We start from the raw sequence: 228,854 nt of genomic DNA, 5'->3' as shown, positions 1-228,854 counted from the left end.
AACCCTCCCGCGAGGAGCCAGAAGGTGCCGGTGCGGGATGCCTGGCCGAGGACTTGGAGTGCGCGGGAGGCGGTGCGGCCGCTGGTCGCGGGGATTGGGTCCTCGGTGCCGGTAGCGCCGTAGGCCGTGGTGCCAACGTCGCTGGGCTTGTCCCGGAGTGCGATGAGGACAAGAGGGACGACGGCGAGTGCGGTGAAGGAGATGGCGAGTGACGCGGTCCGCCATCCACTGTGGGTGGCCAGCTGGGCCACTACGGGGAGGAAGACCAGCTGTCCCGCCGCCCCTGCCGCGGTAAGGACACCGCTGACGAGTCCCTGGTGCTTGACGAACCACCGCGAGGTGACAGTGGCGACGAAGGTGAGCGCCATAGAGCCGGTGCCAACGCCGACAAGGACGCCCCACAGCAGGAGGAGTTGCCAGCTCGCGGTCATGAAGACGGTGAGTCCGCTTCCCGCGGCGACGAGCACAAGCGCTCCGGAGACGACCTTGCGCATGCCCAGCCGTTCCATGAGGGCGGCCGCGAAAGGCGAGATCAGTCCATAGAGGAGCAGGTTGATGCTGACCGCGGTGGAGATGGTCGCGGTGGACCAGCCGAACTCGTTGTGCAGGGGATCGATGAGCACGCTGGGCGCGGCGCGGAAGCCCGCGGCGCCGACCAGGGCGACGAAGGCGACGCCCGCGACGAACCAGGCCCAGTGCGGCCGCCGGACCCGGATCTGTGTCTGTGTCACGGCGTCAAGGGTGCGGCCAAGCCGCCGCCTTGGCCTAGTGGCCTGATTGCCAATATGTGCAAGAATCTGGCCATGACGCACCGGGTGGCCGTCCTGGCGATCGACGAGGCGGTCGGCTACGACCTGACCATCCCGCCGCAGGTCATGCGGGCCGCGGTGGACTCGGCCGGGGAACCGCTCTACGAGGTGGTGGTGTGCGGGGTCGACGCGAAGCCGGTGCGGATGACGACCGGGTTCACCGCGCTGCTCGACCACGGACCGGAGGCGCTGGAGACCGCGGACACGGTGATCGTGCCGGGTACCCGGTCACCGGGGCCGCGGTTGCTGGGGACGCTGCCGGGCGACATCGCCGCCGCCCTCGCGCGGGTGCGGCCGGACGCGCGGGTGATGTCGATCTGCACTGGTGCGTTCGTGCTGGGTGCGGCCGGTCTGCTGGACGGGCGGCCCGCGACCACGCACTGGAAGTTCGCCGACGAGTTCCGCGAGCTCTACCCGGCGGTCCGGCTGGACCCGGACGTGCTGTTCGTCGATGACGGGGACGTGCTGACCTCCGCCGGGCTGGGGGCCGGGGTGGACTTGTGCCTGCACGTCATCCGCACGGACTTCGGTTCGGAGGCCGCGAACCGGGCCGCTCGGTACTGCGTGGTGCCGCCGTGGCGGGAGGGTGGGCAGTCCCAGTTCATCGATCGCCCGCTGCCCGAAGGTGGCTCCGACGGAGTCGCGCCTACTCGCGCGTGGGCTCTACGCAGGCTGCACGAACCGTTGGAGTTGGCGACGCTGGCCGACCACGCCTCTATGAGCGTGCGGACCTTCTCGCGTCACTTCCGCGCGGAGACAGGGCTATCGCCGGGGGCCTGGCTCATCCAGCAGCGGATCAGGTTGGCTCGCCGCCTTCTGGAGACAACGGATCTACCGGTGGATCAGGTTGCCGAGCAATCGGGCCTCGGTAGCGCTACCTCGCTGCGTCAGCACCTGCGATCGGCGATCGGGGTGTCGCCCTTGGCCTACCGGAAGATGTTCCGGCCTAAATCAGTGCCAGCATCTAGATCAGTACCGGCATGAGGTCGCGGTCGAGGCTCCACTCGATCAGTTCCATGCGCTCGGAGAGCCGGTAGAGGAAGCCCTCGAAGTCGCGGCTCTGGTCCGGGCAGACCAGGTCGGCGGTCGCGCCGACGGCCTGCTCGATGAGCCGGGACGGGACGCGCCGGAGGCCGAGCGAGGGGGTCTGGTCGACCCACGCGAGCAACTGGTCGCGCATCGCCGGGTTCGCGCAGTGGACCGCGACCAAGCGGCGCCTGCGCAGGGCGAGGGTGAGGTCGGTGCCCGCGAACAGCGGGGCGTGGCCCGCGCGGCGGACGACGGCCGCGATCTCCTCGAAGCCCTCCTCCGCGATGGAGCCCAGCCCCGCCACCGAGGCCATCTCGGCCGAGGTGAGCTGACCGGCCGCCACCACCGCGGAGACCGGGTTGACCGAGGTCGCGAGCCTGCCGCAGGGGGCGGCCAGGTAGCTGACCATGCGCCCGGCGAGCGGGCCGACCAGGTCGGTCACCTCCAGGAAGACCGAGGAGGCGTAGGGGACCAGATCCGCCCACACGACGGCTTGCACTCGACCGAGACCTACGTCACTCAATGAACACCTGCCGCTGCGCTTCGTCGTCAATATGGACAACCTTGACTCCCCGAATGGGGGAACTCAAGCACTCTCCGAAACCAACACCCGAAAGGTTGAAAGTTGTAACAGGGAGTGTCACACCCCGCTGTGGACAACTTCCGCGGCCCTCAGCGGCGGCCGCCTACGATCTGGGCCATGGTCAAGCGCGGGTGGGTCGTGGCGGTGTTGGCACTCCTCGGGGTGCTGGCGACGGGGTGTACATCGGATGAGCCGACCGGGGGCGGCGGGAACCTGCCGGACGGGGCGGCGCTGCTGCGCGACGCGTCGGCGGCGACGAAGCAGATCAAGAGCGCGCACTTCACGCTGAAGGTCAACGGGACGGTGTCGGCCATCCCGGTGCAGAACGCCGAGGGTGACCTCACCCGGGAGGGCGGGCCTTCCGGTGCCGCCAAGGGCACGGTGAAGCTGACCCTGCTCGGGCAGCTCATCGAAGGCGAGTTCGTCCTGGTCGACGACTCCCTCTACATCAAGGGCCCCACCGGGGGCTTCCAGAAGTACCCGGCGTCGCTGAGCTCCAACATCTACGACCCCTCCGCGATCCTCGACCCGGACAAGGGCATCGCCAACGTGCTCGGCAAGGTCCAGAACCCGCGCACCGACAGCAAGGAGTCGCTGGACGGGACCTCCACCTACAAGGTGTCCGGTAAGGCCACCAAGGACGTCGTCAGCGCGGTCGTGCCCGGCGTGAACAGCGACGTGGACATCACGGTGTGGGTGCGCGAGGACAACAAGCAGCCCGTCAAGGCCTCGGTGAAGCTGCCCAGCGGGGAGGGCCAGACCGCGACGGTCGACTTGACCCTGTCCGACGTGGACAAGCCGGTGACGATCACCGCGCCATGAGCAGGGGACGCACTGTCGCGATCAGCGCGGGGGCGCTGGCCGTGCTGCTGGGGGCGCTGGACACCTACGTGGTGGTCAGCGTCCTGCGGCAGATCATGACCGACCTGGAGATCGCGGTGAACCGCCTCGAGCAGGTCACCCCGATCATCACCGGGTACCTGCTCGGCTACATCGCGGCGATGCCGCTGCTCGGTCAGGCCTCGGACCGGTTCGGGCGCAAACTCCTGCTCCAGCTCTGCCTCGTCGGGTTCCTGGTGGGGTCGGTGGTGACCGCGCTCGCCGAGGACCTGCCGATGCTGGTGGCGGGGCGGGTCGTGCAAGGCGTGGCGAGCGGCGCGCTGCTGCCGGTGACGATGGCGCTCGCCGCGGACCTGTGGGACGAACGCCGCCGTTCCACCGTTCTCGGGACCGTTGGCGCTGCCCAGGAGTTGGGTAGCGTCATCGGCCCGCTCTATGGGGTCGCCCTGGCGGCCCTACCGCTGTGGGGCGACGCGTTCGGGATCAGCGGCTGGCGCGGGGTGTTCTGGGTCAACGTGCCCTTGGCGGTGCTGGCGATGGTGGCCATTCAGTTCACCGTCCCCGCGCATCGCAAGGCAGAGGTACCGGTACGCGTAGACGTCGTGGGTGGACTGCTGCTGGCGTTGACTCTTGGGCTTGCCGTGGTCGGGTTGTACAACCCGGACCCGCGCAACGCGGTATTGCCGCCGTGGGGTCTACCGGTGCTCTTGGGGGCTGTAGCGGCGTTGGTCGCGTTCCTGCTGTGGGAACGCCGGACGCCTACGAAGCTGATCGACCCGGCCGGGGTGAACATGCGCGCCTTCCTGGGCGCGCTAGCCGTGTCTGGGGTGGCGGGTGCCGCCCTGATGATCACCTTGGTTGATGTGGACCTGTTCGCGCAGGCGTTGATGGGCAAGGACGACGAGGGTGGCGTCCTGCTGTTGCTGCGCTTCCTGGTGGCGCTACCGATCGGGGCCGTGGTCGGCGGCTTGTTGGCGGGGCGCTTCGGGGAATGGGCCGTGACTGCGGCAGGCATGGTCATCGCGGGCGCCGGTTACCTGTTGATGTCCGGCTGGCCCGCGAACCCCGCGGCCGCGGAGTCGCTTTTCGGACTGTCGCGGGTGGACGTGGACCTGGTGGTCGCGGGGCTAGGGCTGGGTCTGGTGATCGCGCCGCTGTCGTCGGTGGTGCTGCGCGTGGTTCCCGCTGAGCGCCACGGGGTGGCGTCCGCGGGGGTCGTGGTCGCCCGGATGACGGGGATGCTGGTGGGTGTGGCGGCGCTGTCGGCTTGGGGGCTGCACCGGTTCCACTCCCTGACGGCGGGCTTGGCTTTGCCGCTGCCGTGGGGCAAGTCGCCGGAGGTGGCTGCGCGCGAGCAGCGCGAGTACCTGGACGCGTTGCAGGCGGCCCTGGTCACCCAGTTCACGGACGTCTTCCTGATCACCTCGGTGTTGTGCGGGGTGGGGGTTGTGGTGGCGGTAATGCTGTGGAGCCGGGGGCGGCGTGGTGTGACCATGGGGTGATCGCTAGCACTCGGGAGTGCTGCCCGATCGGCGGGGTCCAGGGTCGAGGCGTTGTCGGTGGCGCAGCTGCGGCCGTCGTTGATCGCCGATTGGCAGGCGGCTTACCCCGAGGACACCGAGGAGCGGCTCATCCAGCTCGCCGAGCGGACGACCCTCTACGAGCGGGGCGAGTTGTACGTGCGGGACGGAATCGCGCAGTTCGAGAACGTGGTCGTGCGGCCCCAATGGCGCGGGCGGGGTTTGGGGCGGCGGCTCGTCGTGGAGGCGCTGCACCGGTCCGCGCAAGCCGGGGCAGATATCTGGTTCTTAATCGCCGAGGCGACCGACTGGCCCTTGGGTTGGTACGAGCGGTTGGGCTACCGCGCCGGGTCAGTGGTGCACGTCTATCAGCGGACGCCTAGCAAGTGAGGTCTTGGGCAGGCGGCTTAAGAGTGACCAGGTAGTCGATGCCCGCGTCGTCCACGCACGAGGAGCCGTCCAAGAAGGCGGTGTGTTGGGTGGCTTTGTAGGTGATCAGGCGGGCGTTGAGGTCCTTGGCGAGGTTGACGCCCGCTGTGTAGGGGGTTGCCGGGTCGCCGGTGGTGGAGATGACGAGCAGGGTGGGGATGCCGTCGACCTTGGGCTGGTGGGGCTGGCTGGTGTTGGGGACCGGCCAGAACGCGCAGGTGTCCAGGGCGGGTAGCGGCGGGTCGGTGTCGGCCATGAAGGTGCCCTTGGTGGCCTCGGTGATCTGCCGGGACGTCGACTCGAGCGTCACGCGGTCGGTGATGCGGGGCTCGTCGACGCAGCGGATGGCGTTGAGGGCGGCCATGAGGTTGGAGTACCCGCCCTTGGAGTCGCGACCGATGTAGGCGTCGGCCAGGAGCAGGAAGGTGTCGCCCTTGCCAGCCGACAGCTCGTCGAGCGCCTTGGTGAGGATCACCCAGTACTCGTCGTTGTAGAGGGCGGCGGCGATGCCGGTCGAGGCGTCGCTGAGGGAGAGTTTGCGGTTGCCGACGGCGAGGGGCTTGTCCTCGAGGGGCTTGAGCAGCGCCTCCAACTGGCTCTTGGAGGTGACCTTGCAGCGGGAGCACTGGGCGAAGTAGGCGTCGAGGGCCTGCTCGAAGCCCTTGACCTGCCCGATCGTCTGCTGGGCCGGGTCCTCGTTCGGGTCGACGGCACCGTCGAGGATCATCGCGCGGACGTTGCCGGGGAAGGTCTCGGCGTAGGCGGTGCCGATCCGGGTGCCGTACGAGTAGCCCAGGTAGCTCAGCTTCTCGTCGCCGAGGGCGGAGCGCAGGACGTCCATGTCCCGGATGACCTCGCGGGTGCCGACGTTGGCGAGCACCTCGGCGCCGCCGCTGAGCTTGGCGCAGCCGTCCGCGTACGCCTTGTTCTCCGCCTCCACCTCGGCGACGGTGTCCGGCTCCGGCTGGACGCGCTTGGCGTCCATCTCAGCGTCGGTGAGGCACTCGATCCTCGGCTCGCTCACCCCGACCCCGCGCGGGTCGAAGCCGATGATGTCGAACTTCTCCACTAGAGCGGACTTCTTGGCCTTACCGGCGATGAACACGGCGGCAGACATACCGGACGCCCCCGGGCCACCCGGGTTGAGCAGCAGCGAGCCGACCTTCTCCCCCGTGGCGCGCTGGCGCAAGACACCAACGGTGATCGTGCGGCCGTCTGGCTTGGCGTAGTCCAGCGGGACGCTAAGCAGCGCGCACTCGACCCCTCGGGTGCCGAAGGCACTCTTGCTCTCGTCGTCGTGGCTCAACGAGCGGCAGTCGCGCCAGGTGAGGGCCTGGCCGTAGTAGCGCTCCAGACCAGCGGGCACCGGGCCCTTGGGACCCAACTGCTCGGTCTGCCCCGCCGTCGGGGTACCGGTGATGGTGCTGGTGCAGGCGCTCAAGAGGAGTGCGGCCGCGGCCAACACGCCCACGCGGGATGTACGCACACACCCATCCTGTCAGGCTGAGCAGCGCACGCCCTCTGGCGGCAGCCGCAGCTCGGTGAGATAAGCGGCACCCGCGTCGTCGACACAGCGCACACCCTGGAGGAACGCGGTGTGCTGGGTGGCCTCGTAGGTCAACAACCGGCCACCCAATGCACCCGCTAGAGCGACACCGGCTTCGTAAGGCGTGGCTGGGTCACCAGTTGTTGATATGACCAACACCGGCGGGAGGCCCTTCACCGAAGGTAGGTGTGCCGTGCCGGTCGGAGGCACCGGCCAGAACGCGCAAGCGTCGAGTGCGTCGGATGCCGGACCTCCGTCGTCGAGGAACGGAGCGGCTGCCTTATAGCGGCGTTGGGCGTCGAGGACGGCTGCGCGATCGGTTACGCGAGTGTCGTCGACGCAGCGGACAGCGACGAACGCGTCCTGGGTTGTCGTGTAGCGACCGTGCCTGTCGCGCTCCATGTAGGCGTCGGCAAGAGACATCAGGGTCTGGGCGCGGTTCTGCTTGAGCTCGTTGAGGCCGGTGTTGAGCAACTCCCAGAGCTTCTCTGAATAGAGGGCCTGGGTGACGCCGGTAGTGGCATCGGAGAACGACAGCCGCCGCCCGTCGCTGGTCTCGATCGGGCGGGTGACTAACGGCCGCACTAAGCGCTGGAAGGCCGACTGAGCACGGGTGGCGTCGCCGCCGAGGGCACAGTCCTGGCGTTGCACGCACCAGGCGATGAAGTCGGTGAACGCGGACTGGAACCCGGTGGCCTGGGCGACCAATTCGGCGACCGCGTCCTGGGTCGGGTCGACGGCGCCGTCGAGGACCATCGCGCGGACGTTGCCGGGGAAGGTCTCGGCGTAGACGCTGCCGATCCGGGTGCCGTAGGAGTAGCCCAGGTAGGTCAACTTCTCGTCGCCGAGGGCCGACCTCAGGACGTCGATGTCGCGCACGACGTCGCGGGTGCCGATGTTGGCCAGCATGGCGGCGCCGTGGCCGGTGCGCTCGGCGCACTTGGCCACGTAGTCGCGCTGCTCGGCCTCGACCTTGGCGACCCCGGACGGCGAGGCGTCCAACTCGTCGTCGTCGGCCCGCTCCGCGTCGCGCTCGGCATCGGTCAGGCAGTGGACGGCCGGTTCACTCGAACCGGTACCACGTGGGTCGAATCCGATGAAGTCGAACCGCTTGTTCACATCGGCGACACCGGACAAACGCACCGCAGTGGACAAACCGGCCACACCCGGACCGCCCGGGTTGATGATCAGGGACCCGATCCGCGCCCCGTTCTCAGTTGCCGGTTTTCGGACGATCCCCAGGGTGATCGTGTCGGCGCCGGGCTTCGCGTAGTCGAGCGGCACCGTCAACCGCGCGCAGCGGACCCCCTCGGCGCGCAGCGGCTCCCGGTCACCGTCGGTCTTGGCGTAAGGGGCACAGTCTTCCCAGGTCATCGCCTGGCCGTAGTACCGTTCGAGCCCGGCGGGAACGGCTCCGCGGGGGCCGCGCTGTTCGGTCACCGGCGCAGGCGGGTCGGCCGTGCACGCCACGAGCGCGCTCGCGGTCAGGGCGAGCGCGGCAACCAGAGCACTCGCGACCGACCTCCGCACCGGAGTGATCCTGCCACCCGGATGCGGAACTCACCTGCCGTGCTGCACCGTTAGGTGGCAGGGCGAGAATTGCGTCACGTGGTGGACGAGGGAAGAGGTGGCCGGGACCGTGGCTGCGTTTCTGACACGGGTCAAGAGCGGGTTCCAGCGACTGCTGGAGCGCCCGTCGACCGTCGACCTCAAGCGGTACACCGAGGTCCTGACCTCGATCAAGTGGCGCGAGGAGCGGGTCGCCAAGCTCGACGACGCCGAGCTGACCGCGGCGGCCGTCGCGCTGCGCGACAAGGTCGGCGGCAAGTCGATGGACAGCCAGGCCATGGTCGAGCTGTGCGCGCTGGGCCGCGAGGCCGCGCGGCGCGCCCTGGACCAGCGGCCTTACGACATGCAGCTGGTCGGCGCGATGGAGCTGCTGCACGGGCGGGTCGTGGAGATGGGCACCGGTGAGGGCAAGACCCTCGCGGGCGCGCTCGCCGCGGCCGGGTACGCGCTGCAGGGCCGGGCGGTGCACGTCATGTCGGTCAACGACTACCTCGCCCGCCGCGACGCGGAGTGGATGCGGCCGGTGTACGAGCTGCTCGGCGTGTCGGTCGGCTGGGTCGACCAGGAGTCCAGCTCGGAGCAGCGGCGCGCGGCCTACCGCAGCGACGTCACCTACGGCGCGGTCAGCGAGATCGGCTTCGACGTGCTGCGCGACCGGCTGTGCGTGGACCCCGACGAGCTGGTGCAGCGGACCCCGGACGTGGCGCTGATCGACGAGGCCGACTCGGTGCTGGTCGACGAGGCGCGGGTGCCGCTGGTGATGGCCGGGTCGACCGACGACAGCCAGGGCGACCCCGAGGTGGCCCAGATCGTGCGGACCCTGCGCGCCGGGCAGCACTACGAGCGCGACGAGGACAACCGCAACGCCTGGCTGACCAGCCGCGGCGCGAAGGTCGTGGAGAAGGCGCTCGGCGACATCGACCTGTACTCCGGCGACCACTCCGACCGGCTCGCCGCGGTGAACGCCGCCCTGCACGCGCACGCCCTGCTGCAGCGCGACGTCGACTACATCGTGCGCGACGGCAAGGTCCACCTGATCAACACCTCGCGCGGCCGGATCGCGCTGCTGCAGCGCTGGCCGGACGGGCTGCAGGCGGCGGTGGAGGCCAAGGAGCGGCTCAAGCCGACCGAGAGCGGCGAGGTGCTCGACTCGATCTCGGTGCAGGGCCTGGTCGGCCGCTACCAGCGGGTGTGCGGGATGACCGGCACCGCGCAGGCCGTCGCCGAGCAGCTGCGCGAGTTCTACGAGCTGAAGGTGTCGGTGATCCCGCCGAACAAGCCGTGCGTGCGCGAGGACGAGCCGGACCGGGTGTACGACACGGTCGAGGCCAAGGAGTCCGCGCTGGTCAAGGAGATCGTGGCGCAGCACGAGACCGGGCGGCCGATCCTGGTCGGCACCATGGACGTCGCCGAGTCGGAGCGGATCGCCGAGAAGCTGACCGAGGCTGGCGTGTCGAGCGTGGTGCTCAACGCGAAGAACGACGCCGAGGAGGCCGCGATCGTGGCCGAGGCGGGGGCGTTGAACGCGGTGACGGTGTCGACGCAGATGGCGGGCCGCGGTACCGACATCCGCCTCGGTGGCGCTGAGGGCGACGACACCGACCACGACAAGGTCGCCGACCTGGGCGGGCTCTACGTGATGGGCTGCGGGCACTACCCGAGCAGCAGGTTGGACAACCAGCTGCGCGGCCGGTCCGGGCGGCAGGGCGACCCGGGTGGCTCGGTGGTGTTCGCGAGCCTGACCGACGACTTGGTGACGCAATACGCGCCGGACGCGACCGCAGGCACCGACGCCGAGGATGACGGCCGCCATGACGACCCGACTTCGCGCCGGTTCATAGAGCACGCACAACGCGTCGCAGAGGGCGTCAACCTTGACGTCCACCGCAACACCTGGCGGTACACGCGCCTCATCGAACACCAGCGCGGCATCGTCTTGGCCTACCGCGACGACGTTCTGAACACGCCACTGGCGGCTACCCAGCTCAAGGAGCGGCTGCCGGAGCGTTGGGAGGAGCTGGCTGCGGACCTCGACGAGGACGTGCTCGAGGTGGCGGCTCGGCATGTGCTGCTGTTCCACTTGGACAGTCGGTGGTCGCAGCACTTGGCGTACCTGTCGGATGTGCGGGAGACGATCCACCTTCGGGCGCTCGCGCGGGAGACGCCGATCGATGAGTTCCACCGGGCGGCTATTAGTGAGTTCCGGGGACTGCTTAAGGACATCGGCGATCTGGCGGAGGAGACGTTCTCGACGGCTTCGGTGACCGCGGACGGGGTGGACTTGGAGCAGGCGGGTCTGCGGCGGCCGACTTCGACGTGGACGTACATGGTGCACGACAACCCGTTCGACTCGGACGCGGAGCAGGCGTTGCAGCGGGTGCGGGCTTCGTTGAAGCGGGTGAAGGCGGCCAAGGCGAAGGCTTGACGTGGGCCGACTGGCCGCTAGGTGGCGAGGGGGCGGTTGTAGGTGATGAAACCCCTATAGACGGCCACTTTGTCGTAGAAGGCGCGGGCTGTGGTGTTGCTGTCGTGGGTGTGCCAGTAGAAACTCGTGGCGCCGTGGGACTCGGCCTCTTGGGCTAGCCACTCGATCATGGCTCGCGCGACGCCTTGTTTGCGGGATTCGGGGACTACGTAGAGGTCTTGGAGATAGAGGGTTCCGACAGACCAGACGCTGGGTTGGTGGCGGTAGTGCGCTATGCCGACCATTTCTCCGTCGACGCGGGCGGCTATGCCTCGGACTTCTTGTGCTTCAACAAGTCGGTGCCAGGCTTGGGTGTAGCCGTCGTCGGGGATGTTGGTGCCGAAGGTGGCGTTGTAGGCGCGGGCCAGCACGGTCCAGGCTGCGTGGTCTGGGGCGGTCAGCGGGGTGATCTCAGGCATGGACCCATGGTGCCTGGTTTGGGCCGGCCTGGGTTGAAGATCGAACTCGACTGAGCAGCCCCCGAATCCCAGCGTACCGGCGGAGACTGACAATCGGCTGCTACTGGCTGGCGGGCTGTGGATAGCTTCGCGGCGGTTGTGGACCGGTTATCCACAACGCCTGGGTTGTCCACAGATTCTCGGGGCGGCCGATTTCTTGGGCCAGAACGACTAGACTGGCATCGGGGCCGCCCCCCGGAGAGGGTGGGGGCTGCGCCCCGGACCCGCGCGCGGGGGACAGCGAAGCGGGGGCGAGGGGGACGGGCGCCTACGCCGCCGCGAACGGCTCCAAGTCAGCTGCCGTGGTGTGGGGGCAGTGGGGGGGTTATGGAGTGAGGGCGGCGGTGAGGGCGGCTCTTGCGGTGACGAGGGAGGGGCCGTACCAGGTTAGGTAGCGGCCTACTACTAGTACGGATTGCTTGTGGGGGAACCAGTTGGGGCCGTCGTCGGCCGTGAACTCGTAGGGTTCGTCGGGCAGGATGGCTAGGTCAGCTGATGTGGCGTTCAGGTCGTCTATGGACGGCCGGGGGTAGCGGTCGGGGTGGGTGGCGTAGGCGTTTGCTATGCCTAGGCGTAGCAGCACGTCTCCGGCGAAGGTGTCTCTGCCGACGACTACCCAAGGTTTGCGCCAAACTGGCACGATTGCTGTTGTCCAGACTGGGACTGTGGTCGACCAGGTTTCTTCTGCTTCGGCCAGCCAAGCAGGGGTGACGCCTAGGCCAGCTAGCAAGCGGCGGGTGGAGGCGAGGCCTGCGGGGACGGTGGTGGGGGCGTCGGTCACCCAGACCGGGACGCCTGCCGCGCGGAGTTCTTCCGCGTCGGCTAAGCGGTTCTCCTCGGTGTTGGTGATCACCAGGTCCGGGCGCAGGTCGCGGACGCGCGCCAGGTCCGGGTACTTCGAGCCGCCGACCCTGGTGACGTCCAAAGTGGACGGGTGGGTGCAGTAGTCCGTGGCGCCGACCAGCAGGCCGGGGGCGGACACCTCGACGGCCTCGGTCAGGGAGGGCACCAGGCTGACCACCCGGCGGAACGACCCGACCCGGCCGACGACTCCCCCGTGGTCGTCGACCGCGTCAGACATCGGTGATCCGCAGGCCCGCGTGCGACTTGTACCGGCGGTTGATCGCGATCAGGTTGGCGGTGAGCGCCTCGACCTGGTGGGCGTTGCGCAGCCGACCGCCGTAGACGCCGCGCGCGCCGGGGATGGCGTCGGCGAGGGCGCGCACCGTGTCGGTCGCCTCGCGGTCGTCGCCGAGGACCAGCACGTCGATGTCGACCTCGGCCACCGACAGGTCGGCCAGCAGCACCGCGGACACGTGGTGGAACGCGGCGGTGACCCGGGACTCGGGCAGCACCCGCTCGGCCTGCTGCGCGGCGCTGCCCTCCTCGACCGCGAGCGCGAACGGGCCCTGCTTGTCGAACCCGAGCGGGTTCACGCAGTCGATGACGATCTTGCCGACGAGCTGGTCGCGCAGGCTCTCCAGCAGCTCGCGGTGGCCCTCCCAGGGCACGGCGACCAGCACGATGTCGGCGTCGGCCGCGCAGCCCGCGTTGTCCAGGCCGCTCACGTGCGCGACCCCCGCCTGCTCGCGCAGCTCCGCCGCGGCCGACTCGGCCCGCTCGGCGGCGCGCGACCCGAGCACGACCGCGATCCCGGCCTTCGCCCAGCGCAGCGCCAGCCCGCGCCCCTGCGGCCCGGTCCCGCCCAGCACTCCGACCTTCAGCTGCCCCAACTCCGCCACGTGCGTTCCCTTCACCCAGAGCCGTCACCGGCAACGGTAGTGACTCACGCCCGCTCGAAGGTGACCCGGCGGCGGATCGGGTCGGTCGCGGTCAGCCGGACCCGCACCCGCTCACCCTCGCGCTGCCCCTCCCCCGCCGCCTTGGCCAGCACCGGCGGTTCGGGGACGAAGATCTCCGCCACCGTCGCCTCCGCGCGCAGCACCACCGCGTCGAACTCGGCGCCGACCCGGTCGCCGAGGACCCATGCCTCGACCTGGTCCAGGCAGGCCCGGTCGACCTTCGCGGCGTACGAGTCGGAGGTCTCCATCAGGCCGGGCAGCAGCGGCAGGGCCGCGCGCACCCACTGCGGGACCGGCTCACCGGCGGAGACGGCCAGGCAGATCTCCGTGCCGAAGCGGTCGACCAGGCGCCGCAGCGGGGCCGTGACGTGGGCGTAGGCGGCCGCGATGCCCGCGTGCGTGACGACCTCGGGCAGCTCGCCGTCGAACACGGTGTACCCGGCGCCGCGCAGCAGCCGGGTGGCGTCCATGAACAGCGCCAGCGCCGCGGGGTCGGTCGGGTCCAGGGTCGCGAGGAGTTCGGCGGCGCTGGCGTCGGCGGGCCACTCGATGCCCAGGACGGCCGCGGAACGCCGCAGCCACTCGATGGCGTTGTCGTCGGCCGGGGGCAGGGTCCGCAGCACCCCGATCCCGGCGCGCAGCATCAGTTGGGCCGCGCACATGCCGGTGAGCAGGGACAGCTCCGCGTTCCAGGCGTCGACCGGGGTGCGCGGGCGCAGCACCAGCCCCCAGGTGTCGCCGTCGCGTTCGATGTCCTGCTCGGGCAGTTGCAGCTCGACCGCGCCGCGCTTGATCGCCAACGCTCGGCGCAGCGCGCCCACCTCGGGCAGCAGTGCCAGCGACGGGTGCGCGCGACCGGCGTCGATGTCGGCGTGCACGGTCTCGTAGTCGAACTGGGCGACCGAGCGGACCCAGGCGCGCCGCACGTCCGCGCCGACCGGGTTGCCGTCGGGGTCCAGGTCGATCGTCCACAGCGCGGCGGGGCGGCGCTGGTCGGGCAGCAGGCTCGCGGCGCCCTCGGACAGCGCCGTCGGGTGCAGCGGGACGTTGCCGTCGGGCAGGTACACGGTCTGGCCGCGGGTGCGGGCGACCTCGTCGATCGCGCCGCCGGGGTCGACGAACGCGCCGAGGTCGGCGATCGCGTAGTGCAGCCGGTACCCGTCGCCGCGGCGCTCCAGGTGCATCGCCTGGTCGAGGTCCTTGGCACCGGGCGGGTCGACGGTGACGAACGGCAGGTCGGTCCGGTCGACCCGGCTGCCGCGCGGCCCGGCGGCGACAGCGGCCGCGGCCTCGGTCAGCGCGGCGGCCGGGAACCGCTCGGGGAGGTCGAAGTCGGCGCGGACTCGCGCGAAGTCCCCGCCCGTCTGGTTCAGCGCGGAGTCCACGCTGGCACCCTAACCGGTGAACGCCGCCGGTGGGGTCCGGTGAGACGCGGTCAGCGGGTGCCCTCCCGCCAGGCGTTGGTGATGGGCAGCCGCCGGTCCCGGCCGAACGCCCGGAAGCTGATCTTGGTGCCCGGCGGGTACTGGCGGCGCTTGTACTCGGCGCGGTCGACCAGCCGCAGCACCCGGTCCACCACCTCCGCGGTGAACCCGGCGTCGAGCAGGTCCTGGTAGCCGCGGTCGCCCTCGACGTAGTCGTCGAGCACGGCGTCGAGCAGCGCGTAGTCGGGCAGCGAGTCGCTGTCGAGCTGGCCGGGCCGCAGCTCGGCGGAGGGCTCCTTGCTGATCGAGTTCTCCGGGATCGGCGGCACCTCGCCGAGCTTGTCTGCCTCGGCGTTGCGCCAGCGCGCCAGCTCCCACACCAGCGTCTTGGGCACGTCCTTGATCGGGGCGAACCCGCCGACCGCGTCGCCGTAGATGGTCGAGTAGCCGACCGCGAGCTCGGTCTTGTTGCCGGTGGCCAGCACGAGGTGGCCGTGCTGGTTGGACAGGCCCATCAGCGTGACGCCCCGGCAGCGGGCCTGGACGTTCTCCTCGGCGAGCCCGGTGAGCGCGAGCTGGTCGACGAACACGTCCACCATCCGCGCGATCGGCTGGACGCTGTAGTGCACCCCGGTGCGGTCGGCGAGGTCCTTGGCGTCGGAGCGCGAGTGCTCGGAGGAGTAGCCCGAGGGCATCGAGACCCCGTGCACGGCGTCGGCGCCGAGCGCGTCGACCGACAGCGCGGCGACCACGGCCGAGTCGATGCCGCCGGAGAGGCCGAGCACGACCGAGCGGAACCCGTTCTTGCGGACGTAGTCGCGCAGGCCGGTGACCAGCGCGGCCCACACCTCCGCCTCCTCCGACAGCGCCTCGGCCGGGGCCGGGTTGTGCTGGGGTTCGTAGGCGGGCACCGGCGCCGCGGAGACGGTGACCCTGCGGACGGCGAACTCGTCGTCGGCCCGGGCGTCGGTCTTGGCCGCGCCGCCGGGCAGGTCGAGGTCCACGACCATCAGGTGCTCGACGAACTGCGGGGCGCGGGCGAGCAGCGTGCCGTCCGCGGCGACCACCATCGAATCGCCGTCGAAGACGAGGTCGTCCTGGCCGCCGACCTGGTTGACGTACACCAGCGGCGCACCGGCCTCGGCGGCGCGGCGGGCGACCAGCGGCAGCCGGGCGTCGTCCTTCTTGCGCTCGTACGGCGAGGCGTTCGGGGAGACGACCAGGTCCACCCCGGCGCGGCCGAGCGCGGCGATGGGGCCGCCCTCCTGCCAGATGTCCTCGCAGATGACCATGCCGACCTCGAGGCCGCGCACGCGGACGATGTCGAGGCTCTGGCCGGGCTTGAAGTAGCGGCGCTCGTCGAACACGCCGTAGTTGGGCAGGTGGTGCTTGAACTGGTGGGCGACGACCCGGCCGTCGTGCAGGACGGCCGCGGCGTTGCGCGGGCCCTCGGCGTCGTGGTCGAGGTAGCCGACGTAGGCGGGCAGGTCGGCGCAGCCCGCGTCGGCCAGCTCGGCGGCGAGGCGGGTCAGCGCGTCCTTGGCCGCGGCCCCGAAGGACCGGCGCAGCGCCAGGTCCTCCACGGGGTAACCGGTGAGCACCATCTCGGGGAACACGACCAGGTGAGCCCCGGCCTCCGCGGCCCGGCGCGCCCAGGACACGACCCCGGCCGCGTTGCCGCCTAGATCTCCGACAGTGGGGTTGACCTGGGCCAGTGCGATCCGGAGCTGTGGCATGTCCTCATCCTCCACCATGTTTTCGCCTCAGAGGCGAAAATACGGGCCGTGGGTGAGGAACACCATAGGTCCTGACGGCCGGACCAGGGCTTCATGACCGAATCAGCGGAACTCGTCGGTCGCCGAGCGGAGGGCTTCGAGGACGCCGGGGTCACCGGTGGAGTGGCCCGCCTGAGGCAGGATCATCAGCTTCGCGGTGGACCAAGCCTGGGTTAGGTGCCATGCGGCGGCAGGCGGGCACACCATGTCGTAGCGACCCTGGATGACCCTGCCGGGGATACCGGCGAGCAGGTAGGCGTCTCGCAGGAGTTGGTCCTCGTCGAGCCAGCCGTCGTGGGCGAAGTAGTGCAGGGCCAGGCGGGTGAAGGGAACCGCGAACACCGGATCCGCGTACTGGGCGACTAGAGCCGGGCTGGGCACTAGAGACACCGTCGCCCCTTCCCAGTTGCTCCACGCCGCGGCAGCGTCAGCACGGACCGCGGGGTCTGGGCTGGCGATCAGCTCTTGGTAGACGCCGAGCGGATCACGACCGGCGGGCACTAGGCGCAAGAAGTCCGCCCATGCCTCGGGGAAGACCGAGCCCGCGCCACCGCGGTAGAGCCAGTCCAGTTCCGCCCGGCGCAGCAGGAAGACGCCGCGCAGGATGATCTCCGTGACCCGGTCGGGGTGGCGCTGGGCGTAGGCGAGGGCGAGCGTGGCGCCCCACGATCCGCCGAACACCTGCCAGCGGTCGACCCGCAGGTGCTCGCGCAGGCGCTCCAGGTCGGCGACCAGGTGCCAGGTGGTGTTGGTGGCCAGGCTCGCGGCCGGGTCACCGACGTGCGGCAGGCTCAGGCCCGCGCCCCGCTGGTCGACCAGCACGATCCGGTACGCGGACGGGTCGAAGTGCCTGCGCTGCACCGGGTTCGTCCCCGCGCCCGGCCCACCGTGCAGGACGACGACGGGCTTGCCGCCCGGGTTCCCGCTGACCTCCCAATAGACCCGCTGGCCATCGCCGACGTCGAGCAGGCCCCGCTCGTGCGGCTCGATCGGCGGGTACAAGGGCACCATGTGACCCATGCTGCCCTAGAGCCCGGCGCGGTGCGGCGGGCGCCGCACCGCGGGGGGACCCCGCACGGCGGACCGTGCGGGGCGGCCGACCTCAGTGGAAAGCGTGTTCCGGTGCGGGGAAGTCCTTGCCGCGCACGTCATCGGCGAACGCCTTCGCCGCGTCGAGCAGCGTGTCGGCGATGTTGGCGTAGCGCTTCACGAACCGGGGCGCCTTGGCCCGGCGCAGCCCGGCCATGTCCTGCCAGACCAGCACCTGGCCGTCGCAGTCGGGTCCGGCGCCGATACCGACGGTCGGGACCCGCAGCTCGTGGGTGACCCGCTTGGCGACCTCGGCGGGCACCATCTCCATGACCACCGCGAACGCGCCTGCCGCCTCCAGCGCCAGCGCGTCGGCCACGATCCCGTCGCCGGTCTCGCCGCGACCCTGCACCCGGTAACCGCCGAGGTTGTGCTCACTCTGCGGGGTGAACCCGATGTGGCCCATGACCGGGATGCCCGCGTTGGTGATCGCCTGGACGTGCGGGGCGAACGCGCGCCCACCCTCCAGCTTCACCGCGTGCGCGCGGCCCTCCTTCATGAACCGCACCGCCGTGCTGACGGCCTGCTCGACCGACACCTGGTAGGACCCGAACGGCAGGTCGGCCACGACTAGGGCGCGGCTCGCGGCGCCGGTGACCGCGCGGACCAGCGGCAGCAGCTCGTCGACGGTGACCGGCAGGGACGTCTCGTAGCCGAAGACGTTGTTGGCCGCGGAGTCGCCCACGAGCAGGACCGGGATGCCCGCCTCGTCGAACAGCTCGGCGGTGTACATGTCGTAGGTGGTGAGCATCGGCCACGGCTCGCCGCGGTCCTTGAGCTCCTGGAGGTGGTGGACGCGCACGCGCTTGACCGGCTTACGGGCGGTTCCCGTGCCGTAAGGGGCGGCGACTTCCGGATTGGGCTCGGTTGGCATCGCTGTCGACCGTCCTTCCCTCGAGGCCCGCGTCGTCGCGGGTCCCCGGGTAGTGGCGGGGTGCTTACCCGACCCAGCGTCGCACCGGTCGCGGCGGCAGGCGAGACCGTGGGACAGACCTCACAGGGAGGTGACACCATTCTCCTGTGCCCACAAGATCACTGGCCGACGACGTCACCGCCAGACCAGGCGCGAACGCCGCCACCCGCGCCGCCGCGGCGGTCGCGGTCCTGGTCTACCTGCTGCTGGCCGGGCTGCTGCTCACCGCGGCGTGGCTGCTCGCGATCGCCCGGGGCTTCGCGCTGATCAACTACGTGCTGGCCGCCGCCCTGCTCGGGTTCGTCTGGCTCGCCCGCCCCCGCCTCGGCGGGCTGCACCCGGACACGACCACCCTCGACCGCGCCGCGGCCCCGGCACTGTTCGCCGTGGTGGACGCGGTCACCGAGCGGCTCGGCGCGCGCCGCGTCTGGCGGATCGCGATCTCGCCGGAGTACAACGCCTCCTACCGCGTGGTCGGGTTCCGCAGGCGCGTGGTCCTCACCATCGGCTACCCGCTGTGGAACCTGCTCGACCCCGCGGAGCGCGTCGCGCTGGTGGCCCACGAACTGGCGCACGGGGTCAACGGCGACACCAGCCGCGGCACCCTCATCGCCCCCTCGCTGAACGCCCTGGTCGAGGCCATCCACGCGTTGCGCGGCGACCTGACCGACGACGAGCAGGGCCTGGCCGCGTTCGGCGCGACCCTGGGCCGGGCGGTCGGTTTCGTGGTGTCGCTACCGCTGCTCGGCCTGCTGCGGCTGCAGGAACGCCTCCTGCTGAGCTCCTCGCGCCGCGCCGAGTACCACGCCGACCACCTCGCGGTGACCGTGGCGGGCGCGGCGGCGGTGGTCTCCCTGCTGCACAAGGCGCACCTCGAGGACCGGGCGCTGCGGGCACTGCGGACCGCGCTGGTCCGCCGCGACCCGGACCCGTGGGCGACGGCGCGGGCGTGGTTGGCGGACCTGGGCCCGATCACCGTGCCGGAAGGCGACAGCACGGACTCGACGCACCCGCCGACCGAGCGGCGGATCGCCGCGGTGCTCGCCCGGTCGTACCCGGCGCCGACCTTTGTGTCCACTGTGGAGGAAGCGCGGCGCGCGGACCACGAGATGGCCCCTGCCCTGCGCGATGTTGTGTCGCTCTTGCGGGAGCAGCACTAGGGCACCCTGACGGGGTGCGCGCGATCGACCGAGGCCGACCTGGTCACCGGGCCCGAACCGCCTGGGCCCTCGCGGTGGTCTCGTACCTGGTAACCGCCGCGGTCATGGTCTTCTGCGGCTGGGTCGCCGTCGTGGCGAGCACCCAGGAGGTGTTGGTCCAGGGGGCGCCAACTCGGCATCCCGCTCGACGACGCCGACCCGGAGTTCGTGGTCTTTCGCGATCCTGTGGCGACCGGTCTTGTGCCCGATGCTCGCGCTGATGTTCGCTCAGGAACGCTTGCTGCTGCGGGTGGTGGGTTCTGTGGGCGGTCGTTCACAGGACTGGTCGTTCACAGGACTGGTCGTTCACAGGGTGGTTGTCCACAGTGGGGCGAGTTGTCCACAGGGTGCTGCTGAGGCGCCGATTTTGTCGGGGTGCGTCGGTAAGCTGTGTATTTGGGGGCTTTCGATCAGGTTGATCTTGACGCGTGCCCGGGTTGGGGATGCGGGGCAAGGGATTCGGGCCTCCGCCTTCGGCTCCGGTAAACGGCTCGCCTTCGGCATTGCATCTGATCCGCGATTTTCGAGCTTTGCTCGATGCGGTGGACCTGTTTTGCGCGGGGCCCCTACGACACCCGACGCAGAACCGCAAAGCAGGGGCCCAAAAGCAGGCCCTGCCGCGCGAACAACGCTACGGGTGCCGTCCCCCCACACAAAACAGGTCCACCCCATCGAGCACCTGGCACCAGCGACTCCGACTGTCCAGGCGCTGAGCAGGTGGGCTGGGGCGGACCTGACGGCAGCTGGGTTGGCACCGCAGGGTCCCACTGTCCAGGTGCTGGGAAGGTGGGTTGGGGCGGACCTGACGGGGGGCGAGTTGGCACCGCAAGGTCCGAGTGTCCAGGTGCTGGGTTGGCAGGGCCGACGAGGGCGGGCTGGGATGGCACCGCCGGGTCCGAGTGTCCAGGGCCGGATGGGTGGCTGCCAGGTAGTTGTCCACAACGCGTTCTGTTGTGCACAGGCCTAGATCGCTGGTCCCGTTCGGTCGGTGCGCGCTCGTAGGCTGTATATCGGGGGCACTTGAATCAGATGATCTTGGCGGGTGCCGAGGTTGAGTTGCGGGGCAAGGGATTTCGCCTTCGGCAACGCGACCGGGTGCGACCGGACTGGGCGGCGCGTGGTCGGGCCGGTGGGGCCCCGGCGCGGGGTGCCGGGGCCACCGGGGGTCAGTCGTCGCTGTTCCAGTCTTTGTCGGCTTTGTCGGCGGCTGCGGTGCGTTCGCGGGCTATGTCCAGGGCGCGTTCGGCGGTGGCGCGGTCCGGGTAGGGGCCGAGCAGGTCGACCGAGCGGGACCGGTTGCCGTGTTCCACCTGGTTGGTCTTGGTGTTGTAGTACCAGCCGGGATCGGGGTTCGGGTCGTCTGCCATGACGATCAGCTAACCCCAGTTGGGGGACGGCTGCACCGGGAAACCGCGCGGTGGGGTGTCCTGGTTGGCGTTGTGGTGCTGGCTGGGGATCGGGTCCAGGCAGGAGACCAGGACCTCTTGGTGCTCCGGGTGCTCGATGCGCCGGCCGTTGCGCTCGCGGTAGACCAGTTCGCCCTCGGTGTCGATCTCGACCATGCAGCCGACCTCGGCGAGCTGGTCCTCGTCCAGGTCGACCAGGCGCTCGCGGCGGGAGGGCACGACGCGGTACTCGGGCCAGTCGAGGTGGGCGTAGACCTGGTGGAACTCGTGCAGCAGGTGCGCCATGTGCTGCTGCCAGGGCAGCGGCATGGCCTCGGCGAGCGAGCGCGGCAGCACGACGTAGCCCTCGCTCACCCCCGGCCGGGCGGCCGAGTTGAGGAAGTCGCGCACCGGCGCGCCGGAGGCGGGTGGTCCTGGGTGCCGGGGGATCGGCCCGGGTGGGTACATGTTCAACGGTTCTCCTCAGACCCCCGGCCGCACGGCCTGGTTCATCAACTCGCCCTCGGTCCAGGAGACCGGTCGGATGTGCACCGGGACACCGTCCTGCTGGGCCTCCACGATCTTGCCATCGCCCAGGTACATCGCCACGTGGTGGATGGTCCTCGGGTTGGACTCGTCGTAGGCCCAGAACAGCAGGTCACCCGGTTGTGCCTGCTCGAGGGGCAGCAGCGCGCCCGCCCAGTACTGCTCGCGCGAGGTGCGCGGCAGGCTGATGCCGCCCAGGCGGTAGGACTGGACCATCAGGCTGGAGCAGTCGTAGGAGTTCTGCTGGTTGGTCGTGGCGCCCCACTGGTAGGGCTTTCCCTGCTGCCCCAACGCGAACTGGATGGCCGAGCCCGCCGCGACGGTCGGTGCGGGGAGCAGGTTGCCGAACCCGGTGCCGCAGCCGGTGAAGTTCTCGACGTGGCCGAGTTCGCCGATGAGGTGGGCGGCCATGGCCTCCCAGCGGTGGTACCGGTCGGGGAACCCGGAGCGCTCCACGTCCTGGGCGGAGTCGCCGGGGCGCTGGGTGTCCCAGTTGGGGACGTTGAGCAGCACGTCGTAGAACTTGTTGATGGCGTAGGTCGGGTTGGTGACCTCTTGCGGTGAGCCCCAGCCCATGGACGGCCGCATCTGGAAGATGCCCAGGGAGTCGCGGTCGCCGTAGTCGAGGCTGCGCAGTCCGGACTCGGTCATGCCCGCCTGGATCGCGATCTGCCACGCGCGCGAGCCGAGGTCGCGCTGCTTGCCGATGGCGATGATCATGGCGACGGTGCCGCGCTGCTCGTCGGTGAGGTTGCCCGCGTCCCCCGCGCCCGAGCCAGCCGGGCCGGTGCTGGCCGGGCCGAGCGCGGCGTTGCAGTTGCCCAGCCCGGCCGCCTTGGCCTCCTCGGCCTGGTCCTGCTGCACCACCTGGTTGATCGCGCCGGTGCTGATCACGGTGGTGAACACCGCGACCACCACGGACCCGACGATCAAGGCCGTTTTCATGCCGACCCCTGCTTGTACTCGGCGACCTTCCAGCCCTGCCCGGTGTCGATGACCGTGACGTGCAGGGGTTTGTCGTCGGTCGGCACGACGGCGTCGACCGACTTGGCGAAGGACACCTCGGCGCGGACCTCGCCGGTCACCCTGGTGGCCTTGATGTTGGCCGGGTCGACGCTGCCCATGACGCCGAAGTACTCCTCGGTGGTGAACGGGCGTAGCCGCTCCAGCCAGTCCTGGGTCGTGATGCCCGCGGGGTGGTCGACCCAGCGCTCGGCCCACTTGGTGACGGTGTCGAGCGCCTCCCGCGGCGCGCTGGGCCGGGTGGTGGGGCTGGGGGCGGAGGTGAGCCGGGTGGGCAGCGGGCTGGTCGTGGTCTGGGTGCCGAGGCCGCCGTCGGGGACCTGGCCGGGGCGGGTGGTCGTGGTGGCCGACACCGACGACTGGCCGCCCGCGGTGACCTGGTTACCCCCCTTGGTGCCCACCACCTTGGGGACGATGATCCCGGCCGCGGTGAGCACGAGCGCGGCGATGAACACCGCGACCCCTAAGTGCCGGGGCGAGCGCAGCGGCCAGCCCCACAGCTTGCGGTAGACCGCGGCCCGGCCGCGGTTGGTGCGGATCGGCACGGGTCACCTCACCACCGCGTCGGTCTCGCGGGGGCCGTCGTTGAGCGGCATCCGGCGCGGCGGCGAGTTGTCGGCGACCTCGAGCCCGCGCGAGGGCCGGTAGACCACGTGCACCGGCCTGCCCGCGACCATCTCGACGTCGGCGACCCGGGGGGCCTGGGTCGGCCGCGGCTCAACCGGGGCCTCGAACTCGCCGCGCCTGCTGGGCACCATGGACGGGATCACCACGGCGTCCTCGCCGCGGTCCCACCCGCGGTCGGCGACCGGTGAGGTGTCGACCATCCGGCTGGCGCGGCCGCTGCCGATGGCCAACCTGGTCGCGCCGACGGCCCCGGGCAGGTTGTTGAGCACGAGTTCGCCCTGGACCTCGCCGCGCCCGGACTCCAGGCTCGGCCGCGGCGCGCCGATGGCGGCCTGGGTCCGGCGGAGGTCCATCCGCTCGGCGTGCACGGTGACCGGGTTGCTCGCCTCGGGCCGGGGCCTGCGGCCGCTGGTGCGGGCCAGCGCGCCCGCCTCGGCGCTCTCCTCGGCCTCGCCCTCGCGCACGTGCTCCCAGAAGTCGTCCTGCGGGGTCGGCCCCTGGTGCTTGTTGCGCCGGAACCGGGAGAAGATCCCGGCCCCCGCGCCGGGCATCGATGCGCCCGCCGCTCCGACCGAGAGCTCCAGCATCTGCCACATCCGCCTGCCCGGGCGGCCGACCAGGAAGAACACCAGGGTCACGATGGCCGCGAGCAGCATCTGGGTCAGCAGCGAGAGCTTGGCCTCCGGGGAGAAGATCAGCTCGAGGAACTTGAAGTGGATGCCCGCCAGGATCGCCAGCACCAGCACGTTGAGCACGACGGCGCCGACCGCGCGGCCGACCTTGCGCAGGATGTCGTGGTGCACCAGGGCGACCAGGCCGATCACCGGGGCGGCCAGCGCCAGGATGCGCAGCAGCAGCTGGGCCAGCAGCACGGCGAGCTTGGCGAACAGCTGGAACAGCGAGTACACGATCGACTGGAACAGGGCCAGCACGCCCGCGCCGGTGCGGGAGCCGTCGGTGCCCTTGAAGTAGCCGGTCGCCGGGCCGAGTTGGGTGGCGATCGTCTTGTACTCGTTCTTCTTGGCCTGCTCGGCGGCGTTGTCGGCGTCGCGGCCGGTCACCAGGTCGTCGCGGGTCCACGCCTGCGCGTCGAGCAGCTTGCGGCCGTAGTCGCGCGCCTGCGGGGATTGCGGGTCGCCGAACTCGCCGCGCAGCCAGTTCTCGTAGACGACCTTGTTGTGCAGGTCGGTCGGCAGGATATGTCGGACGACCCGATCCTCTTCGGGGTCGACGAAACCCCCTTGGATGCCGGTGGTGGTGCGCACGATGACGTCGTCGATGCGGTCGTAGTTGGCCACTAGGACCGCCGATGACGCCGCCAACCACATGCCCGCGAACGCGAAGAGGGCACGTTTGCTGACCGTGGCGAGGTCGCCCTTCCAGATCTGACGGAACAGCAGGATCGCCAGCAGCAGCATGAAGACGCTGAACAGCTGGGTGTAGATGTTGTTGAAGACCGAGTCTGCTGCCTTGCCGATCTGCTCGTTGAGGCCGCCGAGGACACCGCCGGTCATCAACGTGTAGTGCAGCGAGTTGGTGGCGCCAACGATGTTCTTCGCCATGTTAAACAGCTCGTTGCCAGCCCAGTTGTCGATCGTGGCACCCGGGTCGGAGACACCGGTCGGCACGATCCCGCCGCAGGACTCGTCGTAAACGTGCCAGACCATGCCCGCGTAGCCGTAGACCAGGTAGGCGCTGTCGGCCTCACCGTTGCCCTGGGGCGGGTCGAGCGCGCCGACCATGCCCGCGCCCGGGCGTTCCGGGTTCGGCACGCAGGTGTCGTTGGCCTGCGCGAACGCCGGGCTGCCGATCACCGCCTGGAAGCTCAGCACGCCGATGACGGCGAGCATGGACCAGCCGCGGCGGGTCAGCGCCGCGCCGCGTTGTCTCCTCCGCCGCCGCGCCGCGAGCAGCAGCGTGGCGGCGGCCACCACCAGGAGCGTGATCATGTGACGTCCACCAACCTCGCCGGGCTCGGGTTACCAGACACGAGTGCCACTAGCTTGATCAACTTAGCCAACCGGTCACGGTCGCGGACAGGGTCCGCGCCGAGGTTCATGCCGCGTCCTCACGGCCGCGCTTCTTCCCGCCGTCCGGGTCGTCCCCGCCGCCGGGCACCGGCTCACCGACGAAGTCCTCCTCGGTGAGACCGAGCTCGAACTCCGCGGCCCGCTCGAACTCCTCGTCGGTGGCGACGGTGCCGTCGAGCGGCTCGAACTCGTACTCGCTGGGCAGCGCGGGCGCCGGGATCTCGGGCGCGGCCGCGGTGCGGGTGGACTCGCGCTGCGCGTCCGGGGTGGTGTCCATGACGGTGCGCAGGTGGTCGAGGTGCTCGCCGGAGAGGTCGATGCGGATGCGCTCCACCCCACCGGCACCGTCGCCGAAGATGAACTGGCGCGGCGCGGTGTCGCGCTCGACCATGCCGCGGTGCGCGCCGGGGCGGCGGCCGAGGCTGGCCACCACCTGCTCGTAGCCCGCGCCGACCGGGACCTTGAGCAGCCGCAGCGCGTCCGCCTGGGCCTGGTCGTCGTCGAGCCTGCCGATGAACACCGAGTCGAGCAGGGTCACGAAGCCCTGGATCTTGAGGAAGTCGGCCGGGATCTGCGAGGACAGCAGCACCCGCACGTTCCACTTGCGGGAGTCGCGGGCGAAGCGGTTCATCAGCACCCGGCCGGTGGGCACCTCGGAGAGGAAGAACGCCTCGTCGATCCAGACGCCCTTGCGCATGTCCTTGGGGCGGTCGTAGATCGAGCGCTGGGTGAGCCAGGCGGCCAGGTTGAGCATCTCGACGCCGAGGGACTCCGCGTCGGTCCAGTGCTCGCGGCCGACGCCGTCCTTGGGCAGGGTCAGCCCGGCCATGGTCAGCACGGTCATCCGGTCGTCGCGCTGCTCGTCGTAGGGGTCGGCGCCGCGCTCGGGGATGAGCAGCGACATCCGCTCCCGCATCTCGTCGAGGAAGTCGGCGACGACCACGGCGTGCTCGTGGTGCTCGCTGGCGTCGCGGCGCAGCGCGTCGAACACCAGGCTCGGGTCGGCGTCGGCGCGCCCGCCCACGGTCCGCACCGCGCGCAGCAGCACGATCCGGCTCTGCGGCAGCCGGGCCACCTCGTAGGGCAGCAGGCCGGTGAGCACGTCGAGCACCAGGCGGCGGCGGGTCGCGGCGGCGAGCGCCTTCTCCCGGCGCCAGGCGCGCTCGGGGTCCTCCTCGTCGAGGAAGTGGTCGATCTTGGGCTCGGCCACCACCCGGTACGGGTTGAGGATGCCCGCCTGGGCGTTGAGCAGGTTGATCGGCCGCGCGTAGGGGCGCAGCTCGGGCAGGTCGCACAGCCGGGCGAGCGGGCCGGACGGGTCGAGGATTGTCCAGTGCGCCCCGGCCCGCAGCGTCTTGTAGACGATGCCGCCACCGAGGAAGGACTTGCCGCCACCGAGCCCGGCGACCATCGCGGTCAGCCCGGACCCGTCGCGGATCTCTTGTGCCATCCACGGGTCCCACGCGACCGGTCGGCGGGTGGCCGTGCAGGTCTCACCGAGCAGGATCCCGCGGCGGTCACCGACTTCAGCGGTCGCGGTCGGAACCGCGGAAGCGGCCCAGACAACGGAACCGCGGCGCAGGTAGGCACTAGAGGCCAGCGGTTCGCCCGGGATGAACTCGCGGGCCATCGCGTACTGGGCCTCGGGGTGCTCGATGGCGACCTTCGGCTTGTAGAGGTCGAGCAGCTGCTGGGCCAACCGCAGCGCGTCGCGCTCGGTCGGGCCGGACACCGCGAGCCGCCACCACGAGCGGACCCGGGTGGCCAGCGCGGTGAAGCCCGAGGTCATCTCGTCGTCGATCTCCAGCACCCGGCTCGCCTGCCTGGCCAACGACTGCGGCGGCTCCAGCTCGTGCTCGTCGGTGTAGTGCTTGACCTGCGAGCGGACCTTGTTCATCTGCCGCTGCAGCTCGCCGGAGACCTCTTCCGGCTTGCGCACGTAGATCCGCGCCGACCACTCCACCGAGGCGGGCAGCCGGTCGCTGCGCTGCACCCACGGGTCGTCGATCTCGGGGATCTGCAGGCCGTGCATCATGCCGACGGTCAGCACGGTGACGTGCCGGGTGACGCCCGCGTTGGAGCCGGTGCGGCCGCGCACGGTCACCGTCGGGGCGTACGGGTCCTGGTGGAAGTCGGCGGCGTCGGTGAAGCTCGCCAGGTCCTCGGGCTCCCAGGCCGCCCCGGGCACCGCGGGCATGTTGCGCGGCGCGGGCAGCCCCAGCGAGCAGGACCGGTGCATCAGCCAGGACATCTCCTCGGCGGTGGCCGGGCGGCCCTCCAGACCGGCGGACCCGATGACCTGGTCGAGGTGCTCGACCTCGCTCTCGATGGCCAGCAGCTCGGCGTCGACGGCGTCCGGGAAGACCTTGCGCAGCAACGGGGCCGCGCGCTCGACGGCCCGGTCGACCACGTTGCGGGTCTGCACCTGGACGCCGAGGTAGACCTCCTTCTCGGCCATGGAGCGGCCGAGGAGCTGCTGCTGCTCGCCGATGAGGTAGTCGTCGAAGCTCAGCGCGCCCGGCACGTCCGGCAGCCGGTTGACCGCGTTGTGCACGTGCGCCTCGGCCCACATCCGGATCGGGTAGGGCCGGGTGGTGACCCGCAGGTGCAGCCAGCGGCCCGCGAGCTCGGCGTACTGGCCCGCGATCGCGGCGACCAGGTCCTGGCGCTGCGAGTCGGACCGGAACGACCAGCGCTGCGGGGCGAGGCGGTACCAGGCGTAGACGTCGGTGCCGGTGCGCAGCAGGTGCCCGTCGATGGTGCGCGCGGCGATCTCCGGGGTGTAGCCGGGGATGGCGGCCTCACCGGGCAGGCGCTTGCCCTTGCGCGGCGCCTGGGCCTGTTGGTAGCGCGCGCTGTGCCTGGTGCGACCGGGCTGCGGGGCGCGGTCGTGCGGATGTCCCGCCGGATAGGGCGCGAGGGCGTCCCGCTCGCGCTTACGGCGTCCGAACACCGCTGGCCTCCCTGTTCCTCGTGCTCCTGGCATAACCGGACGTTCGGGGTGCCTGCGGGTTCGCCGAGCGCGCCGCCCTGGCGCGGCGCCGGGCCTCCTCGGCCCGCCTGGCGGTCTTGGCGCGCTGCTTGTCGGACCCGCGCTGGCGGCGCCTGGGCAGCTCGGCGCGCACCTTGACCCCGCCCGCGCTGACCGCGCCGCCGGTGCCGGTGGTGGTCTCGCGGGGGGAGTTGAGCTCGCGGACCCACATCGTGAGCACGGCGGCGAGGGGGCGCTCGTGGCTGATCCGCGAGCAGATGAGCATGGTCAGCGCGATGGTGGCCACCAAGCCCCAGGCGAAGGACCAGAACAGGCCGACACCGAGGTTGCGCAGCACGGTGAGCGCCAGCAGGAAGACGACGGTGCCGACCCCCCACGCGACGTAGCGCGCGCGGAACGGGAAAGTGGCTTTGGGCGGGCCGAGCCAGACGGCGTCGACCCGGTAGACCTCGTCGTCGGTGCGTATCCGCACGTCAGTTCCTCGCGCCTGGTCAGCCGGTGAACAGGCTGGCCAGCCAACGGCCGATGCCCTCACCGGCGTTGGTCACGGCTAGACCGACGATGCCGAGCGCGACGATCACACCGCCGAGCCTGCGCATCACACCGGCGTTGTCGCCCTTACCGCCACCCAACCAGAGCAGCAGGAGCGCGACGGCGAGCAGCAGCAGCGGGACGATGTTGTTGAGGATCCAGCCCTGCAGGCCGTTGGTGTCCAGGTCGGTCTTCGGTGGTTGCTGCTGGGCGAGGTCGATGAGGGCGGCAATGGTCGGGGTAGTCATCTCGATCTCCCAAGTGCGCGGATGCGGGCCGGGGGCGTCGTGCTCCCGCGCGACAGGTCTGTGCGGTGCCAGTCGAGTACAGCACGATCGGCACGTCGTTGTCATTACTAACGGTAGCTAGGAGGCTGCGTTCCGTTGACCCTGGTGGCCTTCCTCTGTCCTGTCCGGCTGCCATCTGACCACACCATCATCATCCGGGGCGGGCCGGTCAGGACCCACGACCACCCGATTTTCCTAGTCCGGCGGCTGTTTCACCCGCACGCGCGATCATCGACCACGCAGAGTGACGCATCTCACAGGAAAATTCCCGGCGCGCCGCGTGCGCGATTACTCCAATCGGTGTAGGGGCCATTTGGGGTACAGGGCGGGCGAGCCGACGTTTAAGCCGGATCCTGTACCCGAGACCCGCGTCCCGAGTGGCGACCATCCATCTAGGCCTGCCGTTGCCGACAGGCTCGTGCGGCCTACCCGCAGACTCGGGCGGGCAGCCCTCGAGCGTCTGCGCAGAGGTCTCGCGACCCCCTCTTGGCCTTGCTCCGGGTGGGGTTTACCTAGCCACCCCGGTCACCCGGGGTGCTGGTGGTCTCTTACACCACCGTTTCACCCTTACCCAGCTGTGAGGCTGGGCGGTTTGTTTTCTGTGGCACTGTCCCGCGAGTCACCCCGGGTTGCCGTTAGCAACCACCCTGCCCTGCGGAGTCCGGACTTTCCTCGTCGGTGCGTGCGCACCGCCGCGGCCGCCCGGTCGACTCGCCCGCGGCGCCAAGGATACGGGGGTCCACCAACCGGTCCGCACGTCCCATGGCGTGGACGCCGTTGAGCCACCTCTACCTGGACTGATCTACTGCGTGGCATGTCCGGTGACCGAGTTCTCACCCGGCGCAGGCACGTGGACTTCCTGCTGCTCGCGGGCGGCGCCTGTCGCGGCTGACGCCAGCGGCCAGCAGCGAACGCCACTTCCACCAGGGGGACCCCGTGGGCTCGATCTTGATCATCTCCGGCAGCCCGTCACCGGCCGCGCGCGCGGGCGTGCTCGTGCGCCACGTCGTGGACGAACTGCGCGGCCTCGGCGAGAGCACGCGCGTGCTCAGCGTGCGCGACCTGCCGACGGTGGCGCTGCTCGCCGAGGACACCGCGGACCCGGCGATCATCGACGCCGTCGACGCGGTGGCCGCGGCCGACGGGCTGATCGTCGCCAGCCCGGTGTACCGAGCCGCCTACAGCGGACTGGTGAAGTCGCTGCTGGACCTGCTGCCCTCGGGCACGCTGGCGGGCAAGGCTGTGCTGCCGCTGGCGACCGGCGGCACCCAGGGGCACCTGGTGGCGATCGACGGGGTGCTGCGGCCGCTGCTGTTCGCCATGGGGGCGACCAAGGTGTTGGCGGGCCACTTCGTGCTCGACCAGATGATCGCCGACGAGCACGAGGGCTCGCACGTGCGACCGCTGGCCGCCGCGGCGCTCGGCGAGGTGCTGACCGGGTTCACCGAGACCGTGCGGCGCAGGCGCCCGCCCGCGCCGCACCTGACGTCGGTACCGCTCACCGGCTGAGTCCAAGACCTGGTCCGCCACACCGCGAACCGCTTGCCGCGAACCACTCCACGCACCCACCCCCAGAACCGCCGCGGGCGCCGCCAAGCCGGGAACGATGCCGGGCGGGCAAGAGGGGGTGGGCGGCGGGAGGGGTGTTATAGATGCGAGATGTCGTTGATCAGCCGGACTGAAGCGTTGCCGTCGGGGTAGAACTCCACGATGGACAGCGAGGCCAGGTCCAGGTGCAACCGGAACAGCAGTGACGGGCCGACCGCCAATCCCAGGCGCAGCAGCGACTTGATCGGCGTGACGTGGCTGACCACCAGCACCGTGGTGCCCGCGTGGCGCTCGACGATCTCGTCGCGCACGGCGCTGACCCTGCGGTGCACCACGTCGAAGCTCTCGCCGCCGGGGGCGGGCACCGAGGTGTCGGACAGCCAGCGCCGGTGCAGGTCCGGGTCGCGCTCGGCGGCCTCGGTGAAGGTCAAGCCCTCCCAGCGGCCGAAGTCGGTCTCCAGCAACCCGTCGTGGGTCGCCACGGTGCCCCCGGTCGCGGCGGCGACGGCGGCGGCGGTCTGGGCGGTGCGGGTGAGCGGGGAGGCGATGATCGGGGTGTCGGCGTCGACGCCGTCGAGCTTGGCGATCCGGCGCGCGGCGGCCTCGACCTGGGTGGCGCCGAGGTCGGTGAGCACGACGTCGCCGCGGCCGGAGTAGCGGCGGTCGATCGACATCGCGGTTTGCCCGTGCCGCAACAACAGGATCTTGGTCGGCGCGCCGGTGGCACCGGTCCAGGCGGTCGGGGAGGTGCGGGTGGGCTCGGCCGCCGGGGACTGGGCTGCGGGGGACTTGGCTGCGGGGGACTTGACTTCGTCCATGGCCAGGTTGGCCAGCCGGTCGGCGTGCTGGTTGCGCTCGCGCGGGATCCAGGTGTAGGTCACGTGCCCGAACCCGGCGGCGAGCTCGCGGGCCCGCTGCGCCAGCGGTTTCATCGACGGGTGCTTGACCTGCCAGCGCCCGGACATCTGCTCGACGACGAGCTTGGAGTCCATCGCCACCTCGACCACGTCCGCGCCCACCTCGGCGGCGGCCTCGAGACCGGCGATCAGGCCGCGGTACTCGGCGACGTTGTTGGTCGCCACCCCGATCGCCTCGGCCCGCTCGGCGAGGACCGCGCCGGAGTCGGCGGCGCGCACGACGGCCCCGTAGCCCGCGGGCCCCGGGTTGCCCCGCGACCCGCCGTCGGCCTCGACCAGGACCCTCACAGGCCGGACTCCGGGGTGCGGACCATGACCGCCCCGCACTCCTCGCACTCGAGCACCTCGTCGGCCGCGGCCTCGCGGATGCGCGAGATCTCCCGGCTGTCGAGCTCGAGCCTGCACGCGCCGCAGCGGCGGGCCCGCAGCAGCGCGGCGCCGATGCGGCCCTGGCCGACCCGGCGCTCGTAGAAGGCGAGCAGGTCGCTCGGCAGGCCGGGCAGGATCTTGGCCCGCTCGGCGGTGCGCCTGGCGTCGATGGTGTCGAGGTCGGCCAGGTTCTCGTCGCGGCGGCCGGTGGCCTCGCCGAGCACGTGCTCGGCCTTGGCCAGCTCGACCTCGGCGTGCTTGAGGTCGAGCTCGACGGCCTCGCGGCGCTCCATCAGCTCGAGCAGGTCGTCCTCGAGGACGCTCTGGCGCCGCTCCAGGGAGTGCAGTTCGTGCTCGAGGTCGGCGAGCTGCTTGGCGCCGACGGTGCCGCCCTGCAGGAGTTTGCGGTCGCGGTCCTCGCGGGCCCGCACGGCGTCGATCTCCTTCTCCTGCCTGGCCGCCTCCCGGTCCAGGTCGTCGAGCTGGGTGCGCACGGCGACCCCGGCGTCGCGCCTGGACCGCACGGCGGCCTCGGCGGCGGTGATCTCGGCCAGCTCAGGCATCGTGGTGCGCCGGTGGCGCACCCGGCCGAGTTCGGCGTCGACCTCGGCGAGGTCGAGCAAGCGGCGCTGGGCGGCTGGATCGGCTTTCACCCGGTGAACCTCCCGGTTCGGGTTGGCGCCCCGGCGGACTGGGCGGTCCAGGGATCGGTGCGGAGAGTGGAGACGTCGACGGTGACCGTACCGCCGAGCGCGGCGCGCAGGATCCCCGCCGCCTGGCCGCACCAAGGCCACTCACTGGCCCAGTGGGCCACGTCGACCAGGGCGGGCGCACCGGGCACGGCCAAGTGCTCCCCGGCGGGGTGGTGGCGTAGGTCAGCGGTGACGTAAGCGTCGACCCCGGCAGCGGTCGCGGTGGCGAGGTAAGAGTCGCCCGCGCCCCCGGAGACGGCGACCCGCTTGATCCTCCGGTTAGGGTCACCGGCCGCTCTTACGCCGCCTTCGGTAAAGGGCAACGCTTGCGCCACACGGTCTACGAAGAGTGCGAATGGCTCGGCCTCCGGCAACTCGCCGATCCTGCCGATTCCGGTGCGGCCGTCGGCGTTCGGATTGAGCGGCGCGGTGACTTCAAGCCCGATCGCCTCGGCTAGAGCATCCGAGACGCCGGGGTCCGCGGCGTCCGCGTTGGTGTGCGCGCAGTAGAGCGCGATGCCGTTGCGGATGAGCTGGTGCACAAGGGAGCCCTTGGGGGTGTCGGCGGGGACACCGTGGACGCCTTTGAGCAAGAGCGGGTGGTGCGCGACGATCAGCTGCGCCCCGGCCGCGACGGCTTCCTCCACTGTGGACGACGTGGGGTCCACGCAGACGAGCACCTTGGTGAGCGCGTCCGCCCGGTCCCCGCAGACGAGTCCGACCGCGTCCCAGCTCTCGGCGAGCGCGGGCGGGTAGGCGGCCTCCAAGACGCGGATCGCGTCGGCGACAGTGCTCATGGTCGTACCTCCAGTTCACGCAACGCCGCGACCAACGGCAGGCACTCCCGCGGCGACCGCACCGCGACGCGCAGGTGGTCTTTGCCCAGGCCGGGGAAGGTGTCGCCCCTGCGAACCGCGATCCCGCGCTCACGCAGTGCCAGCCGGACCCGTTCGCCGTCGGGGATCTCCAGGAGGAGGAACGGCGCCCGGGGGTCGCCGATCACGAACTCGGCCAGTTCCGCGCGCAGCGCTTCCCGGTGCGCTTGGGCGTCCAGCGCGGCCACCTCGGACTCGGCGAGCGCGGGCGCTTCGCAGCAGGCCACCACGGCTTCCAGCACGAGCGTCCCCACTGGCCACTGTGGACGGTTGTGGGCGAGGCGGGTGAGCAGGTCGGGCGGGCCGACGGCGTAACCGGCGCGCAGGCCGGGCAGCGCCCACATCTTGGTGAGACTCCGGAAGACCAGGATGCCGTCCGCACCCGCGAGCGTCTCGGGCTCACCGGGGATGGCGTCCATGAAAGCCTCGTCGACCAGCACCGTGCGCCCTCGCGCGAGCTCCCGGATCCGCTCCCCTGGGTGCAACACCGAGGTCGGGTTGGTCGGGTTCCCGATGACCACGAGATCGGCGTCGGCGGGCACGCGCTCCGGGTGCAGGACGAACCCGTCGGCCTGGTCCAGCAGCACCCGGTGGACCGGTATCCCGCCGGCTCGCAGCGCGACCTCCGGCTCGGTGAACGACGGGTGCACCACGGCGGCTTTTCGCGACCGGAGGTTGGGCAGCAGCGAGAAGCCCTCGGCCGAGCCGTTGAGGATCAGCACCTCGTCCGGCTCGCACCCGTGCCGCCCGGCAACCGCCTCGCGAGCCCGCAGGTCGTCGGCCGCGGACGGGTAGGCCCCCACCCGGTCCAGCGCGCTGGCCAGGCGGTCGCGCAACCACGCGGGCGGCCGTCCGCCACGCACGTTGACCGCGAAATCGACCAACCCGGGAGCGGCGTCCACGTCCCCGTGGTGCCGGAGCAAGTCGTCGCTGGTCATCCCCACAATCCTAGGCAGCTCACGCGGCTGCGACGCACGTGGGTCCAGGGGTCAGTCGCAGTCGGCCACGGGCGTTAGGCCGTTGGCGCGGAGCCAATGGCAGGCGCGGCGGCGCGCTAGGTCGTCGGCGGAGGTTCGGAGGGTTATGTGGTGCTCTACCGCCAAGAGGAGGCGATCCGGGATGGGGTCGGCGGGGTTGAGCGTCCACCATGGCTCGGCGGGCTTGTCCATGTCAGGCCCCTTCCTCTTACCCTGGCCGCGTGCACATCTGCTTCGTCTGTACCGGGAACATCTGCCGGTCCCCGATGGCCGCTCTCGTGTTCGCCGAGCACCTGCGCCGGGCCGGGCTGGCCGACCGGGTGCGGGTGACCAGCGCGGGCACCGACGGCTGGCACGTCGGGGAGGGTGCCGACCCCAGGACCGCGCGGGTGCTCGCCCGGCACGGGTACCCGACGTCGCACGTGGCGGCGCAGGTCGGTGCCGACCACCTCGACGCGGACCTGCTCGTCGCGATGGACGCCGGGCACGCGAGCGCGTTGCGGGCCCGGGTGCCCGACCCCGAACGCGTGACATTGTTCCGCGTTTTCGACCCGGTCGCCGAGACGGATCTTGACATTCCGGACCCCTACTACGGCGGGCCGGACGGGTTCGACCAGGTGTTGGCCATGGTCGAGGCCGCGTGCCCCGGGCTGGTGCGGTGGGTCCAGGAGAACTGAACCCGGCTGAGGCCGTGGCGGAGCTCACCGGGTTGACCCCGGTGGGCGTGCACGCGGTCGCCGGGCACGTGTTCGAGGTCGACACCGAGGACGGCGACCTCGTGGTGGCCAAGTACGACCCGCGACCGGACGCGGTGCTCGCCGAGGTGGCCGGGCTCGCCTGGTTGACCGAGCCGGGTGCCGTCGCGCTGCCGACCGTGCGCGCGCACGACGACCGCTGGCTGGTCATGGAGGCGGTCGAGCCCGCGGCACCGAGCGCGGCGGCGGCCGAGGAACTGGGCAGGGGCCTCGCTGACCTGCACGCTTGGGGCGCGGACGGGTTCGGCGCGGCTCCGGGGCCGAGCAACGCCTGGATCGGTCTCGCCCCGATGCGGTGCGAGCCCGGTGCCGACTGGGCGCCCTGGTACCTCGCCGATCGCGTCCAGCCCTACCTGCGCAACGCCGCGGATCGCCACCTCATCGACCGCGGCGATGTCTCGACGATCGAGAAAGCCTGCGCCCGGGTCGACGTCCCGAGGGAACCGCCCGCTCGGCTGCACGGTGACCTCTGGAGCGGCAACGTCGTCTGGTCGAACCAGGCGTGGCTCATCGACCCGGCGGCCCACGGGGGGCACCGGGAAACCGACCTGGCGATGCTCGCCCTCTTCGGCTGCCCGCACCTGGACACGATCATCGCCGCCTACGACGAGCACCGGCCGCTGGCGGAAGGTTGGCGAGCCCGGGTCCCCTTGCACCAACTGTTCCCGCTACTCGTGCACACCGTCCTGTTCGGCTCCGGCTACGCGCGACAGGCGGTCACGGCGGCCCAGGCAGCACTACGGGCATGAGCCTGGCCTACCGTGGTGGGGTGCGGTTGAGACTGCTGCTGCGTCCGGGCTGGCTGATGCTGGCCCTGGTCGTCGTGGCGTTCGCCGTGACCTGCTTCACGCTGTTGGCGCCGTGGCAGTTCCAACGGCACGACGAGCGGCAGGCGACCAACGACGCCGTGCAGGCCTCGTTCGACGCACCTCCGGCTCCTCTTGGGTCAGTCCCGTCGGACCAATGGCGGCGCGTCACTCTCGCTGGCACCTACCTGCCCGATGGCGAAGCCCTTGCCCGTCTGCGGACAGTGCAAGGTAATGCCGCCTTCGAGGTCTTGACCCCGTTCCGCCTCGCTGACGGCAGCGTCGTCTTGGTCGACCGGGGTTACGTGCGCCCAGGCGAAGGCGTCCGTGTCCCGAACTACGCGCAGCCCCCTTCCGGGCAGGTCAACCTGCTCGCCCGCGTCCGGGCAGGTGAATCCACCGAGCGGGCGGCGTTCGAGGAAGACGGCCATCGGCAGGTCTATGCGATTGACCCCGCAGTCGTGGGCCGCGCTGCCAACATCGAAATCAAGCCCGGCTACCTGCAACTGGAAGAGGGCTCGCCCGGAGTTCTCGGCGCGCTGCCGCTCCCCCAGCTAGAGGCGGGCCCGTTCCTCTCTTACGCGTTGCAGTGGATCGCGTTCGGAGCGATGGCCCTGCTCGGACTCTTCTACTTCACTTGGCGCGAGATCAAGCCCGGCGGCTCGCTCGCCGAGGACAAGCCTAAGCGCCAGTCGGTCGCCGAGATCCTCGCCGAGGATGAGGCCCGCGAGCGCGCCGCTTCAGCGTGATCAATGCCGCCAGCCCGGCGGTAAGGAGCCCGACGACCCTCGACAGGGTCACCGCTCGTGCGACGTCGGTCGCGTCAGGAGCCCGCCCCTCCCCCAGCACCGGCCGGTCTTCGACGCCGTAGGAGTACTCGGTGCGCCCGCCCAGTTGAACGCCGAGCGCGCCAGCGAAGGCGGCTTCCACCTGACCGGCGTTCGGACTCGGGTGAGCCCCGGCGTCGCGCTTCCATGCCTCTACTGCCCGCTGACGATCCCCCTTGACGGCAGGCGCACCGACGACAGTTAGCGCTGCCGCGACCCGGGCAGGCACCAGGTTGACTAGGTCGTCCAAGCGAGCCGACGCCCAGCCGAACCGCAGGTACCGGGATGACTTGTGACCCACCATCGCGTCCATCGTGTTCACCGCCCGGTACCCGAGCAGCCCGGGCACACCGGCGACGGCTCCCCACAGCAACGGCGCCACTACGGCGTCGGAGGTGTTCTCGGCCACGGACTCCACCGTTGCCCTAGCCAGCCCGGCCTCGTCTAGCGTCGCCGGGTCGCGCCCACACAGGTTGGGCAACCGCTCGCGGGCAGCGTCAACGTCGCCGTCGCTCAGCCGTGCCCCGATAGCCCACCCTTCGGCCGCCAATGACCGCCCGCCCAGCACCACCCACGTGGCGGCCGCCGTCCCGGCGATCCGCACGATCGGGTTAGCCGACCGGTCCACCAGCACACCGAGGCCCACGGCTCCACCAGCCAGAACAGCCGTGTAGATGGCGCCCGCGGCCCGGCTGTCCCGGTAGACCACCCGCTCCACGCGCTGGGCGAGCCGCCCGAACCCGGCGACCGGGTGCCACCGCCGGGGATCACCGAACGCGGCGTCCGCCGCGACCCCCAGGAGCAGGCCAAACGCGCGTGACGCGGACACTGGCAACCCTCCCGGTCGGTTTTCCCCCTGGCGGAGGAACCGTATCGCGCGCGGGCGGCCGGGGTGCGCGGCTGTCGGCCGGTCGGGCTATCGTGGCCCGCCGTGGATGACGCGCAGGGGGACGCAGGCCAAGGGGCTGCCGGACGGCTCCAGCTATACGCCTACCTGCAGCCCCGCGAACACCACCACACCTACCTGGCGATCATGCGGCTGTTCACCTCGACGCTGCTGGCCGACCTGTCCGCGGGCGAGGTGTCCAGCGCGCTGGCCGCCGCCGAGCGCGACGGCCGCATCGACATCGGCGAGTCGCACATCGACGTGGTGATCCCCCGGCTGCGGCAGCTGGTCGAGTGGGGCAACCTCGTGCACGGCCGCCGGGAGACGATCGCGGCGAGCATCGCGGAGTTCCAGCAGGGCTCCATGCGCTACCAGGTGTCCAAGCTCGCCGTCCGCGTCCAGCGCGACGTCGACGAGCTGTTGCGGGTGCCCGAGGGTGCCCGCGAGGTGTCCCGGGAGCTGCTGCCCGCCATCGAGCGCGGCCTGGGTGAGCTGGGCGAGGCGCTGGCGGTCGCGGTGGCCCGCGGTCAACGCGACCCGGGATCGCTCCCGGCGCGGCGCGCTCGCGAACAGCTCGCTGAACGGGTCACGACCCTCTTCTTGCAACACGCGGAACTCGCTGCGACGGTCCGCGACTTCTATGCCTACCTCGGCCAGATCCTCACCCGGCACCACTTGGCACCAGAGGAGATCGCGGGCTTCCGCAACCTGCTGGTCGAGTACATCCAGGTCGTCGTCGAGGACGTCCTGCGGCACACCCCGGCGATCGCGACGGCGCTCTCGGCCCTGGCCCGGTCCCGCGCCGAGGTGCTGCGCCTGCTGCGACCCGCTGAGCAGCTCGGCACCGCGGTGGAGCGCACCCGCGGGCGCGGCGAGGCCGACTGGCAGGAGCTGACCGACTGGTTCGTCGACCGACCGGGCAACCCGTCGCAGGTCACCGCGCTGCGCGAGGCGACGACCAGGGCGATCGGGGCGCTGCTGGCGACCGTGCGGCGCGCGACGACCGGTGGCGGGCTGCTGCCGAGCAGGCGCGCGGAGCTGGTGCGGCTGGCGGGCTGGCTGGACACCTCGACGCCCAAGCGGGCGCACGCGGTGTACGCGGCGGCGTTCGGGCTGCACTCGGCGCGCAACCTGCTGCCCGCCCCCGAGCACGACGGCGACGACGAGCACACCCCGTGGCGCGACGGTCCGGCGATCGATGTCTCGGTGAGCGTGCGCGGCCGGGGCGACCGGGGTGCGCGCGGGCGGACCTCGCGGATCATGGACGACCCGATCACCGAGCAGGGCCTGCTGGCCCAGGCTCGGGAGGCCGACGAGCAGCGGGAAGCGGCAGCGGCGGAGTTGGCCGCGGCCGCTGCCAACCTGGATGAGGCCACGTTGTCCGGCGAGGCGTTGAGCGCGTTGTGCGAGCTGCTGACGTTGGCGATGGCGCAGCGCGAGGGGGCCTCCGACCCGGGTTCGGCCACCGATCAGGTTCGGGGGTTGGCGTTGACGCTGACTCCGCAAGAAGGGCAGGTCACGCGGATTCGCAGCACGTCGGGCACCTTGACCTTGCGGGACACCGTTGTCGGGATCTCTCGCGTAGAGACGAGGGGTCGCAATGGCCGTTAAGAGCCGTCCTGACGTTCTCGGCGACCTGTCCGACATTGACGCGGCCAACGTCGCTCGTTGCGCGAAAGTCTTGCTGCGGCATCCTTTGCTGCGCCCGGGTGGACCCGATGGCGACCTGCTGCCCTTGGTCTACCGGTATCGGATCTCGCTTCAAGAGATGTTCGCGAGTCTGCTGGGCTACCGGCTCGTGGTGGAACGCCGGTTCGCCCGTCTTTATAAGAGCGGCCCCGGCGAGGACTCCACCCGCGGGGAGCCCGCCCTATCGCCGCGCGGCTACGCATACGTCTGCCTGACGATGGCAGCGCTAACCGGTGTCGGCCGCCAGGTACTGCTGTCGCGGTTGGTGGCCGATGTCCGGGCCGCAGCTTCGGAGGCCGGGCTGGATGTGGTCGACGACGTAGGTGACCGGCGGGCGTTGACTGCGGCACTGCGGCACCTGATCGCGCTGGGCGTGATCACCGAGACCGATGGCACCGTGGCCGGGTTGATCTCCGAAACGCCGCCGGAGGCGCTGATCACCATCCACACGGACCTGCTGGGGCAGCTGCTCGCGGGCCCGCTCGCGGAGGCCGAGAGCGCCGACGAGCTGGTGGAACTGGCCTCGGCGCCGGGGCGGCTCGGGGTCGAGCACGCGGTGCGGCGCAGGCTGGTGGAGGACCCGGTGACGCTGCACGCGGACCTGCCGCCGGAGCAGGCCGAGTGGCTGCTGCGCAACCAGCGGCGGGAGTCCGTGGTGCTGGAGCGCTGCTTCGGGCTGGTGACCGAGATCCGCGCGGAGGGGGTGGCGGTGACGGACCCGGAGGAGTACCTGACCGACGTCGTGTTCCCCTCTACTGGCACAGTTGCTCGGATCACGCTGTTGGCGCTACCGGAACTTGTTGACCAGAGCGACGTTTCTGATGATGAGCCCGAGTACCGGCCAGACGGGCGGATTCCGGTAAGCCAAGAGCGGCTGCTCAAGGTGTGCCGGAACCTGGTGGAGGACTACCCGGCCGCGTGGTCTCGACAGGCAACCGACGATGTGGCCGCGTTGGCGGACGACGTCACGGACCTGTTGGTACGCCTAACACTCGCGGTGCCAGATGGTGACGGTTGGCTCATTAGCCCTGCCGCGCACCGATGGCTACCGCAGCCGGATGACTCGCCGGGACGCCCGGTAGCGGTATCGGAGATCCCACCGGAGCCGGGGTGGTCGCTGTTCGACGATGAGGGGGCGCGGTGACCGAGCCGATCGATACCGACCTGGAGCAGGTCGTGGCCGAGCCGGTGGTCGGGCGGTGGCGGCTGCACCGGGGCGGGATCGTCAACATCTGGCAGTACCGGGAGCAGACCTTCGACTTCTCCGGCGGGCGGGCGATCTTCCAGGGCACCAACGGCTCCGGCAAGTCCCGCACCCTGGAGCTGTTGCTCCCGCTGTGCCTGGACGGCGACTTGCGCTACCTGGGGTCCAAGGGCGCGGGCACGGTGTCGATCCGTCGACTGATGCTGGATGACTACGACGGTGGCCCTAACCGCATCGGCTACGCCTGGATCGAGCTCCACCGCACTACGGCGACCGGCGCGGACGAGTACCTCACGTGCGGTATCGGCGTTAAGGCGTCGGCGACGTCGCAGCAGATCAGCGACTCTTGGCGGTTCGTGACGCCGTCGCGGGTGGGTACCCACTTCCAGTTGGCCTCTGCTGACCGCGTGCCGTTGGGTCCGGCAGCGCTAAGAGAGGTTCTCGGGGCGGACAGGGTCTACGACGAGGCAGCGTTCCGCGCCAAGGTCGCCGAGACCGTCTATGGCGTTCCAGGTGGGCGTTACGGCGACCTCTTGCACCTCCAGCGAACCCTGCGCAACCCCGACATCGGGTTGAAGGTGCAAGACGGTCAGCTGGAGCAAATCCTCACGGATGCCCTGCCACCGCTGGATGCCGGCGTCGTGGAGCAGCTGGCGACGTCTTTCGAGGACCTGGAGTCGATCCGGGAAAACATCGGCAGGCTAAGCGCCGCCGATACGGCTATGAGCGCGTTCTTGGCCACCTACTCCGGTTACGCCCTCAGCGCCCTGCACGCTTCTGGCGCTAAGTCTCAAGCGGCCGCTAAGGCGTTGGACAGCGCGCACGCCGAGATCCGCAAGCTTGAGCAGCGACTGGACGCCGACACCGGGCGGCACGCCGAGGCGGAGGAACGGGTCGGCGTGCTGGAGGAGCGCGACGCCGAGCTGGAGAACACCATCGACTCGCTCAAGTCGCTGCCCGCCTACCAGGGCCTGCGCGACCTGCAAGACCGGGAGAAGCTGGTCGAGCGGACCAGGGAGGCGGCCGGGGCGGCCCTCGACAACGCGGGTGTGCAGCGCAACCACGCCGACCGCGCGGTGGAGACGGTGCTGACCGTGCTGCGCAGGCTCGGTGGCGACGTCGAGGACGCCGTCGAGCTCGCACTGTCCACTTCGGAGGCCGTGGCGGCCGCCGGGCTGGACGCGGGGCTGTGCCCCGCCGTGCCAGCGGCACCGGAACCCGTGCCGGGCACGGTGACCGACCGGGTGCGGGCGAAGCCGGACCCCGAGGCCGAACCGCTGACGATCCAGCGCAGGACCCCACCGCCGGTCGCGCCGGACGAGCTGTCGACGGCGCTGGCCGAGGCGGCCGGGCGGGCCGGGGACCTGGCGAGCGTGGTGGCGCACCGGGCCGCGCTGGCGATGTCGCTGCACGACCGCGCGATGTCGCTGGACGCGGACCGCCAGGAGCTGGACAAGCTGCAGGCCGGGGCGCGGGACGCGCAGATCGAGGCGACCGAGTCGGCCGGGCGGCGCAACGAGGCCCGGCAGCGGTTCCTCGGCGCGGCCGAGGTGTGGTGCGAGAAGGCGGCCACGTGGACCGCGGCTGGCCCGTTCGCCGGTGACCACGCGGCGCGGCCGCCGCGCCCGCCCGCCGCGGAAGCGGTGCTGACCGGCCCCGAGGCGACCCGCCAGGCCAGGGACGCCGCGCGGCAGTGGGCCGCGCCGCACCTGACCGGGCTGCGGCAGCGGGTCACCGCGGCGCGGCAGACCGTGGACGAGCTGGTGGGACGGGTCAAGTCGGCGGAGGCGCGGCTGATCGAGCTGCGCAAGGGCGTTGACGCGGCCCCGCCCGGGTTGGTCGACCAGGGCGCGGGGGCGCCGTTCTACCGGCTGGTGGACTTCACCGCGCTGACGCCGGTCGAGCGCGCGGGTCTGGAGGCGGCGCTGCAGGGCAGCGGGCTGCTGACCGCGTGGGTCCGCCCGGACGGGGGCATCGGTGCGGCGGCGCGGACCGGGGTGATCGCGGCGGCGCTGGCGGTGTCCGAGGTGGTGACCTCGCCGTTGGCTTCGGTGCTCGCGCCCGCGGTAGAGCCGGACGGGCCGGTGCCCGCTGAGGTCGTGGCGGGGTTGCTGGCCTCGGTGTCCTTCGGCGAGGAGTTCGCCGGGCTCGCGGTGTGGCCGGACGGGCGTTGGCGCGCGGGTGTGTTGCGCGGAGCGGGGACCAAGCCGGACGCGGAGTTCGTCGGCGCGGGTGCCCGGGAAGCGGCGCGGCAGCGGGCGATCGCGGAGCTGGCCGAGGCGCTGGAGGTCCTGCACACCGAGTTGTCGGCGGCGGAGTCCGAGCTGCGGGACCGGTCGCGGACGGTGGAGGTGTGGGACCGCCACCTCGACGCGTTCCCCGACGACCGGGAGCTGATCGGCGCCCGGGTGACCGCGGAGCAGGCCGCGCGCCAAGCCGAGGAGACCGCGACGAAGGCCGAGCGGCGGCGCTCGGAGCACGTGGCCGCCGAGGGCCGGGTCCGCGCGATGGAGACCGGGCTGGCGCAGGACGCGGGCACGGCGGGGCTGACCGCGGACACCGAGGCGCTGCGACACGCGCACCGGGCGGCGACGCAGGCGCGCGGGTCGGCGGAGAGCCTGCGCGACGCGTTGGCGAAGCGGTGCGTCGGCACGGTGCGGGACTTGGTCGAGGCGCTGCACGACCACAACGCGGCGGTGGACGACCGGGAGAGCGCCGAGCGGGTCGCCGACGAGAAGTGCGTGGCGTTCCACCGCGAGGCGGCCGCGTTGGCCGAGCTGACGGCGGCGGTCGGTGGCGCGGCGGAAGAGGTCTCGCGGCAGCTGGGCGAGCTGGAGAAGGCCCGCCGGGCGGTGCGCGCCGAGCTGCCGGAGTCGCGGCGGGCGGCGGGTGAGCTGTCGAACCAGGTGGTGAAGACGCAGACCCTGCTCGACACCAGGGGCGCGGAGATCGACGGCAAGCGGGCGGCGGCCACGGCTGCCGCGCAAGCGTTTGCCGAGGCGTTGGCCGCGCCCGGGGTGTGGCCTGCGGCGATCGACGAGGACCACCCCGGCGACGACGCCCAGGCCTGGGAGTTGCTGGCCACCGCGGTCGCCGAGGCCAAGCGGCTGCCCAGCGAGGAGAACGTGCTCGGCAAGCTGCAGAACCTGCAGGCGTCGCTGGCCGGGACGCACAACGTCCTGCCGGAGCGGCACGCCGGGATCCTGACCGTGGTCGTCTCGGCGGAGGAGGGCCCGGCCCCGGTCGCGGTCGCCGCCCGACGGGTGGCCACCCGCTTGGCCGAGCGGCGCGGGTTCCTGACCGAGCAGTACCAGGGGATCTTCGCGCTGCACCTGGTGCGGGAACTGGCCGAGCGGCTGTCGGCGCAGATCGCGGTCGCCGAGGACCTGACCCGGCGGATGAACGACGTCCTGGACACGGCCCGGTCGAGCCAGGGCGTGCACGTCCGGCTGGACTGGCAGCCCGCCGCCTGGCTGGACGAGTCCACCCTGGAGGCGCTGCGGCTGCTGCGGGTGCCGTTCGCGCAGCGGACCGAGGAGCAGGACACCCGGCTGCAGCAGGTCTTCACCGAGCGCATCGAGTCCGAACGCGACAGTGCGACCGGCGGGTACACCGAGATCCTGGCCCGGGCGCTGGACTACCGGTCCTGGTTCGCGTTCACCGTCCGGGTCCGCGACACCGGCCCGGACGGCAAGCCCCGCTCCCGGCGCCTGCGCCAGCTGTCCTCCGGCGAGACCCGGCTGATCTCGTACGTGACGCTGTTCGCCGCGGCCGCCGCGTTCTACGGCGCGATCTCCGCGGGCCTGGCGGCCACCATGTCGCCGCTGCGCCTGGTCCTGCTCGACGAGGCCTTCGAGCGGCTGGACGACCCCACCATCGCCCGGATGCTCGAACTGCTCGTCGACCTGGACATGGACTGGATCATCACCTGGCCAAGCGGCTGGGGCGTGTCCAACCGGATCCCGCGGATGCACATCTACGACGTGCTCCGCCCCAAATCCGGCCACGGCGTCGCCTGCACCCACACCACCTGGGACGGCTCCTCCCTGGACCGCGACGACCCGTGACCACCCACCCCCGATCCCGTTCGACCCGACAGCGCAGCACCCGGGCAGCGCGGCAGGCACGCGGCAGGATGGTCACCTTCGGCAGCGCGGCCACCCGGGTGCGCACGTGATGCTCGCCGGACGCGCGGCAGGGCGGCTGGCCGAGCACCAGCTCGGTCACGCCTTCGCCGACCACGTCGTCGTACCGGACGCGGTGGGGGTCGGTCCGCGCGGCGCCTCCGGTGTGCGAGCAGACGATGCCGACCCCGAACTCGGCCGGCTTCGGGTCCGCGCCTGCCCAGGTGTCGTTGATCAGGTCGGCCCCGACCTCGCACACCGCCCGACCCACCTCGTACCGCCAGGTGTCGACGCTGATGACCAGGTCCGGGTGCCGCTCGCGCACCCGTGGCCGTGCCAGACCCACCACAGGTCGCTGGTCCTCCGCCCGACGACCGGACAGACTCCCCCGGGGCACCGGTGCGACGCGCGAGCGCGCGGAACTCACCGGACCCGAGGCGGAGCAACCTTCCGCCGCGCGGTCGGTCCACTGGCCACCGGCCCAGCAGCCCGCCCAACCCGAGCACCCAGGAGCGCAGCGCCGTGACCACCCACCCCGACCCGGGTCGCCCCGAGTTCGCCGTGTTGTGGCGGCAGGCACGCACGGCGGTGGCACGCGGCCAGGTCAAGCTGGGCTACAAGGCCCCCGACCCGGCGGCGGCGTCGGCCGTCAGCGCGGTGATCGGGCGCGAACTGACCGCGGGCATCGGAACGACCATCGTCGTCGCCGACCTCGACAGCCGGGTGCGCGCCGTATTCAGTTGTGGGCTGGGCGAATTGCTCTCCTCCCTGTTCGGTGAGTCAGCGGGCAGCGTGGTCGCCCCCGCGGAAGCGGACGACATCCTCGGTGCGGCGGTCGCGGCGGCCGGGGTCAGTGGTGGTTGGGTCGCGGCGTGGGTGGATCAGGCCCGCCGGTACGCCAAGATCTCGCCTGCCGAGTTGGCCGAGGTCGCGCCGAGAGCGGCAGCGGCGATCGCGCGGTTGCACCTGGGCGAGGGGGCACCAGCCGAGTGGATCGTGTTGTCGGACCTGGGTTTGGTTCGAGGAACACGACTGGCCGGGCTCGTGCTGCGGGCGGCGGCGGTGGCGCATGGGGCGGCCCTGCCGAAGTCCACAGTGGACGAGCGGCGGCTGTGGGAGCGCAGCGGCGTTCTGCTGGACGCGGTGTCGACAACGGTGCTGACATGGGGGTTCCCCGGATGTGAGGCGCGGACGGATGCGGGCTTGCCCACCCATCTGACCATCCGCGACACCATCCCGGCAGGGGTAAGTGCTTTCGTGTGCACAAGTCCGGTGGTTGTGGACAACTGCATCGCCGCCGGAGTCCGCTACCCGGTGATCTGCCTGTCCGGACACCTGAACCCGGTCGCCCGCACAATCCTGCCGAAGCTCCACACCGCCCACATCCACAGCGACTTCGACGCCCACGGACTGCTCATCACCCACCAGGCCCTGACCCTCACCAACGGCACCCCCTGGCGCATGTCCGCCGACGACTACCGAGCCGCCCTCACCCCAGGACACGACCTCCTCGCCCTAGGCCCCGACCCGCTCACCGCCCCCTGGGACCCCACCCTCCCCGAGGCGATGCGCGCAGGCTGGGCCATCCCCGAACACATCCTCGCGCCCACCCTCGTCGCGGACCTGCTCACGTTCCAGGGAGAACGTCCAGCACCTCGGTGACGATCGCGCGCATGGCGGCTTCGGCGCGGGCTGGGTCGCCCGCGGCGATGGCTTCGGCTACTTCGACGTGGAGGCGGACGGCTTCGGGTTTGGGGGTTTGGGGCATGAGGTGGTGGTGGGTGCGGCCGGTGAGTACGGCGTCGACCACGTCGCCGAGTTGGGCGAACATGTCGTTGCCGGAGGCGATCAGCAGTACCCGGTGGAAGGCGATGTCGTGCACGAGGAACGCGTCGAGGTCGTGGGTGCTGGAACGGAGCTGAACGGCTAGGGCGGTTAAGGCGCCTGCTTGTTCGGGGGTCGCGCGGGCGGCGGCCAGGGCGGCGGCGACCGGTTCGGTGGCGGAGCGCAGTTCGGTCAGCGACCGCAGTTGGCCCGCTCGGTCGGGGCCGTCGAGGCGCCAGCGGATGACGCGGGGGTCGTAGAGGTTCCAGTCGGTGCGGGGCAGGACTGTGATGCCGACCCGGCGGCGGCTGCTGACCAGCCGCATCGCCTCCAGGACGCGCAGCGCCTCGCGGACGACGGTGCGCGAGACCCGGAACGCGCGCTCCAGCTCCTCGGTGCGCAAGACCGCGCCAGCGGGGTACTTACCGGTCACGATGGCCGGGCCGAGGTCGTCGAGCAGTCGCCCGGGGAGTCCTGAGGTCACACCCGCAGTGTCTCACTCATATGACCAATGGGTGTCACCCTCTTGAATAAGTACTACTTTTGAGTTTCACTGGGTCGGTGCACACAGTCGTGGTCGTGATGGGCGTGGCGGGGTCGGGCAAGACCACCGTCGCCGGGCTGCTGGCCGAGCGGCTGGGGGTCCCGCTGGCCGAGGCCGACGAGTTCCACCCGGCGGCCAACATCGCCAAGATGCGCTCGGGGGTCCCGCTCACCGACGAGGACCGCTGGCCTTGGCTGGCCGCGATCGCCGACTGGATCGCCGAGCGCGGGCACGACATCGGCGGGATCGTCACCTGTTCGGCCCTCAAGCGCTCCTACCGCGACCTGCTCGCCGCCGACGCCCGGGTGTTCTTCGTGCACCTGACCGGCTCGCGGGACCTGCTGGCACACCGCATGCGTGGCCGCAGCGGGCACTTCATGCCGGTGTCGCTGCTGGACTCGCAACTGGCCGACCTGCAACCGCTCACCGACGGCGAACCCGGCATCGAGCTCGACATCGCCGCACCCCCCGACCACCTCGCCGAGGCCGCGGCCCGCGCCACCGCCGAGTTCGAAGGAGACCAGCCATGATCACCGCGGCGGCCTGGACCGGCCACGACACCCGACTCATCGGCGCCGCGGTGCTGGGCATCGCGCTCATCGTCGTGCTGATCACCAAGGTCAAGTTCCACCCGTTCCTGGCCCTGGTGCTCGGGGCAGGCACGCTCGGGCTGGTCGCCGGGATGCCGGTCGGCGGGCTGGTGGAGAGCTTCACCAAGGGCGTCGGGTCCACTGTGGCCGGTGTCGGCGTGCTGATCGCCCTCGGCGCCATGCTCGGCAAGCTGCTCGCCGACTCCGGTGGCGCCGACCAGATCGTGGACACCATCCTCAACCGCACCCCCGGTCGCGGCCTGCCCTGGGCGATGGCGCTGGTCGCCGCGCTGATCGGGCTGCCGATGTTCTTCGAGATCGGCCTGGTCATGCTGATCCCGGTGGTGCTGCTGACCGCGCGGCGCAGCGGTCGACCGCTGATGCTGCTGGCGATCCCCGCGCTGGCGGGCCTGTCGGTGCTGCACGGGCTCGTGCCGCCGCACCCCGGTCCGCTCGTGGCGGTCGACGCGCTCAAGGCCGACCTCGGCCTGACGCTGGGCCTCGGGGTGCTGGTCGCGATCCCGACCGTGGTCATCGCGGGTCCGCTGTTCGCCCGGCTCGCGGCGCGGTGGGTGCCGGTGACCGCGCCCGAGGTGGCGGTCGAGGAGGAGCGGCCGACCGAGCGGCCGAGCTTCGCGGCGACACTGGGCACGGTGCTGCTGCCGGTCGTGCTGATGCTTGGCAAGGCGCTCGCGGACATCCTGCTGGGCAAGGAGAACACGGTCCGGCACGTGCTGGACTTCCTGGGCACCCCGCTGGTGGCACTGCTGCTCGCGGTGCTCGTCGGGATGGTGACCCTCGGCCGCGGGTTCGGCCGCGACCGCCTGGCGGAGTCGGTGGGGTCGGCCCTGCCCCCGATCGCCGGGATCCTGCTGATCGTCGGCGCGGGCGGCGGGTTCAAGCAGACGCTGGTGGACGCGGGCGTGGGTGACGTGATCACCGGCCTCGCCAAGGACGCCAACTTCTCGCCGCTGCTGCTCGGCTGGCTCATCGCCGTGGCCATCCGCCTGGCGACCGGCTCCGCCACGGTGGCCACGATCTCCGCGGCGGGCATCATCGCGCCCCTGGCGGTGGGCATGGAACCCGCCCAGTCCGCCCTGCTCGCCCTGGCGATCGGCGCCGGTTCCCTGTTCTTCTCCCACGTCAACGACGCCGGGTTCTGGCTGGTGAAGGAGTACTTCGGGCTCAGCGTGGGCGAGACGGTGAAGACCTGGTCGATCATGGAGACTGTGATCTCGGTGGTCGGCATCGCCATCATCCTGCCGCTGAGCTGGCTGCTCTAGCGCCCGCCGCGCACCATCTGGCGGACCAGGAAGGTCTCGCCGGGCAGGCCGGGCACGAGAGCGACTCTCGCCGCCGGAGGGCAAGGGGTTGGCCGCCATCGGCCGAGGCCTGCGGCGACCAGCGGGATCGACCGCATGGGAACCGACTGCGGGAGCAGACAACAGCGAGAGGCGAACACCCTGGTTGATCGCGGGGCGAGCGCAGGCTCCGTGCCACCGCCCTGCGGCGAGTGGGGGTCACGCGCGACTCGGCTGAACAGGGCGGGCTATGCGCCGGTGGCGGCCCAGCCCTCGATCATCTGGCGGGCGATGGAGGTCTCGCCGGGCAGGATGAGGGTGGGGGTTTGGCCGCCAGTGGCCAGGGCGGCGGTGATCTCGGCGCGGTGGATCCAGCGGGCGTGTTCGATCTCGCCGTCGGCGGGGACGAGCGGGGCGGTGGGGTCGGCCGTGGCGGTGAAGCCGATCATGATGGAGCGGGGGAAGGGCCAGGGCTGGCTGCCCAGGTAGCCGATGTCGGTCACCTGGATGCCCACCTCCTCGGCGATCTCGCGGGCCACGCACGCCTCGAGCGACTCGCCGGTCTCCACGAAGCCAGCCAGGATCGAGTAGCGGTGTTCGGGCCAGATCGGTTGCCTGGCGAGGAGGACCTGGTCGGCGCCGTCGTGGACCAGGCAGATGACGGCGGGGTCGGTGCGGGGGTACTCCTCGCGGCCGCAGCCGGTGCACTTGGTCGACCAGCCCGCGGCGGTGGGGGCGACGGGGTGGCCGCACTTGGCGCAGAAGCGGGACCGGGCGTGCCAGTTGATCAGGCCGACGGCGGTGGTGAACAGGCCCGCGGCGGTGTCGTCGAGCAGGGCGCCGATGCCGCGCAGGTCGTGCCACTCCTCGCCGGTGTCGGAGATCGCGCCACCCCAGAGGCTCCAGGCGCCGGGCGGGGCGTTGGTGGGGCGCAGTTCCACGTCGGCGGGCAGGGCCCAGTAGGCGGTGTCGGCCTCTTCGCCCAAGAGCAGGGCGGCGTCGGGGCGCTCGGCGGCGACCTCGGCGGACGGGCGGGGGAGCAGGGCGGTACCGGCGTCGCGCACCGGCGTGCGGCCGTGCCGGTCGACCAGGATGACCTGGCCCGACTTCCACAGCCGATCGAGCCGGTCCGGGTCCTTGCGGGCCGACTCGTCGCGGACCGCGGTGGCGCGCGACAGCGCGGGCAGGGCGGCGAGCTGGAACGGTGCGCGGGCGGTCATGCGGTGGTCCCCTGGCTGCTGGTCGGACGGGCGGGGTCGGTGCCCGGCGCCAACCCTACGCAGCCGGGCACCGCGCGCGGGCGGGTTCCCAGCACCCCGCGCCGTCCACAGAGGACGGCGCGGGGTGTCCTGGTCATGGGAACCGGACGCCGCCGATGCAGGTGAGCGGGGCCAGCTTCGCCACATCGCCGACGATGACGCCGGTGAAGCGGGTCGGGGCGAAGAACTCCGCCGCGGCCTCGGCGACCTGCTCGGCGGTGACGGCCTTGAGCCGCTCCGGGTGGTTGACCAGCCAGTCGACGCCCAGGCCGAGCACGGCGAGGGCGGCCACCTGGGAGGCGAGCCCGCCCTGCGAGGAGGTGCTGGTGAGCAGGGAGCCGATGGCGTACTGGCGGACGATGTCCACCTCGGACTCCTCCGGCGCGACCAGGGCGATCCTGGCCAGCTCGTAGCGGATCTCCAGCAGCGCGGCGGCGGTGACGTCGCTGGCGGTGTCGGTGTCGATGAGCAGGGTCGCGCCGTCCGGGGTGAACTCCGGGTAGGAGCGGGCGTGGTAGGTGTAGCCCTTGTCCTCGCGGATGTTCTCCACCAGGCGGGAGGAGAAGAAGCCGCCGAGGGCGAGGTTGGCCAGCTGCAGGGCCGGGTAGCGCGGGTCGGTGCGGGTGATCGACTGCGCGCTGAGCCGGATCTGCGACTGGACCGCGCCCGGCCGGTCGATGACCAGCAGGTCGCCGGGGGTGAGCGGCGGCAGCGGGGGCAGCACGGCGGCCGAGGCGTCGCCGCGCCAGTCGGCCAGGGCGGCGGAGACACCGGCGACGGCCTTGACCGGCTCGACGTCGCCGACGACCACGAGCACCGCGCCGCGCGGCAGGACCGCGGCCTGGTGCAGGGCGCGCACGTCGGCGGACTCGACCTTGGCGACGTCGGCGGCCTCGGGGATCTCCCGGGTGAACGGGTGGTCGCCGTAGCGGTGCCGCTGCAGCGCCTGGCGGGCGATGACGTTGGGCTTGGACCTGGCCACGGTGATCCGCTCGATCAGCCGGGCCTTCTCCCCCGCCACCTCGTCGTCGGTGTAGGTGGCCGCGGTGAGCGCGTCGGCGAGCACGGTCAGCAGCGTGTCGAACCCGCTGGCCAGCGCGTTGCCGCCGAGGGAGAGCAGTTCCGGGTCGACCGCGGCGTTGAGCTCACCGCCGACGAGCGCGAGCTCGGTGTCCATGGCGACCCGGTCGCGCGACTTGGTGCCGGTGAGGATGGCGGCGGCCAGCACCTCGGCGGTGGGCGCGTGCGCGGGATCGGTGCCCGCGAAGGGCACCCGCAGCCGCAGCTCGACCATCGGCACGGTCGGCTGGTGCACGGCGATGACCCGCAGCCCGTTGTCCAGCACGGTGTCCACAACGGACAGGTTGGTGGCCGCCCGCTGCTCGCCGAGCGGGGGGAGCGGTCGGGGCCCGAGCTCGGTGCGCCCGATCTGCTCTGCGGTGCGGCTCACTGCTGTCCTCCTGCGGGAACGTGGGGGTGGGGTGACCGCGGGGACCCGCCCGCGGCACCGTGGGGAACGGGGTGGGCCGCGCGCGTCACTCGGCACCGCCGGAGGGGGTCACGGTGAGGATGGCGCGGGAGTCCGGGCGCAGGGCCTTGGCGGCCGCGGAAACCGCGTCCGGGGTGATGGCGCTGATCCGCTCGGGCAGCTCGTAGACCAGGCTCGGGTTGCCGTAGAGCAGTTCGAACGCGCCGAGGGCCAGGGTGCGGCTGACGATGCGGTCGTGCTCCTTGTGCAGGCTGGCCGCCCAGCGCGCGGTGATCTTGGCCAGTTCGGCCTGGTCCGGCGGGGTGCTGGCCAGCCGCTCCAACTCCTCGTCGATGGCGGCCAGGACCGGGTCCAGGGCCACCTCGGGGGAGTACATGGCGGTGATGGTGAAGGTGTCGGGGTCGCGGGCCTCGAACGGGCCGAACATGCCGCAGCCCGCGCTGACCTCGGTGACCAGCTGGTCGCCGTAGACCAGGCGCTGCTGCAGCCGGGACCCGTCGCCGTCGGTGAGCACGCCCGCGAGCACCAGGTACGCCAGGTAGGCGTCGAGCTCGTCGATCGGGTCCGGGATCCGGTACCCGATGGCGACGGCGGGCAGCGGGGCCAACGGGTCCGGGTGGTCGGCGCGGACCTCGGTGGTGGGCGGCGGCTCGGCGAACGACGGGCGCTGCGGCCGGGGCCGGGCCGGGACGTCGCCGAAGTGCCGCTCGATGAGCTCCTTGGCCGCCTCGACGGTGAAGTCACCGGCGACGGTGAGCACGGCGTTGGCCGGGGCGTAGTAGGTGTCGAAGAACGCGGCGCAGTCGGCGACCGTGGCCTGCTCCAGGTCCTCGAAGCCGCCGTAGCCGTTGTGCGCGTTGGGGAAGGTGTCGAACAGCACCGGCGGGAGCAGGATCCACGGGAAACCGCCGTAGGGGCGGTTGAGCACGTTGAGCCGGATCTCCTCCTTCACCACGTCGATCTGGTTGCGCAGGTTCTCCTCGGTGAGCTTGGGGGCGCGCATCCGGTCCGCCTCCAGGAACAGCGCGCGCTCCAGCGCGGCCGAGGGCAGCACCTCGAAGTAGTCGGTGTAGTCCGGGTGGGTGGACCCGTTGAAGGTGCCGCCGGAGGATTGCACGTGCCGGAAGTGCGCCAGCTTCTCCAGGCTCTCGCTGCCCTGGAACATCAGGTGCTCAAAGAGGTGGGCGAACCCGGTCCGGCCTTCGGGCTCGGAGCGGAAGCCCACGTCGTAGTGCACGCTGACGCCGACGACCGGCGCGGTGTCGTCGGGGGCGAGGACAACCCGCAGGCCGTTGGCGAGGGTGTAGCGGTGCGGCTGGGAAACGGTCACCTGGCGAGCCTACGGGAGGCGCGCCACAGGCGGACACCGTGCGTGTCCGCCTGTGGATGAACCGGTGGGGTTGTGGATAACCCGACTAGGCGGAGCGCTTGCGCCGCTGGGCGAGCAGCAGGAACGCGCCGCCGCCGAGCGCGGCGAGGCCGAGCAGGACCAGACCGCCGACCGCGGCGCCGGTGACCGGCAGGCCGCCCGAGCCGCCGTCGGTGTTCGGCGTGCCACCGCCCTGCGGGGCCGGGCTGGTGGTGACGACGCTGGTCGGGGCCGTGCTGCCGACCGTGGTGGTGGGCGGCGCGGTCGTCGTCGTGTCCGGGGTGGACGGTGTGGTCGTCGTCGTGGTGTCGCGCTCGCAGTCGACGGTGAACTTCTCGGTGGTGTCCAGGCCCGAGCCGGTCAGGTGCGCGGTGTAGCTGCCGTCGGCGAAGACCCCGACGTGGCGGGTCCACTGGTAGACGCCGTCGCCGTCGAAGCGGACGGTCTCCTCGAAGCCGGGCTTGCCGTCGACGGTGAACTTCCGCTCGGCCGGGTAGGGGCCGACGGCGTAGTACCGGATGGTCACGACCGACTGCTCGTCGACGCAGCGGGTGGACACCTGCAGGCCGTCGCGGTCGACCTTGACGTCCTCGCAGAAGTCGACGGAGACGCCGGTGACGACCTCGGTGCCGTCAGAGCCCTTCACGACGACCTTGTAGTCGCCCGCGGGGATGGGGCCGAGGTTGGCGCTACCGTGCGCGACAGCGGGAACGGTGACCGTCTTGGTCGCCTCGTGCGCGGTCACGGTGTAGTCCACCGAGATGCGGTTGGGGTTGTCGAGCTCGACCCACAAGGTGGGCTGAGTGGTGACGTTCTCCTTGCCGTCGCACTGCGCGTAGGTACCCACGCCCGGCGCGTTGCCGGAACGGCAGTTGACGCTGAAGGTCTTGATGATGGGCGGGTTGAAACCGGGCCCGTGCAGCTTGATCTGGTACTTGTCGCGGTCTTCGTAGGCGTTGTCGACGACCGTGAACGCGACACCCGGGGCAACCTCACCGGAGTGCGTGTAAGGCAGGTCGATGTCGATCGCGTACTCGCGCACCTCGTCGGTGGACGGGTTGGTGATCTTGGCGGTGACGATCCCCCAGCCGCCGCGGCACTGCACGGAGACCTCGAGCGGGTCGTCCGACGGGGTGTCCTCGGTGCACGGCTTGACCACGACCGGCAGGCCGTCGGAGGGCTCGCCCGCGCCGTCGATCTCGACGGTGTACTCGCCGGGCGGCACCGGCTTGAAGGTCACCTTCGGGTCGTCGGTGGCCTTGGTGGTCTTCGCGGGGAGGTCGGAACCCACCAGGCGGACCGTGAAGGGGCCGCTGTCGTGGATGTTGACCTCGACCGAGCGAACGCCCTTCTTGCAGATGCTGGCGACCGTGGCCGGGGTCGGGCTGACGACCTCGTCCATCGGGTAGTCCGGGAAGGACAGGTCCGGGTCGTCCTGGGCCAGAGCGGGCACCGCGGTCACGACCAGGGTCAACCCGGTCAGCACCGCCACGGCTGCGCGCTTCACGAACGTGAGCAACGGACCTCCCAGAACACGCGATGAAGTGCGCGAAACGTACACCGCGTGATGGTTGATCCGCTAATTACCCCCGAAGGTGTGTATGTCCAGGTCAGACACGTGACCGCTTGGCCACGGTCAGTGTTTTTCCGGCGGGGTCAGCACCCGGCTGAGTGAGTCGACGAACGCCGCCACCTGGTCGGCGAACTTCCCCTGGTCGGCGGCGACTTCCGCGTCCTGGGTGGCGTACCAGCGGACCGCGGCCGGGTCGATCGGGCCGAACCCGGACAACCAGCGCTCGGACTCGCCGAGGGCGACGGCGTAGGGCAGGGCTCGGGAGAATACGACCTCGCGCTCGGTCGGCGCCCTGTCCGTCGGCACCGTGTCTGACTGGACACCCGCCAGATAGAGGGCGACACCGCGCACCTGCTGCGCGAGCACCGAGCCACGCTTAGTACGCACTGGCACGAACCGCCCGCCAAGGAACAGACCCAGCCCACCCAACGCAGAAGCGATGCCGAGCAAGGCAGGGCCGCCGGTCAGTGCGAGCACCACAGTCCCGATGACGCCAAGAGCAAGAATGACAGCACCAGCGATAGCTAGGTGACCCACACGATCCGGGCGTCGCACGAACCAGCCGCGGTCGACGGCATCCGCGTGCAGGGCAGATCGCGCCCCGGCGAGATCCAGCGGGGCGCCGCGCAGTGCGGACAGAGTGACCGACTCGGTGCCCTCCGGAAGCAAGGTGGCGTAGACGGTGTGTTCGTAGGCGTTGAGGGCGTCATCGGCCGGGTTGCGCCGGACGATCTGCCAATCGCCGCTGGACTCGGTCACCCAGAGGTAGTTGCGGACCGCCAAGTCGACGATCGTGGCTGCGAAGGCACCTTCGTCCGCCCGCTCCGCGAGCACCGTTCCAGCCTGTCCCGGGAGGACTCCATCCGGCGAAGCGAAGGCAGCCTTGCCGCCGTCGTTGGCAACAAGTGCAACTGGCTCTACGTCGGCGACGAGCGACTTGGCGTCACGCGCTCGAGCACGCCAGAGGAAAACGAACCCACCTAGAAGCAAGAGTGCGACCAAGCCCAGCCCAGCACCGCTGACAGGCGTGACCGCGAAGGCCGTTGACGTTGCCTTGTCGAAGCGCGCGTTCGCGGGGACGAGCCCGGCGGGCAACTTGGCGGACAGATCCACCCGCGCTCCGACGTCCAGGTCGGACTGCACGACGCGGAGGATGCCGCCGCCATCCGTGAGCGCGGAGTCGCAGACCTCGTTGGTGCCAGGTTGTCCTGCCAGGCAGACGAAATCACGGCCGGGTCGCGGCGTGAGCAGCGAGACGCGCAAGAGGGCCAACTTGGTGTCCCACCCGCTGGCTGGCTGCCACCGGAACTCCTGCCGGTCGTCACCGTCGGCGATGGTGCCGTCCACGGTGTAGTGCACCGTCGAAGCGCCTTCACCGACGCGGATGGTGATGGCATCGGCGGTCACGTCCACCGTGCCGTGGCCCTCGATCCGCGCGTCGCGGACGGTGAACACGCGGTCACCGATGCGGAGTGGCGCGACGCGGGTCATCTGTTGCTTCGCCTGCACGATGATCTGCTCGCGGACGGTGAGCCTGCCGTCGCGCTCGACCTTGAGTTGGACGTTGACGCTGCGCGGGAGGATCGGCTGAACAGCGCCGGGAGGCCGGGTAGGGCCACCGGAGGGTGGGATCGGGTCGATGACGGGTGGCTTAACCGTCCCGGTCGGGCCCGGTTTGGGGATGGGGAAATCGATGCTCGGGGCTGTCGGCGGTATGGACGGCAGAGACGGGAACGTCGGCTGGACCGCCGCGCTCGCGCCCAACGCCAAACCCACGGTCAACGCGGCCGTCGTGGCTGTGACGGCGGCGACCCCCCATTTCCTCAACACGGCAGCGAACGATAGCCGAGCGCCCTTATGCTCACCGCCGGTCTGGCCGAATTGGCCAACTCCAGCCGACACGGGGGAACGATGAGCCATCCGCCCATGGGTCCGTGGCGTCCACATGGCCCATACCCGCCGCCGATGCCGGTAGCACCGCCGCCGATGGCATTACCGAACCACCCGCAGGCCTACCCGCAACCCGGCTACCCGCCGCACGGCCACTACCAGCAGCCCTCCCAGCAGCCCTACCCCCAGCAGTATCCACAGCAATATCCACAGAGGACCGCCTGGTACGGGCCGCCGCCCGGATACGTTCCGGTGCAGCCGAAGTCGAACACCGGCCTCGTTGTCGCGATCAGTCTGGTGACCCTCTTACTCGCGGGCGCGGCCTTCGTCGGATATGTCCAACTGGCGGGCAAGCGCAGTCGACCCAACGATGTCGGTTACTCCGCCCCCACCACCACGTCGGCCTCGCGCACTACGACGACAACCACCGCTACTACGACATCCAGACCGACTCGTAGTACGACCACGACCACAACAACGCGCGGCACGACGCGGTCCTCGCAACCGACGACGACTACGCAGGCAGGTCCGCAACCGGTTCACGCACTGGGCGACAACCCGCTGTTCAGCGCCACCAACGGCGTCAGCGTGGTCACCTGCAACCTCCCCGCTTGGCGCAGCGACCCCCAGTCGGCGCAGGCGTTCTTCACGGCAGCCCTGCCGTGCTTCGACAAGGCGTGGGCGCCGGTGATGCAACGCGCGAACCTCCCGTACTTCACCCCCGCGCTGAAGTTCCCGCCCGGTGAGACCTGGTCCAGTGCCTGCGGTACGGCCAAGTCCACGTGGGCAGCCTTCTATTGCGGACAGGACAACACGATCTACATGCCCTACGAGGGCCTCCAGATCGAGCAGTACGGCAACAAGGCCGGGGTCTACCTCGCGCTGTTCTCGCACGAGTTCGGCCACCACATCCAGGCGATCTCCGGCATCAACGACGCCTACTGGGATGCCCGCTACGAGGCAGGCGACCAGACCCCGACCGGGTTGGAGCTATCAAGGCGCTCGGAGTTGCAGGCGCAATGCTTCGGCGGCATGTGGTTCGCGGGCGGGCAGCACGGCGGCGGCTCTATCACCGACACCTTCATCCGGGACATGCTCGCGGACGGCTACACGCGGGGAGACTGGCAGCAAGGTGTCCAGCCGGACCACGGCAGCCCCCAGCACTACGGCGCCTGGCAGGAGCACGGTTTTAAGAACAACCGGACCATGCCGTGCAACACCTGGCTGGCCGCCGCTGCCGACGTGTCTTAGTCGCGCCGCTTGAGCTGGGTGAACCAGGCCCCGGCGATCCCGGCAAAGACGAGGAGGACCACGGCGAACGGGCGCGCGTCGAGCGTTGCCCCCGTCGTGGCCCGCGCGAGGTGGACAACGCCATCCCCGACGGTTACCTCTACCTTCTCCCCCGACTGATGACCGCAAGCGTCGAGGCGAGCCTCTTGCGTGCCGTGGTCGGTGGGGTAAGAGACTCGTTCCAGGCCACTACCGTCGCAAGGCACGCCAGCGAGAACTGTCGCCTGAACCGTCGTAACCGTCGTAGGACCACTGGACCAGTGCCCTAACGCGCCCGCCAATGCCAGCCCCAGCGCCACGACGACGCTGAATGCCGCGACCGCCGCCAACTTCAAGGCGGGAGCCGGGATGGCGAAGGGGACTCGCATCCCCGGATCGTCGCAGACCGCGCAAGGAGCCGTCAGTCCTCGGCCGGGGTTACCTTCCGGATGTAGAGCAACCGGTCGCCGTACTCGATGGCGTCAGCCTCCGAGGAGTCCACCCGGTAGAGCTTCCCGGCCCGCACCAGCCCGAGCACGATGTCGGGCAGGTGCCTCGGCGAACCACCGATCTCGCTCGGCTCGACCTCGCGCTCGGCGATGGCCAAGCCCTCGTCCGGGGTGATGAGGTCCTCGACCATGTCCACGACCGTAGGCGTGTGGGTGGCCATGCCGAGCAGCCGACCGGCGGTCTCGCTGGACACCACGACCTGGTTCGCACCGGACTGCCGCAGCAGGTGGACGTTCTCGGTCTCGCGCACCGCCGCCACGATCTGGGCGCTGGGCGACATCTCACGGGCGGTGAGGGTGATCAGCACGGCGGAGTCGTCCCGGCTGGCGGCGACGACCACCGACTTCGCCCTGGGCACGCCCGCCACCCGCAACACGTCGGCGCGGGTGCCCGAGCCGTGCACGGTCACCAACCCCAACGCCGACGCCGCGTCGAGCATCGCCTGGTCGGTGTCCACGACGACGATGCGGCTGGGTTCCACCCCGTCGGAGAGGACCGCGCTCACCGCCGACCGCCCCTTGGTGCCGTAGCCGACGACGACCACGTGGTCCCGCACCTTCGACCTCCACCGTTGGATCTTGAATGCCTGCCGTGAGCGCTCGGTCAGCACCGCGAGGGTGGTGCCGACCAGGACGATGAGGAAGAGGACGCGCAGCGGGGTGATGACCAGGATGTTGGTCAGCCGCGCCGAGTCGCTGTAGGGGGTGATGTCGCCGTACCCGGTGGTCGAGAGCGACACCGTGGCGTAGTACACCGCGTCGAGGAAGGAGATCCCGTCGTCGTTGACGTCGCGGTAGCCGTCCCGGTCGAGGTAGACCAGCAGCACGGCCGCGAACAGCGCGACCAGCGCCCACACGATCCGGCGGAGGATCGAGGTGACCGGGCTGACGCTGCCCTCCGGCATGCGGATGATCCCGACCAGGTCGTGCTCGGCCCGCGCCGCGAGGTCGTCAGACCGTCGAGGGCGGATCACCGCCACTGCCCCACCGTGCGACTCACGGCGGGAAGGCTACCCACCCGCCCCCGGATCCGCTCGCTCCCACCCTCAGACGATCTCCGCCGTGCTGCCGGTCTCGCGCACCTTGACCAGCAGCCCGTCGGCCTTCTCCCTGCTCAGCGCGGTGGCGATGGTGATCGGGACGCCGGTCTCGACCAGGTCCTTGGCGTCTTTGAGGCTGAGCCCGAGCTGCTCGCGCAACACCCTGATCAGCTGGATGCGGAACTCGCCGACCTCGGTGACGACCAGGTCGAAGGCGATCCGGCGCACGCTGACCACCTCGGACAGGTAGATGTACCCGTCCAGGGCCGTGGTGTCGCGCCTCACCAGCTCGGCCAGCTTGATCACCGAGACGTCGCTGATCTTGTTGACCGTCTTGTCCGGCCCGCTGGCGATCAGCGCCTGCCGGGAGTCGACGACCTCCTTGTAGAACGCGGGCAACCGGTACTGGACGATCAGCAGGTAGGCCAGCACCTTGGGGTCGTAGGCGGGCCCCTCGAAGATCTGCTTGGCCAGCTCGTTGTTGAGGATGAACGAGTTGACGAACCGCTTGAGCCCGCGCGGGTTGGGGTCGAGCCCGGCGACGATGTGCTCGGTCAGGCCCGCCAGCTCGTCGGGCAGCATCGAGCGGACGAACCGGGTCGCGGCGGCCTTGGTGATCGGCGGCAGCGCGAACGGGACCTGGACGATCTTGTCCAGGTAGTGCTCGCTGATGCCCTCGTCGCCGTAGCGGGTCCGGATGGTGCTCTCCAGCGCGTCCCGGTCGACGCCGAGGATGAACACGCAGTCCGGGAGGTTGAGGAACAGCTTCAGCGCCTCAAGGGTCTTGAGGATGTACTCGGGCAGGCACCGGTCGAGGTCGTCTATGAAGAACGTCAGCCGGATCTTGCCGCCCTTGGTGGCTTTAGCGAGCAGCTTGATGAGGTGGTCTCTTAGGAGGATCTGTTGCTCTCTTGCCGCGAATCGCTCCTTGAGGAACCTCTCCCGGAGCTCGTCCAACTGCAGGGTGGAGTCAACGAGCGGTTGGACCCACTGGGTGAGATCGGTGAAGGCACCCGCCACCGCGGTGAGCAACTCCTGGGCGTCCTCGTCCTCACCGAGGCCGAGCTGGGTGACCATGGTGTGCAGCAGGCCGATGGCGGGGTTGTCGTCGAACTGGTGCTGCCACGAGTCGAACCAAACCGTGTAGTAGTCGGGCTCCTTGCGCAGCTCGTCTTGCACCAACCGCATCAAGGAAGTCTTGCCGGTCCCCCATGACCCGTAGACACCAACCACGAGCGGGGTGCCACACACGCGAACAGCCGCTGCGAGCGCCCGGGCCATCTTGTCCCGGTCGAGCGTGTCTTTAGAGGCAGGCTCATCGTTGCGGATCCCAGTGGACACGTGGGGCTCCCCCGTCGGTCGAGTCACGCCACTGTAGATCGGTTGCGGAGTCGGTCCGTTACTCGGCGTGCGGGACGCCGCGCAGCAGGGCGCGGAGGCCGTCGGCGTCGAGGAGGTCGGCCGGGCGCAGGGTCCTGTTGGGGCGGACGTAGTGGAAGGCGGCGCGCACCTGGTCGAGCGGGACACCGGAGAGGCCGGACCAGGCGAGCCGGTACGCGGCCAGCTGGACGGTGAGAGCGGGCAGCTGGTCGGCGTCGGGGACGCGGCCGGTCTTCCAGTCCACGACCGTCCAGCCGCCGTCGGGGTCCAGGTAGACGGCGTCCATGCGGCCGCGGATGGCGACCCCGTCCAGCTCGGTGGCGAACGGGACCTCGACCTCGTGCGGGGTCCGGTTGGCCCAGTCACCGGCCAGGAATGCCTCGCGCAGGGCGTCGAGGTCGGTGTCCGGGGCAGCGTCGTCGTCTGCGGCGCCGGGGAGTTCGTCGAGGTCGAGCAGGGCCCGGGAGCCGAAGCGGCGCTCCAACCAGGCGTGGAAGGCGGTACCGCGGCGGGCGACCGGGTTGGGCGGGAAGGGCAGCGGGCGGCGCAACCGGCGGGCCAGCGCGGTCGGGTCGGTGGCGAGCTCGACGAGCTGGCTCACCGAGAGCTGGTCGGGCAACCGCACCTGCTCCTGGCGCCCACCCGCAGCGCGCTCGGCCAGCAGCACGTCGGTGTCGCGCACCCAGCCGTCCGGGTCGTCCTCCTCGGCTTCCGGCTCCTCCCCCGCCCGCAGCGCCGCCAGCTCGGCGCGCACCAGTTCGGCCCCCTCCGCCACGTCGGGGCGCCGGTCGCGCAACGGATCGGCTGGCCAGCGCGCGGACCGGACCACCGCGGCCAGCGGGTTGTCCGCGCCGTCCTCGGGCTCCTCGGCCCAGGTGTCCACGAAGGACTCGTAGTCCGCCAACCCGGTCAGCAGCTCCGAGGGCCCGCGCGGGGTCGACCCGGTGCGGGCCCACCAGTGGCCCGACACCAGCAGCGTCCGCTCGGCCCTGGTCAGCGCGACGTAGAACAGCCGCCGCTCCTCGAGCAGCCCGCGCTCGGCGAACTCCTCGTTGTGGATCTTCAGCAGCTGCTCGACCTCCTTGCGGTTCGCCGCGCCCGCCAGGTTCAGCTCGGGCAGGTCGACGGCGTCGCCGCGCAGGTCGGCGGGCAGTTCGGTGACCGTGCGCAGCCAACTGCCGCCGCGCCTGCCGCTGGGGAACACGTCGCGCACCACGTGCGGGACCGCGACGACCTCCCACTCCAGGCCCTTCGCGGAGTGCACGGTGACGATCTGCACCCGGTCCTCGGCGACCTCGACCTCACCGGGTTCCAGCCCGTCCTCGGCCGCCTCGGCGGTGGCGAGGTAATCCAGCAGCGCGGCCAGGCTCGCCGCCGGGGCGGCTTGCGCGTAGTCGGCGACGACATCGGCGAACGCGTCCAGGTGCGCCCGGCCCGCGCCACCGCGCCGGGCGGTGGCCTCGATGTCGAGCAGCATGGTGCGCTCCACGTCGGCGACCAGTTCCGGCAGCGGCTGGTCGAGCCTGCGGCGCAGCATGGTCAACTCGCGCCCGAGGTGGCGGATGCGTTGATAACCAGCCGCCGAGTAGGCGTCCGCGTCGCCGGGGTCGTCGATCGCGTCGACCAAGCCTGCCTGCTCGACGCCCTCACCGGGGACCAAAGCGCCCGGCTCGATGGCGAAGGCGCCCGCGAGGGTGCGGGCCCGGTTCCACAGCGCGGCCAGGTCCGCGGCACCCACGCGCCAGCGGGACCCGGTGAGCAGCCGGGCCGCCGCGGTCCCGGCGAGCGGGTCGATCAGCACGCGCAGGGTGCTGACCAGGTCGCGGACCTCGGGCTCGTCGAGCAGCCCGCCGAGGCCGACGACCTCGACCGGCAGCCCCCGCTCGCGCAGGGCGGTCGCGATGTCGGCCATGTCCGCGCGGCGGCGCACCAGGACCGCGGCCGTCGGCGGTGTCCCGTGCTCCTCGACCGCGGCGTGCCAGCGCGCGGCGACCTGGTCGGCCACCCAGGTGACCTCGGTGTCCACATCGGACAGCAGGGCGAGCCGGATGTCACCGGGCGGGGCCTCGTCACGGGCGCGCAGCTCGTCGACCTCAAGGCCACTACGGCGAAGTGGCGCGGAGACCGCGTTGGCGAGTTCTAGCACCTCGGGTGGATTGCGGAAACTGGTGAGCAGGCCGTAGCGGGTCGCGGGTTCCTTGCGGCCACGGTGCTTCTGCGGGAAGTCGGTGGTGAACCGAGGTAGGTTCGCCGCGCTCGCGCCACGCCAACCGTAGATCGCTTGGGCAGGGTCACCGACCGCGGTTACCGGCATCGGCTCGGCGTTCGGGTACTCCAAGGAGCTGCCGAACAGCGACCGCAACAAGACCCGCTGCGAGTGGCCGGTGTCCTGGTACTCATCTAGCAGTACCGCGCCGAATCGAGCTCGCTCGCCTTGCACCACCTCGGGATGACCCGCCGCGAGCTTGGCCGCCAAGGACATCTGGTCGCCGAAGTCGAGCGCTCCCTCACGACGCTTGCGGTCCGCGTAGGCCTGAACCAGTGGTAGCAGTGCGATCCGGAACCGTTGCGTGACAAGAACCTTCTGCAGGTCTTGAGAGGGCTCAGCGCGCTGGCCCTTAGCGCGAGGGGCGGACTCGATCGCAGCGCACACAGCCTCGGCATGCCTACGCAAGGTATCTGCGTCCACTAGGTGCTCGGCGAGCTCACCTGCGAGCGACAGCAGGTATTGGGTGACGGTCGCAGGCACATAGTCGGTGTCGAGGTCGTGGCCCCAGGTGGACACAACGCGGTGCGCGGTCTGCCACGACGCGGTCTCCGTGAGCAACCGGGCACCGGGCTCCACCGGTAGACGTAGGCCATGTTCGGCGACGAGCCTGCCCGCGTAAGCGTGGTACGTGAGGATCGTGGGTTCACCGGCGAACACCGCGGCCTTACGTTCACCGGTGGGGTCGAGCTTGTCGAGCAGACGCGACCCGGCAAGGCGGCGCAACCGGGCACGGACACGGTCTGCGAGCTGACGAGCTGCCTTACGCGTGAAGGTCAACCCGAGGACCCGCTCCGGCGTGACGAGCCCGTTCGCGACCAGCCACACCACGCGCCCGGCCATCGTCTCGGTCTTGCCCGCCCCCGCCCCGGCGACGACCAGCGCGGGCTCCGGCGGTGCCGCGATGACCTCGGCCTGCTCCCGGGTCGGCGGCGCGAGCCCCAGCTCGGCAGCCAACTCCCGGGGGCTGACCAGCGCCAACCCAGGCAGCGGCAAGCTCACCGGCGACTCGACCTCATGGGCGACAATCTACCTCGCGGCACCGACGAAACCCGTCACTCACCGCAGTCGATCACGCTACTCGGTGACCTGGCGGCCACTCGGGTGCAGCGGGCAGGCGGTGCGGACCGGGCACCGGGGGCAATCCGGGTTCTCGTAGGCCGTGTACTCCGGTCCCACGGTGGACGCCGCCGCCTCCCGCACGATCTTCAGCCAGTGCTCGGCCGACTCGCCCTGCACCGGCGTCTGGACCCGCTCGGTGGCACCGGACTTCTTGTTCGGCTTGGAGACGTAGAGCAGCCGCGCGCCGCCGGGCTCGGTGCCGACGTCGGTGAACGCGCCGTAGGCCACCGCGAGCTGGTAGACGGCCAGCTGCGGGTGTTGCTGGGCGTCGTTGGCGCTGACCGGGGACTTGCCGGTCTTGATGTCCACGATCACCGGGCGCCCGTCGGCGTCGACCTCCAGCCGGTCGACCCGCCCGCTGACGGTGATCTTGTCCGGCAGCTCGACGGTGACCTCGCGCTCGACCGCGACCTGGGTCAGCTCCGAGCGGGTCGACCCCATCCAGCTCAGGAACGTGTCGACCATGGCGCGCACCCGCTGCTGCTCGCGCCGGGAGAACCACGGGGCACCCGCGTCCACCGAGTGCCAGGCCTTCTCCAGCTCGGCCATCAGCTCCGCGCGCGGCACCCCGGAGGCGGCGGCCTGGGCGAGGGCGTGCACGAGCGTCCCGGTGACCGCGGCGAGCTCGGCCGGGTCCTGGCCGCCGTGCCGCTCGACCATCCAGCGCAGCGGGCACTTCGCCAGGATCTCCACTGTGGACGGTGACACGCGCACCGGCTGGTCCGCGTCGCGCAACGGGACCGCGGTGGTCAGCTCCGGCAGCCCGTACCAGCTGTCCGGGTTGGCACCCGGCACACCCGCCTCGGCCAACCTGGCCAGCTGCCGGGCCGCCTGACTGCGCCGATCCGGGTCCGCCGCGCCGTCGCACACCACCTGCCGCAGCTCGCCGACCAGGTCGGCCAGCACGAGCGCGCGTTCCTGCTCGGCCATCGGCACCGGCATGTCGGTGTCAGCGGTATCGGCGCCCGCCAGCTCGGCGAGGAACCGCGACGGCTGCTCCTCCTCGCCGCGCACCGCGCTGACCAGCAGCTTCGACCGGGCACGGGACGCGGCGACCAGCAGCAAGCGGCGTTCCTCGGCCAGCAACGGGGCCGTGGCCGAGGCGTCCTCGCCGACCCCGGCCAGCACGTCGACCAGCCGCTCGACACCCAACAGGGACCCGCGCAGCCGCAGGTCCGGCCAGGCCCCCTCCTGGACCCCCGGGACCGCGACGACCGTCCACTCGCGACCGGCGGCGGCGTGCGCGGTCAGCACCGCGACCGCGTCCCCCTTCGGCGCGCTCGGGGCCAGGGTGTCGCCCGCGATGCGCTGGGACACGATGTGGTCGACGAACCCGGTGATGCCGGACCCGGGCAGCCGCTCGGCGTAGCGCTGGGCGGTGTGGAACAGGGCGACGATCGCGTCCAGGTCGCGGTCGGCCTGCGCCCCGACCGGGCCGCCGCGCGAGGCGACGCCGACCCACCTGGCCTCCAGGCCGCTGGCCTGCCACACGTCCCACAGGATCTGCTCGAGCCCGATGCCTTCTTCGATCCCCTTGCGCGCCAGGGCGATCAGTCCGGCGACCCGGCGCACCGGACCGGCCTCGGTGTCGGCGAGCGCGCTGAGCCGGTCGTCGTCGTTGATGACCTCGACGAGCAGCTCGTCGCTGGACTTGTCGCCGCCGGAGGTGAGTTCCAGGCGGCGCAGACCGCGGCGCAACCGCCGCAACGCCAACGGGTCCGCGCCACCGAGCTGCGAGGCGAGCAGCACCTCCGCGTACTCGGGGTCGAGCACGGACGGGACGGCCGCGCACCGCAACAGCGCGAGCAGCGGCCGGACCGCGGGCTGCTGGGACAACGGGAGTTCATCGCCCGGCGCGGCGACCGGGACCCCGGCGGCGGCAAGGGCTCGGTGCAGCACGGGGACCGACCGGGTCGCGGACCGGACCAGCACGGCCATGTCCGCCCACGGCACACCGTCGATCAAGTGCGCGCGGCGCAACTGGTTGGCGACCCAGCTCGCCTCGGCGGCGGCCGACGGGTGCAGCCGCACGGTCACGGTCCCGCCGTTGTCGCTTCCCTTGTCAACGCGGCGAACCGCGCCCGGTAGCCGTGCCGCGAGGTGTGACACCGCCTTGCGCACAGCGGGTGCCATCCGGTGGCCGGACCCCAGGACCACCGTCCCCCCACCGGGATCGGCATCGCGCAATAAAGCCGGATCCGCGCCGCGAAAGGAGAAGATCGCCTGGTCTGGATCGCCCGCGACGACGAACTCCTTGGCAGCGCCACCAAGCGTCCGCAGGAGCGCGTATTGCAGCGGGTCGAGGTGCTGCGCGTCGTCGACGAGCAGGTAACGGACCCGCTCTCGTTCAGCGGTCAGCAAGGCGTTGTCGGTGTCGAAGGCGAGCTGCGCGCTGGCAACGAGTTCAGCGGCGTCGAGCGCGGGGGCGGTGGTGTGCGCGATACCGCTGTCCGCCGAACCGATAAGCAGCGTGACCTGTTCGTATTGCCGTCCAAACCGGCCTGCTGCGACCCACTCGTCGCGGCCCTCTCGCTCGCCGAGCTCGATCAGGTCCTCAGGGCCAAGACCGCGCTCGGACGCCCGCAGGATCAGGTCCCGCAGCTCCTCGGCGAACCCGGGCACGGCGAGCGCGGGCTGGAGCCGTTCGGGCCAGTGCTTGGCACCCATCTCGATGTCGCCCGCCAGCAGTTCGCGGATCACCGCGTCCTGCTCGGGGCCCGACAGCAGCCGCGGCCCGGGGCCTTCGTGCAGCATCGCCTGGATGCGCAGCACGGCGAAGGCGTAGGAGTGCACGGTGCGCACCAGCGGCTCACGGACCGTGCGCGGCGCGCCCTGGTCGGTGAGCAGCGCGGTGATGCGTCCGCGCAGGTCAGCGGCGGCGCGGCGGCTTGCGGTGAGGACGAGCAGCTGCTCCGGGTCCACCCCGCCGCGCAGGATCCGGTCGGCGGCCAGTTCCGCGAGCAGGGTCGTCTTGCCGGAGCCGGGACCGCCGAGGACGCGCACGAAACCGTCGGCACCGGCGAGCACGCGGCGGGCGTCCTCGCCCCAGCGCAGTGCCCGCTGGCGCGGTTCGGGTACGCGGACGAGCCGAGGAGCGAGTGACGACCTCCCGGCGACCATCCGCCGATTGGACCACGGCGACCACCGAGACCCCGACGCGGCACGCCCATGGGCGGCGGGTGGGATGATTCGCGGCATGTCCGACGCCCTCGCTGTGCACGTCTTCGGACCACCGGACGCGCCACCGCTGCTCGCACTGCACGGGGTGACCGGGCACGGCGGTCGTTACCGCGCGCTAGCGGCGAACCAGCTGGCCGGCTACCGCGTGATCGCCCCGGACCTGCGCGGCCACGGCCACTCGCCGTCGCTGCCGCCGTGGACGCTGGAGCAGCACGCGGCGGACGTCCTCGCTGTGCTGGAGCGGTTCGGCCTCGAGGCGCCGCCGATGATCGCGCACTCCTTCGGCGGGGTGGTCGCGCTGCACCTGCCCCGGCACCGGGTCGGTCGGCTGGTGCTGCTCGACCCGGCGGTGAGCGTGCGGCCGGAATGGGCCCTGGAGTGCGCCGAGAGCGCCGCGGCGACCGCGGGTGACCCCGTGGCCGCGCAGCGCGGTGACTGGCCCGCGGCGTCGGACGAGGCGGTGGCCGAAGAGGTCGCCGCGCACTGGGTGCGGGTCGGCGACGGCTGGCGGCCCCGGTACTGCCCGGCCGCGGTGGCCACGGCGTGGAGCGAGATGTGCCGCCCGGTGCCGGAGCCGACCGGGGAGACCCTGGTCGTGCGGGCCACGCGGGCGGACTACGTGGGCCCGGGGTTCGCCGCGAACGTGGTTGACCTCGACTGCGGGCACGTGGTCTATGTGGACGCCCCGGAGCGCGTCGGCGCTCTGGTGACCGACTTCTTGGGGTGAGTGACGTGGACGAGGAACTGCACGAGCGGGTGCGCGCGGCGATCAAGTCGATCCCGGCGGGCAGCGTCGCCACCTACGGCGACATCGCGACCCTGACCGGGGCGCCCTCGCCCCGGCTGATCGGCAAGATCCTGGCCGAGGACGGCCACGACCTGCCGTGGCACCGGGTGCTGCGGGCGAACGGGACCCCGGCCCCGCACCTGGCGCACGAGCAGCTCGAGCGGTTGCGCGCGGAGGGGGTGCTCGCGGACGAGGAGCGGGTCGACCTGCGCCGCCACCGGTGGGCCGACGTGGTCGAGGAGCCGGAGGCCGGGCTGTTCTAGCGGGGTTCGAGCGGGCGCTTGCCCAGCGCGGGGTCGAGGCCGAGCATGTCGAGCAACCGCAGGCAGTCCGCGGCGTCGGACGAGTGGTCGGCCACCGTCCGCGCAGCCTTGCTGCACTGCTCGGCGTTGTGCATGGACTCGACCTCCCTTGCCGCGGCGATCCTGGTCGGGGACGTCGGTGTCCCGTTCGCGAGCGTCATGACGACTACCTTCCTGAAGACGGCCGCCACCACGAAGGGCGTCGAGGTGCCCACAGGGGATTCGCGCGGCGTGCCGGCCGGAGTCTTGTCACTCTTTCAGCCCAATGCCGCCGCCGCAAGAGGCCCAACGGACCTGTTGTGTTACGCCTGCGTGAATGTCACGGATTGCGATTGGGTGAGCACAATCACTGCTTGATCCGTCGCTTGGTGAAGGCGATCAGGCTGCCCACGAGCAACAACGCCCCCACGACTACCGCGATGAGACCAATGTCCATGGTGTGAAGACGCGGCCGCGGCCCGGCGGGTTGCCCTGATTGGGTGGGAGTTTTTCCACCCACCCAATCAGCGCGCATTGTGAGAACGCTAAGTGAGCCTCGCCTCGCACTCAGCGAGCGCGTCCCCGGCTTCAGGCGATCCGGTCATCACCGCCGCCAACCGCAGGTATGGCACCGCCTCGGCGTGTTTGCTCTGCCTGGCGAGCGCCCGCCCGAGCAGAGTCAGCGCGAACGCGTCCGACGGGTCGAGTTCGACAAGAGCACGCGCCGTGGTCTCCGCCTTACCCAGCGCTGCGGATTGGAAGTGTGCCAATGCCAACTCCGTTAGCACTGCCCGCGAACTGGGGTCCTCTTCGGCTGCCTGCGTGAGGTAGCGGGCGGCCGTGGTGGGGTCGCCTGCCTCTCGGTAGCGGCGACCGAGTTCGTAAAGCGTGGCGAGGTCAGTCATCTAATCCTCCTCCGCGATGTCGGCGGAACTGCGGTGCGCGACCGGGATCTGCCCAAGCCTGCCAGCTTGGTAGTCCTCGAACGCCTGCAGGATCTCTTGGCGGGTGTTCATCACGAACGGACCGTATCGGGCCACCGGCTCGTTGATCGGCAGACCACCGAGCACCAGGATTTCCCACGCGGACTGCCTTTCAGCGGCTCGCAAGGTAAGAGCCTCACCGGATTCACCGAATACGGCGAGCTCGCCTTCCTCCAGCGGCCTACCTTCCCTGCCCACGGTTCCCTTACCGGAGAGCACGTACACAAGAGCGTTGAAGTGCTCCGGCCACGGCATGGTCAACCGGGCGCCAGGTGCCACTGTCGCGTGCAGGTAGTTGATCGGGGTGTAGGTCGAGCCTGGCCCCTTGTACCCGGCAAGCTCACCTGCGATGACGCGAACAAGAGCGCCACCATCGTCGCTAGCAAGAAGCTTCGCATCACCGGCGGCGATGTCTTGATAACGCGGCTGCGCCATCTTCATCGACTTAGGCAGGTTTACCCATAGCTGCACGCCGTGGAACAACCCGCCCTTTGCCACCAGCTCCGGCGGGGGCATCTCGTTGTGCAGAATCCCACTGGCCGCGGTCATCCATTGGGTCGACCCGTCGGTGATAAGACCACCGCCACCGATCGAGTCGGTGTGCGCCATGGCACCGTCGATCATGTAGGTGACGGTCTCGAAGCCGCGGTGCGGGTGCCAGGGCGCGCCCTTGGCCTCACCGGGCCCGTACTCGACGGCACCCATGTGGTCGAGCAGCAGGAACGGGTCGGCCATCGCCAGGTCGACGCCCGGGAAGGGCCTGCGGACCTGGAAGCCCTCCCCTTCCAGGAAGGACTGGGCGCGCACCGTCTTGCGCACCCCGCGCCAAGTCGTCGCCGGGGGCAGGACGGGCAGGCGGGGCAGGGTCAGCGTGTCCGCGGTGATAGCAGGCATGATCGCCTCCATCTCCTAGGGCCACCCGATCGGCGACCACGCCCCCGTCAACCTAGTTGCGTGCGCAATTATTCCTCAGGGCTGCCCCCCACTCCTCAGGTCTGTCCCCACATCGAGTAGATGATGTTGTCCTCGTCGGCGCACACGACCTGCGGCAGCGCGGGCTCGTCGACCTGGTTGCAGCGCATCGGCCCGATCTCGAAGGGCGGCAGTCCGGTCTTGGGCTCGGGGCGAGCGGCGTAGTAGTCGAACAGGATCGCGGCCGCTTGCTCACAGTTGAGCCTGCCTGCGGGCGTCTCCACTACCGCGGCGTACATGTTCTTGCCGAGGGCACCCTTGAAGGGGCGGTCGCAGTGGGTGGTGGGGGCGCTTTCGTCGATCTTGGGCGTGGTGCTGCTCGGCTTGGTCTTGGTGACCTTTGTGGTCGTGGTCGGTTTGGTGGGCTGCCTCGTGGTGGTCGTAGTGGTCGTGGTGGGTTCGGGCTTGGTGGTTGTGGTGGTTGCGGTTGACGCCCCCGCCGCGGAACCCGTGACGGGCGTGGAACAGCCCGTGACCACAGCAAGGAGCACGACTAAACCGGCGATTGACCTCATGCCCGCAGCTTCGATCGACCACCGCGGTCCGTTACGCGCCCGTGAGTCCTTTCTCATCCGAACAACCCCACACCCAGTCATCCGTCCACTGCGGACCTCCACGATCGGTTGAATGCAGCCACCGCACCAGGCGACACCGACCAGGAGCCCCTACCGTTTCCGCGTGCTCGCCCGACCCACCGCCGTCCTCCTGACCGCCCTCACCGCCGCCGGCTGCGCCACCTCGACAGCAACCCCCCGCGCCGAACTAGCCCCCGTCCGCATAGATTCCCCTGCCCCCACCACAGCCGCCCCATCCCCCACCCGAACCCGCCAACCCGGCATCATGGTCGGCTCCCCGAAGACAGTCCCCTCCCCCCTGGACTGCCCCTCTTACGTCACCTTGATCACCAAGGCGACCGGGGTGAAAGCAGAACCCCTCCCCGACGCCACAGGCCTATGCCGCTACCGGCTGCCTTACGCCCGCGGAACCACCAACATCTCCATCTTCTTCCGCGCCGAACCCCCAGGCACGCCCAGCTACATCCCCACCAGCGACCACTTCGGCAACACCGCCTACCAGGTCACCGGCCCCGACCCCTCCGCCTGCGGCCTGGCGGTCGCCCTGGACCCCTACCTAGCCCCCCACGAACACGGCTCCCACCTCACCGTCCTAGGCAGCTTCGAGTCGTCTCCATGTCTAGCCGCCAAGAAAATCACCGAAGCCATCTTCGAACGCCTACCCGACGCCCCGGCCTAACCAGACCCCGCCGCGCTTGGTCGCTTGGGCCGACCAAGCGCCTTCAGGGCTCTTCCCTCAGAACCATCTGCGCCTCCCGGCCATTCACCACAACTCCTGCGAGCCCCCGAAGCCACAGGTGCCACCCAGTCCTGCTCCGACCACTGGACACTCGGAAGCGTCGGTGCCATCCCAGCTTCGCCAGGTCCGCCCCAGCCCACCTGGCCAGCCCCTGGACACTCGGACCCGGCGGTGCCAGCTCGCCCCCCGTCAGGTCCGCCCCAGCCCACATTCCCAGCGCCTGGCCACTCGGAAGATCCGGTGCCATCCCAGCCCGCTCTCGTCGGCCCTGCCAACCCAGCACCTGGACAGTCGGACTCGCTGGTGCCAGGCCGGCTCGATGGGGCGGACTTGTTTTGCGTGGGGGGACGGCAGCCGTAGCGTCGTTCAGCGGCAGGGCCAGTCTTTTCGGCCCCTGCTTTGCGGTTCTGCCACGGGTGTCGTAGGGGCCCCGCGCAAAACAAGTTCGCCCCATCGAGCTTTCCGCATTGTCGCGGATCAGATGCAATGCCGAAGGCGAGCCGTTCACCGGAGCCGAAGGCGGAGGCCCGAATCCCTTGCCCCGCACTCCCAGCCACGGCCTACGTCAAGATCAACCTGATCGAAAGCCCCCAAATACACAGCCTACCGCGCACCACCAACACAACGGGAGCGGCAACCAACGCCCTGTGGACAACTAAAGCCGTTGTGGACAACCACCCACCACAACCAACCCCCCGCAAGATCAACTGACTCAAGACCCCCCGATATACAGCCTACCGAGAGACGCCGACAAAACGGGAGCAGCAAACGGAGCCTGTGGACAACAGAAGACGTTGTGGATAACCAAGAAGTCCCACGCGCGAGCGAGCAGAAGCAACCATCCCCGCTTAAGATCAACTAATCAAGAAGCCCCCAATACACAGCCTACCAACGCAGCCCGACCAAACAGCAGCAGCGAATAGCGACCTGTGGACAAGCAGGCACCTTGTGGACAACCCATCAAACCCCCGCATGCGCCAAACTAGGCACCCGCGCCCCCACTCCAGCCCTCCGCAGATAGAAGAACCACGTCATCCCCCCAAACACCACGTACGCCCCCACGAACACCCACAACGCCGACGTTGACCAGTCGGCGTGAGCTGCGGCAGCAGCTGCCTTTCCCTCCAACGTCCGTGCTGAGGCGACAGCTGCTCCTACCTCCCCGCTAGCCACCCGGAACACCTGCTGGATCAAGAACCCACCGAAAGCCCCGATCGCCCCAGCGATGCCGATTACCGCAGCGCCCATTCGCTTGTACCGCAAGGCGGTGGCAGCATCGTCGGACTCGCGGCGGCCGAGTGCGCCGAAGATTACTGGGATCATCCGGTAGGTCGAGCCGTTGCCGGCACCTGATAGCGCGAAGATCACCATGTAGGCGCCGAAGAACAGGGTGAAGTCGCGCTGGGTTACGCCGAGGATTGCCAGCAGGGTGAACAGGGCCATCAGTACGAACACCCACAACGTCACCCGTGCTCCGCCCAGGCGATCCGACAGCCAGCCGCCCAGGGGGCGGGTGAAGGAACCGATCAGCGCGCCCAAGAAACCCAGTCCCGCCAGGTACGTCCCGATGAACGGGTGTGAGGCCAAGAACTCGGGGAAGGTCAGCTTGATCACCAGTGGCAGCGCGAACGAGAAACCGATGAACGAGCCGAACGTCCCGATGTAGAGCACGGACATGATCCAGGTCTGGCCTCGGCTGAGGCAGGCCGCGTACGCGCTGGCGTCTGAGCGGGCCATGGTGAGGCTGTCCATGAACAGCCACGCGCAGACCACCGCCGCGATGATGAACGGGATCCACATCAGGCCCGCGTAGGCGAGGTGGACCGGGTGCACGGGGTTCTTCGCCACGGCGTACGGGACGCCGACGATGATTATCAAAGGGGTTAGGAGTTGGACTACTGCGACGCCGAGGTTGCCGCCTGCTGCGTTGAGGCCCAGGGCTAGGCCCTTGCGCTTTTCCGGGTAGAAGAACGAGATGTTCGCCATTGACGAGGAGAAGTTGCCGCCGCCCACGCCTGCCAAGGAGGCAGCGATGAGGAGCAGGGCGAACTGGGTGTCGTGGGATTGGGCGCGGACGAAGTCGAAGTGGACCAGGGCGGCGAGGGTCACGGTGGGGATCAGCAAGAGGGCGGCGCTGATCGCGGTCCACAAGCGACCGCCGAAGCGGGGGACGGCGAAGGTGTAGGGGATGCGCAGGGCGGAGCCGACGAGGTTGGGGGCGGCGGTGAGCCAGAAGAGTTCGCTTGGTGTGAACGGGATTTCGCCGCCGAAGCCCGCGTTGGTGAGGTTGAGCACGACGACCGACCACAGGACCCAGATGGAGAAACCCAGGTGCTCGGCGAAGATCGAGAAGATCAGGTTCCGCCGGGCGACACGTTTGCCGGTGGTGGCCCAGAAGCGCTCGTCCTCGGGGTCCCAGTGGTCGATCCAGCGGTTCATGGCCTCTCCGGGGTCGTGGCGAGCCACTCGGCGATGGCCCGCGTGCTGTCGGTGCAGGTGCCGCACCCGGTGGTGGCGCGGGTGGCCGCCACCAGGGCGGGCACGTCGGTAGCTCCCGCGCGCCAGGCTTCGACGAGGCGGGACTTGGTGACGGTGTTGCAGCGGCAGACGAGCGCGTCGTCGGGCAACTGGGCTGGTGAGCGGGGTTGCGCACCGCCGGGGTTGGCCCGGCCGAGGAGGAGGGCGAGCCGGTCGGCGGGGGCCGGGGCGCCGGTGTCGAAGAACTCGGTGATGGTGGCGGCCGCGTCGGGGAAACCGAGGACGATGGCACCCGCCACCCGGTCGTCGCGCAGGACGAGCTTGGCGTAGCGGCCGCGGGCCGGGTCGTGCAGCGTGATGACCTCGGCATCCTCGGCGTGGGTCTCGCCGAGTGCGGCCAGGTCGACGCCGCGCGCTTTGAGACGGGTGACGGCGGGCGTCGAGCGGTAGCGGGCGGCCGGGTCGGCGCCGGTCAGCAGGTCGGCCAGCACGGTGGCCTGGTCCCACGCGGGTTGGACCAGACCGGCCGCCGTGCCGGGGTGGGTGGCGCAGTCGCCGATCGCGTGGATCCGGGGATCGCTGGTGCGCAACAGGTCGTCGACCACGATCCCGCCGCGCACCGACAGCCCGATCGACTCGGCGATACCCACCTCCGCGCGCGCCCCGGCGGCGACGACCACCAACTCGGCCGGGACGTGGCTGCCGTCGTCGAGCTTGAGGCCGTCCCCGCTGACGTGTTGGGCCGCGGAGCGCCCCAAGCGGACGTCGATGCCCAGGTCGGTGAGGGTCTTGGCGAGCACCGCGCCCGCCGCCGGGTCGAGCTGGCGTTCCATCAGGTGCCCGACGGGGTGAACCACGGTGACCAGGCAACCGCGGCCCAGCAGTCCCCGCGCGGCCTCCAGCCCGAGGAGACCCCCGCCGAGGACCGCGATCGGCGCACCCGGCCGGGCGTGGTCGATGATCGCCGCGCAGTCGTCCAAGTCCCGGAACGTCGCCACATCCGGTGCCAGCGCGCCGGATTCGGTGCGCAAGCCGTCCACCGGCGGGACCCAGGCGCGGCTCCCGGTCGCGAGGACGAGCGCGTCGTACTCCACAGTGGACTCATCGGACAGCGTCACCGTCCGCCCGACCCGGTCGACGGACCGCGCACCGACCCCGACCCGGAGATCGACGCCGGTCTCCACCGCCCAATCCGGTCCGTGCAGGCCCACCAGCGATGGGGGCATCGTCCCGGCCAGCACAGCGGAAAGCAGGACCCGGTTGTACGCGGGGTGCGGCTCGGCCCCGACCACGGTCAGCGCGACCCGTTCCCCGGCCGGGTCCCGGCGGCGGACTTCGTCGGCGAACCGGGCTCCCGCCATGCCGTAGCCGACGACGACCACCCGGCGCGCGGTCACCGCGCCTCCAGCCGGACCGCGCACACCTTGAACTCGGGCATCCTGCTGTGCGGGTCGAGCGCCGGGTTGGTCAGCAGGTTGGCCCGTTGCGCGCCGGGGAAGTGGAACGGCAGGAAGACGGTGTCCAGTCGCATCGTCACGTCGCACCGCACCAGCGCCTCGGTCGCCCCGCGCCGGGACACGACCAGCGCGCGACCGCCGTCGAGCAGCCCGGCCCGAGTCGCGGTGTCCGGGTGGACCTGCACGAACACCTCCGGCACGGCATCGTTTAGCTCCGCGATGAGCCGGGTCTGCGCGCCGGACTGGTAGTGCTGCAGGACGCGGCCGGTGGTGGCCACCAGCGGGTACTGGTCGTCAACCGGTTCGGCCGGGCCGGTGTGCTCGACGGGGGTGAACCGGGCGCGGCCGTCGGGGTGGGCGAAGCGGTCGAGGAACACCCGGGGCGTGCCGGGGTGCTCGGTCGACGGGACGGGCCAGTGCAACTGGTCGCCATCGCGCAAGCGCTGGTAGGTGATGCCGGAGTAGTCGGCGGGACCGCCCTGCGAGGCTCGGCGCAGCTCGTCGAACACCGCCTCGGGGTCGGCGGGGAACCGGTGTTCCGGCTGCCCGAGGCGGATAGCCAAGCCGCGCAACAGGTCCAGGTCGCTGCGCACCCCGTCCGGGACGGGAACCGCGGGCGATCGCAGGAGAACGCGGCCTTCGAGGTTGGTCATCGTGCCGCCCTCCTCGGCCCACTGGGTCACCGGGAACACGACGTCGGCCGCAGCGGCGGTCTCCGAGAGCACGAAGTCCGCGACCACCAGCAAGTCCAAAGTAGATAGTCGGTTTGCGATGTGGCTGGATCGGGGGGCTGACACCACGACGTTGCTGCCGAAAACGAGCAGCGCGCGCGGCCCACCCTCGGTGCCGAGCGAATCGAGCAGCTCGTACGCCGACCGCCCGGGGCCGGGCAGGGATTCGGCGGGCACACCCCAGACCGAGGCGACGTGCGCGCGGGCGGCGGGGTCGGCGATCTTGCGGTACCCGGGGAGCTGGTCGGCCTTCTGCCCGTGCTCGCGCCCACCCTGGCCATTGCCTTGGCCGGTAAGGCATCCGTAGCCGGAGCCGGGCCGCCCGGGTAAACCGAGGGCGAGCGCCAGGTTGATCCACGCGCCGACGGTGTCGGTGCCGTTGGCGTGTTGCTCCGCACCGCGACCGGTGAGGATGTGCGCGTTGCCCGCCCCGGCCAGCAGCGCCGCGGCCTCGCGCTGGTCCCGCGCGGCGACCCCGGTCACCCGCTCCACCCGCTCGGGCCACCACGCCGCGGCGATCCGCCACACCGACTCGAAGCCGGTCGTGCGCTCGGCGGCGTAGTCGGCGCGGAAGTGCCCGTCGGCGACCACGGCGTGCAGGATTCCCAACGCCAGCGCCAAATCCGTGCCTGGACGCGGCCGCAGGTGCAGGTCCGCGCGCTCGGCCGTGGCCGTGCGCCGGGGATCCACCACGATCACCTTGCCGGTCAGGTGTTGCATGAACGGCGGCATCGTCTCAGCGGGATTCGCGCCCGCGAGCACCACGACGTCGGAGGCGGCCAGATCCTCGATGGGGAAAGGCATCCCGCGATCGAGGCCGAACGCGCGCATCCCCGCCGCTGCCGCCGAGGACATGCAGAACCGGCCGTTGTAGTCGATCTGCGCCGTCCCCAGCGCGACCCGGGCGAACTTGCCCAGCAGATAAGCCTTCTCGTTGGTCAGCCCGCCACCGCCGAACACCGCCACCGCGTCGGCACCGTGCTCGACCCGTGTCCGCGCCAACCTCGCCGCGACGAAGTCCAGCGCGGTGTCCCAGGAAGTCGGCTGGAGTTCGCCGTCCACTCGGAGCAACGGTGTCGTCAGCCGGGCCGGTGTGCGCAACAGTGCGCCCGCGGTCCAGCCCTTCTGGCACAACCCACCCCGGTTGGTCGGGAAGTCCCGGGCCTCGACAGTGGAGCCGCCGTGTTCAGGCCCACCCACCCGCATCCCGCTGTGTTCAGGCCCGCCCACCCGCATCCCACTGAGCTGAAGCCCGCCCACCCGCATCCCACTGTGCTCAGGCCCACCCACCCGCATCCCACTGTGCTCAGGCCCACCCACCCGCATCCCGCTGTGCTGAAGCCCACCCACCCGCATCCCGCACTGCAAAGCGCAATACGGACAGTGCGTATCAACCAGGCCAGGCGCGGCCAGTCGCGTCACAAGTTCCCCCCGCGTCGGCACCTACCCCAAGGAGAACGTATGTCGCGGCGCGCCGTCCAGGCCCAGCCGGCAGGAACTTGCCAGAACAGCCCCTACTAGGGGTCAGATCAACTGCCCGATGACCTGCGCCGCCCGCTCAAGGCCGCGCATCGACCTGGGCGTGGACTTCGGGTGCAACGCGTGCACGGCCAGGCGGAACAGCAGCGCGCGCAACAGCGCCTGCGGCCACTCCGGCAGGTGGCCCCACCGCTTGGCGATGGCCTCATCGGCGCCGCCCCACGCCATCGCGTCCACCACGACCACGGCCGCGGCCCACTCCGGCGGGCGGAAGAACGCGGTGAAGTCGATGATCCCCGGGTCGGCGTCGCCGTCGAACAACAGGTTCCCGAAGAGGTCGCCGTGCACGACCTGCGCGGTGAGGCTGACCTCCTTGCACGACTCGGCGTAGAGCTCGAACAACCGCCCACCCAGGTGCGGGTCGAGCTTGACCTTCTTCTCCTCGCCCCACGCCAGCCGGTCGGCCGTGGCGAACACGTCCGCGCGCAACTGCAGGAACCGCGGCCTGCGCAGCTCGGCGGTGACCTGGTGCAGCCGCAGCGAGGCGGAGATCACCTCGTCGTAGCGCGGCTCGGCGCGGCCGGGGATGAACCGGAACGCCACCCAGCCGCCGACCACGTAGCGGCCGTCGGAGGAGCGCACCGGGCGCGCCACCCGCAGCTCGGGAACCTCGAGCTCACCGAGGGTCTGCGCGACCCAGGACGCCTCGGCGGGGTTGACCGCCTGCCGCAGCGCGATCTCCCCGCAGCGCCACACGGGCCCGTGCTCGACCAGCACCGGCTCGGCGGTGCGGGCACCGAAGGCGGCGCGGACGTGCGGCGGGGGCGGTGTTCTCACGGGCGGGGACGCTACCTGCCCGGCACCTGCTCGCGCGGGCGCGACACGTGCCCCCAGATGGTTGATCTCGCGGTGGGAAAACGGGAACGGCCCCGGTTCGCGGTGGAACCGGGGCCGTTGCCACGACGGTCGAACGATCAGTAGGTCGGCAGGCTCGTGTCCACGTCGCGCGCCCAGCCGAGCACACCGCTGCCCACGTGCACCGCGTCCTTGAACCCGGCCTTGTGCAGCACCGCGAGCGCCTCGGCGGAGCGGACACCGGACTTGCAGTGCAGCACGATCTGCCGGTCGTGCGGCAGACCGGCGAGCGCGGCACCGGAGATGATCTCGTCCTTGGGCACCAGGGTGGAGCCCTCGATCCGGACGATCTCGTACTCGTGCGGCTCGCGGACGTCGATCAGCGCGAAGGTGTCGCCCCGGTCGAACTTGGCCTTGAGCTCCTGCGGGGTGATGGTCGAGCCCGCGGCGGCCTGCTGGGCGTCGTCGCTGACCACGCCGCAGAACGCCTCGTAGTCGATCAGGGCCTCGATCGGCTTGGTCGCCGGGTCCTTGCGGATCTTGATGGTCCGGTAGGACATCTCCAGCGCGTCGTAGACCATCAGCCGACCCAGCAGCGGCTCGCCGATGCCGGTGAGCAGCTTGATCGCCTCGGTCACCATCACCGAGCCGATGGAGGCGCACAGCACGCCGAGCACGCCGCCCTCGGCGCAGGAGGGGACCATCCCGGGCGGCGGCGGCTCGGGGTAGAGGTCGCGGTAGTTGAGGCCCTGCCCGTTGGGCGCGTCCTCCCAGAACACGCTGACCTGGCCCTCGAACCGGAAGATCGAGCCCCACACGTACGGCTTGCCCAGCAGCACCGCGGCGTCGTTGACCAGGTACCTGGTCGCGAAGTTGTCGGTGCCGTCGAGGATCAGGTCGTACGGGGCGAAGATCTCCAGCGCGTTGGTGGAGTTCAGGTGCTCCTGGTGCAGGTTCACGGTGATCAGCGGGTTGATCTCGGCGATCGACTCCTTGGCCGAGACGGCCTTGGGCTTGCCGATGTCGGACTGGCCGTGGATCACCTGGCGCTGCAGGTTGGACTCGTCGACGACGTCGAAGTCGACGATGCCGAGGGTGCCGACACCGGCCGCCGCGAGGTAGAGCAGCGCGGGGCTGCCCAGCCCGCCCGCGCCGACAACGAGGACCTTCGCGTTCTTGAGCCGCTTCTGCCCGTCCATGCCCACGTCAGGGATGATCAGGTGACGGCTGTAGCGGGCCACCTCGTCCCTGGTGAGCTCCTGCGCGGGCTCGACGAGCGGCGGCAAACTGCCTGGCATCTGCTCCTCCTACAAGCACGGATGTGTGCCGGATTCTCCCCTGGTGCAACGCCGGAATCCCACCCGCGTCTTCCCGGTTCCCACGATCCGGGAGAACGGGGTCAGCCCGCTGGACGCGCCTGTGGGTTGGGCCACGCGTTGGGCTTGCAGACCAGCCCGTCGGCCTTCACCGGGTCCGGGTTGCCGACCTGCTTGTTGAGCTGGGCGACGTAGTCGTTGGCGACGCCGAAGCTCTGCTGCATCATCACCGGCGCCAGCGCCCCGGCCTGCGGGCAGCCGACGTGGTTGTTGCGGAAGGCGTGGCCGACCTCGTGGTTGAGCGCGTACTGCCGGTAGGTGAGCATGTCGCCGCCGAAGGCGACCGCGCCGCGCGACCAGCGGGCCAGGTTGATCATGACCCGCTTCTCGCTCGAGCGGTAGCAGGAGGACTCGTACTTGATCGAGTACCCGCACATGTCGGCCCGGTGGGCGGTGTCCGGGGTGGTCAGGCTGATCCGGAAGCTGGGGTTCGGGAACTCGGCAGGCACCCGCTGCACGGAGATCTCGCCGAGGCCGGTCCAGCCGCGCGGGTCGGCCATCGTGGAGTCGACCAGGCTGGCGAAGGCCTCGTCACCGCCGTAAGACGCGGGGTCGACGCCGTTCTCGACCTCGACGGTGTAGGTGAAGAACTTGGGCCCGGTGCCCACCTTCTGGCCGCTGCCGGGCACGACGTGGAAGGACCCGGCGCCCGCCTGGGTGAAGGCGCCGCCGTTGGGCAGCTCGGCCGACGGGACGTTCACGTCGATCGGACCGCCCGGGCGCTCGGTGACGTCCGGCGGGGCGTTGCCGCCGTCGGTGACCGGGTTCACCGGGGAACCCGCCTCGGACGTGGGCGCGCTGGCGACGGTGTCGGCCTTGTCCCCCGCGGTGCGCACGACGACCAGGGCGGTCACGGCGACGAGGACCGGCACCGCGTAGATGCGCCAGCCGTAGGTCGCCACGAACCCGCGCTTGCGAGCCGGGCGGGGTCGCTGCGGGGCCCAGGCGGCCGCCAGCGGTTCGGCCGTGGTGCGCCTGCCGCCGCGGCTCTGGCGATCACCGGGTTCGGACGCGGAGCGTGACGACCTGGTGGCCGTGTCCGGCTCGCCTTGCGTCATTCGGCTCACGCGCCCCAGGGTGCCACATCACCCAACGCTCGGTTGACCAGTGGCGTCAGCGCGACGGGGTGTGTCACCAATCCCCCGCCTCGGCGGTCTCCCACAGCCCGAGCACCGCCCGGGCGACCGTCGACGGGCGCTCCATCTGCGCCACGTGACCGGTGCTGCGCAGCACCAGCAGCCGGGCGCGCGGGATCAGCCGGGTGGTGCGGGGTGCCTTGCGCACGCTCATCAGCCGGTCGCGGTCACCCCAGATGACCAGGGTGGGCGTCTTGATGTGCGGCAGCGCCCGCCACAGCGAGCGGGGGCCGGTGGCGAACCAGGCGCGGATGAGGCCGATGGTGCTGGCCGCGAGCGCGGGGCCGGACCAGGCCATGCCCGCGCGCTCGGCGTACTCCTCGGTGGCCTCGGCGAGCCGGGCCGCGGTGACCGTCCACGGTTCGGCGTAGCAGAGGTCGAGCATCTGCTGGGCCCGCTCACCGGGGGTGAGGTTGGCCAGCGAGCGGCGCACCCGGGGGCCGACGACGGGCAGGAAGGCGAGCGGGATGCGCCGGTCGGACATCCGGCTGGCCTTGGGCCGCAGGTCGGGCACGGCCGGGGAGATCAGGGTGAGCGTGCGCACCAGGTCGGGGTGCCGGGCGGCGAGCAGGATGCTGATCGCCCCGCCCATCGAGTTGCCCAGCAGGTGGACCGGGCCGAGGTCGAGGCCGCGCAGCCAGGTGGCCAGCGCGTCGGCGTGCGCGGTGAGGGCGTAGGTGTAGCCCCGGGGCGGCTCGCTGCGGCCGAAGCCGGGAAGGTCGACGGCGATGCCGGGGGCGAACCCGGCCAGCGAGGCGGCCAGGTCGGTCCAGTTGGTCGCCGACCCGCCGAGGCCGTGCACGTAGACGGCCGTGATGTCGCCGACACCGGGGGTGCGGCGCACGTGCAGCCGGATCCCGGCCGACTCGACCACCTCGCCCGGCCAGGCCGCGGTGGCCGGGTCGAGCACCGGCAATTCGGCCTCCGACATGGGCACCTGCGCGGTCGCGGCGCCGCGGCTGGTTGAGACACTCACCGAACAAGTGTGCACGCCATCCCCGGGGCTCGCCGCATTGCGACGTGGGTCACACTGGATACTTGTCGTGGAGCACGAACGTCAGCGAAATTGCCCCGAACGGGGATACCGGCGAGTACGGTCGACCCAGCCGCGGGGTTGGCGATCCTGACCCCGGCATAGCGGTGAACGAGGGTGGAGACGCATGTCCGAGACGGTTCAGTCGAACGGAGTCGGCCGAGGGGCGAGACTGCCGCGCACCGCCAGGCGCGCGCAACTGCTCGCCGCGGCCCAGGACGTGTTCGCGGCGAACGGCTACCACGCCGCGGGCATGGACGAGATCGCCGAGCGCGCGGGCGTGAGCAAGCCGGTGCTCTACCAGCACTTCCCCGGCAAGCTCGAGCTGTACATGGCGCTGCTGGACAAGCACGTCGACGAGCTGGTCCGGCGGGTCAGCGAGGCGATGGACGCCACCACGGACAACAAGGCCAGGGTGCGCAACGCGGTCGGCGCCTACTTCGACTTCGTCGACGGCGAGAGCCAGGCGTTCCGGTTGGTGTTCGAGTCCGACCTGCGCGGCGAGCCGCTGGTGCAGGACGCCATCGAGCGGGCGACCAGCGCCAGCGTGGACGCCATCGCGGCGACGATCACCGCGGACGCGAGCCTGGACTCCAGCCGGGCCCGGCTGCTGGCCGTGGGCCTGGTCGGCGCCAGCCAGGTCGCCGCGCGCGCGTGGCTGGCCGACAACCGCGCGCTGCCCAAGGAGGAGGCCATCAACCTCATCTCCAACCTGGCGTGGCGCGGCATCGGCGGCGGCTTCCCGTTCCACCCGCACGACTGAGGTCTGCCGGTGAGGTTGCCTGTGCGCCGGTTTCCCAAGGGGTGAGCCCTCCCCCTGCCGCACCGGCCGCCGACCGGGCACCGTGGACACCATGATCTTCTCGGCGGCGAGCATGACGGTGCTGGGCGGGCGCCCGACCAACGAGGACGCGGCGCACGCGGCCGAACACCTGCTGGCGGTGGCCGACGGCGTCGGCGGCGCGCCGGCTGGCGAGGTGGCGTCCGCGCTGGCCATCGCGACCGTGGTCGACCGGCGGGGCGACTCCCCCGAGAGCATGGTCGAGCTGGCGAACACGGCACTGCTGGCGCACTCGGTGGACGACCCCACCACCACCGGCATGGGCACCACCCTCGACCTGGCCGTCCTGGTCCGCTCCCAGGGCCGTTGGCTCGTGCGCGGCGCCCACATCGGCGACAGCGTGACGGTCGTGCAGTCCGACACCGGGACCCGCGTGCTGACCAACAGCCACACCCTGGCCAACGAGCTGATCGCGGCAGGCCACCTCACCGAGGCCGAGGGCGCCCGCCACCCGAACCGCTCGGCCCTGGTCCGCGCGGTCGGCCTGGAGCCCACCATCCGCCCGGACCTCTGGGAACTCCCCGCCGCCAGGGGCGACCGCTACCTCCTGTGCACCGACGGCCTCACCAACACCCTCGGCGACACCCTGTGGCCCCTCCTCGCCTCGCTGCGCACGGAATCCCCCACCACCTGCGTCGAAGCCCTCGTGCGCGCGGCAAGCGAAGCAGGCCCAAGAGACAATGTGACGGCGGTTGTGGGTGATGTGCGCGGAGGTGCCGGTTGGCTGAGCTGATAGTCGACTACCACGCCCTCCCCGAGCCCCTGGTCGTCCCACCCTCCGACCAACTGCCCCTAGACCGCGACTTCCTCAGCGGCGGCACTGACGAACGCATCTCCCGGGCACCGAACTCCCCGTTCCTACGCCACATGGACGGGCGCTGGTGGCTGGTCAACAGCCGGGACAAACTGGCGGTCTGGGTAGCCGCAGAAAGCCGACGGTTCGTCGTCGGCGAGCGGTGCGCATTTCCGCTACCGGACGGGGAGTCGGAGGTTCGCGTGTGGGATGCGCGGGTGCGGCTCGTGGTGCGCGATTCCCTGGAATGGTCCGTGCCGGATGTGGGCGGGCCGGAGACCATGACAGGGCTCAATGGAGCAGCGGTGCGAGTGGCGTTGTTGCTGTCGCGGAAGCCCCGCCATCGGGCGGTGCTTGCTGCTTATTATCGCGAGTACTTTACGCCGGGGATTGAGTCACCTAAGCCATTGGACCGGACGCGGACTCGGTTGTGCATGGGGTTGACATCGTTCACGGCGCTGGAGCGGGCGTTGAATGATGTGGTGGTGGAGGTGTGGGGAGAGGCGCAGGGGCATCGGCATGAGGTGGCGGACTATTTGATCCGGGAACGATTGCTGGTGGCGGCGGATCAGGGGTTGGTACCGCATCGGTTGTGTGGGCATCGGTGAGTGGATCTCTTGCGAGGTCGGGGTTGATGCCTGCGGGAGGTTGTCCACAACGGCTTCGCTTGTCCACAGGCTCCGTTTGCTGCTCCCGCTTTGTCGGCGTCTCTCGGTAGGCTGTATATCGGGGGCTCTTGGATTAGTTGATCTTGCGGGGGTTGGTTGTGGTGGGTGGTTGTCCACAACGTGCTCGCTTGTCCACGGGGCGTTGGTCGCTGCTCCCGTTGTGTCGGTGCCGCGCGGTAGGCTGTGTATTTGGGGGCTTTCGATCAGGTTGATCTTGACGTAGGCCGTTGCTGGGAGTGCGGGGCAAGGGATTCGGGCCTCCGCCTCCGGCTCCGGGAAACGCCTCGTCGCCTGGCGGCAACATCGGCGGAGATCCGCGACAATGCGACAAGCTCGATGGGGCGAACTTGTTTTGCGCGGGGCCCCTACAACACCCGACGCAGAACCGCAAAGCAGGGGCCCAAAAGCAGGCCCTGCCGCGCGGAAACGCTACGGGTGTCGTCCCCCCACGCAAAACAAGTCCGCCCCATCGAGCAGGCCTGGCACCAGCGACTCCGACTGTCCACGCGCTGGGAAGGCGGGCTGAGGCGGACCTGACGGCACTCGAGTTGGCACCGACGGGTCCGAGGGGCGCGGGCTGAGCAGGTGGGTTGGGGCGGACCTGACGGGGGGCGGGATGGCACCGCAGGGTCCGAGTGTCCACGGCTGAGCAGGTGGGCTGGGGCGGACCTGACGGCAGTCGAGTTGGCACCGCCGGGTCCGGAGAGCGCGGGGTGATCAGGTGGGCCGAGGCGGACCTGACGGGAGTTGAGGTGGCACCAGCAGCTCCGAGTGTCCAGTGGCTGGAGAAGCAAGCGCAGTGTGCGAAGGGCGGCAGCTACCCGAGCCAGGTTTTCCAGGTGGGCAAGAGAGTGGCCAGCAGGCCGTCTGGGTTTTCTATGGCGGGTGAGTGGGCGGCGGATTCGATTGTGGCGAAGTCGGCCTCTAGGCGGTCGGCCATGTCTCGTTGGACGGTGGGGGGCCAGGCGTCGTCTTGGGCGCCGCAGGTGACCAGGCTGGGGGTGTTGGTGGTTCGGAGGGTGCGGGCCAGGTCGGCCACCAGGTCGGGCTCTTGGCGCAGGCCCGTGCCCATGCCGAGCAGGGCTTCGGCGCGGTTGCGCAGGAACCGCAGGCGGAGGAACTCGCGGACCTGGGGGGTTTGCGCCAGCCAGCGGGGATTGGCGGCGTTCATGGCCTCCAGGCCGCGGTGCACAGCGGCCACGCCCTGGTCGCGGAGGAGGGCTTCGGCCAGGTCGAGGATGTGCCTGCGGGGGCCGGTGGGGAGTTCGGCCGGGCCGGTGCTCAGCAGGGTCAGGCCGACGACCCGCGCACCCGCGAGGACGGCTCGGCGGGCCACCAGGCCGCCGTAGGAGTGGCCCAGGAGCAGCACCGGGCGGTCCAGGGTGGCGATGAGCGAGGCGACGAACGCGCCGAGGACCTCGGGCAGGTAGGCGGACTCGTCAGCGGGGCCGGGGGTGTCCATCTGGCCGGGGAGGTCGATGGCGACGGGGCTCAGGCCCGCGCCCGCGATCTCGTCCAGCAGCGGGGCGAAGTCCTCCTTCGACCCCGTGTACCCGGGCACCAGCAGCGCGTACGGTCCGCCGGTGTCCAGGCGCAGGGCCGCGGTGGAGTTGGCCAGTTCGACCGGCTCGGCCGAGTGGCTGCTCAGCTGCGAGTGCATGCGACCAGTCTGCCACCGCGCCAGCCTGCGGCCACCGGATCAGTGCAGGGCGACCAGGGTCGGACCGCGCTGTTCCAGGACCATCGGGCCGACCGTGCCGAGGGTGACCGGGCCGGTGTAGCCCTCGCGGTTGACCGGGATGGTGCCGATCCGCGAACCGTCCGCCTGGCTGAGGACCGCGAGGCCGTCGGGGACCGGGAGCAGGGCCCGACCGGCGAACACGACGCCCGGGCCGAGGGTGTCCTGGATGGTCCACAGCGGACGCATTTCGGTGGCGGACAGCACGATGGTGCGGGAGCCGGTGTACCAGTAGTAGGCGCCGGTCGCGGTGGTCACCAACGCGCTGCGGCCGGGGGCGTCACCGCGCAGGTCTTCGGGGCCGAGTTCGATGTCGAAGTTGCCGGTGCGCTGGCCCTGCTCGTTGTAGATCACGAGTCGCCCCGGGTCGGGGAGGGCGATGGCGGTGAGGCCGTTGTTCATGGCCACCACCTGGGCGCCCCTGCCGTCGAGAACCTGGCTGGTGACCTCTTCGGGCTTCTCCCACTCGGCGGGGGCCGCGCGCAGCACGGTCAGCCGGTCGGAGCTCTCGTCCGGGCAGCTCTCGATGACGGCGACCTTGCCAGCCGCGGCGAAGACCGAGTGGTACTCGCAGCCGGTCCTGGGCTGCCTGCCGGGGTTGACCTTGGCGGGCACCGTTCCGTACTCCTGGGTCTTCACCAGGTCGGAGCGGACCGACACCAGCAGCTTGGAGCCGGTGGCGGTCAGGTAGTCCTGCCCGTCGAACAGGAAGCGGGCGCCGGGCTCGGCGTCCCAGTTGCGCTGGCCGCCGTTGCTCTCGCCGTTGTTCTGGTTGTCCCGCACGCCCGTGGTCGGGTCCAGCGCGGTGACCTCGCTGCAGCCGCCGCCGGAGTACGGGTCCTTCGACGGCAGCAGGTTCCCGGTGGTCCGGTACACCGAGATGATCTTGTTCCAGGCCGGGGTGAGCCCGCACAGGTCCAGGTCGCGGCTGTAGGTCCACCGGACCTCGCCGGTCTCCGGGTCCCGCCCGGTGACCACGCCGCCCTCGCCGGTGACGACCGTCGAGGCCGCGGGCGGGGAGCTCTGGTCGGGCAGCGGCGTGGCGACGACGGGCTGCCAGGTGGCCGGGCTGCTGACCCGCCAGGCCTCGCCGAGCGAGGGCGGGAACACCTCGGGCGGCTGGAGCGACCGGTACGTGCCGGTCCCAGGGGTCGACTCGGTGGCGGCGATGTCGCTGGTCCGCCACACCACCACCCCGGCGCCGACCAGGGCGAGAACGATCAGCACCAGCAGCGCCCAATCGCGCTTGGTGTTGAACCCGTTGCGCGGACCGCGCAGCCGCGCGGCCGGGGCGGGCCCGGCCAGCACGTCCTCGTCGGCCACGGCCACCTGGCCGTTGGCCGACCCGTAGCGCGGGGCCGGGCTCTGCTGCTCCCGGTCCCCGCTGTCGTCCCTGGTCTCGCCGAGCGTCACGGGCGCTAGTCTGCCCCGCCCGGTGTGTCGCCCGTGTTGGCCCCCGCCTCACCGGCGGAGTCGGCGCCACCGCGGCGGCGCCTGCGGCGGACCCGGGCGGGCTTGTCGGTCTTGCCCTCCGGCTCCGGCTTCTGCTCGGCGTTGACCTCGACCGGGGTCGCGTCCTCACCGACGTCGGAGCCACCGCGCCTGCGCCGACGCCGACGCGGCCTGCTGTCGCCCTCGCCCGCCTCGTCGCTGGCAGGTCGGGCGGCTGCCTCGGCCTTGGCCCGGCTCGCGCCGGACGCGCGGACCCGGCGGGTGCGGCCCGCACCTGCACCGGCTGTGGCGCCGCGGCGCTTGCCGCCGAAGTCCTCTTCCGGCTCAGCGTCCAGGCCCGCGCGGGTGCGCATGGCCATCGGCAGCCTGCCGGTCGAGCCCTCCGGGATGCCCAGGTCGCTGAACAGGTGCGCGGAGGTGGAGTAGGTCTCCACCGGCGCGGGCTTGTCCAGGCCGAGCGCGTCGCTGATCTCCTTCCAGCGGGTCTCCTCGTCCCAGTCGACCAGGGTGACCGCGACGCCGGTCTTGCCTGCGCGGCCGGTGCGGCCGATGCGGTGCACGTAGGTCTTCTCGTCCTCGGGGCACTGGTAGTTGATCACGTGCGTGACGTCGGTCACGTCGATGCCGCGCGCGGCGACGTCGGTGCAGACCAGCACGTCGACCTTGCCGGAGCGGAACGCCCGCAGCGCCTGCTCGCGCGCGCCCTGGCCGAGGTCGCCGTGCACCGCGCCCGCGGCGAACCCGCGCTCGGTGAGCTCGTCGGCCACCTTCTGCGCGGTCCGCTTGGTCCTGGTGAAGATCATCGTGAGGCCGCGGCCAGCCGCCTGCAGCGAGCGGGCCACCACCTCCACCTTGTCCAGCGAGTGCGCCCGGTAGACGAACTGCTCGGTGCGCTCGTGCACCGCGCTGGCGTCGTTCTCCTCGGCCCGGATGTGCGTCGGGCGGGTGAGGAAGGTGCGGGCCAGGGTGATGATCGGGCCGGGCATGGTCGCCGAGAACAGCATGGTCTGGCGCTGGTCGGGGACCATCCGCAGGATCCGCTCGATGTCGGGCAGGAAGCCCAGGTCGAGCATCTCGTCGGCCTCGTCGAGGACCAGGCCGCGGACCTTGCCCAGCACCAAGTGCTTCTGCTCGGCGAGGTCGAGCAGGCGGCCGGGGGTGCCGACCACGATGTCCACGCCCTTGCGCAGCGCGGCGACCTGCGGCTCGTACGGGCGGCCGCCGTAGATCGAGAGCACCCGCACGCCGAGGTACTTGCCCGCGTCCCGGATGTCGGCGGTGACCTGCAGGCACAGCTCGCGGGTCGGCACGACCACCAGCGCCTGCGGGGTGCCGTCGCCGGGGGAGACGATCCGCTGCAGCAGCGGGACGCCGAAGCCCAGCGTCTTGCCGGTGCCGGTGCGCGCCTGCCCGATCAGGTCCTCACCGGCCAGGGCCAGCGGCAGGGTCAGTTCCTGGATGGCGAAGGTGCGCTCGATGCCCGCCTCGGACAGCGCGCGCACGATCTCGGCCCGCACGTCGAGCTCGGCGAAGGTCGGGGCGGTCGGTTTGACCGGGGCACCCGCGGTGAGCGGGTGCGATGTGTCGTTGTCGGGCAGACCGGCCTCGCTGTGCTCCAGCGTGACCGGGTCCAGCTCGTCGGTCCCGGCGGCGGTGTCGCCGCCCTGGGTGTCGTCCTGCGTCAGGGTGATCAGCCTCTCTCGTACCAGCGCGCACTGCCCTGGAGGGCCCTTCTCGACCGCGTCGGTCCCGCCCCGGTCCTGCGCGTCGTGGCGCGGCCCGGGTGGGGCGCGGGAGGGCCTGCGAGGTAGGCGCGCACCCTTCTCACTCGGTCCCGCGGGCAGGGTGCCCGCGACGTTCCCCGAGGTCTTCGTAGCCGCCCGGCGCCACCCGCCCGTGGGCGGTGGCGAGCCAGGCGTCCTGGCGAGTCTACCCGCGACGGCCGCCGGATACGCTGCCAACCATGGAGAACGCGGAGTCGGGAGTGTCCGGGAGCGGCCTGTCGGCGGGGGTGGTCGACCTGCTCGGCGTGCTCGCCTACGGGGAGCTGTCGGCGTTCGACCGGCTGTCCGAGGACGCCAGGTCGGCCCCGACGGTGTCCGGGCGGGCCGCGCTCTCGGAGATGGCGGCCGCCGAGATGGGGCACTACGCCAAGATCGAGAAGTACCTGGCCGCGCACGGCGTGGCGATCGAGGACGCGATCGCCCCGTTCATCGCCCACATCGACACCTGGCACGCCTCGACCGCGCCCCGCTCGTGGCTGGAGTCGCTGGTCAAGGCCTACGTCGGGGACGGGCTGGCGGCCGACCTGTACCGCGAGATCGCCGCCTGGCTCGACGCCGAGAGCGGGGCGCTGGTGCTGGCGGTGCTGGCCGACACCGGGCACTCGGCCTTCGCCGAGCGGGAGGTCACCGCGGCCATCGAGCGGGACAGGACGGTGCGCGACCGGCTGGCGCTGTGGGGGCGGCGGCTGCTCGGCGAGGCGCTCACCCAGGCCCAGTACGTGGTCGCCGAGCGCGACGGGCTCTCCGAGCTGATCGTCGCCGGAACGGGTGACCTCGCCGGGATCGCGGCGCTGTTCCGCAGGCTGCAGCAGCAGCACGGCAAGCGCATGAGCGCCCTGGGCCTTGGCTGAGGGCCGGATTTCGCGACCGGTGAACGCGCCCCTGCGCGCCCGGGGCCCCGCGCTCCACTAGCCTTGGTGACGAAGGTCTTTTCGATTCGATGCCCGGAGGTTCGGCGTGGAGGTCAAGATCGGTGTCGCGGACACCGCGCGGGAGCTCGTGCTCAGCAGCTCGCAGACCCCCGACGAGGTCGAGGCCCTGGTCGCCGACGCACTGCGCACCGGCAGCGGACACCTGGCCCTGGTCGACGACAAGGGTCGCCGGTTCGTGATCCCGGCCGCGCGAGTGGCCTACGTGGAGATCGGCAGCGCCGACTCCCGCAAGGTCGGCTTCGCCCCCTGATCAGGGGCACCGTCGAGGCCGCTGTCCACTCCGGACAGCGGCCTTTTCGTTGCCCCCGAACGGGTGACCGGACAGCGTGGACGACCACACCAGCGATCTTCGGCGTCGCCAAGCGCGATAGGCGCGACGTGCCCAGAGCCGTCGCCACAGGTGAGCGGCAGGGCAAAAGCGCCGTCGTCCGATAGCCGCCCCATCGACTCCGGTGGCGCGCTACACCTCGAGCGCGGCGTCCAGTTCGGTCACCACGGTGAACGGTGGGGTGGAGGTGCCCATGATCCGGTAGCGGTCCCACGGGTCCGGATCGGACAGTTCGCCCGTCGCGGTGACCTGGGGGGTGTGCAGGGTCGCCGTGGTCTTGCGGCCTGCCAGTGCTTCCGACAGCAGCTGGTCCGCCGACACTCGGCCGTACCAGCGGTAGTAGCCGTCGATGGGCTGGAAGTGGCCGCGCAGGTCGACCGTGACGGCGAACTTCTGGGGGCCGATGTGCAGTCGCGCCGGGCCGCGGTAGCCGTCTTCGTCGAGGGGGTCGGGCATGGTGGCTCCTCAGCCAGCGGCGGCGTCGCCGGTGGACAGTGTGATAATCTTGTTGATTTCCAGGGGTTTGTGCGGGTCGATGGTCACGCCGTAGCCGCGCATGGTGCCGTCGATGGCGGCCCAGATGGTCATCGTCAGGTACTCCACGACCGCGTCGCGGCTCATCGTGCGCCGCTCCAGCCACCACTCGCCGACGTTCTGCACCATGCCGACGATGCCGTGGCCCCAGATCTCGGCCCCGCCGGAGTCGATCTGGTACGCCCGCATGTAGTCGCCGAGCAGCGCGGCCAGCGCGTTGGCGATGACCTCCTTGTCCTCGGCGACGATGTCGTTGTCGATCTTGCGGTCGGCGAAGGTGCTGCGCACCAGCAGCCGGTAGAGGTTCGGGTACTCCTCGATGATGGAGAAGAACGCGTCCAGGCTGCGGCGGATCCGCGGCAGCGGCGCCTCCTCGCGGCTCATCGCCGGGATGAGCCGCTCGAAGAGGATCTCGGTGCCCCGGTGGCCGAGCGCGACGAACAGGTCGGCCTTGTCGGTGAAGTGCCGGTAGAGCACCGGCTTGGTCACCCCCGTCGCCGCGGCGACGTGCTCCATGCCCAGGTCGGGGCCGTGTTCGGCGAGCGCGCGCAGCGCTGCCTCGACGAACTCCTCGCGCCGGGCGGCGCGGTGGGACTTCCAGCGGTCGCGCCGCGCGTCCCCGGTGTCGCCGGTGCTGTGGCGCTTGACACGGTCAGGCATGCGACTCATGCTACCAGAAGTAACTGTTACCCGAAGTTACGCGTGCTGGAACCGCCGCGTAAGAGGAGTGACTCGACGATGAGCCGCGCGACGCAGGTTGCCAAGTTAGCCGATCGGGAGAAGACCGCGGGTCGTTTGCTGAAGTCCTCCGCGGACAAGTTCTACGACCCCGACATCGATATCGACTGGGACGCCGAGATCCCGGCCGACCTGTCCTTCCACCCCGAACACCGGATCTCGTTGTACGGCACCGAACTCTGGGACCGGATGACCCCGCAGCAGCGGTTGGAGCTGGGCAAGCACGAGATCGCGAGCATCGCCAGCACCGGGATCTTCTTCGAGGTCCTGTTGATGCAGATGCTGCTCAAGCAGGTCTACAAGCACGACCCGACCACCGACCACGTGCACTACCTGCTCGCCGAGATCGCCGACGAGTGCCGCCACTCCACGATGTTCGGCAAGGCGTGCAAGCGCTTCGGCGTCCCCGCCTACGGTCCGCGCAAGTGGGTCAAGCAGCTGGCGAAGGTCCTGCCCGTACTCGGCAGGGGCCCCTCGGCGTACGCGGCGATCCTGGTCGCCGAGGAGGTGCTGGACCGGATGCAGCGGGAGAACATGGTGGACCCCGGCCTGCAGCCGCTGATCCGCATGGTGAACCGGATCCACGTGCTGGAGGAGGCGCGGCACGTCACCTTCGCCCGCCAGGAGGTCGTGCAGGGCATGGCCAAGGCGGGCCGGTTCGCCCGGAGCTACCACCGGCTGCTGACCGCGGTCGTGTCGTACTTCGTCGCGCTGAGCCTGGTCAACCCGGAGGTCTACCGCGCGGTCGGGCTGGACCCGAAGCAGGCGTGGAAGGCCGCCAAGAACAACCCGCACTTCCAGGAGACGATGCGCTACTGGGGTGAGCGGATCATGAAGTTCCTGGCCGAGACCGACCTCGTCGGCGGGCCGGGCACGGTCCTGTGGCGCCGCTCGATGCTGCTCGCGAAATGAGCACCGTGCGCACCTCCGACGGCGTCGAGCTGAACGTCGTGACCAGCGGCGACGGCCCGACCACGGTCGTGCTCGTGCACGGCTGGACGATGGACCACACCTCGTGGGACCTCGTCGCGGACGGGCTGGCCGGGGTCCGCGTCGTGCGCTTCGACCTGCGCGGCCACGGCTCGTCCGGGTCCGCCCCGGCGGGCAGCGCCACCATCGACCGGATCGCCGACGACCTGGCCGAGGTCATCGCCGCGGTGGCGCCGACGGGACCGCTGGTGCTCGGCGGGCACTCGCTGGGCGGGATGACGCTGATGGCCCTCGCCGAGCGGCACCCGGGGTTGATCGCGGAGCGGGTCGCCGGGGTCGCGTTCGTGGCGACCACCTCAGGTGGACTGTCCAGGTTGACCTTCGGCCTGCCGCGCTGGGTCGCCGCGCCGGTGCTGTACGCGGAGAAGCTGGTCAACCGGCGGATCGCCCGGATCCGCAGGCCCGCGCTGATGGGCAAGCGGACCGGCTACGCCCGTCCCGGCGTGCGGTGGCTGGTGTTCGGCAAGCGGCCGGTGCCAACGCACATCGCGGCCACCGCCGCCCAAGTCGGACGGTGCAACCCGGCGAACATGGTCGAGTTCCGCAGCGCGCTCAACGAGCACGAGCGGCTGCACGCGTTGCCGGTGTACCGCGGCGTACCCGCTGTGGTGCTGGCGGGCGGGCGCGACCGGCTCTGCACGGTGGCCGACGCGCGGATCATCGCGGGCGCGCTGCCGGACGCGGCGCTGTTGATCTACCCGGGCGCCGGGCACATGCTCAACTACGAGCGCGCGGCCGAGGTGCGGGCGCGGCTGGCCGGACTGGTGGCGAGCGCGCCCCGGTTGGCCGCCGCGGGGTAGGACCTCAGGCCCACCAGAAGAACCAGATGGCCACGCCGGTCGCGATCGCCACGACGACCACGGCCAGCGCCGCTTCCGGCCCCCGCCGCCGGTCGGCGAACCGCTGCGCCACGACGCCCACCGCGGCGGTGGCGAAATGCCCCAGCACCACACCGATCCCCGGGCCGGGCACGCCCCGGACCCACGCGATCACCTGCAGTACCAGCACGATCAGCGCCAACCCGGACAACCCGACGGCCAGCGCCCCGGAGACCTCCCGCCAGAACCCCGACCGCACCGGCTCGGCGGGCGTGCGCGGGAGCTCGACGGTCGCGTCGTCCGGTCGGGTCACGGGGTCAGGTTGGGTCACGGGGACAGCATCGCCCATGGGTCGATCGCGGGTCCAGCTGCCTGGCCCTCGGCGCAGTTGCGGCGGAAGTCGCACCAGGAGCACTGGCGGCCGGGGTTGGGCGGGAAGAGGACCTCCGGGTCGCCGCCCGCCTTGTGCGTGTCGATGGCGAGCTGGAACTCGTCGGCGGCCTCCTCGGCCCGGGACAGGTGCCTGGCCAGCGAGTCCTCGGTGTGCTCCCAGACCGCGACGCCACCGGTGGGCAGGTGGTGCAGCTCCACCCGGGTGCACGGGCGGCGCAGGGTGCGGCGGGCGGCGAGCACGTAGAGCGCCAGCGCCTGGGAACCGCGGGCGTCGTCGGTGGTGAGGGCGTGGCGGCCGGTCTTGTAGTCGACGATCACCAGTTCGCCGCCGCGCTGGTCGATCCGGTCGACCCGGCCCTCGGCGACGATCGTGCCGACCGGGGCGGAGACCCAGCGCTCCAGACCGACCGGGTCGTCGGACACGTCGGTTTCCTTGACGTAGTCGTGCACCCAGCCCGCCGCGCGCTCGCGGAACTCCCCCGCCTGCGCGGAATCGGCGAACCCGTCGTCCTTCCAGTGCGTGCCGACGAGGGCGGCCGCGCTGTCGGGGGTGCGCCGCTCGACGGGCAGGTCGAACAGCGCCTTGAGCGCGTTGTGCACGACCGCGCCGAGCGTGCTGTGCGCCCACGGGCCACCGCGCGGCGGGGTGGGGCGGTCCACGTAGGTCATCCGGAACCGGCGCCTGCAGTCGTTCCACACACCGAGCCGCGACGGCGTCACCTTGATCAGCTTGCGCGGCATGCTGTCGAACCCGAGTTGACCTTGCACGAGGTACACGGTACGCACCGGCACCGACAACCCGGGTACGGGCACAATCGAGCGCGTGGAAATCTGGCACAACCCGCGCTGCTCGAAGTCGCGCACCGCGAAGGCCGCGCTCGACGCCGCCGACCCCGGGCACACCGTCCGCCGCTACCTCGACGAGCCGCCGACCGCCGCGCAGCTCGACGAGGTGCTGACCAAGCTCGGCAAGCAGCCCTGGGAGATCACCCGGCTCAAGGAGCCGCTGGCGAAGGAGCTCGGGCTGGCCGCCAAGCCGAAGGACCGCGCCGCGTGGATCGCGGTGCTCGCGGCGAACCCGGTGCTGATCGAGCGGCCGATCATCATCACCGACGACGGCCGGGCGTTCGTCGCCCGCTCCCCCAACGAGCTCGACGCGGCGCTCAGCTAGCGCCGGTGATGAACCCGCGCACCGAGTTGGCGATCAGCTGCACCGCGATCGCGGCGAGCAGGAGACCGGCGATCTTGGCCAGCAGGGTGATGCCGCTGTCCTTCACCAGCCGGATCACCGCGCCGGAGAACCGCAGACACAGGTACAGGATCAGGTGCACGGCCAGGATCGCGAACCCCAGCGCGATGTAGGACTCGAGGTGCCCGCCCGCCCCGCGGACGAACACGATCGTGGCCGCGATCGCGCCTGGGCCCGCCAGCAGCGGGGTCCCCAGGGGCACGAGGGCGACGTTGACGTCTTCGACCGCCTCCGGTTCGTTGGCGTTCTTACCGGTCAGCAGGTCCAGCGCGATCAGCAACAGCAGCAGGCCACCCGCGCCTTGCAAGGCAGGGATACCGATACCCAGGTAGCGCAAGATGGCCTCGCCGCTGATCGCGAAGAGGCTGATCACCATCAGCGAGACCAGGACCGCCTGGCGGGCGGCGCGGTTGCGGGTCTGCTTGGTCTTGCGGCCGGTGAGGCTGAGGAACACCGGGACCGTGCCCGGCGGGTCCATGATCACCACGAGGGTGATCGTCGCCTCGGCGAACAAGGCGGCGTCGAACACCGCCATCAGGCACCCACCAGCAGTTCCGCGCCGCTCGCCCGGGCCACGATCTCGTCGAGCATCGCGGCCGAGGTGGTCTCCGCGCCGAGCCCGATCGTCTTGTTGGTGCCGTGGTAATCACTCGAACCGGTGATGATCAGGTCGTGCTTGGCGGCGATCGAGCGCAGCTGGGCGCGGGCGGGCGCGTCGTGGTCGGGGTGGTCGACCTCGACCCCGTCCAGCCCGGCGCCGACCAGGTCGACCACCACCGCCTCGGTGATCGTCGGACCGCGCTGGTGGGCGAACCCGTGGGCCAGCACCGTCACCCCGCCCGCGGCGCGGACCATCGCGATGGCGTCCGCGACGGGCGTCTTCGAGCTGGGCACGTAGTAGCCGTTGCGGCCGTGCAGCAGCTCCGCGAACGCCTCGGTGACCGAACCGACCACCCCGGCGCGCACGAGTGCCTGCGCGAGGTGGGGCCGCCCGGCGGGGGCATCCGGCGGTAGGTCCGCCATCAGGCCGTCGGGGTCGACGGGGTAGCCGTCGGCTGCCATCCGCACGGCCATCGTGTGCAACCTGCTACGCCGCTCAGCGCGGGTGCGGGCGTACTCGCGTACCACCGGCTCAGCGTGCGGGTCGAACAGGTAGGCCAGCAAGTGGATCGTGCAGTACCCGCCGCGGCCGTCCTCGGACACGCAGGTCAGCTCGGCGCCCCGGACCAGCCGCAGGCCGGGCGGCAAAGCCTCGGCGGCGGGCTGCCAGCCCGCGGTGGTGTCGTGGTCGGTGATCGCCAGCGCGTCCAGGCCCGCCCGGGCGGCCGCGATCACCAGCTCGGCGGGGGTGTCGGTGCCGTCGGAGGCGTTTGAGTGGCAGTGGAGGTCGATCCGCACCGGACCAGTGTTCCCGATGACCCAGGTCACCGGCGGTCCGGGCGGGTCAGCCGACCGGCTTGCGCGCCTTGCGGGTACCCCTGGCGATGCGCTGGGCCTTGATCATCGAGAACCGCTCGGCCTGGGCCTTCTTGTCGCCGAAGACCAACTCGGAGATGGCGTCGTACACCTGCTCCGGCCGGGGCAGGAACTCGATGTTGTTCAGCGCCTGGATCTGACCGGCCGACTCCACGACCATCGTGCCGTAGCCGAAGATCCGGCCGGTCGCGGTCCGCTTGTAGGTGAGGTCGGTGACCTTGCTGATCGGCATCATGAGCACCCGGGTGGTGAACACCCCGGTGGTCATCATGAACCGCTTGTCGGTGACCACGATCCGCTCCACCCACCACTCGATCACCTGGTAGGTGAAGCGGAGGACCACCACCAGCGCGACGTACCAGAGGATGTTCTGGATCAGCCACGCCTGCGGCGGCAGCAGGTAGGAGATCATCACGCAGACCGCGAGCAGGGCGACGGCCTCGAAGACCTGCCACGCCAAGCTCGCCCAGTGCCTGCGAACGCGGATCACCCGCCGTTCGGAGTCGAGCAGGTACTCGTCAGGGTCCCTGGGCGCGAACATGCTCCGACGCTACTTCGTCTCAGCCCTGGAAGACAGTGCGGACGAAGGTGATCACCGCTTCGGCCCCGTCCTTGAGGCTGGTGAGGATGGAGTTCACGATCCCCGCAGACTGGACCGGCTGCGTCACCAGGAAGAAGACGAGCAAAGCGGCCCCAGTGATGATCAAGATCTTCTTGATGTCCACTGTGATCTACCCCGTTCCGTACGCACCCTGCATGGCGCCTGTTGAAAACCGTTGTACCGCACCGGGCGGCGGTTAGGGAGAGTAGTCAAGCTCTTGGGGCAACGCGGAGCGTGATCACCCGTAGATCGCTACTCTGCGTCGTCATGAACGGGCATCACATTCGGCGGATCAGGTGCGTGGGTGGGCTCGTGCGCGACGAGCGCGGGCGGCTGCTGCTGATCCGCCGGGGCCGCGACCCCGGCGCCGGACTGTGGTCCATCCCTGGTGGGAAGGTCGAGCAAGGCGAGTCCGACCACGAGGCACTGACGCGGGAGATGCGCGAGGAGACCGGGCTCGTGGTGGCCGTCGGTGACCACGTGGGCTCGGTCGAGCGCCCGGCGCCCGGTGGGCTGTTCGAGATCCACGACTACCGCTGCTCGATCACCGCGGGTGATCTTTCGCCCGGGGACGACGCCGATGCGGCCACCTGGGTGGATCTTGCGATGTTCACCACATTGGATGACCGTAATGCCCTGGTGGCAGGCCTTTGCGCGACGTTGAGCGACTGGGGTGAGCTGCCCCGATGACGGGAATCAGACAAGCCACACCATGCGCTCACCGTGCATGGCGGCGCGGGCCAAAGCGGCAGAAGTCGGCACCCCGCCGTCCCACCTGGTGAGCCCCACAACGCTGAACGCCTGCTGCCCCTGAGCCGCGACGAGGTCCTCGCGGTCGGGCAGCACGTGCCGCAGTCCGACGGTGTAAACCTCGTCGCTGACCCACCACAGCGGTCGCGTTTCCGCCAGCGCTGCGACGGCGGCGACGAAGCTCGCGCGGTCGTCTTCGGTCAGGTACGGCAAGACGTGGCTGGTGATGACAACCAGCGGCACGGAGGACGGGATCAGCGCGGCGGCCTTGCCGAGATCGGCGATCGCGTCGCCTTCGACGAACTGGGGCGGGCTCTTGCGCTGCAGAGCGGCGGCGGTGCTGAACAGCCGCTGACGCTCAGGCTGATCGGCCCAGATACAAGCCTCTAGCCACGCAGCGGCGTCCTCGTCGGCTAGGTCTACCGGAGCCCGGTCTAGACCGACCCTGTCAGCCACGGCGAGCTTCTTCGGGATCGACGGCAGCGCCGCCTCTGGTCCCAACTCCAGCGCACAATGCAGCCCAAGCGGCGTCTTGGTAGGCCCAACAACGATCTGACCGGACTGCTCCGTTTGGTACCGGTAGCCGTAACGGTCGAGGTTGAGGAGAAGCCCTGCGGAGCAACCAACCTCGAGCAAGCCCACGGGGGCGCCAGCCTGCTTAGCGGCCAAGGACACCGCCGGGTACAGCAGAGCAGCGCGGCGCACCTCGTTGGTCTGCGTGGTGTGCGCGGCGACAAGAGCGCGGATCTTCTCCGCCCGCTCGACGACGAACTGCCGGAACAGCGGCCAGGTCGCGGCGTCCACGCCGTAGCTGCCACCCATGGACGGGTAGTAGTTGACCAGCTCGTGGAACGGCTCGGCCTGGACCGCCCGGTGGATCGCGGCGAACAGCAGGGTCGCGGTCTCGAACCCGGGCTGGGCGGCGGTCAGCGGGGCGGCGACGTCGTCGTCCTCGGCGGCCCGCTCGGCCAGGTGCTGGTAGAGCGGTGACACCCCGGCGGCCTCGACCTCGGCAAAGCGCCGCAACCGGTGCTTGACCTCCTCCAGCGACACGGTCACGGCTGTCCCTTCCGTCCGCCCGGGCTGTCCCCAACCCGGCAGTTAGGCCTTCGGTTCCGGTCGTCCCGGCTGCTCGCCCCCGCGCGCCTCACCGTAAGAGCGCTTGGGCACCATCACCTTCCGGCGGAAGATGCAGACGACCGTTCCGTCCTGCTTGTAGCCCCGTGTCTCGACATGCACAACCCCCCTGTCGTCTTTCGACTTGGAGGGCGTTTTGTCGAGTACCTCGGTCTCACCGTAGATGGTGTCACCGTGGAAGGTCGGCTTCACGTGCCGCAACGACTCGACCTCGAGGTTGGCGATGGCCTTTCCGGACACGTCCGGCACGGACATGCCCAGCAGCAGCGAGTAGACGTAGTTGCCCACCACGACGTTCTTGCCGAAGTCGGTGGTGTTCCCCGCGTAGTTCGCGTCCAGGTGCAGCGGGTGGTGGTTCATGGTGAGCAGGCAGAACAGGTGGTCGTCGTACTCGGTCACCGTCTTGCCCGGCCAGTGCTTGTACACCGCGCCGACCTCGAACTCCTCGTAGTACCGCCCGAACTGCACGTCGACCTCCCGCATGTGACCGGCCAGTAGGGGACCTGTGTACGGCGGCGGGCGCCGGGGTGCAACCGGTGTGTGAGGCAGGGCACCGCGTGTGAAACGCGTTCGGTTTTCCCGCCTGGTGGCCGGGTGCGCGGCGGCCGGGAGTACGCTGTCCTCCCGGCAGGCCCGCGCGTCACGCGCCAGACCGCCGCCGACCAGAGGAGGTGAGACGCATGGGCGACCCGAACGGTCATGAAACCGCGATCGGATCCAGTAGTCCCCGCGTCCCCTCCGGAGTTGCGCGCCACCACTGAGTGGTGTGCACCGCGTTACCGGCCGGGGCGCTCCGCCACCGGTCAGCCGATCGGCCAACCGGTTCGCCGCGTCCGCGCGTCGCTGGAGGTCTGATGCCCACCATCCCGTCGTTCGGCGGCCTGAGAGGTCGCGCGAACCGAGTCGCCCCGCCCGCCCCACCGATCCCGGTCCTGCTCTCGGCGTACGTCGTGGACTGCGGCGTGTACGTCGACGGGGTGCGGCTGCCCGGTCGGTGGACGCACATCGACGCCGTCGCCGAGGTCCGCCGCCGCGGCGAGGGCTTCGTCTGGATCGGCCTGCACGAACCCGACGAGCGCCAGATCCAGGGCGTCGCGCAGACTTTCGGGCTGCACGAGCTCGCGGTCGAGGACGCGGTCACCGCGCACCAGCGGCCCAAGCTGGAGCGCTACGACGACAACCTGTTCATGGTGCTCAAAACGGTCCGCTACGTCGAGCACGAGTCGCCGACCACGGCCAACGAGATCGTCGAGACCGGCGAGATCATGGCCTTCCTCGGCGCCGACTACGTGGTGACCGTGCGCCACGGCAAGCACTCCGGCCTGCACGAGCTGCGCTCGGGGTTGGAGAAGTCCCCGGAGCGGCTGCGCGGCGGGCCCGCCGCGGTGCTGCACGCGATCGCCGACCACGTGGTGGACACCTACCTCGCGGTCACCGACGCGTTCGAGAACGACATCGACCTGATCGAGAAGGCGGTCTTCGCGCCGCGCAGCCCGGTCAGCGCCGAGCAGATGTACCTGATGAAGCGGGAGATCCTGGAGCTGCGCCGCGCGGTCATGCCGCTGGCCAACCCGCTGCGCCGCCTCGCCGAGGGCTGCTCCCCGCTGGTCCCCGACACGATCCGCTCGTACTTCCGCGACGTCGACGACCACCTCACCACCGTGTCCGAGCGCGTCACCAGCTTCGACGAGCTGCTCACCACGCTCGTCGACGCGACCCTGGCCAAGATCACGCTGCAGCAGAACACCGACATGCGCAAGATCACCGCGTGGGCGGCGATCATCGCGGTGCCCACCATGGTGGTCGGCGTCTACGGCATGAACTTCGACCACATGCCCGAGACCCATTGGCGCTTCGGCTACCCGATGGTGATGGTCGTGATCTTCCTGGCCTGCATCGTGCTGTACCGCATCTTCCGCAAGAACCGCTGGCTCTAGCCCCCAGTCCGCCCCCTTTGACGGGAGGTTTCCCCATGGCCCGGCTGCTGACCAATGTGAAGTTCTGGCTCCTCGCGGTGATCGTCACCTGGATCACGGTGGTGACCGTGATCATCGCGGAAACCCCGACCTCGTAACGACCGCACCACGGTCCTCTGTGGACCAACCGCGCTACTGGCCCCGGGTGGTGTAGGCGAGCGAGCGCAGACCAGCCAGGAGGTCGTCCTGGCTCAGCGGGTTGACGCTGAGCCAGGAACCGTCCTCACCGGACACCGCGGCCAACCGGTACCGGCCGCGAGCGGTGTCCAGCCAGCGGATCTCCGCGCCGACCCGGCGCCACTGGTCCTCGGTGTCGTCGCGCACGGCGACGCCCGACTGGCCGTTGCCCAGCACCGGTTGCAGGTGCGCGACCATGCGCCGGGCGACCCGGTCGTCGATGCCGTGCGCGCGCAGCAGGTCGTCGATCTCGCCCTGCGACATCGGGTTCGGGCTGCCCGGCTGGTCCGGCTCCGGCAACCGCGACAGCATCACCGCGAACGCCTCTTCCAAGGGGCGCAACGGAAGGCTGAACGGCGCGGTGAGCGGGGCGTCGGCGCGCGGGATCATGCGGCTGACGCGACCGAGCGCCTCGTCGAGGGTGGCGGCCCACATCCGGATCAGGCCGTGGGGGTCGGCCTGGTCCTGGGTGAGCACGAGCGCCTCGTCCCGCACGACGAGCACGGCGATGCCGAGGGTGCCCGCAGGCCCGTTGACGACCACGTCGAGCACGCCGGTGCACGAGCGCAGCAGGTGGACGAACTCCTCGGCGACGTCGAGCGGGCCGTCCTCGTCGGCGAGGCCGCGCGCGGCGAGTTCCTCGGCGGCCGCCCGGTAGAGCGCGCCGCGTTCGTCCTCGGAGGTCGCGGTGGCCGGGACCTCGATCGGGAACGGGGGCTGGACCTCGGCGAACGCGCACAGCAGGTCCACCTCGACCGGGTGCAGCGCGACGCCGGGGACCGGCGGGGTGGTCACGGGGTGGTGAAGCGTTGCGCGGAGTTGTCGTCGCTGTCCTGGTAGGCGGCGGAGGAGCGCTCGGCGCTGGCGACGAACTCCTCCATGCGCTGCAGCGCCTCCTCCAGCTGACCCTTCAGCCCGGTCTCACCGGCCAGCCGCTCGGTGAACTTCTCCGCCAGCTCCTGGCCGACCGGGCTGGTGCCCAGCATCGGCAGGTACGCCGGGGTCGCCAGGTCGGCCACCTCGGCGAAGATCGAGTTCAGGTCCGCGCGGACCTCCTCGACCGCCGCGGCGAACTCGCGCACCTGCTCCGGGTCGACCTGCCACCCGCCGTTCTCGCTCATATCCGCTCCCTCAGTCCGCTCAGGCGCCGATGACCGGTGGTGCCGCGGTCAGGTCCGCCGTGGTGAACGGGTCCTCCTCGATCGGCACCCGCCGCTGGTGGGTGCCGTCCTCTTCCTTGTCCTTGGCGCTGCCGGGCATGCCGTACCCGCTGCCGGAGCGCCCGTGCGGGTCGTTGCCGAACGCGCCCGCCCGGCCGAACCGGCTGGCGCCACGGCTGCCGTCGCGACCGCGACCGCCACCGGGGCCACCCGCGCCGACACCGGCCGTGCCACGACCCGAACCGGAGCCACCGCGACCGCCGTCCGCGCCGCGGCCACCTGCACCGAAACCGGAGCCGAGGCCGGCGCGGCCCGAGCCGGAGCCGCCGTTGCGGCCGCTGGCGCCGAGACCGCCGGGCAGGAAGCCACCGTTGCCGAGGCCGATGGAGTTGGGGCCGCCGCCGACGTTGTTGCTGATGCCGCCGGGCAGGGAACCACCGTTGCCCATGCCGGTGAGGCCGCGCCAGTGGCTCTCCCAGCCCTTGTCGATGCCGGGGGCGAACGACGGCGTGGTGCCGATGTTGGGGCCACCGCCGAAGCTGGGGGGCGGGGCGGACGGGTCGGACGGGCCGCGGCCAGGACCACCGGGGACCGTCACGCCCGGGCCGGGGAGGCCGGGGCGCGGCGCCGGGGGCAGTGGGCGGTTCACGCCGGGGTCAACACCGTCGGCAGGCCTACCGAAGCGTGGGGTGGTGCCGTCGATGCCGAGCACCGCGGTCTCGAAGCGCTGCATCGTCTGGACTGCCTTGCGCTTCATCTTCTTCTTGTTGCTACCGAAGCCGAACGCGCTGGCGATGCCACCGATCGCGGCACCGAAGGCAGCGCCAACAGGGCCGCCGATCGCAAAACCCGCGGCGGCGCCACCACCGGCGGTCGCCAGGAACGGGCTGCTCGGGGAACCGCCGGGCATCGTGCTCTGCGCGGAGCGCAACGCGCCGCTGGCGTCCTGGATCGGGTCGGCCATCTGCGCGGCTGTGCCGCCGAGCTGCGACATCCACGCGGCGTTGCTCACCACGGTGCGCGAGGCGTCCTGCGAAGCGCCGCCGGACCAGAACTGCAGCAGCTTGGACATCGACCGGGAGAGGTCGCGCGAGGCTTCGGCGACCTTCTGGCCGTAGCGCGACCACTCGGTGGCCAGCATGTCCAGCTGCGCGGCGTTGGCGTGGTCGCCGACCATCCGCTGCAGCGACTTGAGCGAGTAGCCGTCCCAGTGCACGCCGCCGGTGACGTAGCTGTCCTCGGACTCGCGGCGCCGTCTGCGCTCCTGCTCGGCCGTCCGGCGCGCCTGCGCGGCGCGCTCAGCCTGCTCCGCCATCCGGCGCACCACGTCGTCGAGATCGGCGATCATGCCTGTGCCCCTCCCTCAACCGGCCAGTCCCGCGGTGCAACCGTAGCCGATTGGACCGACGTTCCGGGAATGTCCGCCATGGTCAGTACCCCCGTGGTCAGTGCCCGTCGTCAGTGCCCGTCGTCAGTGCCCGCGGTCAGTACCACAACCGGGCGGCCAAGGCCCGGACCCCGGTCCGCAGGTCCTCGCGGGTCAGCGGGTTGACGCTGACCCACCCCTCGGTGTCGGTGCCCAGCCGGAACCGGCCGCGGCCGGTGTCGAGCCAGCGCAGCTCGTCGCCGAGCCTGCCCCACTCGTCGGCGTAGCCGCGGCGCACCGCAGCGCCGACCTGACCGTTGCCCAGCACCGGGTGCAGGTGCGTGGTCATCCGCCGCGCGGTGGTCTCGTCGATGCCGCTGTCGCGCAGCAGCCGGTCCACGTCGTCCGCGTGCAATTTCCGCGGTTGCCCTGACTCGCCGATGGCGGCCTGGATGGACTTATAGGCACGATCCAACGCTCGCTGCGACAAGCTGAACGGCGCAGCCATCCCGGCACCGTGCTCAGGCACCAGGTCGGCCAGCCGCTCTATCGCGTCATAAAGCGACAGCACCTCCAAGTACACCCGCGCGCCGGGCAGGCCGATGTCCTGTCGGAGCAACAACGCGTCGTCGCGCTGAGCGAGGATGAGCGCGCCACGGCTCTGCCCGAGCCGCGCGATCATCAGGTCGAGGGTGCCCGCGCCGTTGCGCAGCAGGTGCACGAACTCAGCCGCCACACCACGCGGCCCGCGCCCGTCGGCCAGCCCGCGCCGCGACAGCTGCGCACGCGCGGTGGCGAAGGCGGCCGCGCGGTCCATCCCGCCACCGACCCGCAGCGGGAACGGCACCGCCACCTCGGCGAACGTGCACAGCAGGTCGACCTCGACCGGGTGCAGCGACGCCTCGCCGCCGTCGCGGTGGTCGGTGCCGAGCTCAAGGCCGGTGGACAGCTCCGTCACGTGGTCCCGCCAGTTGACTGGTCACGTCGGTTCATGTCCCCCCGGGCGGTCTCGTCGGCCTCGACATAGGAGTCGCGGACCCGCTCGGCGCTGAGGATGAACCCGTCCATCTTCCTGATGGCCTGGTCGAGCAGGGTGCGCAGCCCGTTCGGCCCGTTGAGCCGGTCGTCGAACTTCTTCGCCAGCTGCGTGCCGACGGGGCTGGTGCCCAGCTTGGGCTCCTTGCCCTCCATCCCCTTGACCTTCTCCTGCACCCCGTACAACCCGGTGCGGGCGGCCCGAACGGCCCGCTCGAACCCGGCGAGCTCCTCGGGGTCGATCTTCCAGTAGCCCTGCGTCGTGCCGTTGGTCGGTTGGACCGGGCCGGTCGCGGGGAGGGTCGTGGCGTCGGGCTTAGCGTTGCCGGAGGGGTGGGTGGCGTCCGCGGGACGGGTCATCCCGGGTTCCGCGTTCCCGGGGGTGCCCGTGTTGTTGCTGCCTGGACTGGGCGGCCGGGAGTCGGGGAACGGGGAGTTACCGCCGCCTTGCTGCGGTGGCGGTTTGCTGCCGTAGTCGGGGGTCGGCGCGGAACCGGAGGCGGGCGGAACCCCCGGCTTGTGGTGGTAGTCGCCGCCCTTGCCGGGCTTGGGGCTCCAGTGCGGGGCGGGCGGGACCGGGATGGGCTGGGGCGCCGGGGTGGGGTTGCCGGTGACCGGGCCACCCGGGACGGGCACCGGGACAGGAGCGGGTAACGGGTACGGCTGGGCGATCGCGCCGGGGATGTGGCCCGCGTCGGGGTCGACGGTGGGGAACCCAGATCCGGCACCCGCGAGGTTCGTGGCGTTGGACGGGTGGGTCGCGTACTGCGGAGCCGCCGGACCGGGCTGGTACTGCGGGACCGCGTCCGGCGCCACGGCGGGTGCGACCGGGACCGAGAACGGCGCGGCTTGGGCGAGCGGGCCGGGCCCCGGGACGGGGTCCGGCGTCGGCGGCAACGGGCTCGGCTCCGGGGTGGCCGCCGCCGGGGTGGCGTCGGTCTGCGGAGCCGGGGTGGCTACCGGGGGTGAGAGGGCGCCGATGACCGGCACCGAGACGGTGTTGCCGTCGGGAACCTGGTGGCTGCCGTCGGGGAACTGGTCGAACTCGCGCATCGTCGTGGTCTCCCTGGCCTCAGAGCCCGATCACCGGCGGCGAGGCCTTCTGGTCCAACAGGAACGGGTCTTCCCCGTCGTACGGGTAGCGCCTGCGGTGCTCGCCGCCTGCCTCTTGGCCGCCGCCCGCGCCCGCGCCACCCATCGGCATCCCGCCCATGCCCGCGCCCCCGGCCGCCGCGCCTGCCGCGACCGGCGCACCCGCACCGGCCAGAGCGGGACGCGGGTTGGTGCCGGTGACGGCTTCCGTCGCGCCGACCGCGCCCCCGGACTGCAACGGCGGTCGGGTCGTCTCCGCGCTCGGTGCGGCGCCGCCCGCGTAGCCGCCGCCACCCGAGTACCCGGTGCCGCTGTCGAAGCCCTGCGCCGCGGTGCTCGGGTCGGCCTTGGTCAGGTCGTCCCACCGCTTCGCCGGGTCGGTCGGGTACGGGGTCGGCGGGGTGGTGCCCGGCGGTGGGGTCGGTGGCGGGGTCGGCCCACCGGGGGCCAACTCCTCGCCATCACGGCGTTCTCTGAACTGGGGGATCTTCTCGTCGATGCTGATGACGGCGCCCTCGAAGCGGCGCATGGCCTCGACGGCGCGGGTCTTGAGCTGGTTGTGGTCCTTGCTGGAGCCGAACGCGCTCTCGGTACCGGCCGCGGTGCCGTTGATCGCGGCCACCAGTGGGCCGCCCGCGTGGTAGCCGCGCACGGCGCTGTCGGGCGCGAGTGCGGGCGGCACCGCCGGGTCCGCGGGCAGTTCGGGCATGGCGGCCTGCACGGCCGACAGCGCGTTGGCCGCCTCGTCGATCGACGGGCCGATCTCGTGCGCGGTGTGGCCGAGGTCGCTGACCCAGCGCGCGTTGAGGTCGACGTCCTCGCGGGCCTGCTCGGCCGCGCTGCCCGCCCAGAACTCCATCAACTGCGTCAGTGCGACCGAGAGCAGCTCGGCAGCGGCGACGACCTGGTCACCCGCGGTGCGCCAGTCGGTGGCGAGCTGCTGCAGCTGGGGTGCGCTCGCCTGGTCCTCCACCATCTTGATCAGTTGTTCCAGTGTGTAGTCCTCCCACTGGACCCCGCCCGTGACGTACTGGTCGTAACCCCGCTGTCCACTCACCATCACTCGCTCCCCTCGGTGGCTGACCGGACCACCGCTCCCCTCGGCCCCGTGGACGATCGCTTCCGACGATCACGCTATCCGGTTGGACGCGCGCCGGACACCGACAGTTCCCTTCTCACCACTCCTCGTTCCCGACACCGGTATCGATACCGGACGGGCACCAGGAGGTTGCCCCGTACGCGCGACTTCGTACCAGCCAAGCACGACAGCCCGACCACAGGTCACAGCCCCGGGCGTGACGCGGGCGCGAACGGTGGGTTACCAGGCGTTCACGTCGTGGACCCGCGCGTCACCCGTTCCCCCGGCGGCGGGCCGGAACCGGACCGCGGAGGCACACCCAGACGCGGTGCGCGCGCCGGGCGATTTCACCCGGCTGGCGCAGTGTGCGAGCGGCCGCCCGGCGGAGAAGACTGGGGGCATCCGCCGATCCCGGGAGCGATCATGCCGCGTGACACCGGATTCCCCGCGGCCGACGCGGAGTACGACTTCCTGCGGGCGCGCCGCGGCCAGGTGCTGGCCCGCCTCGGCGCGTGGCTGCGCCGCGAGCCCGACGACGTGAACATCATGCTGCCCTTCGACGAGGTGGTCGCCGTCCTCGGCCGGACCGGCGAACGGCGCCTGGGGCACCGGGTGGTCGACCTGGGGTCGATCGTGGGCAGCGTCGACCGCGGCCGCGAGTTCGACCGCCGGTTCCGCCCCACCTCGGCCCAGTCGCGGCAGCGCTGGGAACGCCTGGCCCAGGCCGCCCGCCGCGGCCAGTCGACCCCACCGGTCGACCTCTACCGCCTGGGCGAGCTCCACTTCGTCGTCGACGGCCACCGCCGGGTGTCGGTGGCGCACGCGCTCGGCCTGGGCACCATCGACGCGGTCGTCACCGAGATCACCACCCGGGTCCCCGCCGAGGGCATCCGCCTGCGCGGCGACCTGATCACCAAGGACTACCACCGGATCTTCCTCGACCGGGTCCCGCTCACCCCGGACCGCCGGGCGACGATCTCGCTGACCGACCCGTGGGACTACGCGGAACTGAGCGAGGCGGTCGAGGCGTGGGGCTACCGCCTGATGCAGGACGAACAGCGCTTCCTGGACCGCGCGACCGTGGCGAACCGCTGGCACGCCGAGGAGTTCACCCCCGTCGTGGAGATGGTCCGCCAAGCGGGCATAGCCACCAACCGCACCAACGCCGACGCCTACCTCTGGGCCGTGGGAGAGCGCTACCGCCTGATCCGCTCCCACCACTGGGACGACGCCGTCCTCACCACCCTCCGCACCCGCGGCTGACCGTCATTCGGTGGTGGCCGAGGGTTGGGCGCGTTGCACGACCTGGTCGGCGAAGTTGTCCAGTAGGCGGGTGCCCACTTGTTGGGAGTAGCCGAGGACCAAGGCGAACGCGATCAGGGACGCCTGGGTGGTGACGACGTCGTGGAGGAGGCCTGCGCGGAGGACCAGGACGCCCACCACGGCGAGGATCGAGCCCAGGAGGACTTTCACGATCGCTTGGTACGGGGTCAGGGTGTAGGGGACGACGCTGGGTTTGGTTCGCAGGAGCAGGACCACGACGGCGATCGAGGCGCCGAGCATCCCCATGAGTTGGAGCCACCACACGTCGCCGCTGGTCGGGTTCGGGCCGCCGGTGGGGCAGATGGTGTTGGCGCCGTTGACGAGGCAGAGCGGGAGCATCCGTTCGTGGTGGGCGGTCAGCCAGCCGACGGCGATGTTGATCGCGAGCAGCAGCAAGCCGAACAGGATGATGCGGTTGCGCAAGCTCCGCACCGCCGTGGCCGCGTCGTGGGATGACTGGTGCGCGCCGCGCAGGGCGGTGAGGACGACTTCCCGTTGCGCGGCAGCGGACAGACCGTCGAAGACGGCGGGCTCCAGCGCCTTCAGGCGCGGGTCCTTGCCGGGCAGCTTGCGCGACACCGTCGCGCGGATCGCGGGCATCCGACCGACCAGGTCCGGGCTGGAGGCGACCAGCACCTCATCGGCCAGGTGCACCGCGCGCCAAGCCCGTTCCAGGTTCACGCCGGAGTACCAGCGCGGCAGCGAACTCTTCAGCAGCACCGCCCGCGCGGCGATCCGCATGGCCGTGTGCACCGCGGTCGGGACACCGCCGTCCCGCTGGTCGATCTCGGCCTGCAACCGCTGCAACCGCTCGACCACCGACATCCGCCACGCCGACGCCGGGTGCCGGTCCTCGACCGGCACCGACCAATCCCGCTCATCCCCCTCCCGCACCGGATCGACACCGGACTCCTCGACCGCCGACGACCGCACTTCTGACACCACGCGCATCGCCCCCTGCCCAGGAAGGGATCACCGTCACTAGGCACGTCGACGCACAACGGCGGAACATAACCGCCGAACCCGAGCTGGAGCGATCACTGCCCGAAAGGGCAACTACGTCGGCCACACCTGGATCGCCCGGACGACGAACGGTGTCGCGGGTACATAGGTACCCAGCCCCGGATAGGTCACGAAGTCCGTCTCCGTCGCGCACTCCGCCGACTCGTAGACCGTCACATCCCGCCGCAGCAGGTTCGCCAGGGAGCGCGACTCCCGGCCCAGCACCACGCACTCCCCCTCGGCCGCCGACCCGACGCCGAACCTCCCCGACTCACCGCGGAACGCGAGACCGGCCCACAGGCACAGCTCACCCCGCTCGCACGCCACCGCCGCGCTCGCGGGCACCGCCAACCCGAGCACCGCGACCAACACCAGCACAACCGCCCTGAACAGCACCGAAACACCCCGATCCCCGCTGGGCGGCTCCCGGTGAGCCGCCCGACGGGGACCAAGGTGACAGAAAGCCCGGACCCGTGCGCGAAGTTGTGCACAGCCCCGATCGGGCTACTTGACGTGGGTCAGCGTTCGGCCGTCGCCCGGGTCGAACAGGTGCAGCTTGTCCGGGTCGAACCACACGTCGAGCTCGGCGCCCTCGTGGGCGGCGGAGGCGGCCGACAGGCGGGTCACGATCTGCGGTCCGCTGTCGGTCATCTCCGTCGAGCCGGTCTCGGCGGCCAGCGTGTCGAGCTCGGCCGAGGTCGCCGTCTCGCCCTCCACCAGGAAGTAGGCGAACTTGTCCGACCCCATCGACTCCAGCACCTCGACGGTCGCGGTGAACGTCACGCCCCGGGCGCGCTCGGTGTCGTCGAGCAGTTCAGCGTCCTCGAAGTGCTCCGGGCGCAACCCGACGATCACCTCCCGCGGCGCCTTGGCGGCCTCGGCCAGCCGCCGGATCCGGTCGGTCAGCGGGACCGCGCCCAGCGGGGTGTTCAACTGGCCGTCGGCCAGCGTCGCGGGCAGGAAGTTCATCGAGGGCGACCCGATGAACCCGGCGACGAACAGGTTCACCGGCTGGTCGTAGAGCGCCTGCGGTGACCCGATCTGCTGCACCAATCCGCCACGCATCACCACGACGCGGTCGCCGAGGGTCATCGCCTCGGTCTGGTCGTGGGTGACGTAGACCGTGGTGGTGCCCAGCCGCCGCTGCAGCTTGGCGACCGAGGTGCGCATCTGCACGCGCAGCTTGGCGTCCAGGTTGGACAGTGGCTCGTCCATCAGGAACGCCTTGGGGTCGCGCACGATCGCGCGCCCCATGGCCACCCGCTGGCGCTGCCCACCGGAGAGGTTGCCCGGCTTGCGGTCCAGGTGCTGCCCCAGGTCGAGGATGCGCGCGGCGTCCTCGACCTTGCGGTTGATGGTCTCCTTGTCCACGTGGGCCAGCCGGAGCGGGAAGGCCATGTTCTCCCGCACACTCATGTGCGGGTACAGCGCGTAGGACTGGAACACCATGGCGATGTCGCGGTCCTTGGGCGCCCGCTCGTTGACCCGCTGCCCGTCGATGCGCAGCTCGCCGTCGGTGATGTCCTCCAGCCCGGCGATCATGTTCAGCGTGGTGGACTTCCCGCAGCCGGACGGGCCGACCAGGATGATGAACTCGCCGTCGGCGATCGTGATGTCCACATCGGACACGGCGAGCGCGCCGTCGGGGTACCGCTTGGTGACCTTGTCCAGAACGATCTCAGCCATGACCTAGCCCTTCACCGCGCCCGAGGTCAGCCCCGCGACGATGCGGCGCTGGAAGAACAAGACGAACAGGATGATCGGCACCGTGATGACCACCGCCGCGGCGGACACGGTGCCGGTCGGGTCCTCGAACTGCGAGGACCCCTGGAAGAACGACAACGCGGCGGGCACGGTCCGCGACGAGGTCGTCGAGGTCAGCGAGATCGCGAACAGGAAGTCGTTCCAGCAGAAGATGAACACCAGGATGGCGGTGGTGAACACCCCCGGCGCGGCGAGCGGCGCGATGACCCGGCGGAACGCCTGCGCCGGGGTCGCCCCGTCCATCTTCGCCGCCTTCTCCAGCTCCCACGGGATCTCCCGGAAGAACGCCGAGAGCGTGTAGATCGCCAGCGGCAGCGCGAAGGTGATGTAGGGCAGGATCAGGCCGGGCCAGGTGTCGAACAGCCCGAGCGAGCGCTCCATCTCGAACAGCGGCGTGACCAGGGAGACCTGCGGGAACATCGCGATCAGCAGGGAAACGCCGACCAGCACCCGCTTGCCGGGGAAGTCCAGCCGGGCGATGGCGTAGGCGGCCATGGTGCCCAGCACGACCGCGATCAGGGTCGCGATCACCGCGATGCCCACTGAGTTCAGCAGTGCGCGCAGGAACTGGTTGGTGGTGAAGATGTCGGCGTAGTTCTGCCAGGTCCACTCACGCGGGATGAAGTTCTTGTCGGCCAGGGTCTCCTTGGTCTTGAACGACAGCGAGACGATCCACAGCACCGGAACCAGTGCGTAGACCAGCACGACGACGTCGATCAGCGCCCAGCGGGCCTTGGCGCCGCTCTGGCTGGTGGCCATCAGCGCTTCCCCCCGTCGTTGCCGGGCGCCGCGGCGCCGAAGACCTTCACGAACAAGAACGCGATGGCGGCCACGGCGATGAAGATGAGCACCGACATGGTCGACCCGATGCCCAGGTTCAGGCCGCGGATCAGGTTGTTGTAGGTCTGCATGGACACCGAGCCGGTCTGTTGAGCGCCGCTGGTGAGCACGAAGATGTTGTCGAAGATGCGGAACGCATCCAGGGTGCGGAACAGCAGCGCCACCAGGATCGCGGGCTTCATCACCGGCAACATCACCTTGGTGAACCGCTGCCACGGCCCGGCGCCGTCCATCGACGCGGCCTTGAGCAGGTCCTCCGGCACCAGCGCAAGCCCGGCCATCAGCAGCAAAGCCATGAACGGCACGGTTTTCCAGACCTCGGCCAGGACGATGATCCCCAGCGCCGACGCCCGCTGGGTCAGCGGCGCGGCGTCGGGGGCGAACAGCTGGGCGAGGTAGCCGGTGTTGTCGTCCCAGGCGTAGCGCCAGGAGAACGCGGCCACCACGGTCACGATGCCGTACGGGATCAGCGCGACCGTCCTGATCAGACCGCGCGCGACCAGGGTGCGGTGCATGACCAGGGCCAGCGCCATGCCCAGCACCAACTCGATGACCACCGAGATGACGGTGATCAGGGTGGTGACCCCGAACGCGCTCCACCAGTAGGAGTTGGTCAGCACGGTGACGTAGTTCTCGAGCCCGACGAACTCGCGCTCGGCGGGGAAGCGCAGGTCGTAGCGCTGCAGCGACAGCCAGACCGAGTAGATGATCGGGTAGGCGGTCACCGCGACCATGACGAGCGCGGCGGGCGCGCACAGCCACAACCCGAGCCTGCGCTCGGCCTTCTTGCCCTCGGTGATGGCCTTCACGGCAGCACTCCCTTCGAGTCGAGGGCGTCCTGCAACTCCGTGCGCAACCGCTCGGCCGTGGCCTTCGGGTCGATGGCGGCGGGCGGGGAGAGGATGGTGGAGATCAGCGTGGAGACGTTCTGGTACGCCGGGGTGATCGGGCGGACCGCCGGGTTCTTCAGCTCGTCGAGGATGGTCTCGCGCATCGGGTACGGCTCGGCCATCTCCGGGTCGTCGTAGACCGACTCGATGGTCGGCGGCACACCGGAGTTGATCGCCGAGAACTTCTGGCTTTCCGCGCTGCGCAAGCACTTCGCCGCCTCAAACGCTTCCGGCTTGTGCTGCGAGTACGAACTGATCGCGAGGTTGAACCCGCCGAGGGTGGCGGTGCCGGTTTTGCTCGCGTCGATCGCCGGGTAGGGCGCCCACTTGAACACCTTGGCCAGCTCCGGGTTCGACTTGGCCATCGAGGCGTAGACGAACGGCCAGTTCAACTGGAACGCCGCGCTCTTGCCGGACTCGAACTCCTGGCGGATGTTGTCCTCTTTGGCGTTGGACAGCGACGGGCTGGACGCGGGCGAGTTCGCCAAGTCCCGCAACGCTTCCAGCGCCTTGACCGCGCCGTCGTCGACGACGGCGCGGGTGCTGTCGTCGGAGAGGATCTTGCCGCCCGCGCCCGCGGTGAGGGTGGCGAACTGCACGACCAGGCCCTCGTACTGGGCGCCGGTCATCAGGATGCCGCCCGGCTTGCCGTCCGCCTTGAGCCGCTTCGCCTGCTCCAGCATCTCGCCCCACGACTTGGGCGGGGTCGGCACGAGATCGCTGCGGTACCACAGGAGTTGCACGTTGGTGTTCTTCGGCGCGGCGTAGAGCTTGTCCTCCCACCGCGCGGTGGCCAGCGGTCCGGCGAGGGTGCCCGCCTCGACGTCGGTCTTGTCCTGGCCGGTCCACTCGGTGATCCAGCCCGCCTCGGCGAACTCGGCGACCCAGGTGACGTCCAGGCCGAGCACATCCATGTCGGTGTCGCCCGCGGCCAACCGGCGCACCATCTGCTCGCGCTGGTCGTCCGCCCCGCGCGGCAACACGTTGAGGGCGATGGTGTAGCGCCCCGCGGCCGCGTCGTTGCACTCGGCGACGACCTTGTCGAAGTTCTCCTCCGTGGAGTAGTAGACGTTGACGGTGATCCCGCCGCCGTCCGAACCACATGCCGCCACCAACGGGCTAGCGATGACCATGGCGCACAGCGCCACTCGCAGGCGTCGTCCTCGGCGGCCGGGTATCCGATGAGCACGCCCCATCGTCCGACCTCCTTCCGACGGGGCACACCGAGGAGGTCGAACCGCTGAGCTGGCACCTCGACGCGCGCCGTCACGCGGGTAGCTCGGTACCCGCGACCGGGTCACCTGAAACTAAGTCCGGTGATCACGGCCCGCAATTCGACGCGCGAACGGCCTAACCCACGCCGCCGTTCGGTCGCATCGACAGCTTCGCCAGCAGGTCGCGGCCGCGTTCGGCGTTGCGCGGCTGGGCGAGCACGTCGTAGCGCCCGGCGACCAACTGGGTGGCCGAGGCGATCTCCCGACCGCGGCCGCGGGTGCTGGCGTACCCGGCTGCGGCGAACACGACGCCGAAGACCACGCCGATGCCGAGACCGACCAGGATCGGGCCGAAGGAGGCCTCCTGCTGGTTGAACAGGCCGAGCAGCAGCCCGACGAACAGGCCGAACCAGGCGCCGGAGAGCGCGCCGGTGCCCAGCACCTTGGGCCAGCTCAGCTTCCCGATGACGCGCTCGACGAGCATCAGGTCCACCCCGACGATGGTCACCTCCTCGACGGGGAACTCACTCGTGGCCAGGTGCTCCACCGCGCGGTGGGCTTCTTGGTAGGTGTCGTAGGACCCGATCGGCCAGCCACTCGGCGGAGTCGGGACCTTGGGCAGACCCTGGTTCGTTCGTCCAGGGCCGGAGAACGCACCGGTCATTGCACCATCCTGCCAACCAGTCCCCTGCCGTGCTAATCCGACTCGTCCGCTTCGGGCGGAACCCGGGCTCGCTCAGCGCGCTCGATACTCCCGCAGCAGGCCGCGCGAGATGATCGTCTTCTGGATCTCGCTGGTGCCCTCGCCGATCAGCAGGAACGGCGCCTCGCGCATCAGCCGCTCGATCTCGTACTCCTTGGAGTAGCCGTAGCCGCCGTGGATGCGGAACGACTCCTGGGTCACCTCGGCGCAGTACTCGCTGGCCAGCAGCTTCGCCATGCCCGCCTCGACGTCGTTGCGCTGCCCGGAGTCCTTGAGCCGCGCGGCGTTGACCATCATCAGGTGCGCGGCCTCGACCTTGGTGGCCATCTCGGCGAGCTTGAAGGCGATCGCCTGGTGCTCGGCGATGGCCTTGCCGAAGGTGCGCCGCTGCTGGGCGTAGTCGACGGCGAGCTCGAACGCCCGGATCGCGATGCCGCAGGCCCGCGCCGCCACGTTGACCCGACCGACCTCGACGCCGTCCATCATGTGCGCGAACCCCTTGCCCGGCACCTCGCCGAGGACCTTGTCCGCGCCGATCCGGTAGCCGTCGAACACCGCCTCGGTGGTGTCGACGCCCTTGTAGCCCATCTTCTCGATCTTGCCGGGGATGGTCAGGCCGGGCGCGACCTCGCCGAAGCCCTCCGGCTTGTCGACCAGGAACGCGGTCAGGTTCTGGTGCGGCTTCTCGGCCCCCTCGTCGGTGCGGACCAGCAGGGCGATGAGGTTGGAGCTACCGCCGTTGGTGAGCCACATCTTGGCGCCATCGACGGTGTAGGTGTCCCCGTCGCGCTTGGCCCTGGTCTTGATCGCAGCGACGTCGGACCCGAGGTCGGGCTCGGACATGGAGAAGGAGCCGCGGATCTCGCCGGTGGCCATCTTGGGCAGGTAGTGCCGCTTCTGCGCGTCGGTGCCGTGCTGCTTGACCATGTGCGCGACGATGAAGTGGGTGTTGATCACGCCGGACACGCTCATCCAGCCGCGGGCGATCTGCTCCACGACCAGCGCGTAGGTCAGCAGCGACTCGCCGAGGCCGCCGTACTCCTCTGGGATGGTCAGGCCGAACAGGCCCATCTCGCGCATCCCGGCGACGATGTCGGCCGGGTAGGCGTCGGCGTGCTCCAGGGCCTGCGCGTGCGGGATGATCTCCTTGTCCACGAAGGCCTTGACCGTGGCCAGGATCTCCCGCTGGATGTCGGTCAGTCCGGCGGTCTGCGCGAGGCGGGCCATGCGAGCTCCCTTGTCCCGGGGTTGTTACCGGCCAGTATGTCGCGGTTAACGCCCGTTCGCGCCACCGAAGTGCGCCACACCACGTGCGACGGCCCGGACATCTGGCGATGCCCGGGCCGTTGGTGGTCTTCTGGGGTCGTTCAGCCTGCGCGCAGCTCCAAGGCCGTTCCGCAGTCCTTGCAGTCCTCGGCGAGGACGTAGACGTCGGCTCCGCAGTCGGTGCAGGAGCGGAAGCTGCGGTCGAACAGGTCATCCCGCTGCCTGCCGCGCCCGCCGAAGAAGCTCAGCACGCCACGCGACTCTGAAGGAAGGCTGTGTCTACCCATGCCGTCTAGGGCACCCCAGCCCCATGGTCACGAGCAAGTCTCAGCCGTGATCTGTGCGTTATGTCACGGCAACCTTCAGCGTTTCGTAACGCCTGCGACCTGCGACATGTTCGGAGCGTGAACATCACGCCCCGGTCACCTCACTGCCTTTACCGTCGAACCGAGCCGCCAACTCGAGGACGAACACCCGGAAGAAGTCGTCCCCGGTGACGCCATCCACCCGCACGAGGTACCCGCCCTCCGGCTGCCGAAACACCAGCCGCCGCTGCACCCGGCGCAACACCCTCGGCTTGAACTCACGCGCCACCGCCCAAGCCAACTCCCGCGCAGCGGCCAACTCACCCGCCTCATGCACCTCGACGATGTCCCCGGGCTCCCCAACCCGCTCGACCACAACCCACCACTCACCGCTCCCGGCAGGCACCTCGCTCATGCCCGCACTCTGGCAGGCGGGCACCGCACCCCGAGCCCAGTTCACTGAACATTCGCCCTCAGGCATCGAGCCCAAGCAACCAGTCGTGCACGTGCGGACACTGAGCGCGCAGACCATCCACGCCGAGCTCAGCGACGGCCAGCGGCCCCTCGACCGTCTTCATGTAGTCGCGGCAGTAGGCCAGCAGACGTTTCGACGGTGCCGTGGAGAGACCGTCATTGACCAGTTCGGGCCCACCCGCGCGACGGGTGTCCTCGGTCAGCCGGTCAGCCAGAGTTTGATCATTGCGCAGCCTGCCCAGGCTGTCGGCGGCCGCGAACACCCAGGCCTCGAACTCGTGCAAGACGAGATTCGGCCGGAAGCGACCGTCACCGACCTCCCGCGCCAGCGCCGCCTCAACGTGTGCGACCCGCTCGTACGGGTCCCGCGACGGCAAGTCGGCCACGCCGGGGCAGTCCTCTGGCAGACCGTAGTAGTCGATGAGGGTCGTCAAGACTTCGAGGCTCGAGTCCCCAACAGGAGTCGGATCTCCCGCTTCAACTTGGCCCATGTCGCCACTCCGCCCCGGTTCGACGGGCCGCTGACGACCCGGCGGGTGGCGATGATCGAGAAGGTGACCGCCCACCCAGCCTGCTCGAGGTGTGGCTTCAGAACCTCCGTTACCGCCGCTTCCTCGGTGTACCCCTCCACAAGCAGATGCAGGCGGCGGAGACGGTCAGACATACGGGCTGCTCCCGGCGGAACCTGGCCTGCCGCCGAGCACGTTCTTCTCCCAGAGTTCCCCCAAGGAGTATTCCTCCAACCAAGCGGCCAAGTGCTCGGCGTCTGGCCGAGAGAACGTCGAGCCGCCACCGGCGCGCTCAACAACGATGATGTCCCGCAGTTCGAACTGGTTCATCAGAGTGACCGACTGGGTGGCGAGCAGTACTTGAGCACGGGCGCCTGCTTGTCTCAGGAGCGCCGCGAGTTGCACGATCGCGAACGGGTGCAGCCCCAGTTCCGGCTCATCGAGGACGACCACATTCGGCAAGTCAGGCTGCAGCAGCAATGTCGCCAGGCAGACGAAGCGGAGGGTGCCATCGGACATCTGGTTGGCGGAGAACACCACATCGGAGCCCTCTTGCCGCCACCTCAGCCGCACTCGATCGTCACCCTCCGACTGGAGGACGAAGTCCCGGAAGAAGGGCGCCACCTGTCGAACAACAGCCACGATACGCCGATAGGCGGAATCGTCATCGGAGTCACGCATGGCCAGTAGCACGGCCGCCAGGTTCTCGGCATCCGCCCGCAGAGTTATGTTGTCAGCAGCGGGTGAGAACTGCTTGACCGGGGAGTTTCGACTCGTGTCGTGGAAGTGAAAGACCCGACAGCCGCGAAGCAGCGTTGCTACCTTGTTCACCCATTCGACATGAGAACCGCGTTCGGACAGCGATGCAAACCTGCTCTCTCGCCCTCCTCGTTCAAACGCGATCGACTCGTCGGGCAGACCAGCGATCTCCGAGCCGAATACCAGCTCGTCATTCGCCGCAGGCAACAAGGCCGCCTCATAGCTGTACCCATCGCCCCGAATCGCCAGCCTTATCTGCCGCGCGGGCGCGAGTCGATTCAGCAATGCCGACGCGCCGCCGTTCAGTCCGACGTGCAGGCCCAGATCGCCCTCGACAATCTTTCCCAGGAGTTCGAAGACCTGGAGAGATTGCTCTTGCCCGCGCCGTTGGCGCCGATGAACACGTTGACCGCGCCCAGGCGGACGGTCGCCTGCGAGATCGAGGTGAAGCCTTCAACCTCGATCTCACGCACAGCGTCGGCGGACACAGGGCGAACTCTAGCCGGCGTTGATCGCCGCCGCGACGGAGAGGATGCGTTCGGCGTTGGCGACGTGGAGGTTTTCGATCATCTTGCCGTCGACGGTGGCTACGCCCTTGCCTTCGGATTGGGCTTGGTGGAAGGCGGCGATGACCTTCTCCGCGTGGGCGATCTCGGCCTCGGACGGGGCGAAGATCTCGTTGCACGGGGCCAGTTGGCTCGGGTGGATCAGCGTCTTGCCGTCGAAGCCGAGTTGGCGGCCTTGGGTGCATTCGGCGGCGAAGCCGTCCAGGTCCTTCACGTCGTTGTAGACACCGTCGAGGATGGCTTTGCCTGCGGCCCGTGCGCCGAGGAGGGCGAGGGACAGCGACGTCAGCAGTGGGGCGCGGCCGGGGACGTGTTCGGCGTGCAGTTCCTTCGCCAAGTCGTTGGTGCCCAACACAAGCACGGCCAACCGGGGCGACGCGGACGCGATCTCGTAGGCGTGCAACATGGCCACGGGGGACTCGACCATCGCCCAGATCGGGACGTCCCCGGGGACCGCGTCGAGGATTCGGTGGACGTCCGCGACCGAGTTGACCTTGGGCACGACGATCGCGTCCGGCGCGGCGGCGGCAGCGGCGCGGACGTCGTCGGCGAACCACTCGGTGTCCAGGCCGTTGACCCGGATCGTCACCTCGCGGTTGCCGTAAGAGCCCGCAGCGGCGCACACGAGATCCCGGGCGGCGGCCTTGGCGTCCGGGGAGACCGAGTCCTCCAGGTCCAGGATCAGCGCGTCCGCGTCGAGCCCGCGGGCCTTCTCCAGGGCGCGCTCGTTGGCGCCGGGCATGTACAGGACCGAGCGGCGGGGGTTAGCCACGGGTGATCTCCTCGGCGGCGTAGGCGCGGGCGAGTTCGGGGTCGCGGGCGGCCAGCGCGTCGGCCAGCTCGACCACCACCCGGCACTGCTTGACGGTGGCGTCGTCCTGCATCTTGCCGTCGAGCATGACCGCGCCGGTGCCGTCCCCCATGGCGGCGATGACCCGGCGGGCCCAGGCGACCTCGGCCGGGTCCGGGGAGAAGACCCGGCGGGCGATGTCGAGCTGGCGGGGGTGCAGGCTCCACGCGCCGACGCAGCCGAGCAGGAAGGCGTTGCGGAACTGGTCCTCGCAGGCGACGACGTCGGCGATGTCACCGAAGGGGCCGTAGTACGGCAGGATCCCGGCCGCGGCGCACGCGTCGACCATCCGCGCGACGGTGTAGTGCCACAGGTCCTGCTGGTAGGTGGTGCGCCCGGCCGTCAGGTCGTCGCCGACCGGGTCGGTGCGCACGAGGTAGCCGGGGTGGCCGCCGCCGACGCGGGTGGTCTTCATCCGCCTGCTCGCGGCGAGGTCGGCCGGACCGAGCGAGATGCCCTGCATGCGCGGGCTGGCGGTCGCGATGTCCTCGACGTTGGCGACGCCAGCGGCGGTCTCCAGCAGCGCGTGCACCAGGATCGGCCTGGTCAGCCCGGCGCGGGCCTCCAACTGGGCCAGCAGCCGGTCGACGTAGTGGATGTCGGCCGCGCTCTCCACCTTGGGCACCATGATCACGTCGAGCTTGTCGCCGATCTCGGTGACCAGGGTGATCAGGTCGTCGAGCACCCACGGCGAGTCGAGGCTGTTGACCCTGGTCCACAGCTGCGTGCCGGCGAAGTCGGTCGCCCGGGCGACGCGCACCAGGCCCTCGCGGGCGGCGACCTTGCGGTCGGCGCGGATGGCGTCCTCGAGGTTGCCGAGCAGGACATCGGCCCGGGCCACCAGGTCCGGGACCTTGGCGGCCATCTTCTCGTTGCCCGGGTCGAAGAAGTGGATCATGCGCGACGGCCGGAACGGGATCTCCCGCACCGGTTCGGGCGCACCGACGGCCAGCGGGCGGAAGAAGTCCTTCGGGGAGCGCATGCGACCTCCGATCGAGGTTAACCGACCAGTAACAACCAGTGTTCTAGTCGACCACGCCGCTGCCCGCGCCGCCATTGTGGCCACCGACACGTGCCGACGGCCGGGACCACCCCCCGGGCCCCGGCCGTCGCCCCCCAGGCGCACAGCACACCGCGAACCGGCGGGTAACCGGAAACGTTTCGAAGGCGTTCGAAAGCACCACTAACCTGGTCCGGTGATCACCGCTCGGTTGACCGCCCCGGTGCTCAGCCGGGTCCGGCTGGCGATCTCCCCCGCGGCGGAGGCGTTGGCCTGGTTGGTCAGGACGATCGACGGGAGCCGCCACCCGATCTTCGGCGCGCCCGGCCCGGCCGCCCGGTTCGCCCTGCGCGACCGCGACGTGCGGATGATCGCCAGCACACTGCCCAGGGGGAAGGGCTACATGCCCGACCTGCTGACGCCACCGCCCCCGCGCACCCAGGTCGAGCGGACGCTGGCCGAGCAGCTCGACATGGTCGCCGCCACCGAGGCGGACGTCGCCGCCTTCCAGGTCGCCTCGAGCAGGCGGCCGAGCGCGGACGCCAGGCGCGCCGCGGAGTCCGGCACCTTCTCGGTCCGCGCGGCCCAGGGGCTCGCCCGGTTCTGGGACGCGGCGATGGCCGAGAGCTGGTCCGGGCTGCGCGAGCGGCTCGACATCGACATGACCGCGAAGTCGAAGCTGATGGCCAACGGCGGCATAGGTGAGGTGCTCGGCTCCCTGCACACCCGGATCCGCTGGACCGGGGAAGCCATCGAGATCGCCAAGAGCACCTACCACTGGGAGACAGAGCCGACGGACTTAGTCATCAGTCCGGTAGCCCTAACCTGGCCCACTTATTACGTGCAGCTAGAGGAACCGGACAGCTCTGTCCTCTACTACCCGCCCCAAGGCCTCGGCATCCCCACCGACGGCGATAGAGGTGCCATGTCGCGCCTCATCGGAACTACGCGGGCGACCCTCTTACAGGACCTCCACGTGCCGCGCAGCACCACAGACTTGTCCAAGCGCCACCAACTCGCGGTCGGGACGGTGTCGTATCACCTGTCCGTCCTGCACAACTCCGGCCTGGTCACCAAGTCCCGCGCTAAGCGGACCGTCCTCTATCAGCGCACCGACCGCCTCCAGTGATCACAGCCCACCTCGACGCGGCGGTGCTAAGCAAGACTCGCCTCGCGACGTCCCCTGCGGCCGAAGCCATGGCCTGGCTGTTCCTCACGGTCAACGAGCACCAGCACCCCGTCTTCGGCAGGCCCGGTGCCGCGGCTCGGTTCGCGATGCGCGACCCGGATGTGCGATTAGTCGCGAGCACGCTGCCAAGTAACGCCGACTACAAACCAGACCTCTTGACCCCGATCCCGCCTCTTGTTCCACCCGAACAGGTTTGGCCTACTCAACTAGAGGCGATAGCCGCGACTACGGCGGAAGACGCTGCGAGCCAAGTAGCGCTGCTGACCGCACCGTCGAAGGAGGTCCTCGCGGCAGCCGAGGCGGGCACGCTCGCCTCACGGTTCGCGAACGGCATGAGCAAGTTCTGGAGCATCGCCATGGCCGACAGTTGGCCCGGCTTGAAGGGACGCCTCGACGCCGACATCACCGCCAGGGCCCGCGTCATGGCGACGGAAGGCATCGGCGCGCTCTTGGCCTCCCTGCACGGCGACATCACCTGGGACGGCAGCGCGCTGCGGATCGCTACCCCGTGGCACCAGGAAGGGCGGCCAAGCGACCTGACCGTGACACCGGTGGCCCTGACGTGGCCGAGGTTCTACATCCAGCTGGGGGACGCAGTGAACTCCGTCCTGTACTACCCGCCCCAAGGGCTCAGCGCGCCCAACACCGACCCCGCCGCGATGGCCAAACTCCTGGGGCAGACCCGCGCGACCCTGCTGCGCGACCTCGAAGCCCCCCGCACCACCTCAGACCTGGCCAAACGACACGGCCTGGCACTCGCAACGGTCTCCTACCACCTATCCGTGCTGCACAGCTCCGGCCTGATCAGCAAAGCCCGCGCCAAGCGCGAGGTGCGGTACCAACGCACCGACAGGTTCCAGTGATCACAGCCCACCTCGACGCGGCGGTGCTAAGCAGGGTCCGCCTCGCGACGTCACCCGCCGCCGAAGCGATGGCCTGGCTCTTGAACACCGTGAACGAGCGCCAGCACCCCCTGTTTGGCAAACCCGGTGCCGCGGCCCGCTTCGCGATGCGCGACCCAGACGTGCGATTGGTCGCAAGCACTCTGCCTAGCGGCCCTTACTACAAACCGGACCTCATCACACCGATCCCGCCTATAGCTCCGCCTGACCGCGTCTGGCCCACTCAGCTAGAGCTGATGGCAGCGACGTCAGCGGAAGTCGCGGCGGAACAGGTGGCGAAGATGCCCGCCCCATCGAGCAAGGTCATCGCGGCAGCCGAAGCGGGGACGCTCGCCTCACGACTCGCGAACGGGATGGCCAAGTTCTGGAGCATCGCCATGGCCGACAGTTGGCCCGGCCTGAAGGAACGCCTCGATGTCGACATATCCGCCAAAGCGCGCATCATGGCGACGGAAGGCATCAGCGCTCTCTTCACGTCCCTGCACAGCAACATCACCTGGGACGGCAGCGCGCTGCGGATCGTCAACTCGTGGAACCGGGAAGGCACACCGGGCGACCTGACTGTGACGCCGGTGGCGCTGACGTGGCCGGAGTTCTACACACAACTGGAAGAGGCGGAGAACTCCGTCTTGTACTACCCGCCCCAAGGTCTGGTCGCGCCGAAGGCTGACCCGGCCGCGATGGCCAAGCTCTTAGGCCCAACGCGCGCGGCCTTGCTGCGTGACCTCGGAGCGCCTCGCACCACAACAGACCTGGCCAAGCGGCACGGCCTAGCACCCGCGACGGTCTCTTACCACCTCTCTGTGCTGCACAGTTCTGGTCTGATCAGCAAGGCGCGGACTAAGCGCGAGGTGCGCTACCAACGCACCGACCAGGTCATCGGCTGAGGGCCCACGCCGAGCGGTGAGCTCGGCCGAGTCGGGCTAGCCTGACCGCGTGGCGGGCATGGGCAAGATCTTCGCGGCGCAGTTGCTCGGTCTGCCGGTGTTCGGACCGGACGGCGAGTCGATCGGCCGGATCCGCGACCTGGTGGCCGGGCTGCGCACCGACGGGTCGCCGCCGCGGGTGCTCGGCGTGGTGATCGAGCTGGCCAGCAGGCGGCGGATCTTCGTGCCGATGCTGCGGGTGGCGATGATCGACGCGAACGCGGTGACGCTGGCCACCGGCTCGGTCAACCTGCGGCACTTCACCCAGCGGCCCAACGAGGTCCTGGTGGTCGGCCAGCTGCTCGACGCCAGGGTGACCGTGGTGGCCAGCGGCGCGCGGGCCCAGGTCGTGGACACGGCGATGGAGCAGACCCGCACCCGCGACTGGGTGCTGTCGCGGGTGGCCATCCGCGAGCGCACCGGTCGGCTGGGCAGGCGCGGGCCGGTGACGGTGCTGGCCTGGTCGGACATCCGCGCGCCCGGGATCACCGAGCTCTCCAGCGCGCCGCAGGCGGCCGACCAGCTGCTCGCCGTGTTCGACACCATGCGGGCCGCCGACGTGGCCAGCGCACTGCAGGACCTGCCGCTCAAGCGCCGCTACGAGGTGGCCGACGCGCTCGACGACGAGCGGCTCGCCGACGTCATCGAGGAGCTGCCCGAGGAGGACCAGAAGGAGCTGCTGGCCCACCTCGACGAGGAGCGCGCCGCCGACGTGCTGGAGGCGATGGACCCCGACGACGCGGCCGACCTGCTCGCCGAGCTGTCCGAACTGGACAAGAACCGGCTGCTGGAGCTGATGGAGCCGGAGGAGTCCGCGCCGGTCAAGCGGCTGCTGGAGTACTCGTTCGACACCGCGGGCGGCCTGATGACCCCGGAACCGATCGTGCTCACCCCGGACGCGCCGATCTCCGAGGCGCTGGCGCGGGTGCGCAACCCGGACCTGCCCCCGGCGCTGGCCAGCATGGTCTTCGTGTGCAGGCCGCCGACCGCGACCCCGACCGGGCGCTACCTGGGCTGCGTGCACATCCAGCGGCTGCTGCGCGAACCCCCGTTCGACCTGGTCGCCGGGGCGGTGGACAAGGAGCTGGCCCGGCTGCGGCCGACCGACTCGCTGGTCGAGGTGACCCGCTACTTCGCCACCTACAACCTGGTCTGCGCGCCGGTCGTGGACGACGAGGAGCACCTGCTCGGCGCCATCACCGTCGACGACGTGCTCGACCACCTGCTGCCGGAGGGCTGGCGCGAACGCGAACCGGCCGGGCTTAACGGGGACGACCGTGGCTGAGCCGATCAGCAGGCGCCGCCTGGACCAGCCCCGCAGGCCGCGCGGCTGGCGGCTGGCCATCGACCCGGACGCCTTCGGCCGCTTCTCCGAGCGGCTGGCCCGGTTCCTGGGCACCGGCAAGTTCCTGTTCTGGCAGACGCTGCTCGTGCTCGCCTGGATCACGCTGAACCTGGTCGCGGTCGGCCTGCGCTGGGACCCGTACCCGTTCATCCTGCTGAACCTGGCGTTCTCCACCCAGGCCGCCTACGCCGCGCCGCTGATCCTGCTCGCGCAGAACCGCCAGGACGACCGGGACCGGGTGTCGCTGGAGGAGGACCGGGCGCGCGCGGCGCAGACCAAGGCCGACACCGAGTTCCTCGCCCGCGAGCTCGCCGCGCTGCGGTTGGCCGTCGGCGAGGTGGCCACCCGCGACTACCTGCGCGGCGAACTCGACAAACTGCGCGGCGACCTCAAGGGCAAGCGCAACAAATCGCGCCCGGACGCCAAAGCGCTGCGCGACGACCCGCGCTGGGACGAGGTCAGCAACTAGGCGCGCCAGGGTGCTGTCGGCGGGACAACACCCGGGCGCTATTCGATCAACTTCCCGCAGAGGTCGCCGAGGTCACTCAACTGGGCGTCATCCAACCGTGCGACAAAGTGCCGGACAACGCCAGCGAGGTGCGTTCTGGACGCGGTGCGCAAAACGTCGAGCCCCTGCGCGGTGAGCGCGGCGACCACCCCCCTGCCGTCGCCAGCGACCCGTTCCCTGGCGACCATTCCGGCCCGTTCCAGCCGGTCGACCAGGCGGGTCACCCCGGAGCGGGACAGCAAGACCGCGTCGGCGAGTTCTGCCATTCGCAATTTGCGTTCCGGGGCTTCCGCCAGTTGGACGAGGACGTCGTAGCCCCCGAGGGAAAGGCGTTGCTCGGCGACCAACTCGGCCTCGAGCACCCGGGTGATGTGCGCGTGCGCCCGCAAAAAGGTGCGCCACGCGTGCAGTTCTTCTCGGGTGGGCCGGGCGGTGCTCTCCGGCACGGTCAAGATTCCTCCTAGCGGCACAAACAGGGTGATAATGGTACGGAACAGCGCGGCGCCCGCACGCGGTGGCCGGGTATTCCCGGCGTACCCGCACTGTGGTCCTGCCCATCCGCGCGCACCCCGCCGCGCTACCCGCCCGTAGCATGGGGCGGTGACCACCACCGAACAGGTTCCCGAGGTCGAGGCCGTCCGCAAGGCCCTGGCTGGCGTGCAGGACCCGGAGATCCACAAGCCGATCACCGACCTCGGCATGGTCAAGGACATCGCGGTGCACCCGGACGGCCGGGTCGAGGTCGCCATCTACCTGACCGTGGCGGGCTGCCCGCTGCGGGACAAGATCACCAAGGACGTCACGGCCGCGGTGTCGGCGCTGCCCGGGGTGCGCTCGGTGGCGGTCGAGCTGGACGTGATGAACGACCAGCAGCGCACCGCCCTGCGCAAGAGCCTGCGCGGCGACGCCGAGGAACCGCGCATCCCGTTCGCCGAGCCCGGCTCGCTGACCAGGGTCTACTGCGTCGCCTCCGGCAAGGGCGGGGTCGGCAAGTCGAGCGTGACGGTCAACCTCGCGGTCGCCATGGCCGCCCGCGGCGTGAAGGTCGGCATCGTCGACGCCGACATCTACGGCCACTCCATCCCGCGCATGGTTGGCGCGACGGAGAAGCCGACCAAGGTCGAGAAGATGATCCTGCCGCCGCAGGCCAACGGCGTGAAGGTCATCTCGATCGGCATGTTCACCCCGGGCAACACCCCGGTCGTGTGGCGCGGGCCGATGCTGCACCGCGCGCTGCAGCAGTTCCTCGCCGACGTGTTCTGGGGCGACCTGGACGTGCTGCTGCTCGACCTGCCGCCGGGCACCGGTGACATCGCCATCTCGGTCGCCCAGCTGATCCCGAACGCGGAGATCCTGGTGGTGACCACGCCGCAGCAGGCCGCGGCCGAGGTCGCCGAGCGCGCCGGGGCGATCGCCCTGCAGACCCGCCAGCGGGTCGCCGGGGTCATCGAGAACATGTCCTGGTTCGAACTCCCCGACGGCACCCGCGCCGACCTCTTCGGCACCGGCGGCGGCCAGAGCGTCGCGGAGTCGCTGTCGCGGGCGGTCGGGTCGACCGTGCCGCTGCTCGGCCAGGTCCCCCTGGACCCCCGCCTGCGCGAGGGCGGCGACGCGGGCACCCCGCTGGTCCTGTCGCAGCCGGAGACGGCCGCGGCGAAGGTGCTGATCGAGATCGCGACCAAGCTGTCGGTGCGCGCCCGTGGGCTCGCCGGGCGGATGCTGTCGGTGTCACCCGCGGGCCGGTAAGCGCTGGTCCGGTACGAAAAAGACTCGGCGCCCCCCTGGGGCGCCGAGTCTTCCTGTCAGGTGGCGTCCGGGTCGATCGGCGGACGCTCGCCGGGGTTGAGCTTGGGCGGCTCGGGTTTGGGCGCCGCGGGGGGCGCGGGCGGGATGGCCGGTTGGGCGGCGAACCCGTTGGGCTTGGTGCCGTTGGTGTCGTCACCGAACAGCTGCTTGGCGACCATCTGCTTCGGGTCGAAGTTGCGCAACTGCTGCAGGTCCTGCAGCGGTTTGCGCAGCTCGTCGAAGTCAGTGCCCAACTCGCCCTTGAGCTGGTCGCGGGCCCCCGTCGCGAACTCGCGCACCTTGCGCATGCTGCGCCCGACCCAGGCCGCCGCTCCCGGCAGCCGCTCCGGACCCAAGATGAACAAACCGGCGATGCCGAGTACGAGGATCTCGGCCCAGCCGATGCTTTCGAACACCCTCGCTACCTCCGAACTACGCCTCTGGCCACCAGGGTAGCCGGTCAATCCGACTGCAGGGTTACCTGAATGGTCAGCTCTCGGCCCTGCCGGGCCAACACCACGGGAACGGTCTGGCCAGGCTGGTACTGGCGCACCGCCACGGTCAACTCCGCCGCGTTGCGGACCTGCCGGTCACCCACCTTGCGGATCACGTCGCCCTCGGCCAGCCCGGCCTTGGCCGCGGCCCCGCCGTCGGTGACGTTGACCACCTGGGCGCCCTCGGCGGTCTCGGCGGACACCGACTTGACGTTCGCGCCCATGTCGGCGTGCTTGACCGACCCGTCGCGGATGATCGCCTCGGCGATGCGCTTGGCGTCGTTGGACGGGATGGCGAACCCGAGGCCGACGCTGCCGGTGTTGCCCGCGCTGCTGCGAATCGCGGAGTTGATGCCGACCAGCGCGCCGGTCGAGTCCACCAGCGGGCCACCGGAGTTGCCCTGGTTCACCGCGGCGTCGGTCTGGATCGCGTCGTAGGTGATCGGCGCCTCGCCGTTGTCGCCGCCCGCCACGACCGGCCGGTGCAGCGCGCTGACGATGCCCTCGGTGACGGTGTCGGTGAGGCCCAGCGGCGAGCCGATGGCCAGCACGCTGTCGCCGACCTGCAGCTCGTTGGAGTCGCCGAAGCGCAGCACGGTCGGGTTGGTGACCTTCACCTTGATCACGGCGAGGTCGGTCTTCGGGTCGGTGCCGACGAGCTGGGCCTCGGCCCTGGTCCCGTCGGTGAACACGGTGGTGATCTTCGCCGAGGCGTCCGCGCGCCCCTCCAGGGTCACCACGTGCCAGTTCGTGACGATGTAGCCGGAGCCGTCGATGACCACCCCGGAGCCGGTCCCGCCGCCCTGGGCGATCTTGACCTCGATCGACACCACCGCGGGCCGCACCCGCTTGGCGATGTCGGAGACGGACCCGGCGGGCCGCTCCTTGCCGACCTCGGTCCGCGCGAGGGTCACATCGCTGGTCAGCGCGTCCCCACCGCGCGCGACGAGCCACCCGACGAACCCACCCGCGGCGCCGATCAGCAGCGCGACCAGCCCGAGCACCCCCAGCGCCAACGGCTTGACCCGCCGCCCGAACAGCACGTCGCTGAGGCTGAGCAGCGGCCCGGCCTTGGTGTCCTCATCGGCATCCGCGTCGTCGTCCTTGGCCAGCGCGGGCGGCCCGATCACCGCCCCGGCAGCCGGATCGCGCCACGGGTCGGACTCCCCCGCCCACAACGCCGCATCGGCCCCGTCGAGCGGCTCCCGACTACCCGGCGGGCGCTGCAGCAGGGACGTGTCCCCCGCGGGCCGCCCAAACGCACTGACCAACGCCTCCGGCGTCGGCGGGGCGGACCGCACCTCACCCACGGCCACCCGCGCCGCGCCGATCGGCGAGAAGGCCCCGTCAACCCCACTGGGCCGCCCGAACACCACCGCCGCGGCGGGATCCACCGCCGGACGCTCCAACGGCCTTGGCGCGAGCCGCTGCTCACCGCCCGGCTCAGGGTTCTGGTTCATCACCCGCCACCCTGCCAAACCCCCGGTGAAGTGCGCGTGCGGACCCCCTCAGCCAACAACCCGACCGCGCTCACCCCCTCGCCCATTGCTTTCCCACCCTCGTGCCCCTTCTGCTTCCCACCACACCCCACTGCCGCGCCCCTTGCGTTCCGCCGCACCCCCCGCGCCCCGCCGCCGAGCCCCCGGCGGCCAGCAGCCCCTCGAGTTCCACAAGCCAGCCGCACCCACACCGCCTCGACCGCCACCCACCGCCTTCCGCCTGTCCCCACCCCTCCGCCCCGGGTCGGCACGCTCACCGCCAGCCCCCGCCGCCACTCCCCAACCCCCGTTGCCCTTTGCCGACTCCACTCGGCCCACAGCCTCGCCCCAGCCCACGCCCGGCTCGACTCGCCCCCAATTCGGGGACCGCCCCCGCCTGCCCCAGCCCCCACCACACCACGGGGGGCGTCCCCAGTGCCAGTCTACCCAGTCTGACCAGCGCAAAGGGGGTCGGCCGAAATCTGTGGACAACCGACTGGGTTGTGGATAACTCCGACCTGGACATCCACCGGCAGCCACCACCAAGTTCACCCGGCGGTGCCGCAGGAACCAAGGTCAACACGGAGACCCCGGACAGCACGAAGGCCACCGCCCCTGCGGCAGTGGCCTTCACATGTGGAGGTTCGCCTCCGACCCAGCCCAGCCCAGCCCAGCCCAGCACTGTTCCGGGGACCGCCCCCGCTCGCCCCAGCCCCCACCACACCACGGGGGGCGTCCCCAGTGCCAGTCTACCCGGTCCCACCAGCGCAAAGGGGGTCGGCCGAAATCTGTGGATAACCGATTGGGTTGTGGACAACTGCGACATGGGCATCCAAGGGCGGCTAGGGCCAGATTCACCCAGCAGTGCCACGAGACCAAGGCCAACGCAAGCCCCGAAACAGCGAGAAGGCCAGCCCTCAACACATGGCCCGGCGCGCCTAACCACCGGCCAAGGAGATCAGCGGAATCGGCAAACAACATCGCCGTGTGGGCAACTCCGCCCCGGGCATCCGCAGACGACCCAGACCAAGCTCACCCCGGCAGCGCCCCGGCATCAGGGCCAACACGAGACCCACGAAACGGCAAAAAGGGCCACCGCCTCGACGGCGACAGCCCTCACCTGCGGAGACTCAACCTCATTTCGGGGACCGCCCCCGCTCGCCCCAGCCCCCACCACACCACGGGGGGCGTCCCCAGTGCCAGTCTACCCAGTCTCACCAGCACAAAGGGGGGCAGCCGAAATCTGTGGACAACCGATCGGGTTGTGGATAACTCCGACCTGGGCATCCATCAACAGCACAGCTCAGATTCACCCAGCGGAGTCACCGAACCAAGGCCCCAGCAAGCCCCGAGACAGCATGAAGGCCACCGCCTCGATGGCAGTGGCCTTCACGTGTGGAGAAGAGTCTTAGCGGGCGGCGACCATGCTGTAGCTGGGGAACAGCGACGGCATCGCGCCTTGGCCGACGAAGCCGACTGGCTGGGCTCCGCCGTCGAGGGGCTGGGTGGGTTGCGGGGTCGCGGCGGGGGCCGGGCCGCCGGTGTTGACCAGGGCCAGGGCGCCGAGGACCAGGCCGGACACGACCACTCCGGCGCCTTGGGCGGCTCGGCGGTTGCGCTTGCCGAGGACGACGCCGCCCTCGCCGAGCTTGGGGCCGGAGCCGAACGGGGTGCCTCCGCCGAACGCGGCGGCGGCGCGGTCGGGGCGCTGGATGGCGACGAGCTGGCCGTCCTCGGTGACCGCGAGGCCGTCCGGGGTGGCGGGCAGCTCGGTCTCCTGCGGGATGGCCCGCAGCGCGGCGAGCAGCCCGGGCGACATGGCCGGGGCCGACGCCGCGCGCACGGCCGCGCTGGCCTGGCGCTGGGCGGTGATCTCGGCCGCGCACCAGGTGCAGGTCGTGACGTGGGAGGTCACCCGGTCGTGGGCGGCCCGGCTGAGCTCACCGTCGACGAAGGCGACCACGGCGTCGGGCAGCAGGTGCTGCTCGCCCAGCCCGAGGGCGCGTTCGAACGTCATGAGTCGACCTCCACACAGGTCATGCCGATGCCTCTCGCGCCAGCGCCCGGCGGCGCTCCAAAGCCACCCGCAGGGCCTGGCGGCCGCGGTGGATCCTGCTGCGCACAGTACCCAGCTTCACCCCGAGGGTGGCGCCGATCTCCTCGTACGACAGGCCCTCGACGTCGCAGAGCACGACGGCGGCGCGGAACTCCGGCGGGAGCTCGTCGAGCGCGGCCTGCAGGTCCGGGTCGAGGTGGGTCTCGTCGTAGACCTCCTCGGGGCTCGGCTCGTCGCCCTCGAGTCGGTCGGTGTCCTCGGGCAGGCCCTCCATGCGCAGCCGGGAGCGGCGCCGGACCATGTCCAGGAACAGGTTCGTGGTGATCCGGTGCAGCCAGCCCTCGAAGGTGCCCGGCTTGTACGACGCGAGCGAGCGGAACACCCGGATGAAGGTCTCCTGGGTGAGGTCCTCGGCGTCGTGCGCGTTGCCCGCGAGGCGGTACGCCAGCCGGTACACCCGGTCGCCGTGCTCGCGCACGACCTCGTCCCAACTCGGGACCGTCCACTCGGCCTGCTCGGTCAGCTCGACCGGCTTGACCTCGGTCGCGCTCTGCGTCGTGGGGATGCGCACCTCCTGAAGCCCGTCCTGCCCACTACCCGTTCCAACGCCCGCGCGGCCTGTTGTGTTCCCCGCGACCCTGCCCATCGACCCCACCGCGCTCAGTCCCACAGCGTCCCCGCTCTCGGCCACTTCCCCTGTTGACGACCACGATGCCGCCCGCCCATGTGGTGATGCTCAGAGTGGGCTGAGACGAGGCTGAGAAAACGTCCGCGGGTGACCTTCCGGTCAGGTTCACCCGTTTTGGCCACGACCGCCGCTAATCTGCGTTCCCGTGGCACCGGAACCGCCCGTCGCAGGCTCGGTGGGGCTCAGCGACTACATCGAGGGTTACCTCGTCGAGGACGACACGCTCGTCGCGGCGCGGACCCTGGGCGCCGAGCTCGGCTGCGTCCCGGTCAGCAGGGCGACCGGGGCGGCGCTGCGGTTCCTGGCCGCGGCGCTGCGCGCGAAGGCGGTCGTGGAGGTCGGCACCGGGGTCGGCGTGAGTGGTCTGCACCTGCTGCGCGGCATGGCCCCCGACGGCGTGCTGACCTCGATCGACGTCGAGCCCGAGGTGCAGGCGGTCGCCAAGCGCACCTTCCGCCAGGCGGGCGTGGCCCCGGGGAAGACCCGTCTGATCATGGGTCGGGCGCTGGACGTGCTGCCCCGGCTCAGCGACGGCGGTTATGACTTGCTGTTCGTCGACGCTGCGAGCACCGAGTACCCGGCGTTCCACGAGCACGGCGTGCGGCTGCTGCGCCCTGGCGGTGTGCTCGCCTTCGACAGCGTCCTCTACCAGGGCAACATCGCCAATCCTGCCCGCCGCGACGTCGAGACTCTGGCGCTACGCGAGGTCGTGCGCGCTGTGCGTGAGGACGACCGGCTGGTCCCGCTGCTGCTCCCCCTGGGGGAAGGCCTGCTGCTCGCGGCCAAGATCGCCTAGTCGGCGTGGGCTCCCTTGCCGAGCACTACGACACCGCTGGCGCTCACTGTGTAGCGCTGTCGGTCGGCCTCTAGCTCGACTCCGAGCCGAACACCATCGGCGACGACGACGTTCTTGTCGAGGATCGCCTTCCGGACGATGGCGCCCTTACCGACTCGAGCACCCGGCAGCAGCACGCTGCCCTCTACGACCGCCCCGTCCTCAATGACGACATCGGCGCTGATGACCGAGTCAGTCACGGTAGAGCCGGAGATGACCGACCCGGGTCCGACGATCGACTCGGTGGCCGTGCCGCCGTTGACGAACTTGGCGGGTGGCAGTGGAGGCGTCGCCGTGCGGATCGGCCAGAGCCGGTTATAGAGGTTGAACACGGGGTGCACCGACACTAAGTCCATGTGCGCGTCGTAGTAGGCGTCCAACGTTCCAACGTCACGCCAGTAGCCCTTGTCGCGTTCGGTCTCCCCCGGCACGACGTTGTCGGCGAAGTCGTAGACGTGGGCGGTGCCCTGGTCCACCAGCATCGGGATGATGTCGCCGCCCATGTCGTGCATGGAGTCGCGGTCGGCCGCGTCCGCGCGTAGAGCCTCGATCAGCGTGGATGTCGAGAACAGGTAGTTCCCCATAGAGGCGAACGTGACGTCGGGGTCGTCTGGCACCGAGGGCGGGTCATCCGGCTTCTCCAGGAAGCTGGTGATCCGCTTAGTGGCGTCCGAGTCGATGCATCCGAACGCCCTGGCCTCGTGGCGTGGGACGCGGATGCCCGCGACGGTGACGCCAGCGCCGGAGTCGATGTGCTGCTCGAGCATCTGACCGGGGTCCATGCGGTAGACGTGGTCGGCACCGAACACGGCGATGTAGTCGGGCTGCTCGTCGTAGACGAGGTTGAGCGACTGGTAGATGGCATCAGCACTGCCGTGATACCAGCGCGGTCCGAGCCGCTGCTGCGCCGGAACCGGGGTCACGTACTGGCCGAGCACGTTCGACAGGCGCCACGTGGTCGAGATGTGCTTGTCCAGGGAGTGGGACTTGTACTGCGTCAACACGCACAGCTGGTGAAACCCGGCGTTGACCAGGTTCGACAGCACGAAGTCGACAAGTCGGTAGTTGCCCGCGAACGGCACAGCGGGTTTGGCCCGGTCCGCCGTGAGGGGCCACAGGCGTTTGCCCTCGCCACCAGCCAACACGATCCCGAGTACGCGCGGCTTGCCCTTCACACGATGAATCTAACCGTCAGCGTGGTTGTCCTGCCAGACGCGCTACTCCGTGTGGGCGCTCGTTGACCGCCCATTGCCCCGGTGTTCACCCGGGCGCCGCACCGCGTTCCGCGCCGCGGACTGCGACTACCGTGGCAGGCGTGCGCATCGGATTGCTGACCAGGGAGTACCCGCCGGAGGTCTACGGCGGGGCAGGTGTCCACGTGGGTTACCTGGTGCCGAGGCTCCGGGCGCTCACCGACGTCGACGTGCACTGCTTCGGTGGTCCCCGCGAAGACGCGACCGCGCACAACCCGGCAGCGGGTCTGGAACGGGCCAATCCCGCGCTGCGGACCCTCTCCGCGGACCTGTCCATCACCGCCGCGGTCGAAGGCGTCGACCTGGTCCACTCGCACACCTGGTACGCGAACCACGCGGGGCACCTGGCGCAGATGCTGCACGGGATCCCGCACGTAGTGACGGCACATTCGCTTGAGCCGCGAAGGCCGTGGAAGGCCGAGCAGCTCGGTGGCGGCTACCGGCTCTCTAGCTGGGTAGAGCGCACCGCCTACCTTGCAGCGGACGCGGTGATCGCAGTCAGTGAAGGTATGCGTACCGACGTGCTCGACTGCTATCCCGAACTCGACCCGGCTCGCGTCCACGTCGTGCGCAACGGGATCGACGCGGCCAACTACCACCCGGTGTCCGAGGTGGACGCTCTAGTCGAAAACGGCATCGACCCGACGAAACCGACGGTCGTGTTCGTAGGCAGGATCACCCGCCAGAAGGGCGTGAACCACCTCATCGCCGCTGCGCACCGGATAGACCCATCAGCGCAGGTAGTCCTATGCGCAGGTGCCCCCGATACGCCGGAAATCGCCGAAGAGACTAGGGCAGCGGTAGAGGAACTGGCCGAACAGCGCGGCGGGGTGTTCTGGATCCAACGGATGCTGCGGCAGCCCGAGGTGCGCCAACTGCTCAGCCACGCGACCGTGTTCGTGTGCCCGTCGGTCTACGAGCCGCTGGGCATCGTGAACCTTGAGGCTATGGCCTGCGGCACCGCGGTCGTGGCCTCCGACGTCGGGGGCATCCCCGAGGTCGTGGCAGACGGGGAGACCGGCTTGCTGGTGCACTACGACGCCGACGACACCGCAGCGTTCCAGACCGGGCTGGCGGACGCGGTCAACGCGCTGCTGTCCACACCGGACCGCGCAGCGGCGATGGGTGCCGCGGGGCGCGCACGGGCCGAGCGGGAGTTCTCCTGGGAGTCGGTGGCCGAGCGGACGGTCGAGGTGTACCGCGCCGCGCTGAGAGGACCATCAGCCAGTGGCTCTTAGGTTGGCGAGGGTGCTGGGACAGAACGTGCGGGTCCGATTCACCCGCTACACAGTGGCGTCGCTGGTGGCGACCGGGATCAGCCAGCTGGTCCTGTTCGTCCTGTACGGGTGGGGTGTGTTCGGTGCACTGGTCGCCAGCACGGTGGCGTTCGCGGTCGGCGCGGTGCCGCACTTCGTGATGATCCGGTGGTGGGCCTGGGGCCAGCGCGGCATGCCCCGGCTGACCAGGCAGGTCGTCGGGTACCTGGTGGTCACGGTGCTCGGCGGGCTCGTCTCGGTGCTGCTGACCGCCGCCGCGGACTGGCTGGTCGGCCCGCTCGTCGCGGACCGGGCGGCGCGCACGCTGGTGCTGAACGTGACCTACGTGCTCAGCGGGCTACCGGTGTTCGTGGCGAAGTACGCGTTCCTCGACCGGGTCTTCGGTCAGGACGCGTACGAGGAGACGAACTCGACCAGCGTGCGGGCGGCGAACCCGGTCGCGCCGGGCACCACGTCGGCGTAGCCGCGGTCGGCCCGCGCCGGGCCCGCGATGTCCAGGTGCGCCCACGGCAGGCCGCCGGTGAACTCCCGCAGGAACAGGGCCGCGGTGATCGCACCGGGGCCGGGCGGGCACTGGCGCACGTCGGCGACGTCGCTGTGCACCTCGGCCGCCAGGTGGTCCAGCAGTGGCATGCGCCACAGGGCCTCCCCGGCGGTGGTGCTCGCGGCGGCGATCCGGTCGGCGAGGGCGTCGTCGTCGGTGAACAGGCCGCCGATCCGGGTGCCGAGGGAGACCTTCATGGCGCCGGTCAGAGTGGCTACGTCGACGAGCAGGTCCACGCCCAGGTCCTGGTGGGCGTAGGTGAGGGCGTCGGCAAGGACGACCCTGCCCTCGGCGTCGGTGTTGGTGATCTCCGTGGTCTTACCGCCGTAGTGGCGCACGATGTCGCCGGGGCGGTAAGAGGAGCCGGAGACGTGGTTCTCCGCGCACGGGACTAGAGCCGTCACACGAACAGGCAGGCCAAGACGGGCGATAGCGCCAACTGCGGCGAGCACGGCCGCGCCGCCAGCCATGTCGGTGCGCATGAGGTGCATGCCCTCGTTCGGCTTGATGGAGATGCCGCCGGTGTCGAAGGTGATGCCCTTGCCGACCAGGCCGATGTGCGGACCGACGGCGTTAGGCGGCGACCAGGTCAGGTGCACCAGGCGGGGCGGACGCGAAGAGCCTGCGCCGACGGCGAGCACACCGCCGAAGCCGTGCTCAGCGAGCCACTTCTCGTCGTGCACGCGGGCAGTGAGGCCCTTGGGCTTACCGAGCGCCTTGACCGCCGTCTTGGCCAGCCAGGCGGGGTCCTTGACGTTGGACGGGGCGTTGGCGAGATCACGGGTCAGCGCGGTCGCGGCGGCGAGCACACCGGCCCGCTTGACCGCGGCGGCGATCCGGTCGCGACGGTCGCGTTCGGACACCACGAACCGCACGGAGCGCAGCCTGGGCGCCGGGTCGTCGCCGGTCACCCGGAACCGGTAGCCGCCCAGCCGCAGCCCGGTCGCGAACCAGGCGGCCTGCTCGGCGTCGACGTCGTCGGGGAGCTCGACCTGCACGGCGTCGCCCGCGTCCGGCCGGGTCTCCAGCAGGGCGTTGACCGCACGGGCGAGCGCCGCGCCCGCGCCGCGCCAGTGCTTGGGCTCGCCGGGGCCGACACCGACCGCCCACCGGACCGCCGCGTCAACCGGACCGCGGTGCACTTCGCCGGACTTGCCCGCCAGCCCCACGGCCTCCGCCCACGCCGGGGACAGCTCGTCGCCGCCGGGGCCGATCTGGGCCGGGCCGTCGCCCGCGGTCCTGGTGAGGACCGCGACCGGGACGCCTGCCGCGGACCCGGCGGACACCTCCACGTCGGGCAGCGGGGTCGGCGGGGTCGGCGTGGACAAGCGGTCCTCCGTGCGGGAGCGTCGAGGGTGTCTGCTGGGCCGGGGTGCGCCGGGGTGATCACGACCGGTGGCGGTGATCAGACCCGGCGTCGGGGGATCAGCCCGAGGCGGACTTGAGCGCGTCGCCGAGGTTGCTGGCCTCCTCCGGGGTCATCTCGACCACCAGACGTCCGCCGCCCTCGAGCGGGACGCGCATCACGATGCCCCGGCCCTCCTTGGTCACTTCGAGGGGACCGTCTCCGGTCCGGGGCTTCATGGCCGCCATAGCGTGCTCCCTCCGTCATAGCCTGCCCGCCCGACGTGGCGAACCCGCCGGGTCCGGGCCATTCTCCCCCATCCGGCGCGCGGCGGTGAAATCGGAACCGATCATCGCGTGTCGGGTGACCGGCCACGATGGGTGGCGCCGGGGGTCGGCGGCCTGCCAGACTCGACCGTCGTGCGCGCCCGTTCCGCCCTCTTCGACGTTTTCGGCGGCCACCTGCGGCAGCGGGACGGCTCGGCGACCATCGCCGCGCTGGTGCGGCTGCTGGAGCCGCTGGGCTTCGGCGCGCCCGCGATCCGGACCGCGGTGTCCAGAATGGTCCGCCAGGGCTGGCTCACCCCGGTCCGCCTCGAGGACGGTCCCGGGTACACCCTGACCACCCGCGCCGAGCTGCGGCTGGACGAGGCGGGCAGGCGCATCTACCGCACCCTCCCGTCCACATGGGACGGCCGCTGGCACGTGGTCGTGCTGGAGGAGCCGCCGCCGCGCGGGACCCGCGACCGCCTGTCGTCGTCGTTGCAGCTGCTCGGTTACGGCCCCCTCGGACCGTCGACCTGGGTGGCCCCCCGGCCGTCGGCGGAGCTGCCCGAGGTGCTGGCGGGCGAGGGCCTGGTCGCCCGGGTGTTCCACGGTGCGCAGGACGGGTCGGATGTGGACCTGGCGGCACGCGCGTGGGATCTCACCGGGTTGGGTGAGCGCTACCGCGAGTTCGTGTCGACGTGGACACCGGTGATGTCCGCTGTGGACGGAACCATCCCGGCGGAGGCCTTCGCAGCGACCCAGCAGCTGCTCCACGCGTGGCGGAAGTTCCTGTTCGCCGACCCCGGGCTACCGGTGGACCTCTTGCCGCAAGACTGGCCCGGTTTCGCTGCCGCCGAGTTCTTCGACAGCCACACGGCCCGCTTGGCAGCGGCTGTGACGGAGTTCCTGGACGACTGCCTGCGGCGGGGTGGTAAGCAGAGGTCTACCGCGTGACCAGGAAAGGTGGCGTCCAGTGGCCGAGGTGCTGACGATCTCAGACCGCGACGGGGTGCGCACGCTGACTCTGAACCGACCGGAGTCGTTCAACTCGCTGACGGTGTCATTGAAGGAAGCGCTGATCACAGCCTTGGGCGAGGCTGGTTCGGATGACGCGGTGCGCGCGGTAGTGCTAACTGGGGCCGGTAAGGCCTTCTGCGCCGGGCAGGATTTGAAGGAGCACTTGGACCTGCTGCGCGCGGACCACCCCTCGCCGCTGGACACGGTCGACAAGCACTACAACCCGATCGTGACGGCTATCACTACTTTGCCAAAGCCCATCATCGCGGCTGTGAACGGGATGGCGGCGGGGGCGGGGGCGTCGTTCGCGTACGCGTGCGACCTGCGGATCGCGGCGGAGTCGACCAAGTTCCTGATGGCCTTCGCGGGGGTGGGCCTGACCGCCGACTCCGGCTCCGCGTGGACCCTGCCCCGCTTGATCGGCTACGGCCGGGCGATGGAGCTGTTCCTGCTGGCGCGGCCGGTGGACGCGGAGGAGGCGCTCCGGATCGGGATGGTCAACCAGGTCGTGCCGGTGGACGAAGTCCTCCCCACCGCCCGCGCCCTGGCGACCCGGCTCGCCGCGGGCCCCACCACGGCCTACGCCAAGATCAAGGAAGCCCTGCTCACGTCAGCAGGCTCCCCTCTCGCCGAGGGCCTGGCCGTCGAAGGCCGCACCCAGAAGGAAGCAGGCGCCACGGCCGACCACCGCGAGGGCGTCGAGGCCTTCGTCGCCAAACGCCCGCCCGCCTTCACCGGCCACTGACCCGAGAGCGCCGCTCTCAAATCAGACCACCGCTCACAACAGAGAGCACCGCTCTCCCATCAGGTCACCGCAGAGGGTGCGAGAGCGGCGCTCTTTTGCGAGAGCAGTGCTCTCGCAAATGTGATCGGCGCTCTACCTGCTGGCGCTCTGCTTGGCGCGCCAGCAGGTGGCCACGTGGTCGTCGACCATGCCGGTGGCTTGCATGAGGGCGTAGCAGGTCGTCGGGCCGACGAAGGCGAAGCCGTGGCGTTTGAGGGCCTTGGCCATGGCCGTGGACTCCGGGGTGATGGCGGGGACGTCGGCGAAGGTGGCGGGGCGGGGGCGGGGGGTGGTCGGCGCGAAGGACCAGAGGAGCTCGTCCAGCGGCTGCTCAAGCGCGACGATGGCGCGGGCGTTGCGGATGGTGGCCTCGATCTTCGCCCGGTTCCGCACGATCCCCGCGTCGTTCATCAGCCGCTCCACGTCGGCGCCGTCGAACTCGGCGACCCGCTCCGGCACGAACCGCGAGAACGCCGTCCGGAACGCCTCCCGCTTGCGCAGGATCGTGATCCACGACAACCCGCTCTGGAACGCCTCCAAGCTCACCCGCTCGTACATCGCGTCCCGCCCGCGCAACGGCACGCCCCACTCGTTGTCGTGGTAGTCCGCGTAGTCAGGCGTCGAGTCACCCCAAGCGCACCGCACCAGCTCCGTCACGCCCGCCCCTCCGCGAACCGCGCGAACCGGCGCAACGACAGCCGCAGCCCGGCGCGGAACACCGGGCTCACCGCGGCCCACAGCGGCCGCGGCACCCGCAGGTCTTCACGCCACACGAAGGTCGACCCGGCCGCGCCGCGGTCCACGACCTCGAACACCCCGGTGCCGCGCACGAGCCACCCCGTGTGCCGGACGGCGCAGCGGACCGGCGGCCGCCACTCGGTGATCTCCATGTGGTCAGTGAACCCGATGCCGACGACACCGGTGAACGCGGCCAGGGTCGACCCGACGCCGCGGCCGTCACCGCTGGTCACGCGGACCGCGGTGCCCAGCATCCACGCGCCCTGGTTCGCCCAGTCGGTCATCGCGGCCCAGGTCACCCGGGCAGGCGCGGCGACCTCGACGCGCTCAACGACTCGGATCATCCGCCTTCTCCAGCTCGGCCACCTTGGCCCGGAGCTGATCGATCTCGCCGCCGAGGCGCTGCAGGACCCAGTCGACCTCGGTCATCCGGTAGCCGCGCAACACCAGCTGGAACCGCAGCGAGCGCACGTCGTCACCGGTGACGTCGGCCGCGGGCAGCCGGGTCGGCGAGGCGCCGGGGGGCAGCGCGGGCAGTTCCTCGCCCCGGCCGAACACCACGGAGGCGAGCAGGAACACCACGGCGGCCACAAGCGCCATGACGACGAGGTAGATGAGCACGGTGGTCACGGGCAGATCGTGTCACGCATCAGCCGGTCCGCACAGCGGGTGAGCCGCAGAAAAACGGTTGCCCCCGTCCCGCGCGGCCGGGGAACCTCGCGATCATGGCCATCCGCCGCGCCTCCCCAGCCGACTGGTCCGCGATCCGCGCCACCCGGCTGGCGGCCCTCACCGAGGCCCCGTACGCGTTCGCGTCCAACCTGGCCAGGGAGACGCCCTACGACGACGACCACTGGCGCGACTGGCCGCGCAGGCACGCCATCTTCCTCGCGTTCACCGACGACGAGGAGCCGGTCGCGATCGCCGCGGGTATCCCCGGCGACCAGGTCGAGATGATCTCGGTCTGGATCGCACCGGCCGCGCGCGCGACGGCGTTGGCGACCGAGATGGTGGAGACCGTGGTGGCGTGGGCGAAGGCGGAGGGGGCGACCGCGGTCAACGCCTGGGTCGTGGGCAACAACCCCCGCGCGCGCCGCTTCTACGACCGGCTCGGGTTCACCCCGAACGGCCGGGAGATGCCGTACCCGAACGACCCGAGCATCACCGAGTACCACCTGACCAGGCCGGTCTAGCCGTTGAGGACGGCGGCCATCGGCGGTCGGTCGGCCACGAGGACCTCGGTCCGGTCGGGCAGCCACTCGCCGCCGACCTGGACGAACTGGGTCAGCACGCCGGTGCCGGAGGCGACGCCGCAGCGGTCGAGGGCGGTGCCGAGGATCTGCCTGGCCATGACGCCCAGCTGCAGCAGCGAGCGGTTGCGGTGCTTGCGGACGCCGAGGTTGACCTGCGCGAGGCCGGTGAGCCCGTAGCGGGAGTGCGCGTCGAGCAGCAGACCGATCTCGACGCCGTAGCCCGCGGCGAACGGGACGGACGTGAGGAACTCGCGGGTGGCCGCGTACTCGCCGCCGAGGGGTTGGATGATGTCGGCGAGGTCGGGGCGCAGCGCGGACAGGACCGGCCGGGCGAGCAGTTCGGTGACGCGGCCGCCGCCGGTGCCGACCTCCTCGGTCTCCAGCCGGAGCGGGCGCCGGTAGAACCCCTTGACCAGGTGCACGCCGCGCGCGGTCAGCAGCGGGCCGAGCAGGTGCGGGACGAACGCGGGGTCGGGGTCGACCAGGTCGGAGTCGAGGTAGACGACCAGGTCACCGCTGGTGGCGGCCAGTGAGCGCCAGAGGACCTCGCCTTTGCCGGGGCGCGGGGCGACGGCGGGCAACACCTCGTCGCGGTGCACGACCCGTGCGCCTGCTGCCTCAGCGAGCGCACAAGTGCGGTCCGTCGAGCCGGAGTCGATGACCACGAGCTCATCTACCAACGTCCCCACCAACGGCAGCACCGATGCCACGACAGCACCAACGGTGGCCTCTTCGTTCAAGGCGGGCAAGACAACGCTAACGGTACGACTTCCCTTGGCACGTACTAGCTGCGTGACGGTCCACTCGGGACTCTGCCAGGTAGTGCGCTCCAGACCGGTCACGCCAATGCCCGCGTCACACGGGCCGGGGGTCGGGTTCCGGCGATGCTGGCGACCATGTCGACCACCTGCCGGGTCTGGGTGACTTGGTGGGCGCGGAACACTCTTGCGCCTGCCCACGCGGATACAGCGGTAGCGGCAAGAGTCCCGTCAACGCGCTCGTCGAGGGTTACGTCAAGAGTCTCGCCGACGAAGTCCTTGTTGGACAGCGCCATCAGCACCGGCCACCCGGTAGCGACCAGTTCGTCCAAGCGCCGCAAGAGTTCCAAGCCGTGCCAGGTGTTCTTACCGAAGTCGTGCGTCGGGTCGATGAGCACACCTTCGCGCGGTACGCCCAACTCCACCATTCGCTCAGCGCGGGTCACAAGCTCGTTCACGACCTCGCCGACCACGTCGCCGTACCGGACGCGGTGGGGGTCGGTACGCGGGGCGGCGCCCCCGGTGTGCGAGCAGACGATGCCGACCCCGAACTCGGCGGCGACCTCGGCCAGCCTCGGGTCCGCGCCCGCCCAGGTGTCGTTGATCAGGTCGGCACCGGCCGCGCACACCGCCCGACCCACCTCGTGCCGCCAGGTGTCGACGCTGATGACCAGGTCCGGGTGGCGCTCGCGCACCGCCGCGACGAACGGGACGACCCGGCGGGCCTCCTCCGCGGAGTCGACCGGCTCACCGTGCGACCCGGCCCGAACACCCCCGATGTCGACGATGTCGGCGCCCTCGGCCACCGCCCGGTCGACCGCGGCCAGGGCGGCGGGCTCGGCGAAGGTGGCACCCCGGTCGTAGAACGAGTCCCTGGTCCGGTTCACGATCGCCATCACCAGGGCGCGGTCCTGAGCGACTTCGCGGGTGCCGAACCGGAGAGCGGTCATGGTTACCGATGGTGCCATGGTGAGCGGCGTCTCCACCGCGCGGTGGTCGTGGTGGGCGCCGGCTACAGTTGAGTGCGACCGAGGAGGCCAATCCGTGTTCTACCGCACGCTGCGCGTCGTGCTCTCGTTCCTGGCCAGGCTGTTCCTGCGACCCGTTGTCGAGGGCGCTGACCGGGTACCCGCCAAGGGCCCGGTGATCCTGGCGATCAACCACCTGGCGGTCATCGACAGCTTCGTGGTGCCGATGATGGTCTCCCGCAAGGTCGCGTTCCTCGCCAAGGCGGAGTACTTCGCGGGCGGCTCCCCGAACAAGCGCCTGGTGGGCGTCTTCTTCCGAGCCCTGGGGGCCATCCCCGTCGAACGCGACAACAGCCGCGCCGCGCTGGCGTCCCTTGAGGTCGCGGGCGCCGTGCTGGACGCGGGCGACGCGTTCGCCATCCACCCGGAGGGCACGCGCTCGCTCGACGGCAAGCTGCACCGGGGTCGGACCGGGGTGGCGCAGCTGGCGCTGGAGCACAAGGCCCCGGTCGTGCCGGTGGCCCTGATCGGGACCGACAAGGTGCAGCCCGCTGGCCGCAAGTGGCCGCGACCGCACCGCATCACGGTGCGCTTCGGCGAGCCCCTGGACTTCTCCCGCTACGACGGGATGGCCAATTCGCTGCCCATCCGCCGCGCGGTGACCGACGAGGTCATGTACGCCATCCTCGAACTCAGCGGCCAGGAATACGTCGACTCGTACCACAAGCGTCCCAGCGAAGCCGCCTAATCTCGCCGGCCAGCGTCTAGTCCCCCAATGGGTGATCCTCACCCACCGCCTTTCTCACCACCCCTTCCCCACCTCCCGACCTGCCCTTTGCCGGGTTATCCACAACCCCTCCCACCATCCCCAGAAATCCCGCCACCCCTCCCCCACCCCCCAAACCCGATAAACTGGCACCGGGGCCGCCCCCCGGAGAGGGTGGGGGCCGGGCTGGCACGCGTGGGGGGTCGGCGGCGATCTTGGTGGGGGGTGGGGGCGATCTTGGAAGGGGAGGAAGGGGCTGGTGGGGCGGGGGTTAGGCGCAGACGGAGAGGGCCTCGTCGGCGGTGCGGGTGATGGTGAGGGCGTTGAGGGCCACGTCGTTGACGAAGCCTCGGGAGTGGAGTTCCCGGACCCAGGTGAGCATGCCGGACCAATGGTCGTCGGGGTCGAGGAGGACGACGGGTTTGGTGTGCATGCCGAGGTAGCGGGAAGTCCAGACCTCGAAGAGTTCCTCGCAAGTGCCGAGTCCGCCAGGTAGCGCTAAGAAGGCGTCGGCGCGGTCGTCCATTTCGCGCTTTCGTTCGCGCATTGTGTCGACGACGATAAGTTCATCGGCGGAGGGGTCCGCTACCTCCAGGTCCACCAACGCGCGCGGTATTACGCCAACTGTCCGCGATCCCCCGCGCTTGGTTGCGCGGGCTACCGAGCCCATCATGGAAACGGCAGACCCGCCCCAGACGAGCGTCCAACCGCGGGCAGCGATACCGGCGCCTACTTCGTCAGCCAGGTCCAGGTACGACCGTGGCACCGAGGTGTGGGAACCGCAGTAGACGGCTACCGAGCGGCTCAATGGGCGTCGCTCCAGGCTTGGTACGCCTTCTCGACCACACCGACGGCGTCGTCGACGTCGTCGGTCAGGTGCAAGAGGGACATGTCCTTCTCGCCGATCTTGCCGCCGGTGAGGACCGAGCTGCGCAGCCACTCATAGAGGCCACCCCAGTACTCGGTGCCAAACAGGACTACCGGGAACTTGGTGACCTTCTTGGTCTGCACGAGGGTAAGAGCCTCGAAGAGCTCGTCCAACGTGCCAAAGCCACCCGGCAGGCAGATGAAGGCCTGCGAGTACTTGATGAACATCGTCTTGCGCGCGAAGAAGTACCGGAAGTTCACGCCCAGGTCGACCCACGGGTTGAGGCCCTGCTCGAACGGCAGCTCGATGCCCAGGCCGATCGACAGGCCGCCCGCCTCGGACGCGCCGCGGTTGACCGCCTCCATCGCGCCGGGGCCGCCGCCGGTGATGGTCGCGAAGCCGGACGCGGCCAGCGCGGCGCCGATGTCGCGGCCGAGCTGGTACTCCGGGTCCTCGCGCTTGGTCCTGGCCGAACCGAAGACGGTGACCGCGCGCGGCACCTCGGCGAGCGCGCCGAAGCCCTCGACGAACTCGGCCTGGATGCGCAGCACCCGCCACGGGTCGGTGTGCACCCAATCCGACGGCCCGCGCGAGTCGAGCAGGCGCTGGTCGGTGGTCGTCGCCTCTTCGCTGCGTTCCCGGCGCAAGGTCACCGGGCCGCGCTGGCGCTCCTTGGGGTGCACGTCGGCGTTGAGGTCGCTGCCGAGGTCCTCGGGTCCATCAATGGTCACGCGAGCGAGTCTAGGACGATCACCTTGTCCCCGAACGGGCTAATGGCGACTATCCGCCGACGAACTGGCGAAGGACCCGCGCGCACTCGGTGATCTGTTCGACCGGGACGTGCTCGTGCTGGGTGTGCGCCATCGTCGGGTCACCCGGGCCGAAGTTGACCGCCGGGATCCCCAGCGCGGCGAACCGGGCCACGTCGGTCCAGCCCAGCTTGGCGACCGGGGTCCCACCGGCGGCGGCCAGCAGCTCCTGCGCGGCTGGCGCGGTCAGGCCGGGCAGGGCGCCCGCGGCACCGTCCACGACGGTCACGTCGAACCCCGCGAAGACCTCGCGCAGGTGCGCCTCGGCCTGCGCGGGCGAGCGGTCGGGGGCGAAGCGGAAGTTGACGCGCACCTCGGCCGCGTCCGGGACCACGTTGCCCGCGACACCGCCGGAGACGTGCACGGCCTGCAAGCCCTCGCGGTAGGTGCAGCCGTCGATGTCGACGACGCGGGTCTCGTAGGCGGCCAGGGTCGACAGGACCGCGCCGATCGCGTGGATCGCGTTGACGCCCATCCAGCCCCGGGCGGTGTGCGCGCGGACCCCGGAGGTGCGGATCGCGATGCGCATGGTGCCCTGGCAGCCCGCCTCGATGGTGCCGTTGGAGGGCTCGAGGACGATCGCGAGGTCGCCGCGCATCCAGTCCGCCAGGTCGCGCTCGACCCGGAGCAGGCCGTTGCGGGAAGCGTCGATCTCCTCGCAGTCGTAGAACAGGAACGTCAGGTCGTGCTTGGGATCGGTCACCGCGGCGGCCACGTGCAGCATGACCCCCACCCCGCCCTTCATGTCGACCGCGCCGAGGCCGTGCAGCACGCCGTCGACCAGGCGCGGCGGCAGGTTGTCGTTGACCGGCACGGTGTCGATGTGACCGGCGAGCACCACGCGGGAGGCACGACCCAGGTTGGTCCGCGCGAGCACGGCGTTGCCGGTGCGGACCACTTCCAGGTGCGGTGCCTGCGCGCGCAGGGCACGTTCGACGGCGTCGGCCAGCACGGCCTCGTCCTCGGACACGCTGGGGACGGCGACGACGGCGGCGGTGAGGTCGACGGGGTCGGCGGTGAGATCCAACTCAACGGTCACGGCCAGTGACCCTACTCCTCGCGCGATTGGCTACCGTGTCCCGTGTGAGCAGTGCGGAAGCGACTGAGAGCAAGGGCGCCCACGGCGTCGGCCTGGCAACGGTGAGCACGGACGGTTCGGTGCTCGACACCTGGTTCCCGACGCCGCGGCTCGGCGCGGCTGGCGAGGCGGGCACGGTGCGGCTGTCCACCGAGGAGGCGACCGCGGAACTGGGCGCCGGGGTGGCCGCGCTGCTCGGGCCGGACCTGGCGCGCGGCGTCGAGGTGGTCGCGGTGCGCACCACGGTCGACGACCTGGAGCGCCCGCCGATCGACGCGCACGACGTGTACCTGCGGCTGCACCTGCTCTCGGCGCGCCTGGTGCGCCCGCACGGGCAGAACCTCGACGGGGTGTTCGGCCTGCTCAGCAACGTCGTGTGGACCAACCACGGCCCGTGCCCGGTCGACGGGTTCGAGGCGACCCGGCTGCGGCTGCGCGGGCGGGGCCAGGTGACGGTGTACGGGGTGGACAAGTTCCCGCGGATGGTCGACTACGTGCTGCCCGCCGGGGTCCGCGTCGCCGAGGCCGACCGGGTGCGACTCGGCGCGCACCTGGCGACCGGGACGACCGTGATGCACGAGGGCTTCGTCAACTTCAACGCGGGCACGCTCGGCGCGTCCATGGTGGAGGGTCGGATCTCGGCCGGTGTGGTGGTCGGCGACGGCTCCGACGTCGGCGGCGGCGCGTCGATCATGGGGACGCTCTCGGGCGGCGGCAAGGAGGTCATCAGCGTCGGCGAGCGCTGCCTGCTCGGCGCGAACGCCGGGGTGGGGATCTCGCTGGGTGATGACTGCGTGGTGGAGGCCGGGCTGTACGTGACGGCGGGCACCAAGGTGCGGCTGGCGGACGGGACGCTGGTGAAGGCGCGCGAGCTCTCCGGCGAGTCCGGCCTGCTGTTCCGGCGGAACTCGACCACGGGCGCGGTCGAGGTGGTCGGGCGCGACGGCACCGGCGTCGAGCTGAACACCGCGCTGCACGCGAACGACTGAGCGAACCGGGGCCGAACGGCCGAGGAAATACGATGTCGGCGTGACTGAACTCGTCTCCCGGATCCAGGCCAGGCTCACCGCGCAGGTCGAGGAGCTCTCGGCCCGCACCGAAGGCGCGCGCGAGGGCACCGATCCCGAGCACGTGCACCAGATGCGGGTCGCTGTGCGGCGGGCCCGGGCAGCGCTCAAGGCGGGTCTGCCGCTGCCGGAGCTGGACGCCGAGCTGAAGTGGCTCGGCGCCTCGCTCGGGGCGGTGCGCGACCTCGACGTGCAGCTGGAGAGCCTGCGCGCCCAGGCGGTGGGGTTCGACGAGGTCGAGTTGGCCGCCGTCGAGCAGCTGCTGCACGGTCTGGTGGTCCGGCGCAAGGACGCGCGCAAGAAGATGCTCGGCGTCCTGCGGAGCAAGCGCTACCGGCGACTGCTGGAGGCCGTGCGCGCGGCGGCGACGTCCGAGGTGGTCGTGGCCGCGCCGGAGGACGGCGACGCCGAGCCGCCCGCGTTGGTGAGCGTGATCCGCAAGCCGCACCGCAAGCTGATGCGCGCCGCGGACGCCCTCGGCGAGAACCCGCCGGACGACGACCTGCACGAGCTGCGCATCCACGGCAAGCGCCTGCGCTACGCCGCCGAGATGGCCGAACCGGCTGCCCGCAAGCGCATCCGCGCCCTGGTCGCGGCGACCAAGGAGTTCCAGGACATCCTCGGCGACCACCAGGACGCCGTGATCGCGGAAGACACCATCCGCGGCCTGCTCACCGAACTGGGCGACAGCATCCCCGTGGACGTCGTCTTCGTAGCGGGCCGCTTGGTGGAACGCGAACGAGCCCGCAAATCCCAGTGCCGAGCCCAATGGCGCCCAGCCCTAACAGACGTCGACGCCGCCGCTGAGGCCGTCCTCACTGCTCCCTGAGGCCCGCAAGCGCCGTACGTGGTCGAGGTTGTCCTGGATGACCTTGGTCATGCGGTGGTCCGCGCCGAGAATGCGAGTCGCGTCGCGGAAGGCGTCCTCGAACAGCGAGATCGCGCGGTCCAGGTCACCGAGATCGCGGTGGGCCCCCGCGAGGTTGTTGCGCAACCCCAGGACGTTCGGGTGATCGGGGCTCCCCAGCCGCGCGCGATCAGCCAACGCCGCTTCGAACAGCGGGATCGCCCGATCGACCGCGCCTGCGGTCTGGTAAGTGCCTGCGAGGTTGTTGCGGACGACCGAGGTGTGCGGGTGATCAGCTCCTAGGGTCCGCTCACAATCAGCCAGGCATGCTTGGAACAGCGCTAGCGCTCGATCCACCTCGCCGAACTCCCGGAACATCTCGGCGAGGTTGTTCCGGGAAGTCAGGGTGTCCGGGTGATCAGATCCGAGAATCCGCTCGCGCTCGGCAAGGGTCGCTTCCATCAGCACTCTTGCCTGGTCGCGATCGCCAACCCGCCAGTGGACTTCCGCCATGTTGCTGCGAGTCGCCAGTGTGTCGGGGTGAGCACGCCCCAAGACCCGTTCGCGCTCGGCGAGGGCGACCTCGAACAGCTGGAATGCCTGGTCGATGTCCCCTGCCTCGCGATATGCGCCTGCGAGGTTGTTGATGACGGTCAGGGTGCCTGGGTGAGCACTGCCCAGCGCGCGCATACAATCAGCCAGCAGAGTCGTGAGCAGCACGATCGCCTGGTCCACTGAACCGGCAGCGGTGTAGGCATGGGCGAGGTTGTTGCGCGCCGCCAGCGTTTCCGGGTGGTCAGGCCCGTGATGCCGCCTGCGACCGTGAACGGCACGCCGGTGGAAGACGACGCTGACGGCACCCCGACCGATCAGGTAGCTGCCGAGCCAACTGAGGAGTGCACTCATGTCGGGCGTGTCGACCTCAGGCGCCGTGCGGTCCATCAGTGCTTGGGCATGAGGCAGAACAGCCTGGTAGTGGGGCCAATCAGCGGGCCGCTCCGGGTCAAGACCGTCCACTCGGGACGCGAGGGTCGAACTGGCGAGGTCGCGGGCGGTGGCTATGTCGTCCGGTTGGCGGTGCGGGTCGGCTGGGTCAGGGGTGCGGGAGACGGCTTGCACCAAGCGGTGGACGGTGATCGTGGTGGGGCCGAGCGTGATCATGTTGTAGGCCGCGAGCTTGCCCAATGCCTCGTGGACGGCGAGTTCGTCCGTGCTGCTGAGGAAGGCGCGGGGGATGTCCTCCGGAGCCCACCACGCGAGGAGGTGCAACAGCTGGCCCGCCAGTGGGGTGTCGGCGAGGCGGTCCAGGGTGACGTGCCAGATGCGGGCCATGGTGCGGTGGGCGTCGCTGCCCTCGGCGGTCGCGGTGAACATGCGGGCGGGGTACTTGGACAGCAGGTCGAGGTAGACGGTCGGCGTGATCATGGTTTGGGCGAGGTAGGCGGCCGCCTGTTCCACAGCCAGGGGCAGCCAGCCCAGTTCCGCGCACAAGGCCTCGGCACCGCTGAGATCGGCGTCCGGCCACTGGTCCCGCACGATCCGGGCCAGCAGCTCCTCCGCGTCCGCCGCGGGCAGCACGTCCACGGCGACCGTCGCCGCCACGCCCTGCCAGCCGACGCCCAGCCGCGAGGTGATCACGATCGTGCCGGTCCGCACCCGGGCCACCAGCTCGGCAACCTCGGCCGGGCCGGTGAGGTTGTCCAGCACCAACAGCCAACCGTCGTGCGACGCGAGCCACCGCGTCCCCAGTTCGGCCCGTTCCTCCAAAGGCAAGGAGCGGGTCTCCGGGGCGACCGCCGCTGACACCTCGGCCAGCCCGGTGGCCAGCGCCGCCGCGGAGTCGGCGACCACCCACCACACGAACGAGAACCGATCCGCGTGCAGTCCGGCGAAGCGCGCTGCCAGCGTCGACTTGCCCACGCCGCCCAGACCGTGCACGGCCACGACCGCCGCTCGGCCCGATTCGCCCACCACGGCGTCGAGCCGCGCGAGCTCCGCAGACCGACCCAGGAACAGCCGCGTGGGCGGGATCCGGCTGGCCGACTGCGACGGCGATAGCGACTCCATTGCCGGGACCGCCGGGTTGCCCGACAGCACGACCTGCGACCCAGCACCGATCGTGACCTTCTGGCCACCGGTCAGCACGTCGCCGCCGATCGAGCCGGATTGCACGACCCTGGACACCTCGGCCGCGTTCGGGATCGTGTTCGCGACCCGGTCAGCGGGTGGTGGCTCGGTCATCCACACCACCGGCCGCGCGCGACCACTGCGCTCGTTCTCCACCGCGGCCTTGTCCACAGCTGCCATTCCCACACCGGGGCGATGCTCCCACCCCTGAATCACCTCCTCTCCAGCAGTGCTGGACCCCTCACTCCAACGGATCAGTGACGTGGTCGGCCACCACCCGCGGTGGTGGCCGACCACCCCAGCGGTTGCTGGGCCTATCCCCGCGGCCCAGCAGGCGTTCAGGCCCGCTCGGCCAGCGGAACGGGTTCCCAGACGGCGACGGCGTCGGGCGGGTTGTGCTGGTTGTTGGCGATGCCGAGCTGCAGGTTGGCGGGGAGCGGGCGGTTGCTCAGGACCCGCGCCGACGCGCCGACCGAGCGCCTGCCGTCCTGCTGGACACGGGTCACCCGGCGGACGTCGGCGTTGGGCCAGGGCAGCGGCGGGACGCCCGGCTGCATCCCGTCGACGATCATCGCGTACCCGTCGTCGCGGGCGGCGACACCGAAGGCGGGGTTCAGCGTCATGCCGCACGAGGTGACCAGGTGGACGTCGACCTCGGGCTGGTCGGGGACGCGGGCCTCCATGGTGCGCAGCAGACCGACGTCGGAGTCCGAGCCCGCGTAGGCGACGATGTGCTCCAGGCAGACCTCGAGCCCGAACACCAGCGGTTGGCCCTGCGGTCCGGCCTTGCCGTGCGCGGCGAACACGTGCCAGCGCCAGAACTCGTCGTCGGTGAAGCTGAGCCGGAACATCGGGTTGAGCGAGGCGTCCCATTCGGACCGGTCGACGCCGATCGCGTAGTCGATGTTGGACATCAGGGACTTCTGGTTGGTGGTCGCTGCGCCGACCGTGGCCAGGGCGCGCACGTCGGCGTTGGCGGCGCGTTCCTGCGGGGTGAGCGCGGTGTCCGGGCCGCCGTTGATCACCAGCGTGGTGTTGAAGTAGCTGGGGTGCGCGGGCCCGCGCTTGTGCCAGAACATCGACCCGGCGACGATCACCCAGTCGCTGTAGCCCTGCGCGGCGAAGTGCGGTTTGAGGATCTCCTCGGACAGCCGCGGCAGCAGTTGCTCGCCGTCGGGGTAGCTGTCGTTGAGCACCTCCGGTGGATCGGATGGTCCGCCGTAGCGGAAGTAGAACTCGGGGGCCACGAAGACCTTGAGCGTGTCCGGGTCGGCCAGTGCCGACGCCGAGGTGGTGGCGACCCAGTCGGCGACGTCGCACAGCGTGCGGCCGCGGCTGGCCAGGTCCTCGTAGTAGCGGTTGGACTGGTCGCCGGTGAGCACCCGGGTGGGGGTGGAGGTCACGGCGCCGTAGCTGATGAGCTGGATCTTGCTGTAGTTGGTCACGACACTCTCCTTGGCATGGCGTGGTTTTCGGCGCGCGGCACAGCGGGGCGCGGGGGTGCGACCACGCTCCCCGCGCCCCGCCGGACGGCGGTCTCGACCGAGGCGGCGATCCCGGTCGGCCGCCGTCTGGGTGGGGTTCTCTAGACCACGCCCCCGCTGATCTGCCAGATGTTCTTGGAGTTGAGCACCGCGTTCATCGCGAAGGTGCCGTCGTAGGGGACGGCGGCCTCGTTGGTGATCTGCTCGATGTCGAGGACCTCACCCGCGGTGAAGGTGCCCGCGGTGATCCAGTACTCCGGGTGCGGGGTGAACACCAGGTTGGTGTTCGGCTGGGCCTGCACGGCGAAGGTGCCCGCGTTGGACATCCCGATGCCGACGGTGGCCGAGTTGGCCGGAATGCCGTTGAGCTCGCGGATGTAGAGCGACCCGAGCTGCGGTGTGCCGACCGAGGGGCCGTCGAGGAAGGTGAACGCGCCCTGCCGGTAGTCGTACTGGATCTGGTTGCTGGCCAGGTTCTCCGGGTCGGCCGCGACGGTCTGCTGGGCCTGGAAGGTGACGCCGGGCTGCAGCGACCCGGTCTGCGCCCAGACGAAGCTGTAGTCCAGCGACCAGGTGAAGGTGACGGTGGTGCCCGGCCACGCGGGCGCGGTCAACCACGCCAACGACAGCGCGTTGGGCACGCCGAGGTCCACCGGCTTCTGGTAGACACACAGGTCCTGGAACTGGGTCGAATTGTTCGTGACGGTGAGCGAGTACTGAGTGGACATGCTGAATACTCCCAAGGGAATGGGTGGAATGGTGGTGGTGAGCCGGGCGGCACAGGTGGGGAAGCCGAATAACGCCCGGTACGGTGACACTGTGACCCCGTCTCCGAAAGCCGCCCCCGGCGACCCCGGCTTTTCGAAGACCCTTTCAGTAGACCACCGGTCCGGTTGGCGCGTCAATGAATCTTGGTTCGCTCGATAGTGCCTGGCCTGGACCTACAGAAAGTCAGGGCATTTGATGTCTGGTCGGGAGAATCGCCACCCGAACGTGGTGACAAAAGTCTGCGAATACTGCGGACGAGCACTCGTCGTCGCGGGCGCCGGGCGGCCGCGGCGGTACTGCACGGCGGCCTGCCGCCAGCGCGCGTACCGCAGCCGGGCGATCGCCGCCGAGGTCAGGGAGCGGATCGAACTCGGCCAACTAGCGCTCCAGTTGCGGGACAACGCCGACCGGCTCCTGCTGCTGTCGCAGGGCTGGCACCCCCCGGACGGCACCGACAACCTCGACGACCTGCTCTCGACCACGGTCCGCCTGGCCACCGAACTGTCGCACCGCGGGCACGTGCTCGGCAGTGACGAAACCGGTCACGAAACCCCTCTTCCCCGGTCACCCGACTAGGTGGCGAGACCTGAGTTATCCACAACCTTTCTGGCCATCCCCAGGTCGAACCACCCCGTTGCACCCCCACCAAGGCCACGGATAGCTTGAAATGGTGCGCCGCCCGGCCGGGCAGCCGACCCGTGGATGATCTTGAGGAGTGGCGATGCCAGGAAAATGCGAACCGACTTTCCGTACGACCCTTTACCGCTACGCGATGACAGCCCGAGCAATAGCGACAGGCAGACTACGGCGTTTGGTGGACGTGGCGCTCGAAAAGGTGCGCGCGTGGCGGAGCGACCGTTGGCAACAGGCACAGACAGGTATAGAAGTGCGGAACACGCCCGCAGCCGCGATACAAGCAAGGAAGCAGTACGTCGAGAAGCCGACTGTCTCTAGAGGTGGACTGCTACCTATGCACACCACCAACTTGGCGCACCGGTTACAGATGCCTGCAGGACGGCCGCTCGGGAGCGCCGGAAGGGAGGTGCCCCTGGCGTCGCGCAGCTGACCTGAACACCTCGGCGGCTGAACGATCTCCGCGACCGGGCAGCGAGCCGCGCGGCATCGACGAACGGCGCAGCCCGGTGGCCGACGAGTTCACGAGTCAGAGCCACAGCGAGACCGAGTGCGGACGGCCGAGCGGCACCAGTCGCCTGACCAAGTCGGGCTGGCAGGCCCGGATCCAACCGGGCAAGCGAGTCGAATCAGCCAGGCCCCTGCCAACCGGGCGACTAGGGCCGTCTCTGGCCAGGCGAGCCGGGCAAGTCAGGCGGCCGGACCGGGCGAGTCGCATCGGGCGAGCCAGGCCGGGCGGGGCGGGGCGGGGCGAGCAGGGCCGAGCAGGGCAGGGCCAGCAGGCCGGGCCAGGCGGGGCGGGCCCCGAGTCAGGCCAAGCCAGGCGGGCTAGGCCGAGCGGCCGGAGCGGGGCGGGCTGCGCGGGCTCAGCAGGACCTGGACGAACCGAGAAGCCGGGCTGGCCGGGCCGGGCGGGGCGGAGCTGGGCTGGGCTGGCCGGGCCGGGCGGGGCGGAGCTGGGCTGGGCTGGCCGAGCCGGGCTGGCCGGGCCGGGCCGGGCCGGGCCGGGCCGGGCTGGGCTGGGCTGGGCTGGCCGAGCCGGGCTGGACTAGGCCGGGCGGAGCTGGCTTAACCGAGCCGACGGGGCTGGGCCGGGCTGTGGTGGGGCTCCGCAAGCTGTGTTCGGGGTGAGGGTGTCTGAGCGGCGCTGGTGGGGCTAGGTGAGGCGGGAGGTGGCGGCGGCTATGCGTTCGTCTGTGGCGGTTAGGGCTATGCGGACGTGTTCGGCGCCGGTGGGGCCGTAGAAAGTGCCGGGGGCTACGAGGATTCCTCGGGCCGCTAGCCACTCCGTGGTGGTCCAGGCGGGCTCTGAGCGGGTGGCCCAGAGGTACAGGCCTGCCTCGGAGTGGTCGATCCGGAAACCCGCCGCTTCCAGGGCTGGGCGGAGTTGGGCGCGGCGGGCGGCGAAGAGGGCCTTTTGGGCGGCCACGTGGGTGTCGTCGGAGAGGGCGGCTGTCATGGCGGCTTGGACCGGGCGGGGGACGATGAGGCCCGCGTGTTTGCGGACCTCCAGCAGTCCCCGGACCAGGGCGGGGTCGCCGGTGATGAAGCCCGCTCGGTAGCCGGCCAGGCTTGAGGACTTCGACAGGGAGTGGACGGCCAGGATGTTGGTGAAGTCGCCGTCGGAGACGGAGGGGTGCAGGACGGAGGTGGGGGTGGTTTCCCAGCCCAGGGGGAGGTAGCACTCGTCGGAGACGACGATGGTGCCGCGTTCCCTGGCCCAGGCGACGACCTTGCGGAGGTGCTCGACCGGGAGGACTCGGCCCGTGGGGTTCGAGGGCGAGTTGAGCCAGATCAGGCCAGGGGCCGCCGGGCCGAGGGCTGTCAGGCCGTCGGTGCGGGTGTAGGTCGCGCCCGCCAGCCGGGCGCCCACCTCGTAGGTCGGGTAGGCCAGCTCGGGGATCACCAGCGACCGCACGCCCAGCAGGGTCGGCAGCAGGGCGACGAGCTCCTTGGAGCCGATGGTGGGCAGGACCGCGTCCTGGTCCAGCCCGACCACACCGTGCCTGCGCTCCAGCGCGGCCACAGCGGCCGCCCGCAGCTCCGGGATGCCGTGGGTGGTGGGGTACCCGGGCAGCTCGGCGGCGGTGGCGAGAGCGGCCTGGATGAGGGGCGGTACCGGGTCCACCGGCGTGCCCATCGAGAGGTCGACCACGCCGTCCGGGTGCGTCCTGGCCCGGGCGGCGTGGTCGGCCAGGACGTCCCAGGGGAAGTCCGGCAGGTCGGGGAAGTTCACTCGCCCCTGGGCTCCAGGGCCTTGATCCAGTCGGGGTCGGCGCTGACCTTGCCCGCCTTGGAGGCACCACCCGGCGAGCCGAGGTCGTTGAAGAAGTCGACGTTGGCCTTCGTGTAGGTGGACCACTGGTCGGGGACGTCGTCCTCGTAGTAGATGGCCTCCACCGGGCACACCGGCTCGCAGGCGCCGCAGTCCACGCACTCGTCGGGGTGGATGTAGAGCATCCGGTCGCCCTCGTAAATGCAGTCGACCGGGCACTCCTCGATGCACGCCTTGTCGAGGATGTCGACGCAGGGCTCGGCGATCACGTAGGTCACTGCGCTCTCCTGCTCCTTCATGGTGTAGCGCGCGCATTCGGGAGGATGCGCGACAGCCGACAGTATCTCTCGCCCGCTGTGAGCGCATGCACCCGGTGCTGCCTAGCTCACACACCTATACGGGCCGATAGGGGCCAGACTCGCGGGGTGAGCACGGTGGCGACATTGGAGTCCGTTTGCGCCGACGCGTGGCCGCCCCTGGTCACGCGGAGGCTTGGGGAATGGCGTTTGCGCGCGGCCAACGGCTACACCGGTAGGGCTAACAGCGCGCTGGCCTGCGGTGACCCCGGGATGCCCACTGCGAGCGCTCTCGGCCACGTCGTTTCCTTTGCCGAAGAACACGGAATCCGGCCGTACGTGCAGGTCGTGGTCGGCTCGCGGTGGGAACGCGAGCTGGCCGAGCAGGGGTGGTCGGTGAACCTGGCCCACCCCAAAGGTGCCGAGTCGGCCGTTCTGCACAGTCCGCTAGGGACTGGCCCCGCAACCGCCAACGTGGACACTGAGCCACCGGAGGGCTGGCTGGAGCTAGCTGTCGGCGGCAGCGCTACCGAGGCACAGCGGCACGTGCTGACAAGAGGTCCGAAGGTTGGTTTTGCCGCTGTTCACAGGGACGACCAGATAGTGGGAGTAGCTCGGGGATGTGTCGTTGATGACTGGCTGCACATAGCCGTCGTCGAGGTCCGTCAGGACTACCGGAGGCAAGGCATCGCTACCGAGCTCCTCGCAGGTCTAGACCGATGGGCAGCTGGCGCACGAGGACGGGTGCTCCAGGTAGCCACCGACAACGAGTCGGCTTGGGCTCTCTACGAGCGGCAGGGCTACCGCGAGTCGCATCGCTACAAGTACTGGGTCCCGGCTAGCTAGACGCGGTGTCCAGCCACTCGCGGCCCTTCTTGGCCGCCCGCTTCAGGGCGCTCCGCTCCCCCAGGTAGTCCCCCGCCATCCCCACAACCGGCAGCATGCCCATCGCCTTGTGGTAGAAGCGGCCCTGCGGGCGTTTGTCCAGTTCGTCCCCCAGCGCCCACAGCGTGCGACCGAAGCGCCACAGCGTCTTGGCCGCCGCCTTGGGCGTGATCTTGCCGTGGGCGCGCTGGGACTCGTCCAGGTCCGCGGTCATCTCGGCGGTGGCGGCGTCCTCCTGCTCGTCGGTGAGCAGATCGCCCTCGCCGCTGGCCAGCACCGGGTCGATGTCGCGCTCGAACAGCACGTGCCCGATCAACCGGACCCTGGTCCCGGTGTCCGCGGCGCCGTGCTCGACCGCCAGCGCGGACAGCACGAGCCCCTGGCCCGCGGTCGCGAGCGTGTCCTGGATCGGCAGCCGGTCCGCCAGGGCGCCGCCGATCCCGGGGATCGCGGCCATCAGCACGGTGAACCTGCCGACCCGGTTGACCCACCAGTCGTCGCGTTCGGCCACCGACATCGCGTGCCAGGCGGCGGTACCGGGGACCTTGACGCTCTCCAGGCCCTTCACCACGGTGCGATCGACCTTCGCCAACTCGACCGCGGCCTCGTGCTCGGCGCGCGACCCCAGCACCCGCCGGACCAGGCCGAGCGGGTCGGCGTCGCGCAGCGCGCCGAGCATCGGGGTCGTGGCGCGCACGAAGGGCCGCAACACCGACACGACGTGCTTGTCAGTGATCAGCTCGCTCATGGGCTTCCCTCGTCGTGCGGGCGAGTACGTCACCGATCTTGACCGTCGCGGGGAACGCGCCCGCTGCCAGCAGCAGGAGCGTCCGCCAATCGGCGATGACGATCGAGTCACCACCGGGGGCGACCACGATGAACGCCAGCAACATGGCGAGCCAGATGTAGAGCGGCCCACCTGCCACCGCGGCCTTGGCCTTGATCCGACTTGCCCGTACCACCAGCCACGGCATGGTAAACGCGGCCAGGACAACGGTGATGGGGAACGGCAGCGCCCAGAGGTCCGGCAACACCCGACCGTCCAGACGCAACGGTAGGAAGAACAGTTCGAACACGCCGAACACCACGCTTAGGGCGAGCAGCCCGCAGTAGCGAAAGCGTTCGCCTAGGGTCACCGGTCCGCGCCAACGTGTTCGACCGGGGCGAGCCCGCCGAACACGTCCGACTCGATGGTGTCGGCAGTCCCGCCTGCCAACACGTAGTACTCGTGGTCGACGACCGGCTGCGCGATGCCGTTCGACAGCGCGTAAGCGTGTGTGCCGTCCTGGCCCTGCCACACGGTCACCTGGGTCGCGTGCGCGCGCAGTGCGCGGAGCTTGGACGGCACGTGGTCCCCGATGAACACCGAGGTGGTGATCTCCGCGTCGTCCACGACCGGCAGTTCACCGGCAGCAGGCAGGCGCCACGGCAGCTCGGCAACCCCGCCGAGCGTGGTGACCCCGTCTTCGATGGCCCGCTTAGAGACGACCGCGTAGTACAACCGCGCGACTTCTGGCACCTCGGCCACAGCGGCAGCGGTGATCTCGTGGGCACGGATGTGGTCCGGGTGGCCATAGCCGCCGTCAGGCCCATAGGTGACAACGACCTGCGGGCGAACGTCTTGCAGAATCGCGGTAAGAGCGGCGACCTGCTCGGCAACGTCACCACCCGCGAAAGCCCTGGGGTGACTGTTAGCGCCAACTCCCGCCATACCCGAGTCGCGCCACCGGCCCATGCCGCCCAGGTACCGGTGATCGGAGACGCCGAGCGCGGCGCAAGCGGCGCGCAGTTCGCCGACCCGGTACCCGCCGAGCTGGTCGGCGGCCTCCGGGCCCAGCTGCGCCAGGGAGGCGGGGATGACCTCACCCTCCTCGCCGAGCGTGCAGGTGACCAGGGTGACCTGGACCCCGGCAGCGGCGTAGCGGGCGATGGTCCCGCCGGTCCACAGGCTCTCGTCGTCCGGGTGGGCGTGGACGAGCAGAAGTCGGGGTGGCGCTGTCAGCATCGGGTTCAGCCTAAGGGTAGGGCGGTGCCGGTGCGTCGGACTCGCCGCGCACCGGCACCGTACGACCGTCGCGGGGCAGAGGCCCCGGCGGCAGCACCCTACTACGGCAGGACGCTGCGTTCCTCAGCGAAGTGGCACGCCGAAAAAGTCGCGCCGTGGCGCACCAACGGCGGCTCCTCGACCGCGCACACCTCTTGCGCCTTCCAGCACCGTGTGCGGAACCGGCAGCCCGACGGCGGTGAAACCGGGCTGGGCACATCGCCGGTAAGAACGATCCGTTGACGCTGCCGCTCCTGCCGCGGGTCCGGTACGGGTACCGCGGACAGCAGCGCCTGGGTGTACGGGTGCGTCGGCCGGGCGTAGATCGACTCCCGGTCGCCGATCTCCACGATCTTGCCCAGGTACATCACGGCGACCCGGTGCGAGATGTGCCGCACCACCGACAGGTCGTGCGCGACGAACAGGTACGCCAGGCCGAGTCGCTGCTGCAGCTCCTCCAGCAGGTTGACCACACCAGCCTGCACCGACACGTCAAGCGCGGACACCGGCTCGTCGAGCACGATCAGCTTCGGGTCCAGCGCCAGCGCCCTGGCGATGCCGATGCGCTGCCGCTGCCCGCCGGAGAACTCGTGCGGGTAGCGGTTGCGGTGCTCGGGGTTGAGCCCGACCAGCTCCAGCAGCTCGTCGACCCGCTTCTGGATCGTCTTGGCCGTGCCGACGCCGTGGATGCGCAGCGGTTCGGCGACCACGTCGTTGACCTGCCAGCGCGGGTCGAGCGAGGCGTACGGGTCCTGGAACACGATCTGCAGGTCGCGCCGCAGCGGCCGCATCTGCGCTGGCGTGAGCGTGGTCAGCTCGCGGCCCTCGAACCGCACCGACCCCGAGGTCGGCTTGTGCAGCTGCAGGATGGCCCGCCCGGTCGTCGACTTGCCGCACCCGGACTCGCCGACCAGGCCCAGCGTCTCGCCGCGGTTCAACTCGAAGCTGACCTCGGAGACCGCCTGTACCTGACCGACCGTGCGCGGGATGATCCCACCACCGCGCACCGGGAACGACTTGACCAGCTTGTCCACCCGCAGCAGGGGGACGTCCGCCTCGCGGGCGGCGTGCCTGCCCGGGGCTGCCTCGGTGTTCGTCATGAGTGGGGCCCTTCGTGCGGCAGCCGCAGTTCCACCGTGTGCGCCTCTTCGGCTACCGGGAGTCCGGGATCGGCCTCGACGAGCGCGGCCGGGTTCTCGATCACCCCGATCTCCTCGTGCTCGAACAGCGCCCTCGGCCGGTGCAGCGAGGCGAGGTGCTGCCAGCGGTGGCAGCGGGTGGTGTGGTCACCGCGTTCGGTGCCCAGCAGCGGCGGTTCCTCGGTGCGGCAGGCGTCGATGACCAGCGGGCAGCGCGGCGAGAAGGCGCAGCCGCGCGGCAGGTTGATCAGCGACGGCGGCGTCCCGGTGATCGGGGTGAGCCGCTGGCCCAGCCGCGCCGGGTTGGGCAGCGAGCCGAGCAGGCCGACGGTGTAGGGCATCCGGGGGCGGTCGAAGACCTCCTCGACCGGGCCGGACTCCACGACCGTCCCGCCGTACATGACCTGGACCCGGTCCACCATGCCCGCCACGACGCCGAGGTCGTGGGTGATCATGATGATCCCCGCGTTCACCTCGTCGCGCAGCCGCAGCAGGGTCTCCAGGATCTGCGCCTGCACGGTGACGTCGAGCGCGGTGGTCGGCTCGTCGGCGATGATCACGTCCGGGTCGTTGATGATCGCCATGGCGATCACCACGCGCTGGCGCATGCCGCCGGAGAACTCGTGCGGGTACTGCGCCGCGCGCCGGTCCGGCTGCGGGATGCCGACCAGTTCCAGCGCCTCGATCGCCTTGGCCCAAGCGGCCTTCTTGGACACCGAGTGGTGCGCCCGGTACGCCTCGGCCAGCTGCCAACCGATGGTGTACACCGGGTTGAGCGAGGTCATCGGGTCCTGGAAGATCATCGCGACGCCGTTGTTGCGCACGCTCTGCATGTCCTTGTAGGACAGTCCGACCAGCTCGCGGTCGCGGTAGCGGATGGACCCGGTGACCTTGGCGCTGCCGGGCAGCAGGCCCATGACGGCCATGGAGGACACCGACTTGCCCGAACCGGACTCGCCGACGATGCCGAGCACCTCGCGCGGGCGCAGCTGGTAGGAGACGTCGCGCACCGCGCGGACGTCGCCGTCGTCGGTGGGGAAGGTGACCGACAGGTTCTGCACCGAGAGCACGGTGTCGGTCCTGGCGGCGTCGTGGTGGTTGCCGTGCAGCAGTCCGGTCATCAGGCACGCACCTTCGTCTGCCGGGGGTCGAACGCGTCGCGCAGGCCGTCGCCGATGAAGTTCACCGCGAGCGAGAGCAGCACGATGATCACGAACGGGCCCCAGAACAGCCAGGGGCGGTTGGTGATCTGCGAGTAGTTCTCGTTGATGATCAGCCCGAGCGAGGTGTCCGGCGGCTGCACGCCGAGGCCGATGAACGACAGCGCGGCCTCCGACAGCACGGCGCTGGCCACGGCGAGCGTGGTGTTGACCGTGATCGTGCCGATCATGTTGGGCACCAGGTGCCGGAAGATGATCCACCGGGTCTTGGCGCCCGCGGCGCGGGCCGCCTCGACGAACTCGCGCTGGGCCAGCGACAGCGTCTCGCCCCGGGTGATGCGGGCGACGGTCATCCAGCCGAACGCGGCGAGGATGAAGGCCACGGTGTACCAGGAGCCGCTCAGCGCGCGGACCAGGATCGCGGCGACGGCGATCTGCGGGATGATCAGCATCAGGTCGACGAACCGGCTGATGGCGCTGTCCACCGCGCCGCGCAGGTAGCCAGCGAGCGCGCCGAGCAGCACCCCGAGCAGGGTGGACCCGAAGGCCACGACCAGCGCGATCTGCACCGAGAGCCGGGTGCCGATGATCAGCTGGGCCAGCATGTCCTTGCCGGTCTGGATGGTGCCGAGCGGGTGCGCCGCGCTGGGCGGCAGGTAGCCGCGGCTGCTGGTGTCCTCGACCGAGATGGTCCAGAACAGCGGGCCGAGGAAGCCGATCGCGCAGATCAGCAGGAAGACCACCAGCGCGGCCACGGCGAGGCGGTGGCGGAAGAAGCGGCGGATGATCAGGGTGCTCTGCTTGCGCGCCTTGGTGGCGTCGAACTCGCTGGCGGTGGCCACGGTGGCGCCACCGGCTGGCGGCAGGCTCGTCGGGCCGAGCGGGTTGAGGGTGGGGTCGCTAGGCAAGGCGGATCCTCGGGTCGAGGATGCCGTACATGATGTCGGCAACCAGGTTGAACACGATGACCAGCGAGGCGGTGACCATCAGCCAGCCCATCAGCATGTAGGGGTCGAAGGTGCGGATGGACTGGACCAAGAGGTTGCCCATGCCCTTCCACCCGAACACGGTCTCGGTGATGATCGCCCCGGAGAACAGCGCGGCCGAGTTGATGGAGAACAGCGTGCTGACCGGGATGAGCGCGTTGCGGAACGCGTGCCGGAAGATCACCCGCCGTTGCGAGATCCCCTTCGCCCGCGCGGTGCGCACGTAGTCGGAGTTCAGCGTCTCGAGCATCGACGCGCGCTGGAAGCGGCTGTAGGCGGCGAAGCTGATCAGGGTGAGGCTCAGCGTCGGCAGCAGGTAGGTGCCGGTGTACTGGAAGATCACCTCGCCGAAGGACCCCTTGAACCCGCCTGCGGCCGGGCTGACGGTGCTCAACCAGCGGTCGAGGCCCATGCTCTCCAGCAGGTTGTTGAACTTGATCCCGTAGGTCTTGAGGATCACCGCCACGCAGACGATGGGCATCGAGAACATCAGGAAGGCGCTGGAGGTGGCGAGGTAGTCGAAGATCGAGTACTGCTTCACGGCGGCGAGCACGCCGACCGAGACGCCGAGCACGATGGCCAGGATCTCCGCGCCGATGACCAGCCGGGCGGTGATCCACAGCGCCCGCATCACGGAGTCGAAGATGTCCACCTTGGCCTGGCCGAGCGCGATGCTCTTGCCCCAGTCGCCCTGCAGGAAGTCCAGCAGCCACTTCCAGTACCGGACGATGATCGGCTGGTCGAGGCCGAGACTGGACTCGAGGTCGCGGATCTGCTGGGCGGTGACGCCCGGCTTGGCCTTCAGCTCGGCGACCGGGTTGCCCGCGGCGGCGACGAGGAAGAAGGCGAGGAGGCTGCCGATGGCCAGGATGGGGACGGAGATCAGCAGCCGACGGATGATGTAGCGAATCACGAGAGCTCCTCGGTGGGGTCCAGGCGGCCGGTGGGCGGCGCTGGTTGTCCCTGCCTGCGTCAGTGTGCGCCCGACCAGGTCAGGTACCCAAGGCCGAGGGGCCGGACTGGTGGTCCGGCCCCTCGGACTTCGTCGACCAGATAGCGCCGCCTGGGGGCGGCAGGAGAATCGACTACGAGGTCTTGACCCACTCGTTGGCGTTCCAGAGAGCGCCGTTGTACGACTGGAAGTAGACCTTGTCGATGCCCTTGAAGGCCCACATGTTCGGGAGCTGGTAGAGCGGCAGCGAGTAGTTGTCCTCGGCCATCAGGCGGTCGGCCTCCTGGAAGGCCTTGCGCGAAGCGGCCTCGTCGAGGTTGCTGCTCGCGTCCTTGTACGCCGCGTCGACCTTGGAGTTGGCGTAGTTCGACCAGTTCTGGCCACCGCCGGTCTCGTAGATCGCCTTCTGGCTGGACTTGAACGGCGCGGCCGACCAGGCGAACAGCGCCACGTCGTAGTCGCCCTGGCTGACCCGGGTGTCGAGGAAGTTCGGGTCGGTGTCGTCGATGATCTCCAGGCCAGCGGGCTTGCACTGGGACTGGATCAGCTCGACGGTCTGCTTGCGCCGCGGGATGTCGGTGTGGCTGATCTTGATCGACACCTTCTCGCCGCCCTTGGTGGCGTAGCCGTCGCCACCGATGGTGTAGCCCGCGCCCTCGAGGGTGGACTTGGCCGCGGCCGCGTCGCCCTTGTACTGCGCGTAGTTGTCGGTGTAGCCCTCTTCAGCCTGGAAGAAGACCAGCGAGCCGAGCGGCTTGGCGTTCTCGAGCACCGGGCGGATCAGCTTCTCGGCCAGCTCGTCGCGGTTCACGCACTGCATGAACGCCTTGCGGACGGCCTGGTCGGCGAACCACTTGTTCTTGAAGTTGAGGTCCATGTGCTCGAAGGACAGGCCGTTGGAGGCACCGAAGCGCACACCCTGCGAGGACAGGCCGCGCAGCCGCTCAGCGGCATTGGCGTCGGGCTGGGCCATCGAGTTGACCGCGACCTCGCCGTTCTCCAGCGCCTGGGCCTGGGCGACCTGGTCGGAGATGCCGCGCAGGACGATCTTCGCGGGGCCGCCGGGCTTGCCGATCCACTTGGGGTTGCGCTCCAGGGTGACCGAGTTGTTCTGCTCGAACGCGGTGATCTGGTACGCGCCGGAGGCGGGCATCAGCTTGGCGTCGAAGCCGTTCCACTTGGTCTTCCAGAACTCGGCCACCTTGGCCAGCGCGGCCTGGTCGCCGCCGGTCGGCGTCAGCTTGGTGACGTCGGCGACGCCGGTCTCCTTCTCCAGGATGTGCGCGGGCATGATGTCCAGCGAGATGCCGAACAGGCCCTTGTAGTCCGGGTAGCTGGTGCCGAAGGTGGTGACGACCTCGGTCGGCTTCGGGCACTCGACCTTGTCGATGAGCTCGTAGCCGGTGGTGTTCGCCGAGGTGAAGATGTCCTTGCCGTCGGCGCCCTTGGACTTGCCGGTCGAGGACAGCCACGCGAGGTAGAAGTCGTCGCAGTCCCAGGCCTCGCCGTCGGACCAGGTGACGCCCGGCTTGATCTTCCAGGTGACGACCTGCGGGGACTTGCTGGTGAGCTCGACGCCCTCCATCACGTCCTTGTTCAGCAGGACCTTGTTGTTGCCGTCGAGCTTGTAGGCGCCCGAGATGACCTGGGCCAACGCGAACGTGTTGTACGAGTTGTTCGCGTCGGCGGCCGAGTTGTTGTACGCGGTGTACGGGTTGTCGGTCGACACGACGAAGGTGTCCGTCGACTGCGGGACCTCCGGCGAGGTGTACTCGTCGCCGGACTCGCCCTTGGCGATCGCCATCGAGGCGATGTCGCCGGTCGGCTCCTGCGCCCCGGTGCTGCCGCCGTTGTCGCTGCTGCCGCCGCCACACGCGCTCAGGACGAGCGAGGCGCTGACAATCGCCGCGAACGCCGTCAGTGAGCTTCTCTTAGTTGACACGTGCCCTCCTAGCACAGGGCCGCCCGCAGCCGGTCCGGCCGGGTCGCACCCGTAACCCATCGCGCGCCCAACGACCGTTGGGCAGCGCACTAGGTGGGCACGCTAGGAATGAACGGTCACTGAGGTCACCTGTGGCGCGTCGATCGTGACCAAAGGGTGACCGGCAACCGGCAGTGTGCAACGCGACCGTTACCAGTAGGTACCCAGTGGTGTCCTCTCATGACGGAGAGTGGTCTGAGTCACCCCGAGGGTCGTTGCCACTGAGGGGCGGTCGCGAAGGGACCCGCGCCGGGCGGTCCGGCGGACACTCCGGACATCTCGCGCCGAACCACCAGCGAGTCGGCTTCTTGGTACAGCGGCAGCGCCACGGCCCGGCTCCACAGCGTCGGTTCGACCGCCGTGAGGGCCTCCTGGAGCGAGATCGCGCCGGTGATCGCCTTGTCGATGACCTCTTGGACGGTCTGGTCGCAGAAGCCGGTCGGGTTGGCCGCCACAGCCACGCTGCCCGCCTGGACCGGGCCGCAGCCGAAGCGGGTCGCCAGGACGGTCACGGGGTCGCCTGTGGTCGGCTGAGGGGCCACTACGAGGTCCACCTGCTCGACCGGCGCGGCTGTGGTGGACGGCTGCGGGGCGAGCAGGTTGGTGAACAGGTCGGCGGCCTCGGGTGTGACCAGTCGGGACTGGACCCCACCCGCGGACAGCTGGCGCTGGAGCTCACGGGCGATGTCGAGGTAGGCAGACCTACCGGCGGGAGCGGCGATGACCAGGTTAAGAGGGGTGTCGCCGAGAGCCCAGCTGCCGTTGAGCTTGGTGTACCCGGCTTGGGCGAGCATCCCCTCGGCCAGCGTGACGTCGGGCTTGGTGGGTGCTGTGCCGGTCGGCGCGTACCCCTTGGAGCTCGGGGCCAGGACCTGGGCGTTCGCGGCGAAGGTGGAGCCAGGGCCGCCGCCCGTGCCTGCCTTGATGAGGGCTTCGCGGTCGGTCAGGGCTATCACCGCGGAACGGATGCGCTGGTCAGCCATGGCGGCACCGACCGGCCGGAGCAGGACAGTGGCAACTGCCGTGCGCGGGACCGTGGAGCTGGTGACGGTAAGTCCCAGGCTGGTGAATGCTGCGAGCTCGTCGGCGTCTGGCGCTGTCAGGGCCAGTTGGTCGTGCCCGGACTTGAGAGCGGAGGCGATGCCATCGGAGTCCGCGCGGCGGAGGATGACGCGGTCCAGCGGGACCGGGGTGGACCAGTAGCGGTCGTTGCGCTCTAGGACTACCTCGCCGCGGTCGCGGTCGATGCCGCGGACGGAGAAGGGGCCACCGGTGACCGGGAAGTTCTCCCGGAGCACGTTGGCCCAACCGCCGGGGATGTCTTTAAGCAGGTGAGCGGGCAGCAGGTTGGTGAACAGCCCGCGCCAGCCCGGGTAGGGCTTGGAGAAGGTGACCTCGACGATCCGGCCCGCGTCCCGAGCGGAGATGTTGGAGATCAGCTGGTACCCGGCGCTGTCGAGCACCCCGGGTTCTTCGCGAAGCTGCTCCCACAGGTAGACGAAGTCCTCGGCAGCGATAGGCGCGGAATCTGACCAGGCGGCTTCAGCTCGCAGCCGGTAAGTGACCGTGTACGGCTCGGCACTGGTGACCTCGGCGGAGACCATGAGCGTGCGGTCGAGCGTGGGGGTGCCATCGGGTCCGGGCCGGAACACCGACGGCAGGAGTACCTGCGATAGGGCTGTGGTGATCGCAGACTGGTCGGCGAGCTTGTGCGGGTTGTACCCCCCGGCGACGCTGTCGACCCCGACAACGGCCTCGTTGGGCGTCGGCAGCTTGGTCGTCTGGGTCCGGGCGACCTCGGTGGTCACCAGCGGGGGCGGCGGCGCGTTGGTGCAGGCCCCAGCGCACACCGCGGCGGCCAACACGGCCACCCACCGCGCTCCCCTAGCCCGCACGAACACTCCTCCCCCAGGCGACCCCGGATGATCCATGCTCCCAGACCCGCCACGCCACCGGTTATGCAGCCAACCGGATGACGCACGGGCCCGGGGGCAGGTTCCGTGTGATCTCCGTTGCGTTCGTTACCCGCTAAGTCACCCGCTAAGTCCGGCCATCCTCAGCGCCGACTCCAACACGTGCTGACCCCGCTCGCGAGCCCGTTCAGCACCCGCCGCCCGGATCGCGTCCAGGCCTGTCACGTCTTCGAGCAGTTCTAGCGCCGACGAGCGCAACGGGGACAGTTCCTCGACGACCGCCTCGGCGACGGCTTCCTTCAGCTCGCCGTACGACGAGTATTCGTCCGCCACCTCAATAGGCGACCGGCCAACGCATGTCGCCAGGATCTCAAGCAGGTTTGCGAGTCCGGGTTGGGTGGTAGGGCGGTACTCCAACCGGTTCTCGTTGTCGGTAACTGCCCGCATAACCTTGCGCCGCACTAGATCCGGCTCGTCCAACAGGAACACCACTCCGGCGTTGTCCTGAGTGGACTTGGACATCTTCCGCGTGGGGTCTGATAGATCCATCACACGCGCGGCGGTCGGTGCCATCACCGCGCGCGGTACGACGAACACCTCGCCGAAGGTCGTGTTGAATCGGCGGGCCAAACTTCGGGCCAACTCCACGTGCTGCGTCTGGTCTTGCCCTACCGGCACCTCCGTCGCGCCCTGCAGCAGGATGTCCGCTGCCATCAGCACCGGGTAGGTCAAGAGGCCAAGGCGGACGGTGCCCTGACCGTCGGCCCTCTGCTTGAACTGGGTCATCCGGGCGGCCTCGCCGAAGGAGCAGGTGCACTCCAGGACCCAGCTCAGCGCCCCCAGCTCGCGCACCAGGTCGGACTGCACGAACACCCGGTCCGGCTTGATCCCGGCGGCCAGCAGCACGGCCAGCAACTCCCGGGACAGCTTGCGCAGCCGTGACGGGTTGTAGGAGACGGTCATCGCGTGCAGGTCGCTGACGAAGTACAGGTCACCGGGGCTGCCCTCGCGCGCCCAGCGGCGGATTGCGCCCAGGTGGTTGCCCAGGTGGGCGTGGCCGGACGGGGTGATCGCCGACAGGCGGGTCATCTCTTCGCTCCTCGAAGCCGGGGCCGCCCGTCCCGGGACCCGCTAGGCCGCCCGGGGGTGGGCGGCCTGTGGGGTGCACAACGTCAGGGCCGCCGGTCGGTGGCCCACCACAGGGTGACGTTGCGAGTGCTCATCACGGCGAACGGTAGCGCAGCCGTCACGCCGCCTTCAATCGTTTCAACGCCAGCACCGGGCACTTGGAGCAGCGCGGTTTCGACTGGCAGCACTTCTTCTTGACCTTCCCCGACTTCATCAGCTTCCGCACCGCCTCGGCAGGCGTGCGCTGCTTCTTGCCCACGTCACACCCCCAACGCTCCGGCGAAATCCCGCAACTGAGGTTAGGTTAACCTTCCTTGATCCCGTGCGTGGTGCTGCTCACACCACCCCACGGGGTATCCTGGTGTACGCCATCAGCAGCTCATCAGCTGCGCGGGCGCCCTGCCACGTGACACATGCCCGGGCCGCCCTCAACCGCCAGAGCAAGGAACCGGGAGCACGCGCGTGCCCACAGCGACCGCATCCGCCGAGCAGGCCACCTCAGGCCTGCGCCGCAACGACCTGCGCAACGTCGCCATCGTCGCGCACGTCGACCACGGCAAGACGACCCTGGTCGACGCCATGCTGCGCCAGTCGGGCGCCTTCGCCGCGCGCGCCGAACTCGTCGACCGGGTCATGGACTCCGGCGAGTTGGAGCGGGAGAAGGGCATCACGATCCTGGCCAAGAACACCGCCGTGCGCCGCCAGACGCCGGACGGGCCGATCGTGATCAACGTCGTCGACACCCCCGGCCACGCCGACTTCGGCGGCGAGGTCGAGCGCGGACTGGCCATGGTGGACGGTGTCCTGCTGCTGGTCGACGCCTCCGAGGGCCCGCTGCCGCAGACCCGGTTCGTGCTGCGCAAGGCGCTGGCCTCGAACCTGCCGGTCGTGCTGGTGGTCAACAAGGTCGACCGCCCCGACGCGCGCATCGCCGAGATCGTCGAGGAGACCCACGACCTGCTGCTCGAGCTGGCCTCCGAGCTGGACAACGTGGACGAGTCGGTGTTGGACCTGCCGGTCGTCTACGCCTCCGCCCGCGCGGGCATGGCCAGCCTGAACCAGCCCGAGGACGGCGGCCTGCCCGACAGCGAGAACCTCGACCCGCTGTTCGACCTGCTGATGGACAAGGTCCCGGCACCGCTGGCCGACGCAGGAGGCCCGCTGCGCGCCCTGGTCACCAACCTCGACGCGTCCAGCTTCCTCGGCCGCATCGCGCTGTGCCGGATCCACTCCGGTCGGCTGCGCAAGGGCCAGACCGTGGCCTGGATGCGCGAGGACGGCACCACCGCCAACGTCCGCATCACCGAGCTGCTGGTCACCGAGGCGCTCGACCGCGTCCCCGCCGAGGAGGCCTCCGCTGGCGAGCTCGTCGCCATCGCGGGCATCCCGGAGATCACCATCGGCGACACCCTCGCCGACCTGGACAACCCGGTGGCGCTGCCCCGGCTGACCGTCGACGAGCCCGCCATCTCGATGACCATCGGGGTCAACACCTCCCCGCTGGCTGGCCGCAACGGCGGCAACAAGCTCACCGCGCGCGTGGTCAAGGCCCGGCTCGACACCGAGCTGGTCGGCAACGTCAGCGTGCGCGTGCTGCCCACCGAGCGCCCGGACGCCTGGGAGGTGCAGGGCCGCGGTGAGCTGGCGCTGGCCATCCTGGTCGAGCAGATGCGCCGCGAGGGCTTCGAGCTCACCGTCGGCAAGCCCGAGGTCGTCACCCGCACCATCGACGGCAAGCTGTGCGAGCCGTTCGAGCGGCTGACCGTGGACGCGCCCGAGGAGCACCTCGGTGCCATCACGCAGCTGCTGGCCAGCCGCAAGGGCCGCCTGGAGCACATGGGCGGGCACGGCAGCGGCCGGATCAAGGTCGAGTACGTCGTCCCGTCGCGCGGCCTGATCGGCTTCCGCACCGACTTCCTCACCGAGACCCGCGGCACCGGCATCGCCAACGCCATCTTCGAGGGCTACTTCCCGTGGGCCGGTGAGATCCGCAGCCGCCACACCGGCTCGCTGGTCGCCGACCGGCAGGGCCCGACCACCGCGTACGCGATGCTGCAGCTCGCCGACCGCGGCACCTTCTTCGTCGACCCGGGCGCTGACGTCTACGAGGGCATGGTCGTGGGCGAGAACCCCCGCGCCGAAGACCTCGACGTGAACGTCACCAAGGAGAAGAAGCTCACCAACATGCGCTCGTCCTCGGCAGACGTCTTCGAGACGCTGGCCCGGCCGCGCAAGCTCAGCCTGGAAGAGGCCCTCGAGTTCTGCGCGAACGACGAGTGCGTCGAGGTGGCCCCCGAGGTCGTCCGCGTCCGCAAGGTCATCCTGGACGCCACCACCCGAGGCCGCCAGCGCTCCCGCGACAAGGCCCGCGACCAGCGCTGATCACCCCAGCTCCACCCACTTCACGCACGTCGGCCGGGCCCCGGTGGTGAGAAACTCCACCGCGGCCCGGCCGACGTCGTCGAAGGGGACCTCGCTGGAGGCCGGGACCGGCCGTTCGTGACCCATGTAGTCATAGCTGAGCAGGCCCTCCGTCGAGGAAGTGCCTTGGCTGAACCACAGGCCTGGCCAGTTCCCACCGGAGAAGGTGAGAGCCCCGCGATCGCCATTGACGCCGACCCCGAACTCAACCGCCCCGGGGTCGGCGTCGAGGTACCACTGGGTGAACAGCGGCAACTCGTGCTCTCGTGAACCCGCCTGGACGACGTCGAGAAACGCCGTCACCTCGTCGGCGGTGCGGAGGATGAGGGGATCATCCCCCTCGAAGTAGACCCTGGCCCCGGTCATGGACTCGCCTCCCCCCGATACACAGCATGAAATCCGCCAGATCCGTGGATCGTCAAAGTGTATCCACGCGGCAGGATCCGAGGAACCAAAGCGTCGCACCCCCACTCACCGACACACGGAATGTTGTTGATCGCGAGCGTCACCTCGCTGATCGCGTTGTCGCGCATGTGCACAGCCACTTTGACCTCCACGTCGGCGGCTGACATCGGAACTCTCGCGCCCGGCTGATCCTTGAACCACCGGACAGCCGCGTGGTACTTGTCGTCCCATCCGCTGATCTCTTCGCGAACTCGTCCGTCTGACCCACTCCACCGCCCGTGTGTCTTTGCGGACGGTCGTCGTCACACGCGGTCCTTCGTGCGCGGTAAGTCTGGAGGAAGGCCAGCACGGAGGTCGTGCCTATCAGCGCCCGGACTGGTCCCTTGGTTGCCGAGGTGGTGATCCGCAATAGCACGGATCTTGTCTGAGACCTGATCGAGTACGGCGTCCAGGTCTTGTAGGCAGCGTTCGGCTCGTCCGAGTGCGGCATTGATGTCCACTGTTCGCGAAGACGGCCCTAGAAGTGCTGCGATGTCTCTATCCACCGCGTCCAACCCACGATGCCAGTCCTTGAGGAAGCGCTGCAGATCCGCTACTGACGCGGCGAGCCTTGCCAACCGCTGTGCGGACTCGGCGATGGACACAGTGTCAGCTTAGGAGCCTCCGCCAGTTCGTGAATTCGCCTCAGCGGGCGTGCGCGATGGAAGGTGGATGAGCGTTGGGTGGCGCTAAGTCGCCGATCCGTGGGGTCCGGCTATAGGGCGGAAGCGGCGCGGCGTTGGGTGTTTTCGATCAGGGTGACGACGAGGGTGGCTAGGCCGTGGGCGCCGTTGGGATCGTTGGCGGGGCGTTGGAGGGTGAGGGGGCCTACTTGGTCGAGGACGATGTTGTGCTTGGCCAGGACGAAGGTGAGGGCCAGGAGGGCTGAGCGGGCATTGCCGTCGGGGAAGGGGTGGAAGAAGCAGATGTCCAGGTAGGCGCGGGCGGCGCGGGATGCGATGGGGAGAGTGGGATCTTCGGCGCCTGCCAGGCAGAGGTCGAAGAGGGCCGGGGTATCGGGGTCGAGGCCGTAGTGCTCGCGACCGGCCTTGGCGAATGCTGGGCCGCTGCGGAATGGCACGTGGTCTACACCTAGGACGGTTTTTTGCCATTGGGCGAGAAGGCCGAAGTCAAGGGGTCTGGCGGTATCGGCGCGGAATTGGTCGTACGCGGCCAGGAGTCGTTGCGCCCGTGCGGGGTCACGGGCGTGGTCGACGGTGGTGATTCGGTGGATCAGGCCGTCGCGGCGCGGTTGGACGGGGGTGTGGGGCCAGCCGGGGCCGTGGCGGATGTCGTGCCAGGGGACCTGTTCGCGGATCTGGCACCAGATGCGCAGGTGATCGATCACGGACTGGTGGCGGCGCGGGCGATGTGGCGGGCGACGTCGTCCACCAGGGTGTCGGCAGGCGTGACCCAACTGTCGAACCGGCCGCCGATCGCCTGCTCGACCATCTGCGCCGCGACGTCGCCGGACACGCCCCAGCGCGACAGGAACCAGGTCAGCACTTGTGCGCAATGCCGGTACCAGGCGTCACCCGCGCCGGTGCGCTCCACCACGTGGTGCACCAACCAGACCGCGCCGCGTTCCCATGCCTGGAACCGTTCGGGGTCCACGAGTTCCGCCAACGGGAACCGCTCGAAGCACTCGGCGAGTTCTTCCAGCCACCCGCGCCACTCGATCAGCGAATCGGCCACCCGGACAACGGTTTCCTCGGTGGTGGTGATGGAATCCGCCATGCAGCACCAACTACCCACCGGGCCACCGCCGTAGTCGCTCTCTTCCTTGCCCCAACTCCACCCGATGGCCCAGGAACCGTAGCGATCCATCAGGCTCGCGGTCACGGTGTTTGTCCACAGCAAGCCCGGATCTTCCGACCAGTCGAGAGCCGCTTCCTCCTCGGCGGAAAGCGGTGCGGGCACAGCCGGGGCCAACTCCCGGACAACCTCGTGCACCGGGCCGACGTCGAAGGGATGGCGACCCGGATCAACCTCGTCCCAGCTCAACACCCATGGCGGCACGGTGTAATCCACACCGCCGAGCATGCCACGTCGGGTGGGCTGGAGGCCCGAGGGCGCGGGTCGGCGCCCCCGGGCGAGGGGTCAGCGGGTGAGGGAGGAGAGGAACTGGCGCCAGGTGGGGATGGCGAGGGTGGCGGAGGGGTTCTTGGAGTCGCGAACGGCGACAGGGCCCTCGGTGAAGCGGACTTCGACGCAGTTGTCGTTGGCAGCGCCGCTGAAGCTGCTCTTGAACCACTTGGTGGTCATCGGACGGACCGGACTAGGTGTGCCCAGGCGGCCGAGGTGGCGTGCAGCCCTGCAGAGGGGTTCTTGGAGTCGCGGACCGCTACTGGGACGCCTCCGATGAAGCGCACCTCGACGCAGTTGTCGTTGGAAGTGTTGCTGAAGCTGCTCTTGAACCAACCGGTGTCTTGGGGACCGTTCATGGTTTGCCAAACCCTTCTTGTTTCGCGGCGATCAGCTTCTGGGACTCGTCGCGGCTGAGCGTGAGATCCCGCAGCCGATCGAACGCGCGCGCCATGCGCGCGGTGTCTTCATCCTTGTCCAGGTATGTCGACGGTCCATACTGGACAGACTGGAAGCCGATCGGTCGGAGCCACTCTCCGAAACCAAACAAGATGAGGCTGTTCGTCAAAGGGTTGTCCCAACTGGGACTTGGGATGATGCGAATCTCCAGATTCGAATGCATCTCGAGCAAGGAGATCATGTGCGCGCACTGCGCGGACATGATCTCCTTGCTGCCCAAGCCCGCGTTGAATGTGTCTTCATTGAAGAAGACGCTCACCGTCTTCGTGCGGGGATCTTCAAGCACTCGCCGCTGCCGCTCCAGCCGAGCCGCGACAGCGCTGGCCCGTGCGCGATCATCCATCGGATCGAGCCAGACACCGTCGTTCACACGTGTCTGCGCGGTGATGTACTCGCTGTTCTGCACGAGACCGGGGAACACACCGTTCTCGTAGGCCTGAATCGAGGTAGCGCCTGCTTCCAGATACGCGACCCGGCGCCAGGATTCAGGGCCGATGTCGGTGTAGGGGTCGCCGGTGGGGGACTTGCGGGCTTCGGCGCCGAGGGCTTCCAGCTCGGACAGGCGGTCGCCGGTGGCGCCGAGGAACTCGGCCAGGTGGCGCAGTTCCTCCGCCGTGAAGGTGGCGCGGCCCTCGAGGAGGTTCATCAGGCGTTGGCGGGACTTGCCGACGTGTTTGGCGGCGGTCTCCAGGGAGATGCCCGCGTCGGCGCGGAGTTGGGCCAGGGCCACGCCGAGGAAGACTCGGGGCATGGTGGCTGCGCCCTTCGCCATCGATTCTCCTGTCGTTGTGGGCACGGCTATAGCCATCCCACCATCTCGTTGCGCTGGGGGGAACTACACCCGATCGGGCGTCTAGTTCAGGATGCATGTACCCCCTAGGTTATGGGATACATGTAACCCACACCACCGAGGTCGCCTCCGCAGCGTAGCCAGGTATCACCGGAGCGCGATCTCGGCCCCACCAACCAGGAGAAACCATGCGCCAGGGTCCCGTCATCGTCGACACCTTCGTCACCATCACCGCCGACTGCCCCATCCGCCTCGAGACCGACACCGACGGCGTCGACGTGCACTTCAACGAGACGATCACCGGGCAGGACCTGACCGTGCGGTTCAGCAGGGACGCGTTGGAGACCTTGGTCAACCTCATCCAGGTCGAGCTGTCCGCCTGAGTCGTTCGGGGCGCGCCGACCGCGGCGGCACGTCCTCCCTAACGGCAGACAAGCTCTTACGGCAACAGCGCACGCAAGGCGGGTAGCAGTACCCGATCCGCCGGAAGCCACTCGACGGTCGGTAGGTCTGCCGCTGTGAGCCAGCGCAAGGTTCGGTGTTCGCGGGCGATGGGTTCGCCGTCGACCAGTGACGCCCTATAGACGCGCAGCACCAAGTCATCGCGCAACGGCACGTCTGGGCCGACCCTCTCCCCCACGGCCACCGTCACGCCCAACTCCTCCATGCACTCCCGGCGGACGGCCTCTTCGTCCGTCTCCCCCGGCTCCACCCGTCCCCCCGGCACCTCCCACATCCCCGCCACCTCAGGCGGAAACGCGCGCTCTTGCGCCAAGAGGCCGTGCGAGCCAACGATCGCTGTCCCCACCACTACGCGCATGCCGGTCATCCTTACGACACCGACGTGGTTCGCCAACTCACCAGGAATCGGGCGCCGCCTTCCGGAGACTCCGACACGCGCACGGTCCCGCCGCGTCGTCGGACGACTTCGGCCACCAGAGCGAGTCCTAGACCGGTGCCTCCACTACTGCGGGCGCGGTCGTCTTGGACTCGGTAGAACCTGTCGAACACGCGTTGCCTGTGCTCTATAGGTATGCCGGAGCCGTCGTCGTCGATTGCCAGGCGGGTGACGGTAGGGCCAGCTATCACCGTCACCGTTATCAGGGAGCTGGCGTGGCGGCAGGCATTGCGCAGCAGGTTGTCCAAGACCAGGTCAACCTCGTTGTGGGCTGCCCAGACCCAACACAAGCCCGTCGGGGTGTGGACGACAACTTCTGGGCCGTCGTCGGGGCAACGAGCGGCGGCAGCTTGGGCAGCCGCAGTTAGGTCTACCGGTTCGGCCGGGGGTACTTCACCGGCGTCCGAGCGAGCCAAGGTCAGCAGGCCGTCAACCAAGGCCGATAGGCGCTCGGACTCGTGGACGACCTCAGTCAGCACCTCTTGAGACAACTCCGGGTCAGGATGCCGGACGGCCACCTCTGCCTGGACCCGGATCGACGCGACGGGTGAGCGCAGTTCGTGGGCGGCATCCCCAGTAAACCGACGCAGGCGGTCGGCAGCCTCGTCCCGGCGGGCCAAGAGGTCGTTCAAAGCCCCGGCCAAGGCACGCAGCTCATCGTGCGACGTCGGTAGAGGCAAACGTTTGCCTGCGCCCAGCCGGGTCGCCGCTAGGCGCATCCTTTGCACAGGTCGCAGCGCCGAACTGACCGCGAACCAGGTGGCAAGAGCACCGGCAGCGGCGACGATCACCGCCGCGATCAAGAGCCACCTGATAGCGCCACCGTGCGCGGCAGAGTAACCAGGCAATCCGGTGCCAACGACCACTAGACGCTGGGACCCATCCGGCGCCGTAATGACCGTCCCCTGCCAGCGCGTAGGCGGCGTGTCCGTGAGCCTCAAGACAGGCGTGCTCGCCTTTAAGACGCGCACGTCCGCGTAAGACAACACAGGCGCGGGCTGCCCATCAGCTGGCTCCCCGGCAGTGTCAAGAACGTGCACGTGGATGTTGGGCGATCCCCCCGCGGGGGACTTACCCGCCGCGACAGCCTCAACAGCCAGCGATAGAACAGGCGCGAGCTCATCATCAGCAGACCGGACCAACAAGGGCCCGATCATGCGGCTGGTCAGCAGCGCGAGCGCGATCAGCACCGCCAGGGTCACCGCTGTGGCGACCGCGGTGACCCGCAACCGCATCGAGCGGCGGCGCCAGAGGAAGTCGATCACCTCGGTGGGGCGGCGGCCGGGTCGATGGCGGCGTCCAGGTCGGTGGTCGAGGCCAGGTAGCCGTGGCCGCGGACCGTCCGCACGATGCCGTCCGCGCCCGCCGCGTCCAGCTTGCGCCGCAGGTAGCCGACGTAGACCTCCACCGCGTTGCGGGTCGCGGCCTGCTCGTCGCCCCACACCGCGCGCAGCAGCTCGTCCTTGGTCACCACCGACCCGGCCCGGCCTGCCAGCGTGTCCAGCACGGCGAACTCGCGCGGGCTCAGCGACACCGGCACCCCGCCGAAGCGGACCTGCCGCGTCCCCCGGTCGACCTCCAGCTTGCCCAGCCGCAGCGTCCGCCCGGCGCCCTCGTCGGACCCGCGGCGCAGCACCGCGCGGACCTGGGCGACCAGCACCACGAACGAGAACGGCTTGACCAGGTACCCGTCCGCGCCCAGGTCAAGCCCGTCGGCCTGGTCGACCTCGCCGTCCTTGGCCGACACCAGCAGCACCGGGGTGCGCACGCCCTCGCCGCGCAGCCGCTCCAGCACCCGGTACCCGGACAGGCCGGGCAGCATGATGTCGAGCAGGATCACGTCGAAGGCCCCGGTCAGCGCCACCCGCAGGGCACTGGGCCCGTCGGCGGCCACGACCACGTCCATTCCCTCGGCGGTCAGCCCGCGCTGCAGCGCCCGGCGCACACCGAGCTCGTCGTCGACCACCAGCACCCGAGGCTTCACGAGTGCCATCATGGCGCTATCGACTCATGCGGGGCGCGGACTCTCAGCCGACTCTCAGCAGCGTGGCCGCTCTCAGCTCCATCTCAGCGGCCAGGGCGCAGTGTTCTCGGTGCGGGAACGACAACCCGAACAGGGAGAGAGCAATGGACAGGAAGAGGACGGCACTGACCGTCGCGGCGGCGGGGACGGCGGCGGGGGTCGCCGGGCTGGTCCTGATCGCGAGCCCGGCCGGGGCCGACGAGACCCCACCGGTGCTGCCGCCGGTCAGCGCGGAGGCGCTGGTGCAGTCGGTCATCCAGGCCGACGTCCCGGCGCTGGCTGGCGCGGTCGAGCTGCGCAACGACATCGGCCTGCCCATCCCGGGCCTGCCGCAGGCGACCGGGGACAACGTCGCCCGGGTCTACACCGACGGCAACGGCCGCGGCCGGATCTCGCTCAAGCAGGGCAGCGGCGAGCGCACCTTCGTGCAGGACGGCACCACCACCTGGCTGTGGAACTCGGCGAACCGCTCGGTCACCAAGTTCACCGGCGGCGAGGACAAGGACGGCAAGGACACCGCGGACAAGCTGTCCGACCCGGCCACCGCGGCCCGCGAGGTCGTCGAGCTGATCAAGAAGGACAGCACCGTCGCGGTGGACGGCACGGCGCGCGTCGCCGACCGGCCGGTGTACCAGCTGGTGCTGACCCCGAAGCCGACCGAGCGCACGCTGCTGCGCGAGGTCCGGGTCTCCATCGACTCGCAGACCAGGGTGCCGCTGCGGCTGGAGGTGCTGGCCAACGGGCAGTCCGAGCCCGCGCTGCGGATCGGGTTCACCGAGTTCAGCACCGGCGCGCAGGACCCGGCGCTGTTCACCTTCACCCCGCCCGCGGGCGTCAAGGTGACCGAGGGGGCCGCCAAGGACAAGGGCGCCAAGGCGGACCAGGAGAGCCTGTTCAAGTCCGCCAACCTCAAGATCGTCGGCGAGGGCTGGGACACCGTCGCCACCGGTCAGGTGCCCGCGGCGCTGCTGTCCGCGCAGATCCCGCAGTCGGGTGAGCGCGCGGCCGCCGACGTGACGAGCCTGCTCAAGCGGCTCGGCAAGGAGGTCAACGGGCCGTTCGGTACCGGGTACGTGATCTCGACCAAGGTCGGCACCGCGCTGGTGACCACCGACGGCCGGGTCGCCGTGGGTGCTGTGCCGCAGCAGGTCCTCATCGACGCCCTCGGGCAGAAGTGAGCGGCTTGACCGAGCAGGGGGCGGCCGCGGTGGGTACCGCGGCCGCCCGCACCAAAGGCCTGCGGAAGGTCTACCGGGGGACAGTCGCCGTCGACAACGTCGACCTAGAGGTCCCTACGGGTGCGGTGCTGGGGATGCTCGGCCCCAACGGATCAGGCAAGACGACAACCATCCGGATGCTGCTCGGCCTGGTTACGCCTACCGCGGGTGAGGTAGAGCTACTCGGCCAGAAGATGCCGGACGGGGCGGCTAAGGCGCTGCCCGAGGTGGGGGCGCTGGTGGAGGGGCCTGGGTTCTATCCCTTCCTCTCCGGGCGGGAGAACCTGCTGCGGTTCGGTGCGGCAGAGCCCCTGCTGGCCACCGCGGACATCCCTAACGCCGTGGGGACGGCGATCGAGCGGGTAGGGCTAACTGCGGCTGCTGGGCGGCGGTTCCGGGGGTACTCGCTGGGTATGAAGCAGCGGCTGGGTCTGGCTGCGGCGCTTCTAGTACCGCGCAAGTTCGTAGTACTCGACGAGCCGACCAATGGCTTGGACCCGGCCGGTACTCGCGAGATCCGCACGATCATCGCGGACCTGCACGCGGCAGGGACAACTGTGCTGGTGTCCTCGCACTTGCTCGCCGAGGTTGAGGCGACCTGCACGCACGTCGCGGTGCTCAACCAGGGAACAGTCGTGGCACAGGGGGAACTTTCGGCGCTTCTAGAGGCCGGTAGTGCGAGTTTGCTGGTGACGACACCAGAGGCCACGGCTGCGGTAGACGCGCTGCGAGACCAGCGAGTGCCTGCGCGACCCACGCCGGAGGGGGTGCGGGTAGATCTAACTGCCACTACGGCGCCTGCGGTGGTGGAGGTACTAGTGCGAGCCGGGGTGCCGGTGTACGAGGTCCGCAAGCAGCGGACCGGTCTGGAAGACCTGTTCGCCCGGTTGACCGAGGCATCCTCGGCAGCCGATCTGGCCGAGCTGGACACGTTGATCACGGAGGAGGCCCGATGAGCACGCTGGTGGTGCGCCGGGCACCGATCACGCGGGTGCTGCGCTCGGAACTGCGGATGGTGCTGCGCAGGCCGCGGACGCTGATCGGGCTCGGCTTGCTGGCCCTGGTGCCGGTGCTGATGGGGATCGGCATCGCGATCGCGACCGCCAACGGCGAGGAGGGCGGCGCCGAGGGGCTGGCGGCGCTGGTCATCGGCAACGGGATGCTGCTGCCGATCTTCGCGCTGTCCATCGCGATGGCCATGCTGCTGCCGCTGACCGGCGCGATGCTGGCCGCGGACGCGCTGGCCGGGGAATCGGCGCACGGGACGCTGCGCGGCATGCTGATGGCCCCGGTGGGGCGGGGTCGGCTGCTGGCGGTCAAGGCGTTCGGGGTGGCGTCGGTGACCCTGATCGCGGTCCTGCTGATGGCGCTGACCGGCATCATCTCGGGGGTGCTGCTGCTGGGCGGCGACGGGATGCTGACCGCGTCGGGGACCTCGCTGCCGTTCCTGGACGCGCTCGGCCGGGTGCTGATCACGGCGCTGTACGTGACGCTGCAGGTGTGGGCGCTTGCCGCGGTCGCGCTGGCGGTGTCAGCGTTCACCGAGCACCCGCTGATCGTGGTCGTGGTGAGCCTGGGCCTGGTGATCGTGTCGGGGGTGCTCGCGGCGATCCCGGCGCTGGACTGGCTGGACCCGGTGCTGGTGACGACCAGTTGGGACGCGGTCTCGGAGGTCGTCCGGGATCCGATCGAGTGGGGTCCGCTGGTCGAGGGCGGCTTGCGCGCCTTGTGCTACCTGGTGATCGGCGGGTCTATCGCGTACAGCCGGATGCTTACGCGGGACGGATGATGGTGGCTCTATCCGACGACGGCAACGCCGTCAGGGTCGAGCTCGAGGTGGATCTGCTCTCCGGGGGATGGCGCGGTGGTGACTCCAGCCACCGCGTCGACCTCTTGGTCGCCCGTCTTCACCGTGACGCGCACGTGGTCGCGGCGGTGCACGACTGCTTGCGCTAGTCCGGAGATCGGACCTGGGCCGACTCTTAGCGCTGACGGCCTTAGGCCTAGATGCGTAGTCCCATCCGGCACGTTGAGGGCTATAGGACCGAAGTCTGTCTGGACGACCCCGTCCTTCGCAGGTGCGTCTATGAACGTGCTGCAGCCCAGGAACCTTGCGGTGTCTTCGTCAGTGGGGTGTCGCCAGACCTGGTCCGGGTTGCCGGTTTGAACGATCCTGCCTGACCGCATAACGGCTACCCGGTCGGCCAGGGTGAAGGCTTCGTCGTGGTCGTGGGTGACTACCAAGGCAGTGGTCTTGGAGTCTCTTAGCAAGCGGGACAGGTCTATGGCGAGGTGTTCGCGTAGGGACCGGTCCAAGGCGGACAGTGGTTCGTCAAGGAGCAGCAGGCGGGGTCTAGGGGCAAGAGCTCGGGCTAGAGCTACCCGCTGCTGCTCGCCTCCAGAGAGCTCGGTGACCCTTCTTGCGCCGAAGCCGGAGAGACCCACTAGGTCCAGCAACTCATCGACACGTCGATCCCGCTCGGGGCGGGCGGCGCCTGCCATGCGCAGGCCGAACGCGACATTGTCCGCGACGTTGCGGTGCGGGAAGAGCTGGCCGTCTTGGAAGACCAGGCCGAACCCGCGCCGGTGCACCGGGACACCGCTGAGGTCCGCGCCGTCCCAGGAGATCGCGCCGTCCGCCGGTTCCAGGCCCGCGACCGCGCGCAGGAGGGTGGACTTGCCGCAGCCGGACGGACCGAGCAGGGCGAGCACCTCCCCGTCGGCGATCCGCAGGTCCACCGCGTCGACCGCGGTCTGGCGGCCGTAGCGCACGGTCAGGTCGGTGATCTGGAGCATCGTCAGAACTCCCCTACTGTGCCGACGCGCAGCCGGTCGACGACGATCACGATCGCTACCGTGACCAGCATCAACAGGGTGCAACAGGCGTAGGCCATCTGGTTGTTGAGCTCGCCGGGGCGGGCGACGAGCCTGCCGATGACGACCGGCAGGGTCGCCGACTCGGGTCGGGCGAGGAAGCTGGTCGCGCCGAACTCGCCGAGGGCCACCGCGTAGGCGAAGGCGGTCGCGGCGACGAGCGAGCGGGCGGCCAGCGGGAGGTCGACCTCGCGCCAGACCCGCAGCGGGGTGGCGCCGAGGGTGGCCGCGGCCTGGCGCAGGCGGGTGTCGATGGAGCGCAGCACGGGCAGCAGGGTGCGGATGACCAGTGGGGTCACCACGAGCGCTTGGGCCAGCGGGACGAGCAGCGGTGAGGTGCGGAGGTCGCCAGGGAGCAGGTGCAGGGTGATCAGGTACCCGAAGCCGACGGTGACCGCGGAGACGCCGAGCGGGAGCATCAGTGCGGTGTCGATGCCCTCGACGAGGCTCGGGCGGGCTCTGCTGCGGCCGAGGGTGACAAGTGCGATGCAGGAGATGCCGCCGAGCACCAGAGCCAGCACGGTCGCATCCGTTGCGGCTCGCAGCGAGTTGAGCACCGCGTCCCAGCCGGTGACCTGCAGCGATCCGCGGAAACCGGTGCCGCCGAGGGCTCGGTAGCCGTCGAGCCCGGATTCGAACGACTTCGCGACCAACGATGCGATCGGCACGAGCAGGGCGAGCACAACGAGGTAGGCGGCCGCAACGACTGCCCACTCGCCGCCTGCGGGTCGCCGGGTGGTGTCCGCCCGGCCGCGCAGCCGCAGCGCGGTCGACCTGCGGCGCAGGAAGGCCCCGAGCACGAGCACGGCAACGACCGAGGCGATCTGCAACAACGACAACGCGGCGGCACCGGTGAGGTCGAACAGCTGCACCGTGCGCAGGTAGATCTCGGTCTCCAACGTGGCGTACTCACCGCCGCCGAGGAGCAGGACCACGCCGAAACTGGTGGCGCAGAACAGGAACACCACGGCGGCCGCAGACGAGATCGCGGGCCGCAGCACCGGCAGGGTGACCGAGGTGAAGGTCCGCAACCGGGACGCGCCGAGCGAGCGGGCCGCGTCCTCGGCTCGTCTGTCCACATGCGACCACAGGGCGGCGACGGTGCGGGCGACCACGGCGACGTTGAAGAACGCGTTCGCCAGGACGATCGCCAGCGGGCCGCCCTCGCCGAACAGCGACCGGAACGCCAGCCCGACGACCACCGTCGGCAGCACGAACGGGACCATCACAGCGGCGCGGACGAAACCGTTGCCGCGCAAGGAGGTCCGCGCGAGCAGGAAGGCCACCGGCAGCCCGGTGACCACCGCGACCGCCGTCGCCGCCGCGGCCTGCCCGAGGGTGAAACCGACGACCTCCCAGGTCCTCGGCGCCGTCAGTACCGCGCCGAGACCTGGACCCAAGCCGAGCCGGACGATCGCCGCCACCGGCCAGAGGAAGAACACCGCGAGGAACCCCAGCGGCAGCGCGGCGGCGGCGAGCGGCCCGGTCAGCCCCGGACGGCCGTGCGCCACTGCTCGATCCACCGCTCCCGGTTGGCCTGGATGTCCTCGGGGGGCAACGACGCGGAGGTCTCCGGCCGCGGCGAGGCCTTCTGCCACGCCTCGGGCAACGCGACGCCGTCGCGCACCGGGTAGACGTACATGGACTCGGCTACGGTCTTCTGGAAGGTCTCCGAGATCAGGAAGTCGACGACCTTGCGCGCGTCGTCCTGGTTCTTCGCACCGTTGAGCACACCGGCGTACTCGACCTGCCGGAAGCAGGTGTCCAGCACGGCCGCGGTCTTCGGCTTGCCGTCGGTCCCGATCTCGGCGGACGGGGAGGAGGCGTAGGAGACGACGAGCGGGCGCGGGCCCTTGCCGGAAGACCCGGAGAACTCTTGCGTGTAGGCCTCTTCCCAGCCCGCGACGACCTTCACGCCGTTGTCCTTGAGGCGCGTCCAGTAGTTGGGCCAGTCCTTGGTGCCGTAGTGGGCGACGGTGGCCATCAGGAAGGCGAGACCGGGCGAACTGGTCGACGGGTCCTCGATGACCAGCAGGTCCTTGTAGCGCGGGTCGGCGAGGTCCTCGAAACTGGTCGGCGTGGCCAGTTCGCGCCCGGCGAGCGCGGCGAGGTCGACGTTGACGCACACGTCCCCGACGTCCACCGCGGTGAGCCGGTTCAGCCCGTCCACCGCGAACTTCTGCGGCCCCTTGTCGGCGTCGGCGGGCCGGTACTCGGCGAACACCCCCTCCGACAACGCCCGGGACGCGAACGTGTTGTCCACCCCGAACGCGACATCCCCGATCGGCGCCGCCTTCGTGAGCACCAGCTGCGTCGTCAACGCCCCGGCGTCCCCGCTCTTGCGCACGTCGACCTTGATCCCGGTGTCGGCGCGGAAGCGGTCCAGCACGGATTGCTCGACGGTGAAGGAGTCGTGGGTGACCAGGACAACGGTGCGCTCGCCACTGCTCTGAGTGCTGCTGGTGCAACCCGCGGCCAAGGTCGCAACGACCACCAACAGGAGACTGAGACGACGCATGGATGTCCTTCCTCGGGCGTGCGCGCCACGAGCACCTCCCTGCGCGGGCATGACCCCGATCAGGTGTGGACGGTCGGGGGCTGCGCGCCCCCCTCTCAGCCCGACATCCGGACTCCCGTGGCGCGATGAGCGTACGCCTGCCGTTCAGGCGAGGATGGAGACCATGGCTGAACTGCTGAGCGACCAGGAAATCGGCAAGACCCTGGGCACCCTCCCCCGCTGGCGCCTCAACGAGGGCGGCCTCGTCCGGGTCGCCGAACTGGCGGACTTCACCCAGGCCATCGCGGTGGTCAACCGGGTCGCCGAGATCGCCGAGGCCGCCGACCACCACCCGGACATCGACATCCGGTGGAACAAGGTGACCTTCCGCTGCACCACCCACTCAGCGAACGGCATCACCGCCCAGGACGCCGCCCTGGCGGCCCAGATCGAGACGATCCTCCAGCCCACCTAACCCACCCCTCGCCAACCCGCCACGACGCCGGTAGCCCTACCCGGCGTCGCTTACACGCGCGCGTGTGTCTGTCGGATCTGGGGGCAGGCAAGGGGCGCGGGCGCACGAGGGGCCGCGAGGCGGGTGAGAATCGACCGGGAAAGCTGATGGGTGACTACAAAGCAAATCAGCGGCAACCGAGTACGGGTCAGGTCCGGAGCTGTCGGACCACTTCTTAGGCATCTGCCACCCCCTTGGCCAGTGAATCCGATGCGGCGCGCTGGGCGGCGCGCCGGAGCCGGTGGCCGGTGCGCATCGCCTGATGGTGACTGGATTCAGTGACACCTGGTCGACGGGAAGGTGTACGACGGTCGGAATCGGGAGCGTGGGGAAATGTTGTCCTATTTCCGGTTACCCCGAGTTCACCGGGGGATTGGCCGAAAATCGCGCTTGTAACGCGTCCCGGTGGTTCGGTGACTACCACAACAGGACGACGATCACGGCGGCCGCGGTGAGCATTTCGACGAGCAAGGGAAAACGCGGATGACGAGCGTGACCTGCCCGGTGTGCCAGCGCGCCGACCCGGTTGGCGCGCACTGCCCTGGCTGCGGCTGGTTGCTGTCCGCAGGCCCGTGGGTGGGGGCGCCGACAGCGGCACGCGTGCGCTCGTTCGAGACCGCCTTCGCCGCCGCCTGCCGTACCTGGGACCTGGCGGCGGCCGCTGTCGCCGCGGGGTACCCCGATGCCGGAGACCCTGTCCGGTTCGGCCGGATGGTCGAGCGCGCCCGTGGGCCGGAGCCGGAACAATCCGACTTGAGAGCCGCTGTCGACGCCGCGGCCGGGCGGCGGCAGGAGCTCGGGACGGTCGGTGACGCGATCGGTCCGGCGCTGCTCACGGGCGCGACGATCATCGACATCGGCCCCGGCGGGATCACCGAGGCCGAACTCGAGCCCGACGACCTCGGCCGTCCCCGGTTGACCGACCTCGTGCACCACACCTGGCAGTCGCTCGGGCTGCCCGCCGACGACGACCAGGCCCGGCTCGCACTGGCCACGGGTAGCGCCACCGTCGAGCCGGACTGGCCTGCGGACGCGATCGTGCTCAACCGGCTCGCAGGCTGGCGCACCGCGGACGCGATGGTCGCCGACCGGCCCAACACCCACCGCGTCCGCGGCAACGAGCCCGCCGTCGACCACGACCTGGTCCACGACCTCGCCCTGGCCCTCCCCCAGCGCCACGCCTGCGGCCTGGTCCTCATCGACGTCGCGGCGGATGGGCGCACGAGCACGGTCACCCACCCGCTGTTCCCGCGCGGCGCGACGGCGCTGGACAGCCAGGAGGCGGTCGTCCGGATCGGGGCGCCGTCGCAGAGCACGTCGGTGCTGATCGCGGTGGTCGCTGGGCCGCCGGGCACGCCGCCGTGGCGTTGCGCGCCGATCAGCACCAGCTCGTGCGAGCTCACGCCGGACCGGCAGCACGTGGTCCGCGTCCGGTTGACCGGTCCGTGCCAGGTGGAGATCGTCGAGCCGAGGACCGAGCCGGACCAGTGGGCGGTCGACACCTGGCCCGCCTCGCTCGAGCGGGTACCGCCGCGCTACCGCCGCCACGACCACGCCGTCGACCTGGTCGTCGCGATCGAACTCGGCCGTAACGGGTTCCGCACGCGGCAGGAGTTGACGCTCGACCTGTTCGACTCGATCGAGCGCGAGCACCCCGACCCCGCGACGGTGCGGATCGCGGTGCTCGGCTACTCCGACCACAAAGGTCGCGATCCGCAGCAAGTCCTCACTGTGCAAGAGTTCGGTCCGCTCAACCTCGCGCGAGAGTTCGTCGACGGGCTGCACGGGACCCCGGTGGTGGAGCAGTGGGCCGCGCCGGTTGAAGACGCGTTGTGGGCTGCCGCGAGCCTGCCGTGGCGACCGGTTCCGCGCACCCTCGTCCTGCTCGGGAGCCGACCGCCGCACCCGACCGACCTCGGCCGCGGCCGCGCGCCGAGCTGCCCCAACCGGCACCGCTGGAACGACCTGCTGACCAGCTTGGACCGCGACGAGGTGCACCGGGTCGCGGTGTGGGACCAGCCGCCGTGGTGGACCCCGCACGACGAGCCGAGCGGGCAAGCCAGTGCCACCTGGGCCGCGCTGAGCAGCCCGCGGACGCCGCTGCGCGCGGACTGGGCCACCGCCGACCGGCTGGCCGCCGAGGCCCGCGTGCTCGGCCGGGCCGGTCCGGCGACCACGATGCCGTTCCCGCTGACCCGGGTGGCGCAGGACCGATGAGCGGCGCCCAGGCGGTCGGGATCGACCTCGGCACGGCGCGGACCAAGATCGCCGCGGCCGGGTCGGTGCACGAGTGCGCGAGCCCGCCGCTGTCGAGCGGGTCGGCGACCGGGATCGCCGAGCACGTGTCGAGCCGGTCGGCGGCGCGGCGGTTGACCCGGTTCCTCGGCGACCTGTTCACCGGGCTGGTCCCCGTGCGGCCCGACCGCGCGAGCGTGGTGTTCGCGGTGCCGGACCGGTGGGCGGTGTTCGGCGAAGACGCGGTCATCGCGCCGGAGGAGAGCCAGACCGGCCGGGAGTTCACCCGGCTGCTGACCGCCGAGGTCGGGTTCGCCGACGCGCGGCTCGTCCCCGGCCTGCAATGCGTCGCCGCTGCGCAATGCAGGCCAGGGCGTCCAGCGGGGGCGTTGCTGGCACTGGACGTTGGCGCGTCCGCTGTGGACGCTGCGGTGTACATAGTGGACGGTATGACGGCGCGTCTGGTCGACGCCGCGCACAGTGACTTGACCAGCGCCGGGTGGCGGGATTCGCCGAGCGAGGTCGCGGCGGCGGCCGTGCGGCGGTTGTTGGAGCGGGTGGCCGGACCGTTGCTACCGCACGCGGTGGTGACCGGCGGGAACGCAACAGCAGCAACGCTGGCAGCAGTTGACGCGGCGACGACCGGACGGATCGCATCGGTGCGCTGGGCCGACCCAACCGAGACCGCGCGCGGGGCGTTGCTGATCGCCCAGGGGGCGGTGGTCGCATTGTCGGAGTACCCGCACACCGTCGGCGTGCTCGCCCATCAGATCACCGGCGGGGAACTGGCGTCCCTGGCCATCACACTGACAACCGAGCCGACACGCCTGACGATCATCGACGACCACAACGATGCGCTCCCGATCGTGATCAGGCTCAACGGTGCGGGACCGTGGCTGCCCGCCCAACTCGACGGCGTGGGCCCGATCGAACCGGGGGTGTACGAGATCTCTTTACTACCAAGGCAAGGCGCTTACGGCGCCGTCCACTTGAGCGGCGAGGATGGCGAGTCCAGGCATCGCATCGAGTTGTGATTACTCGCTTCGGGTGCGCAATGCGTCCTCGACCTGGTCGCGAGTGACACCGTGGTCCGGGGAGACGGTGAGGACGCCGAGAAGCAAGTGCTCGGGCCAGATCTTGGCGTCGCCCAGGCGAAGGGCTTCGCGGTGGCCTAGTTCGAGTGCCTTCTTGGCGGCGGAGGAGAAGGGGATGGGGCCGTCGGTGGGGGTTTGGCCGGTGCCGGTGGCGTTCTTGGTGGTGTTCGCGACCTGTTCGGCGTCGGGGATGAGCGCGGCGACGGCGTCGTCTTGCAGGAGGGCCAGGAGCAGGTGGCCGGGTTGGATCTCGGGGAGGTGGGCGGCGCGGGCGTGCTCCTGGGAGCGGATGACGACCTGGCGGGCGCCGTCGGTGTAGCGGGCGAAGATGCGGATGTCGTCCTCGCCGGTGGCGGGTTCGCTTGGCACGAAACGCTTCTGCGCGGCCTGCTTGGAGACGCCGAGGCTGTCGCCGATGGTGGTCCAGGACGCGCCGGAGCGGCGGGCGCGGTCGACGAAGTGGCCGATCAGGTGGTCGGCCACCTCGTCGAGGTGGCGGCCGAGGATGGCGGCCTCGGTGAGCCTGCCGAGCGGGTCGTCGGACCGGCTCTCGATCGCGGCGATCAAGTCGTCAAGTCGGGGCGTGTTCATGCCGTCAACCTTAGGTTGACGGCATGAGGATCGTCAACCTCTAGTTGACGCTCGCGGCGACCGCCCTGGCGTAGACGTCCCCGGCGAGGGCGGAGTACTCGCGGCTGTGCCTGCTGAAGCGCTCGAGCGAGACGCCGCTGTTGACCTCCATGACCAGGAGCTCCCCGTCGACCACCACGACGTCCACCGTGGCGAACCGCAAGCCCAGCGCGGCCATCGCGTCGCCGCCGACCTGCCGGAGCCGGTCCACGGTGGAGGGATCGGCGCAGACCTCGGGGGTGGCGCCGAGGTGCAGGTTGTGCCGCCACTCGGCGGGGTCGGCGCGGATCTTCCGGAACGCCAGCAACAGCTCGCCGTCGAGGAACACGGTGCGGTACTCGTCCTCGACAGCGAGGAACGGCGACCACGCCAGGGCCCGGTAGCGCCCGCTCAGCTCCTTGATGGCGGTGTCCAATTCGGACGTTGCAGTCGCCAGCCGCACACCCCGCCCGCCGGACTCCACGTTGGGCTTGACGACCACCGGCAACTCCCGGTCCCAGTTGACCGACGGCGACCCGGTCCACCCCGGGCGGACGAGCCGGTGCTCGACGCAGGCGACCTTGGCCGCGAGCAACAACACCGTGGTCGCGACCTTGTCGTCAGCGGCCTTGGCGGAAGCGACGTTGTTCAACGGGAACGAGTACCCGATGATCAGCCCCCGCGCCCCACCGCGGCTGATCTCGCCGATCCAATGCCCGCTGTGCCAGGCGATGCTCCCGCCCAACTCCGCGACCGCCCGCTCCACGTGCCGCACGAAATGCCGATCGGTGATACTACTCGGCCCCGCCACACCGTCGAGGAAATCCTTCACCCACACACCCCGCGTCCAATACGCCCCTCGCCGCGCATCATACCCCGGCGCTATTAGGAGCCCGCCGCTAACGCCCTGGAGGTCGTTGGCCGACTTGTCGTCGGCACGAGGGCCCCAGGCGGATTGCGAGATGGTTTCACTGATGCGCGATTGGCAGAGCAGGAAACCGGCGAACCGCGCTTGGCAACGCCGAACACTCAGGTGGAGGTGGAATGCACGACACGGCTTGCACTGGCAGCGGTCAGCGAGCCGGCCCGAGTGCTCACCCCACAAAGCTCCTGCTTGGGCGGACCCCGTTTGATCTACAACTCGACAAGGATGCCCTTAGCGCCTGAGAAGGAGTGGCTGAATCAACCGTCCTCAACAGGCGCTTCAGGAGCGGACCGCGTCGAACCGAATCGACCAACGCCAACGACGTCGTCGAATTGCTACACGTTGAACCTGAACTCCACTACGTCCCCATCGGACATGGTGTAGTCCTTGCCTTCGATGCGGACCTTGCCCGCGGACTTCGCGGCGGCCATGGAGCCCGCCTCGATCAGGTCCGCGTAGGACACGACCTCGGCCTTGATGAAGCCGCGCTCGAAGTCGGTGTGGATCACGCCTGCCGCCTGGGGGGCGGTGGCGCCCTGGGGGATGGTCCAGGCTCGGGCCTCCTTGGGCCCGGCCGTCAGGTAGGTCTGCAGGCCGAGGGTGTGGAAGCCAGCTCGGGCGAGGGCGTTGAGGCCCGGCTCGTCCTGGCCGACCGACTCCAGCAGTTCTCGGCGGGACTCGTCGTCGAGTTCCAGGAGTTCGGCCTCGACCTTCGCGTCCAGGAACACCGCGTCGGCGGGGGCTACGAGCTTGGCCAGTTCGGCGCGGCGGGCGGGGTCGGTGAGGACGGACTCGTCGGCGTTGAAGACGTAGAGGAAGGGCTTGGTGGTCAGCAGGGAGAGCTCGCGCAGCAGCGAGACGTCCACACCCGCCGCGAAGAGGGTGCGGCCGCTGTCGAGGATGTCCCTGGCCGCGACGGCGGCGTCCAGGACCGGGCGGGCCTCCTTGCGGGTGCGCGCCTCCTTCTCCAGCCGCGGCAGCGCCTTCTCCAGGGTCTGCATGTCGGCGAGGATCAGCTCGGTGTTGATCGTCTCGATGTCGGCGAGCGGGTCGACCGCACCGTCCACGTGCACGACGTCCGGGTCGTCGAAGACCCGGATGACCTGGCAGATGGCGTTCGCCTCGCGGATGTTGGCGAGGAACTTGTTGCCCAGGCCCGCACCCTCGCTCGCCCCCTTGACGATGCCCGCGATGTCCACGAACGACACCACGGCTGGCACGGTCCGCTCGCTGCTGAACACCTCGGCGAGCCGGTCCAGCCGGTCGTCGGGCAGCGGCACGATGCCGACGTTGGGCTCGATGGTGGCGAACGGGTAGTTCGCCGCGAGCACGTCGTTGTTGGTCAGCGCGTTGAACAGGGTGGACTTGCCGACGTTGGGCAGGCCGACGATCCCGAGGGTCAAACTCACGGTGCCTGAGTCTACGGACCCCCGTCGGGGATGCCCGCCCGCCCGGTCGTGTGCGAAATAGTTACCAACACCGTTCCCAGTTTTGACTACTAAACGATGTATGTCCGGGGCCCTTCATACGCAGCAAACCCCCCATTCGCTTGGTAACAGGCTGGCCACTCGCGACGATGCGAGCACACTGCGTGCCAAATCGTCTAGAGGTCCCCGATGGGATTAGCCCAAATGGACGCTAGTCACCGGGACACCCGGGAAGAACACTCCGTGAGCGCCCCCGCGCTCATCCACCGACCGGAGGCTCAGGGGCGCGCCCAGCTCACCCGCTGAGGAAGAAGGAAGTGGGATGATTCAACCCCCCAGGCGACGGCGTGGCCGGATCGCGCTCGGCATGGCGTTCACCACCGCGGTGGCGGGCGCCGTGCTGACGACGTTCCCGACCGCCAACGCGGCGCCCGTCCAGGCACCCTCCGACGAGGGTCCCGGGATCGGCAAGCACGACCAAGAGCTGCTGGCCAAGGCCCAGCAAGCCGGTGAGAAGACCGTCAAGGTCCTCATCGCGACCAAGCAGGGCGACGCGGCCCGCCACGTCGACGAGCTGACCAAGGCTGGCGCCAAGGTCGAGTACCGCGAGGACGAGATCGGCTACGTGCGCGCCGAGGTCCCCGTCGACAAGGTCACCAAGCTGGCCAAGCTGCCCGGCGTGACCGCGCTCGACCTGGACGAGAACGTCCCGCTGCCCGACCCGCGCCCCACCGGCGTCGCGGACCCCACCCCGCAGCCCGCCCCCGGCCCCGGCACGCCGCGGGTCAACCCGTACATGCCGACCGGTGACACCAACGCGGCGCAGTTCGTCAACGAGCACCCCACCTGGGACGGCCGCGGCACCACCGTTGCCATCGTCGACAGCGGCATCGACCTGGACCACCCGTCGCTGAACAAGACCAGCACCGGTGAGCGCAAGATCACCGACTGGGTCACCTACACCGACCCGACCTTCACCGACGGCGTCAACAACGACGACGACCCGACGTGGATCCAGATGTCCACCCCGACCACGGGCCCGGAGAACGGCCTGCCGAACGAGTCGGGCGCGCTGCGCTACGGCGTGTTCAACGAGCGCGACGCCCGCCTGGGCGGCGAGGTCGGCTCGGACGTCAACCGCGACGGCAACCCCGCTGGCAGCACCGGCCTGTTCGGCGTGCTGTGGAACCCGGCCACCGGGACCGTCTGGGTCGACACCAACCAGAACAAGAACTTCGGTGACGACCAGGCGCTGACCGACTACAAGGTCAAGTACGACATCGGCACCTTCGGCAAGGACAACCCGGCCACCCCGGTCAAGGAGTCCATGCCGTTCGTCGTGCAGACCGACGTGACCAACAACGTGGTCAACATCGGCATCGTCTCCGGCGCGCACGGCTCGCACGTCGCGGGCATCGTCGCCGGTAACCGCCTCTTCGGCGGCACCGTCAACGGCGCGGCCCCCGGCGCGAAGCTGGTCTCGGTCCGGGTCTGCCTGTTCATCACCGGCTGCACCAACCACGCGCTGCTCGAGGGCATGATCTACTCCGCCCGCGACGCCGGTGCCGACGTGATCAACATGTCGATCGGCGGCCTGCCCGCGCTCAACGACGCCAACAACGCGCGCGCCGAGCTCTACGACCGGCTCATCGACACCTACAACGTCCAGATGTTCATCTCCGCCGGCAACTCCGGCGCGGGCGCGAACACCGTGGGCGACCCGTCGGTGGCCAGCAAGGTGCTCTCCGTCGGCTCCTACATCACCAAGGAGACCTGGAAGAGCAACTACGGCTCGGACCTCGGCCGCTCGGAGAGCCTGCACGGCTTCTCCTCCCGCGGCCCGCGCGAGGACGGCGGCTTCAAGCCGGAGATCGTCGCGCCCGGCTCGGCGATCTCGACCGTGCCGACCTGGCAGCTGGGCCAGCCGGTCCCCGGCACCTACACCCTGCCCCCCGGCTACGCGCAGTTCAACGGCACCTCGATGGCCTCGCCGCAGGCAGCCGGTGCCGCCGCGCTGCTGGTGAGCGCCGCCAAGGCGAAGAACATCTCGCACACCGCCGCGCAGATCCGCACCGCGTTCCGCTCGACCGCCCGCTTCATCGACGGCCTGGGCGCCTACGAGCAGGGCAACGGCCTCATCGACACCAAGAAGGCCTGGAACCTGCTCAAGGACAACCCCAAGCAGACCGACATCTCCGCGTCGGTCCCGGTCAACACCGTGCTGTCCCCGCTGCTCAAGACCCCTGGCGTGGGCACCGGCATCTACGACCGCGAGGGCGTCAAGTCCGGCGACCGCTACACCCGGACCTACACGTTCAACCGCACCAGCGGTTCGGACTACCCGGTCACCTACCAGGCCAAGTGGGTCGGCAACGACGGCACGTTCAGCTCATCGCCGGTCATCACGCTGCCGAAGAACAGCCCGGTCAAGTACGTCGTGACGGTCAACCCGCGCTCCGCGGGCATCCACTCGGCGATCCTGAACCTGGACAGCCCGCTCACCTCGGGCATCGAGGCGCAGACGCTGAACACCGTCATCGCGGCCGAGGACTTCACCGCGACCAACAGCTACACCGTGCGCAAGGGTGGCCAGCTCGGCCGCAACGAGGTCGCGAAGTTCTACTACCGCGTCCCCGCCAACACCCCGGCGTTCAAGGTGGACCTGCAGGGCGGCGGCGCCGGTGCCGGTGCGGGCCAGCTGCGCTTCCTGCGCTTCCACCCGTACGGCGTCGGCATCGAGGCCAACTCGTCGACCAACTGCTACAGCCCCCCGGTCGCGGGGTGTGACGCGGGCAGCCCCACCAGCCGCACGCTGACCAACCCGCAGGCCGGTGTCTGGGAGGTCGTCGTCGAGGCCCGCCGGACCTCGGACGCCGCTTACGCGCCGTTCACGCTGACCGCCTCGGTCCTCGGCGCCTCGGTGTCCCCGAACCCCGACACGATCGCCTCGGCGACCAAGGGGACCCCGGTGACCCGCAGCTACACGCTGAAGAACCTGTTCGGCCCGTTCACCGGCAAGGCCACCGGCACCCCGCTGGGCAGCGCGAAGCTGGGCACGCTCAGCATCGCCGACGGCGCGAGCCAGCAGTACGCGGTCGTGGTCCCGGCTGGCTCGACCTCGCTGCGGGCCAAGATCGGCAAGACCTCCGACGTGGGTGCCGACCTGGACCTCGCGATCTTCAACTGCACCTCGGGCAGCTGCGTGCTGGCCGGTCAGCAGGCTGACGGTGACTCGGAGGAAGAGGTGACCATCGCCAACCCGGCGGCGGGCACCTGGGTCGTCCTGGTGCAGGGCTACGCGGTGCCCGCGGGTACCACGACCTACAGCTACCTGGACGTCTTCGCGAACCCGGCGTTCGGCGCGGTGGCGGTCACCGACACCAACGCCACCCGCGCCGCGGGTGCCCAGTGGACGGTCTCCGGCACGGTGACCGCGAACCAGGCCCCCGCCGCGGGCCGCGTGCTCCTCGGCAACGTCGAGGTGCGCAACGACGGCAACGTGCTCGTCGGCACGGGTGACGTCGTGGTCCAGTCGGTGTCATAACCGGACCTGATTCCCAGCGGTAAGCCGAGTGGGACCCGCCGTTCGCGGCGGGTCCCACTTGTTTTGTGGGCCGTACGGATGCAGATGTCTCTTTCCTGCCAGCTCTTGCGCTTGCACGCCGGCAGCATGGTCGGGTGTTGATCGACCCGGAGCTGGGATACCGCGCGGTCGTCTCCCGCGACGCGCGCTTCGACGGTCAGTTCTTCCTCGCCGTGCGACCGACCGGGCTGTACTGCCGACCATCGTGCCCAACGATCGCCCCCAGGCGGCGCAACGCGGAGTTCTTCCCGACCGCCGCGGCCGCGCAGCAGGCCGGCTACCGCGCCTGCCGCCGCTGCCTGCCCGATGTCGTGCCCGGTTCCCCGGAATGGGACACCCGGGGCGACCTGGCTGGCCGCGCGATGCGCCTGATCATCGACGGGGTGGTCGAGCGGGAGGGCGTTCCCGGCCTGGCCAGGCGGGTCGGCTACTCCGAGCGGCACCTGACCAGGGTGCTGACCGCGGAACTGGGCGCCGGACCGCTGGCGCTGGCGCGGGCGCACCGCGCGCACACCGCCCGACTGCTGATCGAGACCACCACGATGTCGGTGTCGGACGTGGCCATCGCCTCCGGATTCGCCAGCGTCCGCCAGTTCAACGACACGATCCGCTCCGTTTTCGCCACCACACCGTCGGAACTGCGGGTGGCGGCCCAGCGCGCCGGACGGGGCAGGCAGCACGCTGGCGCCGGTCGGGTCCGCCTGAGACTGCCCGTCCGCACCCCGTTCGACGCCGCCGGGATCCTCGCCTTCCTCTCCGCCCGAGCCATCCCCGGCGTCGAGTCCGCCCGCCCCGGCCGCTACGCCAGAACCCTGCGCCTGCCGCACGGTTCGGCTACCGCGCACCTGCGCCCGGCGGGCACCCACGTCGAATGCACACTGCGCCTGGCCGATCTCCGGGACTTGAGCACAGCCGTCTCACGCCTGCGCCGACTGTTCGACCTGGACGCCGACCCGGCCGCAGTGGACGGCGTGCTGGCCGCTGACCCGGCTCTCGCGGTGTCGGTGGCATCGGTGCCCGGGATCCGCGTCCCAGGCAGCGTGGACGGCACTGAGACGGTCGTGCGGGCCCTACTGGGCCAACAGGTCAGCGTCGCCGCCGCCCGCACCGCCGCCCGCCGCCTAACCGAGGCCGTTGGGGAACAGCTCCTCGCCCCCGAGGGTGACCTAACGACCCTGTTCCCCTCCGCAGCGGCCGTGGCAGAGCGCGCCTCAGAGATCCTGACCGGACCAGCTCGCCGCGTGGAGACGATCCGCACAATCTGCGCAGCGATCGCTTCCGGAGACATAGAACTGCACGTAGGAGTGGACGGCGAGGCCTTACGAAGCCGCCTGCAGTCCTACCCAGGCATCGGCCCATGGACAGCCGGCTACGTCGTAATGCGCCTCTTAGGCGACCCGGATGTCTTACTACCGCAGGACTTGGCGCTTCGGAACGGGGCTCGGGCTCTTGGGCTGCCTTCGAGCATGGAGGCTCTTGCTGAGCACGGCAGGCGGTGGCGGCCTTGGCGCTCTTATGCCGGAATGCACCTACTCCGCGCAGCCGGTCCTGCTGTCTAGACCATTTGCACTACTCGGAAGCCCTTGTCCCCCAAGCCACTGACTTCCGTTCTCTATTGCACTGTCCACTTTCCTCAAGCCACTGACTCTGCCGGGTCGCAGTCGGTGTCGCTTGGCGGGAGCCATCGGACGCCTTGGCCGCTCTAGTCATTCGACAGCCGAGGTACCGGTCCAGCCCTCAGCCCGACCACCCAAGCCAACCAGCGGACACTCGGACCCGGCGGTGCCAAGTTGCGCCCCGTCAGGTCCGCCTCAGCCCACCTGCTCAGCCCGTGGACACTCGGACCCGGCGTGCCATCCCAGCCCGCCCTCGGCTGCCCTGCCAACCCAACCCGGCGGCCGCCGGAGTCGCTGGTGCCAAGTGCTCGATGGGGTGGACCTGTTTTGTGTGGGGGGACGGCACCCGTAGCGTCGTTCAGCGGCAGGGCCTGCTTTTGGGCCCCTGCTTTGCGGTTCTGCCACGGGTGTCGTAGGGGCCCCACGCAAAACAGGTCCACCGCATCGAGCTTTTACGCATTGTCGCGGATCAGATGCAATGCCGAAGGCGAGCCGTTCACCGGAGCCGAAGGCGGAGGCCCGAAGTTCTTGCCACGCATCCCCAGCCACGGCATGCGTCAAGATCAACCTGATCGAAAGCCCCCAAATACACAGCTTACCGACGCGCACCGACAAACCGGCAGCAGCGACCGAGACCTGTGGACAACCACCCACCGCAGCAGGCAGCCGCAAGATCATCCGCCGCAAGGGCCCCCAATACACAGCCTACCGAGCAGCACCGACAAACCCGCAGCAGCAAACGGGACCTGTGGACAACCACGGCCATTGTGGACAACCGAGCAGCTCACCTCGGCAACAAGCGCAACCGCGCACACCTAAGATCAACTATTCGAGAAGCCCCCGATATACAGCCTACCGAGGGAACCCGACAATACGGCAGCAGCAAACAGCACCCTGTGGATAACCAATAGCGTTGTGGACAACCAACCGTCGCAGACAGCCAACTCGCGTTGAAGCGGCTTAAGACCCGTCCCCACGATCGCGGGGCTTACGCGGAGCCGCGCGATCCGCAGAACCACGTTCCCGCGCAGCAGGCCTCCCCTTACCCGCACCCGACCGCTCACCCGACCGCGAAGACGACGAAGACGTCGACGAAGACGAAGTACGCGTCGGCTTGGGGGCGGTTCGGTTTGGGTCGCGCTGGGTGAACAGGCGGACCACGCCGAGGGCGATGGTGATGCCGGTGGTCAGGGCCATCGTGGGGAAGTTGCTGGTGAGGGGGATGCCGATGGTCAGCAGCAACTTCTTCAGGCCGCCGTCGCCGGAGGGGGCTAGGGCTAGGTTCGCGGCGATGGCGGTGACGGCGAAGACAAGGGGCGGTTGGACCATGGGGCCGAACAGGTTCGAGCGGCGGACCAGGCAGATCGCGGCTACGCAGCTGATGATGTAGGTGCCTTGGAAGATCTTGCCGAGGGTGTCCTGCAGCTGCAGGTCGACCACGGCTGCCAGAGCGGTGAGGCCGAAGGCGAGCAGGACGGCGCCCCACCAGGGGAGCCCGCGCGAGCGGCCCAGGATGGGGCGTTCGTCCCAGGTGGGATCGGCGCGGGAGTCGTCTAGATCGCTTCGGCGATCGCGGGTCGCGGTCACACCCGTACACGTTAGTCCGTCTTGGCCGCGACGCGCCGTGACTTGGCCGTAACCGGGCGCGTGTCCACTCGTTATCATGGCCGCCCGGTCCGTTATGCACTTTTCAGCCGGTCAATTCCTCCGGATCGGCTCCCGCGACCAGGGCTTCCTCGACGCGGCGGAGTTCGGGGACGGGGGTTGGCGTGCCCGCCGCGTCGCTCAGGGGGGTCACGGTGGAGCGGAACTGCTCCAGGGCGTCCAACTCCCGGCGGCGGGCGGACAGGAAGCGCTGCAGGTGCGTGCTGGACAGGTTCACCGCGTCGATCGCTGCCGTTGCCGTGCGGTGCGCGCCGGCGGCGTTCGCGCGCACGGCGGCCACGTCGGCCACGATGGTGCGCTCGGTGGCGGCGAACAGCGCGGCCGAGGCGAGCACCGCGAAACCGGTTGGCCCGCACAGGAACACGCGGCGGTCCAGCAGCCAGCGCAGCAACGTCGGGTCGGTGTCCAGCGCGGCGACCACGGCGGCGTCGGAGGGGACGAACATGATCGTCCCGTAGATCGCGTCCGCCCAGCGCTGGTAGCCCTTGCCGGACAGCTCCGCCGCGCGGGAGCGGATGTTGCGCACGTGCACGCGCAGCGCGTCCAGCCGCTCCTCGGCGTCGTCGGTCTCCACGGCCTCCGCCCAGGTGGCCATGCTCATCTTGGCGTCCACCGGGACCCGCCGGTCGTCGCCGACCACGAGCAGCAGGTCCGGTCGGGCGGCGCCGCCACCGGCGACGTCGGTCTGCAGCGTGTAGTGCAGGCCCTCGCGCAGCCCGAGCGCGCGCGCGGTTTCGACCAGGACCTGCTCCCCCAGCTCGCCCCGGCCGCTGATCGAGGCGAACGCGACCTCGTAGCGGCGCAGCGCGGACTGGTGCCCGTCCGAGCGGCGCCGTTCCGCGGCGACCTCGGCGCGGGCGTCCTCGGCCCGGCGTTGCGCCTCGGTGTAGAGCCGCCAGAACAGCGCGCCCGCTGCCAGCAGCAGCAGGACGAGCACGGCGACGATGGTGCCGAGCACGGCGGTCACGCCAACACCTCCCTCTGACAACAGTGATCCCTACCGTATTGCCCCGACAGAACCAGGCTCGAACGGGCGTTCGACCGGCGTGCCTCCCCCGATCGGGGGCAAGATCGGCATACCCTGGCCCGCCATGCGGGTCCTGCACACCTCCGACTGGCACGTGGGCCGCACGTTCCACGGCCGGGACCTGCTCGCCGAGCAGGAGACCGTGCTCAGCGGCCTGGCCGACCTGGTCGACACCGAGCGGGTCGACGCGCTGGTGGTCTCCGGTGACCTCTACGACCGAGCGGTGCCCTCAGCCGAGGCGGTCGACACCTGCGCCCGGGTGCTGCGCCGGATCGCCGACGCGGGCGCGCAGATCGTCATCACCCCGGGCAACCACGACTCGGCGCCCCGGCTCGGCGCGTTCGCCGCGTTCGCGCGAGCGGGCGGCCTGCACCTGCGGACCGCGATCGCGAACCTGCACGAGCCCGTCCTCCTCGAAGACGCGCACGGTCCGGTCGCCTTCTACGGCATCCCGTACCTCGAGCCGGAGGTCGCCCGGCACGCCCTGGGCGATCCTGAGCTGCGCGGTCACGCAGCCGTGCTGGGTGAGGCCATGCGCCGGATCAAGACAGACCTCGATACGCGTAAGACCCGCTCGGTGGTTCTCGCGCACGCCTTTGTGATCGGCGGCGAGACCAGTGACTCCGAGCGCACTATCGCCGTAGGTGGCGTCCCGCACGTGCCCGGCTCCCTCTTCGACGGCATCGACTACGCCGCGCTCGGTCATCTACACGGCCCGCAGACCCTCGCCGAGCACCTTCGCTACTCCGGTAGCCCTATGGCGTATTCGTTCTCCGAAGCGCGCCACCGCAAATCGGTCTGGCTCGTCGAACTCGACAAGCACGGTCTTGCGGGCGTTGAGCGCCGCGAATTGCCCGTGCCGCGCGTTCTGGGCACCTTGCGTGGGCACTTGGCGGACCTCTTGACCGACCCGGCGCACGAGTCCGAGATCGACAAGTTTCTCTCTATAGAGCTCACCGACCAGGTTCGCCCGATTGATGCCATGCGCAGGCTGCGTGAACGCTTCCCGCACGCGCTGCACATGGATTGGCTACCTGAGGGCGGTAGACCGCGCGTCCGCCGGTACAGCGAGACGGTCAAGGGACGCACGGACGAGGAAGTCGCCTGTTGCTTCGTGGAGGACACCCGGAACAGCCCGCCGACCGATACCGAGCGCGCGCTGCTCCGGGAGGCTCTTGCTGCCGTCGCCGGTAAGGAGCGCGAGTGAGGCTGCACCACCTTGAGTTGACGGCGTTCGGGCCGTTCGTGAACAAGGAGACCGTCGACTTCGACGCCTTGGGAGCCGAAGGCCTGTTCCTCCTGCACGGTGACACCGGTGCGGGTAAGACCACCTTGCTCGACGCGGTCGCCTTCGCTCTCTTCGGTGCTGTACCTGGTGCGCGCGCGGACGCTAGGCGCCTGCGTTGCGACTATGCGGACCCAGACACGCACACCGAGGTGACGCTGGAGCTGACCGTCCAGCACCACAGGCTTCGCATCACCCGCAGCCCTGAATACGAGCGCCCTAAGAAGCGCGGGGGTGGCACGACCAAGCAGAACGCCAAGGCAGCGCTGACATGGGTCGGTAAGGCACCCTCCGGCCATCAGCCGGAAGGCGTGTCCCGCATCGACGAGGTCGCGCGCGTAGTCGAGCGGCTGCTCGGGATGACCAAGGAGCAGTTCTTCCAGGTCGTGCTCTTGCCGCAAGGCGAGTTCGCCAGGTTCCTCAGGTCATCCACCGAGGACCGGGAGAAGCTGCTCGAAAAGTTGTTCGGCACCGAGCACTTCGAGCGCGTCGAGCAGTGGTTCCGCGACCAGCGCCGTGAGCTGGGCCGCGAGCGCGATGAGCGCCTCGCGGGGACCAACGTGCTGCTCGCCCGGTTCGCCCAGGCAGCGGGAATCGAACCGCCGGAGCAGCCGGACCTGACCTGGCTGAACGTGATCTTGGCCGATACCGAACAGGCGGCGGCCGACGCCGTTGAAGCCGCCAAGGCGACCGCCAAGCGGCGCGACTTGACCGATGCGGCGCTGGTCGATGGGCGGGAGCTGCAGGGCCGGGTCAAGCGGGTCCACCGGGCGGTCAACGGGCTCGCCGAGTTGGCGCACCAGGCCGCGGACCGGATCGCGTGGCGGGATGAGCTCGCTGCGGCGGAGCGCGCGGTCCCGGTCGTCGCGGCCACCGAGCAACTGATGGCCTTGGAACGCCGCGCGGACGAGGTTGAAGCTCTTGTCGCCACCCGTGCCGAGGAAGTCGCCGAATGGGGCTTCACCGAGCACGACGCCGCTTTGCCGACCTTGCGCGACGCGGCGGGCAAGCTGCGCGAAGAAGCTGGCGGCTTGGCAACCCTTGTCGCCGAGGCTGAACGCCAGCACGCAGACAAGCGGCGTCTTCGAGAACTGGCTCTACGCGAAGAGGAAGTCCGCACTCAGGTCACCGACGCCGAGAAGAAGCTGGCCCTGTTCCCTGACAGGGTCAAGAAGGCTCGGGAAGACCTGACTGCCGCGACGACCGCACGCGCAGAGCTGGTCGGCTTGCGTGCGCGTCGGTCCGAGATCGATGCCGCCCTGGGCAACCGAAAGGCCCTACCTGCCGCACATAGGGCTGTCGTCACCGCCGAGGATGCCCAGCGCGAAGCCACCGACGCGCATCAGTCCGCCCGTGACGAGGTCCAACGCCTCCGCCAACTCCGCCTAGACGGAATGGCCGCGGAACTCGCGACAGGCCTGTCTGACGACCACCCCTGCCCCGTGTGTGGCAACCACGACCACCCCCACCCAGCGTCAACTCCTACAGGTGCCGCTACCGCTGCCGATGAACAGAAGGCCCAAGCAGCCGAGGTAGCAGCACTGCGGATCCGCGAACAGGCGGGCAACGCCCTCACCAAGGCCCGCGCGTCGGTCGATGTCCTTACCGAACGCTTGGCCCCGTGGGACGGCCACGACCTAGCGTCCGCCTACGCCGAGGCAGACAAGGCGTTCATCCGCGCCAACGACCTGGCGTCCCGTCACCCGGCTCTCGATCGCGCTCTACGCAACGTTGAGCGCGAACAGGAGGCCCTGCGCGACGGACACGCTAAGCAGGACCGCGAGGTCGCTCGCCTCGCCTCTGAGGCTGCCGAGCTGAAGTCCGCCATTGACCGCCGAGAGTCCATCGTGGACCAAGCGCGCGGCACCCACCCATCGGTAGCCGACCGCCGTCGGCATGTCCTGTCCACGGTCGCCGCGATCGACGCCCTCATCGAGGCCCACACGACAGCGCTAACTGCCCACGACCGCGTCCGCGAGCAGCGTGACGCACTAGCGGACACCGTGTCCGCGGCTGGGTTCGGCGAACTGGCAGAAGCTCTTGCGGCTGCCCGGACTGAGCCGATCATCGACAAGCTGCGCACTCGCATCGTTGAGGCTACCGAGGCTGAACAGCAGCACCGAGCGACATTGATGGAACCGGAGCTCTTCGGCCTAGAGGCTGATCTGGATGTCGACTTGGCCCCGTTGCTAGAGCGCGCATTGGCGGCGCGCACGGATGCCGAGGAAGCGGTCGCCGTCGCACGCGAGACAGGTTCCCGGTTGGAGCAGCTGTCGGGGCTCGGGGAGCGACTACGGACGGCTTGGGCGGAGCTGGAACCGCTAGAGGCCGAGTACGCGGAGTTGGACGCATTGACCGATGTGGTCAACGGGCGTGGCCAGAACTCTACGAAGATGTCGCTGCGCTCTTACGTGCTCGCAGCCCGCTTGGAAGAAGTCGCCACGGCAGCATCATCGCGACTGCGGAAGATGACCCAAGGGCGGTACTCGTTCGAGCACTCTGCCGAAGCTGGCGCCCGCGGGACCCGAGGCGGGCTGGGCCTAGACGTACTCGACGACTACTCGGGAATGACCCGACCCGCTAAGACCCTGTCCGGCGGCGAATCGTTCGTGGCTTCCTTGGCGCTGGCACTTGGACTCGCCGACGTGGTCGCAGCGGAAAGCGGCGGAGGGGCCTTGTTGGACACGCTGTTCGTGGACGAGGGGTTCGGCACGCTGGACGCGGGGACGCTGGACGAGGTGATGGCGATCCTCGACGAGCTGCGAGACGGCGGGCGCGTGGTCGGGGTGGTGTCGCATGTGGATGAGCTGCGGCAGCGGATCCCCACGCGGGTGCGGGTCCGGAAGGGGCGGAGCGGGTCGTCCTTGGAGTTGACCGTGTAGCTAGCGCAGCCACGGGCACGGCTGATCCCGTACCCGCGGCGCTCGACCGCGTCAGGCTGTCCAGAGGTGCAGCGCCGCGAACTACTCGTCGGCCTCAACGGCCGCTAGCGCGTTCTCGACGCGTTCTCGTGCGCCCGCCAGATGCCTATCGCAGATCTTCGCCAAAGCCTCGCCGCGTTCCCACAGAGCCAGTGACTCCTCCAGCGACAGCCCGCCCGCTTCCAGCTTCGCGACAACCGTCGCTAATTCGTCGCGGGCTTGCTCATACCCAGGTTCGGTCACCGGTTTCCTGTCGGTTGTGGGCGCGGGCCAGGGCGGTCGCCACGGCTTGGTCGTACCCGATGAACGCCTCGGCGAAGTCCTCGCCGTCGCGGTCGGTCAGGGCCTCTTCGATTCTGGTGCGGGCCTGGTCGATCTTGCCGCGGTGGCCCTCGGTGGCGTGCGGGGTCGCCGCGTCGGACAGTTCGCGCAGGCGCAGCGGGAGCTGGTGCTTGCCGGGGGCGTCGCAGCCCGCGAGGAGCGCGGCCCAGCACTCGGCGGCCGCCGAGTCGGCCCGGCGGGCCGTGGCGTGCACCGCCCTGGTGGTCGGGTCGGGGGTGGCCCGCACCGTGGACAGGGTGAGCGGGAGGAACGTCGGTTCGCGACAGGTCCGCATCGCCGGATCAGCTCCCTTCACCCTCCCGGTCGCCGGTGGCGACCGCGTGCAGTGCGCCGTCGGCGAGCCGGATGCGCAGGGCGGTGCCCTCGGTGGCGTCCTCGATCGAGCGGAGAACCCGGGGAGTCCCGTCGGCATCGGTGTGCTGTACGACCGCGTACCCTCGGGCAAGGGTGGCGGCTGGTCCCAAGGTCGTCAAGCGGGCTTTCGTCGCGTTCAGCGCGGCCCGTTCCTCGGCCAACCGCGCCAGCAGCGCCCGGCGCGCGCGCTCGACCAGCGAATCCACCTGTTCGGCGCGCCGCACCAGCGGGGTGATCGGGTCGGCGAGCACCGGCCTGCTGCGCAGCTGGGTCAGCAGCCGGACCTCGCGATCCACCCATCCGTGCAACGCCCGGCGGGCCCGGTCGCGCAGCTGGCGGACCCGGGCGGACTCCTCGGCCACGTCCGGCACCACCCGCTTGCCCGCGTCGGTCGGCGTCGAGCAGCGCACGTCGGCCACGTGGTCGAGCAGCGGGGTGTCCGGTTCGTGGCCGATCGCGCTCAGCACCGGGGTGCGGCAGTCGGCGACCGCGCGGCACAGGGCCTCGTCGGAGAACGGGAGCAGGTCCTCGACGCTGCCGCCGCCGCGGGCGATGACGATCACCTCGACGTCGGGGTCGCGGTCGAGCACGCGCAGCGCGTCGAGGATCTGCGGCACCGCCAGCGCCCCCTGCACCGCGACGTTCTCCACCCGGAACGACACCGCGGGCCAGCGCGCAGTGGCGTTGGCCAGCACGTCGCGCTCGGCGGCGGAGGCGCGGCCGGTGATCAGGCCGACCTTGGCGGGCAGGAACGGCGGGCGGCGCTTGCGGCGCGGGTCGAACAGGCCCTCCGCGGCCAGCAGCCTGCGCAGCCGCTCGATGCGGGCCAGCAGCTCGCCGATGCCGACCGCGCGGATCTCGTCGGCGCGCAGGCTCAGCGTGCCGCGGTTGAGGAAGAAGGTGGGCTTGGCGTGCACCACGACGCGGGCGCCGTCGGTCAGCGGCGGTTCGTGCGCGCGCAGCATCTGGGTGGAGCAGGTCACCGTCATCGACACGTCCGCGGCGGGGTCGCGCAGGGTGAGGAACGCGGTGCCGGTGCCGGGGCGCGCGGAGATCTGGGTGAGCTGGCCCTCCACCCACACGGTGCCCAGCCGGTTGACCCAGTCGGCGATCTTGCGGGCGACCGTGCGGACCGGCCACGGCTCTTCTGCGGTGGGTGCGCTCACGTGTCGGACGGGCCCTGACCAGCGGCGTCCTGGACGGTGGCCAACCTGCGGGTCAGCATGCCCACGTACGAGGGCCGGTTCTCGGTGGCCCGCTCGTGCGCCAGCAGCTCCTCCAGCGCCGCGACGTCGAAGCCGCGCAACCGGGCGCGCAGCTGCGCCAGCGACAACTCCCCGTAGTTGGGCACCGACGCGGGCCCGGCGACCGGGGCCACCAGGTCGTCGTCGACCTCGACCGGCGTCAAGCCACCCGCGGGCTCAGCGCCCGGGAGGTCGTCCTCGACCAGGTCCTCCTCGGCGACCTGGTCGAACGCGGCCCGCTGGTCGTCGGCGTCGTCGAGGTCCTCGTCGAAGGTCGCCCACTCCGGGTCCTCGTCCACCGGCCGCAACGAGGCGATCGCCTCGTCGCCCTTGATGGCCAGTTCGGTGACGTGCTGCTGCACCCGCATGGACACCTGCAGCGCCTGGCTGGCCACGGTGACCGGCAGCCCGGCGATCCGGGTGGGCAGGTCGCGGGCGTGCTCCAGGGCGGTCGCGGCGAGCCCGGCCGCGACCCGCAGCGGCAGGGGGAGAGACTTCATGGTTCCTAGCCTGCCCGAGTCCGGCGGATCTGCACAGCGACACTCCCGCCCACCCTCCCCTTGACACTCCCGCCCACCGCCCCCCGACACTCCCGCCACCCCACCCCCCGACACACACCCGGACCGCGCGGGGTGAGCGCCCCGACACCGACCGAACAGGAGCCCTGGGCCGAGCGGCCGTACCCTGGACGGCATGAGCGCCACCACCAAACGCGTCCTGCTGGCCAAGCCGCGCGGCTACTGCGCCGGAGTCGACCGCGCGGTGATCACCGTGGAGAAGGCCCTGGAGACCTACGGCCCGCCGGTGTACGTGCGCAAGGAGATCGTGCACAACAAGCACGTCGTGGAGACCCTGCGCGAGCGCGGCGCGATCTTCGTCGACGAGGCCGACGAGGTGCCCGAGGGCGCGCTGGTCGTGTTCTCCGCGCACGGCGTCTCCCCCGCGGTGCACGACCAGGCCGCCCAGCGCGGCCTGCGCACCATCGACGCCACCTGCCCGCTGGTCACCAAGGTCCACTTCGAGGCCAAGCGGTTCGCCAAGGACGACTACGACATCCTGCTCATCGGCCACGAGGGCCACGAGGAGGTCGAGGGCACCGCCGGTGAGGCACCCGACCACGTGCAGCTGGTGGACACCGCCGAAGACGTGGACAAGGTCGTGGTGCGCGATCCGTCGAAGGTGATCTGGCTGTCGCAGACGACGCTGTCGGTCGACGAGACGATGGAGCGGGTCGACCAGCTGCGCGAGCGGTTCCCGCTGCTGGAGAACCCGCCCAGCGACGACATCTGCTACGCCACGTCGAACCGCCAGTTCGCGGTGAAGGCGATGGCGCCGCAGTGCGAGCTGGTGATCGTGGTCGGCTCGCAGAACTCGTCGAACTCCAAGCGGCTGGTCGAGGTGGCGCTGCAGGCGGGCGCGAAGGCCTCGTACCTGGTCGACTTCGCCCACGAGGTCGACGAGTCGTGGCTGGAGGGTGTGCGCACCGTCGGGGTCACCAGCGGTGCCTCGGTGCCGGACAACCTGGTGATGGACCTGCTCGCGTGGCTGGCCGAGCGCGGCTACGGCGACATCGAGGAGATCACCACCGCGGAGGAGAAGGTGGCCTTCTCGCTGCCCGCCGAGCTGCGCAAGGGCCTCAAGCAGACGGCCAAGTCTTAAGACCTAGCTAGGACCTAGATGGCGGCGGCGAGGGTGCGGAACTCCTCAGCGGTAGCGCTACCGGTGATCAGCAACCGCACCCCGTCCACGTCGGCGACCCAGGCCTGCTCGTCGCGCCGCCCCGGGAAGACCGTCCAGCGCGTCCCACCGACGTCCTCGACGCCGGTGGCCAGCCCCTGGGTGCCGGTCTCGGCGAGCACGAGGTCGGTGAGCTGCGCGTCGGACTGGCTGAGCTGGATGAACCGGGCCGGGGTCAGCCAGCCCGCCCGCACCACTCGGCCGGACGGGTCGACTTTGCCGCTGCTGACCGAGTTGCCCTGCCAGGCCGCGGGCACCGACGGCACCCGGATCCGGAACGGCGCCTGGGCGCGGCCGAGGCTGTCGGCGACGTCCACCCTGGGTGCCGACGCGGGGTCGGCCTGGGGCGCGCCCGGGCTGAACGTGCAGGCCCTGGTCAGCAGCAGCGGTGCGCCGATGATGATCAACAGGGCCAGCAGCGACAGCACGATGTCGCGCGGGCCGTGGGTCAGCCGGTTGCCGGAAGCCATCCGCCCATAATCGCAACCGCCGTTCGGGCCCGTGCGGGAGCCACCAGTGACGAGCGGCACGGCCGTCGACCTAGGCAGGTACACACCCTGGTCTGGGAGGATGCGGATTGGTCTGCACTGCCGCAGGCTGCCCGCGCCGATCCGGGAGGCAGTATGAGCACTCCGACCACCAATTCGAGCACCGGGCGCCGCCGGGAGGCACCCGAGCGCAACCTCGCGCTGGAGTTGGTTCGGGTGACCGAGGCCGCGGCGATGGCGGCGGGCCGCTGGGTCGGCAGGGGCGACAAGAACGGCGGTGACCAGGCCGCGGTCGACGCGATGCGCAAGCTGGTCGGCACGGTGTCGATGCGCGGTGTGGTGGTGATCGGCGAGGGCGAGAAGGACGAGGCGCCGATGCTCTACAACGGCGAGGAGGTCGGCAACGGCGACGGCCCCGACTGCGACGTCGCGGTGGACCCGATCGACGGCACCACGCTGATGTCCAAGGGCATGCCGAACGCGCTCGCGGTGCTGGCGGTGGCCGAGCGGGGCGCGATGTTCGACCCGTCCGCGGTGTTCTACATGGAGAAGCTCGCGGTCGGCCCCGAGGCGGCCGACGTGGTGGACATCACCGCGCCGGTGGCCGAGAACATCCGCCGGGTCGCGCGCGCCAAGAGCACCGACGTGTCGGACGTGACGGTCTGCATCCTGGACCGGCCCCGGCACGACAGCCTGGTCAAGGAGGTCCGGGAGGCGGGTGCGCGGATCCACTTCATCTCCGACGGCGACGTGGCTGGCGCGATCTCGGCCGCCCGGCCCAACACCGGGGTCGACCTGCTGCTGGGCATCGGCGGCACCCCGGAGGGGATCATCGCCGCGGCCGCGCTCAAGTGCATGGGCGGGGCGATCCAGGGCAAGCTGTGGCCCAAGGACGACGCCGAGCGCGGGCGGGCCATCGACGCGGGCCACGACCTGGACCGGGTGCTGCTGACCGACGACCTGGTGCGCGGCGACAACGTGTTCTTCTGCGCCACCGGCGTCACCGACGGTGACCTGCTGCGCGGCGTGCACTACCGCTCGGGCGGCTGCACCACCCAGTCGATCGTGATGCGCTCGAAGTCCGGTACGGTCCGGATGATCGACGGCTTCCACCGGCTCACCAAGCTGCGCGAGTACTCGTCGGTGGACTTCGACCTGGCCGTCGGCGAGACCGACGCGATCCCGCCGCTGCCGTAACCGCGCGGCACTGGACGCAGGCGCCGGGTAACGGATCGGTAGCGGTCGACAACCACGCGTGCACCCCGCTCGTCATTGTTGACGACGGGGTGACCGCCGGGGCACCCGCTGGGGTAGTCGAGGGAGCACGATATGAAGGTCAACCGGCTGATAGCGGCAGCGGTGGTCGCCGCGGCCGCGCTGCTGGCAACGGCGTGCGGCACCGGTGACGCAGCCCCGGCCGCGCAGGTGCAGCCCGCGACGCCGCAGGCCACGACGACAACGGTCCCCCCGACGACAACGACGACCACCCCGGCTCCGACAACGACCACCACAACCGTCGCGCCGACCACCACGGTCGCGCCTACGACGACCACGGTGAAGAAGCCGACCACGACGACGACCAAGCCGAAGCCCAAGCCGACGACCACCAAGCCCGTGCCGCCGCCCGTCGCGGGTGTGCCGTGCGCGGCGACGGCCTCGGCGTGCATCGACCTGTCGGCGAACCAGTCGTGGTTGCTCAAGGACGGCAAGGTCGTGCTGGGGCCGGTTCCGATCACCCACGGCAGGCCGGGCTACCGGACGCCGGTGGGCACGTTCAAGGTGGGCTGGAAGGACATCGACCACAAGAGCCGGGAGTTCGACAACGCCCCGATGCCCTTCTCGGTGTTCTTCAACGGTGGCATCGCCTTCCACCAGGGCAGCCTGAAGGTCCAGAGCCACGGCTGCATCCACCTGTCGGCGTCGGCGGCGAAGGCTTACTACAACGGCCTGTCCGTCGGTGACATCGTTCAGGTTGTCGCCTAGTTCTTACAGCTCAGTTCTCACAGCGGAAGGGCGACGGAGACTCATCTCCGTCGCCCTTCTTGCGTCTATAGGCGCTATTCGGCGTTGCTGGAGTGGCCGGGAAACAGGTGCGCTTCCGGGTCGAGCGCGACAGCGATGTTGTTCACGGCTGTTGCCGCTTCCCCGAAGCCGGTCGCGATCAGCTTGACTTTGCCCGGGTAAGCGGCGACGTCACCGGCGGCGTAGATCAGCTCGCGGGCGGTGCGCATGGTGGTGTCGACCTTGATTGAGCGGTGGTCGATTTCCAGCCCCCACGAATCAATGGGCCCTAGGTCTGCCGTGAAACCGAGCGCGGCGACCACAGCTTGCGCCGGTAGCACTACCGACTCGCCGCCCACTGTTAGCTCTACCTCGTGCAGGCCGTCGTCATCGCCGCGCAGTTCGGTGACCTGGGCGTCGGTGATGATGCGGACGCCGAGGGCCTCGACCTGCCGGACGGTGGCGGGCATGGCGCGGAACTTGGCGCGGCGGTGCACCAGGGTGACCGAGGTGGCGATCGGGTGCAGGGCCAGTGCCCAGTCGAACGCGGAGTCGCCGCCGCCGACGATCACCACGTGCTGGTCGCGGTGCACCTCCAGGGACGGCACGAAGTGCACCATGCCCCGGCCGAGCCAGCCGGAGCCCGCGGGCAGCGGCCGCGGGGTGAACTCGCCGATGCCCGCGGTGATCAGCACCGCGCCCGCGTCGACGACGGCGCCGCCGTCGAGCTCCACGGTGAACCTGCCGTCCACTTCGGACACGGTGAGCGCCCGGCGGCCGAGCAGGTAGGTCGGTTTCCACTGGTCGGCCTGCTCGACCAGGGCGGTGACGAGGTCGCGGCCGCGGACCGAGGGGAAGCCTGCGACGTCGAAGATCTGCTTCTCCGGGTACATCGCGGTGATCTGGCCGCCCGGTTCGGGCAGCGAGTCGACCACGGCGGTGCGCAGATCTCGGAACCCGGCGTAGTAAGCGGCGAACAGACCGGTGGGGCCCGCGCCGACGATGAGGAGGTCGACTTCGGTGGTGGGAGCGGTCATCGGGGTCCTGCCCTTCCGTGTGGTGGGCGTCCGGTTCCACCCTATTGCCGCGACCGCGCCCGTGGCGGGTTCCGCTGTGGGCAAGCTGACCATGCCCCGGCGCGGGAACGGGGCGAGACTGGCGGTATGGCTGAGTTCCGCACCGAGCACGACACGATGGGCGAGGTCCAGGTCCCGGCGCAGGCGCTGTGGCGGGCCCAGACGCAGCGGGCGGTGGACAACTTCCCGATCTCCGGGCGCGGCCTGGAGCGGGCCCAGATCCGCGCGCTCGGCCTGCTCAAGGCCGCCACGGCCAGGGTCAACGGGTCGCTGGGCGTGCTGCCCGCCGAGGTGGCGGCGGCGATCGCGGCGGCGGCGACCGAGGTGGCCGACGGCGCGCACGACGAGCACTTCCCGATCGATGTGTTCCAGACCGGGTCGGGCACCTCGTCGAACATGAACGCCAACGAGGTCATCGCGACGCTGGCGAGCCGGGCGCTCGGGCGCGACGTGCACCCCAACGACCACGTCAACGCCTCGCAGTCCTCGAACGACACCTTCCCCACGACGCTGCGGCTGGCCGCGACCGAGGCCGTGGTGACCGACGTGATCCCGGCGTTGGAGCAGCTGGCCGGGGCAATCGAGGGGCGCGCGGCGCAGTGGGGCGAGGTGGTCAAGTCCGGCCGCACGCACCTGATGGACGCGGTGCCGATCACGCTGGGCCAGGAGGCCGGGGCGTGGGCGGCGCAGGTCCGCTACGGGGTCGAGCGGCTGCGGTCGGTGCTGCCCCGGCTGGGTGAGCTGCCGATCGGCGGGACCGCGGTGGGCAGCGGGTTGAACGCGCCGCCCGGGTTCGGCGCGGCGGTGTCGGCCGAGTTGGCCGCGGCGACGGGGTTGCCGGTGACCGAGGCGCGCGACCACTTCGAGGCGCAGGCGACGCAGGACTCGGTGGTGGAGGCGTCCGGGCAGTTGCGCACGGTCGCGGTGTCGCTGTTCAAGATCGCCAACGACCTGCGCTGGCTGGGGTCGGGGCCGCGCACCGGGTTGGCCGAGTTGGCGCTGCCGGACCTGCAGCCGGGGTCGTCGATCATGCCGGGCAAGGTGAACCCGGTGATCCCGGAGGCGACGATGATGGTCGTCGCCCAGGTCATCGGCAACGACGCGGCGGTGGCGTTCGCGGGCAGCCAGGGCAACTTCCAGCTCAACGTGATGCTGCCGGTGATCGCCCGCAACGTCCTGGAGTCGGCCCGGCTGCTGGCCGCCGTGGCCCGGCTGCTGGCGGAGAAGGTCATCGCCGGGGTGGAGCCGGACGTGGCGCGGCTGCGTGAGTACGCGGAGAGCTCTCCATCGATCGTGACGCCGCTGAACTCTTACCTCGGCTACGAAGAAGCGGCCTCTATCGCCAAGCAGTCGCTTAAGGAGCGCAAGACGATCCGCGACGTGGTCATGGAACGGGGTCACGTGGCGGCGGGGAAGCTGACCGAGCAGCAGTTGGACGAGGCGCTCGACGTGCTGCGGATGGCCAAGGGGAACGGCTGAGCAGCCCGATCACGCAGCCCAACCCGACCACGGCGACGCCTGCGAGACCGGCGAGCGTCAGGTCCTGGGAGCCGACCGCGATAGACACGAACAGCCCTGCCGCGGGCATCACCCCGATAAGCACCCCGGCGCGGTCGGCACCCAGGACTGACACGGCCTGGTACCAGATGACGAAGGCGACCACGGTGAGCACAGCGACGACAGATAGCGCTGTCCACTCGCGATTGGTCGGGGTGCGCCAAGTCTCGAAGACGAACGCGAGGCAGGCACCGCCAACTGTGGCGATGACGTGACACCACAAAGCGACCGATAGACCGCCTAGCCTGCCGATCACTCCTACGGCGAAGAGGGTGAAGCAGGCTTCGCACACCATGGTCAGCACGGCCAGCAGGAGGCCTGGGCCTGCCCAGCTACCGCCGCCGGAGAGGACGACCACGCCCGCGACGACCACGGCGGCTCCGAGCAAGGTCCGGGCCGCGGGCCTGCGCTTGGCCATGAGCGGTCCGATGGTGGCCAGTACGAGTGGACTACCGCCGAGGACCGCGGCGACGAGCCCGGGTTCGGCGTGGCGCTGGGCGGCGATCATGACCGCGTTGAAGCCGAGCATGCCGACCACGACGATGGCGATCAGCGCCGGGAAGTCCCTCGGCTTGGGGGCGGCGATCGGGACGCGGCGGGCGAGCGCCCAGGCCGCGAGCAGCAGGGCGCCGACGCCGTAGCGCATGGCCTGGCCGGTGAGCAGCGGGAAGTCGACGAGCATCCCCGAGAGCGGGACGGAGCCGCCGATCATGGCGGAGGTCAGCAGACCGGCGCCGATGGCGAGCCGGTGGCGGGAGGTGGGCACGCACCCAGGGTCGCCGGGAAGTGGACCTGAGAACAGCTCCACTTCACCAGGTGTGGACTGGTCCACTTAGCGGGGTCGGCCCAGGTCGGCCCGGCCCGTAGGCTGGCGGCATGTCCTCCTTCCGCGAACTCCTGGTCCCCGGCATGGCCGAGGTCGGGCGCGGACAACGTGGTCGGGCGCTCGAAGCGGCGGTGCGGGCGGCGATCCGCGACGGCAGGCTGACGCAGGGGACGCGGTTGCCGTCGACCCGAGATCTCGCGGTCCAACTCGGGTTGTCCCGAGGCACGGTCAGCGCTGTCTACGCGCAACTGGTGGCCGAGGGGTACCTGCGCGCGAAGCACGGGTCAGGCACGACTGTTGCCGCTACCCCGGTCAGTTCGGAGACGGTGTCACCGCCGCCGGTTAAGACCGCGCCCCGGTGGCGCTATGACTTGCGGCCGGGCGTGCCTGCGCTTTCGGCATTCCCCCGGGCGGAGTGGCAGGCGGCGACGCGCGCTGGCTTGGCGACGCTGACCGACGACGATCTCGGCTACCCGAACCCGGCAGGGCTACCGGCGCTGCGCACGGAACTGGCCGCCTACCTCGGGAGGGTGCGGGCAGTGGAAGCTGCCGACGTTGTCGTCACCCACGGAGTCGCGGAAAGCCAGTCGCTAATGGCGCAGGTACTCCGCGCGGAGGGACATAGGACTATCGCGGTTGAGGACCCCACGCACCCGGGGTCCGTCGAGGCACTTACTGCGCACGGGCTGCGTCCCGTGCCGATTCCGGTCGACGAGGACGGCATGCGGGTAGATCTGTTGCCGCGCACGGGGTGCCGCGCGGTGCTGGTCACCTCAGCCCACCAGTTCCCTTTGGGGGTCGTCCTCAGCCCTCAGCGCCGCCGGGCGTTGGTGAGCTGGGCACGCGAGCGAGACGGGTACGTACTAGAGGACGACTACGACGCCGAGCACCGGTACGACCGTCCAGCAGTTGGGACTACCCAGGTGCTCGACCGCGACAGGGTCGTCTATCTCGGTAGCGTCAGCAAGGTCCTAGCGCCCGCGATCCGATTGGGATGGATGGTCGTGCCCGCCGCATTGCGGGACAGGGTGGTCGACCACAAACGCCTCTCGGACTTGGGCTGCTCCCCCATGCCCCAGGCCGCCTTGGCACACCTGCTGCGCTCGGGTGGTTACGACCGGCACCTCCGCCGCAGCCGTCAGCTCTACCGCCGACGGCGTGACGCCCTGCTCTCCTCGGTCGCGAGCGAGTTGCCCGGCTGGCAGCCACATGGCGTCGCCGCCGGACTACACCTGGTGTTGCGCCTACCGGAGGGCACTGACGACAAGGCGCTGCAGACCGAGCTGGCGCGGCGCGGGATCAACGCGCCTGCGCTGTCCGGGTACGCGCTCTCGACCAGCCCGTTCCCCGGCCTGGTCGTCGGCTACGCGGCGCTGTCGGTGGACCGGCTGCGGGCGGCCGTCGCGGAGATCGCCTCGATCAGCGCGCCCTGACCATCCACTGTGGACCACGAACCGGTTGCGCCTCGGTGGCCTGCTGGACGGGGGGCGGCACCGGGATCGCCACCCGGCTCCTGGGTTCGGCGGTGGGCGGCGTGCGTTCGGCACAGCCGACGAGCACCACAGCGGTCGTGGTCAGGACCGCGGCGAGGGCAAGACGCATCAAGGAGGGCTCCGCATGGGTACGAGGGGCTCATCCAGGTAGACGCGCGGGCCGGACTGGGGTTCAGTTGAATCGCGATCTTCTTTCGGCTGCGGTTGTCAGTGGGCACGGGCACCATGGCGACATGCTGACGATGACCGACGTGGTGACCGCCTCCGCCGAGGTCGGCGGCACGCGCTCGCGGCTGGCCAAAGTCGACACCCTCGCCGCGCTGCTGCGCCGCGCGGCGCCCGACGAGATCGCCCCGCTGGTCGGCTTCCTCACCGGCTCCCCCGTCCAGGGCCGGGTGGGCGCTGGCTGGCGGACGCTGGTCGCGCTGGACCGCCCACCGGCCGCGGCGCCGTCGCTCACGGTCGGCGCGGTCGACCAGGCGCTCACCGCCCTCGCCGAGACCTCCGGCAAGGGCTCGACCGCGACCCGCCGCGCGCTCCTGGACGACTTGTTCGGCGCGGCCACCACCGCTGAGCAGCGCTTCCTCATCGCCCTGCTCACCGGCGAACTCCGCCAGGGCGCGCTCGAAGGCGTCATGCTGGACGCCGTGGCCAAGGCCGCCGAGGCCCCCGTCCCGGCCGTCCGCCGCGCGTTCATGCTCTCCGGCCGCCTCCCCGCCACCGCCGCGATCGCCCTGACCGGCGGCGACCTGTCGGCCATCGGCCTGCAACTGCACCGCCCGGTCCGCCCGATGCTCGCCGCCCCCGGCTCCTCCCTCGCCGACGCGCTGACCCAGCTCACCCCGTGCGCCATCGAGTACAAGCTGGACGGCGCCCGCATCCAGGTCCACAAGACACCTGACCGGGTGACCATCTACACCCGCACCCTCCGCGAGATCACCGACAGCGTCCCCGAACTGGTCTCGCTCGTGCGTGCGCTGCCGTGCTCCACCGTCGTCCTGGATGGCGAGACTCTTGCGCTATCGGACGACGGCAGGCCAAGACCGTTCCAAGAGACGATGAGCCGGTTCGGTAGCACTGTCGAGGAGCAGGTGAAGGCACTGCTGCTGCGGCCGTACTTCTTCGACTGCCTGCACTTGGACGGGAAAGACCTGATCGACCTACCACTGCGTGATCGCGCCGCCGCCCTGCGTCGGGCCGTGGGCGAGCACGTGATCCCCGGCCTGGTGGATCCGTCCGTTGAGGACGCGGAGGAGTTGGCGGCGCGTGCCCTGGCCGAGGGCCACGAGGGCGTGATGGTGAAGGACCTCACCTCGGTATACGCCGCCGGACGACGGGGCAAGGCATGGCAGAAGGTCAAGCCGGTACACACGCTGGACCTGGTCGTACTGGGCGCGGAATGGGGACACGGCCGCCGAACCGGGTCCCTGTCGAACCTGCACCTGGGAGCACGAGATCCGGACGGCGGCCCACCGGTGATGGTCGGGAAGACGTTCAAGGGACTGACCGACGAGCTGCTGCGCTGGCAGACGGAGGAGTTCCCCCGGTACCGGTCCGGCGGGGATGACTGGACTGTCTACATGCGACCGGAGTTGGTGGTGGAGATCGCGATCGATGGGGTGCAGGTGAGCACCCGCTACCCGGGCGGGGTGGCTCTGCGGTTCGCCCGGGTAGTGCGCTACCGCCCGGACAAGACCGCCGCCGAAGCGGACACGATCGATACGGTGCGCGGATTGCTGGCCTAGCGGCCATCGCCCGTGCCTATAGCCGGACGCCATGCCGTTCGAAGAGATCCGACCCGGCTTCGCCGACCAGAACCCGGACCTCATCGAGCCCTTATGCCGTCGACTCGCCATGACAACGGTCTCGCTCGTCTATAGGCCCGCCGAGCAATAAGAGATGGCGGTGGTCCGAGACCTCCTCAAGCCCGGACCACCGCCATCTATCGGCCTAGTGTCGCCGCAGTGCAGGGGCGGCGGTCGTAAGGACCACCGCGGCGACGGCTAGGGCCAGGATCCCGAGGACCGCCCAGGGCGTGGTCGCGCTACCGGGCGTTCCGGTACCGGTGGGGCTGACCAAGCCCGTGCTCGGGGAGGAATAGCCACCCGCTTGACCGGAGCGGTCGTAGGCGGAGCCGGGCAGCTTGTCGGCGTAGCGGGACGCGACCTCGCGCTGGTACTGGGCCAGCGACTGGGTCTTGCCGGTCGACAGGGAGCGGATCGCGCTCCCGGTGACCGCGTACCAGCTGTTCGTCTGCGGCTCCCGCAGCAGCACCGCGCCCGGGCTCAGCTTGCCCGCGTTGCGGAACTCCAGGTCGCCCGCCGCGATGTTGGCGACCGACCACGCGCCGGAGGCGTCGCGGACCGTCCACACCGAGGCGCTCGCACCGCCGGGCGCGGTGGCCGGGACGGCCACGTACGCCAGGCGGCCGACCTTGCTCGAGCGGCCTGCGACGAAGTCCGGGCTCAGCTCGTACACCGACACCGAGGTGCCGCCGACCTGGGCCTGACCCGCCGCGGCGAAGCCCGCCGCGCCGAGGAACTTGCCGACCGTCGCGGCGACGTCCGGTGTGGACGCCGCGGCTTGGGCCTTGGCCGCGTCGGCCGCCGAGACCGCGCCGTCGACCGGGGTCGGGTCGGCGCCCGCGTAGCCCGCGAGGCCGAGCACGCCCATCGCGGCCAGGGTCAGCGTTGTGAGGATCTTGCGCATGCCGTTCACCGCCTGATCCCGGTCAGCGTGTGGGTCCACGAGAAGCTGGAGTTGTTGACGTAGTAGCTGTAGGTCGCCCAGTTGTAGCGGTAGTTGTCCGGCCACGGGTCGCCCCAGTAGACCCAGCTCTTGGCCGAGTCGTAGCCGTAGAGCACGTGCATGTGCCCGCCGCCGGACTTCCAGAGGATGCGGGTCTCGACCGGCTGGCTGGCGTTGAGCTGGGACTGCACCGCCGAGTAGCTGATCGTGTTGTAGATGTAGGAACCCGGGTTGCTGAAGCCCAGGCGGGAGAACCCGTTGCGGACCTGGGCGAGGTCGGCCTGGTCGTTGGGGCAGGTGAGGTTGGTGTTGCGGTTCTTGGCCAGCGCGCAGAAGTTGTTCTGCGACACGTTGACGCCGTGGGACGCGGCGATCGACGTGCCCGATGCCGCCCAGCACCAGTTGCTCTGCTGCTGGGCCTGCATGGTGAACGCGGCGGCCGCCTGGGCCGACGCGGGTGCGCTGACCAGCCAGGCGATGACGGCCACGAGGGTGGCCGCCAGCGCCGAGCGGGTCGCTTGCCGGGACATGATGCCTCCTGAAAACGCAGGGTGGAGTGCCCGGAAGCGTGCGATCACCGCGTTTCGGCCGACAAGGGCCGGACAAGGGGGCCCGGAGCGTTCCAGCCGGACGGCGCACCTTTACCCATCGGTACCGCGTGGCTACTGTGAACATTCACCGTCGTTCACCCGTTCGGGAATGCCCAGTCGGGAGCAGCAGTGACCGCAGACGCCTTAGCCGACGCGCTCCGCCGTGGTCCGTTCCACGTGGCGCTGCGCACGGCCATCGAGCACAGAGGCCTGTCACTGGCGCGGTTGCGGGCGCATCTCTCGCGCATCGAGGTATCGGTCGCCGAGTCCACTCTCAGCTACTGGCAACGCGGCTTGCGTCACCCGGACATGCCACACGCGCTCACCGCCGTGCGCGGACTGGAGACCGTGCTCGGGCTGCCGACCGACTCGCTGGTGGTCCTGATCGGTCCCCGCCAGCGCGGCAGCCGGGCCCGCAAGCCCTCGGCGTCCTTCGCGGAGCTGGTGGTCGCCGGTCCGACCACCCGGGAGCTGCTCGCCCAGCTCGGCGTCGACCCGGAGCGCTGCAACGCGGGCCTGGAGCTGCAGATGACCCACGAGCGGGTCACCATCGCCGCCGACCGGACCCAGGGGCGCATCCAGACCCGGCTGGTCAGCGTCGCGCGCGAGCCGGGCATCGACCGGTACGTGGCGGTCTACCACGGTGAACCGGGCTGCGACATCGAGCGGGTCCGGGTCACCGCGGGCGACGGGTGCCGGTTGGGCCGGGTGCGCCGCCGGGAGATCTGCGTGGCGTTCGAGCTGATGTTCGACCGCAGGCTCGCCGAGGGCGACACGGTCGTCCTCAGCTACGCCGTCGACGACAGCTCCGGGCTGGAATGCCCCGGGTACTTCCGGATCTTCCGCGAGCCCGGTGGGCCTTTCCTGCTCCAGTTGGAGCTACCGCCCGCTGACTTGCCTGCCCGGTGCGTTCAGGAAGTCCGGACCAACGACTTACGCCCGCCCTCCATCTCGCAGGACCTGTACTGCGATCGGGGGTACATCGTTAGTGCATACTACTCCGGGGTGGACCGCGGCATAGCCGGAATAGCGCTGGAGTGGCCGCAGAACCCGGCGAACCCGGTGGTGGACCCCGTACCGTGAGGTGGTGCGCTTCCTCGCTGGCGAGCCCGCCCACGACCTGACCTACGACGACGTCTTCCTGGTGCCCGGCCGCTCCGCGATCACCAGCCGCTTCGACGTCGACCTGGCCACCCACGACGGCACCGGGGCGAGCATCCCGATCGTGGTCGCCAACATGACCGCGGTCGCGGGCCGCCGGATGGCCGAGACCGTCGCCCGCCGCGGTGGCCTGGTCGTGCTGCCCCAGGACGTCGACCCCGCCGCGGTCGGCGACATCGTGGCCTGGGTGAAGTCGCGCGACACCGTGTGGGACACGCCGCTGGTGCTGACCCCGGGCGACTCGGTGGCCGACGCGCTGAACCTGCTGCCCAAGCGGGCGCACGGCGCGGTCGTCGTGGTCGACGCGGACGGCCGCCCGGTCGGCGTGGTGGACGAAGCGGCGTGCCTGGGGGTCGACCGGTTCACGCGGGTGGGCGAGGTGGCGGACCGGGAGATCGTGACGCTCCCGGTGGGCGCCGCGCCGCGCGAGGTGTTCGAGGCGCTGCACGCGGGCAAGGTCGCGCTCGCCGTGGACGCGGGTGGGCGGCTCGCGGGCGTGCTCACCGCCGTCGGGGCGTTGCGCGCGGACATCTACACACCCGCGACCGACGCGTCCGGCCGGTTGCGAGTCGCCGCCGCGGTGGGGGTGAACGGCGACGTCGCGGCCAAGGCGGCGGCACTGCTGGAGTCCGGTGTGGACACCCTCGTGGTGGACACCGCGCACGGCCACCAGGAGAAGATGTTGGCGGCGTTGAAGTGCGTGCGCGACCTGGCGCCGACCGTCCCCGTCGTCGCGGGCAACGTGGTCACCGCCGAGGGCGTCCGCGACCTGGTCGACGCGGGCGCCGACGTGATCAAGGTCGGCGTCGGCCCCGGCGCCATGTGCACCACCCGGATGATGACCGGCGTCGGCCGCCCCCAGTTCTCCGCCGTCCTGGAATGCGCCGCCGAAGCCCGCTCCCTCGGCAAACACATCTGGGCCGACGGCGGCGTCCGCCACCCGCGCGACGTGGCTTTGGCCCTGGCGGCTGGCGCGTCATCGGTGATGGTCGGTTCGTGGTTCGCAGGCACCTACGAGTCCCCCGGCGATCTCCTGCGTGACGAGCAGGGCCGCCCCTATAAGGAATCCTTCGGCATGGCGTCCAAGCGCGCGGTCTCAGCGAGAACCCGCGCCGACAACGGCTTCGACAGGGCTCGTAAGGCGCTGTTCGAAGAAGGCATCTCGTCATCACGCATGCGACTAGACCCCAAGGCACCCGGCGTGGAGGACTTGCTGGACACGATTTGCTCTGGGGTCCGATCCGCGTGCACTTACGCGGGCGCCGCGAACTTGGAAGAGTTCCACGCCCGAGCAGTAGTCGGCATCCAATCAGCAGCTGGCTTCGCCGAAGGACGCCCCCTGCCATCGGGGTGGTAGCGCCTAGAACTCCCCGTGCAGTGCGGTGATCCGCACCGTGCCCGTGATTCGCTGTCCTACCAGCACGAGCAGCGTGGCACCCACGTGCAGGTGTGGTCGCGCCAGGTCGGATTCCACGAAGTTCGCCCGGCACATCCACGCGCCGTCCTCGAGTTCGTCGACTTTGCGGAAGAAGACGGTGAGCCGAGTCGCCGAAGCGGGTGCGTCATCGCCGTGCGGAGCGGGCACCACCGTGGCGTGGTGGCGCGTCGGGACCCCGTCGGGTGGAAGCAGTCGCAACGTCGACTCCGGCGTCCACCGCACCTCGGCGTCCGCGCGGAAGATCCCCGCCTTCCGCTTCGGCCCCATGTCCGGCCCGTCCACCGGCGGCAGTCGCCACGGCGGGCTGTCGTCGTCGATGGGGCACGGGGAGCCGGTGGACACGAAGCACCACATGCTGCGGATCGGCCGCGCCATGTCCTCGACGAACCGCCCAGCATCCCGATCGACCAGATAGGCGGCGCAGATCGCCGCTACCCGCTCGTAGTGCCCCTCCACGGCGGCAAGGCAGTCGAAGTAGTCCGACGTCCTGAACGGCGCGCCCCCCTTGAGGTCCATCGCCCACCGGTTGAAAGAAGCCAGCGCCACGACACCCAACGCGGCCTGCTCGACCACCGCCCAGGCGGTCCGGCGGTCGGCGATGATCTCGCCCAGCACTCGCTCGACGAGTTCCACGTCACTCACCGCTCGGTTCCCCCAGCACCGCTGTGATCCGCGCGGTGCCGACGATGCGCGGACCTTCGAGCACCTGCAGCACACCCCCTGAACGCAGATGCGGCAGAGCCAACTCCGGAACGAGGAATCCCACCAGGTACGTCCACCGCTGCTCGTCGAGCTCGCCGGTCTTCTGGAGCAGGACGCTCAACACGCGACCGTGGTCGACCTCGCTGTCCTCGTCGGTCACAAACCCAGCCGTGGCCATGTACACCGGCGCGGTCGGGTTCCCGCTCCGCCGCCCACCCTCAGCCGCCGACCGCCACCGGACCTCAGCCTCGGCGACCGGGTTCTCGATCTTCTCCAAGCTGGTCGCTCCCTGCGGATAGCTTCGTCCAGATCGACGATGAAGCGATCCGGTGAACTGCCTCGATGCCTTCGCCCGCTGTCAGTTCTGCGCAGGCGCGCCCGCCCCACGTCGCCACCGCAGCGGTCGATACCGAGGTGGGCGGAACGCTAAGCAGGGTTGGTGGCCGGGCCCGGGCAGTTCGGTGAACAGCGAACGGCGTGATGTCGTTTGACGTCCGGCATATGGTTGCGGGGTGAGAGCAGTCGAGGTCAGGGACCTTGTCAAGCTGTACAAGAAGAACCCCAAGCCCGCGGTCGACGGCCTGGGATTCAGCGTCGAGGCCGGGGAGGTGTTCGGCCTGCTGGGGCCCAATGGGGCCGGGAAGACGACCACCGTGGGGGTGTTGACCACCCGGGTCTTGCCCACTTCCGGGCACGCCGAGGTGCACGGGGTGGATGTGGTCCGCGACGCGAGGCGGGCGCGGCAGCTGCTGGCGGTGGTGCCGCAACGGAACAATTTGGACAGATCGCTCAACATCCGGCAGAACCTGTTGTTCCACGCGGCTTATCACGGCGTGGCCAGGGCCGAGCGCAACGCGCGGGCGGACGAGATCCTGGAGCGGATGGGACTCGCCGACCGGGCGAAGGACAAGATCGATATCGTCTCCGGCGGGCAGGCGCAGCGGGTGATGATCGCCAGGGCGCTGATGCACCAGCCGAAGGTGATGTTCCTGGACGAGCCGTCGACCGGGTTGGACCCGCAGGCGCGGTTGTTCGTGCACGACCGGGTGCGGGACCTGCGCGCCGAGGGGGTCACGGTCGTCCTCACCACCCACGACATGGACGAGGCGGCCAAGCTGTGCGACCGGGTCGGGATCGTCGACCACGGCAAGCTGCTCGCCCTGGACACCCCGGCCGCTCTTACGCGCGGACTGCCCGGCAGCACCACCGTGAGCGTCACGGTCAATCTGGCGAGCACTCCAGCAGAACTGGTCGAGAAGGCTCTAGCCGGTATCGAGGGCGTAGAGCGGGTTGAGCGGATTGCCGCCGGTGGTCCTGCCATGCCGGCAGCGCTGCCTCCCGGTCTACCGCCTGCCGCTTTGGCCGCTCTAGCGGCAAAAGAATCCCCGGCGGCCGCTACCACCGGCCAGTTCCGCCTCTACACCGGAGACGAGGCCGCGGTAGTCCTGCCTGCCGTGCTGCGCGTTCTCGGAGACACGGCCTGCGAGGTCACCGACCTCTCCATCGGCACGCCCAGCCTCGAAGACGTCTTCATCCACCTCACCGGCCGGGAGCTGCGATGACCACCCACGCCAGTTCCCCCCTGCGCACCTTCGGCTCGGTGCTGTGGCGCGACGTGTTCGTGACCGGCCGCGAACTGCTGCCGTTCCTGGCGCAGGTGATCATCCAGCCGTTCTTCACCCTGTTCATCTTCGGCAAGGTGCTGGCCAACCTCGGCTACGTCGGCCCGGACTACGCCGCGATCCTGCTGCCCGGCATCGTCGCGCTCAACGGGTTCCTCGGCGCGCTGCAGAACACCACCATGCCGCTGATCATGGACTTCTCCTGGACCAGGGAGATCGAGGACCGGCTGCTCGCGCCGATCCCGATCGCCTGGGTCGCGGTGGAGAAGATGCTCTTCGGCGCGCTGCGCGGGGTGATCGCGGCGCTGGTGATGATCCCGATCGGGTTCCTCATCCTGGACAACGTCAGCTGGCCTGCCTCGGCGTGGCTGCCGGTGCTGCTGATCGTGGTGCTCGGCTCGCTGGTCGGCGCGGCGATCGGGATGACCATCGGCACCTCGGTGCAGCCGCGGCAGATCAACATCCTGTTCGCGGTGATCCTGGTGCCGCTGATGTTCACCGGGTCCACCCAGTTCCCGTGGATGGGGCTGGAGAGCGTGCGCTGGTTCCAGGTGCTGTGCGCGCTCAACCCGCTGACCTACGTCAGCGAGGGCATGCGCGCCGAACTGGTCCCGCACGTGCCGCACATGCCGATGTGGGTCAGCCTCCTGGTGATGGTCGTCGCCTGCGGCGTGTTCGGCACGCTGGGCATCCGCGGCTTCCTCCGGCGCGCGCTCGACTGAGCCGTTGTGGACCCCGGGATGGCGCATTGTCCCGGGGTCCACGCCAGAGCAAGATCGGCTACGTCAGGCAACCACTCGATGATGAGGCGGTACCGATGACGAAGCCGAGAGCTGTCCGACCAGTGCGCCGGGTGCTGGTCACCGCCGCGATCCTGGTGGCGGCCTTGATGAGCGCGAGCTGGACACCGGCCGCCGCGGCGCCCGCGCCGGTCACAGCGGTGGTGGACGCGGAGTGCCTGGGCACCTTCAGCCGGGTGTTCGCCCCTCCGGTCAGCACCACCCCGCAGACCGTGACCGCCACAGCCACGTACACCTACAGCAGCTGCCTGGTCGGCCCCACCGCGACCAGCACCGTGGCCAACAGCGCCACGCTGTCCTGCGTGCCGGTGGTGCCCGGGATCCCGCCGGAGACCGAGGTCGTCACCTGGCTCGACGGGACCGGCGACACCACGACCGTGACGTGGTCCAACTCCACCGCCGTCGGGCAGACCGTGGTCCTCACCGGGGCGGTCACCGCGGGCAGGCACCTCGGCGACAGCGCCACCAAGGTCACCTCCGGCACCAGCTACCTCGGCAGCGTCGTCGGCTGCCTGCTCGGCACCCCGATCAGCAGCACGACCGGCCTCGTCGACAGCTTCCTGCTGACCGGCTGATCACACCGACCAACGATAGCTACCGATTGACTTTCGATAGATAGAGGGCGACACTCGATGCATGGCTTCCGTGCATCGAGTGGTCCTCCCACTCCGCGCCCTGTTGGTGGTGCTCTTCGGCGTCCTGGTGCTGTTCCAGACCATGTCGCTGCCGGGTCAGTTCGCGCACATGGCGCGCGAGGACCCGGAGATGGCTTACCTGCGCTGGCCCGCGACCGCGGTGACGGTCTTCTGGGTGCTGTGCGTGCAGGCGGTGATCGTGTCCACCTGGAAACTGCTCACCCTGGTCAAGACCGACCGGATCTTCAGCGAGGAGTCCCTGGTCTGGGTGGACGCGATCGTCTGGGCGATCGCCGCGGGCGGGGTCGTGCTGCTCGGCGTGCTCGGCTACGTCGGGTTCAACGCGGACGACCCCGGACTGCCGCTGCTGCTGTTCCTGATGTCGGTCGGCGTCACCGTGGTCGGACTGCTGGTGGTCGTGCTGCGCGCCCTGCTGCGCCAAGCCTCGGCACTGCGGGCCGACCTGGACACGGTGATCTGATGCCGATCGTGGTGCGCATCGACGTCGAGTTGGCCAAGCGCAAGATGAGCGTCGGCGAGTTCGCCGAGCGGGTCGGTCTCACACCCGCGAACGTGGCAGTACTGAAGAACGGCCGGGCGAAAGCGGTGCGGTTCAGCACGCTGGAGGCCATGTGCCGAGTGCTCGAGTGCCAGCCCGGCGACCTGCTGGAGTGGGTCGAGGACTAGGGGTACATCGCGAGCCAGATCGCCACATAGTGGCAAACGGCGGCGAGGACGGTGGCGGCGTGGAAGAACTCGTGGTGGGCGAAGGTCCTAGGCCACGGGTTCGGCCACTTCGTCGCGTAGAAGACGGCGCCGACGGTGTAGAAGAGGCCGCCTGCGAGCAACAGCACGAGGGCCGCGACGCCCGCGTGGGCGAGCAGTTCCGGTAGGACGAAGATGGCCACCCAACCCAAGGCGATGTAGATGGGCGTGCCGAGCCAGCGGGGCGCGTGCGGCCACAGCAACTTCAACCCGACGCCGAGGATGGCCCCGCCCCAGACAACGGCGAGGACGATGTAGCCGGTCGGCTGGTCCATCGCGAGCAGGCTGAACGGGGTGTAAGTGCCCGCGATGAACAGAAAGATCATCGAGTGGTCGAGCCGCTTCATCATCGTGCGGGCGCGCTCAGTGACCCACCAGCGGCGGTGGTAGAGCGCGCTCACCCCGAAGAGACCAAGCACGGTGGCGCCGTACACCGCCGTCGCCAGGGCCGCGGTGGGCGAGACGGTCGCGGCCATCGACACGAGCGTGCCGCCGGTGGCGAACGAGATGAAGAACGACCACAGGTGGATCACGCCGCGCATGCGGGGCTTGTCCTTGAGGGACCGGGGCGCGGTCTGGGTCGCTGCCGTCACCCCACCGAGGTTACGGGACCGTAGGTTCTCCCGCCGGGCTTGTGTGCGCCGCACCACAACCAGCCGGTAGCCCCCCTCAGCGCTACTAAGACCAGCCAACGACCTCCCTGTGCTCCACCGCGAAGCACCGGTCCATCACCACGTCCAACCCGCCCGCCGCCGCCACCCGTGCCGCCTCATCGCTGATGACGCCCAACTGCAGCCACAACGCCCCCGCCCCCACCGCCACGGCCTCCCGCGCGATCTCGACCGCGTGCTCGGGCTTGCGGAAGACGTCGACCACGTCGATCGGGCCGGGCACGTCGGCCAGCGAGCGGTACGCGGGCAGCCCTTCCCACCGCTCGAGCGCGGGATTCACCGGGAAGAGGGTCAGGCCGCTGGTCCGCAGGTAGGTCGCGACCCCGTGGCTGGGTCGGGCGGGGTCGGCGCTGAGGCCGACGACCGCGATCGTGCGCGACTCCCTGACCAGGCGTTCCAGCACGGCCAGGTCCTGCCATATCGGATCGATCTCGGTACGGTGCACGTCCCCAGTGTCCCCCGGATCGCCCCCGGGCGGCGTACCCTCGTTGGCCGTGAGTCTGCGCAGGCGTGTGGCCGACATCGTCTATGGCATCTACGAGAAGCGACTCGTCCAGCAGGCGGGTGGGCGCACCCCCCGCCACGTCGGGGTGATGCTCGACGGGAACCGGCGCTGGGCCCGCGAGGCGGGGTTCACCGACGTCAACGACGGGCACCGGGTGGGCGCCCGGCGCATCGCCGACCTGCTCGGCTGGTGCGAGGAGGCCGGGGTCGAGGTGGTGACCCTGTGGCTGCTGTCCACCGACAACCTCAACCGCGACGAGTCCGAGCTGCGCCCGCTGCTGGAGATCATCGGTGACGTGGTCGACGAGCTGGCCGAGCCGGGCGCCCCGTGGCGGCTGCGCATCATCGGCGCGCTCGACCGGCTGCCCGCCGAGACCGCGGCCCGGCTCAAGGCCGCCGCGGAGCGGGCAGGCGGGCGGGAGGGCGTGCAGGTCAACATCGCGGTCGGGTACGGGGGCAGGCAGGAGATCGCCGACGCGGTGCGCAAGCTGCTGCAGCAGCACGCCGAGGCGGGCACCAGCATCGAGGCGCTCGCCGAGGTGCTGGACGTGGACCACATCGCCGAGCACCTGTACACCTCCGGGCAGCCGGACCCGGACCTGGTGATCAGGACTTCCGGCGAGCAGCGACTGTCGGGCTTCCTGCTCTGGCAGTCGGCGCACTCGGAATTCCACTTCTGCGAGGCCTACTGGCCGGATTTCCGCCGGACCGATTTCCTGCGCGCACTGCGGGCGTACGGAATACGTCACCGCCGATTCGGGTCCTAGTCACGCTTTGCCCGCTTTGGTCGGGGTTTTCCGCCGGTCCGGTGATCACGGTGCCGGGCGGATACGCTGCGTCAAGGCCACTAGGGGCCGCTGACCCCTAACCGCCGGTACCGGGGCCGCGCCGACACGTTCGGCCGCTGCCGCGGGTCGCCGGTTGTGCTAGCGCGGCCGGATCCGATAACGCTGCGCGGTCGCGTGGCGCCGGGATGTCACTGTGATGACGAAATAGAAAATCACCTGTGTGGCAGCGTGCCGATTGTCGGAGTTCGCAGGTAGCTTTCGAAGTGTCGGTCCGTGTCCACTGCGGTCCGACCCGGGAGGCCCTGGTCGTGAGAGTGACGATCGCGAGGGGGCCGGCACCCGGCTCCCGCGGGGAGCGAGGTGGACGCCGGTAGCCACCGCGCGTCGGCCTTCGCAGACCCAGCCAGGGCCGGTTGCCCGGCCCACCGAGGAAGCGGACGCGGGTGCCGCGTTCGCGAGGGAGTTGCCGTGACCGCTTCGCGTTCATCCACAGGCCTTTCCTCAAGTCAGTCGAGTTCCCAGGAGGCGGAACCAGCCAGGCGCACCTACGTCCTCGACACCTCCGTGCTGCTGTCGGACCCGTGGGCGTTGACCCGGTTCGCCGAGCACTCGGTGGTCGTCCCGCTGGTGGTCATCAGCGAGTTGGAGGGCAAGCGGCACCACCCGGAACTGGGCTGGTTCGCCAGGGAGACGCTCCGCCTCCTCGACGACCTGCGGCGACGGCACGGCAGGCTCGACAAACCCATCGCGATGGGTGACGGCACCCTGCACATAGAGCTCAACCACTCCGACCCGTCCGTGCTGCCCCCCGGCTTCCGCACGGACGGCAACGACGCCAGGATCCTCGCCTGCGCCCTGAACCTGGCAGCCGAGGGTCTAGAGGTCACCCTGGTCACCAAGGACATCCCGCTTCGCGTCAAGGCGGGCGCGGTAGGCCTGGACGCCGACGAGTACCGAGCGGGCGAGGTAGCCCCATCGGGCTGGACCGGCATGACCGACCTGGATGTGCCCCAGGAAGCCGTGGACGCCCTCTTCGAATCAGGCGCAGTTGAGCCTGCCGACTACGGGATCCCCGCGGCAGCCGAACTCCCGACGAACACCGGCCTCCGTTTATTGGCTGGCACCTCCAGCGCCCTGGGCCGCGTCACCGCCGACAAGCAGATCCGCCTCGTCCGCGGCGACCGCGAAGCCTTCGGCCTGCACGGCCGCTCCGCCGAACAGCGCATCGCCCTGGACCTCCTCCTGGACCCCGACATCGGCATCGTCTCCCTCGGCGGCCGAGCGGGCACCGGCAAGTCGGCACTCGCACTGTGCGCGGGCCTCGAGGCGGTCATGGAACGCGGCCTGCACCGCAGGGTCGTGGTGTTCCGCCCGATGTACGCGGTGGGCGGCCAGGACCTGGGCTACCTGCCGGGCACCGAGAGCGAGAAGATGCTGCCCTGGGCCCAGGCGGTGTTCGACACGCTCGGCGCGCTCGTCAGCAAACCGGTCATCGATGAGGTGCTCGACCGGGGGATGCTGGAAGTCCTCCCCCTGACCCACATCCGCGGCCGCTCCCTGCACGACAGCTTCGTCATCGTCGACGAGGCGCAGTCCCTGGAACGCAACGTCCTGCTGACGGTGCTCTCACGGCTCGGTGCTGGGTCGCGGGTAGTGCTGACGCATGACGTCGCGCAGCGGGACAACCTGCGGGTCGGGCGGCATGACGGGGTGGCAGCGGTGATCGAGAAGTTGAAGGGGCACCCGCTGTTCGCGCACGTGACATTGACGCGGTCGGAGCGGTCCCCGATCGCGGCGCTGGTTACGGAGATGTTGGAGGACCACACGGCTTAGACGTGGGTGACGGCATCTCTTAGACGTGGGTGACGGCCCCTGGGGTGGCGCTTGGGCGCTGCTCTGGGGGTTGTTGCTTTGTGGGGTGTTGCCTGTGGGGGTGCTTGGCGGTTCCGGGCGGGCGGTTGTCCACAATGGCCTTGGTTGTCCACAGGTTCCGTTTGCTGCGGCTGTTTTGTCGGTGCGCGTCGGTAGGCTGTATATCGGGGGCTCTTGTGGCAGATGATCTTGGGGGGTGGTTGTGGTGGTTGGTTGTCCACAACGTCTGCGGTTGTCCACAGGGCTTTAGTTGGTGCTCCCGGTTTGTTGGTGCTGCGCGGTAGGCTGTGTATTTGGGGGCTTTCGATCAGGTTGATCTTGACGTCATCCGTTGCTGGGGGTGCGGGGCAAGGGATTCGGGCCTCCGCCTTCGGCTCCGGTGAACGGCTCGCCTTCGGCATTGCATCTGATCCGCGATTTTCGAGCTTTGCTCGATGCGGTGGACCTGTTTTGTGCGGGGCCCCTACGACACCCGTGGCAGAACCGCAAAGCAGGGGCCGAAAAGACTGGCCCTGCCGCGCGGAAACGCTACGGGTGCCGTCCCCCCACACAAAACAGGTCCACCCCATCGAGCACTTGGCACCAGCGACTCCGACTGTCCAGGCGCTGGGCAGGTGGG

General features: G+C 70.3%; 219 protein-coding genes, 1 other RNA gene, 2 pseudogenes and 1 riboswitch (1 of these 223 running past the window's edge). Of the genes and pseudogenes, 75 read left to right on the top strand and 147 right to left on the bottom strand.

The window, feature by feature from the left end; all coding sequences use genetic code 11:
* Window positions 1-731, bottom strand: the 5' portion of a protein-coding gene (locus LV75_RS29770) for an MFS transporter (protein WP_253890665.1). 547 nt of this gene lie to the left of the window's left edge; only the first 731 of its 1,278 coding nucleotides appear in the window; the start codon lies at window positions 729-731; its stop codon lies beyond the left edge, outside the window.
* Between the two features lie 72 nt (window positions 732-803).
* Between LV75_RS29770 and LV75_RS29765 the strand changes: the two genes are divergently transcribed.
* Window positions 804-1,793: a GlxA family transcriptional regulator gene (locus tag LV75_RS29765; RefSeq protein WP_253890664.1), complete on the top strand. Its 990-nt coding sequence runs from the start codon at window positions 804-806 to the stop codon at window positions 1,791-1,793.
* Here the strand turns inward: LV75_RS29765 and LV75_RS29760 are convergent.
* On the bottom strand, window positions 1,774-2,361 hold the full coding sequence (locus tag LV75_RS29760; protein ID WP_253890663.1) for a hypothetical protein: 588 nt from the start codon (window positions 2,359-2,361) through the stop codon (window positions 1,774-1,776). The genes LV75_RS29765 and LV75_RS29760 overlap by 20 nt on opposite strands.
* A gap of 177 nt (window positions 2,362-2,538) precedes the next feature.
* Here LV75_RS29760 and LV75_RS29755 point away from each other — a divergent pair, with 177 nt between their 5' ends.
* Genes LV75_RS29755 through LV75_RS29745 form a run of 3 tightly spaced genes read left to right on the top strand, consistent with a single transcriptional unit; the run spans window position 2,539 to window position 5,171 of the window.
* A complete protein-coding gene (locus LV75_RS29755) occupies window positions 2,539-3,243 on the top strand; it encodes an LppX_LprAFG lipoprotein (protein WP_253890662.1) in 705 nt (234 codons plus the stop codon).
* Complete coding sequence (locus LV75_RS29750) at window positions 3,240-4,763, top strand: MFS transporter (protein WP_253890661.1); 1,524 nt, start codon at window positions 3,240-3,242, stop codon at window positions 4,761-4,763. Before LV75_RS29755 ends, LV75_RS29750 begins: the two co-directional genes overlap by 4 nt.
* Before the next feature lie 57 nt (window positions 4,764-4,820).
* Entirely contained in the window at window positions 4,821-5,171 is a 351-nt protein-coding gene (locus tag LV75_RS29745; protein WP_253890660.1) for a GNAT family N-acetyltransferase, read from the top strand.
* Here LV75_RS29745 and LV75_RS29740 read toward each other — a convergent pair.
* On the bottom strand, window positions 5,161-6,696 hold the full coding sequence (locus tag LV75_RS29740; RefSeq protein WP_253890659.1) for an alpha/beta hydrolase: 1,536 nt from the start codon (window positions 6,694-6,696) through the stop codon (window positions 5,161-5,163). The two genes, LV75_RS29745 and LV75_RS29740, sit on opposite strands and share 11 nt — an antisense overlap.
* 12 nt (window positions 6,697-6,708) lie before the next feature.
* Entirely contained in the window at window positions 6,709-8,286 is a 1,578-nt protein-coding gene (locus LV75_RS29735; RefSeq protein WP_253890658.1) for an alpha/beta hydrolase, read from the bottom strand.
* 109 nt (window positions 8,287-8,395) lie between these two features.
* Here LV75_RS29735 and secA2 point away from each other — a divergent pair, with 109 nt between their 5' ends.
* A complete protein-coding gene (gene secA2 / locus LV75_RS29730; protein WP_253890657.1) occupies window positions 8,396-10,750 on the top strand; it encodes an accessory Sec system translocase SecA2 in 2,355 nt (784 codons plus the stop codon).
* 17 nt (window positions 10,751-10,767) lie between these two features.
* Here the strand turns inward: secA2 and LV75_RS29725 are convergent, their stop codons facing one another.
* The 7 genes from LV75_RS29725 to panB all read right to left on the bottom strand — a co-directional run bounded on the left by LV75_RS29725 (window position 10,768) and on the right by panB (window position 18,211).
* On the bottom strand, window positions 10,768-11,208 hold the full coding sequence (locus LV75_RS29725) for a GNAT family N-acetyltransferase (RefSeq protein WP_253890656.1): 441 nt from the start codon (window positions 11,206-11,208) through the stop codon (window positions 10,768-10,770).
* A gap of 364 nt (window positions 11,209-11,572) precedes the next feature.
* Entirely contained in the window at window positions 11,573-12,328 is a 756-nt protein-coding gene (locus LV75_RS29720) for a helical backbone metal receptor (protein WP_253890655.1), read from the bottom strand.
* On the bottom strand, window positions 12,321-12,989 hold the full coding sequence (npdG, locus tag LV75_RS29715; RefSeq protein WP_253890654.1) for an NADPH-dependent F420 reductase: 669 nt from the start codon (window positions 12,987-12,989) through the stop codon (window positions 12,321-12,323). The genes LV75_RS29720 and npdG overlap by 8 nt, the downstream gene beginning before the upstream one ends.
* A gap of 44 nt (window positions 12,990-13,033) precedes the next feature.
* Window positions 13,034-14,434 carry an RNB domain-containing ribonuclease gene (locus LV75_RS29710; protein ID WP_253890653.1) on the bottom strand — a complete coding sequence of 467 codons (1,401 nt, stop codon included), beginning with the start codon at window positions 14,432-14,434 and terminating at the stop codon, window positions 13,034-13,036.
* Window positions 14,435-14,484: 50 nt separating this feature from the next.
* On the bottom strand, window positions 14,485-16,209 hold the full coding sequence (locus LV75_RS29705) for an NAD+ synthase (protein WP_253890652.1): 1,725 nt from the start codon (window positions 16,207-16,209) through the stop codon (window positions 14,485-14,487).
* A gap of 102 nt (window positions 16,210-16,311) precedes the next feature.
* On the bottom strand, window positions 16,312-17,259 hold the full coding sequence (gene pip, locus LV75_RS29700) for a prolyl aminopeptidase (protein WP_253890651.1): 948 nt from the start codon (window positions 17,257-17,259) through the stop codon (window positions 16,312-16,314).
* A 91-nt stretch (window positions 17,260-17,350) separates the two neighbouring features.
* Window positions 17,351-18,211, bottom strand: coding sequence for a 3-methyl-2-oxobutanoate hydroxymethyltransferase (panB, locus tag LV75_RS29695; RefSeq protein ID WP_253890650.1), 861 nt, complete (start codon window positions 18,209-18,211; stop codon window positions 17,351-17,353).
* 146 nt (window positions 18,212-18,357) lie between these two features.
* Here panB and LV75_RS29690 point away from each other — a divergent pair, with 146 nt between their 5' ends.
* Window positions 18,358-19,410: a M48 family metallopeptidase gene (locus LV75_RS29690; protein ID WP_253890649.1), complete on the top strand. Its 1,053-nt coding sequence runs from the start codon at window positions 18,358-18,360 to the stop codon at window positions 19,408-19,410.
* A 1,205-nt stretch (window positions 19,411-20,615) separates the two neighbouring features.
* On the opposite strand, the gene LV75_RS29685 is transcribed toward LV75_RS29690, so the two are convergent.
* From LV75_RS29685 to rnpB, 9 genes are all read right to left on the bottom strand, one after another.
* Window positions 20,616-20,816 carry a hypothetical protein gene (locus LV75_RS29685; protein WP_253890648.1) on the bottom strand — a complete coding sequence of 67 codons (201 nt, stop codon included), beginning with the start codon at window positions 20,814-20,816 and terminating at the stop codon, window positions 20,616-20,618.
* A gap of 9 nt (window positions 20,817-20,825) precedes the next feature.
* Window positions 20,826-21,302, bottom strand: a complete 477-nt coding sequence (locus tag LV75_RS29680) for a hypothetical protein (protein ID WP_253890682.1) — start codon at window positions 21,300-21,302, stop codon at window positions 20,826-20,828.
* 15 nt (window positions 21,303-21,317) lie between these two features.
* The gene (locus LV75_RS29675) at window positions 21,318-22,325 is read right to left on the bottom strand and encodes a C40 family peptidase (protein ID WP_253890647.1); all 1,008 of its coding nucleotides are present in this window, start codon (window positions 22,323-22,325) and stop codon (window positions 21,318-21,320) included.
* Window positions 22,322-22,948 (bottom strand): RNA-binding protein, encoded by a 627-nt coding sequence (locus tag LV75_RS29670; RefSeq protein WP_253890646.1) that lies wholly within the window; start codon window positions 22,946-22,948, stop codon window positions 22,322-22,324. The genes LV75_RS29675 and LV75_RS29670 overlap by 4 nt, the downstream gene beginning before the upstream one ends.
* 3 nt (window positions 22,949-22,951) lie before the next feature.
* Window positions 22,952-24,979 carry a magnesium transporter gene (locus LV75_RS29665; protein ID WP_253890645.1) on the bottom strand — a complete coding sequence of 676 codons (2,028 nt, stop codon included), beginning with the start codon at window positions 24,977-24,979 and terminating at the stop codon, window positions 22,952-22,954.
* A 106-nt stretch (window positions 24,980-25,085) separates the two neighbouring features.
* On the bottom strand, window positions 25,086-28,013 hold the full coding sequence (locus LV75_RS29660; protein WP_253890644.1) for an ATP-binding protein: 2,928 nt from the start codon (window positions 28,011-28,013) through the stop codon (window positions 25,086-25,088).
* Entirely contained in the window at window positions 27,997-28,524 is a 528-nt protein-coding gene (locus tag LV75_RS29655; protein ID WP_253890643.1) for a hypothetical protein, read from the bottom strand. Before LV75_RS29655 ends, LV75_RS29660 begins: the two co-directional genes overlap by 17 nt.
* 19 nt (window positions 28,525-28,543) lie before the next feature.
* Window positions 28,544-28,831, bottom strand: a complete 288-nt coding sequence (locus tag LV75_RS29650) for a hypothetical protein (protein WP_253890642.1) — start codon at window positions 28,829-28,831, stop codon at window positions 28,544-28,546.
* A gap of 365 nt (window positions 28,832-29,196) precedes the next feature.
* Window positions 29,197-29,584: RNase P RNA component class A (gene rnpB, locus LV75_RS29645), an RNA gene on the bottom strand.
* A gap of 222 nt (window positions 29,585-29,806) precedes the next feature.
* On the opposite strand from rnpB, the gene ssuE reads away from it, so the two are divergent.
* Entirely contained in the window at window positions 29,807-30,379 is a 573-nt protein-coding gene (ssuE, locus tag LV75_RS29640) for an NADPH-dependent FMN reductase (protein WP_253890641.1), read from the top strand.
* Window positions 30,380-30,516: 137 nt separating this feature from the next.
* Here the strand turns inward: ssuE and LV75_RS29635 are convergent, their stop codons facing one another.
* Genes LV75_RS29635 through LV75_RS29615 form a run of 5 tightly spaced genes read right to left on the bottom strand, consistent with a single transcriptional unit; the run spans window position 30,517 to window position 34,440 of the window.
* On the bottom strand, window positions 30,517-31,623 hold the full coding sequence (locus tag LV75_RS29635) for a bifunctional RNase H/acid phosphatase (RefSeq protein ID WP_253890640.1): 1,107 nt from the start codon (window positions 31,621-31,623) through the stop codon (window positions 30,517-30,519).
* Window positions 31,620-32,357: a zinc ribbon domain-containing protein gene (locus LV75_RS29630; protein ID WP_253890639.1), complete on the bottom strand. Its 738-nt coding sequence runs from the start codon at window positions 32,355-32,357 to the stop codon at window positions 31,620-31,622. Before LV75_RS29630 ends, LV75_RS29635 begins: the two co-directional genes overlap by 4 nt.
* Entirely contained in the window at window positions 32,354-33,193 is an 840-nt protein-coding gene (locus LV75_RS29625; RefSeq protein WP_253890638.1) for a Nif3-like dinuclear metal center hexameric protein, read from the bottom strand. The genes LV75_RS29630 and LV75_RS29625 overlap by 4 nt, the downstream gene beginning before the upstream one ends.
* Entirely contained in the window at window positions 33,190-34,209 is a 1,020-nt protein-coding gene (cobC, locus tag LV75_RS29620) for an Rv2231c family histidinol phosphate aminotransferase CobC (protein ID WP_253890637.1), read from the bottom strand. Before cobC ends, LV75_RS29625 begins: the two co-directional genes overlap by 4 nt.
* Window positions 34,210-34,260: 51 nt before the next feature.
* On the bottom strand, window positions 34,261-34,440 hold the full coding sequence (locus LV75_RS29615; protein WP_253890636.1) for a hypothetical protein: 180 nt from the start codon (window positions 34,438-34,440) through the stop codon (window positions 34,261-34,263).
* A 74-nt stretch (window positions 34,441-34,514) separates the two neighbouring features.
* On the opposite strand from LV75_RS29615, the gene LV75_RS29610 reads away from it, so the two are divergent.
* Genes LV75_RS29610 through LV75_RS29600 form a run of 3 tightly spaced genes read left to right on the top strand, consistent with a single transcriptional unit; the run spans window position 34,515 to window position 36,558 of the window.
* Window positions 34,515-34,925: a low molecular weight protein-tyrosine-phosphatase gene (locus LV75_RS29610; RefSeq protein WP_308211062.1), complete on the top strand. Its 411-nt coding sequence runs from the start codon at window positions 34,515-34,517 to the stop codon at window positions 34,923-34,925.
* Window positions 34,907-35,752, top strand: coding sequence for a fructosamine kinase family protein (locus tag LV75_RS29605; RefSeq protein ID WP_253890633.1), 846 nt, complete (start codon window positions 34,907-34,909; stop codon window positions 35,750-35,752). Before LV75_RS29610 ends, LV75_RS29605 begins: the two co-directional genes overlap by 19 nt.
* A 20-nt stretch (window positions 35,753-35,772) precedes the next feature.
* Complete coding sequence (locus LV75_RS29600) at window positions 35,773-36,558, top strand: SURF1 family cytochrome oxidase biogenesis protein (protein WP_253890631.1); 786 nt, start codon at window positions 35,773-35,775, stop codon at window positions 36,556-36,558.
* Here LV75_RS29600 and LV75_RS29595 read toward each other — a convergent pair.
* A complete protein-coding gene (locus LV75_RS29595; RefSeq protein ID WP_253890630.1) occupies window positions 36,491-37,465 on the bottom strand; it encodes a cobalamin biosynthesis protein in 975 nt (324 codons plus the stop codon). The genes LV75_RS29600 and LV75_RS29595 overlap by 68 nt on opposite strands.
* 102 nt (window positions 37,466-37,567) lie before the next feature.
* On the opposite strand from LV75_RS29595, the gene LV75_RS29590 reads away from it, so the two are divergent.
* From LV75_RS29590 to LV75_RS29580, 3 genes are read left to right on the top strand one after another with little or no spacing between them, the layout of a single operon-like run.
* Window positions 37,568-39,133 carry a DUF2397 domain-containing protein gene (locus LV75_RS29590; protein ID WP_253890629.1) on the top strand — a complete coding sequence of 522 codons (1,566 nt, stop codon included), beginning with the start codon at window positions 37,568-37,570 and terminating at the stop codon, window positions 39,131-39,133.
* Entirely contained in the window at window positions 39,123-40,355 is a 1,233-nt protein-coding gene (locus LV75_RS29585; protein WP_253890628.1) for a TIGR02678 family protein, read from the top strand. Before LV75_RS29590 ends, LV75_RS29585 begins: the two co-directional genes overlap by 11 nt.
* Window positions 40,352-44,482, top strand: a complete 4,131-nt coding sequence (locus tag LV75_RS29580) for a TIGR02680 family protein (RefSeq protein ID WP_253890627.1) — start codon at window positions 40,352-40,354, stop codon at window positions 44,480-44,482. Before LV75_RS29585 ends, LV75_RS29580 begins: the two co-directional genes overlap by 4 nt.
* 145 nt (window positions 44,483-44,627) lie before the next feature.
* On the opposite strand, the pseudogene LV75_RS29575 reads toward LV75_RS29580, so the two are convergent.
* Window positions 44,628-44,903 (bottom strand): annotated as a pseudogene (locus LV75_RS29575) (dihydropteroate synthase); the annotation flags it as partial.
* 158 nt (window positions 44,904-45,061) lie between these two features.
* Between LV75_RS29575 and LV75_RS29570 the strand changes: the two are divergent.
* Entirely contained in the window at window positions 45,062-46,201 is a 1,140-nt protein-coding gene (locus LV75_RS29570; RefSeq protein WP_253890626.1) for a DUF2399 domain-containing protein, read from the top strand.
* On the opposite strand, the gene LV75_RS29565 is transcribed toward LV75_RS29570, so the two are convergent.
* A complete protein-coding gene (locus tag LV75_RS29565) occupies window positions 46,167-46,847 on the bottom strand; it encodes a FadR/GntR family transcriptional regulator (RefSeq protein ID WP_253890625.1) in 681 nt (226 codons plus the stop codon). The two genes, LV75_RS29570 and LV75_RS29565, sit on opposite strands and share 35 nt — an antisense overlap.
* 98 nt (window positions 46,848-46,945) lie before the next feature.
* Here LV75_RS29565 and LV75_RS29560 point away from each other — a divergent pair, with 98 nt between their 5' ends.
* Together LV75_RS29560 and LV75_RS29555 are read left to right on the top strand one after the other, a co-directional pair.
* The gene (locus LV75_RS29560; RefSeq protein WP_253890681.1) at window positions 46,946-47,437 is read left to right on the top strand and encodes a gluconokinase; all 492 of its coding nucleotides are present in this window, start codon (window positions 46,946-46,948) and stop codon (window positions 47,435-47,437) included.
* A complete protein-coding gene (locus tag LV75_RS29555) occupies window positions 47,434-48,780 on the top strand; it encodes a GntP family permease (protein ID WP_253890624.1) in 1,347 nt (448 codons plus the stop codon). Before LV75_RS29560 ends, LV75_RS29555 begins: the two co-directional genes overlap by 4 nt.
* A gap of 266 nt (window positions 48,781-49,046) precedes the next feature.
* Here LV75_RS29555 and nudC read toward each other — a convergent pair whose 3' ends face one another.
* From nudC to LV75_RS29530, 5 genes are all read right to left on the bottom strand, one after another.
* A complete protein-coding gene (gene nudC / locus LV75_RS29550) occupies window positions 49,047-50,018 on the bottom strand; it encodes an NAD(+) diphosphatase (protein WP_253890623.1) in 972 nt (323 codons plus the stop codon).
* Between the two features lie 133 nt (window positions 50,019-50,151).
* A complete protein-coding gene (locus LV75_RS29545) occupies window positions 50,152-51,507 on the bottom strand; it encodes a M16 family metallopeptidase (protein WP_253890622.1) in 1,356 nt (451 codons plus the stop codon).
* 85 nt (window positions 51,508-51,592) lie between these two features.
* On the bottom strand, window positions 51,593-52,876 hold the full coding sequence (locus tag LV75_RS29540) for a M16 family metallopeptidase (protein ID WP_253890621.1): 1,284 nt from the start codon (window positions 52,874-52,876) through the stop codon (window positions 51,593-51,595).
* 85 nt (window positions 52,877-52,961) lie between these two features.
* Window positions 52,962-54,434, bottom strand: coding sequence for a hypothetical protein (locus tag LV75_RS29535; RefSeq protein WP_253890620.1), 1,473 nt, complete (start codon window positions 54,432-54,434; stop codon window positions 52,962-52,964).
* Between the two features lie 117 nt (window positions 54,435-54,551).
* Window positions 54,552-56,318 (bottom strand): DUF2207 family protein, encoded by a 1,767-nt coding sequence (locus tag LV75_RS29530; protein WP_253890619.1) that lies wholly within the window; start codon window positions 56,316-56,318, stop codon window positions 54,552-54,554.
* A gap of 135 nt (window positions 56,319-56,453) precedes the next feature.
* Here LV75_RS29530 and LV75_RS29525 point away from each other — a divergent pair, with 135 nt between their 5' ends.
* Complete coding sequence (locus LV75_RS29525) at window positions 56,454-57,629, top strand: neutral zinc metallopeptidase (protein WP_253890618.1); 1,176 nt, start codon at window positions 56,454-56,456, stop codon at window positions 57,627-57,629.
* Here the strand turns inward: LV75_RS29525 and LV75_RS29520 are convergent.
* The 5 genes from LV75_RS29520 to LV75_RS29500 form a co-directional block, all read right to left on the bottom strand.
* A complete protein-coding gene (locus LV75_RS29520; RefSeq protein ID WP_253890617.1) occupies window positions 57,626-58,036 on the bottom strand; it encodes a hypothetical protein in 411 nt (136 codons plus the stop codon). The two genes, LV75_RS29525 and LV75_RS29520, sit on opposite strands and share 4 nt — an antisense overlap.
* Before the next feature lie 32 nt (window positions 58,037-58,068).
* The gene (locus LV75_RS29515) at window positions 58,069-59,130 is read right to left on the bottom strand and encodes a potassium channel family protein (protein WP_253890680.1); all 1,062 of its coding nucleotides are present in this window, start codon (window positions 59,128-59,130) and stop codon (window positions 58,069-58,071) included.
* Window positions 59,131-59,202: 72 nt separating this feature from the next.
* On the bottom strand, window positions 59,203-60,537 hold the full coding sequence (locus LV75_RS29510) for a ribosomal protein L7/L12 (protein WP_253890616.1): 1,335 nt from the start codon (window positions 60,535-60,537) through the stop codon (window positions 59,203-59,205).
* Between the two features lie 58 nt (window positions 60,538-60,595).
* Window positions 60,596-63,844: an ATP-dependent helicase gene (locus tag LV75_RS29505; protein WP_308211061.1), complete on the bottom strand. Its 3,249-nt coding sequence runs from the start codon at window positions 63,842-63,844 to the stop codon at window positions 60,596-60,598.
* 75 nt (window positions 63,845-63,919) lie between these two features.
* Complete coding sequence (locus tag LV75_RS29500; protein WP_253890615.1) at window positions 63,920-67,084, bottom strand: ATP-dependent helicase; 3,165 nt, start codon at window positions 67,082-67,084, stop codon at window positions 63,920-63,922.
* A 76-nt stretch (window positions 67,085-67,160) separates the two neighbouring features.
* Between LV75_RS29500 and LV75_RS29495 the strand changes: the two genes are divergently transcribed.
* Both LV75_RS29495 and LV75_RS29490 read left to right on the top strand, forming a co-directional pair.
* The gene (locus tag LV75_RS29495; protein WP_253890614.1) at window positions 67,161-67,871 is read left to right on the top strand and encodes an alpha/beta fold hydrolase; all 711 of its coding nucleotides are present in this window, start codon (window positions 67,161-67,163) and stop codon (window positions 67,869-67,871) included.
* A gap of 5 nt (window positions 67,872-67,876) precedes the next feature.
* Complete coding sequence (locus LV75_RS29490; RefSeq protein ID WP_253890613.1) at window positions 67,877-68,194, top strand: MGMT family protein; 318 nt, start codon at window positions 67,877-67,879, stop codon at window positions 68,192-68,194.
* Here LV75_RS29490 and LV75_RS29485 read toward each other — a convergent pair.
* The 4 genes from LV75_RS29485 to LV75_RS29470 all read right to left on the bottom strand — a co-directional run bounded on the left by LV75_RS29485 (window position 68,191) and on the right by LV75_RS29470 (window position 70,682).
* On the bottom strand, window positions 68,191-68,394 hold the full coding sequence (locus tag LV75_RS29485; protein ID WP_253890612.1) for a hypothetical protein: 204 nt from the start codon (window positions 68,392-68,394) through the stop codon (window positions 68,191-68,193). The genes LV75_RS29490 and LV75_RS29485 overlap by 4 nt on opposite strands.
* Before the next feature lie 363 nt (window positions 68,395-68,757).
* Window positions 68,758-69,117 (bottom strand): tetratricopeptide repeat protein, encoded by a 360-nt coding sequence (locus tag LV75_RS29480; RefSeq protein WP_253890611.1) that lies wholly within the window; start codon window positions 69,115-69,117, stop codon window positions 68,758-68,760.
* Window positions 69,118-70,089 (bottom strand): pirin family protein, encoded by a 972-nt coding sequence (locus LV75_RS29475; RefSeq protein ID WP_253890610.1) that lies wholly within the window; start codon window positions 70,087-70,089, stop codon window positions 69,118-69,120.
* Between the two features lie 95 nt (window positions 70,090-70,184).
* Window positions 70,185-70,682, bottom strand: a complete 498-nt coding sequence (locus LV75_RS29470) for a hypothetical protein (RefSeq protein ID WP_253890609.1) — start codon at window positions 70,680-70,682, stop codon at window positions 70,185-70,187.
* Between the two features lie 163 nt (window positions 70,683-70,845).
* Here LV75_RS29470 and LV75_RS29465 point away from each other — a divergent pair, with 163 nt between their 5' ends.
* Complete coding sequence (locus tag LV75_RS29465) at window positions 70,846-71,421, top strand: hypothetical protein (protein ID WP_253890608.1); 576 nt, start codon at window positions 70,846-70,848, stop codon at window positions 71,419-71,421.
* Between the two features lie 1,020 nt (window positions 71,422-72,441).
* Here LV75_RS29465 and LV75_RS29460 read toward each other — a convergent pair.
* The 7 genes from LV75_RS29460 to LV75_RS29430 all read right to left on the bottom strand — a co-directional run bounded on the left by LV75_RS29460 (window position 72,442) and on the right by LV75_RS29430 (window position 81,849).
* Window positions 72,442-73,920, bottom strand: a complete 1,479-nt coding sequence (locus LV75_RS29460; protein ID WP_253890607.1) for an MFS transporter — start codon at window positions 73,918-73,920, stop codon at window positions 72,442-72,444.
* Complete coding sequence (locus LV75_RS29455; RefSeq protein WP_253890606.1) at window positions 73,917-75,356, bottom strand: FAD-dependent oxidoreductase; 1,440 nt, start codon at window positions 75,354-75,356, stop codon at window positions 73,917-73,919. The genes LV75_RS29460 and LV75_RS29455 overlap by 4 nt, the downstream gene beginning before the upstream one ends.
* Window positions 75,353-77,347, bottom strand: a complete 1,995-nt coding sequence (locus LV75_RS29450) for a molybdopterin oxidoreductase family protein (protein WP_253890605.1) — start codon at window positions 77,345-77,347, stop codon at window positions 75,353-75,355. The genes LV75_RS29455 and LV75_RS29450 overlap by 4 nt, the downstream gene beginning before the upstream one ends.
* A 324-nt stretch (window positions 77,348-77,671) precedes the next feature.
* Window positions 77,672-78,463, bottom strand: coding sequence for a TIGR02569 family protein (locus tag LV75_RS29445; RefSeq protein WP_253890604.1), 792 nt, complete (start codon window positions 78,461-78,463; stop codon window positions 77,672-77,674).
* Window positions 78,464-78,600: 137 nt separating this feature from the next.
* Window positions 78,601-79,779 (bottom strand): adenylyltransferase/sulfurtransferase MoeZ, encoded by a 1,179-nt coding sequence (gene moeZ / locus LV75_RS29440; protein ID WP_253890603.1) that lies wholly within the window; start codon window positions 79,777-79,779, stop codon window positions 78,601-78,603.
* Between the two features lie 101 nt (window positions 79,780-79,880).
* Window positions 79,881-80,915, bottom strand: a complete 1,035-nt coding sequence (locus tag LV75_RS29435) for a DUF3152 domain-containing protein (RefSeq protein ID WP_253890678.1) — start codon at window positions 80,913-80,915, stop codon at window positions 79,881-79,883.
* 73 nt (window positions 80,916-80,988) lie between these two features.
* Window positions 80,989-81,849 (bottom strand): alpha/beta fold hydrolase, encoded by an 861-nt coding sequence (locus LV75_RS29430; protein ID WP_253890677.1) that lies wholly within the window; start codon window positions 81,847-81,849, stop codon window positions 80,989-80,991.
* 304 nt (window positions 81,850-82,153) lie between these two features.
* On the opposite strand from LV75_RS29430, the gene LV75_RS29425 reads away from it, so the two are divergent.
* The 3 genes from LV75_RS29425 to LV75_RS29415 all read left to right on the top strand — a co-directional run bounded on the left by LV75_RS29425 (window position 82,154) and on the right by LV75_RS29415 (window position 84,268).
* On the top strand, window positions 82,154-82,789 hold the full coding sequence (locus LV75_RS29425; protein ID WP_253890602.1) for a TetR/AcrR family transcriptional regulator: 636 nt from the start codon (window positions 82,154-82,156) through the stop codon (window positions 82,787-82,789).
* Between the two features lie 91 nt (window positions 82,790-82,880).
* Window positions 82,881-83,600 carry a PP2C family protein-serine/threonine phosphatase gene (locus tag LV75_RS29420; RefSeq protein ID WP_253890601.1) on the top strand — a complete coding sequence of 240 codons (720 nt, stop codon included), beginning with the start codon at window positions 82,881-82,883 and terminating at the stop codon, window positions 83,598-83,600.
* Window positions 83,588-84,268, top strand: a complete 681-nt coding sequence (locus LV75_RS29415; RefSeq protein WP_253890600.1) for a hypothetical protein — start codon at window positions 83,588-83,590, stop codon at window positions 84,266-84,268. Before LV75_RS29420 ends, LV75_RS29415 begins: the two co-directional genes overlap by 13 nt.
* A gap of 877 nt (window positions 84,269-85,145) precedes the next feature.
* Here LV75_RS29415 and LV75_RS29410 read toward each other — a convergent pair.
* Genes LV75_RS29410 through LV75_RS29400 form a run of 3 tightly spaced genes read right to left on the bottom strand, consistent with a single transcriptional unit; the run spans window position 85,146 to window position 89,203 of the window.
* Window positions 85,146-85,988: an alpha/beta fold hydrolase gene (locus tag LV75_RS29410; RefSeq protein ID WP_253890599.1), complete on the bottom strand. Its 843-nt coding sequence runs from the start codon at window positions 85,986-85,988 to the stop codon at window positions 85,146-85,148.
* Window positions 85,989-86,027: 39 nt separating this feature from the next.
* The gene (locus LV75_RS29405; RefSeq protein WP_253890598.1) at window positions 86,028-87,479 is read right to left on the bottom strand and encodes an Rv3212 family protein; all 1,452 of its coding nucleotides are present in this window, start codon (window positions 87,477-87,479) and stop codon (window positions 86,028-86,030) included.
* 5 nt (window positions 87,480-87,484) lie between these two features.
* Window positions 87,485-89,203, bottom strand: coding sequence for a DEAD/DEAH box helicase (locus tag LV75_RS29400; protein WP_253890676.1), 1,719 nt, complete (start codon window positions 89,201-89,203; stop codon window positions 87,485-87,487).
* A 278-nt stretch (window positions 89,204-89,481) separates the two neighbouring features.
* Here LV75_RS29400 and LV75_RS29395 point away from each other — a divergent pair, with 278 nt between their 5' ends.
* Both LV75_RS29395 and LV75_RS29390 read left to right on the top strand, forming a co-directional pair.
* Window positions 89,482-90,153, top strand: a complete 672-nt coding sequence (locus LV75_RS29395) for a ferritin-like fold-containing protein (protein ID WP_253890597.1) — start codon at window positions 89,482-89,484, stop codon at window positions 90,151-90,153.
* A gap of 106 nt (window positions 90,154-90,259) precedes the next feature.
* Window positions 90,260-90,484, top strand: coding sequence for a DUF3107 domain-containing protein (locus LV75_RS29390; protein ID WP_253890596.1), 225 nt, complete (start codon window positions 90,260-90,262; stop codon window positions 90,482-90,484).
* A 210-nt stretch (window positions 90,485-90,694) separates the two neighbouring features.
* Here LV75_RS29390 and LV75_RS29385 read toward each other — a convergent pair whose 3' ends face one another.
* Together LV75_RS29385 and LV75_RS29380 are read right to left on the bottom strand one after the other, a co-directional pair.
* Complete coding sequence (locus LV75_RS29385) at window positions 90,695-91,018, bottom strand: DUF4873 domain-containing protein (protein WP_253890595.1); 324 nt, start codon at window positions 91,016-91,018, stop codon at window positions 90,695-90,697.
* Window positions 91,019-91,027: 9 nt separating this feature from the next.
* Window positions 91,028-91,765, bottom strand: coding sequence for a TetR/AcrR family transcriptional regulator (locus LV75_RS29380; RefSeq protein ID WP_253890594.1), 738 nt, complete (start codon window positions 91,763-91,765; stop codon window positions 91,028-91,030).
* Between the two features lie 69 nt (window positions 91,766-91,834).
* On the opposite strand from LV75_RS29380, the gene LV75_RS29375 reads away from it, so the two are divergent.
* Together LV75_RS29375 and LV75_RS29370 are read left to right on the top strand one after the other, a co-directional pair.
* Complete coding sequence (locus tag LV75_RS29375) at window positions 91,835-92,746, top strand: AurF N-oxygenase family protein (RefSeq protein ID WP_253890593.1); 912 nt, start codon at window positions 91,835-91,837, stop codon at window positions 92,744-92,746.
* Window positions 92,743-93,624 carry an alpha/beta fold hydrolase gene (locus tag LV75_RS29370; RefSeq protein ID WP_253890592.1) on the top strand — a complete coding sequence of 294 codons (882 nt, stop codon included), beginning with the start codon at window positions 92,743-92,745 and terminating at the stop codon, window positions 93,622-93,624. The genes LV75_RS29375 and LV75_RS29370 overlap by 4 nt, the downstream gene beginning before the upstream one ends.
* A 4-nt stretch (window positions 93,625-93,628) precedes the next feature.
* Here the strand turns inward: LV75_RS29370 and LV75_RS29365 are convergent, their stop codons facing one another.
* Window positions 93,629-93,955: a hypothetical protein gene (locus LV75_RS29365; protein WP_253890591.1), complete on the bottom strand. Its 327-nt coding sequence runs from the start codon at window positions 93,953-93,955 to the stop codon at window positions 93,629-93,631.
* A 14-nt stretch (window positions 93,956-93,969) separates the two neighbouring features.
* Window positions 93,970-94,776: a RecB family exonuclease gene (locus LV75_RS29360; protein WP_253890675.1), complete on the bottom strand. Its 807-nt coding sequence runs from the start codon at window positions 94,774-94,776 to the stop codon at window positions 93,970-93,972.
* A gap of 82 nt (window positions 94,777-94,858) precedes the next feature.
* Here LV75_RS29360 and LV75_RS29355 point away from each other — a divergent pair, with 82 nt between their 5' ends.
* Entirely contained in the window at window positions 94,859-95,206 is a 348-nt protein-coding gene (locus LV75_RS29355) for an arsenate reductase family protein (protein WP_253890590.1), read from the top strand.
* Here LV75_RS29355 and LV75_RS29350 read toward each other — a convergent pair.
* From LV75_RS29350 to LV75_RS29335, 4 genes are read right to left on the bottom strand one after another with little or no spacing between them, the layout of a single operon-like run.
* Window positions 95,199-95,819, bottom strand: a complete 621-nt coding sequence (locus tag LV75_RS29350) for a MarC family protein (protein ID WP_253890589.1) — start codon at window positions 95,817-95,819, stop codon at window positions 95,199-95,201. The genes LV75_RS29355 and LV75_RS29350 overlap by 8 nt on opposite strands.
* Entirely contained in the window at window positions 95,819-96,682 is an 864-nt protein-coding gene (locus LV75_RS29345) for a PHP domain-containing protein (RefSeq protein WP_253890588.1), read from the bottom strand. Before LV75_RS29345 ends, LV75_RS29350 begins: the two co-directional genes overlap by 1 nt.
* Window positions 96,683-96,728: 46 nt before the next feature.
* On the bottom strand, window positions 96,729-97,301 hold the full coding sequence (locus LV75_RS29340) for a PH domain-containing protein (RefSeq protein WP_253890587.1): 573 nt from the start codon (window positions 97,299-97,301) through the stop codon (window positions 96,729-96,731).
* A 19-nt stretch (window positions 97,302-97,320) separates the two neighbouring features.
* On the bottom strand, window positions 97,321-97,485 hold the full coding sequence (locus LV75_RS29335) for a hypothetical protein (protein WP_253890586.1): 165 nt from the start codon (window positions 97,483-97,485) through the stop codon (window positions 97,321-97,323).
* A 143-nt stretch (window positions 97,486-97,628) separates the two neighbouring features.
* On the opposite strand from LV75_RS29335, the gene LV75_RS29330 reads away from it, so the two are divergent.
* The gene (locus LV75_RS29330) at window positions 97,629-98,051 is read left to right on the top strand and encodes an NUDIX hydrolase (protein ID WP_253890585.1); all 423 of its coding nucleotides are present in this window, start codon (window positions 97,629-97,631) and stop codon (window positions 98,049-98,051) included.
* Window positions 98,052-98,057: 6 nt separating this feature from the next.
* Here the strand turns inward: LV75_RS29330 and LV75_RS29325 are convergent, their stop codons facing one another.
* Window positions 98,058-99,170: a DUF2332 domain-containing protein gene (locus LV75_RS29325; protein WP_253890584.1), complete on the bottom strand. Its 1,113-nt coding sequence runs from the start codon at window positions 99,168-99,170 to the stop codon at window positions 98,058-98,060.
* Window positions 99,171-99,212: 42 nt separating this feature from the next.
* Complete coding sequence (locus LV75_RS29320) at window positions 99,213-99,716, bottom strand: MaoC family dehydratase (RefSeq protein ID WP_253890674.1); 504 nt, start codon at window positions 99,714-99,716, stop codon at window positions 99,213-99,215.
* A gap of 386 nt (window positions 99,717-100,102) precedes the next feature.
* Here LV75_RS29320 and LV75_RS29315 point away from each other — a divergent pair, with 386 nt between their 5' ends.
* Window positions 100,103-101,185, top strand: coding sequence for a magnesium and cobalt transport protein CorA (locus LV75_RS29315; RefSeq protein WP_253890583.1), 1,083 nt, complete (start codon window positions 100,103-100,105; stop codon window positions 101,183-101,185).
* A gap of 171 nt (window positions 101,186-101,356) precedes the next feature.
* Here LV75_RS29315 and LV75_RS29310 read toward each other — a convergent pair whose 3' ends face one another.
* The 6 genes from LV75_RS29310 to LV75_RS29285 all read right to left on the bottom strand — a co-directional run bounded on the left by LV75_RS29310 (window position 101,357) and on the right by LV75_RS29285 (window position 107,114).
* Window positions 101,357-102,196 (bottom strand): ESX secretion-associated protein EspG, encoded by an 840-nt coding sequence (locus LV75_RS29310; RefSeq protein ID WP_253890582.1) that lies wholly within the window; start codon window positions 102,194-102,196, stop codon window positions 101,357-101,359.
* Window positions 102,193-102,522 (bottom strand): hypothetical protein, encoded by a 330-nt coding sequence (locus LV75_RS29305; RefSeq protein WP_253890581.1) that lies wholly within the window; start codon window positions 102,520-102,522, stop codon window positions 102,193-102,195. Before LV75_RS29305 ends, LV75_RS29310 begins: the two co-directional genes overlap by 4 nt.
* 19 nt (window positions 102,523-102,541) lie before the next feature.
* Window positions 102,542-103,909: a WXG100 family type VII secretion target gene (locus tag LV75_RS29300; protein ID WP_253890580.1), complete on the bottom strand. Its 1,368-nt coding sequence runs from the start codon at window positions 103,907-103,909 to the stop codon at window positions 102,542-102,544.
* A 136-nt stretch (window positions 103,910-104,045) separates the two neighbouring features.
* On the bottom strand, window positions 104,046-104,885 hold the full coding sequence (locus tag LV75_RS29295; RefSeq protein ID WP_253890579.1) for an ESX secretion-associated protein EspG: 840 nt from the start codon (window positions 104,883-104,885) through the stop codon (window positions 104,046-104,048).
* Window positions 104,882-106,015: a hypothetical protein gene (locus LV75_RS29290; protein WP_253890578.1), complete on the bottom strand. Its 1,134-nt coding sequence runs from the start codon at window positions 106,013-106,015 to the stop codon at window positions 104,882-104,884. Before LV75_RS29290 ends, LV75_RS29295 begins: the two co-directional genes overlap by 4 nt.
* Before the next feature lie 19 nt (window positions 106,016-106,034).
* Window positions 106,035-107,114, bottom strand: coding sequence for a hypothetical protein (locus tag LV75_RS29285; protein WP_253890683.1), 1,080 nt, complete (start codon window positions 107,112-107,114; stop codon window positions 106,035-106,037).
* Window positions 107,115-107,555: 441 nt separating this feature from the next.
* On the opposite strand from LV75_RS29285, the gene LV75_RS29280 reads away from it, so the two are divergent.
* Window positions 107,556-108,395, top strand: coding sequence for a chromosome partitioning protein ParB (locus tag LV75_RS29280; RefSeq protein WP_253890577.1), 840 nt, complete (start codon window positions 107,556-107,558; stop codon window positions 108,393-108,395).
* 3 nt (window positions 108,396-108,398) lie between these two features.
* On the opposite strand, the gene LV75_RS29275 is transcribed toward LV75_RS29280, so the two are convergent.
* The 15 genes from LV75_RS29275 to LV75_RS29205 form a co-directional block, all read right to left on the bottom strand.
* The gene (locus tag LV75_RS29275) at window positions 108,399-109,406 is read right to left on the bottom strand and encodes a hypothetical protein (protein ID WP_253890576.1); all 1,008 of its coding nucleotides are present in this window, start codon (window positions 109,404-109,406) and stop codon (window positions 108,399-108,401) included.
* Between the two features lie 105 nt (window positions 109,407-109,511).
* Complete coding sequence (locus tag LV75_RS29270) at window positions 109,512-109,853, bottom strand: peptidase inhibitor family I36 protein (protein WP_253890575.1); 342 nt, start codon at window positions 109,851-109,853, stop codon at window positions 109,512-109,514.
* Between the two features lie 108 nt (window positions 109,854-109,961).
* Window positions 109,962-111,143: an ABC transporter ATP-binding protein gene (locus tag LV75_RS29265; protein WP_253890574.1), complete on the bottom strand. Its 1,182-nt coding sequence runs from the start codon at window positions 111,141-111,143 to the stop codon at window positions 109,962-109,964.
* 3 nt (window positions 111,144-111,146) lie between these two features.
* Complete coding sequence (locus LV75_RS29260; RefSeq protein WP_253890573.1) at window positions 111,147-111,980, bottom strand: carbohydrate ABC transporter permease; 834 nt, start codon at window positions 111,978-111,980, stop codon at window positions 111,147-111,149.
* Window positions 111,980-112,870, bottom strand: a complete 891-nt coding sequence (locus LV75_RS29255; protein ID WP_253890572.1) for a carbohydrate ABC transporter permease — start codon at window positions 112,868-112,870, stop codon at window positions 111,980-111,982. Before LV75_RS29255 ends, LV75_RS29260 begins: the two co-directional genes overlap by 1 nt.
* Entirely contained in the window at window positions 112,867-114,147 is a 1,281-nt protein-coding gene (locus LV75_RS29250) for an ABC transporter substrate-binding protein (protein WP_253890571.1), read from the bottom strand. The genes LV75_RS29255 and LV75_RS29250 overlap by 4 nt, the downstream gene beginning before the upstream one ends.
* A 154-nt stretch (window positions 114,148-114,301) precedes the next feature.
* Complete coding sequence (locus tag LV75_RS29245; RefSeq protein WP_253890570.1) at window positions 114,302-114,829, bottom strand: YflT domain-containing protein; 528 nt, start codon at window positions 114,827-114,829, stop codon at window positions 114,302-114,304.
* Window positions 114,830-114,901: 72 nt separating this feature from the next.
* Window positions 114,902-116,095 carry an acyl-CoA dehydrogenase family protein gene (locus LV75_RS29240; RefSeq protein ID WP_253890569.1) on the bottom strand — a complete coding sequence of 398 codons (1,194 nt, stop codon included), beginning with the start codon at window positions 116,093-116,095 and terminating at the stop codon, window positions 114,902-114,904.
* A gap of 140 nt (window positions 116,096-116,235) precedes the next feature.
* Window positions 116,236-116,385, bottom strand: coding sequence for a hypothetical protein (locus tag LV75_RS29235; protein WP_253890568.1), 150 nt, complete (start codon window positions 116,383-116,385; stop codon window positions 116,236-116,238).
* Between the two features lie 160 nt (window positions 116,386-116,545).
* Complete coding sequence (locus LV75_RS29230; protein WP_253890567.1) at window positions 116,546-116,854, bottom strand: hypothetical protein; 309 nt, start codon at window positions 116,852-116,854, stop codon at window positions 116,546-116,548.
* Between the two features lie 58 nt (window positions 116,855-116,912).
* Window positions 116,913-117,347: a DUF4276 family protein gene (locus LV75_RS29225; RefSeq protein ID WP_253890566.1), complete on the bottom strand. Its 435-nt coding sequence runs from the start codon at window positions 117,345-117,347 to the stop codon at window positions 116,913-116,915.
* A 222-nt stretch (window positions 117,348-117,569) separates the two neighbouring features.
* Window positions 117,570-118,466: an AAA family ATPase gene (locus tag LV75_RS29220; RefSeq protein WP_253890565.1), complete on the bottom strand. Its 897-nt coding sequence runs from the start codon at window positions 118,464-118,466 to the stop codon at window positions 117,570-117,572.
* Window positions 118,467-118,483: 17 nt separating this feature from the next.
* Entirely contained in the window at window positions 118,484-118,669 is a 186-nt protein-coding gene (locus LV75_RS29215) for a hypothetical protein (RefSeq protein ID WP_253890564.1), read from the bottom strand.
* A gap of 10 nt (window positions 118,670-118,679) precedes the next feature.
* Window positions 118,680-119,519 carry an HpcH/HpaI aldolase/citrate lyase family protein gene (locus tag LV75_RS29210; protein ID WP_308211060.1) on the bottom strand — a complete coding sequence of 280 codons (840 nt, stop codon included), beginning with the start codon at window positions 119,517-119,519 and terminating at the stop codon, window positions 118,680-118,682.
* Window positions 119,512-120,579 (bottom strand): HpcH/HpaI aldolase/citrate lyase family protein, encoded by a 1,068-nt coding sequence (locus LV75_RS29205; RefSeq protein ID WP_253890563.1) that lies wholly within the window; start codon window positions 120,577-120,579, stop codon window positions 119,512-119,514. Before LV75_RS29205 ends, LV75_RS29210 begins: the two co-directional genes overlap by 8 nt.
* A gap of 214 nt (window positions 120,580-120,793) precedes the next feature.
* Between LV75_RS29205 and LV75_RS35685 the strand changes: the two genes are divergently transcribed.
* The 5 genes from LV75_RS35685 to LV75_RS29180 all read left to right on the top strand — a co-directional run bounded on the left by LV75_RS35685 (window position 120,794) and on the right by LV75_RS29180 (window position 125,428).
* Complete coding sequence (locus tag LV75_RS35685; protein WP_253890562.1) at window positions 120,794-121,726, top strand: winged helix-turn-helix domain-containing protein; 933 nt, start codon at window positions 120,794-120,796, stop codon at window positions 121,724-121,726.
* On the top strand, window positions 121,723-122,649 hold the full coding sequence (locus tag LV75_RS35680) for an ArsR/SmtB family transcription factor (RefSeq protein ID WP_253890561.1): 927 nt from the start codon (window positions 121,723-121,725) through the stop codon (window positions 122,647-122,649). The genes LV75_RS35685 and LV75_RS35680 overlap by 4 nt, the downstream gene beginning before the upstream one ends.
* 320 nt (window positions 122,650-122,969) lie before the next feature.
* Window positions 122,970-123,575 (top strand): ArsR/SmtB family transcription factor, encoded by a 606-nt coding sequence (locus LV75_RS29190; RefSeq protein WP_253890560.1) that lies wholly within the window; start codon window positions 122,970-122,972, stop codon window positions 123,573-123,575.
* 49 nt (window positions 123,576-123,624) lie between these two features.
* Window positions 123,625-124,899, top strand: a complete 1,275-nt coding sequence (locus LV75_RS29185) for a magnesium transporter MgtE N-terminal domain-containing protein (RefSeq protein WP_253890559.1) — start codon at window positions 123,625-123,627, stop codon at window positions 124,897-124,899.
* A complete protein-coding gene (locus tag LV75_RS29180) occupies window positions 124,892-125,428 on the top strand; it encodes a DUF1003 domain-containing protein (protein WP_253890558.1) in 537 nt (178 codons plus the stop codon). The genes LV75_RS29185 and LV75_RS29180 overlap by 8 nt, the downstream gene beginning before the upstream one ends.
* 38 nt (window positions 125,429-125,466) lie before the next feature.
* Here the strand turns inward: LV75_RS29180 and LV75_RS29175 are convergent, their stop codons facing one another.
* On the bottom strand, window positions 125,467-125,919 hold the full coding sequence (locus LV75_RS29175) for a MarR family winged helix-turn-helix transcriptional regulator (protein ID WP_253890557.1): 453 nt from the start codon (window positions 125,917-125,919) through the stop codon (window positions 125,467-125,469).
* 148 nt (window positions 125,920-126,067) lie between these two features.
* Between LV75_RS29175 and LV75_RS29170 the strand changes: the two genes are divergently transcribed.
* Window positions 126,068-127,213 (top strand): Mrp/NBP35 family ATP-binding protein, encoded by a 1,146-nt coding sequence (locus LV75_RS29170; RefSeq protein WP_253890556.1) that lies wholly within the window; start codon window positions 126,068-126,070, stop codon window positions 127,211-127,213.
* 56 nt (window positions 127,214-127,269) lie between these two features.
* Here the strand turns inward: LV75_RS29170 and tatB are convergent, their stop codons facing one another.
* The 4 genes from tatB to sigE form a co-directional block, all read right to left on the bottom strand.
* The gene (tatB, locus tag LV75_RS29165; RefSeq protein ID WP_253890555.1) at window positions 127,270-127,668 is read right to left on the bottom strand and encodes a Sec-independent protein translocase protein TatB; all 399 of its coding nucleotides are present in this window, start codon (window positions 127,666-127,668) and stop codon (window positions 127,270-127,272) included.
* A gap of 44 nt (window positions 127,669-127,712) precedes the next feature.
* Window positions 127,713-129,206, bottom strand: coding sequence for a S1C family serine protease (locus tag LV75_RS29160; protein WP_253890554.1), 1,494 nt, complete (start codon window positions 129,204-129,206; stop codon window positions 127,713-127,715).
* A gap of 1,426 nt (window positions 129,207-130,632) precedes the next feature.
* Complete coding sequence (locus LV75_RS29155) at window positions 130,633-131,241, bottom strand: anti-sigma factor (RefSeq protein ID WP_253890553.1); 609 nt, start codon at window positions 131,239-131,241, stop codon at window positions 130,633-130,635.
* Between the two features lie 19 nt (window positions 131,242-131,260).
* Window positions 131,261-131,845, bottom strand: coding sequence for an RNA polymerase sigma factor SigE (gene sigE, locus LV75_RS29150; protein WP_253890672.1), 585 nt, complete (start codon window positions 131,843-131,845; stop codon window positions 131,261-131,263).
* A gap of 268 nt (window positions 131,846-132,113) precedes the next feature.
* Between sigE and LV75_RS29145 the strand changes: the two genes are divergently transcribed.
* Entirely contained in the window at window positions 132,114-132,764 is a 651-nt protein-coding gene (locus LV75_RS29145; protein WP_253890552.1) for an O-methyltransferase, read from the top strand.
* Here LV75_RS29145 and glgC read toward each other — a convergent pair.
* Window positions 132,761-133,978, bottom strand: coding sequence for a glucose-1-phosphate adenylyltransferase (gene glgC / locus LV75_RS29140; protein WP_253890551.1), 1,218 nt, complete (start codon window positions 133,976-133,978; stop codon window positions 132,761-132,763). The genes LV75_RS29145 and glgC overlap by 4 nt on opposite strands.
* Before the next feature lie 140 nt (window positions 133,979-134,118).
* Here glgC and glgA point away from each other — a divergent pair, with 140 nt between their 5' ends.
* Window positions 134,119-135,294, top strand: a complete 1,176-nt coding sequence (gene glgA, locus LV75_RS29135) for a glycogen synthase (protein WP_253890550.1) — start codon at window positions 134,119-134,121, stop codon at window positions 135,292-135,294.
* Window positions 135,295-135,304: 10 nt separating this feature from the next.
* The gene (locus LV75_RS29130; protein ID WP_253890549.1) at window positions 135,305-135,796 is read left to right on the top strand and encodes a GtrA family protein; all 492 of its coding nucleotides are present in this window, start codon (window positions 135,305-135,307) and stop codon (window positions 135,794-135,796) included.
* Here the strand turns inward: LV75_RS29130 and LV75_RS29125 are convergent.
* Both LV75_RS29125 and LV75_RS29120 read right to left on the bottom strand, forming a co-directional pair.
* Window positions 135,718-137,205 carry a leucyl aminopeptidase gene (locus LV75_RS29125; RefSeq protein WP_253890548.1) on the bottom strand — a complete coding sequence of 496 codons (1,488 nt, stop codon included), beginning with the start codon at window positions 137,203-137,205 and terminating at the stop codon, window positions 135,718-135,720. The genes LV75_RS29130 and LV75_RS29125 overlap by 79 nt on opposite strands.
* Window positions 137,206-137,302: 97 nt before the next feature.
* Window positions 137,303-137,470, bottom strand: a complete 168-nt coding sequence (locus LV75_RS29120; protein WP_204450530.1) for a DUF3117 domain-containing protein — start codon at window positions 137,468-137,470, stop codon at window positions 137,303-137,305.
* A gap of 171 nt (window positions 137,471-137,641) precedes the next feature.
* Between LV75_RS29120 and LV75_RS29115 the strand changes: the two genes are divergently transcribed.
* Together LV75_RS29115 and LV75_RS29110 are read left to right on the top strand one after the other, a co-directional pair.
* Entirely contained in the window at window positions 137,642-138,442 is an 801-nt protein-coding gene (locus LV75_RS29115; RefSeq protein ID WP_253890547.1) for a PaaX family transcriptional regulator, read from the top strand.
* A gap of 19 nt (window positions 138,443-138,461) precedes the next feature.
* On the top strand, window positions 138,462-139,250 hold the full coding sequence (locus LV75_RS29110; protein ID WP_253890546.1) for an enoyl-CoA hydratase-related protein: 789 nt from the start codon (window positions 138,462-138,464) through the stop codon (window positions 139,248-139,250).
* Window positions 139,251-139,382: 132 nt separating this feature from the next.
* Here the strand turns inward: LV75_RS29110 and LV75_RS29105 are convergent, their stop codons facing one another.
* The 3 genes from LV75_RS29105 to LV75_RS29095 are packed head-to-tail and all read right to left on the bottom strand — an operon-like array spanning window position 139,383 to window position 140,657.
* Window positions 139,383-139,946, bottom strand: coding sequence for a DNA-3-methyladenine glycosylase I (locus LV75_RS29105; protein ID WP_253890545.1), 564 nt, complete (start codon window positions 139,944-139,946; stop codon window positions 139,383-139,385).
* On the bottom strand, window positions 139,943-140,371 hold the full coding sequence (locus tag LV75_RS29100; RefSeq protein WP_253890544.1) for an SRPBCC family protein: 429 nt from the start codon (window positions 140,369-140,371) through the stop codon (window positions 139,943-139,945). The genes LV75_RS29105 and LV75_RS29100 overlap by 4 nt, the downstream gene beginning before the upstream one ends.
* Entirely contained in the window at window positions 140,355-140,657 is a 303-nt protein-coding gene (locus LV75_RS29095; protein ID WP_253890543.1) for a DivIVA domain-containing protein, read from the bottom strand. The genes LV75_RS29100 and LV75_RS29095 overlap by 17 nt, the downstream gene beginning before the upstream one ends.
* A 95-nt stretch (window positions 140,658-140,752) precedes the next feature.
* On the opposite strand from LV75_RS29095, the gene LV75_RS29090 reads away from it, so the two are divergent.
* Window positions 140,753-141,220, top strand: a complete 468-nt coding sequence (locus LV75_RS29090; RefSeq protein ID WP_253890542.1) for a GNAT family N-acetyltransferase — start codon at window positions 140,753-140,755, stop codon at window positions 141,218-141,220.
* Here the strand turns inward: LV75_RS29090 and LV75_RS29085 are convergent.
* Together LV75_RS29085 and folP are read right to left on the bottom strand one after the other, a co-directional pair.
* The gene (locus LV75_RS29085) at window positions 141,217-142,122 is read right to left on the bottom strand and encodes a glucosyl-3-phosphoglycerate synthase (protein ID WP_253890541.1); all 906 of its coding nucleotides are present in this window, start codon (window positions 142,120-142,122) and stop codon (window positions 141,217-141,219) included. The genes LV75_RS29090 and LV75_RS29085 overlap by 4 nt on opposite strands.
* Window positions 142,119-142,988 carry a dihydropteroate synthase gene (gene folP, locus LV75_RS29080; protein WP_253890540.1) on the bottom strand — a complete coding sequence of 290 codons (870 nt, stop codon included), beginning with the start codon at window positions 142,986-142,988 and terminating at the stop codon, window positions 142,119-142,121. The genes LV75_RS29085 and folP overlap by 4 nt, the downstream gene beginning before the upstream one ends.
* 94 nt (window positions 142,989-143,082) lie before the next feature.
* Here folP and LV75_RS29075 point away from each other — a divergent pair, with 94 nt between their 5' ends.
* Window positions 143,083-143,754, top strand: a complete 672-nt coding sequence (locus LV75_RS29075) for a lysophospholipid acyltransferase family protein (protein WP_253890539.1) — start codon at window positions 143,083-143,085, stop codon at window positions 143,752-143,754.
* A 289-nt stretch (window positions 143,755-144,043) separates the two neighbouring features.
* On the opposite strand, the gene LV75_RS29070 is transcribed toward LV75_RS29075, so the two are convergent.
* From LV75_RS29070 to dapE, 3 genes are read right to left on the bottom strand one after another with little or no spacing between them, the layout of a single operon-like run.
* Window positions 144,044-144,538 carry an LOG family protein gene (locus LV75_RS29070; protein ID WP_372504253.1) on the bottom strand — a complete coding sequence of 165 codons (495 nt, stop codon included), beginning with the start codon at window positions 144,536-144,538 and terminating at the stop codon, window positions 144,044-144,046.
* 38 nt (window positions 144,539-144,576) lie between these two features.
* Complete coding sequence (locus LV75_RS29065) at window positions 144,577-145,371, bottom strand: LOG family protein (protein WP_253890538.1); 795 nt, start codon at window positions 145,369-145,371, stop codon at window positions 144,577-144,579.
* A 49-nt stretch (window positions 145,372-145,420) separates the two neighbouring features.
* Entirely contained in the window at window positions 145,421-146,488 is a 1,068-nt protein-coding gene (gene dapE, locus LV75_RS29060; RefSeq protein WP_253890537.1) for a succinyl-diaminopimelate desuccinylase, read from the bottom strand.
* 44 nt (window positions 146,489-146,532) lie between these two features.
* On the opposite strand from dapE, the gene dapD reads away from it, so the two are divergent.
* Together dapD and LV75_RS29050 are read left to right on the top strand one after the other, a co-directional pair.
* Entirely contained in the window at window positions 146,533-147,516 is a 984-nt protein-coding gene (gene dapD, locus LV75_RS29055; RefSeq protein ID WP_253890536.1) for a 2,3,4,5-tetrahydropyridine-2,6-dicarboxylate N-succinyltransferase, read from the top strand.
* A 40-nt stretch (window positions 147,517-147,556) separates the two neighbouring features.
* Entirely contained in the window at window positions 147,557-148,423 is an 867-nt protein-coding gene (locus LV75_RS29050) for a CHAD domain-containing protein (protein WP_253890535.1), read from the top strand.
* Here the strand turns inward: LV75_RS29050 and LV75_RS29045 are convergent.
* The 3 genes from LV75_RS29045 to LV75_RS29035 form a co-directional block, all read right to left on the bottom strand.
* Window positions 148,376-150,748, bottom strand: a complete 2,373-nt coding sequence (locus LV75_RS29045) for a tetratricopeptide repeat protein (RefSeq protein WP_253890534.1) — start codon at window positions 150,746-150,748, stop codon at window positions 148,376-148,378. The genes LV75_RS29050 and LV75_RS29045 overlap by 48 nt on opposite strands.
* Window positions 150,749-150,906: 158 nt before the next feature.
* A complete protein-coding gene (locus LV75_RS29040; RefSeq protein WP_253890533.1) occupies window positions 150,907-152,013 on the bottom strand; it encodes a hypothetical protein in 1,107 nt (368 codons plus the stop codon).
* Between the two features lie 140 nt (window positions 152,014-152,153).
* Entirely contained in the window at window positions 152,154-152,780 is a 627-nt protein-coding gene (locus LV75_RS29035) for a RhiA family protein (RefSeq protein WP_253890532.1), read from the bottom strand.
* Between the two features lie 268 nt (window positions 152,781-153,048).
* On the opposite strand from LV75_RS29035, the gene LV75_RS29030 reads away from it, so the two are divergent.
* Window positions 153,049-153,396 carry a hypothetical protein gene (locus LV75_RS29030; protein ID WP_253890531.1) on the top strand — a complete coding sequence of 116 codons (348 nt, stop codon included), beginning with the start codon at window positions 153,049-153,051 and terminating at the stop codon, window positions 153,394-153,396.
* A 1,213-nt stretch (window positions 153,397-154,609) separates the two neighbouring features.
* On the opposite strand, the gene dapC is transcribed toward LV75_RS29030, so the two are convergent.
* Both dapC and fdxA read right to left on the bottom strand, forming a co-directional pair.
* Window positions 154,610-155,689: a succinyldiaminopimelate transaminase gene (gene dapC / locus LV75_RS29025; protein WP_253890530.1), complete on the bottom strand. Its 1,080-nt coding sequence runs from the start codon at window positions 155,687-155,689 to the stop codon at window positions 154,610-154,612.
* Entirely contained in the window at window positions 155,686-156,006 is a 321-nt protein-coding gene (fdxA, locus tag LV75_RS29020) for a ferredoxin (RefSeq protein ID WP_204450510.1), read from the bottom strand. Before fdxA ends, dapC begins: the two co-directional genes overlap by 4 nt.
* 147 nt (window positions 156,007-156,153) lie before the next feature.
* On the opposite strand from fdxA, the gene LV75_RS29015 reads away from it, so the two are divergent.
* The gene (locus tag LV75_RS29015) at window positions 156,154-156,870 is read left to right on the top strand and encodes a GNAT family N-acetyltransferase (protein ID WP_253890529.1); all 717 of its coding nucleotides are present in this window, start codon (window positions 156,154-156,156) and stop codon (window positions 156,868-156,870) included.
* Here LV75_RS29015 and LV75_RS29010 read toward each other — a convergent pair.
* The 11 genes from LV75_RS29010 to LV75_RS28960 all read right to left on the bottom strand — a co-directional run bounded on the left by LV75_RS29010 (window position 156,863) and on the right by LV75_RS28960 (window position 168,471).
* Window positions 156,863-157,657, bottom strand: a complete 795-nt coding sequence (locus tag LV75_RS29010) for a hypothetical protein (protein WP_253890528.1) — start codon at window positions 157,655-157,657, stop codon at window positions 156,863-156,865. The two genes, LV75_RS29015 and LV75_RS29010, sit on opposite strands and share 8 nt — an antisense overlap.
* A complete protein-coding gene (locus LV75_RS29005; RefSeq protein WP_253890527.1) occupies window positions 157,638-158,045 on the bottom strand; it encodes a hypothetical protein in 408 nt (135 codons plus the stop codon). Before LV75_RS29005 ends, LV75_RS29010 begins: the two co-directional genes overlap by 20 nt.
* Window positions 158,042-158,914, bottom strand: a complete 873-nt coding sequence (gene mshB / locus LV75_RS29000; RefSeq protein WP_253890526.1) for an N-acetyl-1-D-myo-inositol-2-amino-2-deoxy-alpha-D-glucopyranoside deacetylase — start codon at window positions 158,912-158,914, stop codon at window positions 158,042-158,044. The genes LV75_RS29005 and mshB overlap by 4 nt, the downstream gene beginning before the upstream one ends.
* Before the next feature lie 101 nt (window positions 158,915-159,015).
* The gene (locus tag LV75_RS28995; protein ID WP_253890525.1) at window positions 159,016-160,053 is read right to left on the bottom strand and encodes an ABC transporter ATP-binding protein; all 1,038 of its coding nucleotides are present in this window, start codon (window positions 160,051-160,053) and stop codon (window positions 159,016-159,018) included.
* On the bottom strand, window positions 160,050-161,213 hold the full coding sequence (locus LV75_RS28990) for an ABC transporter ATP-binding protein (protein WP_253890524.1): 1,164 nt from the start codon (window positions 161,211-161,213) through the stop codon (window positions 160,050-160,052). The genes LV75_RS28995 and LV75_RS28990 overlap by 4 nt, the downstream gene beginning before the upstream one ends.
* Window positions 161,213-162,094 (bottom strand): ABC transporter permease, encoded by an 882-nt coding sequence (locus LV75_RS28985; RefSeq protein ID WP_253890670.1) that lies wholly within the window; start codon window positions 162,092-162,094, stop codon window positions 161,213-161,215. The genes LV75_RS28990 and LV75_RS28985 overlap by 1 nt, the downstream gene beginning before the upstream one ends.
* Window positions 162,095-162,152: 58 nt before the next feature.
* A complete protein-coding gene (locus tag LV75_RS28980) occupies window positions 162,153-163,151 on the bottom strand; it encodes an ABC transporter permease (RefSeq protein ID WP_253890523.1) in 999 nt (332 codons plus the stop codon).
* Between the two features lie 172 nt (window positions 163,152-163,323).
* Complete coding sequence (locus LV75_RS28975; protein ID WP_253890522.1) at window positions 163,324-165,132, bottom strand: ABC transporter family substrate-binding protein; 1,809 nt, start codon at window positions 165,130-165,132, stop codon at window positions 163,324-163,326.
* A gap of 239 nt (window positions 165,133-165,371) precedes the next feature.
* Entirely contained in the window at window positions 165,372-167,066 is a 1,695-nt protein-coding gene (locus LV75_RS28970; RefSeq protein WP_253890521.1) for an ABC transporter family substrate-binding protein, read from the bottom strand.
* Window positions 167,067-167,204: 138 nt separating this feature from the next.
* Window positions 167,205-168,173: a tryptophan--tRNA ligase gene (gene trpS, locus LV75_RS28965; protein ID WP_253890520.1), complete on the bottom strand. Its 969-nt coding sequence runs from the start codon at window positions 168,171-168,173 to the stop codon at window positions 167,205-167,207.
* A 157-nt stretch (window positions 168,174-168,330) separates the two neighbouring features.
* A complete protein-coding gene (locus tag LV75_RS28960) occupies window positions 168,331-168,471 on the bottom strand; it encodes a hypothetical protein (RefSeq protein ID WP_253890519.1) in 141 nt (46 codons plus the stop codon).
* 203 nt (window positions 168,472-168,674) lie between these two features.
* Between LV75_RS28960 and typA the strand changes: the two genes are divergently transcribed.
* Complete coding sequence (typA, locus tag LV75_RS28955; RefSeq protein ID WP_253890518.1) at window positions 168,675-170,594, top strand: translational GTPase TypA; 1,920 nt, start codon at window positions 168,675-168,677, stop codon at window positions 170,592-170,594.
* Here the strand turns inward: typA and LV75_RS28950 are convergent, their stop codons facing one another.
* The 7 genes and pseudogenes from LV75_RS28950 to LV75_RS28925 form a co-directional block, all read right to left on the bottom strand.
* Window positions 170,595-170,999, bottom strand: coding sequence for an Imm1 family immunity protein (locus tag LV75_RS28950; RefSeq protein ID WP_253890517.1), 405 nt, complete (start codon window positions 170,997-170,999; stop codon window positions 170,595-170,597).
* Window positions 170,996-171,316, bottom strand: a pseudogene (locus LV75_RS35965) (DddA-like double-stranded DNA deaminase toxin); the annotation flags it as partial. The pseudogene LV75_RS35965 and the gene LV75_RS28950, both read right to left, overlap by 4 nt.
* Window positions 171,317-171,792: 476 nt before the next feature.
* Complete coding sequence (locus LV75_RS28945) at window positions 171,793-172,425, bottom strand: Fic family protein (RefSeq protein ID WP_253890516.1); 633 nt, start codon at window positions 172,423-172,425, stop codon at window positions 171,793-171,795.
* Window positions 172,422-173,108 carry a hypothetical protein gene (locus LV75_RS28940; RefSeq protein WP_253890515.1) on the bottom strand — a complete coding sequence of 229 codons (687 nt, stop codon included), beginning with the start codon at window positions 173,106-173,108 and terminating at the stop codon, window positions 172,422-172,424. The genes LV75_RS28945 and LV75_RS28940 overlap by 4 nt, the downstream gene beginning before the upstream one ends.
* A gap of 69 nt (window positions 173,109-173,177) precedes the next feature.
* Entirely contained in the window at window positions 173,178-173,342 is a 165-nt protein-coding gene (locus LV75_RS28935; RefSeq protein ID WP_253890514.1) for a DUF397 domain-containing protein, read from the bottom strand.
* On the bottom strand, window positions 173,339-173,521 hold the full coding sequence (locus tag LV75_RS28930; protein ID WP_253890513.1) for a DUF397 domain-containing protein: 183 nt from the start codon (window positions 173,519-173,521) through the stop codon (window positions 173,339-173,341). Before LV75_RS28930 ends, LV75_RS28935 begins: the two co-directional genes overlap by 4 nt.
* Window positions 173,518-174,393, bottom strand: a complete 876-nt coding sequence (locus tag LV75_RS28925) for a Scr1 family TA system antitoxin-like transcriptional regulator (RefSeq protein ID WP_253890512.1) — start codon at window positions 174,391-174,393, stop codon at window positions 173,518-173,520. The genes LV75_RS28930 and LV75_RS28925 overlap by 4 nt, the downstream gene beginning before the upstream one ends.
* A 206-nt stretch (window positions 174,394-174,599) precedes the next feature.
* On the opposite strand from LV75_RS28925, the gene LV75_RS28920 reads away from it, so the two are divergent.
* Window positions 174,600-174,794 carry a hypothetical protein gene (locus tag LV75_RS28920; protein WP_253890511.1) on the top strand — a complete coding sequence of 65 codons (195 nt, stop codon included), beginning with the start codon at window positions 174,600-174,602 and terminating at the stop codon, window positions 174,792-174,794.
* Window positions 174,795-174,850: 56 nt separating this feature from the next.
* On the opposite strand, the gene LV75_RS28915 is transcribed toward LV75_RS28920, so the two are convergent.
* Genes LV75_RS28915 through LV75_RS28905 form a run of 3 tightly spaced genes read right to left on the bottom strand, consistent with a single transcriptional unit; the run spans window position 174,851 to window position 177,305 of the window.
* On the bottom strand, window positions 174,851-175,231 hold the full coding sequence (locus LV75_RS28915; RefSeq protein WP_253890510.1) for a (deoxy)nucleoside triphosphate pyrophosphohydrolase: 381 nt from the start codon (window positions 175,229-175,231) through the stop codon (window positions 174,851-174,853).
* Between the two features lie 11 nt (window positions 175,232-175,242).
* Window positions 175,243-176,544, bottom strand: coding sequence for a sensor histidine kinase (locus LV75_RS28910; protein ID WP_253890669.1), 1,302 nt, complete (start codon window positions 176,542-176,544; stop codon window positions 175,243-175,245).
* A gap of 26 nt (window positions 176,545-176,570) precedes the next feature.
* Window positions 176,571-177,305, bottom strand: a complete 735-nt coding sequence (locus LV75_RS28905) for a response regulator transcription factor (RefSeq protein WP_253890509.1) — start codon at window positions 177,303-177,305, stop codon at window positions 176,571-176,573.
* A gap of 131 nt (window positions 177,306-177,436) precedes the next feature.
* Between LV75_RS28905 and LV75_RS28900 the strand changes: the two genes are divergently transcribed.
* Genes LV75_RS28900 through LV75_RS28890 form a run of 3 tightly spaced genes read left to right on the top strand, consistent with a single transcriptional unit; the run spans window position 177,437 to window position 180,338 of the window.
* Window positions 177,437-178,510 (top strand): LolA family protein, encoded by a 1,074-nt coding sequence (locus LV75_RS28900; RefSeq protein ID WP_253890508.1) that lies wholly within the window; start codon window positions 177,437-177,439, stop codon window positions 178,508-178,510.
* Between the two features lie 5 nt (window positions 178,511-178,515).
* Complete coding sequence (locus LV75_RS28895; protein ID WP_301319997.1) at window positions 178,516-179,505, top strand: ABC transporter ATP-binding protein; 990 nt, start codon at window positions 178,516-178,518, stop codon at window positions 179,503-179,505.
* Window positions 179,502-180,338: an ABC transporter permease gene (locus LV75_RS28890; protein ID WP_253890506.1), complete on the top strand. Its 837-nt coding sequence runs from the start codon at window positions 179,502-179,504 to the stop codon at window positions 180,336-180,338. The genes LV75_RS28895 and LV75_RS28890 overlap by 4 nt, the downstream gene beginning before the upstream one ends.
* Before the next feature lie 8 nt (window positions 180,339-180,346).
* Here the strand turns inward: LV75_RS28890 and LV75_RS28885 are convergent, their stop codons facing one another.
* From LV75_RS28885 to LV75_RS28875, 3 genes are read right to left on the bottom strand one after another with little or no spacing between them, the layout of a single operon-like run.
* Entirely contained in the window at window positions 180,347-181,345 is a 999-nt protein-coding gene (locus LV75_RS28885; protein WP_253890505.1) for an ABC transporter ATP-binding protein, read from the bottom strand.
* A 2-nt stretch (window positions 181,346-181,347) separates the two neighbouring features.
* Window positions 181,348-182,934 (bottom strand): ABC transporter permease, encoded by a 1,587-nt coding sequence (locus LV75_RS28880; RefSeq protein WP_372504255.1) that lies wholly within the window; start codon window positions 182,932-182,934, stop codon window positions 181,348-181,350.
* Window positions 182,910-183,941 (bottom strand): thiamine ABC transporter substrate-binding protein, encoded by a 1,032-nt coding sequence (locus LV75_RS28875; protein WP_253890503.1) that lies wholly within the window; start codon window positions 183,939-183,941, stop codon window positions 182,910-182,912. Before LV75_RS28875 ends, LV75_RS28880 begins: the two co-directional genes overlap by 25 nt.
* Window positions 183,942-183,960: 19 nt before the next feature.
* A riboswitch (TPP riboswitch) is annotated at window positions 183,961-184,070 on the bottom strand.
* Window positions 184,071-184,104: 34 nt separating this feature from the next.
* Between LV75_RS28875 and LV75_RS28870 the strand changes: the two genes are divergently transcribed.
* The 3 genes from LV75_RS28870 to LV75_RS28860 all read left to right on the top strand — a co-directional run bounded on the left by LV75_RS28870 (window position 184,105) and on the right by LV75_RS28860 (window position 187,703).
* Window positions 184,105-184,395, top strand: coding sequence for a 4a-hydroxytetrahydrobiopterin dehydratase (locus LV75_RS28870; RefSeq protein WP_253890502.1), 291 nt, complete (start codon window positions 184,105-184,107; stop codon window positions 184,393-184,395).
* 522 nt (window positions 184,396-184,917) lie between these two features.
* The gene (locus tag LV75_RS28865) at window positions 184,918-186,651 is read left to right on the top strand and encodes a hypothetical protein (protein WP_253890501.1); all 1,734 of its coding nucleotides are present in this window, start codon (window positions 184,918-184,920) and stop codon (window positions 186,649-186,651) included.
* Window positions 186,648-187,703 carry a hypothetical protein gene (locus LV75_RS28860; RefSeq protein ID WP_253890500.1) on the top strand — a complete coding sequence of 352 codons (1,056 nt, stop codon included), beginning with the start codon at window positions 186,648-186,650 and terminating at the stop codon, window positions 187,701-187,703. Before LV75_RS28865 ends, LV75_RS28860 begins: the two co-directional genes overlap by 4 nt.
* On the opposite strand, the gene LV75_RS28855 is transcribed toward LV75_RS28860, so the two are convergent.
* The 3 genes from LV75_RS28855 to ychF all read right to left on the bottom strand — a co-directional run bounded on the left by LV75_RS28855 (window position 187,704) and on the right by ychF (window position 190,706).
* On the bottom strand, window positions 187,704-188,354 hold the full coding sequence (locus LV75_RS28855; RefSeq protein WP_253890499.1) for a Clp protease N-terminal domain-containing protein: 651 nt from the start codon (window positions 188,352-188,354) through the stop codon (window positions 187,704-187,706).
* A gap of 40 nt (window positions 188,355-188,394) precedes the next feature.
* The gene (locus tag LV75_RS28850; RefSeq protein WP_253890498.1) at window positions 188,395-189,204 is read right to left on the bottom strand and encodes an ATP-grasp domain-containing protein; all 810 of its coding nucleotides are present in this window, start codon (window positions 189,202-189,204) and stop codon (window positions 188,395-188,397) included.
* A gap of 428 nt (window positions 189,205-189,632) precedes the next feature.
* The gene (ychF, locus tag LV75_RS28845) at window positions 189,633-190,706 is read right to left on the bottom strand and encodes a redox-regulated ATPase YchF (RefSeq protein WP_253890497.1); all 1,074 of its coding nucleotides are present in this window, start codon (window positions 190,704-190,706) and stop codon (window positions 189,633-189,635) included.
* Between the two features lie 340 nt (window positions 190,707-191,046).
* On the opposite strand from ychF, the gene LV75_RS28840 reads away from it, so the two are divergent.
* Both LV75_RS28840 and LV75_RS28835 read left to right on the top strand, forming a co-directional pair.
* A complete protein-coding gene (locus tag LV75_RS28840; protein WP_253890496.1) occupies window positions 191,047-194,268 on the top strand; it encodes a S8 family serine peptidase in 3,222 nt (1,073 codons plus the stop codon).
* A 134-nt stretch (window positions 194,269-194,402) separates the two neighbouring features.
* Window positions 194,403-195,866, top strand: coding sequence for an AlkA N-terminal domain-containing protein (locus LV75_RS28835; RefSeq protein ID WP_253890495.1), 1,464 nt, complete (start codon window positions 194,403-194,405; stop codon window positions 195,864-195,866).
* Window positions 195,867-196,883: 1,017 nt separating this feature from the next.
* Here the strand turns inward: LV75_RS28835 and LV75_RS28830 are convergent.
* Window positions 196,884-197,510 carry a DUF6542 domain-containing protein gene (locus LV75_RS28830; RefSeq protein WP_253890494.1) on the bottom strand — a complete coding sequence of 209 codons (627 nt, stop codon included), beginning with the start codon at window positions 197,508-197,510 and terminating at the stop codon, window positions 196,884-196,886.
* A gap of 103 nt (window positions 197,511-197,613) precedes the next feature.
* Window positions 197,614-198,555, bottom strand: a complete 942-nt coding sequence (rmuC, locus tag LV75_RS28825; protein WP_253890493.1) for a DNA recombination protein RmuC — start codon at window positions 198,553-198,555, stop codon at window positions 197,614-197,616.
* Between the two features lie 124 nt (window positions 198,556-198,679).
* On the opposite strand from rmuC, the gene LV75_RS28820 reads away from it, so the two are divergent.
* Entirely contained in the window at window positions 198,680-199,822 is a 1,143-nt protein-coding gene (locus tag LV75_RS28820) for an exonuclease SbcCD subunit D (protein ID WP_253890492.1), read from the top strand.
* Window positions 199,819-202,782: an AAA family ATPase gene (locus tag LV75_RS28815; RefSeq protein WP_253890491.1), complete on the top strand. Its 2,964-nt coding sequence runs from the start codon at window positions 199,819-199,821 to the stop codon at window positions 202,780-202,782. Before LV75_RS28820 ends, LV75_RS28815 begins: the two co-directional genes overlap by 4 nt.
* A gap of 81 nt (window positions 202,783-202,863) precedes the next feature.
* Here LV75_RS28815 and LV75_RS28810 read toward each other — a convergent pair whose 3' ends face one another.
* From LV75_RS28810 to LV75_RS28795, 4 genes are read right to left on the bottom strand one after another with little or no spacing between them, the layout of a single operon-like run.
* Window positions 202,864-203,064, bottom strand: coding sequence for an exodeoxyribonuclease VII small subunit (locus LV75_RS28810; RefSeq protein ID WP_253890490.1), 201 nt, complete (start codon window positions 203,062-203,064; stop codon window positions 202,864-202,866).
* On the bottom strand, window positions 203,045-203,437 hold the full coding sequence (locus LV75_RS28805; protein ID WP_253890489.1) for a sugar ABC transporter substrate-binding protein: 393 nt from the start codon (window positions 203,435-203,437) through the stop codon (window positions 203,045-203,047). Before LV75_RS28805 ends, LV75_RS28810 begins: the two co-directional genes overlap by 20 nt.
* Before the next feature lie 7 nt (window positions 203,438-203,444).
* Complete coding sequence (gene xseA / locus LV75_RS28800; RefSeq protein ID WP_253890488.1) at window positions 203,445-204,683, bottom strand: exodeoxyribonuclease VII large subunit; 1,239 nt, start codon at window positions 204,681-204,683, stop codon at window positions 203,445-203,447.
* On the bottom strand, window positions 204,680-205,261 hold the full coding sequence (locus LV75_RS28795) for a lipid droplet-associated protein (protein ID WP_253890487.1): 582 nt from the start codon (window positions 205,259-205,261) through the stop codon (window positions 204,680-204,682). Before LV75_RS28795 ends, xseA begins: the two co-directional genes overlap by 4 nt.
* Before the next feature lie 193 nt (window positions 205,262-205,454).
* Between LV75_RS28795 and LV75_RS28790 the strand changes: the two genes are divergently transcribed.
* Entirely contained in the window at window positions 205,455-206,420 is a 966-nt protein-coding gene (locus LV75_RS28790) for a 4-hydroxy-3-methylbut-2-enyl diphosphate reductase (protein ID WP_253890486.1), read from the top strand.
* A gap of 14 nt (window positions 206,421-206,434) precedes the next feature.
* On the opposite strand, the gene LV75_RS28785 is transcribed toward LV75_RS28790, so the two are convergent.
* Window positions 206,435-206,968, bottom strand: coding sequence for a DUF4245 family protein (locus LV75_RS28785; protein WP_253890484.1), 534 nt, complete (start codon window positions 206,966-206,968; stop codon window positions 206,435-206,437).
* A gap of 153 nt (window positions 206,969-207,121) precedes the next feature.
* Here LV75_RS28785 and glpX point away from each other — a divergent pair, with 153 nt between their 5' ends.
* Window positions 207,122-208,183, top strand: a complete 1,062-nt coding sequence (glpX, locus tag LV75_RS28780) for a class II fructose-bisphosphatase (protein WP_253890482.1) — start codon at window positions 207,122-207,124, stop codon at window positions 208,181-208,183.
* 132 nt (window positions 208,184-208,315) lie between these two features.
* Window positions 208,316-208,969: a L,D-transpeptidase gene (locus LV75_RS28775; RefSeq protein WP_253890480.1), complete on the top strand. Its 654-nt coding sequence runs from the start codon at window positions 208,316-208,318 to the stop codon at window positions 208,967-208,969.
* A gap of 74 nt (window positions 208,970-209,043) precedes the next feature.
* Here the strand turns inward: LV75_RS28775 and LV75_RS28770 are convergent, their stop codons facing one another.
* Complete coding sequence (locus LV75_RS28770) at window positions 209,044-210,024, bottom strand: NAD(P)/FAD-dependent oxidoreductase (RefSeq protein ID WP_253890478.1); 981 nt, start codon at window positions 210,022-210,024, stop codon at window positions 209,044-209,046.
* A gap of 126 nt (window positions 210,025-210,150) precedes the next feature.
* Here LV75_RS28770 and LV75_RS28765 point away from each other — a divergent pair, with 126 nt between their 5' ends.
* A complete protein-coding gene (locus LV75_RS28765) occupies window positions 210,151-211,542 on the top strand; it encodes a class II fumarate hydratase (protein ID WP_253890476.1) in 1,392 nt (463 codons plus the stop codon).
* Here LV75_RS28765 and LV75_RS28760 read toward each other — a convergent pair.
* Entirely contained in the window at window positions 211,448-212,386 is a 939-nt protein-coding gene (locus LV75_RS28760) for a DMT family transporter (protein WP_253890474.1), read from the bottom strand. The two genes, LV75_RS28765 and LV75_RS28760, sit on opposite strands and share 95 nt — an antisense overlap.
* Window positions 212,387-212,496: 110 nt before the next feature.
* On the opposite strand from LV75_RS28760, the gene pdxR reads away from it, so the two are divergent.
* Window positions 212,497-213,879, top strand: a complete 1,383-nt coding sequence (pdxR, locus tag LV75_RS28755) for a MocR-like pyridoxine biosynthesis transcription factor PdxR (protein ID WP_253890472.1) — start codon at window positions 212,497-212,499, stop codon at window positions 213,877-213,879.
* Here pdxR and LV75_RS28750 read toward each other — a convergent pair.
* Window positions 213,866-214,048 carry a hypothetical protein gene (locus tag LV75_RS28750; protein WP_253890471.1) on the bottom strand — a complete coding sequence of 61 codons (183 nt, stop codon included), beginning with the start codon at window positions 214,046-214,048 and terminating at the stop codon, window positions 213,866-213,868. The two genes, pdxR and LV75_RS28750, sit on opposite strands and share 14 nt — an antisense overlap.
* A gap of 127 nt (window positions 214,049-214,175) precedes the next feature.
* On the opposite strand from LV75_RS28750, the gene LV75_RS28745 reads away from it, so the two are divergent.
* Window positions 214,176-215,684, top strand: a complete 1,509-nt coding sequence (locus LV75_RS28745) for an ATP-dependent DNA ligase (protein WP_253890668.1) — start codon at window positions 214,176-214,178, stop codon at window positions 215,682-215,684.
* Window positions 215,685-215,889: 205 nt separating this feature from the next.
* On the opposite strand, the gene LV75_RS28740 is transcribed toward LV75_RS28745, so the two are convergent.
* Both LV75_RS28740 and LV75_RS28735 read right to left on the bottom strand, forming a co-directional pair.
* Window positions 215,890-216,648, bottom strand: coding sequence for a hypothetical protein (locus LV75_RS28740; protein WP_253890469.1), 759 nt, complete (start codon window positions 216,646-216,648; stop codon window positions 215,890-215,892).
* 5 nt (window positions 216,649-216,653) lie between these two features.
* Window positions 216,654-217,217: a papain-like cysteine protease family protein gene (locus LV75_RS28735; protein ID WP_253890467.1), complete on the bottom strand. Its 564-nt coding sequence runs from the start codon at window positions 217,215-217,217 to the stop codon at window positions 216,654-216,656.
* A 189-nt stretch (window positions 217,218-217,406) separates the two neighbouring features.
* Here LV75_RS28735 and LV75_RS28730 point away from each other — a divergent pair, with 189 nt between their 5' ends.
* On the top strand, window positions 217,407-218,360 hold the full coding sequence (locus LV75_RS28730) for a hypothetical protein (protein WP_253890465.1): 954 nt from the start codon (window positions 217,407-217,409) through the stop codon (window positions 218,358-218,360).
* A 4-nt stretch (window positions 218,361-218,364) separates the two neighbouring features.
* Window positions 218,365-219,795 carry a GuaB1 family IMP dehydrogenase-related protein gene (locus LV75_RS28725; protein ID WP_253890463.1) on the top strand — a complete coding sequence of 477 codons (1,431 nt, stop codon included), beginning with the start codon at window positions 218,365-218,367 and terminating at the stop codon, window positions 219,793-219,795.
* A 3-nt stretch (window positions 219,796-219,798) separates the two neighbouring features.
* On the opposite strand, the gene LV75_RS28720 is transcribed toward LV75_RS28725, so the two are convergent.
* Together LV75_RS28720 and LV75_RS28715 are read right to left on the bottom strand one after the other, a co-directional pair.
* Window positions 219,799-220,518 (bottom strand): hypothetical protein, encoded by a 720-nt coding sequence (locus tag LV75_RS28720; RefSeq protein WP_253890461.1) that lies wholly within the window; start codon window positions 220,516-220,518, stop codon window positions 219,799-219,801.
* Window positions 220,511-220,855 (bottom strand): hypothetical protein, encoded by a 345-nt coding sequence (locus tag LV75_RS28715; protein WP_253890460.1) that lies wholly within the window; start codon window positions 220,853-220,855, stop codon window positions 220,511-220,513. The genes LV75_RS28720 and LV75_RS28715 overlap by 8 nt, the downstream gene beginning before the upstream one ends.
* Before the next feature lie 235 nt (window positions 220,856-221,090).
* Here LV75_RS28715 and LV75_RS28710 point away from each other — a divergent pair, with 235 nt between their 5' ends.
* From LV75_RS28710 to LV75_RS28690, 5 genes are all read left to right on the top strand, one after another.
* Window positions 221,091-222,140 (top strand): ABC transporter ATP-binding protein, encoded by a 1,050-nt coding sequence (locus LV75_RS28710; RefSeq protein ID WP_253890458.1) that lies wholly within the window; start codon window positions 221,091-221,093, stop codon window positions 222,138-222,140.
* Window positions 222,137-222,922 (top strand): ABC transporter permease, encoded by a 786-nt coding sequence (locus tag LV75_RS28705; protein ID WP_253890457.1) that lies wholly within the window; start codon window positions 222,137-222,139, stop codon window positions 222,920-222,922. The genes LV75_RS28710 and LV75_RS28705 overlap by 4 nt, the downstream gene beginning before the upstream one ends.
* 95 nt (window positions 222,923-223,017) lie before the next feature.
* On the top strand, window positions 223,018-223,575 hold the full coding sequence (locus LV75_RS28700; protein WP_253890455.1) for a hypothetical protein: 558 nt from the start codon (window positions 223,018-223,020) through the stop codon (window positions 223,573-223,575).
* Window positions 223,576-223,636: 61 nt separating this feature from the next.
* Window positions 223,637-224,116 (top strand): DUF2975 domain-containing protein, encoded by a 480-nt coding sequence (locus tag LV75_RS28695; RefSeq protein WP_253890454.1) that lies wholly within the window; start codon window positions 223,637-223,639, stop codon window positions 224,114-224,116.
* On the top strand, window positions 224,116-224,322 hold the full coding sequence (locus LV75_RS28690) for a helix-turn-helix domain-containing protein (protein WP_253831304.1): 207 nt from the start codon (window positions 224,116-224,118) through the stop codon (window positions 224,320-224,322). The genes LV75_RS28695 and LV75_RS28690 overlap by 1 nt, the downstream gene beginning before the upstream one ends.
* Here LV75_RS28690 and trhA read toward each other — a convergent pair.
* The gene (trhA, locus tag LV75_RS28685) at window positions 224,319-224,942 is read right to left on the bottom strand and encodes a PAQR family membrane homeostasis protein TrhA (protein WP_253890667.1); all 624 of its coding nucleotides are present in this window, start codon (window positions 224,940-224,942) and stop codon (window positions 224,319-224,321) included. The two genes, LV75_RS28690 and trhA, sit on opposite strands and share 4 nt — an antisense overlap.
* 136 nt (window positions 224,943-225,078) lie before the next feature.
* Window positions 225,079-225,516: a CoA-binding protein gene (locus LV75_RS28680; RefSeq protein ID WP_253890452.1), complete on the bottom strand. Its 438-nt coding sequence runs from the start codon at window positions 225,514-225,516 to the stop codon at window positions 225,079-225,081.
* Window positions 225,517-225,565: 49 nt separating this feature from the next.
* On the opposite strand from LV75_RS28680, the gene LV75_RS28675 reads away from it, so the two are divergent.
* Together LV75_RS28675 and phoH2 are read left to right on the top strand one after the other, a co-directional pair.
* Window positions 225,566-226,342 (top strand): isoprenyl transferase, encoded by a 777-nt coding sequence (locus LV75_RS28675; RefSeq protein WP_253890450.1) that lies wholly within the window; start codon window positions 225,566-225,568, stop codon window positions 226,340-226,342.
* Window positions 226,343-226,831: 489 nt separating this feature from the next.
* On the top strand, window positions 226,832-228,196 hold the full coding sequence (gene phoH2, locus LV75_RS28670; RefSeq protein WP_253890448.1) for an RNA 5'-3' helicase PhoH2: 1,365 nt from the start codon (window positions 226,832-226,834) through the stop codon (window positions 228,194-228,196).
* Window positions 228,197-228,854 lie beyond the last annotated feature (658 nt).

Origin of the sequence: Actinokineospora diospyrosa (genome assembly GCF_024171925.1) — a bacterium.
GTDB classification, from domain to species: Bacteria; Actinomycetota; Actinomycetes; order Mycobacteriales; family Pseudonocardiaceae; genus Actinokineospora; species Actinokineospora diospyrosa.
This window is presented reverse-complemented; position numbering and strand designations above follow the sequence as displayed.

What these genes read in the sequence shown, in the direction of transcription:
- LV75_RS29470 (WP_253890609.1), bottom strand. Translation starts at nt 70,682, where the DNA reads ATGAGGTCAATCGCCGGTTTAGTCGTGCTCCTTGCTGTGGTCACGGGC.
- LV75_RS29495 (WP_253890614.1), top strand. Translation starts at nt 67,161, where the DNA reads ATGTCCGACGCCCTCGCTGTGCACGTCTTCGGACCACCGGACGCGCCA.
- nudC (WP_253890623.1), bottom strand. Translation starts at nt 50,018, where the DNA reads ATGACCGCCCGCGCACCGTTCCAGCTCGCCGCCCTGCCCGCGCTGTCG.
- LV75_RS29665 (WP_253890645.1), bottom strand. Translation starts at nt 24,979, where the DNA reads ATGATCACGCTCCTGGTGGTGGCCGCCGCCACGCTGCTGCTCGCGGCG.
- LV75_RS28870 (WP_253890502.1), top strand. Translation starts at nt 184,105, where the DNA reads ATGGCTGAACTGCTGAGCGACCAGGAAATCGGCAAGACCCTGGGCACC.
- LV75_RS28865 (WP_253890501.1), top strand. Translation starts at nt 184,918, where the DNA reads ATGACGAGCGTGACCTGCCCGGTGTGCCAGCGCGCCGACCCGGTTGGC.
- LV75_RS29160 (WP_253890554.1), bottom strand. Translation starts at nt 129,206, where the DNA reads ATGAACCAGAACCCTGAGCCGGGCGGTGAGCAGCGGCTCGCGCCAAGG.
- LV75_RS28840 (WP_253890496.1), top strand. Translation starts at nt 191,047, where the DNA reads ATGATTCAACCCCCCAGGCGACGGCGTGGCCGGATCGCGCTCGGCATG.
- LV75_RS28885 (WP_253890505.1), bottom strand. Translation starts at nt 181,345, where the DNA reads ATGCTCCAGATCACCGACCTGACCGTGCGCTACGGCCGCCAGACCGCG.
- LV75_RS28770 (WP_253890478.1), bottom strand. Translation starts at nt 210,024, where the DNA reads ATGACCGCTCCCACCACCGAAGTCGACCTCCTCATCGTCGGCGCGGGC.
- LV75_RS29675 (WP_253890647.1), bottom strand. Translation starts at nt 22,325, where the DNA reads ATGAAAACGGCCTTGATCGTCGGGTCCGTGGTGGTCGCGGTGTTCACC.
- LV75_RS28920 (WP_253890511.1), top strand. Translation starts at nt 174,600, where the DNA reads ATGCGCCAGGGTCCCGTCATCGTCGACACCTTCGTCACCATCACCGCC.
- LV75_RS29500 (WP_253890615.1), bottom strand. Translation starts at nt 67,084, where the DNA reads ATGGTCGCCGGGAGGTCGTCACTCGCTCCTCGGCTCGTCCGCGTACCC.
- LV75_RS29035 (WP_253890532.1), bottom strand. Translation starts at nt 152,780, where the DNA reads ATGTCCACTCAGTACTCGCTCACCGTCACGAACAATTCGACCCAGTTC.
- LV75_RS29380 (WP_253890594.1), bottom strand. Translation starts at nt 91,765, where the DNA reads ATGAGTCGCATGCCTGACCGTGTCAAGCGCCACAGCACCGGCGACACC.
- LV75_RS28740 (WP_253890469.1), bottom strand. Translation starts at nt 216,648, where the DNA reads ATGCGCAAGATCCTCACAACGCTGACCCTGGCCGCGATGGGCGTGCTC.
- LV75_RS28820 (WP_253890492.1), top strand. Translation starts at nt 198,680, where the DNA reads ATGCGGGTCCTGCACACCTCCGACTGGCACGTGGGCCGCACGTTCCAC.
- LV75_RS28805 (WP_253890489.1), bottom strand. Translation starts at nt 203,437, where the DNA reads ATGCGGACCTGTCGCGAACCGACGTTCCTCCCGCTCACCCTGTCCACG.
- LV75_RS29120 (WP_204450530.1), bottom strand. Translation starts at nt 137,470, where the DNA reads ATGGCGGCCATGAAGCCCCGGACCGGAGACGGTCCCCTCGAAGTGACC.
- LV75_RS28795 (WP_253890487.1), bottom strand. Translation starts at nt 205,261, where the DNA reads ATGAAGTCTCTCCCCCTGCCGCTGCGGGTCGCGGCCGGGCTCGCCGCG.
- LV75_RS29685 (WP_253890648.1), bottom strand. Translation starts at nt 20,816, where the DNA reads ATGGCAGACGACCCGAACCCCGATCCCGGCTGGTACTACAACACCAAG.
- LV75_RS29245 (WP_253890570.1), bottom strand. Translation starts at nt 114,829, where the DNA reads ATGACCGGTGCGTTCTCCGGCCCTGGACGAACGAACCAGGGTCTGCCC.
- LV75_RS28935 (WP_253890514.1), bottom strand. Translation starts at nt 173,342, where the DNA reads ATGACCACCAAGTGGTTCAAGAGCAGCTTCAGCGGCGCTGCCAACGAC.
- LV75_RS28700 (WP_253890455.1), top strand. Translation starts at nt 223,018, where the DNA reads ATGACGAAGCCGAGAGCTGTCCGACCAGTGCGCCGGGTGCTGGTCACC.
- LV75_RS29315 (WP_253890583.1), top strand. Translation starts at nt 100,103, where the DNA reads ATGCCCACCATCCCGTCGTTCGGCGGCCTGAGAGGTCGCGCGAACCGA.
- folP (WP_253890540.1), bottom strand. Translation starts at nt 142,988, where the DNA reads ATGACCGCTCTCCGGTTCGGCACCCGCGAAGTCGCTCAGGACCGCGCC.
- LV75_RS29705 (WP_253890652.1), bottom strand. Translation starts at nt 16,209, where the DNA reads ATGCCACAGCTCCGGATCGCACTGGCCCAGGTCAACCCCACTGTCGGA.
- LV75_RS29475 (WP_253890610.1), bottom strand. Translation starts at nt 70,089, where the DNA reads ATGCCTGCTATCACCGCGGACACGCTGACCCTGCCCCGCCTGCCCGTC.
- LV75_RS29305 (WP_253890581.1), bottom strand. Translation starts at nt 102,522, where the DNA reads ATGAGCGAGAACGGCGGGTGGCAGGTCGACCCGGAGCAGGTGCGCGAG.
- LV75_RS29280 (WP_253890577.1), top strand. Translation starts at nt 107,556, where the DNA reads ATGCCGCGTGACACCGGATTCCCCGCGGCCGACGCGGAGTACGACTTC.
- LV75_RS29375 (WP_253890593.1), top strand. Translation starts at nt 91,835, where the DNA reads ATGAGCCGCGCGACGCAGGTTGCCAAGTTAGCCGATCGGGAGAAGACC.
- LV75_RS29045 (WP_253890534.1), bottom strand. Translation starts at nt 150,748, where the DNA reads ATGGCAGCTGTGGACAAGGCCGCGGTGGAGAACGAGCGCAGTGGTCGC.
- LV75_RS29410 (WP_253890599.1), bottom strand. Translation starts at nt 85,988, where the DNA reads ATGCACTCGCAGCTGAGCAGCCACTCGGCCGAGCCGGTCGAACTGGCC.
- pdxR (WP_253890472.1), top strand. Translation starts at nt 212,497, where the DNA reads ATGTCCTCCTTCCGCGAACTCCTGGTCCCCGGCATGGCCGAGGTCGGG.
- LV75_RS29610 (WP_308211062.1), top strand. Translation starts at nt 34,515, where the DNA reads ATGGCCGCTCTCGTGTTCGCCGAGCACCTGCGCCGGGCCGGGCTGGCC.
- LV75_RS29290 (WP_253890578.1), bottom strand. Translation starts at nt 106,015, where the DNA reads ATGCGCGAGTTCGACCAGTTCCCCGACGGCAGCCACCAGGTTCCCGAC.
- trhA (WP_253890667.1), bottom strand. Translation starts at nt 224,942, where the DNA reads ATGCGCGGCGTGATCCACCTGTGGTCGTTCTTCATCTCGTTCGCCACC.
- LV75_RS29155 (WP_253890553.1), bottom strand. Translation starts at nt 131,241, where the DNA reads ATGACGTTCGAACGCGCCCTCGGGCTGGGCGAGCAGCACCTGCTGCCC.
- LV75_RS29265 (WP_253890574.1), bottom strand. Translation starts at nt 111,143, where the DNA reads ATGGCTGAGATCGTTCTGGACAAGGTCACCAAGCGGTACCCCGACGGC.
- LV75_RS29090 (WP_253890542.1), top strand. Translation starts at nt 140,753, where the DNA reads ATGGCCATCCGCCGCGCCTCCCCAGCCGACTGGTCCGCGATCCGCGCC.
- LV75_RS28930 (WP_253890513.1), bottom strand. Translation starts at nt 173,521, where the DNA reads ATGAACGGTCCCCAAGACACCGGTTGGTTCAAGAGCAGCTTCAGCAAC.
- LV75_RS28735 (WP_253890467.1), bottom strand. Translation starts at nt 217,217, where the DNA reads ATGTCCCGGCAAGCGACCCGCTCGGCGCTGGCGGCCACCCTCGTGGCC.
- LV75_RS28860 (WP_253890500.1), top strand. Translation starts at nt 186,648, where the DNA reads ATGAGCGGCGCCCAGGCGGTCGGGATCGACCTCGGCACGGCGCGGACC.
- LV75_RS29395 (WP_253890597.1), top strand. Translation starts at nt 89,482, where the DNA reads ATGGAGAACGCGGAGTCGGGAGTGTCCGGGAGCGGCCTGTCGGCGGGG.
- LV75_RS29300 (WP_253890580.1), bottom strand. Translation starts at nt 103,909, where the DNA reads ATGATCGCCGATCTCGACGACGTGGTGCGCCGGATGGCGGAGCAGGCT.
- LV75_RS29385 (WP_253890595.1), bottom strand. Translation starts at nt 91,018, where the DNA reads ATGCCCGACCCCCTCGACGAAGACGGCTACCGCGGCCCGGCGCGACTG.
- LV75_RS29350 (WP_253890589.1), bottom strand. Translation starts at nt 95,819, where the DNA reads ATGGCGGTGTTCGACGCCGCCTTGTTCGCCGAGGCGACGATCACCCTC.
- LV75_RS28750 (WP_253890471.1), bottom strand. Translation starts at nt 214,048, where the DNA reads ATGCGTCTTGCCCTCGCCGCGGTCCTGACCACGACCGCTGTGGTGCTC.
- LV75_RS29585 (WP_253890628.1), top strand. Translation starts at nt 39,123, where the DNA reads ATGGCCGTTAAGAGCCGTCCTGACGTTCTCGGCGACCTGTCCGACATT.
- LV75_RS29190 (WP_253890560.1), top strand. Translation starts at nt 122,970, where the DNA reads ATGCCCGCCCCATCGAGCAAGGTCATCGCGGCAGCCGAAGCGGGGACG.
- LV75_RS29460 (WP_253890607.1), bottom strand. Translation starts at nt 73,920, where the DNA reads ATGAACCGCTGGATCGACCACTGGGACCCCGAGGACGAGCGCTTCTGG.
- LV75_RS29765 (WP_253890664.1), top strand. Translation starts at nt 804, where the DNA reads ATGACGCACCGGGTGGCCGTCCTGGCGATCGACGAGGCGGTCGGCTAC.
- LV75_RS29750 (WP_253890661.1), top strand. Translation starts at nt 3,240, where the DNA reads ATGAGCAGGGGACGCACTGTCGCGATCAGCGCGGGGGCGCTGGCCGTG.
- LV75_RS29370 (WP_253890592.1), top strand. Translation starts at nt 92,743, where the DNA reads ATGAGCACCGTGCGCACCTCCGACGGCGTCGAGCTGAACGTCGTGACC.
- LV75_RS29230 (WP_253890567.1), bottom strand. Translation starts at nt 116,854, where the DNA reads ATGAGCGAGGTGCCTGCCGGGAGCGGTGAGTGGTGGGTTGTGGTCGAG.
- LV75_RS28990 (WP_253890524.1), bottom strand. Translation starts at nt 161,213, where the DNA reads ATGACCGGACTGCTGCACGGCAACCACCACGACGCCGCCAGGACCGAC.
- LV75_RS29100 (WP_253890544.1), bottom strand. Translation starts at nt 140,371, where the DNA reads ATGATCCGAGTCGTTGAGCGCGTCGAGGTCGCCGCGCCTGCCCGGGTG.
- LV75_RS28775 (WP_253890480.1), top strand. Translation starts at nt 208,316, where the DNA reads ATGAAGGTCAACCGGCTGATAGCGGCAGCGGTGGTCGCCGCGGCCGCG.
- LV75_RS29275 (WP_253890576.1), bottom strand. Translation starts at nt 109,406, where the DNA reads ATGCGCGTGGTGTCAGAAGTGCGGTCGTCGGCGGTCGAGGAGTCCGGT.
- LV75_RS28905 (WP_253890509.1), bottom strand. Translation starts at nt 177,305, where the DNA reads ATGATGGCACTCGTGAAGCCTCGGGTGCTGGTGGTCGACGACGAGCTC.
- LV75_RS29525 (WP_253890618.1), top strand. Translation starts at nt 56,454, where the DNA reads ATGCCGGTAGCACCGCCGCCGATGGCATTACCGAACCACCCGCAGGCC.
- LV75_RS29250 (WP_253890571.1), bottom strand. Translation starts at nt 114,147, where the DNA reads ATGGGGCGTGCTCATCGGATACCCGGCCGCCGAGGACGACGCCTGCGA.
- LV75_RS29555 (WP_253890624.1), top strand. Translation starts at nt 47,434, where the DNA reads ATGATCACCGCGGCGGCCTGGACCGGCCACGACACCCGACTCATCGGC.
- LV75_RS29205 (WP_253890563.1), bottom strand. Translation starts at nt 120,579, where the DNA reads ATGCGCTCCCCGAAGGACTTCTTCCGCCCGCTGGCCGTCGGTGCGCCC.
- LV75_RS28690 (WP_253831304.1), top strand. Translation starts at nt 224,116, where the DNA reads ATGCCGATCGTGGTGCGCATCGACGTCGAGTTGGCCAAGCGCAAGATG.
- LV75_RS28995 (WP_253890525.1), bottom strand. Translation starts at nt 160,053, where the DNA reads ATGACGAACACCGAGGCAGCCCCGGGCAGGCACGCCGCCCGCGAGGCG.
- LV75_RS29330 (WP_253890585.1), top strand. Translation starts at nt 97,629, where the DNA reads ATGAACGGGCATCACATTCGGCGGATCAGGTGCGTGGGTGGGCTCGTG.
- LV75_RS29725 (WP_253890656.1), bottom strand. Translation starts at nt 11,208, where the DNA reads ATGCCTGAGATCACCCCGCTGACCGCCCCAGACCACGCAGCCTGGACC.
- LV75_RS28915 (WP_253890510.1), bottom strand. Translation starts at nt 175,231, where the DNA reads ATGCGCGTAGTGGTGGGGACAGCGATCGTTGGCTCGCACGGCCTCTTG.
- LV75_RS28875 (WP_253890503.1), bottom strand. Translation starts at nt 183,941, where the DNA reads ATGCGTCGTCTCAGTCTCCTGTTGGTGGTCGTTGCGACCTTGGCCGCG.
- LV75_RS29425 (WP_253890602.1), top strand. Translation starts at nt 82,154, where the DNA reads ATGTCCGAGACGGTTCAGTCGAACGGAGTCGGCCGAGGGGCGAGACTG.
- LV75_RS28785 (WP_253890484.1), bottom strand. Translation starts at nt 206,968, where the DNA reads ATGGCTTCCGGCAACCGGCTGACCCACGGCCCGCGCGACATCGTGCTG.
- LV75_RS29435 (WP_253890678.1), bottom strand. Translation starts at nt 80,915, where the DNA reads ATGACGCAAGGCGAGCCGGACACGGCCACCAGGTCGTCACGCTCCGCG.
- LV75_RS29010 (WP_253890528.1), bottom strand. Translation starts at nt 157,657, where the DNA reads ATGAGCGAGCTGATCACTGACAAGCACGTCGTGTCGGTGTTGCGGCCC.
- LV75_RS28765 (WP_253890476.1), top strand. Translation starts at nt 210,151, where the DNA reads ATGGCTGAGTTCCGCACCGAGCACGACACGATGGGCGAGGTCCAGGTC.
- LV75_RS29625 (WP_253890638.1), bottom strand. Translation starts at nt 33,193, where the DNA reads ATGAGCACTGTCGCCGACGCGATCCGCGTCTTGGAGGCCGCCTACCCG.
- cobC (WP_253890637.1), bottom strand. Translation starts at nt 34,209, where the DNA reads ATGACCAGCGACGACTTGCTCCGGCACCACGGGGACGTGGACGCCGCT.
- LV75_RS28790 (WP_253890486.1), top strand. Translation starts at nt 205,455, where the DNA reads ATGAGCGCCACCACCAAACGCGTCCTGCTGGCCAAGCCGCGCGGCTAC.
- LV75_RS28925 (WP_253890512.1), bottom strand. Translation starts at nt 174,393, where the DNA reads ATGGCGAAGGGCGCAGCCACCATGCCCCGAGTCTTCCTCGGCGTGGCC.
- LV75_RS29720 (WP_253890655.1), bottom strand. Translation starts at nt 12,328, where the DNA reads ATGTCTGACGCGGTCGACGACCACGGGGGAGTCGTCGGCCGGGTCGGG.
- pip (WP_253890651.1), bottom strand. Translation starts at nt 17,259, where the DNA reads ATGGTGCCCTTGTACCCGCCGATCGAGCCGCACGAGCGGGGCCTGCTC.
- LV75_RS29240 (WP_253890569.1), bottom strand. Translation starts at nt 116,095, where the DNA reads ATGGCCCGCCTCGCGCAGACCGCCGGACTGACCGACATCCAGCGGGAG.
- trpS (WP_253890520.1), bottom strand. Translation starts at nt 168,173, where the DNA reads ATGACCCGCCTGTCGGCGATCACCCCGTCCGGCCACGCCCACCTGGGC.
- LV75_RS29360 (WP_253890675.1), bottom strand. Translation starts at nt 94,776, where the DNA reads ATGCCGCGCAAGCTGATCAAGGTGACGCCGTCGCGGCTCGGTGTGTGG.
- LV75_RS29340 (WP_253890587.1), bottom strand. Translation starts at nt 97,301, where the DNA reads ATGTTCGCGCCCAGGGACCCTGACGAGTACCTGCTCGACTCCGAACGG.
- LV75_RS29260 (WP_253890573.1), bottom strand. Translation starts at nt 111,980, where the DNA reads ATGGCCACCAGCCAGAGCGGCGCCAAGGCCCGCTGGGCGCTGATCGAC.
- LV75_RS28705 (WP_253890457.1), top strand. Translation starts at nt 222,137, where the DNA reads ATGACCACCCACGCCAGTTCCCCCCTGCGCACCTTCGGCTCGGTGCTG.
- LV75_RS28900 (WP_253890508.1), top strand. Translation starts at nt 177,437, where the DNA reads ATGGACAGGAAGAGGACGGCACTGACCGTCGCGGCGGCGGGGACGGCG.
- LV75_RS29650 (WP_253890642.1), bottom strand. Translation starts at nt 28,831, where the DNA reads ATGACTACCCCGACCATTGCCGCCCTCATCGACCTCGCCCAGCAGCAA.
- mshB (WP_253890526.1), bottom strand. Translation starts at nt 158,914, where the DNA reads ATGCTGACAGCGCCACCCCGACTTCTGCTCGTCCACGCCCACCCGGAC.
- LV75_RS29755 (WP_253890662.1), top strand. Translation starts at nt 2,539, where the DNA reads ATGGTCAAGCGCGGGTGGGTCGTGGCGGTGTTGGCACTCCTCGGGGTG.
- LV75_RS29285 (WP_253890683.1), bottom strand. Translation starts at nt 107,114, where the DNA reads ATGGTGAGTGGACAGCGGGGTTACGACCAGTACGTCACGGGCGGGGTC.
- LV75_RS28890 (WP_253890506.1), top strand. Translation starts at nt 179,502, where the DNA reads ATGAGCACGCTGGTGGTGCGCCGGGCACCGATCACGCGGGTGCTGCGC.
- panB (WP_253890650.1), bottom strand. Translation starts at nt 18,211, where the DNA reads ATGCCAACCGAGCCCAATCCGGAAGTCGCCGCCCCTTACGGCACGGGA.
- LV75_RS29560 (WP_253890681.1), top strand. Translation starts at nt 46,946, where the DNA reads ATGGGCGTGGCGGGGTCGGGCAAGACCACCGTCGCCGGGCTGCTGGCC.
- moeZ (WP_253890603.1), bottom strand. Translation starts at nt 79,779, where the DNA reads ATGCCAGGCAGTTTGCCGCCGCTCGTCGAGCCCGCGCAGGAGCTCACC.
- LV75_RS29420 (WP_253890601.1), top strand. Translation starts at nt 82,881, where the DNA reads ATGATCTTCTCGGCGGCGAGCATGACGGTGCTGGGCGGGCGCCCGACC.
- LV75_RS29480 (WP_253890611.1), bottom strand. Translation starts at nt 69,117, where the DNA reads ATGACTGACCTCGCCACGCTTTACGAACTCGGTCGCCGCTACCGAGAG.
- glpX (WP_253890482.1), top strand. Translation starts at nt 207,122, where the DNA reads ATGAGCACTCCGACCACCAATTCGAGCACCGGGCGCCGCCGGGAGGCA.
- LV75_RS28695 (WP_253890454.1), top strand. Translation starts at nt 223,637, where the DNA reads ATGGCTTCCGTGCATCGAGTGGTCCTCCCACTCCGCGCCCTGTTGGTG.
- LV75_RS29520 (WP_253890617.1), bottom strand. Translation starts at nt 58,036, where the DNA reads ATGCGAGTCCCCTTCGCCATCCCGGCTCCCGCCTTGAAGTTGGCGGCG.
- LV75_RS29680 (WP_253890682.1), bottom strand. Translation starts at nt 21,302, where the DNA reads ATGTACCCACCCGGGCCGATCCCCCGGCACCCAGGACCACCCGCCTCC.
- LV75_RS28950 (WP_253890517.1), bottom strand. Translation starts at nt 170,999, where the DNA reads ATGACCGGGGCCAGGGTCTACTTCGAGGGGGATGATCCCCTCATCCTC.
- LV75_RS29615 (WP_253890636.1), bottom strand. Translation starts at nt 34,440, where the DNA reads ATGGACAAGCCCGCCGAGCCATGGTGGACGCTCAACCCCGCCGACCCC.
- LV75_RS28910 (WP_253890669.1), bottom strand. Translation starts at nt 176,544, where the DNA reads ATGCGGTTGCGGGTCACCGCGGTCGCCACAGCGGTGACCCTGGCGGTG.
- LV75_RS28855 (WP_253890499.1), bottom strand. Translation starts at nt 188,354, where the DNA reads ATGAACACGCCCCGACTTGACGACTTGATCGCCGCGATCGAGAGCCGG.
- LV75_RS29485 (WP_253890612.1), bottom strand. Translation starts at nt 68,394, where the DNA reads ATGACGCTCGCGAACGGGACACCGACGTCCCCGACCAGGATCGCCGCG.